Below are 230,686 nucleotides of genomic sequence, written 5' to 3'. Positions count from 1 at the left end.
TTCAGCGATTTCGATGGCCTGGCACGTGCCATTTCGGTCTCCTCCGATCAGGTGAACCGTTCGCTGAGCGAGGCCTCGGAAAGCCGACACGAACTCGAAGCAATGATCGACAGCATGCAGGATGCGGTGGTCGCTGTCGATCCCGCAGGCCGCATTCAGTGGACCAATCAGCGGATGCAGAAGCTGATTCCAGGTGCTTCCTTTAGCAGCGCGATCCGTATCGGACACGCGCTGGTCCAGACGATCCGCGATCCGGAGATTCTGGATTGCGTTCGGACCGCCCTCGAACAGCGTGTGGTGAGCGATGGCCGCTCGACCTCGCTTTTGCCGGGGCGTATCTTTGAAGTGAACGTCTCTCCGATGCCCGGTGGCGGAGCCGTGGCCGTTCTTCACGACATTACCCGCATCGAACAGGTCGAACGAACCCAGCGCGACTTCGTGGCTAATGTTTCGCACGAACTGCGTACCCCCTTGACGTCGATTACGGGTTACGTTGAAACACTGCTTGACCACGAGGCTTCGCTCAGTCAGTCAGCGCGAGAGTTTCTGACCATCATCTTGAAGAACGCAACTCGAATGAATCGCCTGACCGAAGATCTGTTGGTGATGGCACGGGTCGAATCCTCCGAGCAGGAGCTGCACCCGGCCCCAATCCCAGCCGACATTTTAGTGCGCGATGCTGTGCAGGCGATGAGCGGCCTCGTACAGGACACCGAATCGATCCTCGAGATTGGTGAGATCTCCTCCGCCGAGGTCTTCGCCGACACCGATGCGATCCTCCAGGTTCTCAGCAACCTCATTGAGAATGGTATCAAGTACGGCCAGGCCAGGAACGCACCCGTTTGCAAGGTGATCGTCTCGTCCCGCGACGTGTCGGATCCGATTGAGGCCGTCGAGTTCAGTGTGAGGGATTTTGGCCCCGGAATTGCCTCGGAACACCTCGGCCGCATCTTCGAGCGCTTCTATCGGGTAGACAAAGCGCGTTCAAGAGAGTCAGGCGGGACCGGGTTGGGACTCGCCATTGCACGACACATGGTGCAGACTCACGGCGGATCGATTCGAGCCGAAAGCGAGCTCAACGCCGGCAGCAACTTTATATTCACACTCCCTAAAGCTCAGAACTTAGTGGAATAATGCCGTTTTCACTACGATGTAACCTCCCCGTAACAATTCCCGCTCACACTCATTGTGAGATGTATTGACTGGTTTGATGGATCGATGCACTTAAGCCTAGGGGGACGAGTGAAACTGAAAGTCATCGCAACAGGCGTACTGGCGCTTTTAACTATCGGAGCCAACGCACAGAACATCAACGGAGCCGGGGCGACCTTCCCGTATCCTATCTACTCCAAGTGGTTTAGCGAATACAGCGCGCTGCACCCAGACGTGAAAATTAACTATCAGTCCATCGGCTCCGGCGGCGGTATTCGCCAGGTGTCGGAAGGCACCGTCGATTTTGGCGCTACCGACGGACCAATGACCGATCAACAGCTGAAGGATGCCAAGATCAAGGTGATGCACATCCCCACAGTCCTTGGTGCAGTGGTACCGGTCTACAATCTACCGGGCGTCAACAAAGAACTCAACTTCTCTTCCGACGTCATTGCCGATATATATCTTGGCAAGATTAGCAAGTGGAACGACGCGCGCATCGCAAAGGATAATCCGGGAGTCAGTCTGCCGGACAAATCGATTCTGCCCGTCTATCGTTCGGACGGAAGTGGAACAACATTTATCTTCACTGACTTTCTCTCAAAGGTGAGCCCTGACTGGTCGAACAAAGTAGGCCATAGCACCTCGGTCAAGTGGCCGACAGGTATCGGCCAAAAGGGAAATGAGGGCGTAGCCGGCATGGTTCGCCAGTCGCCTTACTCTTTCGGTTATGTCGAGCTGATCTACGCCGAGACGAACAAGATGAGCTTCGGCGCAGTTCGCAATGCTTCAGGTAGATTTCTCAAGGCGTCGACCGCCGGTGTGACCGCTGCTGCCGCCGCCACTGCCAAGACAATGCCTGCCGACTATCGTGTCTCCATCACGAACGCAGCAGGCGCCGACTCCTACCCGATCTCCAGCTTTACTTGGCTGCTGATCCCAACTCACTCCACCGATCCAAACAAGGCAAAGGCGCTGGCCGATTTTCTGGGCTGGATGCTGGACCATGGCGAAACCGAAGCCGCTGCGCTGACCTATGCTCCATTGCCCAAGCAGGTGCAGGATATGGTTCGCAAGAGCATCGCGAACGTAAAGTAGTTACTCTGCCGCACGGGTTTCACCTCGAGATCCGTGCGGCATCTTTTTTCTCCCAGTTTCAGGATAATAAGCTCGATACAATCGATCCGTAGAGTCAACCGTCAGGAAAAATAGGATTGTGTCTTCTACCCGTATGACTCCCGAAAGAGAATCAAGCTCTCCGTTGCCTGTACCGTCGCCCCTGCCAGCGCCTCCTGTGGCATCTGCTGCGGATGCGACGCCGACTGCGGTTGGTGCAACCCAGTCTCCAATTCGAGACTTCCTCAGCAAACGGGGAAGCGGCAGCTTTGCTGATAATAGCTTCGCCGCGGTTATGCTTCTCTGCGCGTGCAGCATCTTCGCCATTGTCCTCTTTATCTTCGTCATTCTGGTCGTTCACTCCCGGTTGAGCCTCATCCAGTTCGGTTGGAAGTTCTTCACGCGCCAGGCGTGGGATCCGGTTTCTGGAGACTTTGGTGCGCTGCCCTTCATCTATGGCACACTCGCCACTTCGCTGCTGGCTCTATGTATGGCGGTCCCACTGGCACTTGGAGTAGCGATCTTTCTTACGGAACTGTGCCCCCGCGTTCTTCGTGCCCCAATCTCCTTCCTCACGGAACTGCTGGCAGCCATTCCCAGCGTCGTCTATGGTCTTTGGGCCGTCTTCGTCCTTGTCCCGCTCATGCGTGATCTCATCGGCCCCTTCCTCTATAAGACGCTCGGCTGGACCGGCTTCTTCGAAGGCACCAACTTCGGCGTTGGCCTTCTGACAGCCAGCATGATCCTCGCGATCATGATCCTTCCGATCATCTCCTCGCTGACCCGCGACATCATGAACGCGGTACCCAATAGCCAGCGAGAGGCTGTACTTGCTCTGGGAGCCACCCGTTGGGAGATGATTCGCATCGGCGTTCTGCGCAACTCCCGGATCGGCATCGTGGGAGCCGTCATGCTGGGGCTCGGTCGTGCCCTCGGGGAGACGATGGCTGTCACCATGGTCATCGGCAATCACCCCGATATCAGTAAGTCGCTCTTCGCTCCCGGGTACACCCTGGCCAGTGTTATCGCCAACGAGTTCTCCGAGGCCACTGGAGATCTTTACCTTAGCGCCCTCATCGAGATCGGCCTCGCGCTCTTCCTGGTAACCATTGTGGTGAACGCTATCGCACGCCTGATGGTCTGGGCGGTCACACGCAACGCACCGGCGCGGGTGAACTGACATGAGTACTCAACCCTTGAGCAACCAGCCCCGCCCCATGGACTTCGAGTCCAAGTCCATGCGCAGAAACAAAGCATGGCGCGCCACTACCAACTACTTTGTCAGCGGTCTTTGCATCCTCGCGACTGTCCTGGTAATCCTGCCGTTGGTCGCTATCCTCTTTTATCTGATCTATAAGGGTGCGAGCTCGCTAAATCTCGCCTTCTTCACGCACATTCCCGCTCCAGTAGGTGAGGCCGGTGGAGGTATGGCGAACTCCATCGTCGGCTCAGGCATCATTCTCTTCCTTGCTAGCCTGATGGGTATCCCAATCGGCATTGCGGCCGGAGTCTATCTTGCAGAGTTTGGTCGGGGCAAGACTCTTGCCACCGCGGTCCGTTTCACGGCAGACGTGCTGAATGGCGTTCCATCAATTGTCATGGGCATCTCGATCTATTCGCTGATCGTCGTTCAGCAAAAACACTTCTCCGCTCTGGCTGGAGGAGTAGCTCTCGCTATCATGATGGTCCCAACCATCACGCGCACCACAGAGGAGATGCTCGCCACGGTTCCGCATGCTATTCGTGAGGCTGCTCTTGGTCTCGGCGTCCCTAAATGGAGGACAGCGATCTCGGTCAGTCTACGTACGGCCTCGCCTGGCATCATCACCGGCTGCATGCTGGCATTCGCCCGCGTTGCTGGAGAGACCGCTCCGCTGCTCTTCACTGCTTTCGGAAATCAGTTCTGGAACTTCAAACTCAGCGAACCGATCGCCGCTCTGCCTCTGCAGATTTACGTCTATGCCATATCGCCGTATGACGAGTGGCATCGTCTCGCTTGGGCCGGTTCGCTCGTTCTTATCGTCTTAATCATGGTCTCGGTCACGCTCGTCCGCATCTTTGCCAACCGCGGCGTACTCAAGGGAGGAAGCTAGTGGGAGTCGGCATTTTAGTTGAGGATTTGAACGCGTGGTATGGAACGACGCACACCCTGCAGGACATCAACCTGCATATACCGGCGAACCACGCTACCGCCCTCATCGGTCCTTCGGGCTGTGGTAAATCCACCTTCGTCCGTTGCCTCAATCGTATGCACGAGACAAATCCCATCGCCCGCGCCACCGGTACCGTCAAGATGGGCGACGTCGACATCTACAACGACGCCTCGCCGGTTGAGATCCGCCGCCGCGTTGGCATGGTCTTCCAGCGGCCCAATCCATTCCCGACCATGTCCATCTACGACAACGTCGTCAGTGGCCTCAAACTCAACGGCTTCCGCAATCGCCGCATCCTCGACGAGACGGTCGAGCGTTCCCTCAAACAGGCTGCGCTTTGGGAAGAGGTCAAGGACGATCTCAAAAAGAAATCCGGCGCCTCTCTCTCGGGAGGCCAGCAACAACGCATGTGCATCGCCCGTGCGCTCGCTGTCGATCCAGAGGTTCTGCTGATGGACGAACCCGCTTCTGCGCTGGACCCGGTCTCAACCTCAAAGATTGAAGATCTCATCTTTCAACTCAAGAGTCAGTACACCATCGTCATTGTGACGCACAACATGCAACAGGCAGCCCGAGTTGCCGAAAACACCGGATTCTTCCTCAACGGTAAGATGGTCGAGTTCGACTCTACCCACAAGATCTTTACGAACCCGAGGGACAAGCGAACGGAAGACTACATCACCGGGAGGTTCGGCTGATGCGCGTCAAATTTCATCAGAGCCTCGACGAACTGAAGGAGAAATTGCTGGTGATGGCGGGGATGGCGGAGCAGGCGATTCAGCGCTCCATCGAAGCCTACCGCACGCGCGATCTTTCGATCTGCGAACTCGTCTTCCGCGCCGAGCCCTCCATCAATCGTCTCGAACGCGAGATCGATCAAATGGCGCTAGACTTGCTGGCTATGGAACAGCCAATGGCCATCGATCTTCGCTTCATTCTCTCAGTGATCAGAATTAATGCCGACCTTGAACGCGTGGGCGACCAGGCTGTCAACATTGCTGTGCGCGTAAGAGAGATGGGTGCTTTCGCCAACATCGATCTTCCGGTCGACATTCCCAAGCTCGCCTCACTCTCTTCCGCAATGGTTCGCAAATCGCTACAGGCCTTCATCGAAGGCGATGCCGAACTAGCCGAATCTGTTCTTCGACTCGACGATCAGGTTGACGAGATGAATGATGCTGCTTTTTACGCGCTCAGTTCGCTCATCAAGGAAAAGCCCGAACTTACTCCGCAATCGCTCAACGCTCTGATTATCGCCCGCAACCTGGAACGCGTCGGCGACCACGCCACTAATATCGCCGAAGATGTTATCTTCTGGGTTCGTGGCGCCGACGTCCGTCATAACAGCAACGCACTCTAGCTCGGCGATGGTACAGGATTACCACGATTCCCACCTCCATTTGAGTCCGAGAGATTGGTGCTGCCTCCGACTCCACGGAACCCAGAGTCAGTCTATGTCTGGTTCCCACCAGACGAGTTTTGGCATCATCGGATAGTACAGGCCAACTCGCAGCTTTCCGCTCTCTACGCGGTCGCCCATCGTTTGGGCATACAGCTTCATCTGGTCCGTGTACTTCATTCGCTCCTCGGCAAGAAACTCGTCGATTCCATCGCGGCCGTGCGTCGCTGTTTTGTAGTCGATGATCCAAAGATAGCCCGCCCCAGGCTCCATCGGTTTTGCCCCACCATGAAACACCCGATCCAATCGCACACTGCTGCGCACATCGCTCCACGAACTGAGCGAAAGTTCGTTCGACGCTTGCTTGTTCTGGCTAAGCACCCATCGTCCCTCGTCGTCCTGCAGCATATTGATGAGCGCTGTCTTCACTCGTGGGACGAGTCGCTCGACGACGGCGGGCTGTAGGCCATCACCCCGCAGCACAGCCGCGATTCGCGGCGTCCATCCCGCCACTTCGGGCAGTACGGTCTCAACCCTCGTATTAACCGCCAGCCTCTTCGCAAGCATCTCCAGGAAGGCATGGACAGCGTTGCCAAATGCGCGAGCCTCGAAGGAGCCTTCAGGTCTTTCGAAGTGCGCAGATCCTGGTTTAATCGCTTCCTCGCCGTAGGAGAGCTTCTGGTTTACCGAAAATCGTGATTCTGGATTGAATTCCATTGGAAAGCGTTGGAGCATCGCGGGTCGCACAACTTCGTCTGCGGCTGCTGCAATATCGCCGATGAAGCTATCTCCTTGGGACTTCGGAAGCATCATGAACATCTGGCCGGGGATCTTCGAGTCTGGCGCATTCACCCTAAAGTGTCGCTCCGCTGCGGGCCACGCGGTAGCCAGCAGACTCCCAGGAGGACGCATTACCTCTCCCCTCGCCGTTGCTTCGGAAGACGCGAATAAATGCAGTTCCTCTCGCGCTCGCGTGCATGCGACATAGAAGAGCCGCTTTCTCTCCGCGACCTCCTTTGCCTTATCCATGCCCTTCAACCACAGATTTAGCTCCTTTGAACCCTCACCGCGACCCACGATCGGTGCGAGCATGATATGCGCGGCTTCCGGATCGCCGGAATCGATCTCACTCCACGTAAGCAACTTCTCACGATCCGCAGGATCTTTCTTCTGAAGTCCCGGCACTATCACGACGTCCCACTCCAGGCCCTTCGACTTATGGATGGTCATTAAATCGACCGCCCAACCTCCGGCCGCCGATTGGGCAAACAATTTATCGAGTCTGCGTTTCAGCAGGCTGACATTAGTCGTACCGGTGTCCTCTTCCATCTCATCTAGAAGCTGTAGATACCTTCGTGCATTGGCCAGCTCGCCCGGCTTCAAAGACGCATCCCCGCCTAACGATCGCCAGGTTCTCTCTACCCATTGGGATGCGCCTAACCCCGACCGCTTCTCCTGTGCTGCTTGCAACACGGGCCACACGCGCATCAGCCTTGCACGGCTCTTTTCATTCAGCAGGTCAAGTCTCTCTGTGATTAGATCTCCGATGCATCGCTCTGAGCAATCGGGATCATCCCCGCCCGCCAGCGTATGAAGATCGGCACGCCCAAGGCCGCACCACGGGGCATGCAGCACTGCGAGCCACGCCACGCGATCGGCCGGGTGCATCATGGCTCTGGTCAGCGCAAAGAGATCGAGAACCTCCTGCCTTTGACCGAGCGCTTCTATATCCACTGCACGAAACGGAATCGCTCCCTTCGACTCATCCTTCAGTTCCACCACGATGTCTGCCAGTAAATTGCGGCTCCTGACCAACACCGCCAACTTCCATGGTTCGCCACGTCCCTGCGGCAGCGGTCTGCTCCGCCAATCCTCGACGATCGCCCGCACCTGTTCTGCCTCCAACTTGGCCTGTCGCCGCTTCATTTTCTTTTTCGTTCTAGCCGAAGTTTCTGAGGCCAGCACACCCGTATGCCACACGAGGCTCAGCGAGCCTCGTCGCGAAGGCCCCCGGACAGCCTGTGCCTCGACATATGGCACCTCCTCCGGGTTCGCAGCATTGATTTTCCGGGGAAACAGCAAAGAAAAATCATCGTTGAACGCTTCAACAAGCTCACTTTGCGAACGGAAGTTTGCCGTCAACCGAAGTCTTCCAACCGGAAGATCGCCCAGAAGTTCAGTCTCCATCGTCTTCACGAACCGCTCAACTCGCGCCTGGCGGAACAGATAGATCGACTGCTTCGGGTCGCCTACAAGAAATACGGTTTGACTGTGTCCGTCCCATCTCTGTGTGAGTAATTGAATAAGTTCGTACTGACCTGTGGACGTGTCCTGCATCTCATCGACAAGCAAGTGCTGCAGACTCATACCCAATGCTTTGCTCAAATCAGAGATAGCGCCATCCCGCCGGAGCGCGACCTGCGCTAACAGTCCAAGCTCGGCAAAATCGCACTCTCCACGCCGCGCAAAGACTAGCTGCAACTCAACCAGCGCCCTGCTTAAAACGCGAAACAGCGCCTTTGCCACGGCCCACTGCTCTCGCGGATACCGAACAGGCGGCAGGCCCCTCACTCTTTTGATCGCTTCAAGCACATCATCGCGGTCCCGCAGCTGTTGCATCAGAACCTTCAACCGCTCAGCGTGATTTCTTTCAATTTTGAAGCCCAAATGATTGCGAGTTGCAGTCGCCGCCCTCCACTTCGATTCCTGTGTAGTAAGCAGATGAATCAAGGCTCGCCAGTGTTCGAGGTCTTCAGCAGTCTTCTGCGGTGTGGTGTGCAATCCTGCACACATGGCAATTGGAGAAGGCGTTCCTCTATAGCCTTCCGCGTTCCCCATCTCACCCGCAAGCGAGGCGAGTTCCCGCAGAATGTCCTCCGGAACACTGAGCGACAACCGCGTCAGTCCGGCACAGACAGCTTGCTCCAGCGCAAGCTCAAGCTTGGGCAGCACCGCTTGATCCAGAAAAGCGTCGTCCAGTTGCTGTCTTCCCAGCGGGACCAACTCTCCCCACTGATTGCGCAGCGGAAGCATCTCCATGAGCAGCCGCTCACAGTCACGAAGACTGCCATCGCGATGCAACAACACTGTACGCAGTGCAGTGTCTAATTCCGCATCGCCGCCACCGAGTTGCATCAACGTCTCTCTCGCCGCTTCGCGATACATCAATGTTGGATCTTCGACCGGGATCTGCCGTCCGCCAGCGCCTGAGAGCACCGGCAATAATCGCGCCACTTCACCGCATACCGAATCGATCGTGCGAATATTCAATCTGCGTGGATGTTGCAGCAACTCCCATCCCAGGGAAGCGTCATGGCGGAGCACCATCTCTGCCAACGCACGTGTCTCACGATCGAAGTCGGAATAGCTCTTCAAAGGCTCACGTCGGGAAGCACTCTCCAATTGAGCGATAACTCGCTCCCGCATCTCGGCCGTCGCCTTTACTGTGAAAGTGACGGCCAGAACCTGACTAGGATCTTCGACACTTTCATCGGCCAGCAGCTTCAGGAAGCGTTGGATCAACAGACCGGTCTTGCCGGACCCTGCCGGCGCCTCTACGATCCAGGATTGTCGAATATCAAGGGCTTGCTCTCGCTCCCGCCAGTCTGGTGGCCGCCTAACATTAGTGTCCCCTGGAAGATCGTCAGTCTTTGCAACTACAAACAGATCAGCCACGGCTCACCCCCGCCCCAAAATCCTCCTCCTCCTCGTCCTCCTCAAGCAGCGAGACGTCAAGCCTGCATAGGATCCTCTGTTCACAGTGAGCGCAGGTTCGAGGATACGTCTTTGGACTCACACGCGCTTCGCCTGAATAAAACTCTTCTGCTAGCGTCACCAGCACTTCTCTCCACCGATCCACCTGACCTTCGAGTGTTGGGGCGTCTTTCAGTTTGCTTGGCTTGGGTAGAACGCCATCACCTACCGCGTAGCCCTTTAGACCCCGACCCTCACCTGCCCGGACCAGACCGAAAGCGACTCCCTGCAACCGATCCGCTTGCGTGAGGATGGCATACAACGGAAGCTGTGGAGCGTCGGGTCTTGAAGTCAGCCAGTCGTTGGGCGACGCGTGGCCTGTCTTGTAGTCAATCAGCACCTCACCGTCTTCCACTACGTCGACCCGGTCCATACGAACACTCAGGCGCAGCGGACCAACGCGGACATCCCTAAGCTCTTTCTCGCTGAGCCTCACCTCGAAGGGTAGTCTTCGCTCCAACTCCAGCTCAAGCCATCCTGACAGAAGTCTGCGCAATCTCTCGCGTTGCACCTCTACATACGCTTCGTCCCAATTGGTCGCACTCGCTTCTGCTGTCTTCTTCAGTGCCTGAGCGACACACCACTCCAGTGCCTCATTGCGTTCCTCCGTGGTCATCGACCGCAGATTGTCCTGCGTCTTCACCTTGTCCCAAAAGATCTCGAGCGTCTTGTGTACCGCCACACCGCTCTCTCTCGCATCCATGCCAGGTTCGATCGATTCAAGCTCTGTCGCCCACAATCGCTTCTCAGCAAAGGCCCGAAAACCGCATGCTGCCTGCAATTCCAAAACTCTTGCGCCGCCGCGAATCACGCGGTCCGGTAATGCCTGAACCTCAGCAATGTCCGCGATCTCTTCCAACTCAACAATTGAGCGCTGCGGCTCACGCTCTAGGAGCTCGGCGGCTCCAACCGTCTCCAGGCTGAGCCCGGTCAGTAACGGCGAAGGTCGCTGGTTCCCCTCCGAAATCTCCTTTGCGTAACTGAACACGATAGTGCCCGCACTTGCAGCAATCCGCTCCGTAATCCTTCGCGCGCGTTCGCTGTCCAGCGGTGCATCTGTTCCCGGCATCTCCAATTCACTTTGCAGATGCCAGGGCAGCAGGGAACTACCAACGGTTGGCATCGGCCAGCTCAGCTCGCCCGCACGTAAGAACCACACCGCGTCAAAGATGCTTCCAGCAGCCTCCAACGGACCCATCACCTGCACGGGAGCTTCTCGCGACTCCGGCGCAAACATAGTCTGGCGAGCAATTCTTTCGATAGCTCCCAGCGCTTGTGCAAAGTCGACAGGTACGCCATCGAAGTCCAGCGTTGCGAGCTCATCCAGGGCACTCTCCCACTTGCGCCGTGTCTGAAATTCAACGCTGGTCTCCCTTTCTCTAGAGGCCCACGCCGCCGTTACCAGAATCTCCCGCATCTTTTCTGCCCAGTCTGCATGCGAACGCGCATCAAGTCCTTGCAATCGGTCTGCAACTCTCTGCATTGCGCGGAAGGTACGAAGCAGTTGCGAGAATTTAGACCTGCGTTTTGATCGATCCATCATCTCGATCAGTCCGCGCAGCGAGATCTCCGGTCGCAGCATTCGAGCTTTACGGAGTTCAAAGGCATCGAACTCCGCGCGTGCACTCGCCTCTCCAGTGCGCACTGCGAAGTAAGGCGACAGCAGCAATGCACTCACCGTCTCCAGCGGCAACGGCTCGCTTGACCATCGCAGTAGATCGAACGCGGTAGCAACCATGGGAGTCTCGATCAACGTTGAACCGAGCGAAAACTCATAAGGTCTAACGTGATCGTCTGCGCGGATGTCTTCAAGCTCCGGTGCCAACACTTCCCGAAGCACCCGGTCGATCTCTCTGCGCTCGCTCTCAAGCGCAGGCACGATTACTGCGACAGTCGCCCCAGCGTTCTCTTCAAGAAATGTCCGCATCCAGCGCGCTGCGATAAACAACTCCTCCGGGCCATCGTTCGCTTCTACCAGTAAGCGTCGCTGCGCAGCAATAGTTATCCGCAACTCCTCTACCTGAATCCCCGTCGAGAGTAAGGCCTCCACCAGCCGACTTTGCGTTGGGGTCATATGATCGAATCCAACCAACACAACCCTGCCCGCGGTGAGCTCAAAGAAACTGATTCTCGCGAAACCCTTTTCGAGTTCTCCACATAGCTTGTCTTCTACCTGGGCCTGTGCGATGAATCTCTCAGCCTGGCATAGACGTTCAAACGTGTGCGCCCATAGCTGAAACGACCGTGTATCCGAGTTGCCGATCGCTTCCTGCAGGCCTGTTTGCCCATCGTAACTGCATATCAGCTGCCAAGCCTCTGCCGCCATTACAGCCAGCGAGTCCACAGTTCGCAGACTTGCCAGCTCATCGTCTGCTTCGAGAATGGTTCGCCACACCACGTGCTCCTGTGGCCGATTCAACATCATCTCCGCGACGCGGCCGTCTACCAACAGCCGATGCCACATGGTCGAAAGCCACACCTCCCACGACATCACAGCTGCGGGCGTCCAGCTTGTAAGCCCCAAAGCACTGTTGCGCCGATCCCATCCACGCCGAATTGCCCGTGCTGCCCGCTGGTTGCCCGTCACCACAACTGCACCCTGTTCCAACGCCTCAGCAATCCCGTCCGGCAGCAGCCCACGACCATCCATCCTTCGGTTATACGCTCACCGCCGCAGGAAAAGCAGACTTCGGAAATCAGTCCTCGGCCTGCCGCGTTCCCGTTGTAATCAAACTCACCGCGAGCAGTCCCAAGGCAGCCGCAAAGGGCAGAGCAAGCGCCAGCTGCAGAGATCCTGTCCGCGTAGAAATCACTCCCATCATCCATGGCAACGCGGCTGCCCCCAACCCCGAGACCGCAACTACAATCCCCGCCTGCCGCGCAGTGGGCCGTTCGGCCATCAGCAGCGCAAAGGTGGCTGGAAAAAACGGCGCCAAACTGAGCCCGAGGAGTACGGCAAAGCCGGCAATGGCCCCAGCGGAATGCGCCATCGCCAGAGCCGCCGTGAACCCGGCCGCCAGTGCCAAACTCCATCGCTGTGCGGTCTTCTCTCCCACGTGCAGCATTAACGCCGAAGCCCCCAGACGCCCGAAAGTCAGCGCCATCCAAAGCAGCAGCGTCGTATATTCGCTCACCGTCAGCGTCTTATCGCCATACCGCAGTGCGAACGTCGTCAGCCACCCGCTCAGGCACGTCTCCAATCCGCCATAGAGCACAAGCAGCCCAGCGAAGTAGAAATAGACTCGTCCGCTCAGCCCCGTTTGTGGCCCGGTCTCTGTCGACACAGCGTCGAAGTCTTCCGCACCCGAAACTTCTCCGCGCATCTGCATCCACAGCACCAACAGGCCAATCACGAACAGTCCTGCGAATCCCGCAAGCACTCCCCTCAGCACAAAGTGCGGCAACAGCCATGCAGCCAGAAGCGCAGACAGCATGGCTCCCAGACTGAACGAAAAATTCAACAGCGACAAAGCCGAACCCCGATGCGCCGTGAACCTGCGGCCAGCCAGAATGTTGATCGAAGTAATGATCTGCCCCAGCCCAAATCCACCCACGAACAAACCTACACACCCAAGGCCCATCGACGGAGACACCGCAAAGCCGCCGAATCCCGCTGCGCCCGCAACCAACCCCACCAGCAGACTCCATCTCAGCTTTGGTGACACCGTCACTCCACCAAGAAACGCGCCGCAGAACTTCGCCGTCATCAAAAGCCCGCTTTGAGCGTCCGCCATCCCCCACTGCTTCGCCAGCAAAGGAAGGATCGGTCCCAGCAATGCCGTCCCAAGACCCGCAAGCATGAGCCCAAAGTGCATCAGCCCTTGAGAAGGTGCCCCAATCTTACTTCGCTCCATCGATCGCCCCTTCGTACTCTCACAGTTCAGCCATTATCATTGACTCAGGAGTCTGCCCTTGTCCCGCAAGCTTTTATTTCTTCTCACCTTCCTCGTTCTCTTCGCTGGCTGTCATCAAAACACTTCGTCTACGGCATCCAAACCACCTTCTGCCGAAAACACCTTCACCATTCGCGGCAGAGTCGTCTCCACCGATGCCACGCACGTCACGCTCGATGGCGAACAGGTTCCCGGCTTCATGGAGGCGATGACCATGGAATACAAGCTCGCAGATCCCAGCGTCGTCAGTGAACTCCACCCTGGCGACCGCATCACGGCCAAGATCCTGGCCGACAAGGAGGGCGACAACTATGGAAATGTTCGTCTCGAAGACATCGTCGTCATCGCGCAGGCCCGCCCCGACTACATGCCTCCCATCTCCTACCACGTTCCTACCGCAGGCGATATCGTTCCCGACTTCAAACTCCTCAACCAGAGCGCACGCACAATTCACCTCGACCAGTTCAAGGGCAAGGTCGTGCTGATGACCTTCATCTACACTCGTTGCCAGCTCGCAGATTTTTGTCCTCGCATGAGCCACAACTTCTCCGACATCGATAAAGCACTTGCCGCCGACCCCGCCCTCTACAAACAGACCCACCTCATCAGCGTCAGTTTCGATCCCACCTACGACACGCCCAAGGTTCTTCGCAGCTACGGCGGCGCCTATACCGGCAACTACACCAACGAAAAGTTTCTCCACTGGGACTTCGCTGCGCCAACAGAGAAAGAGTTACCTGCGATGACACAATTTTTCAATGTAGGCGTCACCCCCGGCGACAACAAATCCCTCACCCACTCTCTCTCGACGGTCCTCATCGGCAAAGATGGCAAGATCGTCGACTGGTACCCCACCAACGAGTGGAAGCCGGAAGATGTATTAGTTGCAATCAAGAAGAGTGCCGCCTAGCCCATAGACAACAAGAGATCGAGATTCCTCATCTGAATGTGTGTAATACGCACGGAGGTAGGTGTGTGTAATACGCACGGAGGAAAGTTCAAATGAAGATTAATCGAATCGCTATTCCAGCACTTGCTATTGCACTTGCAGCTCCAGGTTGCGTGTTTGCTCAGTCATACCCCCAGCCGGCACCAGGCTACGGGCAGGGACCAGCCGGATGGGACGTTCCACCGCAGGAGTTCCGCGACATTCAACGGCAGGGCTACCATGATGGCATCGAAGGAGCCCGCAAAGATTTCGACAATCATCGCCGGCCCGACGTAAATAATCGCGACGAGTACCGTCATCCGCACGTGCCCTCAAGCGCACGGAGTGATTATCGCGATGGTTTTCGTCGTGGCTATGAGACTGCGATGTCGCACATGATGAACGGTCCAAGATAGCGGAAGTTATCGTCGCAAAATACCCAGCCGTTGAGGTTGGGTATTTTTTGCTGTCCAGCACCCATTCAGGTACGTCTCAGCGATTTCGCGGATGCCGGTTCTGGTGCTCGCGCCCTTCTGGGCAGTTATAAATCCTCTCTACCGCCCCCTTCGCGGAGGACTAGCCACGCCATTGAAGTATCCTGATATTGCGTGTTCTATCAAGGAGCTCTACTTCATGGCAAAACTTACTATCGCCTTTGGCGTCCTGCTCATTTTGCTTGGCATTACAGGCTATCTCACCACGGGTAGCGCCCATCCTACGGCGCTGATCCCGAGCGGCATCGGCGTCTTCTTTGTCCTCTTCGGTGTCATGGCGAATACTGAAGACTCCAAAAAACGCATGCTCTGGATGCACATATCCGTCACGGTAGCGTTATTGGTCTTTCTCGGAATGATCCCCTCCGCCATCGACACGATCAGACTCTCCCGTGGCGCCTCGTTTCCTCACCCCATAGCCGTCGAAGAGAAGGGTGCACTTTGTCTCTTCTGCCTGATCTACGTACTCTTTTGCGTCCGCTCTTTCATCTCCGCTCGCCGCGCTCGCCTCGTATCCTAGCGCCTCAAGCGTAAACTCAACTTAGCTATGTCCTCTTCTTTCGGTCCATCCAGCTTTGGCGGCGGTATGAAAGCCGTAGACCGCCCGTCCCGCGGCACCGGCAGAGCTACGGCGGCCGACCTCACAGCCTCGCGTCCCAAGCCCAAGCTGACCAAAGTGATGCCCGAGGTGTGGAAGCTGGTCAAGCCGCGTCGGTGGCTGCTCGCCGGCAGTTTTTTGTTGATGATCGTCAACCGTCTCTGCAGCTTTGCTCTGCCGGTTTCCTCGCGCTACCTCATCAACAACGTAATGTACAAGCATCAATTGAACCTGCTGCCCTGGATCATTGGAACCGTTGCGACCGCCACTTTCCTGCAGGGAGTCACCTCCTACACTCTCACCCAACTCCTCTCCACAGCCGGCCAACGGCTCATCTCAGAGCTTCGCACCCGTGTTCAACAACACATCGGCCGTCTACCTGTAGCCTTTTATGACGAGAACCGAACCGGCACTTTAGTCGCCCGCATCATGACCGACGTCGAAGGTGTCCGCAATCTGGTCGGTACCGGCTTACTCGAGTTCGTGGGCGGCATCCTCACCGCAATCATCGCCTTCTGCATCCTGATTCGCATCAGCGGACGCATGACGCTCCTCACCGTCTGCATCCTTCTGGTCTTCGGCCTCATCCTGCAGAAAGCCTTCAAGACGATTCGCCCCATCTTCCGCGAACGCTCCAAAATCAACGCCGAGGTCACTGGCCGTCTCACCGAATCGCTCGGCGGCGTGCGCGTCGTCAAGGGCTATCACGCCGAAGAGAGCGAAGCCCGTGTCTTTGCTCGCGGCGTCGAGCGGCTCCTTAAGAATGTAATTAGCTCCATCACCGCGCAATCGCTGATGACCCTCTCCTCCACGATGGTCCTCGGCGTCGTCGGCGGCCTCATCATGTACCTGGGCGCAAAAGAGATCGCTGCCCATCGCCTCGATGTCGGGGGTTACGTGGAGTACACCATGCTGCTTGCCTTCATGGTGGCGCCCATCGTTCAGCTTGTCTCTATCGGCACTCAGCTCACCGAAGCTCTCGCGGGCCTGGACCGTACCACCGAGATCCTGAACGAACGAGAAGAGGACAGCGAACCCACTCGCACCGTCGTAATCAATCCGATCCATGGTGACGTAGCCTTTCAAAACGTAACCTTCGCGTACGAGACCGATAAGCCAGTTCTCCACGGCATCAGCTTCGAATCGAAACCCGGCACCGTCACCGCACTTGTAGGCTCCTCAGGCTCAGGCAAGTCCACCATCATCTCGCTCATCTGCGGCTTTCACAGTGCAGTCGGCGGCGAGGTCCTCATCGACGGCATCGATCTCGCTACCATTCGACTCAGCAGCTACCGCCAGCAGCTCGGAGTCGTTCTACAGGAGACCTTCCTCTTCGATGGCACCATTCGCGAGAACATCCTCTTCAGCCGCCCGCAGGCCACCGAAGAGCAGCTGATGGAGGCCAGTCGCATCGCCCGTGTCGACGAGTTCGCCGAGCGCTTTCCCGAACAATACGATACCGTCGTCGGCGAACGAGGCGTCAAGCTCTCCGGCGGCCAGCGTCAGCGTATCTCCATCGCCCGCGCCATCCTTGCCGATCCGCGCATCCTCATCCTTGACGAAGCCACCAGTTCGCTCGACTCAGAGTCCGAGGCGCTGATTCAGAGCGGTCTCAACTTCCTCATGCAGGGCCGCACCACCTTCGTGATCGCGCATCGACTCTCCACAATCCGCCGCGCCGATCAGATCCTCGTCATCGAGCAGGGAAGGATCGTGGAACGTGGAACCCATGACTCGCTCTACAAACTGCAAGGCCGCTACTACGATCTCTACACCCGCCAGCATGGCTTGGAAACGAACCTCTTTCTTGCCCCAGGCGAAGGCGACAAAGTTGAAGAGTCTGTTTCGGCAGAGTCGTAGCGTCAACCGCGCGTTACCCGCAGCGGCAAGGTTGATGCTCACATCCACGAACAATTCAAAATCCTGACGAGCGGGGAAAAAGTGAAAGCTGAGAAAGTCGCAATGAACTTACAGGACCAGTTCGGACAGGTTGATATCTACGTCTTCGACCAGATCCTCCGAGGCAACATCGCTCCCGATATGCGCGTCCTCGACGCCGGCTGCGGATACGGCAGGAATCTCGTGCATCTTCTGCGAGAGGGCTGCGAGATCTTTGCAATAGACGCAAATGCCGAAGGGGTAGCGCATGTGCGAGCGCTTGCAGCCGAATTAGCCCCAACCCTTCCAGCAAGCAACTTCTTGGTGGGAGAACTTGAACGGATAAACCTTCCAGACAACTTTTTTGACGTGGTCATCTGTAGCTCGGTGCTGCACTTCGCGCCGGACGAATCTCATTTTCTCGCCATGATTCAGGAGCTCTGGCGGGTTCTGAGGCCGGGAGGTCTGTTCTTCTGCCGATTGGGTTCGCGCATCGGGATGGACTTCGAACAGCTGCGAAGCCACATCTATCGAATCAACGACGGATCCGAGTGGTTCCTGGTCGACGAGTCCATGCTGATGCAGCTAACGCAGCAGCTGGATGCCGTCCTGGTCGATCCGTTGAAGACGACGATCGTACAGGACTACCGTTGCATGACCACGTGGGTGCTGCGTAAGCGCTCAAACCGGCCCAATGGACAAGCCTAGCTCTCCACCCCAAGCTGTATCAGCAAAAACGCGTAATCGAACGCGATCTCTTTCAGATAGTCGTATCGACCAGAAGCACCCCCGTGCCCGGCGTCCATGTTAATGTGCAGCAGCAGGGGGGTGTCATTCGTCTTCAGCGTTCGCAATCTGGCAACATATTTTGCCGGCTCCCAGTACATCACCTGAGAGTCGTTCAGGCTCGTCTTCACCAGCATGGCGGGATATTCTCCGACCTTGAGGTTGTCATACGGCGAGTAAGACCGCATGTACTCGAAAGCCTCCGCCTCGTTCGGATTTCCCCACTCCTCATACTCCGCCACAGTCAGCGGCAAACTCGCGTCGAGCATCGTGTTCATCACATCCACGAAGGGAACGTGCGACAGAACCACTCGAAACAACTCTGGCCGCTCATTGACCACCGCCCCCATCAGCAACCCGCCCGCGCTCCCACCCTCAATCGCAACCCGATCCCTGGCTCCGTAACCCTTGGCGACCAATTGCTCAATCACCGCGATGAAGTCGCTAAACGTGTTGCGTTTCACCATCATCTTGCCAGCATCGTGCCAGGAATCTCCCATCTCGCCACCACCGCGAATGTGCGCATAGGCGATCACCACCCCTCGATCCAGTAGCGACAACCGCGACGAGCTGAACCCGATGGGAAGAGGATATCCATACGAACCGTACCCGTAAACATAAACAGGATTTGTCGAGTTTCGCGTAAACGAGTCGCGCCGATAAACAACAGAGACCGGAATCTTTACCCCGTCTAACGCTTCGACCCAGACGCGCTCCGAAGCATAGCGAGCAAAATCGAATCCGCCCGGAACCTCCTGCTGCTTCAAAAGCTCCGAAGTGCCCAGCCGAACGTCATACTCATACACCGAAGCTGGCGAAACCAGCGACGTGTAACTGTATCGAAACGCCTGTGTATCGAACTCCCGGTTCGCATGGGCTCCCGCCGAATACACGGGCTCAGGAAATTCAATCTCCTTCGATCTCTGGAGGGTTTCACCGGAGGCAAAGTTAGTTACGGCCAAAGTTGGCAAGCCAAGCTTTCTTCTCGAAGTTACGTAAAATGAAGCGAATACCTCAAAATCCTCAAGTGGAGCTTCAGTATCTAGTGAGACAAATTCTTTCCAGTCTACGCGCCCAGGCTTTTCGACAGCAGCAGTCACAACTCGAAAGTTCTTCCCAGTATCATTCGTCCGAATGTAGAAAAGGCCGTCGCGATGATCGACCGAATACTCCTGATCATCGATCCGCGGAGCGATCATCTGAAACTCCCCGTCGGGAGAGTCGGCCGCGAGGAAGCGGCACTCACTGGTGGTGTGGCTTCCGGCTTCCATCAGCAGATATTTGCCGTCTCGCGTCTTGCCTAAACCAATATTGAATCGCTCGTCTTTTTCTTCGTAGACCACTACATCCTTGGTCGCCGTATCGCCCAGATAGTGCCGAAAAAGATGATCCTGCCGCTTGGTGACGTCATCCTCGGTCGTGTAGAAGAGTGTCGAGTCCGTCGCCCAGACGATCGACCCTACTCGTTCAGCAGTGTCTGGCAGATCCAAGCCGGTCTTCAAGTCCCGAATGTGCAGCGTGTACTGCCTGAACCCAGTGTTGTCGGTGGAGTATGCCAGTTTGAATCCATCCGGACTCACACTCATCCCGCCCACAGACATAAACGATTGGCCCACCGCAAGCAGATTTACATCCAGCAAAATCTCCTCTGGCTGCGACTCGTCGAACCTCGGCCCCGTCGCCAGCCTCCGGCAATGAATCGGATACTGGCTCCCCTCCACCGTTCGCACGTAGTAGAACCATCCGCGCTGTAGGTATGGAACCGACACATCCGTCTCTTTGATGTGGGACAGCATCTCGTCGTAGAGTTTTTTCTGCAGATCTTCGGTGGCCTTCATCACGGAGAGCGTATAAGCGTTCTCATCTTCTAGATGAGCCAGCACCTCAGGCGATGACTTCTCCCTCATCCAGCGATAGTTATCTTCGAGGGTCTGTCCATGCAGCGTTGTGGGCGTAGGTTCCTGGCGAGCGTGGGGTGGCTGGATGGTACCTGGCGTCATTAATTTGAAGCTCCATTGACAGGATACAGCGTCGCCGCGCCCCGAGAGGCAACCATAAATTAGCCCTGTACACCCAACACAAGAATGGCATCTGCGGCACGAGTGAAACAGTCGTCCGCTACTGGAGCAAAATCATGAAACTCAATTCAGCTTGCAACCTGATCTCTCAAACCCTGGTCCTGAGTGCAGCAATCCTCTATCCCGCAATTCTTCTAGCGCAATCCGATCCCATGAGTCCCCCAGCGTCACAGACACAGCCGAATCGAGCGCAGCAAGCGCCTGCCTCTGCTACCGCCATTCAGGATTCCTCCACAAACTCCGGAGACCTCGGCCAGACAATGAAGGACAAGATCTTCCTGCGCAAGGCTGCCCAGGGAGGGATGGCCGAGGTGAAGCTTGGCCAACTTGCGGCCCAGAAGGGAAGCAGCGACGATGTGAAGGCCTTCGGCCAAAAGATGGTCGACGATCACACCAAATTGAACAACGATATGGCCCCGATCGCTGACTCTATGGGCGTCAGGCTGCCAACGAACCTGAACAAGGAAGACCAGGCCGAGTACGACAAACTCAACGGACTCTCAGGCAATGACTTCGATATGGAGTACCTGTCGTTTATGGTGAAGGACCATCACAAGGACCTGCACGAGTTTCGTCAGGAGGCCGCCAGCACAACGGACCCGACCCTTCAGACCGCGGTCAATAACGCGACGAAAGTAATTCATGAGCACAGCATGATGGTCGACAAGCTCGCCCGTGAAAAAGGTGTCCCCATGCCGCCACACGGCGGGAACAAATCAGCTAGTCCCACTTCATAACGGTTGCTTTTCGGTTCAGGTGGTCGAGGGTGCCATGTGCACCCTCTTTTTACGCCAGTAAACTGAATTGTCGTTCCACACTAGTCAACGGTAGAAACAGCAAGGGGGTAGAATGACCATCGATGAACTATCTTTCGCGATGGCTGGCCGTCGTCCTCTTGGTCTTTGCGCCGTCGCTTGTGGTCACAGCGGAGTCAGTGAACACGCTGCCGGCGCCGACCGGCTACGTCAACGACTTTGCCGGCGTCCTTTCCCCCTCGACCAAATCCGGCCTCGAAAACCTCTGCACCCAGGTTGATCGTCAGGCTCATGCTCAAATTGCAGTTGTTACCGTCAAGACCCTCGACGGCGACCAGTCGATCGAAGAATTTGCCACGGCGCTTGAAGATAAATGGAAGGTCGGCGCCAAGGGAACAGATCGTGGCGTTCTGATGCTCTTCGTGATGACCCCGCGACGCGGCCGCATCGAGGTCGGCTACGGTCTCGAGGGCATCCTCAACGACGCCAAGGTCGGAGACATCGGCCGTTCGATGGTTCCCGCGGCCCAGCAGGGGGACTACAACACGGCAATCCCGCTTGGAGTGACGCAGATCGCCCGAATTATTGCGACCGATGCGGGTGTCACCCTGAACCTCGCTCAACCCGTTCATCAGTACCACCGTCAGCAGCAACCCGTTCAACTAAGCCTCACAGAGGTCATTATCGGCGGCGGCGCCATCCTGCTGATCCTCTTCTTTCTAGTCAAGACCGGCAACACGGGCTTGATCTTCTTTCTCCTGGGAAATCTGATGGGAGGCGGAGGGGGCGGTTTTGGCGGTGGCCGGGGACGCGACGACGACCGTGGTGGCGGAGGTTTTGGCGGCTTCGGAGGCGGCAGTTCAGGTGGAGGGGGAGCCAGCGGAGACTTTTGAGGACGCAAATGTAAACCAGGTAGCCGTAAAGAAAGGTAAAAGAAGCCGGTTCCAATGGTAAAGTACAGCCGAAGACGCCATCTGTCGATAGCATCGAAATTTCAGACGAAGGGAAATTGAGGAAACATGAAATCTTTATGGGTTGTGCTTGGTGTTGTAGCTCTTCTCATCGTCGTTCTGCTCTTTGTAGGAGGCAGCTACATCGGCGCGAAAAACACGCTGGTGCAGAAGAATGAGGCAATCAATCAGGCGTTCTCACAGGTCAACGTCGTACAGCAGCGCCGCCTTGACCTGATTCCAAATCTCGTTGCGTCGGTGAAGGGATATGTCGCCGAAGAATCAACGATTTTGACCAACATCGCCAACGCACGCGCCGGTGTTCTCGCCGCGGGCAGCGATCACGCCAGCAATATCAATGCCAACGCCAAGCTCGACGTGGCCTTGGGTCCGTTCTTCCGGCTCCAGGAGCAGTACCCCAACCTGAAGGGCAACGAGCAGTTCACACGTCTCACCGATCAGCTGGAGGGAACAGAAAATCGAATCTCCGTCGAACGTCAGCGATACAACAAGACGCTTGAGGATTACAATGTTTACGTTCGACAATTTCCTCAAAGTATCTGGGCCAATATCGCGGGCTTTCATTATCGCGACGAGTACTTCAAAGGCAACCCAGAGAACAGTGTGGCGCCGAAGGTCGACTTCTCGAAGTAGACGAAGCGAACTGACCTGGCCCAACAAAAAAGCCGTCGCATATCGCGGCGGCTTTTTAGTGCGGCAGAGCTGATTACTTGCTGAAGGAAGAGATTGCGGTTGCCTCATCATCCTTGACGTCGAAGACGGTGTACAGCTTGGTGATCTGCAGCAGGTCGTGTACTTTCTTCGTCAGGTTCAGTAGCTTCAGCTCGCCGCCGCTGTTCTTGACGGTGGTAAAGGCGCTTACCAACTCGCCGATACCCGAGCTGTCGATGTAGCTGATGTCGCCGAGGTTGAGCAGAATCTTATTGGAACCCTTCGCCAGAACATCGCGCACGGCGTCGCGGATCGTCACACTGCCTTCGCCAAGGGTGATACGGCCGCTGAGATCCAGAATGGTGATGCCATCTACCTGGCGAGTTTTTACTTTCATGCTCATGTCTAGTGTTCTCCTTAAGTCCCCGACTGCGCGGGTGGTCGGTGCTTGATAAGTGTCAGTTCCGTGCCCGGATGTAACTGGCGAAAGTTTACCTCATCCATGAAAGCCTTGATGAGAAAGATACCGCGGCCTGAGCCGCGGAGGATATTTTCCGGGGCTAGCGGATCCGGAATCTTGTCCGGATCAAGTCCGGGGCCTTGGTCCGAGATACGGATAATCAGTGAGTCTGAAGTCGTTTCAAAAGACGCGACCACATGCTTGCTGGTATCGTACGAGTTGCCATGCAGCACCGCGTTTACTGCTGCTTCGCGCACCGCCATGGCGATATGGGGAACCGTATCTTCGTCGAAGCCAGCCCGTTGCGCACACTGCTCAGCGGTCTGCTCAATCTTGTTAACGCTGTCCAGAGACGAGTCCAGGGTGAAGCTGACACGGCTTGTCGTTGAATCGGCCAAAGCAGTCCTTGCAGTGCTGGTATGCCAGTCGTCAACGTCAGACAACAGCGATGATGGCAGTTTGCTTGTGGAATTCTTGAATGTCAAGGTTCCCCCGAATCTTCTGTGTAATTTCAGACTCTTTTTCGGCCTCCGGGGTTGACTAGGCCGACTCTTTCCGACAAACTATCGACCGCAAGGTGGGCTAACATGCGATTACAGGGTATGTTTGAGAACGCATCCAGTGATTTGTTATGACCAAACATGCTAACCAAAGGACGAGCGTTTCAGCCCTCATGGGATCGGCCATTGCGGACGCCCAGGGGGGCACCTTTGGCCATATCCGCGAGTTCGCCGTGGCCCCCTCTGTCGATGCCGCCCACGTTCACGGCATCGTCCTGAAACTAGCCTCGTCGAGACGCCGCGACAAGCCCTCGCTGGTCCTGATCTCTCAACTCGAACTCAGTCCCGACGGTGCTATGCAGCTCCGCAAGTCCGTGCAACCCACTCCACTGCCTGAGGATGAGAGCTTTCTTCTGCTCGAACGCGACCTGCTGGATCAGCAGATTATCGATGTACACGGCCACAAGGTCGTCCGCGTCAACGACGTTGATCTGGTGTGGGAGAACTGCCAGGAAGACACTCCCGATCTCTCTCTGCGCATTGCGGAGGTCGAAGTCGGTATGCGCGGAGCCGTCCGCCGCCTGCTGAAAGGCCTCCCATCTACCTCGGTGGACCGTATCGCCTCCCGCTTCGGTGCGAGCGTCATACCGTGGGACTTCGTCGACCTCATCGATCGCGATCCCGCCCGCCGCGTCCGTCTAAAGATCGAGCAGGATCGCCTCTCGAAGATGCATCCTTCTGACATTGCGGACATCCTCGAAGAGCTGGCCCCCGCCGAACGCCACGCTCTCTTTGTCTCGCTCGACGAGGAGGTCGCGGCTGAGGCCCTCGAGGAGGTCAAGCCAAAGATGCAGCAGTCGCTGATCGAGTCGCTCGACTCTGAGCAGATCGCAGGCATCGTCGAAGAGATGGACCCCGGAGCCGCAGCCGACCTGCTATCAGAGCTCACCGACGAGCGTTCCGAAGCCATTCTCGGCGAGATGGACCCCCAGGAGCGGCAGGAGGTCGAAGACTTACTCGAGTTCGCCGGCGACTCTGCCGCGGGCCGAATGACGACCGAGTACATCGCCCTGACGTCGACAGCTCTCGTCGATCAGGCGATTGCAGCTTTGCGCGACTTCGAAGGAGATATCGACATGATCACCGATATCTACCTGCTCGACGAAGAGGAGAAAATCACCGCGCTAGTTCCGCTGGTCCAGCTCCTGCTTGCGGCGGCCGGCACTCCCCTGACCGAACTGCCCCACAGCCATCTCGTCACCTGTAACGTAGATGCCAACGGCCGCAAAGTCGCCGAGCTCTTCGACAAATACAACCTGCGATCACTTCCGGTCATAGATAAGGACAAGCATCTGGCCGGTGTCATACACGCCGAACAGGTGATTGCTCTCCTAAGGGCGAATCACTAGAACCGACAGCAGGCAAAATCTAAAGGAAACGCAGCGCCGCATGAAGATTCTGTACGCTACCGGCCTCTCACCAAACGATACCTCTCTCTATCGCCTCTGGGCTCTTGAACGCCTCGGCCATCAGGTCATCCCGTTCAATGTCTTCGACTACGAATCCAATAACCCGATCCTTCGCAAAGTAAATCAGCGCCTCGTCATCGGACCTTCCGTTGCCCGACTGAACCGAGAGCTGATAGAGATCGCTCAAGCGGAAAAACCGGATCTTCTTTGGACCGACAAGCTCCTCTACATCCGTCCTGCAACACTCGACCGAATGCGCGCCATGGACATCGTGACTGTCAGCTACATGATCGACAACCCCTTCGGAACCCGCCAGGATCCAGGCTGGCGCATCTACATGAAAGACATTCCCCACTACGACCTCCATGTAGTCCAGCGCGACAAGAACATTCTCGATTACAAATTGCGAGGCGCGCGCGATGTAATCAAGATTCAGACCGCCTACGAACCTACACTCCAATTTCCCCCGCCACAGGGCTGGTCGGACGCCGATAGGAACCGCGAGGTCTCCTTTATCGGCACCCCATACGACGACCGCGCACAAACCCTCACGCGCCTATGGCGCGAATGCGGTTTTCCGGTCGTAATCTCCGGCAACCCCCGGCAGTGGGGACGAGCAATGGAGCCCAGCGCCTATAAAGCCCTCTTCAACGGCGGCGAACTCTTTCGCGACGAGTACCGCGAAGGCATATGGAAATCCAAAATCAACCTCAGCTTCATCACTCACTCCAACTGCGACGAGTTCGTCCACAAAAGCTTCGAGATCGCTGGCTGCGGAGGCTTCCTGCTCGCCGAGCGTTCGGACGGTCACATGCAGCGATTCAAGGAGGACGAAGAAGCCGTCTTCTTCACCGGCTTCGAAGAGTTAGCCGCAAAGATACGCCGGTACCTCCCTGACGAGGCTGCCCGTCAACGCATCGCCGCAGCCGGCTGCATTCGAGCCGCACGCGACGGCTACTACAACGACCGGCAGGTCGAGCTCATCGTAGAACGCGCACAATCGATCCTTGAAAAGATCAAAGGAAAAATCAAGCCTTCTGCCAAAACAGCGCACGCGGGCAGTCGGTGATCTTCGATCTTCTTCACGAGTCGCCCACCGTTCTCGCTGCGGACCTCTGCATCGTCGGCGCCGGAGCCGCTGGCATCACACTCGCCGTAGAGTCAGCCCGCAAGGGCAAGACAGTTCTCCTCCTCGAAGGCGGCGGCGCAACCCGCGAAGACTCCTCCCAGTCCCTCTACGACAGCGAGATCGCCGGGCTCCCGCACCGCGGCATCCACACCGGACGCATCCGAGTGAAAGGGGGAACCACAGTCCGTTGGGGAGGTCAGATCCTCGAACTCGACGCTCTCGACTTCACGCCCCGCCCCGGCGTCCCCGAAAGCGGCTGGCCCTTCCCAAAGTCCACGTTGACCTCCTTCTACGAGCGCGCCCTCGCCCTCGAGGGACTAGCCAAAGTCGAACGCAGCGACGCGGAAGTCTGGAAAGATCTAAACCTTCCCTTCACACAGTTTGAAGATCTCGAAGCCTACCTCTCGCGCTGGTGTCCTGAGCCCAACTTCGCCCGCCTCCATCACAAGACTCTCAACGAACACCCGAACATCCACCTCTGGCTTCACGCCAGCGCCGTCGAGTTGTTGACGGAGGGCGCAGCCGCCACCGGCCTCCGCGCGAGCACCCTCACCGGCATTGAAGCCGTCTTCCGCGCCCCGCATTTCATCTTTGCGCTCGGCGGTATCGAAAGCTCCCGCTTCTTCCTTCAACCTCGCCCCGGCGGCCTGCCCTGGAACCGCTCCGGTCTCCTGGGCCAACACTTTCAGGATCACATCGACTGCAACGCCGCCGCCATCGAGCCGCTCGACCCGAAGCGCTTCCACGACACCTTCGATCCCATCTTCGCCCGCGGCTTCAAGTACCTCCCCAAGCTGCGCCTCGTCCCGCAGGCACAGGCCGCCCACGGCACTCTCAACATCGGCTCCACCATGTCGTTCGAAGACACCGGCAAAGCCCGCGGCCAGGCGAAATCAACCATCCGCAACCTCATGCGCGGACGCTTCGGCGAAGTCACTCGCGACAACCTCCGCCACACCGCAAACCATCTCCCCATGCTCGTCCACCAGGGCTGGCGCTACAAAGTTCAACGCCGCGCCTACAGCCCTCCAGATGTCCGCATCTTCCTTCGCGTCCATTGCGAGCAGGAGCCAAGCTCCCACAGCAGCATCGCCCTCACCGATCAGCGCGACCCCCTCGGCCTCTTTCGAATTCGCTTCGACTGGCAGATCTCCGAAAGGGAACTCGACACCATCCGGCAGTACGTCCTCATCGCCCAGCGCGCCCTCGCCGACGTTGCCCGCATCATCCCCAACGAAGACCTGATGTCCGGCAGCCCCGACTTCCTCGCCCGTTGCGACGACAGCAACCACCACATGGGCGGCATGCGCATGTCCCCCTCGGACGCCACCGGCATCGTCGACACCGACCTCCGCCTCTATGGACTCTCCAACACATACATCTGCAGCTCAGCCGTCTTCCCCAGCTCAGGCTTCTCCAACCCCACCCACACTGTCCTCTCGCTGGCCCTGCGGCTGAGCGATCATCTCAGCTAAGCTCTTCAGCAAACAACAAACGGAGAACAATGGAGCAGATCGCACTCGGAGATACCGGTCGCACCACCACCCGTCTCGGCTTCGGCTGTTCCAGCTTGATGGGCGCGATGGGACGCCGCGCCTCCCTCGCCATCCTGGAATCGGCCTATGACGCGGGCATTCGCCACTTCGACGTCGCACCCATGTACGGTTATGGAGAGGCCGAAGGCTGCCTCGGCGAGTTCCTCCAACGCCATCGCCCCCAGGTCACCGTCACCACTAAATATGGAATCCCGCCAGCAAAAAATTCTTCGCTAATATCGGTTGCCCGCCGCGTAGTCGGCCCTCTCACCAAAACCCTTCCCAGCCTGAAGCACCGTCTCGCTCTAGCCGCGAACGCCGCGACACGCACGAACGAGAAGACCACCTTCACGCCGCAGCAAGCCAAAACTTCGCTCGAACACAGCCTGGTCGCCCTGCGAACGGACCACATCGATCTCTGGCTGCTTCACGAGATCTCAGCAGCCGATCTCCACGACGACGCCCTCCTCAGTCTCCTCGAGCAGGAGGTGCAAAGAGGAACAATCGGCACTTTCGGAATAGGAAGTAGTGTCGACAAAATCCCGTCGCTCCTAACCGAACATCCCGCTTACTGCCGCACCCTGCAGTACGAGTGGTCTGTTCTCGACCCTGAAATAGAGACCGCTCCGACCTCGCCCTTCCGCATTCATCATCGCGCTCTGACTGAGAACTTCCGTTCGCTTCATCGCGCTCTGTCCGAAGACAAACAGCTCTGCCATCGTTGGTCTGCATCAACGAACGCAGACCTCAATAACCCTCAGGATCTCGCCCATCTCATGCTCAAGGCCGCGCTTGTCATGAACCCCAAGAGCGTCATCCTCTTCTCCTCAAAAAACCCGCGCCACATTCAGCTCAACGTGAAAACGGCAGAAGATAGATCCCTTGAAGCCCCTGCAAGAGAGTTCCACCGCCTGGTGCAAACCGAACGAAACCAGCTATCGCTGGCACAAGCAGGTGCAAGCTAGATACCAGGTTCAAAAGGATCGCCCACTCCCTCAACGCCGGGCATCAAGATGAGTTAGCCTGATAGGGGCGATCCCACAGGTCTCCAACCAACAAAACTTCCCGCGACACTCGTCCGCACGCAAGGATAAGCAATGAGCCCCTGGCGCACCTGGAGAACCCGACTCATTCTCATCTTTGCCGTGCTCGGCCCCGGCTTCATCACGGCCAACGTGGACAACGACGCCGGCGGCATCCTCACCTACTCCGCAGCAGGCGCGCAGTTCGGCTACACGCTCCTCTGGACGATGATCCCCATCACCCTCGCCCTCATCGTCGTGCAGGAGATGTGCGCCCGCATGGGCGTCGTCACCGGCAAAGGCCTCAGCGACCTCATCCGCGAAGAGTTCGGCCTCCGCATCACCTTCGTCATCATGATCCTGCTCATCGTGGTGAACTTCACCAACGTCATCACCGAGTTCTCCGGCATCGCCGGCAGCATGCAGCTCTTCCACATCTCCAAGTACGCGAGCGTCCCCGTCTGCGCCTTCATCGTCTGGATACTAGTCGTCAAAGGCGACTACAAGAGCGTCGAAAAGATCTTCCTCATCGCCAGCGTCTTCTACATCGCCTACATCATCACCGGAGTACTCAGCGGTCCGGACTGGCACCTTGCCCTCGTCGAAACCGTCAAGCTGCCCCCCCGCAACGTCTGGTCAGACAAAGACTACGTCTACACCACCGTCGCCGTCATCGGCACCACCATCACCCCCTGGATGCAGTTCTACCTGCAGTCCTCCATCGTCGAAAAAGGGGTAAGCGTCCGCAAGTACAAAGCGTCACGGCTGGACGTCATCGTAGGCTCCATCTTCACCGACATCGTCGCCTGGTTCATCGTCGTCGCCTGCGCCGCAACCCTCTACACTCACGGCATCCGCCACATCGCCGACCCCTCAGACGCCGCCGGAGCCATGAAGCCTCTAGCAGGTCAGTACGCGTTCATTCTCTTCGCGGCCGGCCTCTTCAACGCGTCCCTCTTCGCCGCCTCCATCCTGCCCCTCTCGACCGCCTACACCGTCTGCGAAGGCCTCGGCTTCGAGAGCGGTCTGGACAAGAGCTTCAGCGAAGCGAAGTTCTTCTACTGGCTCTACAGCGTGCTGCTCTTTGCCGGCGCTGCCATCGTCCTGATCCCGAACTTTCCACTGGTCAAATTCAGCATCCTCTCTCAGGTGCTCAACGGCGTTCTCCTACCCCTGGTTCTCGTCTTCATGCTGAATCTGATCAACAAGCACGACCTCATGGGCAAATACACCAACAAGCGATGGTTCAACGTCATCGCTTGGACGACGGTCATCATCGTCACATCGCTCTCGCTCATCCTGGTCTGGAATACCGTCCACGGCTGAATCGCGGCATTAACCGTTGCTGTCGCTTTTGTCTTACCCGTGCTGTTGCTTTCATCTTAGCTGCGCTGTTGCTTTCGTCTTAGTTGTGCTGTTGCTTGCATCTTTGCACTGCGGCTGCTTTTGTCTTTGCAGTCATCCTGAGCGCAGCGAAGGATCCCGAGACACTACACCCACCCATACCACTCGAACCTTTTCACCCAAAGCCGCTCGAATACTCCTTTGTTGTCATTTCGCACCCTGAGCAAAGTCGAAGGGGAAGAATCTGCTTTCACTCCTCGGTAGCCCCATCCCAACGCGAAGTCCGCGTTACAGCAACTTCCCCTCAGACAGATCCCGAATCAACCCCAGATCAGCAGCCAGAAAATCGTACCCTGGCAGATCCGTCAAAGGCGTCCATCGCATATCGTTGAAGATCCGGTTCTCCAGCGCGCCATCGAACTCCCGCACCACAAAGAACTGAAGATCGATCGCTCCGCCATTGCGGTACTTGTGCCTCACCCGCGCCACCCGCCGGCCAATGATAGCCGTAATTCCCAACTCCTCATTCAGCTCCCGAGCCAGAGCACCCTCCGACGTCTCACCGGCCTCGATCTTCCCCCCGGGAAACTCCCACTTCAGACTCATCGGCTGGTCTGGCTTGCGTTGACAGATCAGAACCTCGACCCCACGTCCGCCTCCGTCCGCATCCCCACGTAAAATCAACGCCGCTACCACCAATCGGAGTGGTTTCTGCACCGCGGCCTCAACGTGCTCCTCGAGTTTGCGAATCGGCTCTCTCACCTGACTACAGATTAGACGACATTCGCGGCACAAAAGCTTCTATACACTTTACTTAGGCCGGTCGAACAGTTGCCGGATAGTAAACCGGCCAGCCTTCCTGCGCACTCCGTTCCACCAAAGCCGCACTCGGATTCACCGGAAACGCCCGCTTCGCAATCGCCAGCATCGCGGCGTCATGGATAGAGTTTCCAAACACAGCGTCCGGCGCGCTCACCCCGGCCCGCGCGAGCGACGCAACCTTGCCCTCATCAGTCGGGACGTCCCGAATCACATCCGTCACCACGCCGTCCTTCACCTGCACACGCGCTGCCAGAACGCGTTCAGCCGGAATCCCAAACCGCTTGACTCCCTCTTCGATGACCCAGTTATTCGTCGAACTCACCGCCCAGATCTCGACACCCTTTGCACGAAGTTCAGCCACCAACTCCTTCATCTCTGAGAAAATATTCGCCTCAATGTGGCTGGCGAAGAAGTTCTTCGCCGCCCGGCGCATCTCGTCTTCGCGCAGGCGCTGGTACATCTGCACCATCTCCCCGCAGATCGCCACCTCAGACACCTCGCCCTTCAGATATCCCCGATATCGCGAGTCGATCCAGTCCGTCATCTCACGCGAGACCAGTCCCGTCTCGATCGTCCACTTCATAAACGAAGATCCGGCATCCCCCGACCACAGGGTCCCATCGCAGTCAAAGACCGCAACCGAAGGGGAGAGCGAAGCAACAGCCGAATGAAACTCCGAGGTACTCAGGCGACTCACTGAAACTACATGGCTCACAATCTATCTCTACTTTTCTGCGCATCTCGCGCGCGCGTTCAACGACTAATTCGACTTGAAGATTGTCATGATTTTACTACCGGTCCGCCGCGAAACTCTCCGCAGGCACCCGTCAAATCTCATCGAGACAGGCCTTCCCCATACCCGCCCTCAAAAATTAATCGAGTATTGATCCTCCGCCGTTGTTGCTAAATCGGCGGCAGCCCCTCCACCACACTCACCCCATCCGGCGGGACAAACCCAAAATCCCCATCTTTCAGGGGCACATTCTCCTGCATTCCTGTAAACGCAAACTCCGTCACCGCCCCATCCACCTCTTCCAGCTTCATGCGCTCTATCGCCCCCGCTGCAGTCACCCAAAGAGACAGCAGCTTCACCCTCTGCGCCATCCCCTTCGGCACACCCGAGATCACAAACCCCGTCCCATCCACCACCACAGTCAGGTTATCCAGCTCCTTTTTCAGCTGCGTATGCCCCAGCAGAAACCGCAGCGGCGACCGCAGATCATCCAACTGTTTCGCGGGCACCCGCGTAGCCTGCGCATCGCCCGGCGTGTAGAACCAAGCAAACTTCCCATCCAGCACAAACACCTTGCCCACCGGCGCAGCATAGCTCCACCGCATCCGCCCCGGCTTCTTCAGCAGCAACGTGCCCTCTTCTGTGCGATTCATCCCCATCCCCGCGTAGCTCTCGGTGTAATGAGCCCGCAGGGAACTGAGATGGTTGTAGTGATCATCCACCTTACGCACCAACGCGTCGTTCTCCTGCGCCACCAGCAGCGGAGCGCAGCAAAACGACGCGATCAGTACAGCCTTCGCCAGCATTACTGGATGGGCTGTGTGCAGTTGGTTCCGCCCGCCGGGTCGTAGCGAATGGTGTTGTTTTCGTCCGTGCAGAAGCCGCGATCACCGGTCTTTCCAATCGAGTTCGGAACCGCCGTAATCTCAAACGAGGTATACATATCCTGGTTGTTCACCGTCACCTTGGTGCAGTTGGTGATCGCAAACGTATACCCGGCCTTCTGTCCGCTCGCCAGATCAGGCGTAATCAGCTGCGCCGACTGCGACGTAGGCGCGCCCGACTTCGGATCCCCACCCAGCGTAGCCAGCGAGCACGAGAAACCATTCGCCGGATAAGCCGAGTTGTACTGCAGCTCCGCCTGCCCAATCGTCCGCAGCGACTGAACCGCCGACGTCTCCTGCGCCTGCTTCCTCAGCTTCAACAGCTGAGGCACTGCAAGCGTCATCAGAATCAGCATCACCGACATCACGATCAGCAGTTCGATCAGCGTAAATCCATCTTCATTCGGTCGTATCTGTAGCCCTGCGCGCAATCGGTCCCGTGCGTTCATCGTCTTCATCAAACCTCGGCAAATTCTGTATCTCGACCACCGAACAAACTCTATCAGGAGAGAGACCTAGCAGGCCAAATCTTCCCGCTCGATCTTCATCGTGCCAAGATTTCCAAGCAGCGTCAACGCCATCGTCTCCGGCTTGAACAACTCCTGCGCCAGCTCCTGCACGTCCGTCGTGGATACCGCTTCAATCTCGTGCATAATCTCATCCACGCCCGTAAATCTGCCAAAGTACATCTGCTGTCGCGCCAGGTTAGCCATCCTGCTGCCCGAGCTCTCCAGCCCAATCACCATATTGCTCTTCAGCTGGTCCTTGGCCCGCTTCAACTCCACCTCGCTGACCGTCTCTTCCTTCAGACGTCGCAACTCCCGCAGGGTAAGCTGCAACACCTCCAGCGTCTTGTCCACCGAGGTCCCCGCATACACGCACAGCGAGCCGGTATCCCGGAACGGATTCATCTCCGAGTAGATCGAGTAAGCCAGCCCCCGGTCCTCGCGAATCGTCTGGAAAAGCCTGGAGCTCATCCCACCGCCCAGCATCGTATTCATCAGGTACACCACATAGCGCCGCGAATCATTCACCGGAGGCGCCGGCATCCCCAAACACAACTGCACCTGCTCCAGCGATTTTTTCCTCTTCAGCGTAATGTGCGGCGTCGCCCTCGGAGCGTCGACCTTCACCGGAACACTATCTCCGCTGGCGGCCAGCGAGCCGAACTCCCTCTCCACCTGCGCCACAAAGGCATCATGCTCCAGATTTCCCGCCGCCGAAAAGACCATATTGCGCGGAGTAAACTGCCCCGCATAAAAGTTCAGCAGCGTCCGCTGATCAAAGCTCGAAACCGTCTTCGCGGTCCCCAGAATCGGCCTTCCCAGCGCATCGCCCTTCCAGAAGTTCTGCGTCCACACCTCATGCACCAGATAGTCGGGGTTATCCTCGTCCATCTTGATCTCTTCCAGAATCACGCCCTTCTCGCGCTCCACATCCTCGGGAGCAAAGGTCGGGTGCAGCACCAGGTCCGACAACACATCCAGCGCCGGCGGCACATTCTCATCCAGCACCTTGATGTTGAAGCAGACCGTCTCCTTCCCGGTGAACGCGTCGAGATTGCCTCCGATCGTGTCTACCTCCCGGGCAATCTGCTGCGCCGACCGCGAGGTCGTGCCCTTGAAAACCATATGCTCGACGAAGTGCGAGACCCCGTTCACCCCAGCCGTCTCGTCCCGCGAACCAGAGCCCACCCAGGCCCCCATCGAGACGCTCCGCACATGCGGCATGCTCTCGGTCAGCACCAACAAACCATTCGACAACACAGTTTTTCTGATATTGCGAGAGGCGTTCTTCGTAATTGCGGCTTCATCTACTAACGTTAAAGACATGAGACTCCTTCAGACTCCATTGTTTCACAGCGCGGTCCGCGCCATCCGTAGCACCCAGGGGAGTAGACTTATATAGATGCTCCGGCCCGACTCTACGCTTCTAGACACCTAAAGCCTTTGTTATCAATCTAAGCGGAGCGCCGGACTAGGAGCGAACAGTTTTGCCGTCATCCTGAGCGTAGCGAAGGATCCCGACGAACTCGATCCTGCCCTGAGCGTAGCGAAGGATCCCGACGAACTCGATCCTGCCCAAACCGCTCGTCCCTTTCAGCCCAGATCTATGTGTCGGAACTATCTAAGATATCCAAATATTTACAAATGAATGATATAGAGCATTTTAATAATCCAAAAGTTGAAGAAAAACCGCTCTTCGGCGCCTCGCTTCAGGAGCTGACCGGTCTGATGGAGAAATTCGCCCAGCCAGCTTACCGAGCCCGCCAGCTTTACGACGCCCTGTACATCCAGCGCATCCCCTCACTCGACCAGATCACCACTCTTCCGGCCACCCTCCGCACCGCCCTCGGCTCCTCTGGCTATACCGTAGGCCTGCCCGAGCTCGTCCAGACCGCCCTCTCCATCGACGGCACCGAGCGCTACCTCGTACGCATGGCCGACGGCGAAACCGTCGAAACCGTCTGGATGCCAGGAGGCGACGGAGGCGAGCGCGGCGACGGAACCCAGGCAGCCGAGGAAGAGGAGCACCCAGCCCACGATGACGACGATTACAAGCGCGCCACCATCTGCATCTCCAGCCAGGTAGGCTGCGCCGTCAACTGCCAGTTCTGCCTCACCGCCAAGCTCGGCATCCGCCGCAACCTCACCCCTGGAGAGATAGCCGGACAGGTAGCCGCCGTCCTCAACCGCCACAGCGTCGAAGTCGGCCGCGACCGCATCAACCTGGTCTTCATGGGCATGGGCGAGCCATTCCTGAACTACACTGGCTTCATGGACGCCGTCCGCCTCCTCACCGGCCCCATGAGCATCCCCGAGTCCCGCATGACCGTCAGCACCTCCGGCATCCTCCCCGGCATAGAACAGTTCGCCAGCGAGAACATCCGTCCCAAGCTCGCCGTCAGCCTCAACGCCTCCAACGACGTCGTCCGCGAGTCCATCATGCCCATCACCCGCAAATGGAACATCGCCGCGCTCCTCGAAGCCATCTCCGCCGTCCCCCTGCGCCCACGCGAGCGTGTCACCTTCGAGTACGTCCTCCTCGGGGGCATCAACGACCAGCGCGAACACGCCGACGAGCTGATCGCCCTGTTGAAGAATCTCCGCGCCAAGATCAACCTGATCGTCTGGAACTCCGGCCCCGACATGCCCTTCCACGAACCCACCCCGCAAGACGTAGGCATCTTCCAGAAGCGGCTCCGCGAAGCAGGCATCCCAGCCTTCATCCGCAAGCCCCGCGGCCGCGACATCTACGCCGCCTGCGGCCAGCTCAAACGCACCCTCGAGCAGCCACCTCCCGCCCTCGTCGAGATCGCCACCCTCTAACTGCTCCCAACTCTCGCTCTTCCTCCACCGCAAAAAAGATCGTCATCTCGACCGAAGCTGTTCACAGTCTCATCGTGAACAGCGCAGTGGAGAGACCCCCGTATTTCGTCCCTGCCGGACGGGCCCACTGCGCGTGGGGCGGTCACTTCGTGACGTGTATACCGCTTCGCCCGGCGCTCCCGATGGTCGCGAATGACGTTCCTTCCGACCAACGGGAGGACCACGCGAAGCTTTGAAAAGGCGTGCGAACGCCCGCCCCACGCGCAGTGGGCCCGTCCGGCAGGACAGAATCTTTTAAGAAGCTGTCAACCCCCAAAACACCAAAACTGCTTACCAGCCAATCACATACGCATGGCACATGAGTTTCCCTCCACCAGCTATACTGGATACAGAAGAAAAGATGCCCCGGCCAAAAGCCGGGGCATTGCATTTCAACCCTAAGTCAGCCCTAAGCAAGGATAGGTCCAGACCTAAACCATTATCTTCGAAGACTTTGCACACACTAAGTACGGGGAGGGGGGTACCTACCCCACACCCGAAACCGCCACCGGACGCTCCATCCCCAGCTCCAGCAGCCGCTCCGCCAAAAGGTCATAGTCATGCCGCAACACATCGCCCTCATGGACAAAGTTGCCCATCACCGGCTCCACCCCCAGCGCCCGAACGCGCTCCAGGTCCGCCACGATCGGCTGCTGCCCCTCACGCGCATACTGCTCCAGCCGCGCCGCCGAGATATCCCCCGTATTGATCAGCGCATAGTCGAAGATTGGAACCTTGACCCCACCCGCATGCTGCATGATCTTCTCGATATGCTGAGAGGCTGTCAGCCCCAGCGACTCGTTGGCCTGCGTCATCAGGTTGCACACAAACACCTTGGTAGCCCGCGACGCCGCCAGCGCCTCCGGGATGCCGCGAACCAGCATGTTTGTGATCAGCGAAGTGTAAAGCGATCCCGGCCCCAGAGTGATCAGGTCAGCATTTGCTATAGCCTCCAGCGTCTGCGGCAGAGGATCGGCAGTCTCCGGCTCCAGCCGCAGCTCCACGATGCTGCGCTTACTGGCCGTAATATTGGTCTCCCCCCGCACCAGCGAGCCATCGTCCATATCCGCCGCCAATGTCACGTTCGTATTCGTAGCAGGGAAGATCTTCCCCCGCGCGGCGAGAATCTGCGAGGACATCTGCACCGCCTGGGCAAAGTCTCCCGTGATGTGCGAGAGCGCGGCCACAAAGAGGTTGCCGAAGCTATGCCCCTCCAGCTCGCCATGCTCGAAACGATACTGAAACAGCTTCGACAGCAGGTGCTCATCCTCCGAGAGCGCGACCATGCAGTTCCGGATGTCCCCCGGCGGAAGCATCTTGAAGTCCTCGCGCAGACGCCCGGACGAGCCGCCATCGTCGGTCACCGTAACCACCGCCGAGAGCTCCCGAATGATGCAGTGCGCCTCAGGGCAGGGTGGCGTAGGAGCCCGCTCGACCCGCGCAGACTCTCCCAGCCGAATCCCTCTTCTCCGGTCCGGAGTCACCACGTACCGCTTCAGCCCCCGCAGCAGCGTCGACAACCCCGTGCCGCCGCCAATGGCAACCACCCGAAGGTCTTTTTCTTTCGATTCGGTCAGCTTCCGCAACGACATGCGCAGGTTCTCCTACACCAGCCTAAACGAAGCGCTGTCGGCCTGGAGCAAGTTCGTAGTTACGCCTCGGGATACAGCAGCTCCGTAAAACGAGGATCGTCGGCCATATCCTGAAAGTCCGAGTCAGCCCGCGCCTGAATCCTGTTCCGTGGATTCTGTCGGATCGCCTCGGTCAGATGCTCCAGGCAATGATGCGAATCTCCCGTCATGCTCGCCAGCACCGCGAGACCGTAAAAGGCATAGTCCGCCTTATCATTCTCCTTCAGGATCAGGTTGAAGTGCTCCCGGGCATCTTCGTAGTGTCCGTCGTTCAGCAGAGAGATGGCGTAATCGTATTGTTCTTCGCAGTTGGAAAAGGCATTCTTTCCCTTGATCATCTGCTGCGCACAGGCAGTCGAGTACATGCGGACCCGGTCGCTCAGTTCACCTGCGCCTGCAGCCAGCATCTTGTCGAACGCAGCATGGGCCTTGTCGTACTTTCCATCCTGCATCAGCCGCAGCGCAGTTTCGTAATGAGCCACCACTTGCGCGCGCGCATTGTCGTTTGTCTGAGGAATGGTTCCAGCGATCGTGCGTGGAGCACGTTTTGTTGCAGGTGCAGTTGCAGTCTTTGTCTGAGCCATCGTCATTCCTGTCGCCTAAGGCGTTTCTGAGCTCTCCCATTCTAACGGGTGCTCAATTTAGTTTGTTCTCGTGTCGGTTTTATACGCAGACCTGGCCTTCAGGTCAACCCCACCTCAGTGCGGGTGCAACGGAACCCCCCTCTATCGTTCCAAGTCTCATCACACCGCAAATGGCTAACTCCGCCCGTACACCGCCGGGTTCAACTCCGGGTCGTTATACATCTTCATCTGCCGATAGAGCTTAAACCGTCGCCTTCCCCCCAGCACCTCGCTCCACAGCACATCCAGGCAGCCTGCCAAATCCTGGCGCTGCTCCGCCAGCAAAGCCAGCCGTCCCACGTTGCGCGAGCGATGCTCCTCGGTCGCGCTCGCCCTGTGCGCCTCCTCCCGCGTGTGGTAAATCTTCAACGCCAGAATGGAGAGTCGATCAATCATCAGCCCCGGCGTCTCCGAGTGCAGGGGAGCAATCGGATCCTGCTCCAGCCGAGCCATCAGCCACAGATCCATCTTCTCCACCAGATCGTTCCGTCGCTGGTTTAACGCATCGATCGCATGCTTCACCCGCACGATCTCCGTGTCCGCCACGCCCGGAACCCTCGCTTTATCCTCCTCATGCCAGAGCTCGAAGTTGGCCTGATGCTGCGCTATCGCCAGCGCCATCAACCCATCAGCGCCAGTCTCAAACCCCTCCTCGTTCTCTGTCACATGCAGGGCTGCGGTCATCTCGTCCTGCATCCGGGTTATCAGAAGTGCATCGAGCATAGGCCCTCCTCCCAATCAAAGACTTTACCAGTTGCTGCAGTCAGGGTCCTGTCCACTCAAAGACCCTCAACAGAGACACCGCATATTTTATTCAGTGTCTTCTTCGAGGACGATCGTGTAGTCCTCATCGCCCAGGGTGCCTTCAATCCTGTTCAGCCATCCGAGCGAGCGGCTCACCGGCCAAACTGTCCAGGCTGCGGGAATCGTACCCGACTCAAACTCGCAAACCAGAACGATCTTTGATTCGCCGCTCGGAAGCGTAGCCAGTTGCGATTGCGGAATGTCCTGACGATAAATCTCGGCGCGACTCTCATCCTTCACCCCGACGTACCAGAACTCGGGATCGTCGAGCGCCGCAGCAGGCAGTGCCGCGCGATCAAACGTAATCCGGACCATCCACGGAAATATCTGTCCGGCCCAGTCGGGAGCAGCTTCGGGATTAGGCGGCTCCTCACCCCGCACCGTGTAATCTTGAGCCTTTCGCAGCTTGAACGAAAGTCCCGCATAAGCCTCATACTCCTCAAGGCTCCGCGTCGATCCCAATCCAAAGCTCTCCACTGCTTGTCCCGCAATCAGACGCCGCACCTTCTCCCTGCTGCGAGAGTCCAGTTCGTGCCACAAGCAACCGGCCTTGTCCTCGGTAGCCTCGGTGTGATCTCCCCAGTGCTTCGGCGCCGCCGGTCTGCCGTAGTCGTGCCAGACAATCGTCTCCTGCGGATGAAACAGGTCATATCCGCTGGTGAAGGCACGCAGCGTCATCGCCGTCTCCTCTCCCAGAAAATACAACTCGGGATCGTATCCAATCTCTTCCACAAAAGTGCCCTGGGCAAACAAAAAACCCGCCGAAAGGAATCGCGCCCGTCGCGGCCTCGTCAGGTTCTGCCAATCCGCAATCGCCAGCGGCTTCATATGCGGAATACCATCCTCGGTAAAGCCCTGAAAGGCCATCTGCAGTGGCCCATCCGCCAGCACCTCGTCGCCACCGGGCGTAAAGGGCGAAGCATACGTACTCAAAATCGGCTTATCGCTCTCCGTCTGCCCCATCTCGTCGAGCAGCTTCGTATCCCAATCCCACGCAAACCGGCAGTGTGAGTCCACCTGCAGAAACCATTCCTCGCCCCGCCACAGCTTCAGCACCTCGGACCGCGCCCAGCAGGCCCCCTTACTCTCCCGCCAATCAACGGCAAGTATCCTGAAGCAGTCGTCATTGCGAAAGGGAAAAGTATCTTCCTTCGGATCGTGTTGCCAGCAGATACCAAATCGCAGTCGTTCCGGGTGGCGAGCCTTCGCGATGCAGTCTTCCATCGTAGGAACCAGCTGCGGATCGCGATATGCAGCGATCGAGACAAAAATCAAGTGATTCGCTTCGTTCAAACCCACGTTCCTCGCTCGATTAGGCTAACAGGGTCCTACTCCCCCTTTCGTTCTATTTGCCGTAACTCCCGGAACCAAGCAGACTAGACAGAGACAATGGCAACCTCCCCAAAACGGGTTCTGATCTACCGCCTCGGCAGCCTCGGCGACACTCTCATCGCACTCCCCGCCCTGCACCTCGTCGCCCGCGCCTTCCCGCAGGCCGAACGCCGCATCCTCACCAACTTCCCCGTCAACGTCAAAGCCCCGCCCGCCGCCGCCATCCTCGAAAACAGCGGCCTCGTCCACGGCTACTTCCGTTACGTCGTCGGTATGCGCAGCCCACGAGAACTAGTTTCCCTTTGGTGGCAGCTCCTGCGCTGGCGCCCAGAAGTCCTGGTCTACATGGGGTCTGCGCGAGGAGTAGAGTCGGCACGCCGTGACGAAAAGTTCTTCCGTCTATGCGGAATAACGCGACTCATCGGCGTCCCCCTCACCGAAGATATGCAGCAGAACCGCTGGGAGCAGCAGATCCAGGCTCTTGAACCAGAGGGAGCACGCCTCACCCGCAATCTCGCCGAATTGGGAGACCCTCGACTCGACGACCCCGCAAGCTGGGATCTCCGCCTCACCTCCGCCGAGCATGCCCGCGCCAAAGAAGCTCTCGCATCAGCCGCGGGCCTGCCCGTCATAGCGGTTAGCGTAGGCACCAAAGTCCAATCGAAAGACTGGGGCCGGGAAAACTGGCGTGCACTCCTGCAACGCATCGCCGCTCTCTACCCCAACCATGCACTGGCCCTCTGCGGAGCTCCCGAAGAGGCCGACGCCAGCAACTTCGCAGCCGACGGCTGGAAGCAAAACTCCTCCAAACCCGTAATCAATCTCTGCGGCATCCTCACCCCGCGCGAGAGCGCAGCTGTCTTCGCCCAGTCTCAAATCTTCATCGGTCACGACAGCGGCCCCATGCACCTCGCCGCAGCCGTCCAGACACCTTGCGTCGCCATCTTTGCTGCCCGCAACAAGCCTCGCGTCTGGTTCCCCTATGGTAAACAGCACCGCGTCGTCTACCACCAGACCGATTGCTGGGGCTGCGGCCTCGAAACCTGCATCGTCCAAAAAAAGAAGTGCCTCACCTCCATCACGGTCGACGAGGTGATCACCGAGGTTCGCGCCATCCTCGGCTAGCCGAAAGCACCCACCCCCACTCAAAGATGCGATGATGTTCGCGGGAGATCTTTTTCGTTCATGCTGCCGGAACTTCATTCGATCCTGAACCTGCTTGAGGGCGGCTTCAGTCAACTCAAAGTGCTCGTCGTTGGCGACATCATGCTCGACCGCTATATCCACGGCGAGGTTGAGCGCATCTCCCCCGAGGCCCCGGTTCCGGTCATCCGCCACGCCCAGCGTTACGAGCGTGCCGGTGGAGCAGCCAACGTAGCTATGAACCTCGCCGGCCTCGGCTGTCAGACCTTCCTTGCAGGCCTCTGGGGCAGTGACTCCGAGCAGGCAGAACTAGCCGCCATCCTCGAACGCGCCAACATCAACACCGCCGGGGTCGTCTCAAGCTCGCTCCCTACCATCTCAAAGACCCGCATCGTCGGCCGCATGCAGCAACTCTTGCGCCTCGACATCGAGAGCCGAGACCCCGTCCCGGCAATCGAAGGTCAACGCCTCCAGGAACGCGCCGTCGAGCTGGTCTCGAAGGTCCACGCAGTCATCCTCTCTGACTACGCCAAAGGCGCACTCACCCGTTCTCTCTGCGAGTCCGTCATCCGCGCCGCACGCACCGCCGGCATCCCCGTCTTCGCCGACCCCAAGACCCCGGACTTCAGCAAATACTCTGGCGCAACCACTATCTGTCCGAATCTCGGTGAACTCTCCGCAGCGACCGGCATCCCCTCCCACCACACCGACGAACTCCTCGCCGCAGCCCAGGCCTTAGTCACTGAACACGACTTCAAATTCCTCACCGTCACCATGAGCGAGAAGGGAATCACAGTCCTCCGCCCACCATCGGCAGACAGCACCGGTATCTATCACTCACCCGCGCGAGCCCGTGAGGTATTCGACGTCTCAGGAGCTGGCGACACCGTCATCGCAACCCTCGCAGCCAGCATCGCAGGCGGCCTCCAGATCGAAACCGCAGTCGAGCTTGCCAACCTCGCCGCCGGGATCGTGGTCAGCAAGGTAGGCACCGTACCCATCGCAGCGCACGAGCTGGTAGCCGCCCTCACTCCCAGCTCCGGACTCACCGCCGGCGAAAAGATCCTCGACCTCGAGCGCATCAAACTCCGCGTAGCCGAGTGGCGCTCCTCGGGCGAGACCATCGTCTTCACCAACGGCTGCTTCGACCTCCTCCATGTCGGCCACATCACCCTGCTCGAAGATTGCCGCCGCTTCGGTTCCAAGCTCGTCCTGGGCCTCAACGCCGACGCCTCCGTCTGCCGCCTCAAAGGCCCAACCCGCCCCATCGTCTCGGAACGAGAACGCGCCCGCGTCATGGCCGCCCTGGCCGCAGTAGACGCCGTCGTTCTCTTCGAAGAAGACACCCCCCTCGAACTCATCCGCGCGCTGCGGCCCAACGTACTGGTCAAAGGCGGCGACTACACCGTCGAAACAGTGGTCGGCCACGAAGATGTCATCGCCTACGGAGGACGAGTCGAGATAGTCCCTACCGTGGAGGGCTTCTCCACTACCAACATCGTAAAAAAGCTCACGGCAAATCCCACCCCGAGCGAGGAGATTAAGAAGTGATCATCGTCACCGGCGGAGCAGGCTTCATCGGCAGCAACCTCATCCAGCAGCTCAACCGCGCAGGCGAACGCAACATCCTGCTCGTGGACAACTTCGCTCCCGCCGCCAACCTCACCGGCCCGAAGTTCCTCAATCTCGCCGGAGCCGAATATGCCGACTACATGGACAAGCGCGAGTTCCGCGCCGCACTCAAAGCCGGCGACTTCGAGAACACCAGAATCCGCGCCATCCTCCATCAGGGCGCCTGTTCGAACACCCTCGAAGACGACGGCCGTTACATGATGGACAACAACTTCACCTACTCCAAAGAGTTGCTGCACTTCGCACTGGAACGTAAAGTTCCTCTGGTCTACGCCTCAACCGCTGCTGTCTACGGAGCCAGCACCAACTTCACCGAAATCCCCGCCAACGAACGCCCCCTCAACGTCTACGGCTACTCGAAGCTCGTCTTCGACAACTACGTCCGCCGCCATCTTCACGACATGAAGTGCACCGTCGTCGGACTGCGCTACTTCAATGTCTACGGCCCGCGCGAACAGCACAAAGGCCGCATGGCCAGCGTCATCCACCACTTCACCCGCCAGCTCAAAGGCACCGGCACCATCCGGATGTTCGAGGGCTCAGGCGGCTACGCCGACGGCGAGCAGCGTCGCGACTTCGTCTTCGTCAAAGACCTCGCTCGCATCAACATGTTCTTCGCCGGCCTCCTCCCCGAGAGTCCCAAAAAACCCATCCACGCCGTCGTCAACGCAGGCACCGGCGAAGCCCGCACCTTCAAGGCTGTCGCCGAGTCGCTCATGCAGGTTCACGGCCAGGGCAACATCGAATACATTCCATTCCCAGGCGACCTGAAAGACCGCTACCAGCACTACACCCAGGCCGACCTCTCCGGTCTCCGTGCTGCAGGCTACACCGCGCCCTTTACAGCGCTTGAGGACGGTATAAAACAAACCTTCGCCGAGGAGCCCGCTGCAAACTAGTTCCTCGCATCAAAAAAAACAGGTACTCTAACCGAACCTCAAACTGTTCGACCTGCAATTTGTTCCTACCGACCAGAGGAGCCAGTGTGACTGATACGCAACGGAACCCCACGATTCTCTGCATCAGCACCTACGAAAAAGGGCAGCCCTTCATGAAAGAGGCTGCGCGTCTCGGCGCGGACGTTCTCCTCCTCACCGTCGACAAACTCGAACACGCCGACTGGCCCCGCGAATCGCTCACCAAACTAATCACCATGCCCGAGCAGCTCACCCCCGAGCAGGTCCTGAATACCGTCGCGTACCTCGCGCGCACAAACCACATCGACCGGATCGTCGCGTTAGACGAATTCGACCTCGAAGTCGCCGCTCTTCTGCGCGAACACCTGCGCCTCCCCGGAATGGGCGAATCACTCACCAGAAACTTCCGCGACAAGCTGGCCATGCGTGTAAGCGCGAAGCAAAAAGGTGTCCCCGTTCCTGAGTTCACGGGAGTCTTCAACTACGACGACCTTCACTCCTTCCTCGATAGCGTGTCCGGACCATGGCTGCTGAAGCCCCGCACCAACGCCTCTGCCATCGGAATCCGCAAAATCGAGTCGCCCAACGACTTGTGGCCCATCCTCGACGAACTAGGCGACCTCCAGTCGCACTATGTCCTCGAGCGCTTCGTCCCCGGCGAGATCTTTCACATGGAAGGCGTCACCTGGAACGGCAAGATACTCTTCGGCGCACCCTACAAATATGGCAAGCCACCCATGCAGACGATGCACCAGGGAGGCATCTTCAGCACTCGCGCGCTGGACAGGGAATCGAGCGACGCGCTCGCTCTCGCCGCAATCCACCAACAGGTGATTGAATCCCTTGGTCTCGTCTCTGGTGTCACCCACACCGAGTTCATCAAGTCAGAGGCCGACGGCAGCTTCTACTTCCTCGAGACCGCAGCCCGCGTCGGCGGCGCTCACATCGCCGATGTCGTCGAGTTCGCATCCGGCATCAACCCCTGGGTCGAGTGGGCGAGAATTGAAGTCGCCACGCTTCTCAACATGGAGTACACCCTCCCAAATCTAAAACACCAATACGCCGGCAGCGTCATCTGCCTCGCGCGACAGGAGCATCCCGACACCAGCACCTACGACGCGCCCGAGATCGTTCACCGTCTCAGTCGCCATCACCATGCCGGCCTCATCCTTCGTGCCGACTCCGCCGAACGCATCGAAGAACTCATCGGTCAATACACACACCGCTTCCTCGAAGACTTCTGCGCCATCGTTCCTCCTCCAGATAAACCGACAGCTTAGAGTTGCCACAGGTGGTGTCTCCTTTAAACATTTCCTCTGCTCATCTCGCCAGCGAGATACTCGGAAGCGCGCATCGAGAGCGCCAGGATAGTCATCGTCGGGTTCTGCCAACCCGCACTCACAAAGCTGGCTCCATCGACGACGAATAGATTCTTATGATCCTGGCTCTGGCACCACTTATTCAGCACGCTCTTCTTTGGATCATCGCCCATGCGACAGGTGCCGACCTCATGAATGCTGTATCCCGGCGGATTTGGGACGACGTTCTTCGAAAGCACTTCGAATCCAGCCGCATCCGCGATGGAGCAGCCAACTTCGACCGCGTCCTTCGCCATATTTAACTCGTTGTCGGTATACCGGGTCTCGATATGCAGCACTGGAATACCCCACGCGTCGACCTCTTCTTTGTCGATGCGGACGTGATTCTCGTAGCGCCCGAGTACCTCGCCCATCACCGTGATGTAGAACCCGCTTCCGTTGTATTCGTGCAGCTTCTGCTGCAGCTCAGCACCATAGGCCGCGAAGTTGCGTGGCTCGACCCCACCCATGCGGCTGGTTACATTCAACGCGTAGCCGCGCAAAAACTTGTCATACTTCGTCGTAATGTTACGGAAACGCGGAACGATTGCTGAGCCGCCCATCAACTGTTCTGTTGCCTTACCGTTCCGCGCCTCAGGCACCGAGCAGGTAACGCCCGGTCCGTAGATCTGGTCCATCAGGAAGTGCCCCATAACGCCGCTCGAGTTGCCGAGATTTGAGTTCAACAACAGGCGCGTGCTCTCAAGCGTTCCCGCGGCTAACACAACCACGCGGGCCTTCACATGCATCTCCCGTCGCGAGAGCCGGTCAATGAAGTGGCATCCATTTGGCTGGCCGGTGTTCGGATCAACCGTTATCTGCCGAACGACTGCATTGGCGATTGAGGTCAGCTTGCCGGTCCGTTCTGCATCCGGCAGCAGAAGATTCACAGAACTCGCGAGACCGTCGCGGCCTTGCGCGCGGCGTTGCTTGCAGACCGGCATGTCGTACGCCTGCGAAGCCTTGATAAACCGCTGCATCGACTCCGACCACACATCGTCGACAGGAACGAAGTTGCCATTCGGCATCTGTGGCGGCCCGTCCTGCGCGCCCGCCACCTGGAAGATCTCCTCCACCCGCGAATAGTACGGCGCCAGGTCGGAGAGACTGATGGGCCAGTCTTCGCCGAAGCCGTCATGCGATTTGGCCTTGAACTCGTAGTCGCTCAAACGGAACGACTGACGCGACCAGAACAGTGAGCGGCCACCGAACAAACGCACCCGCACCCAGTTGTAAGGAGCCGCGGGATCGAACGTGTAGGGAACTTCTTCTTCATCCACCCAGACGTTTGCATTGAACTCGTTGGCCTGGAAGACGTGCTCCAGCCGACCTGGTGGTTTGAAGCCGCGATATGGCAGATCGTATGCTGGCTTGCGTTGTGCATCTCTGGCTACGTCGGCCACGGGGCCCGCGTTCAGCATCAGGCACCGCATGCCCTTTTCCGTCAGAATCTTGGCAGCCATGCCTCCAGCGTGCCCCGACCCGACAATGAGTACATCGAATGTTGTGTCTGTCATTATGTTTTCTAGGAGTCACTCACTTCTAACGCGGGTAGGAAGGCATGGTGTGCGCGGCCTTGGGGACAGCCATTACGTGCGGCGGAAGGTTTGTAGAGGTTGCGCCCAGGCTCGCCATATCCGGCTCGATTGGAGACCAGTAGAGCCCTCCCGTCACCCAGTCCTGCCCGGCAGCCGCGCCGGCATCGTCCCAGGCCTTCGAGTTCATGGTCGCAGTCCGGATGTCTTCATGTGCGATGTTGATGAAGTCTGCGTGCGGCTCGGTCGGGGGATGGTCCGTCATCCATGTACGCAGCCAGGGCTTGATGAGCGCATCCGCCTGAGTCGCGTTCAACTGCGCGAACATCATCTTGTACTTGGTCTTTGCCTCTGCGTTGAGCCAATCGAGGCCGTCGCGATAGAGCTTCTTGTGCACCTCGGGCGAGCTGCCAATCAGGGAGTCGAGGAACATGGGGGTCCCTGCCAGAAGCGCGCCGGGCTTATTCGCTACCGCTGGCAGCAGCAAATCGCAGAGCCGCGTGAACGTCGCAAGTTGAGACGGAGTAAAAAAGCTCGCATCGATCTCTGCGATCCCATCGGCCACTTCCGTGACAGGCAGCGGCGTCTTGGGATTCAGCCCCAGCGTCCACGGAGTGGGAGCTGGAGGTGGCGGCTCAGGACTCGCTGTCTGCTGGGCAAGCAGTGCCTTCGGTAGAAGTCCTACCGAGATGACACAGCGTACGAATTCACGACGCAGCATAGACCTCCTTTTGCTTGCAGAAAGATTACACTCCAGCTTCTTCCGTCGTCCAACAGGTGCGGCGGCATGCGCGATCTCAGAGAATCGTTTCGCCTGCTGTCTCGCCGGTCATTGAGCACTCTCTCAAGAAATATTTCAGTTGTTGATTCAATACGCCCATGCGTCGATCGGCGCAGCAGGGTATGCGTTGGTCGGTACTAGTGAGGACATCATCGATCACTTAAGCTGCGCTGGTGTAGTGATCTGTCCCGTAAATAACTTGTCGAAGAGCTCCCGCGTTCTTATCGAATCAAACGGCTCGTCAATTCGCGCAGGAGTAGTTTGCGAGGGAAGCTTCACGATATAAGCAGGCCTGTCGTCAAATCGAACATTGTCTGAAGCAATGCGTTCCTCTTCCGTCCACCCCGCGGCCTTCGCCCAGAACAGGCTAACTCGCCATGAGTGATCGCCCATAATCACCAGCGTCGAGTCGTTCCAGGTGCCATTCTCTTCCAGTTCATGCCGGACATGCGCCAGGTACACATCGCACAGTGCAAGGTTGTCGAGGTAGCTTGGGTGAGATACCTCGAAACTACCCGTATGCCGATTGTAGATTCCTCCCGGATGCGGGATAGGCATATGTAAAAGAATGAAGTCTACCGATGGGTCTCGCAGAAGTTCGTCTCCCGCAGCGACAATCTCTTGGTAGTCCTGTTGATGGAGTCTGAGTTCGTCCGAAGGAGCGTTCTGACGCGGAAACAGATGCACAAGCCTGGCAAGATTTGCAAGATGATCTACTACTGGCTGCTCGCTGTTCCAGCCGATGCTTTGTTCCGGATACATCCCGCCGGGCAGAGCTATATGACTAGTCCAGAAACACCGGTCGAGAACCTCTGGCAGAATGCGGCAATAGGGGTTGTACCACCCCGCCACTGCTGTCGTGTAACCCGCATCGATCGCGTCCTGAAAGACTGTTTTGTGAGGATCTAAAATACCCCACGTCCCCGTAGATCGTTCATGCACCTCAAGAGGCCAGCCGACAACAGAGACCCGTACGCCATCGTATCGTTGTCCTGAGAAGAGGGAAGGAAGTACCTGTTCTGTATACAGACCGCTCGGGACAGTATGCGTGAAGACGGTTGCGGTACGAGCCAACTGGGTGAAGGCAGGCAACTCGAGGCCAGGAGAGCGATGCTCATAGACCTGCCGATAAGAAAGTTCATCAAAGAGAATCCAGATGATTCGCCCGTGACGATGAGAAGAAGCGCTGATTCCCGTTCGCTGATGCAGGGGGCGAGGAGCGTTCAGATGACGAGCCTGCCATGAGAACAACATCGCCTGCAAAATGATTACCATCCCGCTCAACGCTGCAAATCCGAGTATCGGTATCGCCAATTGCTTCGCACGATGCAGAATCGGTTGAACGCGAGAACGCCAAGCAGCCGCCGAAATGACGATCATGCAAACCACAACGGCAAAGGCAACGTTGACAATGCTGGGAACAGGATCTCCTCGCAAGGCACACCAGTCTTTCAGCACCATCCAGCTGAGGGCAATTCCTAAAGCGCCCCACACCCATGAGTTGAATCGTGGATGTTTGCTTCCCCACACGAGTAGGAGAGACAGCGCCAGCCACACCCCGGCGAAGTTCAGCAATACCGGCACGAGCACCGCACTGACTGACCCCGTCAAGTGGTAAAACTCCGTGTGCAAAGGGGACGCTAATGGCTCCAGCAGGGTCAGCAGGACGATTGTGCTTGCGCCGAAGGCGGTTGTAACCGGGTGTCTCAACAACTTACGTGAGCCCTTCTACCGAAAAGTCGAGGATTGAAAGTTGTTGAACCGGACATTCTGTTGATCGCGCAAAACTCACCCGGGCCCATGGGCCCGGGTCCTTGAAGCCACCGAACTCTTTCTTCATGGTTGGGGACGATTTCTTGAGCTCGACCATCTAGAAGAAGCTATAAGTATCTGATTTTAGGATATTTATGGTGAGAGCGCTGGGGCTCGAACCCAGGACCAACGCCTTAAAAGGGCGATGCTCTACCAACTGAGCTACGCTCTCAGACCACACTACCAAGTTAGCACATTTGGACCCATGGATAGAGAGACGGACGTTTCCTTCAACCGGCGCCAGCATAAGCTTTTACCGGCTCCCATCACTGCGCCCGGAGGAAAAGGAGGCTCTCTATGCCGGCGCCATGACTCGACCCCCAAACACAGGTCTCCCAGGCACGTCATGCTCCGTTCCGTTCTTTTTTCGGAATCGAACCCGAAAAGTTCCATTTCGGGAAGACAGTTTTCACCCCAAATCTGGCCGGGATTGATGCGGAAAACCCGCGCCACCATTGAATTCTCACACTTAAGTCGCACAACGGTTTCATTGACTTGGGGTATCACCCACAGTAGCCTCAGGCTATTGCATTGGAACAGGTGCAACCACCTCTTTGAGCTGGCAGCGAACCGGCGCAGTTCAAACCAAAAGAATCCGCTTCACCGAACTCATAGGACCAAGAGCTATGGACTCTCGCGGCACAGACAAGATCACCGACAAGGTCGAGGATCTCGCAGTAACAGAAACACCCGAAGATGTTGCTGTACTTTATTCCTGGGCAAATCTTCACGGAGCCAAGTACCGCGACTTCTCAGCCTCGCGTCGCGAGTATCGTGCGCAGCTGAGACATCGCGCCGCCGAACAGGTACGGGAGCAGGCCTTACTGGCTCAGGCCGAAGCCGAAGACGCAGCTGCAACCGCAGATGCCGCAGCACGCAACGCGTCGAAGGTCGCACTCGATCCTTATTCCGAAGACTCCGACTCCCATAGGCGGCGCGCGCTCCGCGAGGCTGAAGAAGCCGCCAGGACAGCCGCAGCCGAACGCCTGGAAGCCGCTCGCCGCGCCGAAGTCGCCGCCGTTGCCGAAGCCGCCGCCCGCCGTGAAGAACGTGAGATCGCAGAGGCCCACGCCTCCGCCCAGCGACAGGCCGCTCGCTACGCAGACTCGGAGATTCGCCGCAGAGCCGCAGAAGATAATTCAGAGCTTCCCGGCCGAATCTCGGACCCCTACTCTCCTCACCCTCAATCCTCGAGTTCGCCGTCCCCCCAGCCAAATCTTCGCCAGGTCACCGACGCCGCACTGCGCCAACCGTCAGTTTCTCCCCAGGAATCGCCCCTGAGCAGCGATCCAATACAGCCAGAACCGCGGGTTTACGTTAAACAAAATATGACCCCACGCCGCCCCCAGGGCTACCGCCCAGACGAAGCTTCCGGTGTCCGTCAGATTTATCGCGGCCCCGACGACTCTCAAGCCGAGTACACTACTCCTGATCCAATCAGACATTCGATTCCTACGCAAAACCGTGCTGTGCCTGCACCTCTTTTATCCCAGGACATGAAGCCGATCTCCGAACAGCCCGCTCCGTCGCCTCTTTCGCCCTCAAACGAAGGCACGGCCCCGCTCCAGGGTCAACGTCGCACCGACCCTCAGCCACGCGTCGAGTCACCGACGTCTCAGAGCGAACCCGCGTCGTCAACAAACCTGGATCCCCGTTCTCCGTCTGCAAAGGATCCTTCAAAGACATCGGTTGATGCGCCGCTCGATTCCACACGGGATTCTTCGTCAAATCTTTCGCCAGGTACACCGACTCGCCCAAGGTTGTCGGGAGCCTTTCGCTCTGCGCCGCCCATCTCTGCTACACCCCCAAGACCAGTCTCGCCGTTCTCTCAAGCGCTGGTACCCTCGGACTCCACCCGCGGTCGCCGGGCCCAGGACGACTTCGACTACCAACAGCCGCACAGTCCATCCGAACCGCCCCGTCGCACCTCTGCAGATCCTTCTGCTGAGCCCGCGCCATTGGCCTCTGCACGGCCGGCCTTCCAAGCCGATCCAGCCGGCCCGGCCTGGCTCTACGCTCCACCCGCTCAGCCCATCACTCCAAAGCCGCTCGCCCCGCAGTCGCCAACCTCTCAATCCTCCGTAGCCGACACCCTCCAGCACTCCAGGGAACGCGTCGCCGCCCGCTGGTATGCCCTCAAGGGCGTCTTCGAGCAGCCCGGACAGGATCAGCCCGAAGCTGCTCCCGTGCGTCAAAAAGAGACCCGCACCCCCGTCCTCGCCGTCTTCTCTCTCGCTGGCGGAGTCGGCAAGACCAGCCTCGTCGCGACGGTAGGTCGGGCTCTCTCTTCTATGGGAGAAAAAGTTTTGCTCACCGACACCACCTCTCACGGCCTGCTTCCGTTCTACTTCGGCGCCAGCGAACTTCGTCACGGCACCGTCCGCACGTTTTCCCCTCCCAGCGGCAGCACCGACGCTCCCATCTACCTCGTCAGCTACGACGTCGACCACAAGACCACCGACGATGAGGCGCAGGAGCTGCTCGCCGAGGAGATCATCAGCAACGGCCGCGGCGCCCACCGCATTCTGCTCGACCTCACCGTGGGCTCCAGTTGGATCGTCCGCCGCATGTCCCGCATGAGCCCGACCATTCTCGTTCCCGTCGCGCCCGATATGAACTCCGTCATCAGCCTTCAAACCGTCGAAAAGTTTTTCAGCGGCGTCAATGACGGCGACGGTCGCCCCCTGCAGCCCTTCTACGTGCTCAATCAGTTCGACACCTCGCTGCCGCTGCACCTCGACGTCCGTGAGGTGATGCGCCGGCAGTTAGGAGATCGCCTCCTCCCCTTCGTCATCCGCCGCGCACAGTCCGTCAGCGAAGCCCTCGCCGAGGGCATGACCGTAGTCGATTACGCCCCCGACGCCCCTGTCGCAGAAGACTATCTGAACCTGGCCACATGGCTCCGCACCGTAGCCGCCCCGGCAACCGCCGGCTTCCGAAACGTTCGTTGGAGCGAACGATGAGGGAGGGTCCTCTCTTCGATCAACTTCAATCAGGCGACGCTCTCTTCTACAAAGCCCTACGCTTTCTTATCCTTCTCAGCGGAGTATTTCTTCTAGCATTCACCGGCATCCTCGAACTTACCTGGCCCCAGCAGATCGTCCTTGGCATTCTCACCGTAGCCCTGGTCATCTGGATGGACCGCAGCTCCGGCTCCTACCTCGTCACTCTGACGCTGATGCTGGCCTCCATGTTCTCCACCTTCCGCTACGGCTTCTGGAGAGTCTCCACCACCCTCAAATTCTTCCTCGATCCCGGCTCAACCTGGAGCTTTCTTGACGGCTTCTTCATCTGCCTCCTGCTCTTCGCCGAAATCTACGCCTTCGTCGTCCTCTTTCTCGGCTACTTCCAAACGCTCTGGCCGCTGCGCCGCACGCCCGTCTCGTTGCCCGACGAAATCACTCAGTGGCCTGCCGTTGATCTCCTCATCCCCACCTACAACGAGCCCCTCAGCCTCGTAAAGTACACGGCCCTCGCCGCCATGAACATCGACTGGCCCGCAGACAGGCTCAACGTCTACATCCTCGACGACGGCAAACGCGAAGAGTTTCGCCAGTTCGCCAAAGAAGCCTCCATCGGCTACATGACGCGCGACGACAACGAGCATGCCAAGGCCGGCAACATCAACCACGCCCTCGCCCAACTCAACGCTCCCTATGTCGTAATCTTCGACTGCGATCACGTCCCCACCCGAAGCTTCCTGCAGATCACCATGGGCTGGTTCCTGCGCGACAAGAAGCTCGGCATGCTGCAAACCCCCCATCACTTCTACTCGCCCGACCCGTTCGAACGAAATCTTGGCCAGTTCCGCACCATCCCCAACGAAGGCGAGCTCTTCAACGGCATCGTCCAGGATGGCAACGACTTCTGGAACGCGACTTTCTTCTGCGGATCCTGCGCGGTCCTCCGCCGCTCCGCCCTCGACCAGATCGGCGGCATCGCCGTCGAAACCGTCACCGAGGACGCCCACACCTCCCTCCGCATGCAAAGAAACGGCTGGAACACCGCCTACATCAACATCCCCCAGGCAGCCGGCCTCGCCACCGAACGCCTCAGCGGCCACATCCGTCAGCGCATTCGTTGGGCCCGCGGCATGGTCCAGATCCTCCGCACCGAAAACCCTCTCTTCGCCCGCGGACTCAGCGCAGCCCAGCGTCTCTGCTACTTCAACGCGATGACGCACTTCCTCTACGCTCTGCCGCGCCTCATCTTCCTCACCGCGCCGCTCGTCTATCTCATCTTCGGTCACGTCAATCTACCGGGCTACTGGCTGCTTATCTTCGCCTACGCCCTCCCGCACCTCGTACTCGCTAACATCGCCAACTCCCGCATCCAGGGCCAGCACCGCCACTCCTTCTGGAACCAGATCTACGAGACAGTCCTCGCGCCTTACATCCTTCTTCCCACACTCTTCGCCTTCCTCAACCCCCGATTCGGCAACTTCGACGTAACCGCGAAGGGAGGCGTCGTCACGCGCAGGTTCTTCGACTCGCGCATCGCCCAGCCCTTCCTCCTGCTCTCAGCGCTCAACGCCTTCGGTATACTCTGCGCCATTCCCAGGTTCTTTCCGTTTCCCGGCGCCGGAACTCCATCGCCCCTCCACTTCATCGCAGACATGTACGACGGCGGCCACGTCGGCACCATCCTGATGAACCTGCTCTGGGCCTGCTTCAACATGGTCATCCTCGGCGTCGCCACCTCCGTCGCGTGGGAGAGCCGCCAGCGCCGCCAGGCCGTACGCCTCCCTATGTCGGTCCCCGCCGACGTAGAACTCGCCAACGGAGCCATCGTCCGCGGGGTCACCAGCGACATGTCCAGCGGCGGTCTCATGGTCCGCATCGAGCGTGCCTTCACCGCCCGCATCGGCGACCCCCTCAAACTGACCCTCCCGGTTCTCGACGGCAACGCAACCCTGCCCGCAACAGTCGTCGGAATCGAAGGCAGCACCCTCCGCGCGCAGTTCGACCCGCTCACCCTCCAGCAGGAAGAGGCTCTCACCATGGTCCTCTACTCCCGCGCCGATACCTGGCTTGGATTGGACGAGACCCGCGAAGCCGACAGGCCACTGACCAGCCTGCGCCACATCGTTCAACTCGCCGGCCACGGCTTCGCCCGGACCTTTCGCAGCGGCGCGAAGGCGAAGGAGTCAACTTCCAACCGGGAGTTAGCACCGAGTATCGCGCCACTTCTCGTAGTGGCGATCCTGTTGAGCTCGTCAATCCTCTCCGCACAAGTCCACCCGTTTCATGCCGTTCGTTTCTCCTTACAGAACGACGCAAGCACTCCACAAACCCCGCCCGACGTGCGATCCACACCCGACGCGCAATCCACGCCCGACGTCCAGCCTCCAGAGCCCACCCCGGGGCCAAAGCCACCTTTCATTCGAAGAGTCGCTACACCACCCGCCTTACCCCCGCCTGACGCCTTCGCCAACGTCGTCAACTTCTCCGACCTCGGCGTCCCCCGAACCATCGTTCTGCAGGGCCTCGACGCCTTCAACACGGTTCACTTCTCCTTACCCCAGACGCAGGTCGTCAAGACAGCGACCATGCATCTTCGCTACCACCCCTCTCCCGGCCTCATTCCATCGCTCAGCCATCTCAAAGTGAGCCTGAATGGAAACCTCTTCGCCACTCTTCCCGTCGTCGACCCACACTCCGCCGAAGTTACTCAAGCCACCGGAACAGTTACAAATTCGGTTCCCGCCAAGAACAGCGACCTCCTCGAATCAACCGTCACGCTTCCAGTCGACGCTCTGACACGAGATAACCAGCTGACATTCGAGTTCGTGGGCCACTATGCCTCACAGTGCGAAGACCCCACGCACTCCACCCTCTGGGCTCACATCGACAACAACTCCACCATCGAGTTCACCGGCACGCTCAGCCCACTGCACGACGATCTCAAACTCCTCCCCGCGCCGTTCTACGAGCCACTCGTCAACCCTCATCCTGTCATCCCGATCGTCTTCCTCGGCCAACCAACTCCGAAGGCGCTTCAAGCCGCAGGCATCATAGCCTCCTGGTTCGGCATCCTCGCAGACTCCCGCCCCATCCGCTTCTCGGTCTCAGTCGGAGTCATCCCCGCCGGCAACGCCATCGTCATCGGCCAGAGCGGCGCGTCTCTTCCCGCCTCCCTCCAGATCAACTCGATCGCCGGCCCCACCATCCTCATGAGGCCGAATCCCTCTGACCCGTACTCCAAGGTCCTGATCCTCACCGGGGAGACCGACGCCGATGTCCTCAGCGCAGCCTTGGGGTTCACCCTCCAGCGCGACCTCCTAAGCGGCGAGCGCGTACGCATCCCCGTCATCAAAATGCCCGCTCCGCGAGAAGCCGACGACGCACCCCGCTGGCTAAGCACCGAAAAGAACACACCCATCGGCGACCTCCTCCAAACGAGCAGCCTCCAGACCGACGGCTCCAACCCCGTAGCCATCTACCTTCGCCTCCCCCCCGACCTCTTCTACGGCACGCGCCAAAACCTCGGCTTCCATCTCGGATATCGCTACAACGGCGTCCCCCTCGCGGACGACAGCTCGCTCCAGGTCTATCTCAACGACGCCTACATCCACTCAACGCCGCTATCTCACAGCGACAAACCCTCCCCCGCGCGCATCGTCCCATTCCCAGTCTCGGAGATGCGTCCCTTCTCGAACTCAATTCTTTTGCGCTTCTTCTTCCAACTCGCCAAAAAGCCCGACTGCCCCGACACCACAGCATCGAACCTGCAAGGCTCCATCCTCAAAGACTCCTATCTCGATCTCAAGGACATTCCTCACTTAGCCGTCCTGCCAAACCTCGAGATCTTCGCCAACGCCGGCTATCCCTTCACGCGCAAAGCCGATCTCTCGGACACCGCCATCGTCCTGCCCGACAACCCCAACGCGGAAGAGATCGAGCTCTACCTCACACTCATGGCCCACTTCGGCGCTCAAACCGGCTATCCGGTCCTCAACGTCACCGTCACCAACGCCGAGGGCATGCGGCCCGACGCCCATAAGGACTACCTCGTACTCGGCACCGTCGACGATCAGCCCGCCATCAACCGCCTCAATCCCTCGCTCCCCGTCAGCGTCGATGGCAGCGGCCTTCACATCCAGGACACCCAGGACTTCTTCGCGCAACTCCAGCACGCCTGGTGGAAGGTCCGCAGCTCCGACCACATCCAGTCCGGCCAGCTCGAGACCGCCGGCAGCATCCCCGACGCACTCATCGAAGGCGTCGAGTGGCCCAGCGGATCAAAGCAGTCGGTCGTCGTCATCGCCCTGCGCGACAAAAGCGTCATCCCCGACTTCATCTCCACCTTCCTGCAAACCTCGCAGTCCTCCGACATCTCCCAATCAGTAAGCGTCCTGCACGGCTCGCACTTCTCCTCCTACCGCATCGGCAACGACGTCTACCGTGTCGGCTCTCTCTCGCTGTGGCTCCAGCTCAACATGCTCTTCGCCGACTACCAATGGCTCATGGTCATCTCTACCCTCGTCGTCTGCTTTCTCCTCGCCGTCATCCTTCGCTCTGCGCTGCGCCGCCGGGCACGCGCACGCCTGCAGGGAAACAGCTACACCCACCCGGCCTGAAGCAACAATCTCTGTGAGCCAATACTGAAGCGGGAATATCACCCATCCGACGTACTGTCCGACCCTCTGAATTCCCTTGAACTACTCCTCTCTCCCACGTATAACTCTCAAACGTACACAAATCCTGTCACGCAGCCGGACGTTTGCCATTCGACCGTGGGGCCGCCAGTGTATCGAAGACCCAATGACACGACGAACGAACCCGCGAGCAGAGCAATTGCGCAAACTCCTTCTCCAAATCTCAGCTTTGAGCCTCCTCCCATTCAGCGCGATCCCAGCGCTAGCCTCACGGCCGGACAGCGTCCCCGACTGGGTTCGCGCCGCCGCACAGCAAAAGATTCCTGCCTATTCCCCCCAAACCAACGCAGTCGTTCTCCTCGAAGACACCACCTACACCGTCGCACCCGACGGCAGCGCCACCGAGCACGTCCGCAGCGTCGTCAAAATCCTTCGCCCCCAGGGTCGCGACGAAGGCAGAATCGCCGTCCCCTTCGACAAAGACACCAAAATTCTCTCCATGCACGTTTGGAGCATCGGCCCCGACGGCCACGAGTATGCGCTCAAAGACAACGAGCAGGTAGAGTTTGGCTATCCCGGCCAGGGCAACCTCTTCATGGACCTCAAGATCCGGGCCGCAGAGGCACCCGGACGCGACCCCGGCGGCGTCGTCGCCTACGAGTACGAGCAGCGTACTCATCCCTACCTCACCGAGAAGACCTGGCTCTTCCAAAGCGAACTCCCTCGCCTCAACCAGAGCTTCACTCTCGAGCTCCCACCCGGATTCACTCACGGTACCGTCTGGGCGCATAGCAGGGAACTCCCTCCAATCGACCTCGAACATCAGCGCTGGCGCTGGGAGATGAAGGACGTCCCGCCCATCGACCTCGATCAGGTTGAGCTCCGCCCGTCGGAGTACTCCCTCGAGGGCCGCATGACCGTCCACTACACTGGCCCAACCATCCCAGCCCCAACCGAAGGCACCTGGCAAAGCATCGGCGAGTGGTACCAGACTCTCTCCAAAGATCGCCTCGTAGCCACACCCGAGATCGCCGCCAAAGCCAAAGAACTTGCCGGCAACAAGACCGACTTCTACGACAAGACCGAGGCCATCGCCGAGTTCGTTCAAAAACAGGTTCGCTACTTCGTCATCGAGATGGGCATCGGCGGCTACCAGCCCCACTACGCCGCCGACATCTTCCGCAACCGCTACGGCGACTGCAAAGATAAAGCCACCCTGCTCGTCTCCATGCTCTCTACCGTGGGCGTCCACGGTGCTCTCGTCATGGTCGACCACCGTCGCGGTGTCGTCGACCCAAATGCACCCTCGATCTTCGGCGACCACATGATCGCCGGCATCGAAGTACCCAAGGGCTACAACTCGCCAAAACTCCGCAGCGTCGTGACCGCAAAGTCAGGTCGCCGCTATCTCATCTTCGATCCCACCTGGGACAAGACCGCCTTCGGACAACTCGAGCACAACCTCCAGGGTGGCTACGGCGTCCTGATGGAAGGTCCTGACAGCCAGATCATCCAGTTTCCCGTCCTCTCTCCCGACCTAAACACCATCCGCCGCACCGCTATCTTCCAGCTGCAACCCGACGGTTCACTCAAGGGCACCGTCACTGAGAAGCGCTTCGGCGACCTCTCCGAACACCGTCGCGACCTCTATACCAGCGGCGACGCCAAAGAGCAGACCCAATTTCTCGACCGCCTCCTCGGCCAGGACTTCACCACCTTCACCGTCTCCGACTTCAAAGTACAGAACGCCGAGGCTCTCAACAAAGACCTCACGACCTCCTACTCTCTCACCGCCGATCGCTTCGGAAAGCCCATGGGCCCTCTGCTCATGATCCGTCCCCGCGTCCTCGGCAGCGAGCATCTCTACGCCGACCGCAAAGAGCGCCACAACATCCCGATCAACCTAAGTGAAACCATGCAGGAGCAGGACGACTACACCATCGAGCTGCCCCTTGGCTATGCGGTCGACGAGATTCCCGATCCCGTCAAGCTCGACCTCGGCTTCGCCTCCTACGAAAGCTCCAGCGTAGTCAAAGATCACACCCTCCGCTACACCCGCACCTACACCGTCCGCGAAGTCACTCTTCCCGCCGACAGATATCCCGACGTTCAAAAGCTCTCCAGCGTCATAGCAGCCGACGAACAGAACAAAGCCGTCCTCAAAAAGCAGTAAAAAAATCTAAATCAAAAATCAGAAAAGCTCCCTCAGCTCCCGTACCGCCAAGCAACCGAACAAGGACGACTCCACCATGAACCACATCTCAAGCCGTACCCTCTGCCTCACTCTTCTCTCTGCCTTGGCTCTCCTCGCCACACCCTTCGCCCACGCGCAGTGGACCGTTCCCACCCCCGAAGAGCTCTCTATGACCTCGCAGCCCGAGGTTCCCGGAGCCGCCGCCGTCTACCTCTTCCGCGAAGAGACCACCGAAGACAACCTGCACATGTTCAGCACCTACGTCCGGCTCAAGGTCCTCACCGAGCGCGGCAAGGAGCACGCCAACGTCGAACTTGGCTACGAGCACTCAAGCGAAGGCGGCTCTACGGTCATCGACGACATCCAGGGCAGAACCATTCACCCCGACGGCACCATCATCCCCTTCACCGGCAAACCCTACGAAAAACTGGTAGAAAAAACTCAGGGCCTCCGATTCATGGCCAAGGTCTTTACCTTGCCCGACGTCGAAGTCGGCAGCATCATTGAATATCGCTACAAGTTGCGCCTCGGCGACAATTGGTTTCGTGCACCCCAGTGGTACATCCAGTCCAGCCTCTACACTCGCAAGGCCCGCTACTCCTGGAAGCCAACCAATAAACAGCTCATTTCGAATGAAGAAGGCGGCCAGCTCACTAACACCATCTCCTGGACCAAAATCCTTCCGACTGGCACCGAATTAAAACAAACCCAGCTTCCCGCCAGAGCCTTCGACGAAGGCCAGTACATCTTCGAGCTCAACGCGCATGATATTCCTCCCGCCCCTGAAGAGGACTACATGCCGCCCATCTCCAGCTTTACCTATCGCGTTCTCTTCTACTACTCCCCCTATCGCACCGGCGACGAGTATTGGAAGAACGAAGGCAAGCACTGGGCCAAGCTTCGCGACAAGTTCATTGGGCCCGGACCCGGCGTCACCGCGGCCGTGCACGACCTCGTCCTCCCGGCGGACTCGCAGGATCAGAAGCTCCGCAAGATCTACGCCGCCGTAATGAAGCTCGAAAACACCAGCTTCACCCGCGAACACTCCAGCACCGAAGAGAAGTCTCAGGGTCTCAAAGAGCTTCGCACCACCGACGACATCTGGACTCGCAAGCGTGGTAACAACGATCAGATCACCGCACTCTTCGTCGCAATGGCGCGTGCCGCCGGCATGAAAGCCTATCTCGCCGTAGTCACCAGCCGCGACCGCAGTCTCTTCTTTCGCGCATACCTCAGCATGTCGCAGCTCGACGACGACATCGCAATCGTCAACGTTGACGGCAAGGACCAGTTCTTCGACCCAGGCTCTCGCTACTGTCCCTACCAGCACCTCGAGTGGAAGCACAGCCAGACCAGTGGTCTCCGCCAGATCGACGGAGGCGCAGGTCCAGTAGAGACTCCGGGTGAAACCTATCTCTATTCGAAGACCACGCGAATCGCCGACCTGACCATGGACGAACACGGCGAAGTCAGCGGCACTCTAAAGATGACTTACATGGGATCTCCGGCTCTTCATTGGCGGCAGCGCGCCCTCACCGGCGACGACGAAAGCCTCAAACGAGAACTTCGCACCAACGTCGAACGCCTCATGCCTGCCGGAGCCGACATCAAAGTCACCTCCATCGATAAGCTCGAAGACTACGAGCAACCCCTCGTCGTCAACCTCTCCTTCAAAGGAAGTCTTGGCTCCGCCACGGGCAAACGCCTGTTCATTCCCGCCGACATCTTCGAAGCGAACTCGAAACCTGCGTTTCCCCACGAAAAACGAGAGATCCCAGTCTATTTCCCATACTCTCGCACCAATCAAGATGCAGTTCGCATCAAGTTCCCACCGTCCTTCAAAGTAGAATCGCTCCCTGTCAGCGACAAGATGGGCTTCGAGAAGTTTGCCCTGTACTCCCTGAATTCAGAGTCCAGCCCCAATAGCTTCACCATCCGTAGGGACTACTTTCTCGCAGAGATCTACTTCAAGCCTGACGAGTACGCCGGCCTTCGGAGCTTCTACTCCAAATTCGAGAACAAAGACCAGGAGACAGTCGTCCTCACCACCGCACCGTCCGCGCCTAAAGCAACCCCGGCAGGGAACTGAACCCAGCGCCGCGTGCCACTCGTCACGGCAGGCGGCACACCTTCACCGCCTCATCTTCGTAAGCACAACCAAACCTCGTCGCAGCATCTCGCTCAAGCACCACCCAAGTCGCACCAATCGACTTCAGCGCCGCAAATCGGCTGGCATCCACGCCCCTGCCCAGTCCGGTTTGCAGAGCCATTCCCTGCGACCACTCTTCGGTGAGTTCAGGCCTGTTCGAAGCCGTTCCGCCGTCTTTTGAATCCGGCAGCGAACTCCGCTCCGCAATCGCACGAAAGCTCTGTGCATCTTCTCCATCCCTGACCGTGTAATACGCGTCCAGGGCAAACACCGCATCCTTCGGCGTGCTCTCTCTGATCCAGACAAATGCCTGCTCCCAGCGATTCCCCCCACCCTTAGCCGCCCAAGCCAGGGCCTCCGGAAGTTCAAGGTGCTTCGAACCAGGAAATGTCTCACGGTCGGCCAGCACCATCACCACCGCCAGCACAGAAAACACAGCAACCCACCGCCACCCTCGTCGCCGCAAGACACGTTCCCCCAGCGTCGCGCCCGCCACCAGAATCATCACTACGTACACCAGTTGAAAGATCCGCAAGGGCTGCAGCCTCGCAACCTGGTGCACCGCCGCTCCCTCCCGCGCAAACAGCAGCGCCACCGCGATCGCCGTCCCTCCCGACACCACCGAAGCACGCGCCAGCGCCACACCCACGCTATCCACCGTACGGCTCCGTCCCACGGCAACGATTGCAAGAATCATCAGCGGCGCCACTAGCCCAACCCACTCGTACCAGTGCCATTGGCTAAGAAACCAGTAACTCCGCGTCAGCATCACCCTCTGGTAGGCCACGCTCTCCACCGGAGCCAACAACTGCACCACCGTCGCCGCTAACACCGCCGCCAAACCCAGTCCCACCGTCCCCCACACCCGCACCAGCCGGCTCACAGACAGCGCCGCACCCAGAACCAGCACCCACCCCAGCGCATACGCGCCCATCAGCGGATGCATTATCCCGGCCCCAGCCAGAGCCCCGCAACAAAGCGTCAACCCGCGCCGCCGCTCTCCTTCCGTCTCAAACCGCGGCGACAAAAACTGCAGAGCTCCCACCAGTGCCAGAAGCGCACAGGGAGTCGAGATACTTCGCGCCGTCACGTAAGGATCCATCAGCATCAGCGACGTCCCGGCAATCGGAATCGTCAGCCACACCGCCAGCAGCGTCACCGCACCACCTCTCGCCTCACGCGACCCATAGCAGCGAGCCGCCAGCAGCCACGCCGCAAACAACGTCACCCAAAAGCTCGCCAGATGCACCAGCAGCAGCACTGTCTCCAGGCTCAAGCGCGACTCGCGCACCAGGCCAGCCACAAACGGCGCAAACACGGAGTACCGCAGGTGCCCCACCACGAACTCGGCCCCATACGGATACAGCCTCGGATCGAGCAGCCGCTTAATCTCGGGCAGATAAATACCGCCGTCCTCGGCATACGGATGATAGCCGTGGATCAGCAACGCAACCAATGTCAGCACAGTCACCAGCGCCGCCGCAAAGCTTCGCTCCCGCCGGTACTGCTCGAGTTCCAGCTCTACCGAAGAGAGCTGTGATGCTATCGATGTAGCCAAATACCTCTTGCTCCCGCCGCGATCCTATTTCTATTGCATACCGTCAGCTTGCGGTCTGCGAAGTCCTAGTCCAAAGTTATGCAGTTCATCACGAACGTAAAGTCACCCATCTCTCAACAACGCAACTTCCCTGCATTTTAGACGTCAAAAACATCGATTCAGCCTACATCTCTCGCAAGTCAAAAAAAAAGAAATCGCCAAACACTATTCTTAGAAAGCTCTCATCACGGCTTCCTGCGAGTCGGCCCTCCGATTGCCCTAAAAGGGCAAGGTTCATCAAGCCGAACGAAGGGAACAATTCAAAAGAGGGAGCATGTCATGCACATTCACAGCAATCCAGTCAGCCAGCTTGCTCTGGGCTCTACTCAATCCACCCTCCAGACCCAGGAAGCCAGGAAAGCCGCAGCCGCCGTGCGCCGGAAGCTCAACAGCTTCGCAGCCAGCGATGATGGCGATGTGATCTCCCGTGTCGAGGCCCATGCGGAACCCGACCCTCAACGCAGGAAGAACTCCCAACACGACGAAGAAGCCTTCCGTAGTGTCTTCTTCTCCGTCTCCGTCTAAACCATTCCAACTGCGGGCGCATTGTTTCTGCTCCGACGTAAGCGATCGATAACACAGACGATACAATCGAAGCTGCATGCTTCATCGTCTCTTTTTTCTTCCAGTCTCCCGCGAAACGACCCATCGCCCGCTGTCCCTCTGGCTGCTCGCATGAGCGCCGCCAACAGCCGCAACCTGCTGAAGACCATCCCCGGCCTGCTCATCAGCGCCTTCTTCCTCTGGTATACGTTCCATAACATTCCGCTCTACGAGTTCCGCGCCCTCCGCGCCGCGCACCCGGTGTGGATCCTTGGAGTCCTCGGCTTCACCGCCGCCAGCTACTCTCTGCGCTGCGTTCGCTGGAGCCAGATGATGCCCCGCAACGGTCGCTCGCTCCATGCTCACTTTGCCGTCTGCGCCCGCGTCCTCATGACCTCGCTCGCCGCCAACAACATCCTTCCCCTGCGCATCGGCGACATCATGCGCATCTTCACCTACTCCGACGATCTCGGCACCGCGCCCTCCGTCATCCTTAGCACCGTCATCCTCGAAAAGCTCCTTGACATCTTCGTCCTCGTCCTCCTCTTTGTCTCGACCGTAGGCAGCATCGCCACGCCGCGTCTTCGTCTCATCGCCAATATCTCGCTCGCCGTCTCCGCCATCGGCCTGCTGATCCTCCTCGTAGCTGCGCGCAGCCTGCAAGCACCCGTGCAACGACTCTTCGCCCGTCTCCCCGCTGGTCCGCTGCTGAAAAAAGTCGAACACTGGATCACCCTCGCTCTCGACGCAACCGGCAGGCTCGGTGTTGCCGGCTCTCTCCTCCTGCTATTTCAGACGGTCGTCATCTGGACCTGCGAAGGCATGATCTTTCTCTCCGCCATCCGTCTCCTCGGCTTGTCGGTTGACGGCATTGCCGCCTGGCTCGCCGTCTCCTTCGCAAACCTCTCCTACCTGATTCCCAGCTCCCCCGGAGCCATCGGTCCCTTCGAGCTCGCCGTCAAAACCTCTCTCGTCAATCACGGCGCATCCATGTCGCAATCCGCTGTCTTCGGCCTCGCGATCCACGTCTGGATGCTCCTCTCCGTTACCGGCGCTGGCGGCATCATCTTCCTCACCCATCGCATCCGCATCCACAACCACAAGCCACTGCTCGAAGAGATCGAAGACTTGCCCGTCGAGCTGCCGTAGAGACGAGTGTCCTGCCGGACGGGCCTCCTGCGCGGAGCGCGGTCACTTCGTGACATGTATACCTGTCGTGGCAGGAATAAGCTTCCACAGTCCTCCCGATGGTCGGCACAAGATCCAACCTGCGACCAACGGGAAGCACCAAGCGAAGCGGTATACCCGCCACGAAGTGGCCGCCCCACGCGCAGTGGGCCCGTCCGGCAGGGTGCCCCTCTAGTAAACTGAAGCCATCTTCCAAAGTGGTGACCCCAAAGCATGTATCGCACAATTCAGCAGTCCCTGTTGGCCCGCATCCAGGCCATCCTCCTCGCAAAATACGACGTCACCCTCACGAACCTCGTCGTCGAGCAGCCCCCTAGCATCGCCCTCGGCGAACTAGCCCTGCCCGTAGCCTTCGAGCTGGCCAAGCGTCTCCGCAAAGCCCCCCGCGCCATCGCCACCGAGCTAGCCGCCGAACTCACCGCCGCCCTCCCCACGCTGGAAGGCGTCGCCAGCGTCGAAGTAGCCGGCGCAGGCTACCTCAACATCCACCTCGACCGCGCCGCCGCCGTCCGCCGCATCGCCGCCGACCAGCACGCAGACATCGGCGGCCCAGGCTTCCGCCTCGTCGAACACACCAGCATCAACCCCAACAAAGCCGCCCACATCGGCCACCTCCGCAATGCCATTCTCGGCGACACCTTCCAGCGTCTCCTCCGCCCCGACACCTTCAAGACCGGCTACGAAGTCGGCGTTCAAAACTACATCGACAACACCGGCGTCCAGGTCGCAGACGTAGTCGTAGGCCTCGTCTACCTCGAAGGCAAAACCCTCACCAGCACCCGCGAACTCCTCACCGAGCTCCTCGAGACCAATCAGCGCATCGACTTCTACTGTTGGGACCTCTACGCCCGCGTCTCCCAGTGGTACACCGCCGATCCCGAACATATCGACGCGCGCAAACAGATTCGTCTCGACACCCTCCACGCCCTCGAAATCGGCAACAACGACACAGCAGACATAGCCGACCTTATCTCCACCGCCATCCTTCGCCGCCACCTCGAAACCATGCAGCGCCTCAACATCGAGTACGACTTCCTCCCGCGCGAAAGCGAGATCCTCTCCCTGCACTTCTGGGACGCGGCCCGCGAACTCATGCTCGAAAAAGGTGTCCTCTACCTCGAAACCGCCGGCAAAAATAAAGGCTGCTACGTCATGCGCCGCGCCGGCAATGAACCGGGTGCCCCACATCTCGACTCTGAGATGTGGGATTCCACAAATCCCACCACCTCCGACTCCAGCCTCCCCGACGAAGACGCGAAGGTCATCGTCCGCTCCAACGGCACCGTCACCTACGTCGGCAAAGACATCGCCTACCACCTCTGGAAGTTCGGCCTCCTGCCCGGCAAGGACTTCGGCTACACAAAATTTCGGGAGTACCCAGACCGCTGTTGCTGGATCTCCACCACTCACGGCGAAACCCCGCACCCCACCTTCGGCAAAGCCGACCACATCTACAACGTCATCGACTCCCGCCAGAACGACCCGCAGAATAACGTCATCGCAGCACTCCGCGGCATGGGCTACACCGAAGCCGCCGACAACTACACCCACTTCAGCTACGAGATGGTCGCTCTCACCCCCCGCTGCGCCGTCGAACTCGGCTACACCATCAGCGAAGAAGATCAGAAGAAGCCTTTCATCGAAGTCAGCGGCCGCAAGGGCTTCGGCGTCAAAGCCGACGACCTCCTAGACCGTCTCATCGCCGCCGCAAAGTCCGAAGTAGACACCCGCCATCCCGAGATCGAACCGGCCGAACGCCTCACCATCGCCACGCAGATCGCAGTCGGCGCTCTCCGCTACTTCATGCTCCGCTTCACCCGCAACACCGTCATCGCTTTTGACTTCAAAGACGCCCTCAGCTTCGAAGGCGAGACCGGCCCCTACGTCCAGTACGCTATCGTCCGCGCCGCCAATATCTTCCGCAAAGCCAACACCACCGAAGCCGCGTCCCTGGCCGCCATCGCCACGCTCGACCTCTCCAACATCCTCGACACCGAAGAGGGAAGCAGCCTCTGGGAGACCTGGCTCCTCGCCTCCAAACTCACGCTGTTGACCGAGCAGTGCATCGCCACCGCCGAGCCCGCCTACCTAGCCAAGTACGCCTTCCAACTGGCCCAGCAGTTCAACAACTTCTACCACCGCCACCACGTCCTCAACGAAACCAACCCCACCCGCAAAGCCCTCCTCCTCGCCACCGCCGCCGTAGCCCAACGCGAGATGATCCGCGCCCTCGACTACCTCGGCATCGAAGCCCCACCCGTTATGTAACTGTAATTCACACAAATTGTTCTTGTTCTCCTCCAACGTAACCTCAACAGATCGTCATCTCGACCGAAGCTGCTCACGGTCTCATTGTGAACAGCGCAGTGGAGAGACCCCCGTATTTGTCTTTGTCGTTGTTTGTTCCTCATCCCCGCAGTTATAAAAAAGGCCTCCACAAAAGGAGGCCTTTTCCATGCACGAAAAAATCAAGCCTCGTACCCTCTTACCCACTCCAGAATCGACCGTACCGCCACCCCACTAGGCCCATTCGCAATCCAAGGCTTATTCTCATCGTGCCACGCACACCCAGCAATATCCAGATGCACCCACGGCGTCTCCCCTACAAACTCCTTCAAAAACATCGCAGCCGAGATCGCCCCGCCCCAACGATTCGCGCCTGTATTCCTCATATCCGCGATATGACTCTTGATCTGGTCCTTGTAATCGTCGGTGCAGGGAAGCCGCCAGAACTTCTCCCCCGAGATCTTCGTAGCATCCACAAACTTCTGCCACGTCGCCTCATCGTTCGAGAACAGTCCCACATTCACAATTCCCAACGCCACCACACAAGCGCCAGTCAGCGTCGCCGCATCGATCAGATGCGTGCAACCCAGTGTCTTCGCATAGTGCAAACCATCCGCCAGCACCAGCCGGCCCTCAGCGTCGGTGTTAATCACCTCAATCGTCTTACCCGACATCGCCGTCACCACATCGCCCGGCCGATAAGCCTTCCCATCCGGCATATTCTCCGCCGAGCACACCACCCCAATCACCTTCACCTTCGGCTTCAGCTGAGCAATCGCTCGCATCGCGCCGATCATCGCCGCCGCGCCTGCCATGTCGTACTTCATCTTCTCCATGCCATCGCCCGGCTTGATCGAGATCCCGCCCGTATCGAACGTAATCCCTTTCCCCACCAGCCCCAGCACCGGAGCATCTTTTGCCGCCGCCTCACCCTTCCCGAGCTTCGGCTCATACGTCATCACAATCAGCGCCGGAGGCTGCTCCGAACCCTGCGCCACCGCGGCAAAGGCGCCCATCTTCAACTCCAGCAGCTTCGCCGTCGAATGCACCTCGCACCGTAGCCCCACCTCCGCGCACATCGCCGCGGCGCGCCTTCCCAGCTCCGTCGGCGTCAACACATTGCCCGGCTCATTCACCAGAGTCCGTGTAAAGTTCTGCGCCGCTGCCACAATCACTCCCGCATCAAAACCCTCCTGAATCTCTGCCCGGGTCGACTTCTCCGCCTCCTTCGCGACCACCGAGAGCAACCGCACCGAACGGTCTTTCCGTTCGCTCCGGTAAGTATCCCAATCCATCTCCGCCAGCTCCGCACCCTCTACCAGCACGCGCGAAAGCAGAGTACAGGGCAGCGTCTCCAGATGCTCGTCGTCCAGAGCATGGTCCTCAGGAAACGCAATCGCCAGCTCCCGCACTCCCAGCGGCTTAGCCGCACGCACAGCAGTCCCCGCGCCCTTCCGAACCTCATCCACCGACAGGCTCTTCGCCTTTCCCAGCCCCACCACCAGCAGCCGCTCCGCCTTCAACCCATTTGGAGCATGCAGCAACAACGTCTCACCCACCGTCGCCTTGAACTCGCCCGAAGCCAGAACCTTCGCCGCCGCATCTGCCACCGCATCAGACGTCGTCAACAAAGCCACCAAGGGCTCCGCATCTTTGCCGACCGCAATATCCACCGCAAATACAGCCAGCATCGGCGTTTGAAATCCGGCAGCATCCTGAAAGAGTAGCTTTGTGTCCATACGTCTATCGTAACCCGGCTGGATGTTGAACACTTCGGAGGTAAAACTACAACGAAAGTAGAACTACCCCCGTTGACTCCTCGCGACCGCGGCCTTGGCCTCGTTATCGGCCTCGCGCTTGCGTTCGGTGGCGCGCTTGTCGTACTCCTGCTTGCCCTTTGCCAACGCAATCTCGCACTTCACCCGCCCATTACGAAAATAAAGTCGTGTCGGAATCAGCGTAAATCCCTTCTGCTTCGTCATACCCTCAAGCTTCCGCACCTCGTTCCTATGCAGCAGCAACTTCCGAGTACGCAGCGAATCATGGTTCATCGCATTCCCATGAGAGAACGGTCCGATGTGCGCATTCAACAGAAAACACTCGCCGTCCTTCAGCAGCCCATACGCGTCCTTCAGATTAGCCTTCCCCTCGCGGATCGACTTCACCTCCGTCCCACGCAGCGCCACCCCAGCCTCGAACTTGTCGGTCAAAAAATAGTTAAAACTCGCCGACCGGTTGAACGCGGCATCTCTCTTACCCGCCGCCACAGGGTCGCGGTCTTTCTCCTTCACCACCGGCTTTGGCTGGTGGGCGGCTGTCGTGTTGGACATAGAACGTGCCATGCAATCTCTTACTTTAACATGTCTGCAACTTTCGGTTCACACGCGCCCCTCACCCGCAGATGCTCCGAGCGTCTAACCACAACCCTCATCCGTCGGTCACAATGACGTCATGAGTCTGTCCATCTCTCAGCTGCGAGCCGTACCTCAAACGACCGCGGACCATCCCCGATTCCCACCCACTTTTTGACGAGGTCGACTTTGGAGCGAATGCTATACTCACCCGAGCGCAGCAGCCTGGCAGGCACGGCCCCCACAGGCAGCGCCGAAGCCGGAAAAATCTTCCCGGCGGGCGTTATCTCCGGCAAACGCCATATTCTTCACGGTGTAAAGGACGAAAACGGAAGCAGCATGGGTCGCGTGTACAAATCAATCAGCAAACTATCCAACTCTCTTCGTCGCGCGCTCCCTGCTCTGCTCCTCTGTGGCATTGCGAGCTTCAGCGCCGCAACCGCACACGCCCAGTCAGCCTCAACCTGGGATAAGCGCGGCCAGGACGCCGAGGCGCGCCAGGACTTTGACACCGCCTACGAGGACTATCACAAAGCCGTCCTCAAAAAGCCAAAAGACCTCCGCTTCACAGAGCACTTCGAGAAAATGCGGTATCAGGCCTCTGTCGCCCACGTCGATCGTGGCCGCGTCCTCCGGCAGAGCGGCGACCTCCAGGGCGCCATGGCCCAGTTCACCCGCGCCCTCCAGATCGACTCCGGCAATCAGGCCGCGCAGCAGGAGATCGATGGCATTCAAAGGCAACAGCAATCGGACCGCGACAACACCCCGCAGGCAAAAGAGCAGATGTCGCGGCAGAACGAGACCCTCAGCACCATCGGCTCCATCGCCGGTCCCGTCGAACTGAAACCCGTCTCAAACGATCCCATCACCCTCCACATGGTCGAGGACGTAAAAGTTATCTACGAGGCCATCGGCAAGGCAGCCGGCCTCAACGTCCTCTTCGACCCCGACTACAGCTCCAAGCGTATCCCCGTCGACCTCACCAACGTCACCCTCTCGGACGCCCTCCGCATCGTCGGAACCATCTCCGGCACCTTCTACAAGGCCATCACGCCGAACACCATCTTCGTCGCCACTAACTCGCGCACCAAGCGCACCGACCTCGACGAGCAGGCCGTCCAGACCTTCTATCTCACCAACGCCAGCCAGCAGAACGACGCCAACGAAGTCGTCATCGCCATCCGCAATCTGCTCGACCCCAGCGTCAAGATCTATCTCGTTCCCAGCCAGAACGCGATCGTCATGCGCGCTACGCCCGACCAGCTCCTCCTCGCGCAAAAACTCCTGAACGACCTCGATCGTGCCCGCCCCGAAGTGGTCGTAGATGTAGCAGTCCTCGAAGTCAATAAGAACGTTGAGCACAACCTAGGCATCACTCTCCCCCAGTCGATCACCCTCACCCCGCAGGCCAATCCCACCACCACGACCAGCGGCAGTACCAGCACCACCACCAGCGGAACCACCACCACCTCCAACTTCACCCTCAACACTCTCGCCCACCTCAACGCCAACAACTTCGCCGTAACAATCAGCGGCGGCACGCTCAACGCTCTGCTCAGCGATGCGGACACCCGCGTCCTTCAGAACCCCAGCCTCCGTGCTACCGATGGCCAGCGCGCAACCATGAAGATCGGCGAGAAGATCCCCGTAGCAACCGGATCCTACAACGCAGGCGTCTCCACCGGCGTAGCCAGTATCGGCGTCCAGACCCAATTCACCTACCTCGATATCGGCGTCAACATCGACATGACCCCCACCGTCCACTACGACCGCGAAGTCACCCTCAAGATGAAGATTGAGGTGCTCTCACAGATCACTACCGTCAACATCAGTGGGGTCAACGAGCCCGTCATCGGTCAGCGTACCTCCGAGCAAGTCATCACTCTCAAGGACGGCGAGCCCAGTCTCCTCGCCGGCATCATCACCAAGAACGACGCCCTCAACATCAACGGCACCCCAGGCGTCGGCGAACTGCCGTTCCTCAAGTACTTCTTCACCTCGCGCGACAAGATCAATGACAAGACCGAGATCGTCTTCATCATCATTCCCCACATCGTCCGCGAGTCCATCCTCACCCGCGCAAACGTCCGTGCCATCGACACTGGCACCGGTCAGTCGATCGAGCTGCGTCGCGATGCGTCCATGAACGACAGCGACTCAGAGCCGGTCAACTCCATCAAACCGCACAACTCCCCCACACCTACCAGCGCTGCCAACGCCGCCAGCGCCATGGTTCAGCAGCTAAGCCAGCAGGCCGCGCCAACGCCTCCCCCTGCCAACTATGTCCCGGGAGCACAGACCACTCCTGCCGAATCAACACCAGCGCCAGCTCCTGCAGCCCAGACACCAGCAACCTCAACCGTAGGCGGCCCGCCCATCAGCTTCACCGTCGTACCGCCGGAGTCCAGCCAGCCCGTCGGCAGCACCTTCCAGGTCGCCGTCATGCTGGGCAACGGACACGATGTCTCCTCTGTGCCCCTCCAGCTCCAGTTCAATCCAGCGCTCCTCCAACTCGTCAACGTAGATGCCGGAGACTTCCTCGGCAAGGACGGTCAAGCTGTCTCCCTCGTCCATCGCGAAGACAAGGGCCTCGTCGCCATCTCCTCCATTCGTCCTCCGAACACAGCAGGAGTCAGTGGAACAGGCAGCCTCTGCACCCTCACCTTCAAGGCCATCGCCCCTGGAGACTCGACCCTTACACTCGTCAAAGTCGGTGCTCTCAACAGCGCGCAGGCCAATCTTCCGGCCGTCGGTTCGCAGGCCACGGTGCATGTCAAGTGACACTCTGTACCAACCCGGGCTCCTCACGGCCTGCCCTGAGCTTGCCGAACGGTTCGGACCTTCGAACGTGGGGTAAGCCCTGGGCCGATGCCCAATCGCGTAATCCCAGGGCATCCGGCCGGCAGCCACTTACCTCCCAATCCGGCCTCACCCTCGTCGAACTCATCATCTGCGTAGCCATCGTGGCCCTCCTCGCCTCCGCGGCCATCCCCATCGCCCGCTTCCAGGTCAAACGCACGAAAGAGCGCGAACTCCGCCGCGACCTCTGGGAGATGCGCGACGCCATCGACAAATACAAAGACGCCGCCGACAAAGGTGCCTTCCAGATCAAAGCAGACTCTCTCGGCTACCCACCCGACCTGCAAACCCTCGTCGACGGGGTCGAGGTCACCGCCGCCCAGGGGAAAAAGGTAAAATTTCTACGGAAGATCCCCACCGACCCCATGACCAACTCCACCGATTGGGGTCTGCGCTCCAACCAGGACGACACGGACTCCGACTCCTTCGGCGGCCAGAACGTCTTTGACGTCCACAGCAAGAGCACCGGAACCGCACTCGACGGAACGAAGTACTCCACATGGTAACCACTCCCCCAATCCGCTCCGCCCGCTCATCCGGGCCGCTCTCCACCCGGTCATGGCCCGGTGTTTTTTTGTTGTCATTCCGTAGCGCAGCGGAGGAATCTGCTTCTCTTCCACAGAAGCCCGGGTGCCCCATCCTTCGCAGTCTCACCGCGAAGGGTGGGATCGACAAAGCCAGACCAGCCGACACCACCCGCATCTCCTCCGAGCAAGGCTTCACCCTCCTCGAACTCATGATCGTCATGGTCGTCATCGGCCTGCTCGCCGCCATCGCCATCCCCGCCTACACCAGCAACATTCGCAACGCCAAAGAAGCCGTCCTCAAAGAGGACCTCCACACCATGCGCCAGGCCATCGACTCCTACACCGTCGACAAAGCCAAGGCCCCCCAATCCCTCGACGACCTCGTCCAGGCCGGCTACCTCAAGTCCATGCCCGTCGACCCCTTCACCCACCGCTCCGACACCTGGCTCCCCGTACAGGAAGACACCAACATCAGCCTCGACCAGACCGAAACCGGCATCGACGACGTCCACAGCGGAGCCCAGCAGACCGCCTCCGACGGCACCTCCTACAACACCTGGTAACCGCGCCGGGCTCTCTTGAACCCGTCCAGAGATCAAACGTCTTTCCCGCGCGTCTGCTTACGCTCTGTCGTTTATCTTCCAGTGTCAGCCAACAGCGAAGCACAGAGCCCCATACTCAGCTTGCGCTTCTGTCGTTGCCTGCCCTCTTGTTGTCATTCCGCAGCGTAGCGGAGGAATCTGCTGTTGCACCGACCATTTTCGGTCTCTGAAATCCACCCAGCTTCTAGAAGAATCAGTCGTCGCGGCATGACGAAGCGCGAGCTATCATTCCCTCGTGCCAAACTCTTCCGCGCCAAGTCTTAATCTCTGGAAAAAACACCTCGGCTCCGTGCCCGAGCACGTCTGGGAACAAATCAACTTGGAAACCCTCATCCTCGCCGACAACGATCTTGCCGAAGTCTCCGACAAAATCGGCAACCTGAAGCACCTCCGCACCCTCGACCTCGGTCACAATCACCTGAGCAGCCTGCCCGACACACTGGGAGACATCGAGGGCCTCACCGACTTCCTCTACCTCCATGACAACCGCCTGACCTCCTTGCCCGCCTCGCTCGCAACACTAACCAGACTCCGCTATCTCAACCTCAGCGCAAACCCCCTCGCCCACCTCCCAGACTGCGTCTCCCATCTCTCCGGCCTCATCGAGCTAAGAGCAACCGACAACGCCCTGTCCGAACTCCCCGCCTCCATCGGCCATCTCTCCCGTCTCCGCGAACTCCATCTCCGGAACAACCGCCTCACCACGCTGCCGTCCTCGATCGGCCAGCTTCGCGAACTACGCCAGCTGGATCTTCGAGGCAATCCGCTCAAAAGCCTCCCCGAGTCCATAGCCCGGCTCCCTCGACTGGAAAAACTCGACCTCCGCTGGGTCACAACCCTCGACGCGCCCGCGTGGCTGGACGACCTGGAAGCCCGAGGCTGTCTGATCTACCTTTGACCCTCGCCTCCGCTCACCAAAAGGCGCATACTATGGTCTAAGACTCGTCGAGCTGCGTCCGGTCAGCAGGGAAGCGGCCCACCAGGAGACCCCACATGCGTTCCGTCACGCAAATTGGCCTAACCGCCTTCCTCACCCTCTCCGTTGCGGCGTACGCTCAGACTCAGACGACCACCCCCGCCAACCAGGCTCCCTCCACTCCATCGCCCCAGACTGCACCCCAGACCACACCCGACACCACATCCACCCCTCCCGTCACCGCCACCATCCCCTCCGACGTCCCCGTCGAAAAGCCCATCCCCGGCCACCCCACCGCCACGCCGAAAGAGAGCAAGGACGCTGCAGCCGCCGTCAAAGCCGCAAACAAGACCGACCGCCTTCCATCCCCCGGCGAAGACATGAAGACCAACATCAAGCCCGGCAGCGAAGACGACGTCAACGCTGTAGGCACCCGCAACATCGGCGGCCGCGGCCTCGCCAACTGGTACTCCACCGACTGGGAGATCCGCACCGGCAAGCAGTACTCCATGGAGATCGAAAAATCCGCTCACATGGTCAACGACCCCGTCATCGTCGAGTACGTCAACCGCGTCGGCCAGAACATCGTCAAAAACTCCGACTGCAAAGTCCCCTTCACCATCAAGGTCATCGACTCCGACGAGATCAACGCCATGGCCCTTCCCGGCGGCTTCTTCTACGTCAACTCCGGCCTCATTCTCGCCGCTGACGAGGAAGCCGAGCTAGCCGGCGTCATGGCCCACGAGACCGCCCACGTCTGCGCCCACCACGCTGCCCGCCAGATGACCAAGATGAACTATGCGCAGATCGGCTCGATCCCGCTCATCATCTTCACCCAGGGCTCCTGGACCGGCTACGGCATCTACGAGGCCGTCCAGCTCGCCATCCCCCTAAGTTTCCTGCAGTTCTCCCGCATGGACGAGGCCGAAGCCGACTGGCTCGGCGTCCAGTACATGTACAAGTCCGGCTACGATCCCCAGGCCTTCGTCCAGTTCTTCGAGAAACTCGACGCCCTCGAGAAGCACAAACCCGGCACGCTCGCCAAGGTCTTCGCCGACCACCCCCAGACCCCCGATCGCATCGGCCACTCTGAAGAGGAGATCGCCACCATCCTCCCCGCGCGTCCCGACTACATGGTCACCACCTCGGAGTTCGACGACGTCAAGGCCCGCCTCGCCCGCCTCGAGAACAAGCGCAAGATCAACGACGGCAAGGGCGGCAACAAACCCACGCTCCGCCGCACTGCCAGCGGCAACGGCAACAACGACCCCAACAACCCGAACAATCCAGCCAGCAGCACCGACGACCGCCCAACCCTGGGCCGCCGCAACTAGGCCATCACCCGACCAACGGGAGGACCACCGCACCTGGCCCCCCAAAGACCGGTACACAAGTCACGAAGTGACCGCTCCGCGCGTAGCGGGCCCGTCCGGCAGGACTCTCTTTCGCTTATGCAAAGAGCATGAATCCCCCGCGCTCGACAGCGACTCTAAGTTTCAACTCTGACCATTCACAATTCAACGATCGCAAAACCGCTCTCATGGAGAATGAACATGAGTAGTCTAGACAGCCTGTTAGAACGCAACCAAACTTTTGCAGCTCAACAGTCTGCTTCCGGCACACTGATGCCCTCACTTCTTGCCGCGAGTGCAACCTTAAAAGCTACGATCATCGGTTGCGCCGATATGCGCGTCGACCCGGCTCATATCCTGGGAATCAAACTGGGTGAAGCCCTCGTGATCCGTAACATTGGTGGCCGAATCACCCCAGTCTTGCTCGAGGAACTGGGTCTACTCGGACGAATCGGTCAGGTCCTGGGAGGAGCTCCTGCTGGCGGCGGAGAGTTTCACCTCATCGTGCTTCACCACACCGACTGCGGCATCACTCGCCTCGCAGGCGACCCCGATAAGCTGGCGCATTATTTCCAAATACCCGAGAGTGAACTCAAAGCAAAAGCCGTCACCGACCCGTACGCCGCGGTCGCCGCCGACGTCGCTCTGCTACGTGCAGTTCCCGCACTGCCCGCCAAATGGCTCCTCTCCGGCCTTGTCTATGACGTAGCGACTGGCCTGGTTAAGACCGTCGTACCACCAGCGCCGATTCGAACAATTTAATTCCATACCCGCCATATCCCTGGCGCGGAACCAGCTAGAATTGGCGAGGCGATCAGTGAACCGTTTCTGGGTGACTAAGCGCAGGAGGCCCGTCCGGCAGAACAAACCCGGCCTCAGCTCTGATTATTGGCATTATCCCCACCCGTCACATCATAAGTAGCGCCCGTCACCATGGCCGCCAGGTCCGAAGCCAGAAACACCGCCGCTGGCGCCAGGTCCTCCGGCTTTAACCACCCCACCTTCAGCGGCACATGCGGAGCCCGCGTTTCATAAGCCTCCTTCTCCGTGGGATTCTTCGGCGGATTCTCATTCGCCGTCACCTCCCCAATCAGCGCACTCCACCGCGCCTCGTTATGCGTCAGCGGAGTATCCACCAGCCCCGGAATCAGCGCATTCACCGTAATCTTGTCCTTCCCCAGTTCCAGCGCCGCCGACTTCATCAGCCCGATAATCCCCCACTTCGAAGCCGAGTACGAAGCCATATTCTTCGACCCATGTTTCCCCTGCATCGACGACAGCACAATAATCCGCCCCCCGCCATTCTTCACCAGCATCGGCGCAAACGCCCGAATCGTATTTGCCGTCCCATTCAAGTTATTGTTGATCACATCGTTCCACTCCCAGTCTTCCATCTCGATCAGAGGCTTGAAGCGCTGCGTCGCCGCATTCGCCACCACAATGTCGATGTGCCCAAACTTTTGCTGCACCTGATCCGCCGTCGTCCGCAGAAACGCAATCTCCCGCACATCCCCCACCACCTCCATAAACTGCCGCCCATGCTGCTTCACCAGTCTGCCCGTCTCCGCCAGATCCTCCCTCGTCGCCACCGCGTAGGCCTGCTCCGGAGTAATCTTCGCGCAGATATCCAGCCCCACAACATCCGCGCCGTTCGCCGCCATATCCACGGCAATCGACCGCCCAATCCCACGCGCAGCCCCTGTAATCACCGCAACCTTGCCCTTCAGCAATCCATCCCCAAACGTCCGTCCCGGCCACGTCTGCTTCTCCGCCAACGCATCGGCCGGCTGCTGCCCCAGCGCCTGTCCACCCATCGCCATCCCGCCCGCAATTGCTCCTCCCGAAGCCAGCAACTCTCTCCGCGACATCAGCGATCCCTGCCGCCCAACCATCTCCTCAGCCCTGCCCTCTGCACTCTGCCCGACGCTATTCAAGGTGATCTCCTCCGGCAATTCAGCCGTCCTCGTTAGGATGTGCCTTCTCTTCGAAAGTCTGCCTTTACGGTCCCCATCACGTTTCCCCTACCAAGCAGACCTTTTCACTGACACAAAACGGACACCTCGTAACTTGACCACGGCTGCGACTTGGCGCATAATGCCGGCAACTGGGCCTAGTACGAAGCTGCGATGAGTCTCTTCGAAAGGACCTACCCATGAAAATCTCCAGTCTCTCCTTGAGCGCTGCGATGCTGGCCATCGCGGTTGTCCTGTTCACCATTCCAGCGTCCGCCCACGCCGACACCTACACCGTCTACAATCTCGGCGACGCAAACTCAACCAACATCTACGGAATCACCACTTCAGGCGAAGTCGTCACTTACAACAGTGGTTGCGGGCTACCAGGATTCCCCTGTTACACCGACTACATCGACGGCGCGAAGGTAGGCACGTCCACAACCGCTCCTGTATTCACCTATGATGACGGAACGAGTTGCGCCGTGCCGTCAGGTTTTGCCTTCGCTGGCGCCGCCACGCCGGTATGCAATAACGGACGCATCGGATTTGGTTCCCGATTAAACCCAAACGGAGACGCAAGCGGAATCTATACGGGCCCCACCGGCGATCTAAGCCTCATACAACCCTTTGGTTCAACAGACAAGCTTGCACTCAACAGTTCCGGCGACTTCGCATGGACAGACGGTATCGACGAGTACATCTACGAAGCCGTCGACACCACAACAGCCATAACTCCTGAACCAACCAGCATTCTATTAGTCGGATCAGGAATGCTCTCGTTGATGGAATTGGCACGCAGAAGACTGCGGCAGATCTAAAAGGGAAGAGAAATATAATCTGCTCTCGAGGTCTCTTAGGACCATACGATCTAAGAGGCCTCTCCCGGCCCAGAATGTCATTCGTCGGAAAACAAACTCTTCTTCACAATCTTCGTGGGAACAAGTTCCAAACTCCGCCCCGTCACATCGCTATCGGTCACCACCACCGCCTGCTTCCCATCCTCATAGCTGCGCAAGACGGTCTCCGAGTTCATCTTGGTCGGGTCCGACGGCTTCTCATTCGCAGGCTCCGTATCCCCCGCGTATTGCACCACCAGACTGTAGGATCCTGGAGGAACGAACGTCACCGTAAAGTCTCCGTTGGCATCGACATTGGTCGAACGGAAAAACTCTTTGTCCTGTGCGTCCTCGATCCTCACAGTCGCTTCGTTGATGCCGTGATGATCCTCGCTCGAACTGACTCGCCCACTCACGGCATACAAGCCTTTAAGATTAATCGTCATCTCGACATCGTCGCGCTCCTCCGCTCTATGCACGGTAATAGCCTTCGCATCGGCCTGATGAAATGCAGCAGGCGCAAAGACCACCAGAGGCGAGTCTGATCTCCCATTAAAGCCGTTTGCCCCACCCTTCATGTCTGTTCGTGACTTCGTTGTAAGGTCACCTCTCACAAAGTAGTCACCGTGCGCCAGCCCACTAATCCGGAAGTGTCCCCGATCGTCGCTAAAGGACATCTGCTCCATTCCATCGGCCCCCGACAGCATCGAGAATTCGATCGGCACTTCTTTTTTGCCCTTTGCGGCGATCACTGTGACCATCAAACGCGCCGCCGGGCTGCCATCGTCCCACATCACCTTGCCTGCGATAGCTGCCCCGCGCTCCACCGTCAGATCCACCTGCGCACTCCGCTCCGACACCACATGTACCGCCGGAATCCCCGAAATCGGGTAGTGCAGATCCGACCCCGCCTCATATGCTGCAAGAACCATTTGGCTCGGACGCACATACCCCGACACCGAAGCAAAGGCATAGTAGTCACCCGGAGCCACTCCGTGTAGCGCGAAGCCTCCCTCCAGATCCGTCTGGGCGTCTATCATGTTCAGGGCGTCTATTGCCTTCTTGTAATAGACGACCACGCCGCCCTTCACCCCGGGCTTTGGCGGAGGCGTAATCTCCGCAGGCACCCCGAACAGAATCACCTTCGCGAACCGCGCAGGCCGCTGCGTATCCCCGCAGATCACATGCCCTGTCACCGTGCCCCCGGCCACCACCGGCGCGCTCTGCCACGCATAGGAGAACGACGAAAAACCAGCCAGCCCCAAAGCCGCAATCCGACCCAAACACCCAGCCCCGAAGATCCTCAGAGCATGCATGGCAACAGGATCAACTCCCTAGTGAAGTCCCACATAATATCCCTGGCCCGTAATAATCTTTAAACCCGGACGATCAACCTTGATCCCAACCTCGCGATACTCCTTCGCCCGCAAATCAATCGGTTCGTCAAACGTAATCTCATACCTCGGAAACAGCTTCAATAACTCATCGCGACCACCAGATCGCAAAGCAGCCTCACGAATCACTCCATATCCCTCATTCGTTCTCTTGCGTCCAGTGACCATCACGAACGCTCTGATCGGACGAATCAAGTTGTCGTCGAATACCGTGAAGTCCTGCTGTTGAAGATCGGTGACCGGCCGTCCCGACCCATCCGCCACCACAACAACGAAACGAACGCCACCATTCGGCAATCGCTCCACAAACGAACTCTGCTGAGCGTAAGTAGGGGAGCAGTTGCAAATCAGCACAGCCGAGAGAAGGGAGAGAAAGCAGACTCGTTTGTCCATCGATCAATCTCCGCGACAAGTATATCTCCGCTCAGCTAAGAATTCGGTGTTTTGCTTCCGTGTCTTCCGCAATGAAGCAAGGAACACCCTGTCATCGCACTTGCGAGTGAGGTGATTTCAAGGACCGTCGGATCCGGCGGGATCGTTGCTAGCGAAGGAGCCGTCTGACAGCGTATGTCTGACTGCCGAGACTACTGCACCTGTCGAGTACGCGATCGATGCGTAAAACGGCGCAGTTACAAGCAACTCATACAAGCATTCACTGCCGCCGCACCCCGCGCCAAAATAGGTGTTCCACACTAAATCGTACTTTGCCATAGGTAGATAGGACCATACGCTATATAACAGGAACGCTAGGGGAACTACCCAGATGGCAAAAGACCATCGGCTGGGTACTTTTTTATAAAAAAAACCGCCAACGAAAAACGCTGTCAAGATTTGTATGGGAAAGAATGGTTCAGCCAGGATCCTTCCAAATGGATTCGTGACGCGGCCGAGCGGTGGAATCAATAGAATCACTAACCCGACTGCAAGAAAGCTGGCGACTAGCGAAGCGTACAGGAAAAATAAATGACGGAAGAATTTCATCTAGAGAAAGTTGTACATTATCGATCTATTCCGACATTGGTTTTTGTGGGCAAAAAGCTGCCAGGATTTCCTCCTAACTATTTGACCTTAAACCTAAAGTCTTTTTTCGACCCAGCACCCAAACCCCAACCCCAGCGCCCCCCACAACACCGCCTGAATCTCCAGCGCTGCCACACGAAACTTCCACATCAGCGTCACCGGAAACCCCGCCGGAACCTCATCCACCTCCGGCAAAAAGTGCGCCACCAAACTCACAATCACCACAAACAAACCAGCCGCTAGCAGGGAACCGTTCCACTCCCCAAACCGCCGCGCCAATCGCCCTCTCATCTGCAAAGAAAACACCATCGCAGCAACCGAAGCCGCGATCAACAAAAAGTAAGCTCCCGTCCGCACGCCAATCGTCTCCGCACTCCCCACCGCCGGAGGATTCGCCGGATACTTCAGATTCGGCACCAGCACAATCGCTACAAACCCAAGCCCAGCCAGCACAGCCGACAGCGCCCGAGGCCCCAACTCCCCAATCCGCCCATAAGCAAACGCAAACACCAGCCCAAACAAGCCACCGACCGCCGCACCATAAACCACCGTGCCCGTCAGCAGCCCCGCAGTCTTCTGCACGCGACGACTCACCATCTCCGGCTCAGGAGCCTCGCCCTTAGCCTGATCCGCAGCGGTCTCAAACGCAATCGCGCGCTCCACCTGCGGCTCGCCGATCCATCGAGCAAACGCAAACACGAGCAGGCCCGCAACAACGCCTACCAGCATCCCGCGAAGGAGCAGAGTTCGAGTCATCAAGAGTTATCTACTTAGTGGCAGGGGAAGCCGAGAAGATGGCGTCCATCGTGCAAAAACTCATGCACCGCCGTCCCACGGAACATCGAGGTCGCACCCTGCTCCGCGCCGACAAAGTAAATCGCTAGCAACAACACCAGCCCGCCAAACACGGCATACGGCAAAATCTCACGCAGCGGAACAACAGGAATCGAAACCGGCTGAGAGACGGAACCAAAAACGGATTGAGCCATTTGTAACCTCCAGGGATCGTGCGTCCCACGCACTGCTCATTCGAACGAGGAAAGAACGTCTGGCTCTCAACCCAACATCAGGTCAATCACAGTGGCGCGACCGCACCGGACTCTCACCGGCTTCTTCCACCCTCTTCAAAATCTATCTCAACCCTATGTCCCTCAATCTTCTATGTCAAGCTCCCGGACGATTTGGTGACAGCTCGGCGTAGGAAGCGAAAACCTCATGGATCACACCGCCAACGGGCTGAAGAAAAAGTGCTGCGATGCCCGATCATCCACGACGCTTTGTAACCTGATAGACATTCAGGCCCCAGAAGTCTACGCTTGTGTCTCCCCGGAAAGAGGCCGCACGATGGCCACGCCGCTCCTGTTCTACCCGCATCGGCACAATGAAAACGGTACCTACGACTCCATCTGCCTCAAGTGCTTTGCCACAGTGGCGACCACGCTAACCGAACCCGAACTCGCGTTCCACGACCGCAGACACATCTGCGATCCTCTCCTCCTCACAGAGCGGTATCTCTTCAACCCGCCACACTCCCAATGGCCTGCCACTCGCCAACCCAACGAGCTTCCTCGCCAATCGAACGACTAAGATGACCGTGAGAGAGTCTTCTTAGGCAGACTCCGCCGACTCTCGGGGAATCAGCGAACGTGCCAGCCCGCCTCACCCTCCTCAGCCACGCATCCACCGCCGCCACGCGCCTCTCTGCCTTCCCCGCAGACGAACCCCTCGAAGACTCCACCCTCGCCAATCTGACCACCCTCAACTGGCAACCACCCCGCGCCCATCAAATCCTCACCGCCCCCGAACTCCGCACCCAACAAACCGCCAAAGCCCTCAACCTCGCCGCCACGCCAACCCCCGAACTCCGTGACCTCCACTACCGCAACTGGCAAGGCCGCACCCTCGCCGACCTCCACGCCGAAGACCCCCAAGCCATCGCCCAATGGCTCACCGACCCCACCTCCAGCCCGCACCAAGGCGAATCCATCACCAGCCTCGTTACCCGCATCGCAGCCTGGCTCGACACCGTTGCAACCGAAGGCACCCTCCACACCATCGCCATCACCCACCCCACCGTCATCCGCGCCGCCATCCTCCACACCCTCAACGCCCCACCCCAATCCTTCTGGCGCATCGACATCGCCCCCCTCACCCTCACCGACCTCCGCCACAACGGCCGCACCTGGACCCTCCGCGCCACCGCAATCCCGCTCGCCCCGCACGATCCACCCCAGCCCGACCATCCGCCACAAACCAAAAAACCGCGCCAGGCAAGCTAAAATAGAACCATGAGCACCGCGACCCTCCCGACCGCCCCAACCCACACCACCGGCTACACCGACGACCACGCCAAGTCCGGCCTCGACGCCACCTTCCCCGCCATCGAGACCTGGCAGAACCAGTTCAAGGCCTACGAGATCCTCGTCGACGACCCCGAGTTCACCTCCGTCTGCCCCAAGACCGGCCTCCCCGACTTCGGCCGCCTCACCATCCGCTACATGCCCCGCCACAGCTGCCTCGAGCTCAAATCCCTCAAGGAATACCTCTTCACCTACCGCAACCTCGGTATCTTCCAGGAAAACATCGTCAACCAGGTCCTTGACGACGTCGTCAAAGCCTGCGACCCCGTCTGGGCCGTCATCGTCGGCGACTTCCGCCCCCGCGGCGGCATCTCCACCGTAGTCACCGCCACCTATCCCCGCGAAGAGTCCCGCCCGAAGTAGCCCCGCAAAAATAAATCTAAAACCTGGCGCATTTTTCACCCCCGAAAAAGCGCCAGCCAAAACACCACATCAGCCACGCAAATCACCACATCCTCACCACCAATTCACCACCACAAAACACCCCGAAAATCCCATATCCCTAACAAAACCACCTCTCCACCACGCCACAAAAAAATCACCTGAAAACCCACCTGCTATCCTTCCAGCGAGATGGCCTCCTCGACCACGCAGAAGCCCGAACCCTCCCGCGCCCCCTCCGTCGCCGGAGCCACCACCGCCCTCGTCCTCCTCACCGCCCTCAACTTCGTCAACTACATCGACCGCTACATCCTCCCCGGCGTGCAGGAACAAGTCAAAGCCGAGTTCCACCTCTCCGACGAACACATCGGCACCCTCACCTTCTGGTTCATGATCGCCTACATGTTCACCTCGCCCATCACCGGATGGCTAGGCGACCGCTTCCCCCGCAAGCCCATGATCGTCATCGCCGCCCTCTTCTGGGCCGCGATCAACTTCCTCACCGCCACCGTCCACTCCTACGACTCGCTCAACATCCGCCACGCCGCCCTCGGCATCGGCGAAGCCAGCTTCGGCATCTTCGCCCCCTCTCTCCTCGCCGACTACTACGCGCCCGACCAGCGCAACCGCGTCCTCACCATCTTCAACGTAGCCATCCCCGTAGGCGCAGCCCTCGGCTATCTCGTCGGAGGCACAGTAGGCGAACACTACGGCTGGCGCATGTCCTTCATCGTCTCCGCCATCCCCGCCGCCCTCCTCGCCATCCTCATCGCCATCTTCCTGAAGGAGCCAGCCCGCGGAGCCAGTGGAGACTCAGCCGCCAGCGGAGATTCAGCCGCCGGCGAACACGGTAAAGCCAAGCTCGAAAAGGGAACCATCCTCTCCCTCATCAAAAACCCCGCCTACCTCTGCTCCATCCTCGGCTACGCAGCCGTAACCTTCTCCCTCGGAGGCATCTCCTGGTGGATGCCCTCCTTCCTCCAGCGCATCGACGGCCGCAGCCAGTCTTCCGCTGCCTACATCATGGGAGCCATCACTGTAGTCGCCGGCCTCGGCGGCACCATTACCGGTGGAACCATCGCGCAACGCTGGTCCCGCACCAACTCCAAAGCCCTCTACCTCGTCCCCGCCATCAGCGCCGCCATCGCCGTCCCACCCGCTCTCCTCTGCTTCTTCGGCCCCCACTCCCTCACCCTCTACGGCCTCGGAGCCGCCATCTTCCTCATCTTCCTCGGTACCGGGCCCGTCAACGCCGCCACCCTCAACGCCGTCCGCCCGGAGATCCGCGCCACCGCCATGGCCGGCCAGCTCTTCATCATCCACGCCCTCGGCGACGCCATCTCCCCCCGCATCATCGGCGCCGTCAGCGACCGCTCCACCCTCAATCTCGGACTCGGTTCCACCCTCATCACCCTGCTCCTCGCCGCCGTCATCTTCTCCATCGGTTCCCGCTACGCCCCACCCCTCCATCACGAAATCCCAACCGCCGCCTGACAACCTCTGCACATCGAGAGAACTAGAGCCAAGTAGCAGTTGGCGTGGAATCGGCCGTGCCCTTTTGGTTTGTCATTCCCGAAGGGAATCTGCGGTCGCCTTCCTCCACACCAACAAATCCGCTCTAAAAGTAGCGCTCCTTCGCCCGCCTCGTGATCACCCTAACCACCAACGCACTTCCATCACAACTCCATTCCCAAGGCTGCCTCTTTGCTCGAAGCCCGAGAGGTGAGACCCTGAACTTACGTGCTCCTATCGCTCCATTCCATACTCACAGCGCTCTCATGGCTCATCGCCCTCGCCTGGCTCTGGAAGGCCGTCACCTCGGCCATCGGTCTACCCCGCATCCCGGACCTCACCGCGCCCGAACACAATCGAACCCCAGCCAACAATCCATCCATCACCGTCATCGTTCCCGCTTGCAACGAAGAAAAGAATATCGACGCGTGCCTCAACTCTCTTCTTCAGCAGGACTGCACCAATCTCCACATCATCGCCGTCGACGACCGCTCCACCGACAACACCGGCGCGATCATGGACGCCCTCGCCGCGAATCATCCGGACAAACTCACCATTCTCCACATCACCGAACTCCCCGCCGGCTGGCTCGGCAAAACCCACGCCATGGCCTTCGCCGCACGCCACGCCATCTCCCTCCACCAGCCCCACTATCTCCTCTTCACCGACGCCGATATCCTCTTCCACCCCGACACCCTCCGCCTCGCTCTCGCTCACACCGTCGCCACCCAGGCCGACCACTTCGTTCTCCTCCCCACCGCTACCGTCAAATCTGCAGGCGAGGGCATGCTCCTTAGCTACCTTCAGGTCATGGGCCTCTGGGCGGTCCGTCTCTGGCGCGTCTCGGACCCAAAGGCCCTCCGCGACGCAGTCGGAGTCGGAGCCTTCAACCTTCTCCGTACCCCCGTCTATCAACAATTCGGTGGCTACGAGGCCCTCCGCATGGAGATCGTCGAAGACGTAGCCCTTGGCACCCGAATCAAACGCCAGCGCTTCCGTCAGCGCATCGCCAGCGGCCCGGGACTGGTCAGCGTTCACTGGGCCAGAGGCGTCTCCGGCATCCTCAACGGCATGACGAAGAACTTCTTCGCCATCTTCCGCTATAACCCCACCGTCGTCATTCTCTCGTGCCTCTGGATCACAGTCTTCTGCATAGCTCCCGTCTTCTTTCTCGCCCTCCCAAATACCCGCACCGCGGCGATCCTTACTCTCGCCTCCGTAGCACTTCTCTACGTTCTATCCAGTCGCAAGAGCAGAGTGTCCCCTTGGTACGCCGTCCTCTTTCCAGTCAGCGCCGCGCTCATCGTATCCACCATCCTCCGTTCCATGCTCACCACTCTCAAGCAAGGCGGCGTCACCTGGCGTGGCACCTTTTACCCACTCTCTGAGCTCCGCAAGAAACAGCGCCTCACTGACACCGGGAGCTAACCTACAAAGAAGATCTCGAGCGAATCCTGCATCGCAAAGCATCACAAAAAATACCAGGTAATTAAGGAATCGTTTATCTACGGTTTTCTCTCAAAGTTTTTTAGCGACCGGAAAAGCGGAGACGCGGTTCTATGGCTTCCCCCTTTTACTTCGTCCGGGTAAGGAGCACATCTTGAAAGAGTTCCCGCGACTTGTATTCTCATTCTCAGCTCGTGGCTCAGATCGCCAAAGCCAGACGATGGACCGGACACACTTCGTCAAGTGGCAGAAGGTCTCCGGCAACATCGTGATGGTATCGATTTTGAGACCATAGCTGAAAGAAACGAGGTTTGAATGGTTCCGTCTCCTGCATCACCGAAACCTTTTCGGCTTTGGCCGTTCGTACTCATCGCTGCGGTGGTGGGCATCGCCGCAGTCGGTTTCGCATACACGGCTGGATGGCTATCACCCAACAGGCTGACCCCCAAAAAGTTGGTAGCGGGATTGGCTCCTCCGGGCGGCCCGGCATTGGGTCATCGCCGCAATCACGCGAAAGGCATCTGCTTCACTGGAACGTTTGAGGCGAACGGCGAAGGTTCATCACTCTCCAAAGCGCCAGTCTTCGTCCGGGGCCAATATCCGATTGTGGGACGGTTCAACCTTGGCACTCCGAATCCGAATGCTGAGGACGCAATGGTGCGTGTGCGCGGTCTCGGCATCCTCATCACCACGCCAGACGGGCAGGAGTGGCGCAGTGCGATGATCAATGCACCGATCTTTCCCGTTTCGAATCCGCAGGCTTTTTACGACCTCCTGACGGCCTCCGCAAGCAAGGATCCCGATGCGATGAAGAACTTCATTGCCGCAAATCCGGGGTTCCTTACGTTTCTCCCCTGGGCTAAGAGTGACCAATGGACCGAGAGCTATGCGGAGGAGCCTTACAACAGTCTCAACTCCTTTCTGTTCGTCGATGAGTCCGGCGCGAAGCATCCGATCCGCTGGTCGTTGATCCCAGCGGCGCAACTTGTTTCTATTTCGCCAGCAGATCTGGCCAAGCGCGGTCCCGATTATCTCGAGCAGGAGATCACGCAGCGTGTGGCCGCGGGCCCTCAGCACTGGAATCTGATGGTCACCGTTGCCAACCCCGGCGACCCGACTGCGGACCCCAACAAGGCGTGGCCCGCTGATCGTCGTACGATCAACGTTGGAACCATGACGGTGCAGCAGATCGAACCAGAGCGCGACGGCCCGTGCCGCGACATCAACTTCGACCCAACCGTACTGCCAGCCGGAATCACTACGTCGGATGATCCATTCCCCGCTGCACGCTCGGCAGCGTACTCCCGGTCGTACAACAGCCGCACCGCCGAAGAGGCCGACTACCCGCGTAACGCGACAGGAGCCAGGCAATGACGACAAGCCGCACACGCTTCACCGCGCCGCAGAGATTACCCCACTGGCTCATGGCAATCTGCATTCTGTCCATGCTGTTTATCGGTGTAGGTATGGTCTCGACCATCACCAGCAAGTACCTGACATTAGTCCAGATTCATAAGCCGCTCGGCATAGCCATCCTGGTGCTGGCGCTGATTCGTCTGACGCTACGCATCATCTACGGTGCGCCCTCACTGCCCGCCGATCTACCGGAGCCGATAAAGCTAGCTGCGATCTCATCGCAGTACATCTTCTATATACTGATGATCGCCATGCCGCTGATCGGCTGGGCTATGTTGTCTGCTGCGGCCTACCCTGTGGTGCTCTTCGGCAGTGTGCATCTGCCATCGATCCTGCCGGTAAATCCCAGTCTGCATACGCTGCTATGGCGCGCACATCACTACCTGGCCTTCGCCTTTTTTGCATTCATCCTGATGCACGTCGCCGCAATGATCTTTCACAAACTGATCAGAAACGACGGCATCTTTGAAACAATGGCTCCCGGGTCGACACACGACTACTCAGAGAGCAAGTGAGCAAAATTTACTTGTACGACATGCACGATATGCGTCCAGTTGGCGATTACTCAACATAAGCCGACTTATGAGGACTTACGAAGTCGAACGCTCCGGAATTCTGGAGCATTCGCTAGCTTGACAAGCGGTAAACCTCGATGTGAACGCCTTGTTTAACCAGAACCACGTAGTTCCCTGAAACTACACTGGCCAAAATTCCCGTCACACCCTTCCAATTATGCGAGAGAGGAATGGTGAGCACTCTTTGCTTCGTTGTCGTTGAGAGCACGTTCGCTGTGTGCGCGGAAGTGGTGACAAACATGCCGTCCGCGTGACTCTTGCCTTCTCTGCAATCAGCCAGCGCCAAATGTAGCTCCTTATTGACGTCCATCTCTCGGCAGCCAAGAGCGAAATTCAAGGGTTCTGTGGTGTGCGGACCGGGTAAAGCTTCGACCGAGTCGACATTAGCTCGACTCACAAGAACAGCACAGCCATCGGTTACATTCGCGATTACGGGTTTTGTCCAACCGGTTGCACCCGCTTGTAGCTTCATCAACGACTCATACTCACAGCGATCTCGTGCAAGCAGTGTTGGCAGCTCGAGCGCAGCTGCCAAATAGTGATCTGTAACCGTGCGGAAGGAAGGTCCAATCTCCGTGACCCGTCTGTCCAGTCCTGTCGTAATGAGATCATCGTTCTCATTGAAGGCCCATACACTATCTGCGATCAAAGGATCGGTCGTAGTCTGCTGAGAGATCGAAGTAAAGCTTTTTAGATCAATCAGAGTGACAACCGCGCTTCGATTGCGTTCGGTCGGTCCGATGGCTCCACTTCGATAATTGATCCGCACTAGGATGTACCGGCCATCCCTGCTCAAGTTGAGATCAGTGCTAATTGAAACCTGCGTTCCTTGGCTTTTGTCTCCAGTAATTTCCAACGTGTCTTCCGTTGGAGACTTCGTGTCCCAGCCGCGTAAGCGCTTAAGGACCCATGCCCCATCTGCTTGAGGAACCAGAACCAACAGGCTGTGCTGATGATCAAGTAAGACGACACTGCTTGGCAGCGTGATCTGTTCGCTCATGCTGAACCCATTCCTCCGTTCCTCCTTGGCGTGAAGCGTATAAACCTCGGATGGAACAGGTGGTTGTGACACACCGAGGTCGGAGAGTAGCGCAATCAGAACAAAGGAGGTCAGGGAAAAACGCATACGGGATCATAGCAATGTATGCGTTCTCAGCGCGAAACCATGTTTTCTTCTGCCTCGGTTCGGGTTGGTAACGCGCTTCTCTGCACTTGGACGAGAAGACGCATTTCGGGGCAAGTGAACGTGTCACCTCAGCACCCAAACGCTTGGAGTACGATTTTTTACGCTTCCGCTCTGATCGGCCCGTCAAAATCTGTCAAGCCCTGAAACGAAACAAACCCTTGCAAAACAGAGACTTCCACGTGGCGTATTAGTTCCGCCCCAAAAGCTATACTTGTTATGAAGACCAAAACCGAATTAGCTCCGGAGATTATCCGGGCTAATCTATTGATAACAAATATTTTAGGCGCAACTCATTTATTATGAATATTTTAAAGGCACAATCACCCTGTAAGCTATTGAATACTAGTATTTTACGCCCAAAATACCCACAGGGGGAGGGGTGCCCGAACCAGACTTTGGGCCAAACAGAATCAATACTTTGCACGAAAGGAGCTTTTGGAATGCAAGTGAAGTCCAGACCTAAAGTCTCTCTTTCGAAGACTTTGCGCAAAATCAGATAGGGGAGGGGGTACCCTACACCTCTACCAGCACTCGCCCATACCGTTTCTCGACATACTCATCAAGGATCACCTGAAACTCCTCAACGATCTGATCACCCTTCAACGTGGTGAACAGCTTGCCGTCCACATAAACCGGAGCCTTAGGCTCCTCAAACGTCCCAGGCAGCGAGATTCCAATATTCGCATGCTTCGACTCGCCGGGCCCATTGACGATGCAGCCCATCACCGCCAGCTTCAACTCCTCGACCCCCGGATACTGCTTCTTCCACTCCGGCATCGAAGCCACAAGGTAGCCCTGAATCCGCTCCGCCAGCTCTTGGAAGTAGGTCGAAGTCGTTCTGCCGCAGCCAGGGCAACTCGTCACCTGCGGCATGAAGCTGCGAATCCCAAGCGACTGTAGAATCTGCTGTCCACAACGCACCTCCTCCGACCGGTCCCCACCCGGCGTCGGAGTCAAACTAACCCGGATCGTATCCCCGATCCCAGACAGCAGCAAAGGAGCCAGACCCGCAGCCGAAGCCACCACGCCCTTCATCCCCATCCCGGCCTCGGTCAGCCCGAGATGCAGCGCATAGTCGCAACGCTTCGCCAACTCGGTATAAACATCGATCAGATCTCGAACCCCCGACACCTTCGCCGACAAAATAATCTGATCCCGTCGCAATCCATACCGCTCCGCGGCAGCGGCGTTATCAAGAGCCGACACCACCATCGCCTCCATCATCACGTCGCGAGCGGCCAGGGGATTGGCCGACTTCGAATTTTCGTCCATCATCTTCGTCAGCAGCGCCTGATCGAGCGAACCCCAGTTCACACCAATCCGCACCGGCTTTTGATGCTCAACCGCAACCTCAACCATCGTCCGGAAGTTGTCATCGTCCTTCCGACCGATCGACACATTGCCCGGATTGATCCTGTACTTCGCGAGCGCCTTCGCCGTCTCGGGATACTTCCGCAGCAGTAGGTGACCGTTGTAGTGAAAGTCGCCAATGATCGGAGTCGACCAGCCCTTCTTCGCCAGCTCCTCGACGATCGCCGGCACAGCCTTCGCCGCCTCGTCATTGTTGACCGTCACGCGCACCATCTCCGAGCCGGCGCGAGCCAGCGCCGCAATCTGCTGCACCGAACTCTCGACATCAGCCGTATCCGTATTGGTCATCGACTGCACCACAACCGGCGAATCCGACCCAACTCGAACTCCACCAATGTTCACCGTTACCGCACGTCGACGCTGTATCTCAGGCATAAACTCTCCACCCTCAAGTTTACCACCGCAACACCAACAACCTACGCGATACACTACCGAAACGTGGCCCGGTAGCTCAGTTGCATAGAGCAGCGCACTCCTAACGCGAAGGTCGCAGGTTGGACTCCTGCCCGGGCCACCACCAGCAAAAATATCTGAAGCTCGGTACCCGTCAGGACTCCTGCCCAAGCCACCACGCCACAAATGTCCGAATCGCGCTTCGCGTCAGGACTCCTGCCCGGGCCACCACCAGCAAAAAATATCTGAAGCTCGGTACCCGTCAGGACTCCTGCCCAAGCCACGACCGCCAAACGAACCCCAAACGCAAGCCTGACAAAGCGTTGACATCTGTTGCTTTACACGAATTCACGACGTTGTTCGGAATATTTATCTGATCTATACTCGAACTGTTTCCGGTGGTTGCTTCCAAGGAGCAAACCAAAAGGGAATCCGGTGAGAATCCGGAACTGCCCCGCAGCGGTAATCAGGAACGAAAGCTCTAAACAAAGCACTGGTCTGGTTGCGGACTGGGAAGCTGGAGCCATTAGGTAGCCTGTGAGTCCGAAAACCTGCCGAAAACAGTGCCTAAATTGGGCACAATGACACACGCTTCCGAGGGGAAGGTCGGGTGGCCGCAGCCTAATTCATGAGCTGCGTTTCCCGACGATTCTTGCGGCGGCGAGTCAAGAAAGAAAGTCGCATGATGAGAGTTGGAGAGAGTTTCTGCCCTGGAATTCTTCATGCCGTCCAGGCGAAAGACGGTCTACTCACTCGGATAAGAGTGCCGGGAGGGATGATTACTCCAAGCCAACTCACCGCTGTCGCAGAACTTTCCGCTTCATTCGCGGATGGGAACGTCGACATCACTTCACGATCAAATATCCAACTGCGGGCCATTAAGACTAAAGATCTCAGCTCCTTAGTTCACGGTCTCGACCTCGCGGGCTTTCTTCCATCACCGTTACATGACCGAATCCGCAATATTGTGGCAAGTCCCTTCGCAGGCTTAGGCTTCGGCGAGATCTTGGATACTCAGCCATTCGTTCGAGAGCTAGATCGTCGTCTCATCGCCGATCATGTGATAGCCGGTCTACCGCCTAAGTTCAGTTTTGCCATCGATGGCGGAGGACGCTGGTTTGGTCGCGACTGCGACGATCTCGCCCTACGAGCAGTGAACGTTGATAACACGCCTCTGTTTCACCTCGCAATCGGGGGGATCCTGTCTGGCTTTGGCGTAAGAGTCGATGAGGCCGTGGACTGCATACTCGAGGCTGCAAAGATGTGCGTCGAGATCTCAAAAGAACTCGAAATGCCTGCAAGGGGAAGGAAAATCGCGTCAGCACCAAGAGCGATGAATCGATTGCTCGACGCGTTATCTGATTTTCTCGTGGCTTGTCCGTTTCCCGACGGTTTAGGCGACGTCGACGATATGCCGGTAGGAATCTACCCATGCGAGCGAGTGGGTTTCGTAGACTTGGTTCCCTCGGTTCCTCTTGGACGACTAACTGCAGAGCAGATAAGGTGTATGGCCTCAATCGCAAAGAGATGGGATGGAGATATTCGATTGGCTCCATGGCGAGGTGTTGTCCTCGGATCTATTCCTGAAAGTTCGGTCAGTCAGATTACTGCAAAGCTTGAGGCAGTTGGTCTATCGTCTGATGGCAAAGATGGATACCGGGGGGTAGCTGCTTGTGCGGGCATTGTCGGCTGTGATGCCTCTCTGGCTGATGTGAGACATCATGCATCTTTGTTGGCGCTCCGCCTAGCCGGCCGCTACACACAACCAGGCTGGACGGTCAATATTTCAGGATGTGAAAAACAATGCGCGATGCGAAGTGGTGCGACCGCCGAACTGATAGCAAGTTCCTCGGGCTACAGTTTGCGGATCAATGGGCAATTTATTGCTTCAAACTGTTCGCTTGAATCTGCCATCGACAACGTGGCCGCATGTCAGGCAGAAATACCCATTGAGGTTTTTTCGTGAGGATGATTTATAAGAAAGACGCGCAGGATATTTATCGAGAATCCTTTGAGATTATCAGGGCTGAGTCCGACCTGTCCGCCTTTACACCAGACCTCGCTCGGGTGGTGGTAAGGATGATTCACGCATGCGGGATGACGGATCTGCCGCAATACGTCTCTGCCTCACCGACTGCGATTGAAGTTGGTGAGCAGGCGCTCCTCGCAGGAAAGCCCATATTTTGTGATGCAAATATGGTGGCAAATGGGATTACCCGATCCAGGCTTCCAAAAGACAATGAAGTGATCTGCACCCTGAGCGATCCAAAAACTGGTGAGATAGCGAGGAGATTTGACACGACTCGCAGTGCGGCAGCTCTGGAACTTTGGCGCGACAAGCTTGACGGTTCTATTGTCGTGATCGGAAATGCACCCACGGCTTTGTTCCACCTGCTCGAAATGCTCGAAGCAGGTGCACCGACTCCCGCTCTCATCATCGGCGTTCCTGTTGGCTTCGTCGGCGCTGCGGAGTCCAAGATGGCGCTAGAGACTAACCCCCTGAATCTACCTTATTTGACAATACGAGGACGTCGCGGTGGAAGCGCCATCGCAGCGGCTGCCGTCAACGCTCTGGCAAGTGAGGAAGAATGATCGAGAGCACGATGCCAGGACAACTATTCGGTGTTGGACTAGGACCTGGCGATCCAGAGCTTATCACTCTCAAAGCTCTACGCATCATCAGGCAAGCTCACGTTGTTGCTTATCCGACAGCTAAGCACGGCCAGAGCAACGCGCGTTGTATCGTGAGCTCAGAGTTGACGCTCGAGCAGATTGAGTTGCCGATGATCTACCCAATCACAACGCAGACGACGGATCACCCAGGCGGGTACGAGGCAATCATCGCCCAGTTCTATGACGACATGGCTGAGCAGATCGCCGCTCATCTTCATGATGGTCGAGACGTCGCGGTTCTTTGTGAGGGCGATCCATTTTTCTATGGCTCTTTCATGTATCTTCACGACAGGCTAGCTCACCGTTTCTCTACCGAGGTGATTCCCGGAATCCCGTCCGTGATGGCGGCTGCGGCAAGGCTCTCGACTCCTCTCGTTAGAAGGGATTCAGAGCTGACTATACTGCCTGCAACTCTTTCAGAAGATGCATTGGTCGCCCGGCTAAATCCTTGGAGCGCATTCGCGATAATGAAGTTAGGCCGCAACTTCACGAAGGTGAAAAACGCTTTGTCCAGAGCTGGGGTCCTAAGTAAGGCCCTCTATATTGAACGCGCAACGATGAGCCGGGAGCAGATAGTTCACCTCAGTGATGTAGATTCTGCTAATGTTCCCTACTTTTCGCTTATCCTCGTTCCTGATTCGCGGCCGGATCAAATCGACAAGTCTACGGCTCGTCCAGGTCAGATAACGGTGGTTGGGGTCGGACCTGGCTCAGCCGAGTGGATTACGCCGGAGGCGCAGCAGGTATTGGCTGAGGCAACCGATCTGGTAGGGTACCAACGATATCTGGACCGCGTTCCACTTCGATCCGGTCAACGTCGCTTCGGATCTGACAACAAGGTGGAGGCGGAGCGCGCGCAGCATGCTCTTTCCCTCGCCGCATCTGGCAGGCGCGTATGCGTCGTTTCGTCCGGCGATCCAGGAATCTTTGCAATGGCCACTGCCGTATTGGAGTCGGTCGATCAGGGGCCGGAGGCTTGGCGTTCTCTAGACATCCGCATCGTTCCTGGGATATCGGCTATGCAGGCGGCAGCAGCCAGAATTGGTGCTCCCCTCGGCCACGACTTTTGCGTTCTTTCGCTGTCCGATCGTTTGAAACCTTGGGAAGTTATTGTGAAGAGGCTGCACGCGGTGGCTTCCGCTGATTTCGCATTGGCGATTTACAACCCAATCTCTTCCGAGCGAAAGTGGCAGTTGGCAGAAGCACAAGCAATTCTCTCAGGATACAGAGCTCCCGAGACGCCGGTGGTATTCGCCCGCGCTGTCGGCAGGCCTGATGAGAAAATTGTGATTACAGACCTCGCGCGATTCGACCCGGACCTGGCTGATATGCAGACGCTCATCCTCGTAGGCTCCTCTACCACTCGCAACCTTGCGCTGTCGAATCACCGGGAGATGATCTACACTCCGCGAACCTATGGAGTTTGACCAATCATGCTGCTAACTCAACTTGGAACTGCGAGATCGGATGTTAGGGAGAACTGGTTATCGATCGTCGGGATCGGCGAAGATGGTTGGGATGGCCTCAGCCCAGCAGCGAAACAAGCTGTAGAGTCTGCGGAGTTTCTTTATGGCGGAGTTCGCCATCTTGCCCGTGTTACGTCGGTTCGTGCGATGCAGGTGGCGTGGCCATCTCCTATGGCCTCTGCGGTGCACGAGATCCTGACACACCATCGAAGGCGGAGTAAAGTAGCGGTTTTAGCCAGTGGCGATCCTATGCTGTTTGGGGTTGGTGTGACGCTCACGCGCGAGTTGGATCCCGCCGAATTTCTCGTTATACCGCACGTCTCTGCGTTCTCCCTTGCCTGCGCCCGCCTCGGCTGGCCAATTTCTGAGACGGTTCTGGTATCGTTGGTCAATCGCCCGATCGAGCAAATACACAGGTACCTCCATCCAGGTCAGCGGTTGATACTTTTCTCTGAAGATGGCAATACTCCCGCGGCTGTCGCGCAACTTCTAACCAACGGTGGGTACGGATCAAGTCAGTTTACCGTCTTCGAATATCTGGGCGGCTCTGCAGAGAGACGTCGGGACGACCGAGCAGACGCGTGGTCCGTAGAACAGTGCGGTGATTTGAATCTGATTGCGGTCGTTTGTGTTGCGGATCCTGACACGAGAGCTTTGCCGATTGTTCCGGGACTCTCCGACGATTTCTATGTGACAGATGGGCAACTGACAAAGCGTGAAGTTCGTGCCGCTACGCTTGCACGTCTCGCCCCGTTACCAGGGGAACAGTTATGGGATGTGGGTGCCGGCACTGGGACAATTGGTATCGAATGGATGCGCTCTCACCCTTCATGCTCGTGCATTTCCTTTGAAGAACGCGAAGATAGGGCCGCAAAAATTTTAACCAATGCGAAGAGGCTTGGTGTGCCAGGCTTGAAGGTAATCAGGGGACGTGTGCCGTCAACTTTCGGCGACCTGCAATCACCAGACGCGATCTTTATCGGCGGCGGCATCACTGGCGATAGCTTATTCCAGGCTTGCTGGGACAAACTCTCGAAAGGCGGCCGAATCGTTGCGAACGCGGTAACCATCGAAAGCGAGACAGCGGTAGCGGACCGGCAAAAATTGTACGGCGGCGAACTTGTGCGAATCCTCGTAGCTCGAGCGGAGCCCATAGGCGGCGTGCTTGGATGGCGACATCTGATGCCGATTACCCAATGGTCGGTGGTGAAATCATGAATATGCCTTGTTCGATCGGGATTGGCTGCTCCTCTCGTGCGACAGCTTCGGACGTGATTCAGCTTATCCAAGAGTGTGTAAGTGAAATCGCTCCCTACAGCATCCTAGCAACGTTGGATCGTTGCTCAAGTATCGGGGAGGATGTCGCCGCCACTCTCAAACTGCGGCTCATGCTGTTTCCAGCGGCTGTTCTGGCGCAGGTTCGCGGAATAAAAAGCCAATCGCCACTGGCTGCATCAAAAGTTGGGACCGCCAGTGTCGCGGAGGCCTCGGCGTTGGCTTCTCTGGGACCCATGAGTCGTCTTATTTTGCCACGCCAAACGGGACGTTTCTGCACGTGTGCGGTGGCGATTCTGTCATGACAGTTCATTTCATTGGAGCAGGACCTGGCGCGCCCGACTTACTTACGCTGCGGGGAAGGGACCTGATTCGTCGTTCCCCAGTGTGTCTGTATGCAGGCTCTCTAGTGCCGAAAGAGATACTCGCACATGCCCCACCTGACGCTCTTATCGTCGACTCGGCAGAGATGAATCTAGATGAGATCATCGCAGAGATATCCTCAGCTCATGAGAAGGGACTCGACGTCGCTCGAATTCACTCAGGCGACCTTTCAATCTGGAGCACGATGGCGGAACAGATCCGTCGTCTCACTGCTCTCGGAATTCCTTACGACGTCACTCCCGGCGTTCCGTCATTCGCCGCCGCTGCCGCTGCGCTCAATCAAGAACTGACGCTTCCTGCGGTAGCCCAAACCTTAATTCTGACAAGGACCTCAACTCGGTCTACTGCAATGCCAAACGGTGAAGATCTCGTAACTCTTGGTCGATCAGGCGCAACAATGGCGATTCACCTCTCCATCATGAACCTTGATATAGTGACGTCTCAGCTGTCACCGCTCTACGGTGCAGACTGCCCTGTAGTTGTCGTGTTCCGTGCAAGCTGGCCGGACGAAATGATTTTGCGAGGGACGCTAGGCACTATCCAGAAAATTGTTGCCAAATCGGGAGTAGATAAAAACGCTCTGATCTTGGTTGGACGATCTCTTAGCCACCCCGATTTTTGTGAGAGCTATCTCTACTCTGTTTCCAGAGAACGTGATGCGAAGACCCAGGACGGGACTGGATCTGTGCCCGCGGACGCAGATTATCATTTGCGGTCCGAAAGGTAGGATGTGGAACTTGGCCGACCTTAATCCAATATCGGGCGAAATAGAAAGCGCGCTCGATAGATCTCAAAGCCTGTTGCCGCGGATACTTATCCTTGGTGGAACCGGAGAGGGAATTGAGCTTGCTACGCGTCTTGCAAATAGAAAGGACCTGAGGACTATCTCGTCTCTGGCCGGACGAGTGAGGGAGCCTAAGCGTCCTGAAGGCGTCGTCAGAGTTGGAGGATTTGGCGGTGTTGATGGTCTCGCTTCTTATCTGGTGAAAGAGAACATCAGGATGGTCGTTGATGCTACCCATCCTTTTGCCGTCCAGATCAGCCGTAACGCAGAGCTTGCGTGTGGAAGGTTAGGATTGCCACTAATCGGTTTCATTCGACCGCCGTGGGTACAGACAAAAGCAGATCTTTGGCATGAAGTAGCCGATTTTAGGGAAGCGGCCACTCTTGTGGATCGCCAGAAAGGACGCGTCTTTCTGTCGATCGGAAGACAAGAGCTAGGTTCGTTCGCTGTTTGTCATGGCACTTGGTTTCTGATTCGCGCTATCGAAGAACCGACCGGACCACTGCCCGATCTTCATAAAACCATTTTGCGACGCGGGCCATTCAATCTTGATGAAGAGTTGCAGTTATTGCGGGACCATTCAATCGATCGCGTAATTTCCAAAAATAGTGGCGGCTCGGCAACATATACCAAAATTGAAGCTGCACAACTTCTTGGAATTCCGGTAGTCATGGTGAAGCGGCCTGTCAAACATGCCATCGTAACTGTCGAGACACTTGAAGAAGTAATCTTGGAAATTAATCGCTTGGTTCGGTCAAATTGACACATCATGACGTCTTCCGAGCTTAAGCGCTGTTGTCGATGGCTGGTCGAACTGTTTCTTCGATCACACCTTGCCGATCAATAAAGGAATGTCAATATGAGGAAGCTATACATCATCGGAATCGGCGCGGGTAATCCGGAACACGTTACAATCCAGGCGATCAAGGCAATGAACCAGGTTGATGTGTTCTTTGTTACCAGCAAGGGGGAAGCGAAGAACGATCTCATGCAGTTTCGAAAAGACATATGCGAACGATACATCGACGAACCATCCTATAGGACCATCGAAATCGTCGATTTGGAACGCGACCCGTCCATAACTTCTTACACCTCACGAGTCGAAGCATGGCACAAGCAGCGGGCGCTAACATACGAAGCGCTGCTCAAAAATGAGTTGCAAGAGGATGAGTGCGGCGCTTTTCTCATATGGGGAGATCCGTCACTTTACGACAGCACACTTCGAGTAGTTGATCAGATTATTAGCCGAGGTCAAGTTCATTTCGATTACGAGGTAATCCCTGGGATTACAAGTATTCAAGCTCTGGCAGCACGCCACAAAATAACTCTGAATGGTATAGGGGAGTCGATTTGTATTACGACGGGTCGTCAGCTATCAGCTGGTTTGGTCTCCGACACTGAGAACGTTGTTGTGATGCTGGACGGAGAGTGCTCGTTCAAGAACGTGCTCAACCAGGAGGTGGAGATCTACTGGGGAGCGTACATCGGTAGCGATAAGGAGATCCTCTTATCTGGAAGAGTTACCGAGAAGGCGGAGATTATCGAGATGGCTCGAAGCGCGGCACGAGAGAAGAATGGGTGGGTGATGGACACCTATCTACTTCGGAACCCTTCGGCACGACGACCTTGAGTGCACGATGGGTATGGATTCCGGTTTTCGAACTTCAGTAAGGTAATTCTAAGAACAAGGTGATTTATTTTCAAAATCAAGGTCGTCCCGCTGAAGCGCGGCGATCACGCGCACGCGCAACCGAGATGACCATAGTGCGATAGTGGTAGGAGACTCGGGTGACAGCCCACATTGCGACTTCTCTGGAAGCGATGCTTGCTGCCCGAGTTCCGCACGTGGCTGTCTTACTCAACCGTTGACTTTTTTCCCCAGTCAAATCGTCTCCCCAGAATTCCCTTTACGATTAGGTGGTCGGTTCCGGCAGTAGAGCCTACGCCGACGCCGAAGTTGATCTCCCACTTGGGAGAGACGTTCAGGTCGGTCACGGCAAAGATTTGCTGCTGTTGATAATGCAGGGCATCGAAGGCTCCAATGCGTCCGTAATCGGCATAATATTCGAGGCCGCCACTGATCTGACGAGTGAAGTCGTAACCGACTTTGACGGCGGGCGAAAAGGCGAGTCCCTGCCTTACGTCAGGTCCGTGCAATGTACGCTCAAGCGCCGGGTTGAAGGCAAGATACCAGCGCCCTAAGGTTTTATCAATGATAGGGCGGATCTCCCAGGTCCAGGTGTCCGGCGAATAGACGGCTCTCTGATAGCCAATCTCGGTCGAAAGACTGAGTCCTATCGGGAGATGCCAGCTATCCGGTGCCCTCACTCGCGGCCTGATATGATCCCCTACCCATTGAACTCCGTGTCCCTCCTGCTCACTGGTAAAGACATAGAAACCGATCTCCGACCAGTTGTTAATCCCTTGGGTCAACTCAAGCGTCTCGTGTTCCTGGTGGTTGGTTGGGTACACGCCGTCGATCGTCTTGGTTTGGCCTGACGCGGTGTAGTTCGAGTGCAACTCCACCATCAGGTTCTTCGAGGGAACTGTGTCCGCACCGTACACTTGAATCTCGTAGTTCCCCTGAGCGTGTGCAACCCTTTCACTTGAGAACAAGAAAACAGCTAGGATTAACAGAACGCCGCAAGAGTAAAAAGTTGTCTGAACGACTTGCAAAGACAAAGAGCTACGCATACCGAAATACCATCATGAAACCTCGGTCCATATGATCCTGTTGGTGACAATGAAAAAGTGTCCTTCCCGGATTGTCCGCGACAAACTCGACCTCAGCTGTGCTCCTCGCTGGGACAAGCAAAACATCCTTCCTCAAGCCGTTCATCTCGGAGGCTCCGCCGAGCTTGCGCACCTCGAAGGTGTGGCGGTGCAGATGCATTGGATGATCATCTGCACTCAAATTCCTCAGCACAAGTCGATAGCGTTGCCCCGTTTTGAGGATTGGCTCGTCGGTATTCGGAAATGACTTCCCATTGATCCTCCAAAGTTCCTCGTTACCGTGTCCCTGGAACTTTGAGTCAAAGTCCAGAGCGATGCGAACGACCTCGTCTCCGCTCTGGTTGGTATTTCCCAAAGCTGAGAATTGGCGATAGTCCCAGATGAGAGCGTCCGGCTGTTTCCAGACTGGCTCACCAGCAGCCGTCGCGTACTCGATCACAATTCCCATGCCGGCTTCCTGAACATGTTTTCGTACTTCTCCAAGCACCCAAACGCCTGGCGCATTCATCTCGACCACAGCGCTTACCCTTTCGGCGGGCGCGAGACGCAGCATTGAGACGGTCTGCGGCCTTGGTACGGAATTGCCATCGAGCGAAATCACATGGAAGCTATGCCCCGGCAGCGCAATCCAGTGAACCTCCGTTGGACTCGAGTTGAGAACGTGTATCAGAACACGTTCGCCCTGCTTGACACGCACCGGATCGCCGGCTCCCAGCATCTTCCCATTGATGGTTGAGACATCGTAGACCGGATTCATGTAGCCGTCATCGCCTCCAGCAAAATGGCCGCCCCAATCATGGAGTCCGATAAAGACCTCACGGTCGTAGTTTCCCGCATGCTCGCGTGACTCGATCATGAGAAAGCCGTGCTGACCTCCATACTGCGCTTTGCCTAGGTTCTTACCTGCGAAGGTATGAGTATGGAACCAACGAAATCCGGGCGGATCGGGCTTGAAGGTGTATCGGACCGTGGCTCTAGGAGCGATCATCGGAGTGCCTTCTTCCATCGCTCCATCAATCTGCGACGGAAGAAACAAACCGTGCCAGTGGAGCACTTCGGGATCGGCAGTGAGGTTGCGCACCTCCACTGTTTGTTCCTGCCCTTGGCGCATGCGTAGAAGCGGGCCGGGAACCTGACCGTTGTAAGCGATCGTGCGGAAGTGGTGTTTAGGCGAGGCCTCGAGCATGTACGGAGCGATCTCAATCGTTATGTCCGGAGCGGCCGCTGCCGCGGCAGCGCCCAGAAGCATGGACCCCGCGGCCATGCCTGAAAGCTGTGTGAAGCGTCTGCGAGTCAGCATCGTTGAATATCCTTGTTGGGTCATGACGTCAGTCTCTAGGAGAAGGCGGCGCAAGTAGACGCGGTCTGAACAGGGGGCAAGCCTGTGTGGTCGTTAGATAGGATGTTCAATCCAAGAGTTCGTATTCTTAGCGTAGCCTGTTTCCAGTTTGAAAGTTGTTCGACAAGCGTCAGATTGACGTCAACTTCTTTGGCAACCTTGAGGATGAAGACGTTGGAGTCCTTTAATCCCCATTTGACGTAAGACGATGAAGTGAGTTTTGGCAGTGCCCCTGGCCTTCTTGATGCCATGCTGCCAAACGACGGACAACGACTCCATCGGAAATTGTTTACCGCCTATCTCCGTCGTATTGGAGACAGACCATTGGGTGGGATACTGGGTCGGATTCGTCCACGCGGCATCGCAACAGAACTCTGCTCAGGTGTTCAGTGATGCAGCCACCATCTACAAGGTGGATGCAGACGCGATTAATCTCAAGGTGAAAGAGTAATTCGGGGTGAGACAGAAATCATTAGCCCGTCAAGAAGCCTATTGCGAAAGTCGGAAAGAAAGTGCAAGCCGCCCGGACAATCAGTCCTCTTCGAGACTTCTGCCAACGAGCGGTTCCTCTCTTTGCTCCGACACGGGCTGTCGCGGACAGTCACGTATGCCCATTATGTCGAAGGCGTATTGCATCAACTCAAAGTGAGTTATTAAAAATGAGCTACGGAATCGGAAATAATGGTTGATGGTGCTCTTAGTTGGTCCTTGGCGAGCCCAAACAAGGAGGCTTTATGGCGGTGACTGCGCCCACATTTACCTCGCAAACTCTGAGCAGTAAGAGCGACACCCAATCGACGTCAGAGCAATCGCGTCGAGGCCTGTCAGACAGAGCCCGATGATTTTGAGTCGCAAGGATCATTGTGGGGTCCGAGGGTGAGGACAGAGTCTTCCACTGGTTAGCTGCGGAGACTGGATTGCGGTCTGGCGAACTTGCAGGGTTACGGCTGAGTGATATCGACGGGGAACGTCTGACCGTCAATCATTCCGTCTGGCTCGGCAGAGAACAGGCAGGGAAGACGAACAACGCTATTCGGAGCTTGGCGCTGTCACCGCAGCTTAGATCTCTTCTGTGGGAGCAGATCGCACGGCAGAGAGCAAAGGGCCACGAATACCTGTTCTCATCAAAGAACGGCAAACCACGAGACATGAACGTGTACCGCCGTCGGAAGATGATTGCGCGACTCAAGTCCTCTGGAGATACCGCAGGCAGGGTTCCATGCCTTCACCAATGCTCGACCCCTCAGCGTCACGCTGAAGACGATCAAGAGCGGATAGGACATGCGCTCACGGGTTCCTACCCCTTGGACGTGCACGGCGGTCAACCTGAATGGGGACGGAATCTTGAGACTGCACAGCATTTGGGTGCGGGCTTGAGAGAGCCGTTAACGAGACGATTGCGAAGCTCGAAAACGCAGCCCAAGCGGTCACTAATAACGGCTTATCTCCGTTCAAAGAAAGAGGGCTCGGGAGCTGATATCTCCTAAGCCTTGTAATATCAATATGTTCTTTGGTTGCGGGGATCTGCAACGCCCCGAATTTGCTATCGCTGCCTTTGCTTTGAATAAGATACGTCCTGCCGTATAGCCGTTCAAAGGGTCATCATCAAAACGTTTACGACAACTGGCAATGTCCCGATACTAAAATTTAGTAAACCCAGTTGCGAAGATACCCAACAAGATATATGTTCAGCTAATGATGAACTAAATCTCAGCATAAATTTACTAAATCGAAGGAAGAGAAGAATGAATACCAGTAAAGCTTGGGTTGAACTTGCCCTGAAAATCTTATCGTGCAACCAAAAGGATCTCGCTCGACGTGTCGCAGTGTCGCCGACTCAGATCAGCAAATGGAAGAACGGCGAGCATATGTCTACGGACATGGAAGACAAATTTCGAGCGCTTGTGGATATCGGAGAAAAGCATCCGGAATTCGTGCTGTGGGCAGACTCGCTTGAAGATGCCGACAAATGGGATAGGCTCATCCACCGCTTAGCCGAAGAGGCCCAAGACAGTGCCGAAACCGGATACAACACGGAACCACTTCAAGATGACCTTGGGCTATTGTGTGTACAGGTTTCCGATACGCTCAGTAATATGGGAGTCGAACCGCCGGAAGTCTTTCCGCCGGAGCTAGATCGCTATTTCAACGGTGTTGACGGCAGTGGTGACGATGAGGCCGATGACGATGATCCTGAAGCTCCTGACCCGCTTTGGGAGTTGCTTGAGACGAACCCATATTCAGCCGCCATTCACGACATCTTCGAATCGCTGAATGACGTGTGGGGGTTCTACGTCGCGTACGTCGCACAAGCGATCGATGATGACGATTTATCTCTAGTCGATACAACAAGTAATATTGAAGCGTGCTTGATGGATCTTGCCGCCTGCAAGATCCAGGTCGATGAAAAATTTGCACCCAAGTTCAGAACGTTCAGATACCGGGTAATGAAGGACTACCAGAAATGGCTAACCGCCGTCAAAGATGCAGCTTTCCGCACCGGAACTCCGCTCAGAGCCGAGTTGCTGGACATGGTAAGTGACACGCATGGGGAACTTGGGCACACGGCAGAAGCCGAGTCGTTAGGGTTTAACGCGAGTCGACTACATCCTGATATCTACATGAATGAACTTCTCGTTGGCATGAGAATCATTCATCAGGTCCTGCCAGCCATCTTAAAAAAACTCGACATCAACGACTTTGAACTGGACGAATCGAGCTTGCACATCAACATGAACCCATACCTAGCCTATGCGGATACGGCGGACGACGAGACCACATCTACCGCGGATGAGTAACGCGGCCTCGCCAATTTGCGTCAACCACAATACTCGCAAAAAGCGAACGAGGATGCCATTGCTGCGAGCCGACGTGGAGCGCGATATAGGCGGTTTCGTTTCTCCACTAAGGCCGACCAACTTTGTGCCTGATCTGGAACGAATCGCTAGGGATTTGAATGCCGTAACACGCTTACCGCTTTTTGGATTGAATTCGAAATGCCGCAACCAATTACTCTCAATCCGTCCCTTAAGGTGCTTCTTCCAGAGTTCAAGAAGAGGTGCGCTGCAATTCAGCAATACCAAAACAGTTCCACGGGTGGCATCAGCATCGACATGGTGCGGGAACTGCGAAGCACTTTCGTTGCGCCGCTGGTCAAACCGAGAAAGGCTCAACAAGAGGAAGAACTCAATTTACTGGCTACCCTCAGCGTGGTTATCGATCTCCTGACGCAAGGCTGGCGAATTAGCAATACGGACCCCGTTATCTTGGATTTTCCGGAGTGGTCGTCTGCGGAAGATGAAAAAGCACGAATCCGGCAAGCACACCTCATCGACCGCGACGCGCAGATTCCGGCATTCCTTTGGCACGTTGCTGAAGGCAAACGGAGAGGATGTCAAAACCGTCCAGGAGCTTTTAAGGCACGCCAACAGCAGGATCACACTTGATGTGTACACATAAGCGGTGAACTCAAACAAGCGGGGCTGCACAGAGCAAGGTTGTGAAGATGATGGTTCTAAATCTGGGTGAAATGAAGGATGAAAAACATGCTCAAAATGGGCGGTAAAAATCTTATTGCACCCATATCGAACCCAGATTTCGTTGTCACTTTAGGTCCATACGTTCCGTAAATCTTTTGGAATGTATGGCGGGGACGACGGGGCTCGAACCCGCGACCTCTGCCGTGACAGGGCAGCGCTCTAACCAACTGAGCTACGTCCCCAAAATTTCGTCTTCGCTAGCGATTATATCTCACTCAGAACAGGCTGATTCAAACTACACCAAAATCCTGATTCGCTGTCTCTTGAGCTCGGTTACGATCCCTTACGGAGACCCGCCTGTCCAACCCGACGACAAATGTAAGTCTATCAGATCAAGGGACACTTGGGTGTCCTCCCGTCCTTCCGTTAGCGGGCGTTTTTATAGATGAGCTCGAGCAACTCATCGTACATGGTCTGCCTCTCCTCTACCGACCCGCTGCGAATTGCCTGAGTCGCGCAGTGTGAGAGGTGATTCCGCATCAAGGCCCGAGCCACGGAACGAAGTGCCTCCTGCACGGAAGAGACCTGAGTAAGAATGTCGACGCAGTAGCGATCGTCCTCGACCATGCGCTGGAGGCCCCGGATCTGCCCTTCGAGACGCCGCAACCGACGCAGGTTGGAGGCCTTGATCTCGGGATCGACCCCAGTTGCCTTGCGTTCCGATTCGCGTACCTCGCAAGCGCAGGAATCCACCATCAAGTTCTTGTCTTGAGTAGTCGCTTTTTTTGTAGCCATATTTTTTCCTTATTCAAGCTTCAGCCCGCGCAATCGGAGGCTGTTTGTAACGACACTGAAAGAACTGAGCGCCATCGCGGCGCTGGCTATCACCGGGCTCAGCAGTAAACCAAACGCTGGATAAAGTACACCAGCCGCGACTGGAATTCCAATCACGTTATAGACGAAGGCCCAAAACAGATTCTGACGAATCACTCGCATCGTGCCCCGCGAGAGGATGACAGCTGCGGCGACGCCGGTAAGGTCGCTTCGCATCAACGTTACATCTCCAGCTTCCATCGCGATGTCTGCCCCGCTGGCCATCGTGAGTCCGACATCAGCCTGTGCGAGCGCAGGAGCATCGTTGACTCCGTCTCCCACCATCGCGACCACACGGTGTTCCGCCTGGAGGCGTTTGACGGCGTCCACCTTGCCAGCAGGGAGCACACCCGCAATCACTTTATCGACGCCGACCCGTCGTGCAATGGCATGAGCCGTGCGTTCGTTGTCGCCGGTTAGCATCACCACGCGTAGCCCATCGGCGCGCATTCTGCGCACAGCCTCGATGGAGCTCGGTTTGATCGTGTCTGCGACAGCGAGAACGGCAGCCAGTTTATTCTCGATCGCAATCCATAGCGGAGTCTTACCTTCCTCCGACATGCGCTCTGCGATTTCGTTCATTGCTTCAACGGTGACACCGTGTTTCTTCATCAAGGCAGGGTTGCCAATCAATACAGTCCCGCCATCGACGACTCCAACGACGCCAAGTCCGGGAAACGATTCAAACTCCTGCGCCCGAGGCAGATTCAAACCTCGCCCAGTGGCGTATTGAACGACAGCTTCAGCAAGAGGATGTTCACTAGCACGTTCCAGTGCGGCTGTAACACGCAGAACATGATCCTCGGCAAGGCCCGTGCTCTGTATTCGCGCTGCATCGCTATCTCTTGTGGCGAGTACGAAATCAGTAACCACTGGACGGCCCGCTGTAATGGTTCCCGTCTTATCCAGCACGATAGTATCGATCTTCTCTAATCGCTGAAGAGCCTCTCCACCCTTGATGAGAATTCCGTAGTTGGCTCCGCGTCCCGTCGCAACCATCACGGCCGTCGGAACAGCCAGACCCATCGCGCAGGGGCAGGCAATCACCAGCACTGTGACGGCGGCCGCAAACGCCTGCATCACGCCGACGTACGGAGCGAACACCCGCCACGCTACGAAAGTAACGATTGCAATCGCCAGCACCGTTGGAACAAACACGGCGCTGATGCGATCCGCGATGCGTTGAATAGGAGCACGAGATCCCTGAGCCTCACGCAGGAGCCGCACTATCTGCGCCAATGTACTGCCTGCTCCCACAGCGGTTGCCCGGTACTGGAGCGATCCACGCTGATTCAGCGTTCCCCCCATTACCCTGTCCCGAGACGTCTTCTCGATGGGCAACGACTCGCCGGTTAGCATCGACTCGTCCACGCTGCTCTTGCCCGAAATCACTTCGCCATCAGTAGGTATTCGCTCACCGGGCCGTACCAGAACGATATCGCCGTGCTGAATCAACTCTAGCGGCACGCTGCTCTCAGTACCACTTCGCAGAACAGTCGCAGTCTTCGGTTGAAGTTGCACAAGCTTTCGCAGAGCGCTGGCCGTCTGCCCCTTCGCCCCGCTCTCCAGCGCATTCCCAACCAGCACCAATCCGATGATCAGAGTTACGGCTTCAAAATAAACGTCGGGAGCGATGCCGCGTGATACAAAAAATCCAGGCGCGATGGTGCCGGCAGCCGAATAGAGATAGGCCGCTCCGGTGCCAAGTGCTACCAGCGTGTTCATGTCCGCTGTCTTGTGTAAAAGAGCAGACCAGGCCTTGGTGTAAAACCGTCGTCCTGCCCAGCACAGAATGAGCGTTGCAAGCGCAAAAAGGAACCACCGAATCGCGTCTGCATTGACCTCATACATCCAGGGAAGTGCGCTGCGCAACAGCGGATCAAGCACCCGCATGTTCCAGCTCATCAGCGGATCTTTCATTCGCTCCATTCCGGCCGCGCTGTTGATCGTCATCAGCGGCATGGACAAAACCATGGCTACTCCGCCGGCGATCAGGCTGACCACGGCCTTCAGTCGCAGCTGCCGATACTCTCTCAACTGCGCCTCGTCGTGATCCTCCTGTTCCTCAAGGGCGGACTGGTGTTCCAAAGGGAGCTCCGCGCCGTAGCCTGTGCTTCGAATCGCATCTACCAGCGCGGGGGTCGAAGTAGCACCTGGGTCGAACGTCACCGTGGCGTTGTGCAGCATCAGGTTGACCGTCGCATCCTGCACCCCAGCCTGACTGGCAAGCTCCCGCTGAAGAAAGGACTGACACGCCGCGCAGGTCATCCCCGAGACGGGAATCGTGACACGCTCCACCGAGGCTGAGGCTAAAGCTGCGGCGGCGTTGGCGTCAGTTCCGTCTTTAATCTTCAAACTACCGGACATGGTTTCTCCCAGAGTTACTTTTCACTGCGTACCGTGAAGCCGATCTCGTTGACCGCATCGGCGATCTTCTCCAACGTTGCCCGTTCCGGATCGAACGTCATCCTGGCCGATCCCACCTCTACCAAATTCACCTCAACCCCGTCGACCTTTCCGAGGGCATCGGTAACCCTGCGAACACAAGCTCCGCAGTGCATTCCTTCAATCGACAATCCAAGCGCCTCCTTCATGACACTCCTCCTCTCTGTGAGTAGATGCATATACCCCCAGGGGGTATTCACAAATATAGTTTATGCTCGAAGTGAAAATCGGAGTGCAGGCAGCTACACATTGCATCCTGCACGTCGCTCCCATACACTGTGTTAGGTTCTAAAGAGCTTCAACGGGCGGTTAGCTCAGTTGGTTAGAGCGCCTGCCTTACAAGCAGGATGTCGGGGGTTCGAGTCCCTCACTGCCCACCATGATTCCAAATAACTTAGTAGATCTCCTAAAACACTTAGGTTCTACACGAGTTCAATAAAAGAAACGAAGAAAGCCTCCCGAACAGTCTGGGAGGCTTTTGAATTCGCGGAGAGGCGTCTGTTATAGTCCGACACAGAGCCAGTCAAAGTGATCTCTGTGCTCATATTAGACAGCCTGGTGAACGCGTTGCTGCCATGTCAAACCCGGAATGCTACAGAATCGAACGCCAGTATGAAGAAGCCACGAGAACACGTTTAGCGGCGGAGAATGATTTAGAGAGTTCATCTCCAAACGCATCCCCGTTTATCGTGCGCAGAGCAAGACTTCAGACCGCGGAGCGTGAACAAGATGTAGCGGCAGAGATTCTTAGAGAGCATCGTCGCAGTTGCCCAGTCTGCAAAGCCAAGGGCATGCCGGACTAAGCCTGGAGCGACTTGTAACCCGCTTTGATACATGTTGAAAGTTTTGGGACGTCAGGAACTTCGCAGGTTCTCGATCATGGCGAGCACATCTGCTGCGTCCACCACGAAGCGTGAGGTGCCGTCGAGTGAGTCTGCATCCTCTAGCACCCAGCGACGCTCATGTTGCATCTTGCTGGCTTCGCTCCGCCGCAGAGAACCATGAAAATGGCTTGCACCGGTCGCGCGAGCCAGAGCCCTTGCGTCCTTGATGCGCAGACCCCCGCCGACAGCGACATCAATTCTTCCGTCAGCGAGTTTTACCAGTCGTGCCAGTTTGTCCGCTCCCGACAGTACATCAGGTTCGCCACCGGAGGTAAGAACACGTCCGCAACCAGTGGCAATCACATCTTCGAGAGCCTGCTCCAGCGAGGTGGTGTAATCGAAGGCGCGATGAAAGGTGATCTCAAGCGGAGCCGCCAATTCCACTAGCTCGCGGGTGCGTTCGGAGTCTACTGTGCCGTCGGCGCGGAGTATGCCGAGCACAAAGCCGCTGGCTCCGAGTCCGCGCGCGTGAAGCAGGTCCTCCCGCATGACGGCGAACTCATCGTCCGTGTAGTGGAAGTCGCCACTTCGAGGCCGCAACAGGACATGAACAGGGATACCACTGCGAAGAACCGCTGCGTGCGTTAGAGCGTGACTCGGCGTTAGACCGCCTTCGCTGAGGGCGGTGCAAAGTTCAATGCGATCGGCGCCCCCTTCGCGCGCGGCGAGGCAGGCCTGAAGAGTCTCTGCACAGAGTTCGAACGTAATCTTGCGCATCAAATCACACGAACCACAAGAGCTTTCCAATGCTTGAAAATAGTCAACGTGCCAAGCCCCGCAGTGATGGATTCCACGAGTGGCCCTTACCTATATACAGTAAAAATTCAATTAATGAAAACAATGGCTTCAAATAATCATTATTCTGAGAATATCAGAGGCGAAACTTCGGTATTCGGTGCCGGCCGATATTCTTTTCAGTTCAACCTGCGATTGGGAGCTGTCCGCTCCGCGCCCGCCAGAGCGCGCCAAGTATGGGATCGACGGTGCCGGGCAGCACCTTCAGGGAAGCGTGCTCGCGTCGCAGAGCCTGAACAATTCCGTCGCGGATCGGTGCGACATGTTCGAGAATGCTGCCCGTGAACGCAAGGTCTGGGACCCAGTCCGGACGGCTGTCGGATGCGTCGCGTCGCAGCCGCTCGATGACGAGATGCGCAAGGTGGGCCAGCTCTTCTGCTTCACGCTGAAGAACGTTCTGCGCCACAGCGTCTCCCTCCGCCGCGCACTTCACTACCAGAGGAGCGAGGCGTGTAAAGTCGGGGGCAGGGATCTGGTTGGCGTAGCCGATAAGCGAGTCGAGATCGGAGAGCTGCCACAACTCAAGAATCGCTGGCAGCAGAGTGGTTCTACGATCTTCGTCGATAGCAAAAAAGGTATCACGCAGCGCCTGATGTCCGATTCTGCTTCCTGAGCCCTGATCGGCCAGGGCAGGCCCCCACCCTCCGGCGGTAGTCAGATCACCACCAACGGTGCGTCCAGCGACGTTCGACCCGGTCCCGGCCATCACCAGCACGCCGGGTCCACCGAAGAAAGCAGCATCGAGCGCGATCTCCACATCCCCAACAAGGATAAGCGAGCCGCCGACGCGTTCGCCAAAGGTTTCGCGTATCCAGTCGGTGACCAGCGCAACAGTGATGCCCGCCGCACCGACACAGCTTCGGGTGATGGACGTCATCGACACACCGGTTAACGCGGTCAGCTCGGCAAGTGCCTTATCGAGATTCTGCGTCGCAGTGCTCGCGTCGGTGCGCATACGTTTGATGGTGCCCCCGCGGACTCTCGCGAGTTCGTGGGTGTCATCCGCCAATACATACTCAGTCTTTGTGCCGCCTACATCTAGTGCGAGATAAAACGCCAAGCGTGTTCCTCTTTTTTCTGTAACTTCGAAAATAGCAGCAACGAAGACAGGATTTATATTTCTGATCGAAACGGTGTTGCCATAGTATGTGCGGCAACCATTCTGTTCGCTTTCAGCGTGCCGATGGAACACGATTATCAGTACATCGCCAGCATTTGGAACACCTACATGTGGCAGAGGCAGAGCCGAAGCCCTGCCCCTGTGATGCGATGCCACGGTCGGTAAATAATCGAGGGCCTTCTGGGCCCGTACTAGAACCGATAGTTCGCGGAGAACTGCAACCGGCGCTCCGTGGAACGAATGGCCTGCTGGATTCCATTAGCCGTTCCCTGGTTTGAGATATTCCCGAAGTTGTTGTCGCCGATATTGGTGTCAGGGTTGCCATAGCTGGCAATGTTGAAGGCATTGAAGGCATCGAACCGGAAGCCGAGGGTCTGCTCACGGACGATGGCGAAGTCCTTGAAGGCCGACATATCGACGTTCAGATAACGTGGACTGCGTGTGTTGCCGTTCCTTGCATCGCCGAAGGTGTTGGGGGCAGGTGCTCCAAAGGCGCACAGACCGTTGTCAATCCCGGGAGTGGTGCAGGGAATAGCCGAAGGATCGGTGCCGTACCAGTGATCGATATTGCGGTTTACGATCTTCAGAGCACGATACTGATTGGGCCGCGAATTGCCGAAGCTGTTGGAGTTGTTCCCGGGGCCAAGGATCGTCTCGGGAAATCCGCTGTAGACAACGGCGGCGGTCGAAACCTTCCAGCCGCCAATGGCCTCATCCACCACCCGGTTGACCCCCGAAAGATACTGCTTGCCGTGGCCAAACGGCAGGGAATAGACGCCCGTGCCACTGAAGTTGTGACGCACATCGTAAGCCGCCGGACCCCAATCCGCAGCGCTGTCGTAGTAGTTCTGGAAAGCACCTTGGCCCCCAGCGGTGGCGCCGGAGGTATTGACTGAATAGTTGCCCGCGCTATTGGTCAAGGCCTTCCCATAGGTATAGTTCACGGTGAACTCCAACCCATGATTGGTGCGCTGACGGAGAATAGTCTGAAGGGCCTGGTAGTTCGACGCTGCACGCGACTCTGTGATCAGCAGGCTACCGGAGCCGATGCTGACCGTCGGATCGATCGCGTTGATGCCGATGAACTGGTTATTGAAGTAAGGCGCAGAGGTGGGATCTCCGTTCACCCGCCACTGGTTGAGGTTGCCGTAGTCTTCGATATGCTGTCCTATTTCGCCGACATAACCAACCTGCAGCGATAAGGAGCGTGTCACCGCATACTCTGTGGTGAGGTTGAACTCCTGCACATAAGCCGGCTGAATATTCTGCGGATACACGTTGAAGGTTCCACCGCCGGTGATTGTGCTGCCGCTGAAGCCCTGCTCCGCAGTACGCGGGGCTCCCGGATTGCCAGGCGTCGGCGTCACGACGTTGACATTGACAGCCTGAATGAAGGGAGTGATCGAGGTCAGACGCTGATTGGACGAGTTGCCCTCAAAGAAGCTCGTAGCACCGTAACCACCACGAATCACGAAGCGATCCGTTGCCTGATAAGCAAAGCCGAGACGTGGCGTGAACTGGCGGTAGTTGGCGTCATAGCACGCACGATTGCTGCACAGGCCAGAGCCAACAGGCGCACCGACGGGAATCTTGCTGGCATAGATCACCTGACCCGTAGCGATATCGATGTTGCCTGTCTTGTTGTTGGATTCAATCCAGGGCTGGTCGTATTCGTAGCGCACGCCAGCGTTCAAAGTCAGACGTGACGTCGCCTTGTAGTCATCGCCGAAGAATCCAGCTACGCGCCATTGCCGCTGTCCGACATTGACGCTCGACAGCGTGGCAGCTGCTGAACTCACCCGGTCAAGCACGAAGTCCGCACCACCGTATCCAACCGCGTTCGACAAGGAGGGATTGCTCGAAAAAGCGCCAGTGTAATTCAGCGATCCAAGGAAGCCGTTGTTATTGCTGGTGGGATAGTTGTTCTGGTAGCGAAGCGCCTGGACACCCATGCTGAACGTACTCTTGCCGTGCTGCCATGTCAGGTTATCGATATAGCTGTAGGTGTTGTCCGTCAGGCTGCCGTTGTTCTGTGCGCTGTTACCGATACTGCTCAAGCCACCGCTGATGCCCTGAGACGTAAAACCCTGATAGGCCTGATTGGGAAAGGTGATGCCGACGATTGTATTGCCATTGGTCCCGAACACTCCCGTCTGATCGACCGGCAGTCCTTGATTCCAATTGATGCGCGTATATCCGATGCGCGCAGAGTTCACAATCGACGGCGAAAAGATGTGGGTCCAGGTAAGTCCGCCAAGCTGCGATGGGAAGGTGCTTCCGTTTGGAAACGAGACGGGCAGAACCGAGGTTGCGCCATCGTAAGCATCCGACTTCGCATAAAACCCGCTGATTTTATCCGCCGCATTCGGCGTGTACTCGATCTTGATATCTCCCTGGTTGTTGGCTCTGTACGTTCGCTGCGGGCCTTGCAGGTCGTTGGCCGCGATTCCGTCTGTTGGTGTCGCATTCGGCAACGGGTACAGTTCTGGATGAGCGAAGAGATACTTCGCAACTGGGTTGTTGATCGGAACGCCTTTATTCCCGGCATACGGTGCAAAGCCGTTCAGCGGATCGTACAGTTGAATCGGATTGGAGCCGTTGAGGAGCGCCGAAAAGTCTCCATTGCGCATCGCCTGAGTAAAGACGTTCGCCGTGGCGGTTCCTCCATGGTGGAAACGCGAACCCAGATAGTCGACGAAGAAGAACAGTTTGTCGCGCTTGATTGGACCGCCAAACGTGCCCCCGAACTGAGACTGAGAGAAGGGATTGATCGGGACAATGGGAGTTGAGTGCTTATTGGTCCAGGAGTTCGCATTGAGCTTATAGTCCTGCAGATAGCCATATACCGACCCGTGGAATTGATTGGTCCCGCTCTTGAGAACGCTGACAACGCCGGCACCATTGACATTCCCATAGTCTGCCGGAGAGTTCGCCGTCAGCACCTTAATCTCCTGCAGAGCTTCAGGGGCCGGGCTGTACGCGATCAGGTTGTTAAACGTCTCGTTCAGATCGATTCCGTCGAGCGTGTAGTTGTTCGCCTGGGCCCGGTTGCCATTCAGGTTGATCGAGTCGGTATATTGTGTGCTCCGCTCGATACTCGTCGTGCCCGATGTCCCTACCGTGCTCACCGAGCCCGGAATGTAAAGCGTCAAAGCAGAGAAGTCCAGACCATTCAAAGGAAAATTCTGAATCGTATTGGTCGTAAATGTGCCGCTCAAAGTGGCGTCACTGGTATTCAAAATCGGCGCCGCCTCGGACACGTTCACAACCTCCGCAGAGGATCCGATCGAAAGTTTCACATTGAATGTGGTGGTCTGCAGTACCTCGAGTTGAAATGCGGGGATCGTCTCTTTGTCGAACCCTTTCGCATCCACAGTCACCTCGTACTGGCCGATGGGCAGAAACTGAATTCGATACAGTCCAGCCGAGTTCGTTGTCACACTCGAGTCCACACCCGTGTCTGTGTTGTGCGCGAGTACGCTCGCACCGGCGACGACTGCGCCACTCGGGTCCGTAACTATTCCGGTGATGGTGCCGGTGACGGTCTGCGCGAGCAGAGCCTGTGTACAGAACAGTGCTGCTATCGCAATCACGATCCCGGAGATACGTTTGAGAAACTTCATCTTCTGCGCTGCCTTGATCATTTGAACGACTCCAGGGTGCCGGTGGGACATGGGAAGATCCGCGTCGCGTACAACGGCTGAACATGCCGAATACCCGTTATGAAAAAATCAAATTGTTGGTAGAGCATAGAAATCTATGTAAACATTTGTCAACATAACTTTTCATAATTCTGAAGAAAACGAGCCCATATACTCAAAAAAGAACCGCCGGTCTGACCAAAAGTTAGCGGTTCGCACATTTAAGCGTGGTTAGAATGGACGAGACATGGCCCAGAAGACTCAGGATCGCGCGAACCAAATACTCCATCTCCTGCTACAGAAAGGCCAGAGCTGCGTTGAGGATCTGGCAGTTACGATCGACGCCTCGCCGGCCAGCGTCCGGCGGGACCTCATCAAACTCGCCCAGCGCGGTCTCGTAAACCGCACCCACGGCAGCGTCGAACTGGCCGGAAAGATGACCTACGAGCCCTTCCGGTTCGATGCCGCCTTTCCATTGCGCGAAGAGCGTTTCTCCAACGAGAAGCGTCGCATCGCCATCGCCGCGGCCGAGATGGTCAACGAGGGCGACACCATCGCGCTCTCGCCCGGCACCACCACCACCCAGGTAGCCCGCAGCCTCCGGCATCGCGAGGGCATCCACATCGTCACCAACGCGGTCAATATCGGGATGGAGTTCTCCAGTCTCCCGAACGCTCGTGTCACCCTCACCGGCGGCTCCATTCGCTGGCCCGGAGCATTCTCGATGGTCGGCGCAACCGCCTTCGACTCGCTGCAGCGGCTCTTCTTCGACAAGGTCTTCATGGGAGCCTGCGGAATTCACCCCGACCACGGCCTTACTGTCATCGAATCCGACGAAGCGCTGGTTCTCGGAGAGATGGTCAAGCACGCCCGGCAGGTCATTGCTGTCGCGGATGCAAGCAAACTCGGCATCTTCACCTCGGTCAAAGTCTGCGCCACCAGCGATCTCCATACCATCATCACCGACGATAGCGTCGACCCCGAGCTGGTCGAGGCCTTTCAGCGGAAGCAGGTCCGGGTGATCATCGTCTAGCGCGAACCCAGTCAGATGCCACAAAAATTGCGGTTGCGCCTCGGCCAACTCGTGAGAGTATGAGGCTATGCGTACAGTCTGGGCCCTCTTGCCGTTTTTTCTCGCACCAGTGTCTGTGACGCTGGAGGCTCAGAGCATGCCCTCGGTCGTCCCTCCCCGGCTGATCAGCATGCCAGCTCCGGATTGCAGGGCAGGGAAGGCCTGCCACCACACTCACGGCCAGGTGCGGTTGATCGTCGATGTCCTCGAGGACGGCAAAGTGGGCGACATCAGGGTAGAACTCGGCGACTCCACTTTGGCCGAGGCCGCCACCGCGGCTGTTCAACAGGCGGAATTCGCAGCAGGGTACTACCTCGGCAAGCCTCAAAGTATGGATGTCGTCCTGAACTTCAAGTTCTAGCACCGACCGAGGGCTGTTTGATTGCGAGGCCGACACTCTTCTGCCGGGAAAAAAACTGGCAGATTCAGATCTTTTGTTCACCGGTCAACATCCAAAGAATGCAACCCCGGGAGTATCATAGTAAAGTGCCGAAATATTCAATCGTCGTCCCCTTCCATAACGAGGAAGAGAATGTCACAACACTCTACGACCGCCTGAAGGCTGTCATGGAGCACGTCAACGACACCTTCGAGCTGGTCTTCGTCGACGATGGCTCACGCGACCGCACCTACCGGCTGCTGGAGGAGATCGCTGCCGTAGACAGCCGTGTCCTGGTTATCAAGCTCCGCCGCAACTTCGGTCAGACCTCCGCTCTCGCAGCCGGCTTCGATCACGCCCAGGGAGACTTCATCCTCGCCATGGACGGCGACCTTCAGCACGATCCCGAAGAGATTCCCGGCTTTCTGGCCAAGCTCGAAGAAGGTTACGACGTCGTGAGTGGCTGGCGCTCCCAGCGCGGCGACAACTTCATCCTGCGTCGTATCCCCTCTCGTGCCGCGAACTGGCTCATGGCCGCACTCAGCGGCGTGGACATCCACGACTTCGGCACCACCTTCAAGGCCTACCGCCGCGAGGTCATCCAGAACATCCCACTCTACGGCGAGATGCATCGCTTCATCCCTGCCCTAGCCTCGTGGTATGGGGCAAGCATCTGCGAGATTCCCATCTCCAACCCGGCCCGCGAGTTTGGCGAGAGCCACTACGGCATCTCGCGCACCTTCCGCGTCTTCTTCGACCTCCTCACCATCCGCTTCCTGCTCCGCTACATGACGCGTCCGCTTCACTTCTTCGGAACCATCGGAGCATTCGGGATGGTGGCCGGCTTCGGCATGGCCGCCTGGCTTCTCATCCTCAAGATCGTTACCGGCCAGCACATCATGAGCATCCATGGCCCGCTCTTCGTCATCGCAGGCATTCTCATCCTCGCCGGAATCCAGATGATGGGCATTGGTCTGCTCGGAGAGCTTCAGGTAAGGCACTTCCACACAGCCGCTCATCGCGCACCCTATGCGGTAGACCGCATCCTCCGCCTGCGCTCCGAGGAAAGCCTCATTCAGTAAAGAGAGCCTCATTCAGTAGCCCAACGGGCGGCCCCAGACTAGTTCTTCGGGGCCAGCGCCTCGTTATCCTTCTCTCTTCTCATCTCTTCCTGCGCCTCCCTGGTCGAGTCCTTGAACGCCGTAGCATCCAGCTCCTTCGCGAGTTTGTCCTGCTCAACCATTGGATCGGTTAGCGTCTCCAGATATCCCTCAAACTCCTGAACACACTTCCATTGTTCGGTCGGCTGTTGGTTTCCTTTAAACTCTTTCCTCAGCACATCCTCAAGGAACAGCGCATCGTCCAGGTCGAAGGCGATCGAGGCGTACGACGTTCCACTCCTGAGCGCAAAGACGTCTTCATGCAATCCCGTCTGGCTCACGATCAAGCCATTGCGTGCATTTTCATAGGATTGCTTCCCACATGTGGCCGTAATTGTTGCCGAACCCTCAGCCGCTAAATGATTAGGCCCTAATGAGGTTGTCTTCGGCTGAGTCACACTGGCGAGACCTGCCAGAACGACACCGCTCTGACGCCCCGAGTGACAACCAGCAACCAGTATCGGTATCCCGGCGAGGAACACTCCACGCCATATCCCAGCCCCTCTTCGACCCTGCATCCATTCAATCACTTCTGGCCCTCAACCTCTCCCGTGACTCTGCTCTTCGATCAAACTAAGAAATCATCGTTAATTCTATGCTCACACCCGTACCCGGTACATCACCCGTCGGATGCATATCACCTCAGTACCCAGCTCCCAACTGCTTTGCCAATTCCTTGCGAAATGCCTGTTCCCGCTCCATCACATAGGCCTTGTACCCCTCCGGATCCACAAATGGGTTGAGGTCGCCAGCCCTCTGTCTCGCGAACTTTTCCTCCATCCCAAAATAGCTCCCGTGCGCCCCCAGAAACACATCGCAAGGCAGCGACTTCAAGGTCCGAAACGTCAACTCATAGTCTTGCGCCATCGTCGGATAGACAGCGCTCTTCACCAGCCTGTATCCCGGATTTACATTCGGGCTGCCAACGATCACAACGTGATAAACCCTGCCGCCCTCACTCATCTTCATCGTCCAGGTCGTACACCCCTTTGTGTGGCCCGGGGTTAGATGCGCAACCAGCACGACATCCCCCAGTCGAACCTCATCGCCGTCATGCAGCACACGATCAACCTTCGCCGCTGGATACCAGTTACTCGACCCCTTGCCATATTGAAAATCGGCCTTCCCGCCCGACTCCACCACCGGTACATCCCGATCCATCACCATGTACTTCGCGCCGGTCAACTCCTTCAACAGCTTGCTGCCCGCGCAGTGATCGCGATGAGCATGGCTGATCAGCAAAATCTTCACATCGCTGAACTTGAAACCAAGCGCTTCGACACTCTTCTTTATCTGTGCAACGCTGCTCTCCAAATTGCTGTTGATCAAGATATGTCCCTGCGACGTCGTGATCAGATAGGACGCCAGGTCCTTGCTTCCCACGTAATAAACGTTGCCGGCCACACGAAAAGGCGCATGGGGAGTGGTCCAATCAGGGTCATCCTGCGCAAACAGACCGCAGACAAATACGAAAGTCAACAAGAGGGAACGAAGTAGCATGGCAAAGCATAACCCTCCACACAACGGGCCGCCACCCATCGCACTTGCGGAGAATTAACCTTCCCGGTACATCGTCTTTCCACAAAAAAGCGTCCGTCGCAAGATGAACGCTCCACCCAAGTCACAAAAAAACTAAACCGCCGCCTCTGCCTTGCCGCGGATCACCTGAGCCCCAAACCGCTCCATCTCCTCCGCCTGCGGACTCGACTGCAGCAGCACCAGATCCACCCCCACCGCCGCAAACTCCTCCATCCGCTCCGACACCTGCTCCGGCGTTCCCACAAACCCGCATCGCAGCCCGCGATTCGAGACTGAGTAGTCCTTCAACGAGATCTCCGTCTGCAGATTCGACCCCGTTACCCACTGCTCATAGTTCGCATACCCGCGCGCCGACTGCTTCACATTCGTAATCCGCTCCACCTCGCGCAGGGCCTCAGCCTCCGAGTCCCGCACCACCGCATACCCCGCCACGCCAAACGTCATCGGCCCCAGCCCAAGCTTCTCCCGCCGCTCCCGCATATCGGCAATCTTCTTACCCACAGCCTCAGGCGCATCGCCATGCATCAGGTACGCATCGCACTTCGCCGCAATCAGATTCTTCGCCGTCTCCGACTCCCCACCCGCATACAGCGTAGGCCGAGGCTTGCTCACCGGCTTCGGCGAAAGCACATTCTCCCGCACGTCGTAGTAGTTGCCTTTGTAAGAAAACCCCTGCGTCTTCCAACATCCATCCACCACATCGAGCCACTCCGAAGTCCGAGCATACCTGTCGTCATGCTCATCGAAGTGAACGCCGTACTTCGTCGCCTCATCCTTCCACCAGCTCGAAACCACATTCAGCGTCAACCGCCCATGCGACATCTGATCGATCGAAGCCGCCTGCTTCGCCAGCAGCGCCGGATTATGAAACGTAGGCCGCACCGCCACCATCAGCTCCAGCCTCTCCGTCACCGCAGCCAGCGCCGCCGTCGTCGACCACGCATCGAGCGAAGGAGCATCCACACCCTTGATGTCATTCAAATTCAACTCTGCGATCAGCGTCAGATCATAGCCAATCGTCTCCGCCCTCTTCGCCAGGTCCCGCACGTACTCCCAGCTCGCAACCATCTTCTCGTCCTCGACGTTGCGCAGCCAACCCCCAAACACCGGCAACCAGAAGCCGTATCGCATCAGCGTGTCCCCGCCAGCTCTGCCACACCCGCCCGTCGTTCATTCACAATCCGCGCCTCATCCTCCAGCCAATCCGCCAGCTTCACAAACGGATCGAAGCCCACGACCTTCTGCCCATCCGCCACAAAGTTCGACAGCGCATTGATGTCGTAGTACATCCTCACGCCATCGCGATCGTCCACCATAAACTCCACGCCACCCAGCTCGATCCCCGCCGCAACCATCAGCCGCTCTACCTCTTCGATCACCTCAGGCGGCGTATCGAAGGCCTCAACCGTCAACCCATTCTTCGGCGCATCAATCGGGCAAGCTGCTCGATCCAACTCAACCCCAAGCGGCGTCTTGCAAATATCAGCCGGACAAAGGTCAAACGTCTCGCCGGTAATGTGTATCTTGATCGCGTACAAATACTTCCCGTCCAACACCTCAACCCGAACGATGAACGACCCACGAGCCGGCACAAATTCCTGCACCAGCCCGGTCGAATCCATCCCCAGCGTCAATCCGCCCTCCATCGCGGAGGCTTCCGCCAGATGCTCCTTCGTATGGAACTTCACGACACCGCTCCCACTGCCGCCGATGTTCGGCTTCACCACAACAGGGAAGCGCAACCCCTCCGCCGCAGCACTGGCCTGCGATGCACGATGAATCACATGAGATTTCGGATAGCCAAGCCCCAACGCATCCAGCATTGAAAGCTGCGCCGCCTTCGACAGCTCACTCCGATAAGCCTTCACGCCATTCACCACGCGAACCCCACGGCTCTCAAGATGCTCCAGATAACCCAGCGTGTAGAAGATCTGATCCCCATGCCCGCGATTCCACGCCGAAGGGCTCATCTTATTCAGCACCACGGCATACTTCTCCTCCGGATGCTCCTCCGGCCCATAGCTATGCTCCACCGCATCCAGCTTCACGTACTTCGCACCCCGACGATCCAGCTCCGCAAACAAAGGCTTGAACCAGTTCGGCTGCTCATAGTAAATCGCAATAGGCAAAGACTGTCGGCAGGACATAATCTTCTTCACATCCTCTTCAAAACGTTCGACTCAAAACTCACCACACAGTTACAACGGTCAGCGCAGAATCTCACGCGGGCTCGAATCTAATATCTCAAGTTTAGATGAAGAAAAGGATTCACGAGCTTCACAATAGGCCACCCAAACTAAACCAGCTACTCCCTATGCAGCTCTGTTGTAACCTGAACCAGCCATGCAAGCCATCCAGATCCTCACCACCGGCTCCGCCGACGTCCTAACCCTCACCGACCTCCCCACGCCAGCCCCCGGTCCCGGCGAAGCCCTCATCCGCATCGAAGCCTCCGGCGTCAACTTCATCGACACCTACTTCCGCGAGGGCCGTTACCCCGCCAAACTCCCCTACACCCTCGGCCAGGAGGCCGCCGGCACCATCGTCTCCGTCGCCCCCGACGTCACCACCTTCAAACCCGGCGACCGCGTAGCCTGGTGCCTCATCCCCGGCACCTACGCCCAGTTCGCGGTAGCTCCCGCCACCCGCCTCGTAGCAATCCCCGAAGGCGTCACCACCCAGCAAGCCGCCGCCGCCATCCTCCAGGGCATGACCGCCCACTATCTTCTTCACTCCGCCTACCCCGTCCAGTCCGGCGACGAGATCCTCATCCACGCCGGCGCAGGCGGTACTGGCCTCCTCTTCATCCAGATGGCCAAAGCCCTCGGCGCCCGCGTCTTCACCACCGTCTCCAACGAAGAAAAAGCCACCCTCGCCCGCGCAGCCGGGGCAGACGAGATCATCTTCTACACCAAAGAGGACTTCGCCGCGAAGGTCAAATCCCTAACCGGCAACAAGGGCCTGCCAGTCGTCTACGACTCCGTCGGCAAGACCACCTTCGAGCAGTCTCTCCAGTGCCTTCGTCCCCGAGGCCTCGTCGTTCTCTTCGGTGGCGCCAGCGGAGCCGTCCCGCCCTTCGACCTCATCCGTCTCTCCACCATGGGCTCCCTCTACGTCACCCGCCCCACCCTCAAGGACTACATCGCCACCCGCGCCGAACTCGAACACCGCGCCAAAGAGGTCTTCGATGCAGTCGCCAACAATACCCTCAGGCTTCGCATAGAGCACGTCTACCCACTCGCCGACGCCGCGCAGGCCCATCGCGATCTCGAGTCCCGCAGAACCACCGGCAAGCTCCTCCTAATCCCATAAACTTCCGACCAAAGGGAGGACCACCAAGCTTTACTCGCCATAACAAGGTATACAAGTCACGAAGTGACCGCGCCGCGCGCAGCGGGCCCGTCCGGCAGGACCTCGCCCACTTACAATCAACCTATGTTCCTTCCGGCGCCCCGTAGCGCGATCAGCCTCCTTCTCGCCCTCGCCGCCGCTCTCTTCACCGTCCCGCTTGCCAGAGCCGTCATCGTTCGAGGCACCGTAACCACTCCCCTCGGAGTCCCTCTCGGCAACGCCCGCATCCAGCTCATACAAGGCCGCAGCGTCGCCGCCTTCACCTTTAGTCTCATGGACGGCACCTATGAGATCCGCAGCGGACTCCCCGGCCGCTTCGTCCTCCTCACCTCCGCCTCGCCCTTCACTCCCAGCATCGGAGACGCCTTCTACGGCGGTCGCACCGCAATCATCACTCGCAACATCGTCCTCGAATACGCCACCGTCACCCCGCAACTCGCCGTCACCGCCACCGGCATCCCCACGCCAATCCAACAGATCCCCGCCGCTATCACGCTCATTCCGAAGCAAGACCTCGAGACCCAGATCAACATACTCAACGACCTCCGCCAGGACCCCGGCACCAACGCGATCCAGACCGGCCAGGCGGGCGGCCCCATCGGCCTCTACGTCCGCGGCGGCAGTCCCGACGCCAACAAGATCCTCATCGACGGCGTCCCCGCAGCCAACATCGGCGGCGACTTCGACTTCAGCACCATCGCCACCACCACCCTCGCCGGCCCCGAGATCTATCGCGGAGCCAACAGCGCCCTCTATGGCACCGGTGCCGAAGCCTCCGTCGTCCGCCTCGCCACCACTCGCAGCAACTTCCTCCGTCCCACTCTCGACTACACCGGCGACGCAGGAAACTTCCACACCTACCGCAACGAAGCCATCCTCTCCGGCACCTTAAAAAGGCTCGACTACCAGGCCGCCTTCAGCCGCTTCAACACCTCCAACGCACTCCCGCGCGACGAGTACCACCTCACCACGAGCACCGCCAACATCGGCTACAACATCTTTTCGAACACCACCGCCCGCTTCACCCTCCGCAATGCCGACTCCGCCGTAGGCCTGCCGCAAGCGCACGACATCTACGGCTTCTCCGCCTCCGGCAAGCAAGCCGATCAGAATCTCGTCTCCGGCCTCACCATCGAAAACACCTTGGCAGGGAACTGGCACAACCTCGCCCGCTACGGCATCAGCCGCCATCGCGAACAAGAGCAGCAGTTCGATCAACTCCCCAACGGCGCCATCCAATACGGCGACATCGTCACCCTCCGCGGAGCCAACGGCTACACCGCAATCGGACAAGCCGCCTTCCTCTCACCCACCCTCGACAACGTCCACAATCGCGACGAGCTCTACTACCAGACCGACTACACCTTCCCCTACCGCATCGCCGCCCTCTTCAGCTTCCACTACGAAGACGAGCGCGGCCGCCTCTACAACCCCACCACCGGCTTCAACCAGCAGACCCAGCGCACCAACTTCCAGTACACCCTCCAGCTTCAAGGCGACATCCGCCACCGCCTCTTCTACTCCCTCGGCGGAGCCATCGAGCGCAACCACCTCTACGGCACCGCAGGCACCCCGCGCCTAGGCCTCACCTACGTGCCCGTCCGCCCCGGCCATCGCGCATTCCACGGCACCAGCCTCCGCGCCAGCGCCGCCACCGGCGTACAGGAACCCACCCTCGAAGACCAGTTCACCAGCCTCCGCACCCTCCTTGACGAGACCGGCAATCAATCCGCAATCGTCACCTACAACATCCGCCCAGTCGCCGCCGAACGCTCCCGCACCTTCGACCTCGCCGTCGACCAGAACATCCTCAACCAGAAGCTCATCCTCAAAGCCGGCTACTTCCACAACCAGTTCAGCCATCAGCTCGAGCGCCTCGCCCCCAACGGCCTCGAACAATACTTCAACATCCCCGCTAACATCGCCCTGCAAGTCCCCAACGCCTCACTGAACTCCCTCGCCTACCGCGCCCAGGGCCTCGAACTCGAGCTCCAATACCAGCCCCTCACGCATCTCTTCCTCCGCGGCGGCTACACCTACCTCGCCTCGCTGGTCGAGCAGTCCTTCACCTCCGACAACGTCTCTCCTGCCTTCAACCCTGACCTCCCCGGCATCCCCATCGGCGCGCTCTCTCCCATCGTCGGCAATCGCCCCTTCAACCGCCCACCCAGCACCGGCTTCTTCGCCGTGCAGTACACCGCCAGCAGATTCTCCGCCGCCATCAAAGGCGCGCTCGCCAGCCGCAGTGACGACTCCACCTTCCAGCTTCACAACGACCGCAACGGCGGCAATACGCTCCTGCTCCCCAACCAGGACCTCGACTTCGGCTACGCCAAGCTCGATCTCAACCTCCTCTTCAACGCCACTCGACACGTCACAGCCTTCACCCAGCTCGACAATCTTCTCGGCCAGCAGCACATCGGCCCCATCGGCTACCCCGGCCTGCCCTTCACCATCCGCGCCGGAATGAAGATCCGCATCGGCGGCAACTAAAGCGAAAGATAGGTCCTGCCGGACGGGCCTCCTGCGCGGAGGGCGGTCACTTCGTGACGGATATACCTGTCTCGGCAAGTCATCAGCATGGGTCCTCCCGCTGGCCGGAACCATCATCGCCGACCAACGGGAGGCCCAGCGCCCTTCACTCACCAGAAAAGGTACACAAGTCACGAAGTGACCGCTGCCCGCGCAGGGCGCCCGTCCGGCAGGACCCCGCACCGGAAAACGCAACGAACATGTCTCTCTCGTGTTTCTATCTTGTATGTTCTTGCCCTCCCCGCATCGCAGAGCCTCTCCGCACCGTCTAACCAATTGAAGGGAACAAAAATGAACCGATATCTTCTTGCACTTACTCTCCTCGCAGCAACTACGACGACCGCAGCCTACGCTCAGGAAGGCCCCGCCTCCACGCAGGCCCTCGTCGCCTTCGATTCCAAGACCCCCGTCAGCCCCACCGCAAAAGATCTCACCATCAAAATCGACAACCACGCCACCCCACTCGCCAATCTCGCCCCCATACCGCCCGGCGGAGCCCAGGTCGCTCTTCTCATCGACGACGGCTTGCGCACCAGCGTCGGCCGTGAACTGAACAACCTCCGCGCCTTCATCACCGGCCTTCCCGCAGGCACTGAAGTCTTCGTCGGCTACATGCAGAACGGCACGGTCCGCCCCGGCTCCGGCTCCGCAGGCTTTACCTCCAACCTCGCCGCCGCAGCCCAAGGCCTCCGCATCCCCAGCGGCATCCCCGGCTCCAGCGCCAGCCCCTACTTCTGCCTCTCCGAGTTCGTCAAGAACTGGCCCGGTCAGGCTGAGAATCAGATCAACCCCGTCCAGCGCAGAGAAGGCCCCGTTCACAAGCCCCGCTTCGTCCTCATGATCACCAACGGCGTAGACCCCTACAACGGCAGCACCAGCCCGCTCAATCAAAACAGCCCCTACGTCGACGCCTCCGTCACCGATGCCCAGCGCGCTGGCGTCCCCGTCTACTCCATCTACTTCAGCGACGCCGGCTTCGCTCGTGGCCGCGGCAGCTTCAGCGGCCAGAACTATCTCTCCCAACTCGCCGAGGGAACAGGCGGCCTCTCCCTCTACCAAAGCACCGGCCAAAACCCCGTCTCCATGGCCCCCTACCTCCAGCAGTTCCAGGAGGCCATCGCTCGAACCTACATCGCCACCTTTCCCGTAGACGCGAACAAAAAACTCGTCAGCCTCAGAACCTCGACGGATCTGCCCAGGACCAAACTCCGCGCTCCCTCTCAGGTCCGTCCCGGGACCGTCGTCTCCAACTAATCCCCAAGCGAATACTCAACAGACACACAACAGTGGCTCAACCCCGGAAGCTGAACGCGGGGGTTGGGCCGCTTATATTCTTACGTGATTATGCGTCGGGTAGATGACTATACTAATCTTCTGAAATTGAGCGAATACGAAAGGTAGTCATTAGTGGATACTGGAACGCATAATGTTCGAGCCGGTGATCCAATGACTGTAAGTGCACCCGCTCCGACAGCACGAGCGAAGACCCTGATTACCGGAAACAGCGAGATGGCCGATCGCATTCGAGCCCACGAATGGAGCTCGACACCCCTGGGGCCCATCGAAGACTGGTCCGAGACCCTCGTCACCACCGTAAATCTCATGTTGCATTCGCCATTTCCAACCATCCTCTCCTGGGGGCCGGAGATGGTGTTTCTGTACAACGATGCGGCCATCCCCACCCTGATGGGAAAGCACCCCAGCGCGCTCGGCGGTCTATACCGCGATGTCTTCCCGGAGGCCTGGGATCTGGTCAGTGCCGATCTGAATGCCTGTCTCTACCAAGGCCTGACAGCGGTACGAGACAACATGTTCATCCCGATCTTCCTGGATGGAGTTCTGGAGGACCATTATTGGAGCTATTCACTCATCCCGGTCTATGAAAACGCCAGGATCGTAGGCATCTACGATGCTTACCGCAACACGACCGACATCGTGATGGGAGCTCGCAAACTTCGCGAAAGCGAGACAAAGCTGAAGCTGGCAACAGAGGTTGCGAAGCTTGGAGTGTTCATGTGGGACACCCTTGAAGATAGTGGAATCTGGGAAAATGACCAGATGTACGAGATCTTCGGGCGGACGCGCGAAGAAGGCCCCATCAACGGCTCCGCGTTCATCAACGAGGTCGTGCATCCCGACTTCCGCCAATCCTTTCGAGAGGCTACCGAATCAACCCTGCAAAATGGCACACCGTTCCAGTTCGAAGGAATGATCTGTCGTCCCGATAAGACTCTGCGTTGGATCGAGGTCTGTGGGCAACTTCAGCCAAAGATGCATGGTTCTGCCGGACAGATCCTCGGCACTGTTCGGGACATCACGGAAGTCAGAAGCGGCCAGGAAGCGGTACGGAATAGTTCCAAGCGCCTTTCTGAACTCGCGGCCATCGTTGAATCCTCCGACGACGTCATCGTGAGCAAAGATCTCAATGGCATCATCACCAGCTGGAACGCGGCGGCCACCCGCGTCTTCGGCTACTCGGCAGACGAGATAGTCGGCTCGTCGATTCTCAGGCTCATTCCGGAGCACCTCCACTCCGACGAAAAGACCATCATCGCAAGCATTCGCTCCGGAAAGCGGGTCGAACACTTCGAGACTGTGCGCCTTACCAAGGGCGGTCGACTGGTCGAGGTCTCGCTTACGGTGTCTCCCATCAGGGACGAGCACGGACGAGTCATTGGGGCCTCCAAGATTCTCCGCGATATCTCAGGACGCAAACGCATCGAAGAGTCCCTATTGCAGGCAGAGAAAATCGCTGCGACAGGCCGCATGGCCGCGACGATCGCCCACGAGATTAATAATCCCCTTGAATCGGTGATGAATCTGCTCTACCTTCTCCGCCCCATGATCACCGACCCCTCGGGCATCAACTACCTCAGCTCTGCGGAAGATGAGCTAGGCCGCGTCGCCCACATCGCCAAGCAGACGCTAGGCTACTACCGGGAACACGCTTCGGCCAGCAATGCCTCGCTCAAAGAGATTGCCCTCCACGCGATTACGATCTACGAGCCACGATGTAAAGCTTCCAGCATTGAGATCAGGACCGCGCTCGATTCGTCGGCCAAAATTGTGTTGCGCCGCGGCGAAATGATGCAGGTGATCTCGAACCTGATCGCCAACTCGATCTACGCTATGCCGGCAGGCGGCGTTCTCTCCGTCTCCGTCGAGGACGCGAAGCGTTCCACGGATGGGATGATCCTGACCGTCCAGGATGATGGCGTGGGGATCGCACCCGAGCATCTGCCCAGGGTGTTCGACGCCTTCTTCACCACTCGCAGCACCGTGGGTACCGGCATTGGATTGTTTGTGGCTAAGCAGTTTGTCGAAGGTCACGGTGGTCAGATCGAGATCGAAAGCAGCGATGCCCCGGAGAACCACGGCACGACGATCCGTATCTTTCTGCCGAAGGTCACTGCCTACCACGACTAGGGCCGATTATGCCCGGGCTTGCCGGTGTCACACATTCGGTGCGTAGTTCAAACCCGCTCAATCCATATCGACGAAAACGTATTCGGCTCCGTGTCCACCCCGCGATAGTCCGACACCACCCTGCGCAGAAACGCCTCGTCATGATGACGAATCAGCGGAGCCGACAACGTCACCGCAAACTGACTGCTTCCACACAGAAGCGCATGCAGCAGCATCGACTCGTTCCACCACATCGGCCACACACTCTCATAGATCCAATACTCCGCCGGATGTGGTCCGTGGTAAGGAAAAGGAATGTCGTGAACGTGAATCACGGCTCCAGGAGCCATCTCAGGCAGCACCTCCAGAAACAAGAACGGCACATCTCCATCCAGACGTACGATGTGGCTTGAGTCGATAAACAGCACGTCATTCCTGCCCAGCGACGTGAACAGCTCAACTCCCACATCCTGTACCTCCTGTTGCAGCACTCGGATCTCAGGTATCTCCCACAAAGCCTCGAACGGATTAGGTTCAACACACGTGATCCTCATCGGACTGCCCTCCCGCGCATTTCGCTCTGCCGCGAGACTTGCGTAGTAGGTCGACAACCCAGACCCAACCTCGACATACCGCTTAGGTCTCTTCCAACGCAACATCGCATACAAAACCATCGCATCCACTCGTGGATAGCCGTGACCAAATCCGCGCTGCAACACCTCCTCATAGGGTGTCAGCTCAAGAAACTCCTCCTGATACAGAGCAAGCAGCTCGGCCAGCGTACCCTTCATCCCCGCCAGATCGTACTCAACACCCAGCAGGGCACTCGGCCTGTCCCATCGTCCCCGCGTCGTCTGCAATCTCCGCCGGGAAGGCAGCGGTGAATAGTAGTCGCTCTTTCTCGCCACGACAAAACCGCACCGATCCATCGCCCACTGAAACGCGCGAACCGGAGACCTCTTCACGTTGCGAAGGCCCACATACACGTCAGGGGGCAATCTCCTTCGCAGCAGCGCTCTAACTGGCGTCTTCGTCGACATAAAGCGATACATTTCCCCCAGGATCCAGAGACCCAAGAGGAACCTATCACCCAGTCAGCTTCGGCCTTGTCATACCCTGGTCACTCAAAGGTCAAATCTTCGTTTGTACCCGAAACCCAAGGAAACCGATAACGCGCCGCGAGACGATCCACCGGCGACCTCAAGAAAAAATCAAATTTCCACAGAAAAGTTAAGTTATGGTGGCGCATTTTTCAGCTCGATAAAACAGCCATCCAAAACACCACGTCCACCACGCAAAACACCACAGCTTCACCACCAAAAAACCACCATCAAAACGCTGCTTTTCCCAAAACACCCCTCAAAACTCCAGCAAAAACAGCAAAGCCCCGGCTCTCACCGGGGCTCCACTTTTTTTCTTGAAACAACCTCTTAGTACATGCCGTCCATACCGCCGCCGCCATGCTGATGTCCGCCGCCCGCAGCTTCCTTCTTCTCCGGGATATCAGCGATCATCGCCTCGGTGGTCAGCATCAACCCAGCGATCGAAGCCGCATTCTGCAGAGCAGTACGCGTCACCTTCGTAGGATCGATAACGCCAGCCTTCACCAGGTCCTCGTAGGCGCCTGTCGCGGCGTTGTAGCCGTAGTTGGCCTCCTTCGATTCGTGGATCTTGCCGATCACAACCGCACCCTCTTCGCCAGCGTTCGAGACGATCATGCGCAAAGGCTCTTCAATCGCGCGACGAATGATCGTGGCGCCGATCTTCTCATCGCCTTCGAGGCTCTTGATCACTGCCTCAACCGCAGAGGTGCAGCGAACAAACGCCACACCGCCGCCCGGGACAATCCCTTCCTCAACAGCCGCACGCGTCGCATGCATCGCATCCTCAACACGAGCCTTCTTTTCCTTCATCTCGGTCTCTGTCGCCGCGCCAACCTTGATCACTGCAACGCCGCCAACCAGCTTGGCCAAACGCTCCTGCAGCTTCTCACGGTCGTAGTCGGAGGTGGTCTTGTCGATCTGTGCGCGAATCTCCTTCACGCGTCCTTCGACATCGCCGTCCTTACCGCCGCCATCGACGATGGTGGTGTTGTCCTTGTCGATCGTCACGCGCTTCGCAGTGCCAAGGTCCTCGATCTTCACACCCTCAAGCTTGATGCCGAGGTCTTCCGTGATCGCCTTACCGCCGGTCAGAATCGCGATATCCTGCAGCATCGCCTTGCGACGATCGCCGAAGCCAGGAGCCTTCACGGCAGCGACATTTAGCGTCCCACGCAGCTTGTTCACCACGAGAGTCGCGAGCGCCTCACCGTCCACATCCTCAGCAATGATGACTAGGGGCTTTGCGGTACGGGCAATCTGCTCGAGCAAGGGAAGCAGGTCCTTCATCGACGAGATCTTCTTCTCGTAAATAAGGATGTAAGGATTCTCAAGGGCAACTTCCATCCGCTCCGCATCGGTCACGAAGTAAGGCGAAAGATAACCGCGATCGAACTGCATGCCCTCAACGACATCCAGCTGCGTCTCCATCGTGCGAGACTCTTCAACCGTAATAACGCCGTCCTTGCCAACCTTCTTCATCGCTTCCGCGATGATTGTGCCGATTTGCGAATCCGAGTTGGCCGAGATCGTTCCAACCTGGGCAATCATATCGCCCGAAACCGGCTTAGAGAACGTCGACAAAGCACCGCCTACGGAAACACCGTTCTCATCGCGCTTGCCGATGATGGCCTCAACCGCCTTATCGATACCGCGCTTCAGAGCCATTGGATTTGCACCGGCAGCAACCGTCTTCACACCCTCGCGATAGATCGCCTGGGCCAGAACGGTAGCAGTGGTGGTACCGTCGCCGGCGACATCTGAGGTCTTCGAAGCCACTTCGCGAACCATCTGCGCGCCCATGTTCTCGAGCGAATTCGAAAGCTCAATCTCCTTGGCAACGGTCACGCCGTCCTTGGTGATCGTCGGCGAGCCAAACTTCTTCTCGATAACGACATTGCGACCTTTCGGTCCAAGCGTTACCTTCACTGCGTCGGCCAAAATATTGACGCCACGCAGGATAGCCTGACGTGAATCTTCTCCATGCAGAATCTGTTTTGCCATTGTCTTACTCCTGTTGCCAGCGGAATGCTGGTGAAAGTGTTTGTGTGAGGCGCCCGAAGCGCCGATTATGCGGCGAAGCCGCGGTATACGGCACGAAGTGCTACTTCTTGAGGATTCCGAGTACTTCTTCCTCACGCATGATCAAAAGCTCTTCGCCGTCGATCTTGATCTCGGTGCCCGAGTACTTGCCAAACAGAATGCTGTCGCCGGCCTTCACATCCAGCGGGAATACCTTGCCTTCGTCGTTCGACTTGCCCTTGCCGACGGAGATTACTTCGCCCTGCTGTGGCTTCTCTTTTGCTGAATCCGGGATGATGATCCCGCCACGAATGCTTTCGCCCTCTTCTATCCGCCGAACCAGAATCCGGTCATGCAGCGGTGTAAATGATGTTGTCGCCATTGCTTACATCTCCTTGGTGCAATTTTAGGCGAACGGGGAACCGTCCGCGTTGTTGAGCGCAGCCTCAGCCATCGACCGCCGGCCCTAGCTGCAAATAAAAGAGTGGAATAGGCCAAAAGACCCGGCTCACATCAAACTTGCGGACCGTTAGCACTCAAGCCTTCCGATTGCTAACGATAGTCAGCCCGCCTGCAGTTGTCAACTCGGCTGCGTGAAATGTGAGTGAAACTCGCGCAAGCATTTGGGGTTGCGGCAGCACACCAAATCCAACAACCAAACCTCAAAAGTCGTAGAATGAGGCCATGTCGTCACGCCGCACCGTCTGGTCGCTATCGTTTCTCGTTCTCCTCTTTGCTTTCGCATCCAGCCTTCCCGTCAAGGCCCAGGATCAGAGTGCCCCTGTAAAACGGGGCCGCAAGTACAAGTCGCCCCCGGCCACCTCCCACATCGAGGTTACGGTCGTAAAGAAGTTCAACGGCAAGCCCATCATGAACGCCGCTGTTATCTTCAACCCGTCGATGGACGGTAAAGACGAAGGCAACCTCGAGGTGAAGACCGATCCCGAGGGCAAGGCCACTATCGACGTCATTCCTACGGGCAGTACTGTTCGCGTGCAGGTCATCGCGCAGGGATTCGCAACCTTTGCCGAAGAGTATGAAGTAACCGAACCGAACAAAGAGATCTCCGTCTCCATGATTCATCCCAGAGAGCAGGTCTCTTCCTACGAGAACAATGATGGCAAAGCCGCAACCAGGAAGCCCGGTGTCCAGGAGCCTGTAAGGCCGACTACGCCCGCCGCCAAACCTGCACCCAGCGCTCCGCCCGCAACTCCGCCGCAGCCTGCCGCTCCCAACTCGACACCCCAGCAATAACGGATAAGTAGCAATAAGGAATTTATGGACAGGCCGCTAACAGGGAAGACTGTGCTTGTAACCGGGGCGGCCAAGCGTATCGGCCGTTCTATCGCCCTGGCCCTCGCCGAGCGCGGAGCTGACGTAGCCATCACCTACCTCGCCTCCCAGGCCGAAGCAGAGCAGACAGTGCACGCACTCGCCGCGCACGACGTCGACGCTTTAGCCATTCGCTGCGACCTCCGCGATCCCGAAGACATCGAGCAGACCGTTGCCGCAGTCGTCAACGATCTGAGCCGCATAGACCTTCTCGTCAATAACGCGGGCATCTTCGCTTCAGAAGCACTCGAAGACATCTCGGTCGACCAATGGGACGCGATGTTCACGACCAACACTCGCGCTCCTTTTCTTATGGCCAAGGCAGCGCACCCGCATCTTCGCGCCGTCAAAGGACGCATCCTCAACATCGGTTCGCTTGGAGGCCTGCATCCCTGGGCCACCCACGGCCACTACTGCACCTCAAAGGCTGCGCTACATATGCTGTCCAAGACCATGGCAAAGGCTTGGGCGCCTGAGATCAGCGTCAACTGCATCGCACCTGGCATGATTGTCCAGGGCGAGGTCGATGAGGCTTACGAACATTTGGCCCGCAAAACACCCATGCAACGCAACGGCACCGCCGAAGATGTAGCCGCAGCAGCGGTCTTCTTCGCCACAGCGCCCCACTTCATAACCGGGCAGCTGATCGCCGTCGACGGCGGCCTCGGACTGTAAAAATATGTCCTGCCGGACGGGCCCACTGCGCGTGGGGCGGTCACTTCGTGACGCGTGACCGCTTCGCCAGGCGCTCCCGATGGTCGCAAATGACGCTCATTCCGACCAACGGGAGGACCACGCGAAGCTCTAAAAAGGCGTGCGAACGCCCGCCCCACGCGTAGTGGGCCCGTTCGGCAGGGCATATTTTCTAAGCGAATCTACCGCCCCAGAAGTTTCCGCCACCAGCTCTTCTCCTGCAGCTCGTCGTAGAGATTCAGCGCTTCCAGCTGTGGCGGCATAGGCTTTCCCAAAAACACGGCCAGTGGGTTAGACACGCACAGCAGGTGCGCATAGTCCGGGCCATACTTCTTCGCCACCAGCTCGAACGCCTCCCGCATCTTCGGCGCGCGGGAGGTCGTATTGTGCGCATCGGTCGCTAAGAAATTTACCCAGCGATTCTCGAGCAGCTCATGTGCCATTCGTTCAGCGTGCTTGCCCATGCGTCCCAGCACAGACGCAGCTGTGACCTGGACCAGCACGCCGCGCTGCAGCCACTCCGCGATTCGATCCTGATCGTTCTGTAGTGTGGGATTCCTCTCCGGATGGGTCAGAATCGGCGTTAGCCCAGTAAGCTGCAGTCGATAGAAGATCTCCGTAAGCCCACGGGGCAGCCCATAGTCCGGAACCTCCACCAGCAAATAACCGAGCCCATTGATGCTGAACTTCTTCGGGTCTAATTTGGCTTCCTGGATATTTTCATACGACATGTGAAAGTCGCATCCCCGGCCCAACTTCACCCCGACCGAGTCGCGATCTAACCGTTCCTGCAACTCGACAATCTTCGCGTCGATGATTGGAGGGTCGTAGAAGTACTGCCCATTCGAATGAGGGGAGCACACGATGTGCGTGATCCCATCGTCCGCAGCCATCTTCGCCATGGCCACCGAGGTTTCAAGGCTCGAAGCACCATCGTCCATGCCCCACAGAAGGTGATGGTGAATGTCAATCATCGCGTGAACAGGTTACCACCGCGTTATTCGATTCGCAGCCCTACCGGGCCGAAGCCAACGACTCTGCCATTCCTTGAAACAGCAGCAAACCATCCGCGGATCCCAGCAGCGTCTCGCTCGATCGATCTGGATGGGGCATCAGACCGAGCACATTTCGACCTTCACTGAGCACGCCAGCGATATTTTCCAGCGATCCATTGGGATTTGCTGCAGCCGTCACCACACCCTCGCGAGTTGCGTAGCGAAAGGCAATGCGATCTTCCTTCTTCAGTGTTTGCAGCGTCTCCGAATCGCAGAAGTAGTTGCCTTCCATATGCCCAATCGGCATCTGCAGCACGTGCCCGCGGGACAGTCCATGCGTAAAGGGAGAATCGTTCGTTTCGGTTCGAAGAAACGTCTGCTTGCAGATGTAGTGCTGACTGGCGTTGCGCATCAGTGCGCCGGGAAGAAGACCTGCTTCGCACAGAATCTGAAAGCCGTTGCAGATTCCCATCACCAGTCCGCCGCCCTGGGCGAACTTCTTGACTGACTGCATGACTGGCGCAAAGCGGGCAATGGCGCCGGTTCGGAGGTAGTCGCCGTAGGCGAATCCGCCGGGCACGAGGATCGCGTCGCAACCCTGGAGGTCCTCTGAGGCGTGCCAGAGGTAGGTTACGGGCTGGTGTGCAATCGCGTCCACAACATGGTGGGTGTCATGGTCGCAGTTGGACCCGGGAAAGACCAGAACGCCAAATTTCATGGTTTAAGGATAGCATTCGTGTCTCGGGAGCTAGAAAACGGGTGGGAAACCTGGAAAAAAATCTGGTTGTGGTGGCGGGTGCGATTTTAGAGGGGGTTTGTGGTTTTCCACCATGCAAAATGATGGTTTTTTGCTGGTGAGAACGTGGTGATTTGCGTGGCTGACGTGGTGTTTTAGCACCATGTTTTTTACTCGCTAAAAATACGCCACGTTTTGGAACTTTATTTTGGGTAAAGGGTCCTGCCGGACGGGCGCCCTGCGCGGGCGGCGGTCACTTCGTGACTTGTATACCGCTTCGCGTGATGCTCCCGTTGGTCGCAGGCCGGAGCTGGTGCCGACCAACGGGAGGACCCAAGCATTCCTGGCGCCCCGACCGGTACACGTGTCACGAAGTGACCGCTGCCCGCGCAGGGCGCCCGTCCGGCAGGACATCTCCTAAACGGGAGCGTAGATGGCAAAGCCGCGCGGAGGAGCAGGGAACTCAGAGCTGCCGTCCGCATCCGTGGTCCGTTCATCCGGGTGAGCGGTGTCGTGCCCGTCCCAGGCAATCGGAGCGAACTTCTGGTTGGCCCACTTCGTCTTGACGGAGGTGCCAGACCACTTGTCGCCAAGATTGTTCAGCACGTAGATCAGTCCCGGCTGATCGACCTTGTCGTCTTTGTAACCGACACGCTGCATGATGTAGAGGTCGGGATCGGCGTGGAGGATCTCCGAATCGCCACCGGCGTACTTGTGATGCGCAATGACCAGGGCGTCGATTCCATTTGGAGTCAGTGGACGCGCCAATCCGTTGTTGTAGTAGTCGTACCAGAAGATACTGGGATACCCCTCATGCACCATGATGAACGAGTAAGCCATCATCTTGTCGTTGATGATGGCGTTGTCGCCCATGTCGTGATTGTCGACGAAGGTAGCGGCGTGCATCGGCCGTTTCATCACCACAGCGCCGCCGTCGGTCAGGTTACGCAGGTCGTAGCTTGGCTTGTCGCAGACGTCCTTCAGCTTGTAGCGAAGCGGAAAGTCGAATGCAGCAATCTGCGTGTCCGTCAACTTGTTTACTTTGTCCAGCCAATGTTCAATATCTTCGCCGCCCGACCACATCTCACCAACAACGTAAGGTGTGAACTCATTGCCATCTTTTACATAGCGGTACTTCGCCAGCAGCCCGATGATCCAGGCGCCGAATCCTTTTACGAAGTCGAAGCGAAAGCCGTCGAATCCAAGCTCCTCGATGAGGAAGCGGGCGTACTCGAACATCGCGGTGTAGACGACGGGGTTGCGATGGCAGAGGTGGGGGAATCCAGCGAAGTTCTCGCCTTCCATCATGACCTGCTCGTAGCGGCTGGGATGAAAGCAGTTCCAGTCGCGCGGAAACTTGCCGCTCTTGGGATTGAACTTCGTCCAGCGCTTCTGCCCGTCGAGTGGATTGACCTCTTCTTCGTCAGCGCCGGAGTTGTGGTTGAGCACCATGTCCGCGTAGAGGCAGATTCCGTTGGCGTGTGCCTTCGCAATCAGGGCTTCCAACTCTGCGCGGTTGCCGTAGTAGGTTTTGGTGCCGCCCTTCTGGTCGAAGTCGCCTAGGTCAAAGTAATCGTAGGGATCGTAGCCCATGGAGCTGTGATCGGACGCCTTCGAAACCGGAGGAAGCCAGAGCGCATCAAAGCCGGCTTTACCAAGGTCTTCGACCTTTTCGGCGACGAAGTTCCACCACTCGCCCTCTTTTTTGTCGTGCTTCGGTGCATCCCAGTAAAACGCCTGCATCATGACAGCCATCTTGATCGTGCTCCATTCCAGTGCCGTTCGAGCGAGCGTCTCCATCGCAGCTGCAATGTTCGCATCGAATGAAAGTGGCTTGATTTATAGTTCTGCTTCAGCATGTCAGATGCGCGTGAGGACGGTCAGGTTGGCATGGACATCCGAAACACCAATACGAAGACACATCTCAAGACTGCTGGTGGTGCGCTGCTCAACTGGTGGCGTGCCGCTACGCTCGACGGCCTGATTGTCGGTGTTCTGTGGCTCATCGGGCTTGAACTGATCCGCGTTCCGTTCGCTCCATTCTGGGCGATTCTTGGCGGCATCCTCCAGATCGTCCCAACCTTTGGCGGCATGATTGCGTTGATTGGCCCGGTTCTGGCGGTTGCTTTCAGCGGCCATGACGAGTGGCGCCTCGGGCTTGTTCTCGGCCTCTACGGTCTGATTGTCATTCTTGAAGGTCTCGTGATTGGCCCTTACGTTCTGCACCGCACCACCAAGGTCCCGTGGTGGGCCGCGTTCCTCGGCCCGATTGTGCTTGGCATCATCATCCCGTTCTGGGGAGTGTTGCTGGCTCCGCCGCTGCTGGCGGTAATCTTTGCGTTTCGTAAAGCGCCGCCCCCGCCGCCTGCTCTGCCAAGGGGCTAGATGTCCTGCCGGACGGGCCCACTGCGCGTGGAGCGGTCACTTCGTGACTTGTGTACCTTGTCTGGGTGAAGTGAAGGGCACTGGTCCTCCCGTTGGTCGGAAGATTGGATCCGGGGGATTGTTTACTAGCCGCCTAATTTGTAGCGCGTCTCGGCGAGGCGGTAGAGCGGCCGCCATACCAGTCGGTTGATCGTTACTACCATCAGGGCCATCACGATGGTGGCGAGAAGAAGAATCTGAAATTTTCCGCTGTCCGTCGCCGCACTGATCACCGCTCCAAGTCCGACTGTCTGCAGCGTCTGGTTCTTCAACCGAAAGTACTCCGCGATGATGCTTGCATTCCATGCGCCACCCGACGCCGTTACCAAGCCCGTGATCAGAAAGGGAAAGATTCCAGGCAGAATGACAGTCTTCCACTTCTGAATGGTGGTGAAGCGGAAGAGCGTCGCGACTTCTTTCAGATCGGAGGGGATCGCCATCGCTCCCGCGATCACGTTGAACAGGATGTACCACTGTGTTCCGAGCAGCATCAGCGCGATGGAGCCGATGCCCATTCCGCCACCAACCCGCACCAGCGCCAGCAGTAGAACAGGGAACAGCGCGGTGGCAGGCACAGAGGCTGCGATCTGGGCTATCGGCTGTGCGATACGAGCCAGTCGTGGATGAAATCCAATGGCGACGCCTGCCGGAATCGTCCATGCGGCTGCGAGGATGAGCGCCACATTCACTCTGAGGAAGGTAGCCATCGCACCCTTCAGAATCCCAACAAACTCGCCCCCTTGTACCTGCCGCAGAAGCGTCAACGCCTGCCAGGCTGCATAGAGAACCGCAACCGCCGCGATTACGATGACAAGCCCGCGCAAGACGGCAGACACAATGCCGTTTTTCGCCACCAGGCCTTCAGACTTCGCGGTCTTCGCTGCTGCTCCGACGACGCGTTGGTCTGCGAGTCGTCGATACAGACCCTCCTCCAGAGGAACTACTGTGTGATGCCGCAGGGTTCGCAGTCCGCGAGAGTGCTGCAGAAGATGCAGCAGCGGTGAGCGAACCCGCGATCCACTCTCTACCTGCTCGAATTTGAACTTGTCACTCCAAGCGATGACAGGCCGCCAGACAAGTTGATCGGTCGCGACGATAATGGCAATCATCGTCAGCAGACCCCACGTGATGGCTGAGTAGTTTCCTGTGCCGGCTGCGGTCTGGAGATACGATCCCAGCCCCGGTAGCCTGAAATCGCGTGTTCCCAGGACGAACATCTCGCACGCCATCAGGAAGAACCATCCGCCCGCGACCGACACCATCGAGTTCCAGACAAGCCCGATCGCCGCATAGGGGAGCTCTAACTGGATCAGCTTTTGCAGCCGGGAAAACTTATAGATGCTTGCAGCTTCAGAGAGCTCTCGCGGGATGCTCTTGATAGAGGAGTAAAAGCTGAAGGCCATGTTCCAGACCTGGCCGGTGAAGATCAGCACGATCGCGCCCATCTCAACGCCTATCTGCCGGGTGGGAAAGAGCGCAACCATCGCTAGCATCACGCCGGGCAGAAAACTGAGAACCGGGATCGACTGCAGAATGTCGAGTCCCGCAATCATCAACGGCTCCACTCGCTTGCTGTATGCGGCGATGTAGCCGTAGCCGATGGCGAAGACGAGACTCAGCAGGTAGGCGAGCCCGATCCTTACAACCGAATAGAACGCATACTGCGGCAGCGCGCGCGGGCTCTGCGAGATGGTGATCTCCGGCTCAGGATGGCCGAACCAGTAGCGCGCGATCACGACGACTCCATAGAAACACGCCAGTCCGATGCCGGCGACGCAGAGGTCCAGCACCACCGGCCAGCTGCGCTGCAGTACCTGCGAGCGCGCCAGCGTCTCCCGTCCGGGGATGTTGCTGAAGCTATCCGGAAACTTCATCATGCATCGATCTCCGCCGTGGAGCTTGCGTCTGCATCCTGATGCAGTTTTTCAGACTGAATGAAGCGGCGGCGTGAGGCGTCGAAGTCGAAGAGCTCGGCGTAGCGGCCCCAGTTGATGGCGGTCTCAAGCTGACGAAGGGTCTCGTCTTCGCTGAACTGCTCGTCGAGCATGTCGTGGAAGAACTCCTCGGGCACGCTGCGGTCGCTCTTGGACTCGATAGCGCGCACGATCTGACGAAGGAGCAGAACGTTCTCGACGGCTGCGGTGCGGAAGAGCTCTTTCTGGCGGAGGATCTCGGAGTTGGCGTACTCCGTGCCGGTGGACGTGATCGCAGCGTCGCCTTCTGTAACGGTCAGGAAACCTAATAGCTGCGCGGCATCGACGATCGGCAGCAGGTCGTCGATCTGGAAGGCGAGGTCGTCCGCGAGGCGGTAGATGTCGTCCTTGCCGTTGTGATCGAGTACGAGCTCCAATAGGCCTGCGATTCCGCCGGGCCGCGCGTGTGGCAGCATCTGGTAGTGCATCTGCCGTTGGTCGCGCACCTTTTTTCCCGTGGACGTCTGGGGCAGGGCTGGCGGCTGGGCGTCGGGCTGCGTCAACACCTTGTAGATGTAGTCGACCAGCTGCGTAAAGGAGGTGGCTTTGCGGTCTCGAGGGTGGGGGATTGAGACGCGGAAGTCGGTTCGTACATGGCCGGGGTTGCGCCCGAGCACGATGATGCGATCAGCGAGCTGAACGGCCTCTTCAATGTTATGGGTGACGATGAAGATCGACTTCGTCGGAATGGTCTTGTTCTGCCAGAGTTCGAGCAGCTCACTGCGCAGGTTCTCCGCCGTCAAGACGTCAAGCGCGGAGAACGGCTCGTCCATAAACAGGACTTCAGGCTCGACGACCAGCGCGCGCGCGAAGCCGACCCGCTGGCGCATGCCACCGGAGAGCTCCTTCGGATAGGCGGCCTGGAAGCCGTCCAGACCGACCGTGTCGAGGATCTTCAGGCTGCGCTTGCGACGCTCTGAAGCCTCCATGCCGTGTGCCTTCAGCGGAGCTTCGACATTTTCGAGTACAGTTAGCCACGGGAAGAGAGCGAAGCTTTGAAACACAATTGAAACATTGACCTCGGCGGTTGCAATTGGTTTTTCGTGCCAGTAAACTTCGCCGGCAGAGGGCGCGGATAGACCGGTCAACATGCGTAACAGCGTGGACTTTCCGGAGCCGGACGGCCCAAGGAGCGCAACGATCTCTCCGGCCGTGATCGAGAGGTCGGTCGGCGAGATGACCTGGATGCGGTTCTCGCTGGGTTGCGAGTAGTATTTTTCAACGCGTTCTGCACGAATGATGGCTGGCTGCATAGGAAGTTTGTGAAACTGGAAGCGGCGCTTGAATTTGTGGTGGTTTGTTCGTCAACCACCTCTGCGCTCAGCGTATCATTACCGGGTGGGCGAAATATAAATCCGCCGCCTGCGTACGTCACATTTAAAACTGAACTTTGAACCTTCTACTTTTGGGGAAACTTAGCATGGCAGATTTAACCTCTACCGCAACACCCAAGCCCAAGGTGCTGGTCGCTGACGACGAGCAGGTGATTGCGAATACTCTGGCAATAATCCTCAATCAGGCAGGCTTTGAGGCACGTGCCGTCTTCAGCGGCGAGAAGGCCGTCGAGCTGCTCGAGAGCTTCCAGCCCGACATGCTCATCAGCGACGTCATCATGACTGGCATGACTGGGATCGAAGCGGCAATCATCACCCGCAGCAAGCTACCGAAGTGCAAGATCCTTCTGTTTTCAGGTCAGGCTGCTACTGCGGACCTGCTCGAGAAGTCTCGCGCGCAAGGTCACGAGTTCGAAATCCTCGCCAAACCCGTTCATCCGACCGATCTTCTCGCAAAACTGCGCGGATAGGCTCAGGTCGGCCCGGGATGAACGACGAAAATAGCGGGACTTCGGTCCTGCTTTTCTCTGCTCTAAACAGCAGGACTACCTCACGTCCGGTTGGAAGAGGGGGCGGGGAACTGGCGGCGCTCCTTCACTTTGACTGCGGGTACCCCGGCGTACACGGTCCATGGGTCGAGGCTGCGCGTGGCAACGGACCCCAACCCAAGCACAGCGCCCTCGCCTATATTGACTCCGGGCGCGACGGAGGCCCGGGCGCAAACCCACGCATAGGCCTCGATATTCATCGCATAAGCGATCAGGGGGAAGGCGGGATCGTCGTAGTCGTGGGTCGCCCCGCATACGTACGCTTCCTGGGACAAAATAGCGTGCGACCCCAGCGTCACCGGTGCCGGGTTATAGATCTCAACGCCATCGCCGGCCGTAACCTGGTCGGCGCAGATTAAATTCCACGGGGCCCATATTCTGGAGCGTGGATAAAAGTGACAGTTCGGCCCCATCTTCGCCCCGAAGAGTCGAAGCAGAAATGCTCTCCAGGAATGTAACGGTCTTGGTGACGTTCTATAGAGAATGGCCCAGCATAAGTTCCAATTCAGTCGCCGCAGCCGGTCTTGCAACGAAAAAGCAGGACGCAGGTAGGGATCCACGGCCGTCCCCGTCGGGATATGATCTGCCGCGTTGTAATGAATCTGCTTAGGCATTGGCGCTCCTGGCTACTCCGACTCGACTGCGGTAGGGGTAAGAACCGTAGCTGTGCCAAATAGCCGGATGATCGCCTTCGCGTTCTCGCGCATGTCGTAACGGCGATGGAAACACTGGTACGCCAACTCGCACATACGCTGCCGCTCCGCAACCGTCATGCCGATCCACCCCTTCAACAGTTTCAGCGTCCCATCCGGCGTATCCAACTCCATCAGCCCCGCGCCGTCTTCCGCGATCTCCTCGGCGATGTTTACCTTATCGGCCAGCAAAACTGCTTTTCCGCAAGCCAGCGCTTCGGCTACAGCAATGCCGAAGTTCTCCTGGTGCGATGGCAGGATGAAGGCCTCGGAGCCGTAAAACGCCCCCCACTTCGCATCGCCGGTAACCATTCCCGGCCAGAAAACGCGATCCTTAATCCGCAGGTTCGCTGCTGTTGCCTTCAGCTTCGCGCTCCACTGCTGCTGGTCAGGCCCCGCCATCACCAGATAAAGATCTGGATCGTCAGCCGCAACCTTTGCGAAGGCGTCGATCAACATGTCGCAGCCCTTCTTGCGATGGATGCGCCCGAGGAAGACGAGATATCTCTTACCCTTTGCCTCGGGGCACTTCGCAAAAAATGCCCGTTTCTGCACCTCGGGATCGCCGTTCGGGCCGCTCGCTCCATACGGCACGACATAGGCATTCCAGCGATGTAGCCAGAAGCTCTGCTCCGCGAGCCGCTTCTCCGCCTTCGAAGTAAAGAGCACGCGATAGGCTCCGCGCAGGATCCAGTACTCGGCCGGAATCCAGTACAGCCACTTCTTGATGTGCTTCAACGGGAAGGCGTGCTTGAAGTATGGGTCCAGCATGCCGTGAGTAAACACGACATAGGGGGTATTGCCTGCCAGCGTTCGCCAGGCAGCGTAACCGCAGTACTGCCAAAGCCCATTCACCACCACGCCATCGAAGCGATGACGGTTATCTCTCAACCAGGGCAGCAGCTTGGAGTTGAACCCATAGGTCGTGTTGGTAGGACCAAGCGCGTGGACCGGAAATCCGACATCGTCAAGGTACGGCGCCGAGGGATCGTCGAGCGTGACCACCTCTCCGGTGTAGCCGATGGGCCCGTAACTCAGTAGTACGCGTACCGACTCTGTAGGGCCGCCAGCCTCAGGGTTCAGGGTCCCAATGATGTGCAAAATCCGCATAATTCTTCGACTATCAACTATTAAGCATAGCAGCAGAGGCTGTCCTCACAAGCCGCGCGCACTTAAGTTGTAATCACGTCGACAACCTCCTTGTTACGGCCGCGATTGCTCGTCGAAGCCCGGCAATGTCCTCCTCGTAACTCCACCCAGAGATTCTCTTCAGCCCATGTCCTCCCATGGTTGCCGCTGTCTCTGGCCGCTCGAGGACTCTTCGCAGTGCCTCCGTCAGCGCGTTTACATCGCCCACGGGAAACACACACCCTTCGACGCCATCGGTCAGCAGATCAGGTTGGCAGCCTACGTCATCCGCGAGGATCACGGCACGCCCCGAGTTCATGACCTCGTTCACGATCAATCCCCATGGCTCATCCTGCGAGGGCAAGACAAAGACCGACGCAAGATAAAAAAAACCTGGCAGCTCCGATTGATTGCGAAAGCCACAAAACCGAACTCCGCTGACTCTACTCTGCGAGACGAGCCTCTCCAGCGCCGCCCGCTCCTCGCCGTCGCCCACGATCAGGAGGTAGGGAGTCGGCTCGCTCCCAACCTTGGAACAAAGACTGAGATAAGCCCTGATCAAGTCTTCGCACCGCTTCCGTCTCTGCAGCTTCGAAGCAAATAGAATGACCGGCCGGGACGCATCAAGACCAAGCTCTCGCTGGAGATCCCCTCCTCGAAGACCGGCCTCGCGGCTGCGGCTCTGAAAGTATTCGTTATCCACTGCATACGGCATCATGAACTGCGGGAGGTCCTCGCCCATAACATGACGCCAGTAGGCTGCATTCAGACTCCCAATCGGCAACACTCCGTCGACAAGCTGCTTCAATCCGCTAAAGAAAAGGCGCTTCGCCACCTGCTTTAAAGCACCGTTCTGCTTCCGTCCCAAACGTGACTCCGCACGAAGCAGCACCGGAATCCCCAGCGCCTTTGCGATCAGCATTCCCTGCAACGTGTTCAGCGTCGAGTAGCCATGCACCCAAAGTACGTCGAAGCCGTCTCTCTCTCTGCTTCCTCGAAGCCGGCTGAAGATGCCGTAGTTCAACTGGCTCGTGGGCCCGGTTCTTCTCTTATCCCATATCGCCGGGAGAAATTCATAACGGTAGCCGTCGAGCAGGGGCACATCCCACTTCACGTCCACGCCAAATCCCTTGTCGACGTACTCCTGCACGGAGAAGTTCGATCCAAAGAAGACGGTCAATTCAATGTCGGGCTCCTGCGCGATTCGCCGCAGCAAAGGGGCTTGGTACTGGATCGGATGGCTCACCAGGTAGGCGACCTTCACCTTCTTCTTCGCGTTGTCCTCTCGGCTTTGCTCAGGAGATCTCATGGAGTAGGCCTGCGTTACGCGATGATCTTTCGTGTCAGTTGCGCGATTGCCTGGCGCAGCGCCTGAATATCCTCTTCAAAGCTCCATGCGTTGATTCTGTCGAGCGCGCGCTGACCCATCTGTGCCGCTCCCTCGGGCGTCGCCAACACGCGTCGCAGCGCTTCGGCAAGCGCCTTCACATCCCGCACGGGAAACACATACCCCTCTACGCCATCGGTCACCAGATCGGGCTGGCACCCGATATCGTCGGACAGAATCACGGCACGCCCTGCGTTCATCACCTCGTTTACTACCAACCCCCAGGGCTCGTGGCGAGCGGGTAAGACAAATATGTTTGCAAGATCGAAGAACCTCGGCAACTCCGACTGATTGCGAAACCCGCAGAATCGAACCCCCGTCAACCCGCTCGAGTTGGCCTTCTCTTCGAGCGCGGCTCGTTCCTCACCGTCTCCGACGATCAACAAATAGGGCTGCGGCCGGCCCGTCTCGTCGTTGATCAAGCTCATATACGCGTCCATCAGATCGGAGCAGTGTTTGCGCTCCTGCAGCTTTGAAGCAAACAGGATGACTGGTCTTCCTGCCTCGAGGCCAAGCTCTCTTCGCAACTGGTGGCGTGTGGCAGCCGCTTCCAGACTTCGTCGTTGGAAGTAATCGTTGTCCACTGCGTAAGGCATCAGAAAAAACGGGACATCATCGCCCAGGTAGTGGCGCCAATACTCAGCGTTCAGTGTGCCGACCGGCAGGACTCCATCCACCATGTGTTTTAGGAACTTAAAGAACAGCGTCTTCAGAAGAAGCTTCGGCCCACTCCGCGGACGGTCTCGCAACCACATGTCGGCGCGTACCAGCACGGGGATTCCCAGCGCCTTCGCGGCCACCATTCCGTGTAATGCATTCACCATGTTGTAGCCATGGGTCCACAAGAGATCGTAGCCGGGCTCTCCCTCGCGGCCGCGAAGCTCGCTGAAGATGCCGTAGTTCAGCGGGGTTGTCACCGTCTGCGTGCCATCGTCACGAATCACCGGCAGAAATTTATGACGGTATCCATCGAGCAGCGGCACGTCCCACTTCACATCGACGCCAAAGCCTTCATCCTGGTAGCTGCGGAGCGAAAAGTCCGAGCCGAAGAAGACGGTCAGGTCGATGTCCGGTTCCTGCGCGATCCGGCGCAACAACGGAGCCTGATACTGGATAGGATGACTCACCAGGTAGGCCAGCCTTACCTTCTTCTTCAAGCCTATGTCAACGTCCGACGAGGGTAAGGCCATATCTTTTTGGTTCTCATGCGAAATCTGGCCCGATGCAACTAGGACTACTGTTGAATAGCGAGAATTAGAATCGAAGCAATACCCAACAGCGTTGCGATGCCGCCGTTCTTGATCGCCGCCTTCATCGGATTGGTAGGCAGCAACACGATGTCTTCGGCCTGGAGCACAGGATCGGGAACCTTCCCGTTGATCACCTTCGAGATGTCGACTTTGACCATCTGCCGGGTAGTACCGGTGGTCCGAATAATCCGAAGGTCATTGAATCTGCCTTCATAGCCTGGCCCCCCTGCCAACGCAGCTACCTTCATCAAGGTGATGGGAGAGTTCTGCTGGAGCGGGATTGCGCCCTGAGTCTTGAAGGCCCCCAGCAGATAGACCACTCCAACCCGTGGAATGATAATCGTGTCGCGCGGATAGATCGGTATATTGATGAGCGCACTCTTCGCGGGATCGGTGCCGAGGTCGATGACGATCGGCTCCGCTACTCCATAACGATTGATCGTGATGATATGGCTTGCCGTCGCGGGCAGGCCGCCGCCACCGACGACAACCGTCGTTGCCCCACCGCCATTGCCCGCGGCGCCTCCGCCGCCTGCACCGCTGCCCACCGCTGCCAGCACATCGAACAATCGTCGTTCGCCAATAACCGGCACAATCCCGTGCAACTCTCCGATGACAGTGACGATTTGATTTGGGGAGTCTGTGATCTGAATCGCCACCTGAGGATCGCGAAACATGCCGGCTTCTTTCAGCTTCTGCGCGATCAGGTCCTGGGTCTGATGAACGGTAAGGTTGTCCACCAACACACTCCCGATGAGGGGCAGTTGAACGGTGCCATCGAGACCAACGCGTACCAACGGAGTGTAGTCCGCGTTCCCGTAGATCCTGATCGAGAACACGTCCCCAACTCCCAAATAGACATCTCGGGGCCCCGGAAACAAGATTGCAGGATCGGTTGTGATCGTGATGGGGGGATTCACCTCTGATGTGATTCCAAGCGCTGGGCCGCTGAATTGTGCCTCCGCGAGGCTGCCGCCGAGAGCCATCAGAAGAAAAATAGCGGAAGCAAGCCAGGCTCTGCGCCAGTCGACCTGATACACCTGCTTCTCGGCCTCAGTCCGGAGATCTTCCCGTTTCTGTCTCATCGCTTCGTCTCCCCGGCGTTGGTGTGATCCCTTGTCGAAGCCGTCTGCGACTCCCAGCTGTCGGAGTCCACACTTGAGTAGGAGTAACCCGAATAGCCGTAGTACCCGTAGTACTCCGGTGAATTCATGTCGACCGCATTCAGCACAATTCCAGTAATGGTCGCCCCCGAACGCAGCAGCAGATCTCTGGCCCGACGCACCACATGCTTGCTCGATTTACCATGACGCACTACCAGCACGACGGCGTCCGCCTGGCGCGCCAGAATCACGCCGTCGGTCACCGAAAGGATCGGCGGCGAATCGATCACGATGTAGTCGTAGAGCTCTCCACAGCGCTTGAGGATGGTCTCCATCGCCGCCGAACTCAACATCTCGGTCGGGAATGGCGGAACCGGTCCACTGGGCAGGATGTCGAGATTTGGAATCTCAGGCACTCGCTGTACCGTCTCCTCGAGCTTGGTTGCTCCGGTCAGTACCGTAGTCAGACCGATCTTTCCGTTCAACCCGAACCGGTGATGAACATTAGGTCGTCGAAGATCTCCATCGATCAGTAGAACCCGAGTGTCCCGTTGTGCCAGGATCGCAGCGAGATTGCTCGCGGCCGTCGTCTTTCCTTCTGAGGGCGTTGCGCTTGTCAGCACAATGTACTTCGGTGGATGCCCGGTGCTAGAGAGCAGCAGCGACGTTCGCAGAGAGCGGAACGCTTCTGCAAACTGCGACTTCGGCTGCGTCAGGATTCCTACGTTGCGTTGCGCGGTGCTGAGCGTTGCGGCCTGATCGACCGATGATCTGCGCGCTCGCGGAATGATAGCCAGCGATGGCAGCTCCGTAATGCTTTCGATCTCCGCGATGCTCCGCAACCCGGTATCCAGGCTCTCCATCAGGAAGGCGACCACGATGCCCGCCAGCATGGCAAAGACCAAAGCCGTTATGATCACCGTCGATTGAGGCCGTAGCACAGGCTCCGCAGGGGGCAACGCCTGATCCACAACGTCGACCTCGAGAGACTCCAGCCCCGACTGCACGCTCGCAGTTCGCAGACGCTGTTGCAGGCTGTCGTAGAGCGTTCGATTGGCTTCGTACTCCCGTTGGCGCAGGGTGTACTCCACCAGCTGGTCCCGCAACTTGTAAGCATCGGTCTTCTGAGCCTCGAGCGCTGCGGTCGTCTGGTCTTCATTCGCCTTCGCGACCACGTAATTCTGTTTTGCCTGCACAATCAGGCGGTTCTGTTCCTCATCAATCTCTTTGACGTACTCGTCGATCTGAGCCTTCAGGGCCTTCGATTGAGGGTGATTCGGTCCGAGCGAAGACTCCATTGTGGCATAGTTCGCTTTTGCTCCGGCCAGCTGTCCTCGCAGCAGGTTGAGCTCTGCTGGCGCCGTTCCTGGAGTCAACTCGATGGTGCCTTCAAGCGTGTTCGGATCCATTCCGCTGACAACGCGGTAGCGCGCTTCAGCGATGATGCGAGCCAGCTTCGCAGTACCTGCCGCTCGGGCAAGGTCATCGAGGGACGTGCTGATCTGATTGTGGGTCGGGTCAAATCCAAGGATCCCCAGACGACGCTGCATGTCCATCATCTGTTCCTGCGACGCCTCTACCTCCTGCTTGAGGCCCTCGAGAGTTCCAGAGAGCCAGACAGAGGCGCGCTGCGAGGATTCGTAACGGGTCTGATAGCTTCGCTGAACGTAATCTGAGATGACCTTGTTGACAATATCGGCTGACAGCTTCGCGCTAAAACTGCTGTAGCTGATGCGGATAATATCTGTCTTCGGTACGACGGTGACGTGCAGATTGCTCTGAATACGATGGACCGTGTCCTGCCTGGTTTCTCCGTCCTCCAGACTCGCCCGCGGCTCGGGGCGTGTCTTTTGTTCCAGAAAGTCTGCGTTGTTGGCCAGATCCATCTCGCGACACACGGTCAACATCAGCGAATCACTCTTTATAATCTCGATCTCGCTCAGCAGCTTCGAGCTGGAATCACCGCTGTACTCTTGCACCGTGCTGACTCGGTATTCGTTCGACGAACCCGACCGTACCTGAATTCGTCCGTACGATTCATAGAGTTTGGGCTGGGACTCCGCCTTAAAGATTCCGTATGCCAGGCCCAACAAAACCGCAATGATCAGGACCAGCTTGCGTTTCCGCAGCACAATCAGAGCTTCTGAGAGCGTAGTATCTGTAACCGTTGTACTGAACCCTGCCTGGTTCGTCTCCGGAACACTCACATGCGGCGGCTGCGTATTTTTAGAACCCATTCCCTCTAGTCTACCCGAGCGGCCCTGACGGAAGGAGTATTAGATGAGCTGCAGCCTTCTTATGGTCCAAAAGTGTTACCTGGTCCCGCAGATGACCTGTATTGGTCCAAATTCGGATATCCTCGACCATGAGCCGTAACGCCATCAAACCGATGGCCGATCCAGCAGAATTGTTGTCGCTAAGGCATCTTCTCTCTGCCCTCTCACCTGCAAATCTCAGGCCAGCATATGTTCAATAAGATGAAAGGTATTCATTGATGTCTCGAAGCACTCTCGTCACAGGAGCCGCCGGCTTTCTCGGGTCTCATCTCTGTGACGCTCTTCTGTCAGAAGGAGACAACGTCGTCGGCGTCGACAACCTGAGCACGGGCAACCTGGCCAACCTCAGCCATCTCTCTCGCGATAGCCGCTTCAGCCTCGTCGAACTCGATATCTGCAAGCCCTTCGACACTGGCAAAGTCGACTACATCTTCAACTTCGCCTCTCCCGCCAGCCCAATCGACTACTCCCGCCTCGGCGTAGAAACCCTGCTGGTCGGCTCTGCGGGCACCATCAATACCCTCGACCTCGCCCGCAAATACGGCGCCGGGTATCTCCACGCCTCCACCTCCGAATGCTACGGCGACCCCGAGGTCCACCCCCAGGTCGAGACCTACTGGGGCAAGGTTAATCCCATCGGTCCACGTTCCGTCTATGACGAGGCCAAACGCTTCTCTGAGGCTGCCGTCATGGCCTACCACCGCTACTACGGCGTCGATACGCACCTGGTCCGCATCTTCAATACTTACGGCCCCCGTCTTCAGGCCAACGACGGCCGCGTGATCTCGAACCTCATAGTCCAGGCCCTGCGCGGCGAACCTCTCACCATCTACGGCGACGGCTCCCAGACGCGCAGCTTCTGCTACGTCGCCGATCTCATCGAAGGGATACTTCTCCTCTCGCGCTCCGACGAGCATCTCCCCGTCAACATCGGCAATCCGGTCGAGTGGACCATCCTCGAATGCGCTCGCGAGATCCTCGCCGTCACCGGTTCGAAGTCCGAGATCCTCTTTCAGGACCTGCCACAGGACGATCCCACGCGCCGACGCCCTGACATCACCCGCGCCAGAACTCTCCTCAACTGGGAGCCCAAGATCAGTCTCCGCCAAGGCCTTGAACGCTCTCTCGAATACTTCAGAGCTTGCGTCTCTTCACGATAGCCAAGTAGTGACTAGCGATAGCCGGCTAGTGTCAGCAATAGCGGACTGCTCCAAGCGAAGTCGAATGACGAAGCCCGAACTAGGCTGGCGAAGCCCCGTATTTAGGCCTTTGCTGTCATCCTGACCCTGAGCTTGTCGAAGGGAAGGATCCCGACGAACTCCATCCCGCCCAAACCGCTCATCCCTTCTCACCCACGCTCTTCACGCAGTCGTCTTTAGATTCAGAACACTAGGGAAGTGATGGATACGTGCGTAACCTCGGATACCAGGTCAGCTGCACTGCAGTTGAAGTATTTTGCTGAAGCCCAGTCTTATAGATCGGCGCCTTCCAGCCCTCATACTGTACCCATGCGTTCAGCTCGACGTCCTTTCCCAGTCGCTTCACAACGCTCGCCTTGAACTGGTTTTGCGTGGTCCCGCCGGGAATGAAGTTCGAAGGCGTCTTCTTATTCAGATACTCCAGCTGAACCCACTCGTTGCCCGAGATGTGATAGGTCAGCCACGCCTGGCCACCCTTCGCCTCGCGCCCGATCCAGTCCCCCATGATGAAGCCCTTATTCGTGTACCCCTGCTTCTGGATGGTCTCCCAGTACGCAAACTGTCCATCGTGAGCCGGCCCGACATCAGGGTCGGTGGATACGGCCTCCACTCTCAAGTCCAACTTTCTGACTCCCGGAATCTGCGAGAGATACAGCCCTGTCCTGAAAGACGCCCGGCGAGGAGCGCTGATAGGAGTCACATCGTCATGCGAGATTGTATCCACGACGAACGTCACATACTTGCGCAGGAAGGGAAGCCGGTAGGAGGCATTGAAGTCGCTGAACCTAGCCCCAGGATCGTCTCGACCTTGTTTTTCATTCCCGACGGTATCGTGGGTGGAGAAGAAGCCGCGGAGAAAGGTATGCAGCGTGACCGGCGCGTGGCCCTTTCCTCCGAAGATGATCGTTCGCTCAAACCCAAACTCGAAGTTCTCGGTCGGCCGGAAGGAGAACATCTCCGCATGCACCCACGGGTCTCGCGGAACATTATGTCCTTTCAGGTCCCCATAGAAAAAGTCGTAGCGAAGGGGGCCCATGATCTTTGACACAAAGGGAATGTACAGCGGCTCAACCCTGTTGATGCGGAACGAGTAGATGTTCTCCGCGTTGTTGGACCATGCCATCGAGCTGCCCGCCGCCGGCCCGAGCCACGCGTCGCTCTTGCCCCCGGAGATCTCATGGCCGAACAGATGCACCGACGCATACGCCTCGATCAACCGAAACGGATTCTGATCCGGGATCGGACCCAGCGGGATCGTGTCCTGAGGTCCCGGATACGGATAGATGAGGTCAATGGCAGACAGTTGCTGGGCGAGAGCCAGCGAGTAGCCCTCGGCCGACGGGGCGTGCTGATACTCGCCGCGGATATACATCGAAAACGGCCCCCACTCTCCGAGTCCAGAAGCTCCGACGATGCTGTTGAAACCGCTCTGGTAGGGTCGTCCGAAGTCGTTGTTGATCGTCTGGCCAAGGTGATAGCTGTCGCGCAGAATCGGTCCGCTGATCCCCAGCAGACGCGTGTACGACGAGTCCAGCCCATAGACCACGCCACGTTCGATCAGGCCGCCATCAGGATCCTCTGCGCTTAACTCATACAACAGCTTCGAGAGAATCGACTGAGCCTCTACGTTGTCGCTGTTGGCAATGTCGCCCCGCGAATCCTGAAGCATGTGAAAAACACTTCGTCGCGTATAAGGCCTCATGCCGAGAAACATTGTGTTGACGAAACCCATGGAGTAAAGCCGCGTCAACGCCGGATACACCCAGCTATCAATCGGAATGTAAGTCGATCCCAGGCGGTCCGGCGGCGGCTTCACCTCGTCGGGAGCGTAGCCGGCATAACCGATAAACGGTTTCTTCGGACTCGTCTGCTCCGGCGGAACCACCGGCTGGGCCGTAGGCGTAGGAGGGCCTATCGAGGGGGTTTGCGGAGGAGGAGTAGTAGAGGGCGTCTGCGCAGGGGGAGCCGGCGTTGGTGTTGGCGACTGTTGCTGCACCGAATAAGGTGAATTGCCGGGCGGCGTCCCGTTTGGAGCTGGCGTCGGAGAAGAGTCAGAGGCAGGTGGTGGAGCGGCAGTGGTCGTTGGCGTCTGCGCGATCGCTGTCGATGCGGCACATAGACTCAGCGCCGCAAAACAAAGAAAAGCTTTGGTCCGCACTCACACCTCAATCCGGGGCTTTGAAACGCCACTACCAGTGTAACCGCCCCCAGCGTCCGGCCCGGAGTTACCAACTGATGACTGGAAGCTCATTGCTCAGCTCATTGTCAACTCATTGTTCAGTGGATGAAATACGCTTGCGAAGACGCTCCCCAGCCCTTTCCAGCCAGGCCTTGGTGCAAACCTTTCGCCCCAGCAGAAAACTTTTCATCTGCACCAGAGGATCCTGCCTGGAGTCTCCACCCACGCCATCCACCCGATATCCTTTGCATTCAATTAGAACCGGGCCTCCGCCGCCCCGGATCCTTCCCAGGGACTCCTGCGTTACCCGGTACAAAGCCACCGCATCGTTCGCGTCCACCGGGATTCCCGGCATCCCCCACCCGCGGACCTTCGCGCTCAGTTGATTCACCCCATCTTTCTTGTCTCCTCTACTGGGCAAGACGACAAGGATCATCGGCAGATCCAGCTTTGCAACGGACTCGATGATCTCTTGCCGCTCCTTCTTGTCCAGCTCCGAACGGCCAACATAAGCGACAACCACGCTCCCCCGTTTCAGCGTCTTGAACGATAGCGCCGCCCCCATCGCCATTCGTAGCCGGCTGCTCGCATCTTCCACCCACGGCAACACTCGCGCCAGCGCACCTTCCCTGGCCAGCCTCGCTCCGTCGATCTTTCCTGCGTGAAACTCCACCACCCGCCCTAACAGCGAGTCGATCTGCGCCTTCGACTGCGCCCCCGCGATCAGATCCATCACCACGCCAGCCTGCGAGTCGCTCACCAGATCGCCCGGTAGGAGCTCGAGAGCGGTGCTCACCCGGCAAGCCTCCTGCCCCTTAGTAGACTCCAGCCGTCGCCGCGCCTTCACACCCTTCTGCATTCCAGCAATATGCTCGTCCAGAGCTCTCGCGTCGGCCATCACGCTATACATCTGCAGCAACTTCTTATTCGGCACCAATGGATTCTCGTACAGCCCCGCGTCGCTCAACAAACCCTCCGTAACACTTCAAGTTACAAAACGAGAGGGTTCCCACAAGGAACCCTCATCGCAATCAAAGCGCTTCAAAAGCTGCTAGGCACGCGCCGGATCAACCGCTTCGACATCCAGCCCCAGCTCAGCCAACGCCTTCTGCGCCGCCTTCGGTTTGAACTTGCCATCGCGAGCGAGCTTCGACAGCGTAGCTCCAACGATCGCCTCAGCACTCACTTCAAAGTGTCGCCGCAGATGCTCGCGGTTATCGCTTCGCCCGAACCCATCAGTCCCCAGCGTCACCAGCCGAGAAGGCAGCCACGGCGACAACAGATCCGGCACCGACTTCATGTAGTCGCTCGTAGCAATAATCGGCCCAGCCGAGCTCCCCAGTGCCTGCAGCACATACGGCACCTTCTCCTTCTCCGCCGGATGCAGCCGATTCCATCGCTCCACCGCCAGCGCATCCCGCCGCAACTCCGTATAGCTGGTCACGCTCCAGACATCGGCATGCACGTTGTACTTCGAAGCAAGAATCTCCTGCGCTCGCAGCACCTCATTCAGAATCGGCCCGCTGCCAAACAACTGCACCGTCGCCTCACCGGCAGCCGGCTTCAGCTTGTAGATCCCGCGCAGAATACCCGCAGCCGAACCCTCCGGCATCGCGGGCATCGCGTAATCCTCGTTGTACATCGTGATGTAGTAGAAGCAGTCCTCCCCCTTCTCATACATTCGCCTGATGCCATCCTGAATCACCACTGCCAGCTCATACACAAACGCCGGATCATACGTCACGCAGGTCGGCACCGTGCTCGCGAGCACGATGCTGTGCCCATCCTGATGCTGCAACCCTTCGCCAAGCATCGTTGTCCGCCCAGCCGTACCGCCCATCAAAAAGCCCTTGCCGCGCGAGTCCGCAAACGCCCACACCATATCCCCGATGCGCTGAAATCCAAACATCGAGTAGTACATGTAGAACGGAATTGCCGGCACCTTGTAGTTCACATACGCCGTGCCCGCCGCGGTAAACGAGGCCATCGACCCCGCCTCCGTAATCCCCTCCTCCAGAATCTGCCCATCCTTATCCTCTCGGTAGTAGAGCAGCATATCCGCATCATGCGGGCTGTACTTCTGCCCCTCCGGCGCATAGATTCCCACCTGCCGAATCGCCGACTCCAGCCCAAACGTTCTGCCCTCATCCGGCACAATCGGCACAATCAACTTGCCAATCGCCGGGTCCTTCATCAGGTGTCGCAGTATGCTCACGAAGCCCATCGTCGTCGACACGGCACGCTTGTTCGAGCCCGCCGTCCACTCGCCAAAGTACTCCAGCCCCGGAGCCTTGAAGTTGATCTTCGGCACCTCACGCGTCGGCAGATATCCACCGAGTTCCTTGCGGCGCTCCTGCATGTAAACAATCTCGGGAGAGTCCTGCGCCGGCCGATACGGCGTACCCGACTTCGCCGCCTCCTCCGGAATCGGAATCTCAAACCGCTTCACAAACGCCGCCAGCCCATCATCGGCCAGCTTCTTCTCCGAGTGTGTCGCGTTTCTGCTTTGCGCCGAGCCCAATCCATGCCCCTTCACGGTCTTCGCCAGAATCACGGTCGGGCCGCCCTTGTGCTCCACCGCGCGCTTATAAGCGTTGTAGATCTTCGTCCGGTCATGGCCACCGCGATGCAATAAACCAAGCTGCTCATCGGACATATCCTTCACCAACTCAAGCAGCTCCGGATACTTCCCGAAGAAGTGCTCGCGCAGGTAAGCCCCGCCCTTCGCCTTGAAGGTCTGGTACTCGCCATCGACGCACTCTTCCATCCGCCGCAGTAGCAATCCGGTGTGGTCGCGCTCAAACAACGCATCCCAATCCGAACCCCAGATCACCTTGATGACGTTCCACCCAGCTCCGCGGAAGACGCCCTCCAACTCATCGATGATCCGCTTGTTCCCACGCACCGGGCCGTCAAGCCTTTGTAAATTGCAATTGACGACGAAGATCAAATTATCCAGCTTCTCGCGAGCGGCCACCGAGATCGCACCAAGGCTGTCAACCTCATCCGTCTCGCCATCGCCCACAAACGCCCACACCCTGCGGTCGGTCTGCTCAATCAACTTCCGGTTCTCCAGATACCGCATAAACCGCGCCTGATAGATCGCATTCAAAGGTCCGATCCCCATCGATACCGTAGGGAAGTTCCAGAAGTTCGGCATCAGCCACGGGTGCGGATACGAGCTCAACCCCGGCGTCTCTCTCAGCTCATGCCTAAAGTTCTTCAACCTCTCGTCATCCAAACGCCCTTCAAGATAAGCCCGCGCATACACTCCCGGCGAAGCATGGCCCTGAAAGTAAACAAAGTCTCCCGGCTGCTCCTGCCCACCGACGGAGTACTTCGCATGAAAGAAGTGATTGAACCCAACCTCCAGCAACGTAGCTAGCGACGAGTACGTCGAGATATGTCCACCAATCCCGGCGTCCTTTTTGTTCTGACCATGCACCATCGCCATCGCGTTCCAGCGAATCAGGCTCTCTACTCGGCGCTCCAATGCTCTGTCGCCCGGGTATGGCAGCTCGTCATGCTTTGGAATCGTATTGCGATAGGGGGTCGTCAGCTCGCTCGGCGTCGGCACTCCGGCCTCATGCGCGCGCTTCCGCAGAGCCTCCAGCAACTCCGACCCCTGCTCCCAGTCTGCGGCAACGACGTCATCAAACGCCTCAATCCACTCGGAGACCTCTGCGGTAAAGTCCTGCTTGGCGGCTTCTTCCAGTTTCGTTGTCATAGGTCTTCGTTGCTCCCACGCTTATAACGATATAAGGCTTACGCTAAAACGTAAAACCTTGGTCCTGCCGGAGGCGTTCACACGCCTTTTTACTGCTTCGCGCGGTCCTCCCGTTGGTCGGAATCAAGATCCTGTTCGCGACCAGCGGGAGCGCCACGCAAAGCGGTATACATGTCACGAAGTGACCGCCCCACGCGCAGTGGCCCGTCCGGCAGGACAGCATCTCTAAGTCGAATAATCCGCATTAATCCGCACATATTCTTCCGTCAGGTCGCAAGTCAGAAACCGGCACTCCGCCTCGCCCAACCCCAGATCCATCATGATCGTGTAGTCCCGAGCCTGCATCTCCGCGTGCGCAGCGCTCTCCTGGAAAGCAGCCGACCGCACCCCAAGTTCAAACACCGGCTGCGCCCCGATCGTGATATTCACCAGCGCTGGATCGAACACCACGCCACTGTATCCCGCCGCCGCCAGCAGACGCCCCCAGTTCGGATCCGCACTCGACCACGCCGTCTTACATAGTGGTGAGTGTGCAATCGCCTTTGCAATCTGCTTGGCCTCTGCCTCTGTCCGCGCGCCGGTTATATGCAGCGTCACCACATGCCCCACGCCTTCGCCATCATCCACAATCTGGTACGCCAGCGACCCGCACACCAGCTTCAGCGCGTTGGCAAACGGCTCCTGCGTGCGCGCATCGAGCTTCACGCCACTCGCTCCGCTAGCCAGCAGCAGCACCGTATCGTTGGTCGAAGTGTCGCCATCAATCGAGATCGAATTGAAGCTCCGCTCCACCGCCGGCTCCAGTAACCCGCGCAGCTGTTCGCTCTCCGCAACAATATCGGTAAACAGATAAACCAGCATCGTCGCATGCGCCGGCCCTACCGGCGTTCCCAGCTGAGGATGAATCATCCCCGCGCCCTTCGCCACACCGAAGATCCGCACCTCAACTCCATCGACATCGACCGAAGCCCGCGCCACCTTCATCTTCGTGTCGGTCGTCATAATCGCCCGGGCAAAAGAGTCCGCGTGCTCCGGCGTTGCACCCATCACCCTCTCCAGCTCAGGCAACGCAGCTACCACCTTCTCTGCAGGAAACGGCACGCCGATAATCCCGGTCGAAGAAGGGAAGACCTCGTCGAAGATGCAACGAAACCTCTCCGCCGCTGCCACACACGTCTGCACGCAGGCGTCGACCCCAGGCTGCCCCGTCGCGCAGTTCGCATTTCCCGCATTCACCAGCACCACGCCCACACGCCCGCCGGTCGAAGCCATATGCCGCCGCCCCACCGTCACCGGCGCCGCCACCACCTGGTTCTTCGTAAACATCGCAGCGCCGTTCGCACCCTTGGCCGCGACCGCAATCGCAACATCTGCATTACCACTCGCCTTGATTCCGGCCTTCACCGCACCCCACACAAACCCCAGCGGCAGTCCCTGCGACTTCACGCCCTCGTCACTCTGCATACTCTCCACTCTACAATCTTCATGCACCTGAACCTGTCACAACAACCATAGTTGCTCCGAACAAACACGCAGCCCAGTCGACGAGCCTGCTTTTTTGCCCATCTTTTTTGTATGCCTTTGCCGCTGCCCTTTCGTCTGCTCTTGCCGTTGCCTGTTCTTTTGTCTGCCTTTGTCGTTGCCTCTTCTTTTGTTGTCATTCCGCAGCGAAGCGGAGGAATCTGCTGTTATCGTTGCGCTGCAATTCCTCCTCATTGTCCGCTGACATTCGAACAACGCCCGAAAAATTCGTGTCAAGCCCCCAAACCGCTAAACCCCGCACCAATTCAGCACATAAACCGGGGCTTTTCTTTGGAAAAGAGCACCCAACCTCTAACCTGTTTGTTTAGAAGAATTTGCCTATAACCCTTTGGTAATGGATAGCTTGCGGAGACCTATTCGTAAATTAAACAAACAAAACGAGTTACAAAACAGATATCCAGAGGGCCTATTTAGAAGGAGATCGGCAGCGTACGTCCCTCCAGAGAACTCTGCCTGGCCATCTCGAGCAGCTTGATGGTCCGATAGCCGTCCTCGGGCTTTACCGCCAGCTCAGCCGTGCCGTTGATCGCATCGCGAACGTTCGCATAGTAGTTGCGGTAGTCTCCCAGCTCCGTTTTCATTTTGGTGCGGGTCAGGGTGCCAGGGTCGTTGGGGTTAGGCGCAACCGTCAGAGTGCCCCAGTGCTCCTCGGCGTCGGCCAGCCACTCCCCTTCGCCCATGCGAGGCAGCTTCGCTCCACCAAGCAGCGCAGGCTCCTGCGGATCGAGGCCAAACTTCTTGAAGCTTCCCTTGGTCCCATGCAGCAGAAACCTCGGTGCAGCATCGCAGGCCAGCATGCTCGATCGGCAGTGAGCCCGCATCTTGGGGTACTCGAGCGCGATATCGAACGCATCTTCGATATCGGTCGAGTCCCGATCCATTCTGACGCTCGCAGTGATCCCGTCCGGAACGCCAAAGAGAGCGAGCACCTGGTCCACAAGATGAGGCGCCAGGTCGAACAGCAGTCCATTGCAGCCGCTGGCGCCCTCCTTCCACGTATTCTCGCGAGGCACCGGCCGGAACCGGTCGAAGTGAGATTCGTAGGTCACCAGCCGCCCCACGGCCTCGTCTTTCAAAATCTTCTTCACCGTCAAGAAGTCTCCATCCCAGCGCCGATTGTGAAACGGAGCGAGCACCAAGCCCTGCTTCAATCCAAGCTCCTCTAGCTCTAAAGTCTGCTTGCTGGTCGCAGCAAAAGGCTTATCGACGACCACATGCTTTCCCGCCAGCAGAGCCTGCTTCGCAAGGTCGAAGTGAGTCTCATTCGGCGTTCCCACTACGACAAGCTGCACCGCAGGATCGTTCAACGCCTCCTCAACCGACCTGAGAATCCGCGCCGAAGGATAAGCCTTTCCAGCCTCATCGCCCTTGCGCTGGACGATCGCCTCCAGCTTCAGCCCAGGGACAGCGCTCACAAATGGAGCGTGAAACACCTGCCCCGCCAATCCAAACCCAACCACCGCAACGCCAATCTCAGCAGCCATTCCTAACTCCTCGCAATCTCACCCGAACGCCAGCTTGATCCGGCGATACGGTTTATAAGCCTCATCCATCACAGCTCGGTCTTTGTGACTAACTTAGACAAAAAAGCAACAAAAACTTCTTCGCGCAAGCTGAAATCCCGAAACAAAGGTGATCAGAGTGTACCGAAAGCATCTTTTGAAGATTTTTCACAACCGACTGCATCAGTAACACATACATGTAAGTTTGTGACAAAGCCATTAAGCTCCTACCGTTATGACGGTGTTGCAATAAACTAGTCCGTGAATCTAATCAAGATGCAGGTTACGATTAACCGTATGAGCAAAAGCAAAACAGCGGGCGCTGCTCAGGCGTCAGTTCGTTATCTCGGGTTGTGCTTATTTCTAGCCTGCAGTCTGTCGCAGGCGCAAGGGCCAGGCGGCCAGACGAGGCAGACCCCAGCCAGCGGGCCCAGCACAGCCACAAACAGCTCCACCGTGGCGAACGCCCAGCAAAATCTTTACACCGCATCCGGCCAGAACGGCGCCCAGCCGACGCAGGACTCCTTCAAAGGCAGCGTGGTGACCGGTAAAGCTACCGAAGGGGTTTTGGACCTCTCGCTTGACGATGCCATCCAGCGCGGTCTGCGGCAGAACCTCGGGCTCATCCTGCAGACCTCCTCGGTAAAGAACGCTGCAGGTCAGCGTCTCGAGGAGCTGCAGCCACTCCTTCCCACCGTTACGGCATCGGCAAGCATCGAGGTGGAGCAGGTTAACCTCGCGGCCTTCGGCATTAAGTTCCCTGGTCTCCAGCCCATCATCGGGCCATTCCAGGTGGTCGACTTCCGCGCCTACCTGACCCAGAATCTAGTCAACGTCTCAGCTCTCAAGAACTACCTTGCAGCGAAGCATAACTTCCAGGGCGCACGTCTTACCGCAGAGGACGCCCGCGACCTGGTAGCTCTGACTGTGGGCAACGCCTATCTGCTGTGTATCGCGGACGCCGCTCGTATCGAGGCGGTCACGGCCGAGTTAGCCACGTCAAAGGTTTCGCTCGACCAGGCCGTCGCGGCACACGATGCCGGAACCAGTCCCAAGCTCGACGTGCTGCGCGCCCAGGTGGACTACCAGAACGAAGAGCAGACGCTGATCTCGGCGAAGAATAACCTTGAAAAGGACAAGCTTGCCCTGGCGCGAACTATCGGGCTGCCCCTTGAACAGGTCTTCCGGCTGACCGACCTCGTTCCCTTTCAGGTGCTCGACAACGTCGATCCGCAGGCCGCGTTTCAGCAGGCGCTCAAGACGCGGAAAGACCTGAAGGCTTATGCCGAACAAGTGAAGTCTGCCAGCGACGAAAAGACCTCGGCCTGGGCCTATCAAATTCCCGTCGCAAGCTTCTCGGGGGACTACGGCGATATCGGGACCACGCCGGGCCACTCGCATGGAACCTTTAGCGCGACTGGCCAGGTAAGCGCACCAATCCTTCAGATCGCCAAAACCAGGGGACAGGAGCAGGTTGCCGACGCCCAGTATGAACAGGCTCGCGCGAAGCTCTCAGACCAGGTCCAGCAGGTCAACCAGGATGTGCACGACAGCCTGCTCGATATTCAGTCGGCGGCCAAGCTGGTCGAATCCACTCACTCAAATGTGGATCTCGCCAACGAGGCCCTCAGCGAGGCGCAGCAGCGCTTTCATGCCGGAGTTTCGGACAATCTCCCCGTCTCGCAGGCGCAGTCGCAGACAGAGCAGGCGAACGATCAATACATTAGCGCGCTCTACCAGCACAATGTCGCCAAGCTTGCCCTGGCCCGTGCTCTTGGCGTCGCGCAGTCCAACTACAAAGATTATCTCGGAGGAAAGTAAACTTGCCAGACCAATCAGATCAGCAGCAGGACGGCCAGACCGCGCAGATCAGCGGCACCGTGCAAATCAAGCAAAACGCTGGTGAAAAACAGCCCCCAGCCGATTCGCACAAACAGGAAGAGGACGACGCTCCGGAGAAAAAATCCGGCCGCAAGTTTATTGTCATTGCGGTCATCATCCTGCTTGTCATCGGCGCGGGAATCTTTTACTGGCGTTCGACCTTCAGCGAGGACACCGACGACGCTCAGGTTGACGGCGATCTTTACCAGGTGAGCTCGCGAGTAACTGGTCAGGTCATCAAGGTCTACGTTGAAGACAATCAACAGATTAAAGTTGGTGATCCTATCGCCGAGATCGACCCCCGGGATTATCAGGTGGCGCTCGAGCAGGCTCAGGCCAATCTCGCCAGCTCGCAGGCTGCCGCAATTCAGGCTACGGTGAACGTGCCAATCGTCGGCGTCAATGTAAACACCAGCGTCAGCACCACCGGCTCCGATGTTACCGGAAGTTCCGCCGCAGTGGAGCAGGCCCGCAAGCAAGCTCAGGCCGCAGAGGCTCGCGTCGTTGCAGCCAAGGCCACCGCGGTCAAATCGCATCTCGACGTTGAACGTTACACTCCGCTGGTCGAGAAGGACGTCATCTCCAAGCAGCAGTATGATGCCGCCGTCGCTACCGATGCCGCGAATCAGGCGTCTGTGCTGGAGGCCGAAGCCACGGTCATCGGCTACCAGGCTGCGGTCAGTCAGTCAATCCAGAAACTCGCCCAGTCACGATTTCAAGCGGCACAATCCGTGAAAACCGGCCCCGACCAGGTAAGAGTCCAACAGGCGAAGGCAAACTCAGCTCTCGCCGACGTCAAGCAGGCCCAAGCCAAGGTCGATCAGGCCGTACTTAATCTTGGCTATACCCACATCACCGCTCCCACCACCGGTATCGTCAACAAAAAGAACGTTCAGGTAGGTGCCAATCTCAGTATCGGGCAGGATGTCCTAACCATCATTCCGCTGACCAACCTCTGGGTGACGGCAAACTTCAAGGAGACACAGCTCGCCAAGATGAAGCCCGGGCAGTCAGTCACTCTCAAAGTGGATGCCCTTGGCGGCCGCAAGTTCCACGGCAAGGTGACTCAAATCGGCGGCGCTACCGGATCGAGGCTCTCCCTGTTTCCCCCTGAAAACGCTACTGGAAACTATGTCAAGGTTGTCCAGCGAATTCCCGTTCGTGTCGATTTCACGAATCTGCAACAGGAGAACGGCGACTATGCCCTGCGTCCAGGCATGTCGGTGACGCCGGAGGTAGAGGTCAAATAATCGAGGGAAACCGACTCGTTCTCTGCGGCATCTGACAACTGAAAGCCAATTTTTACGAGGTGGATGATGGCAGTTGCAATTAAGAAAGCAAGTTCGAGCGACGCGAACGTAGCGCCGCACTGGCACGCACACGCGAAGGAGATTCAGAAGTACGGCTCCGTGGTCCAGGATATGCCTCACCCGTTGAGCGCGAAGGTCCGGGCCGATATGGTCGCCCAGCTCAATCAGCTTCTCGCCGACTCGATCGTATTGCGCGACATGTACAAGAAGCATCACTGGCAGGTGACCGGTCCGACCTTCTACCAGCTTCATCTCCTCTTCGACAAGCACTTCGACGAGCAGGTCGAGATGGTCGACACCATCGCCGAGCGAGTTCAGCTTCTCGGCGGCGTCACCATCGCCATGGGCGGCGACGTTGCGGAGATCACCCGCATCCAGCGACCGCCGCGCGGCAGAGAAGAGGTTCCGGTGCAGATCTCCCGCCTCCTTGAAGCCCATAAGGTCATCATTCAAAGCTGCCTGGACATCTCAGATCTAGCCGATAAGGCGGGCGACCAGGGCACCAACGATCTGGTCGTCAGCGATATCCTCCGTCCCAACGAACTGCAGTCCTGGTTCATCGGCCAGCATCTGGTCGAGATGCCTTTGATCCTTGAAAAATAATCCCTTGAAAAATAATCGAGGGGTAGTAGCCGGGCGGTAGTTCGAATCCTGGCTTTTACGCTTCAACGAAACAGCCCGGTCGCGCGAAGCGTCCGGGCTGTGTATGTTAATGTCAGTTGGGTTCGCATCCAACCGCCAGCTCCAATCATCTGTAAGAAGTACACCTTTATGCCGATCGCACTCGCATTCTTCGTCCATTACGCCTACCTGATCGTCTTCCTTTGGGTATTGGTGGAGCAGGTCGGAATTCCCATTCCAAGCATCCCTGTCTTGCTCACTGCGGGCACTCTCAGTGCGACTCACACCGTCAGCCACCTCTATGTCGTCATCGCGGTCCTGTTTGCCTGCCTCATCGCGGACACCATCTGGTTCGCGCTCGGTCGGCGCTTTGGCAACAGCGTTCTGAAACTGCTTTGCCGGCTGTCGTTTGAAGCCTCCACCTGCGTCAGTAAGACAGAGGGTTACTTCACCCGCCGCGGTCCGGTCACTCTGCTCTTCGCGAAGTTTGTCCCCGGGCTCAGCACCGTCGCCGCTCCCATCGCCGGCCAGACCGGCATGCCCTATCCCAAGTTCCTCATGTGGGATCTCGCTGGCTCTTTCATCTGGGGAGAGACCTTCATCCTCGCTGGCCGATTCTTCGGCGATGTCGCCAAGAAGAGCGCGCCCTTCCTTCACTGGCTCGGTCACTTTGCCTTCTTCATCTTCGCCCTGATGGTCCTCGGCTTCCTCGCTCACCGCATTTGGAAACAACGCAAGTTCCTCCAGCAGGTTCGCGAACTGCGTCTCGAGCCAACCGAGCTGAAGGCGATGCTCGACGCAGCCGAAGCCAGCGGGAATACACCTCCCTTCATCGTTGACCTGCGCCATCCCCTCGACTATCTTCCCGATCCGCGCGTGCTTCCCGGCGCACTTCGTATCGGCCCGAATGAACTCAAAGCGCACAGCGAGATTATTCCCCGCGACCGCGATGTCATCCTCTACTGCACCTGCCCCAGCGAAGAGACCAGCGCCAAGCTTGCCTTGCAGTTGCACAAGATGGGTGTCTATCGAGTTCGCCCTCTCCGCGGCGGCTTCGATGGCTGGAAAGAAGCAGGCTTCCCGTTGGTCGATTACGTCACCGAGGCGCCAAGCGCCGATGTCGTCCAGGAGATTCTTCCGGCTGACTCCAAATCCGCCGTCCCCTCCATGTAAGTCGAGGGCAGTATCCGACAGTATCCCGACCAACGGGAGGGCCATGCCGCTCATCGTTGCAGGACAAGGTACACCCGTCACGAAGTGACCGCTGCCCGCGTAGGGCGCCCGTCCGGCAGGACCCGGTTGCTTCAGACCCCCATCCGAAAATTGACCGTAATCGTCGTCTGAACATCCACAGCCTCCCCGTTCAACCGGTAAGGCCGGTATCGCGCCGCTCGTATGGCATCCATCGCTGCGCTTTGCAGCATCACCGGTCCGCTGAGTACGTGCAGGCTCTCGATGGTTCCGCCTCGCGAGATCACCGCCTCCACGACCACCGTTCCCTCCACATGAGCAGCCCTGGCAATCGCCGGATACACCGGACGAATCGGCGCAATCAACAATCCCTGCGAGACCCCTGTCGAGACATTAATCGTCTTATGCAGAGCTCCCTCCGAACCCACTCCCGGCCCCACAGACACACCCGGATGCGGCCCATACTCTCTCACGCTAAGCCCAATCGGCAACCCATAGGGCATCCCCATGCTGCCGGGATCGAGGAGCGAAGGCTCTTCCACCGCCCTAACCCCTCTGCCCGGGAGCCGCGCCGGAAGGATCGCCGGCTGAGGCGGAGCCGCCGTTGCAAAACTCGTAGCGGCCTCCGTAACCCGCTGCACCCGCAACGGAGGCGCAGGCGGCTTCGGCAGCAACGGCAGCAGCATCTTCGGAGCTTCCACAGAAAACGGCAGCACCTCCGGATGCATCAAGGGCAAAGCGATCACTAAGCCGACAACGGCAAACTGCAAGCTGATCGACGCTGCCGTCGTCCACCGCTTGCTCGCCGAGACTTCTCCTGCACGCGACTCCACAAGACTTTCCTCAAACATAGAAGCACCCTCCAGCGTTCGGATCCAAGGTGCGCATCCAGCGAGGAATACGGCCGTACTCTGTTAGACACCTCCAACCTGTTTATGTTCCAGCAACGCCGTCCCACCATAGTTCAGCGTCCGTCCATGCCGGCAGAGTTCCTGAAAACGATGCAGGAAATCATCATCCTCTGAAATGCAATCCACGGGACTTGACACAACCAACCCCTTGCAGCAGCTAAACTGAAGGAGAGACAAGAGTTCAGTCCACTTGGAGTATACATCTAAGCCATTTGGATCGAAGACTTTGCATACTTTTCGGGGGAGTGGGGATACCTGCTTCACCGCACCGGCATGAGCCAGGAGAGGGAATTGGCCTACAACGATCTACGCGAATGGATTAAGCAGCTTGAGAAGGCCGGAGAACTGAAGCGCATCACAATCGAGGTCTCTCCCGATCTCGAGATGGCAGAGATCGCCGACCGCACCGCCAAACTAGGTCGAGGCACAGCCAAGGCGGGCGGCCCCGCGCTCCTCTTCGAAAACGTAGAAGGCTATCCCGGCGCACGTGTTCTGATGAATCAGTTCGGCAGCGAACGCCGCATGAGGCTTGCGCTCGAGACCGACTCGCTCGACGCTATCGCCGACCGCATCCGCACCCTCATCAAGCCGCAGATGCCGACCAACTTCATGGACAAGCTCAAGCTCCTGCCGACGCTGGCCGAAGTCGGCAGCTTCTTCCCCAAGGTAGTCTCCGCCAAAGACGCTCCGTGTAAACAAGTCATCCATCGTGGCGATGACGTTAATCTCCTCGAACTGCCGATCCTAAAGACGTGGCCGCAGGATGGCGGCCCGTTCATCACCCTCCCTTGCGTCATTACGCGCGACCCCAAATCCGGCAAGCGCAACGTAGGTATGTACCGCATGCAGGTATACGACGGCAAGACCACGGGCATGCACTGGCAGCGCCAGAAAGTCGCCGCCGAACACATGCGCGAGCGCCTTCGGGAGGCCTCTCCCGACTCCGCCGCCCGCGTCGACCTGATGGCGATCACCGCCGGCGGAACCGCCGCCGCATCCTCCCTCGACACCCTCACCACCACGACCGTCACCAGGATTCGCGAAGACCGAATGGAGGTCGCCGTAGCCATCGGCACCGACCCCGCCACGACCTTCAGTGCCATCGTGCCCGCCCCACCCGACGTCGAGGAGTACCTCATCGCCGGCTTCCTCCGCCAGAAGCCGCTCGAACTCGTCAAGGCCGAGACCGTGGACCTTGAAGTGCCAGCCAACGCCGAGTACATCCTCGAAGGCTATGTCGAATTAGGCGAACTCCGCACCGAAGGCCCTTTCGGCGACCACACTGGCTTCTACACCATGCAGGACGAGTACCCCGTCTTCCACATCACCTGCATCACCCATCGCAAAGATCCCATCTACGCAGCCACGATCGTTGGCAAGCCGCCCATGGAGGACGCCTGGATGGGCAAGGCCGTCGAGCGCATCTTTCTCCCGCTCATGCAACTGACATTGCCGGAGATCGTCGACGTCAATCTTCCCGCCGAGGGTGTCTTCCACAACCTCATGATTGTCTCGATCAAAAAATCCTATGCCGGCCATGCAAGGAAGATCATGAACGGCATCTGGGCCATGGGCCAGGCGATGTTCACCAAGTGCATCATCGTCGTCGATGAAGACTGCGACGTGCAGGACCTCGCCGAGGTCACCCTCCGCACAACCAACAACATTGATCCCGAACGCGACATCCAGTTCACCCTTGGTCCCGTCGACTCGCTCGACCACGCCAGCCGCCTACCGAACTTCGGCAGCAAGATGGGCATCGATGCTACGCGCAAGTGGGCCGCCGAAGGCTTCAATCGCCCGTGGCCGCCGATGCTCACAATGGACGCGGAAGTAAAGACCAAAGTCGATGCTATCTGGAAGAAGCTCGGCATCGAGTGAGACCGGTAAGTTTCCCCGCGAACCACTCAGCTTATGGTTTGTGTTGCAAGTGCAATCGTCACTTGATCATTGGGCGTCTTGGTGGTGCCCCCGTCGCTCTGCGGATGATACTCCACGGTCATCGTCGTCGCATTCACGATCACACGAAGGTATCCGAAGTCGGTCGCATCGTAGCTCTCGAGAGTCAAAGTGTTGTCGATCTTGAAAGGTGTTCGGAAGGTGCCCCGCATCGCCGAAAGCGGATTGTGCCCTCCGCAACCTGCGACGATAAACGGTATCTGGAGTTTGTTGACTGTGCGCGTGTAACGCTGGTAGTTGTGCGCATGGCCGGAGAAGACCGCATGCGGCCACACTCCCGCCGCTGTGCAGGCTGCGTCAATATCCACCAGCATCAGGGGACTACCTCCGTGCTCCACGCCTCCAGTGAACGGAGGATGATGCACTGCGATGATCACTGCGCCGGCAAATTTTTCAGTCTTCACTCGCTTAAGCGCCGCCGTTAAAAATGCAATCTGTCGGTTGTCGAGCGCAGTGTTGTTCCCGTTTTCGCCGGAGATAACGCCGGGATCTTCCAGCACATTGCTGTAAAGGCCGAGGATTCGAACGAAGGGAGCCTCCAGCGTGAAGTACACCCCGGGCTGGATCATCGTGGTGCGCAACAGGTTCCCGGAGTCCGGCGATTGAGCTGCAGTAGGCGAGCAGAAGTTGCGCAGGAAGGCGTCCAGCGTAGGCGACGGATCCTTCGGGTACACCACCCCATCATGATTCCCCGCGATCGCAAAGATGGGTGTGGGATAGTCGCGGTAAGGCTCGAAGAACTGGTCGTAGTAGTAGGTAGCTTCGCCGAAGTAATAGACGACGTCGCCCAGGTGGAAGAAGAACGACGGAACGTCGGCCGCGTTTGCTTCGCTGAAGTCGGACACCATCTTGTCGGCAACCAGCGACTGGGTTGCCGGTCCTGTCACACTGCCGGTGTCCCCAACCGAGTGAAAGACAATCTGCTTCGCCTGCTGAATCGCCTTGATGACTCCAGCTCCTGCCTGCCCATAAACCTGCTCCAGAGTAACGACTGGCTCGACCGCACCTCCGGCCGGCTGGGGCACGGGCTCAACGCTGGCAATTCCTCGATATTTCTGGTCGGTGACCGGATCTTTGAAACCGATCGGGTCGGGAGAAGGCTTAGGCTGCGAAAAGATTGGCTGGTCGTTGGCCGCGGCGCCCGATTGCAGTGGCCTGGCGTTTGCATCGAAGCTCTTGGTGGCATAGTGCAAAGTCTGACGAGGTGTTTTTTTTCGCATCGCGACCTCCAGCGGTCAGAAAACTGCCACCCAGAATACGCGCCAGCGTGAAAGAGGAGTGTGAAACCTGGAACATTTTGGTGCCACTTAAAAAGTTGCATCACAAAGCTGTCCTCTACTCCGCGCTCTTCACTGTAATCGCACTCAGATTCCGCACCCACCGCTGCGGCTTTTTGTCTTCGCTATCGACCAGCTTGAACATCCCGTCCTCGCCCAACGGTTTGCCTCCCATGCTGGTTGCAACGATCACTGTGCCGTTATGTTCCGATCCTTCAATTTCGGTGACCGAATAAACCACCCAATATTTATCCATCCCCTCAGCGACGAGGTAGCTCCGCAACATCTTCTGGTGGGTCGTCTTGTCGACGGGTAACCCATACTTCGCCAGCACTGCCCCCAGCAGCACGCCGGAGTAGGTCTCATCGGTCTTCGTATGTTCGTTGTGGACAGTTATCGTCGTCTGCGGCATTGCCGACAGATCTGCCACAGATAACGTCGTCGCCTTACCGTCCAGAGTTAGTACCAATCCTGTTGAAGGCTGCGCAGGAGGGTGCTGATGCTCCGCCATCACCCCCATCGGAACAGTCTGAGAGATTGCAGCTGAAAAGCTTATTCCAGCAAAGCACAGGCCGAGCAGGAACGGTATGGAAACAGCGGCTCTTTTCATGGCTTTCAGCCTACCGCGCCCCCGTCGTATACTCAAGGCATGTCTATCGTCCGCGACGCCGCAGCCATTGCCAAAGGTATGAGCATCACGCTGAAGCAGGTCTTCCAGCCGACTGAAGTCGAGAACTATCCCGACGGCAAAGGTCCCATGCGCGGAGCCAAATTTGAGGAGCGCTTCCGCGGCAAGCACCAGCTGCAGCGCGACGAGAATGGTCTCGAGAAGTGTGTCGCCTGCTTCCTCTGCGCCGCCGCCTGCCCGTCGAACTGCATCTATATCGAGGCCGCCGAGAACACCGAAGAGACGCGCATCTCCTCCGCGGAGCGTTACGCCAAGGTCTACAACATCGACTACAACCGCTGCATCTTCTGCGGCTACTGTGTCGAAGCATGCCCCACCGACGCCATCACCCACGGTCACGGCTTCGAACTCGCCAGCCTCAACGCCACAACCCTCGTCATGCGCAAGGAAGATCTTCTCATTCCTACCCCGATGCTTCCGGACGCCGTGCGATCTCAGAAAGATCAAGCAGAGATCCTCGCCTAAAAGATTCACGTTGATGTGTGAAAACCAAACGGTGAGCCTTGGTGGCTCTCCGCACTACGACGGGGCGCGACAGTGCACCGCGCAACGAGTGAGGGACATCAGATAGAAATGACTACAGCGAGCCAACATCCTCTTGAAAAGATCTTCGAGAGCCGAATCGCCATCATCGACGGTGCAATGGGCACGACGATTCGCACCTACGGCATGAAGGAAGCTGACATCCGCGGGGAGCGATTCAAGGGCTCGACAAAGGACCTGCTCAACAACGGCGACCTCTTCTCCCTGACGCAGCCGAAGATGATCTCCGACATCCATCGTCGATTTTTGGAAGCCGGTGCTGACATCATCGAGACCAACACCTTCGGCGCGACCAGCATCACCCAGAGCGAATTCTTCGTAGACGATCCGCGGGAGCACGGCGGCCGAAAGGATCCGGAGTTCTACCAGAAGATCATCGACGATCCGATGCTTAACAATCTCGCCTGGGAGATCAACGAGCAGTCCGCACGCCAGTGCCGCGAATGGGCAGACCGCGTAGCGAACGAAACCGGCCGCCAGCGCTTCGTAGCAGGCGCAATCGGTCCGCTGACCGTCTCTCTCCAACTCACCCGATGCTGACGATGCGGGCTTTCGGGTTGTCACCTTCGATCAGGTAAAAGCCGCCTACATGCAGCAGGTTCGTGCCCTCATCGCCGGCGGCTCCGATCTGCTGCTGGTCGAAACGATCTTCGACTCCCTGAATGCCAAAGCGGCACTCGTCGCCATCCGCGAGGTCTTCGATCAAGATGGCCTTACCGCGAACAACAAGGAGCTGCCAGTAATGATCTCGGCGGCAGTCGGGCGTGGTGGCGAGACACTAATCTCCGCGCAGACCACAGAGGCATTCTGGAACGCAGTCCAGCACGTCAAGCCCTTGTCCGTAGGGCTGAACTGCTCACTCGGCCCTGATCTGATGTATCCCTTCCTCGACGAGCTGGCAACGAAGGCTGACGTGGCGATCTCCTGTTACCCAAATGCCGGTCTGCCAAATCCTCTCTCCGAGACCGGCTTCGATCTCGGGCCGCAGGATATGGCTCGTTATCTAGGCGACTTTGCACGAGCCGGCTTGATCAACATCGCCGGCGGCTGCTGCGGCAACACGCCCGAGCACATCGCAGCCATCGCGAAGGCGCTCGAAGGCCAGCCACCGCGGCAGTGGGCTCGTCAGATCGAGCGTGCCGCGTGAGTGTGAGCGCAACCGAGCCGACGCACCCCAAGCCGCTTCGCCTGTCAGGATCACAGCCGTTTACCCAGCAACCCGGCGTCTTCATCATGATCGGCGAACGCACCAACGTGGCCGGTTCGCCGAAGTTCGCCAAGCTCGTCAAAGAGGGTAAATACGAAGAAGCGGTTAGCATAGCCCGGCAGCAGGTCGAGAGCGGCGCCAACGTCCTCGACATCTGCATGGACGAGGGCATGATCGACGGGGTCGCAGCGATGACGCGCTACCTGCAATTGCTGGCAAGCGAGCCAGAAGTCGCCAAGGTTCCCTTCATGCTGGACTCCTCCAAGTGGGAGGTCATCGAAGCCGGGTTGAAATGCCTGCAGGGCAAGGGCATCGTAAACTCGATCTCGCTCAAGGAAGGAGAAGAGAAGTTTCGCCACAACGCCGCGACAGTGCTGAAGTACGGCGCAGCGGTCGTCGTGATGGCCTTCGACGAGCAGGGCCAGGCTGCAACCTACGAGGAGAAGATTCGCATCTGCGAACGCGCTCACCGTATCCTCGTCAACGAAGTCGGCTTCCCGCCCGAAGACATCATCTTCGACCCAAACATCCTCACCGTCGCCACCGGTATGGAGGAGCACAACAACTACGCGGTCGACTTCATCAATGCGACGCGCTGGATCAAAGCCAACCTGCCGCACGCGAAGGTGAGTGGCGGCGTCTCGAACATCTCCTTCAGCTTCCGCGGCAACAACAAGGTTCGCGAGGCCATGCACTCCGCCTTTCTTTATCACGCCATCGCCGCGGGCATGGACATGGGAATCGTGAACGCGGGAATCCTCGAGGTCTACGAGGAGATCGACCCCGAGCTGAAAATCCTGGTCGAAGACGTTCTTCTCAACCGCCGTCCGGACGCGACGGAGCGCCTGGTCGAATACGGCGAAGCTCTGAAAGCCGCAGGCGTCGACTCGGTAGCAAGTGAAAAGAAGGCCGAAGAGTGGCGCAGCGGCACGGTCGAGGAGCGCCTCTCCCACGCTCTGGTCAAGGGCATCGACGCCTACATCGAGCTTGATGCCGAAGAGGCTCGCGTCAAGCTGGGTCGGCCTCTCCTGGTCATCGAAGGGCCGCTGATGGATGGCATGGGCGTGGTAGGCGATCTCTTCGGAGCCGGAAAGATGTTCCTGCCCCAGGTGGTCAAGTCGGCCCGTGTCATGAAGAAGGCCGTTGCGCACCTGACACCCTTCATGGAGGCCGAGAAAGCTGAGATGGCCGCCTCTGGCCAGGTCGTCAAAGCCCAGGGAAAGATCCTGCTCGCGACCGTCAAAGGCGACGTTCACGACATCGGCAAGAACATCGTCGGCGTCGTCCTCGCCTGTAATAACTACGAAGTCATCGATATGGGGGTGATGGTCTCCTCCGAGAAGATTCTCGAGCGCGCCAAAGCGGAGAAGGTGGATCTGATCGGCCTCAGTGGCCTCATCACACCCTCTCTTGACGAGATGGTGCACGTGGCCCGCGAGATGGAGCGCCAGGGTTTCAAACTGCCTCTGCTCATCGGCGGCGCAACCACGAGCCGAAGACACACCGCCATCAAGATCGCACCGCACTACAGCGAGCCGGTGGTTCACATCCTGGACGCCAGCCGTGCAGTGCCCGTGACGACCAGCCTGCTCAGCGCCGAAGGGAAGCCTGCGTTCGTAGCCCAGCATCGCTCCGAGTACGAGGCTCTGCGCACCGCCCATGCCGCGCCGCGCCAGACCGTGATCTCGCTCGAGGCCGCTCGCGCCAGACGAACTCCGATCGAGTGGCGTTCCGAAGATCTTCCCACACCTGCATTCACTGGCGTTCGAGTGCTGGACAACTTTCCGTTAGCTACACTGCGTGAGTACATCGACTGGTCGCCGCTCTTCCATGCGTGGGGTTTGAAGGGAGTCTACCCTCGTATCCTCGAGCACGAGCAACAGGGAGAGCAGGCGCGACAGATCTTCGCTGACGCCAACACTCTGCTGGATCGCATCATCGAGAAGAACCAGATCACTGCGCGCGGCGTCTACGGCTTCTTTCCCGCCAGCGCCGTCGGTGACGATGTGGCGCTGTACTCAGACGACACGCGGAAAAACGAGCTTGGGCGCTTTCACTTCCTCCGCCAGCAAGCAAACAAGGAAGGCAGCGAGCCGTGCCGATCGCTCTCTGATTTCATCGCGCCCGAAGAGACCGGACTGGCCGATCACATCGGCGCGTTCGCCGTGACCAGCGGCATTGGTTTGAAGGAACTCTGCGACCGCTTCCGGGCCGAGAACGACGACTATAACGCGATTATGGCGGAGGCTGTCGCAGATCGTCTTGCGGAAGCCTTTGCAGAGTGCCTCCACAAGCGTGTACGGGATGAGTGGGGTTACGGGCTCGAGGAAGGTCTGAATCCCGCGGATCTTATCCAGGAGAAGTATCGCGGTATCAGGCCTGCTGCAGGTTATCCGGCCTGCCCGGATCACACCGAGAAAGGCACGCTCTGGCGCTTGCTCGACGTGCAGGCCAACACCGGCATGCTCATCACGGAGTCGTTTGCGATGTGGCCCGGCTCAAGCGTCAGTGGACTCTACTTTGCGCACCCGGAGTCGCGTTATTTCAGTCTCGGCAAGATCGACCGCGATCAGGTCGCCGATTACCACGAGCGCAAGGGAATGAGCGTAGCTGAGGTCGAGCGATGGCTGGGGCAAAACCTCAACTACGATCCCGCATAAGGGACCTATCGAGATCGAAGGAGCTGCGTAACGCGTTCGTTCTCCACTCGTCAGTGAGACCACCCCCACCGGCCCTGTTTCCGTTTATGGGCAACACAACGCTTGCCATTTATCGTTGGAATCAGCCAACCTCCGGTAAAATAAATGTTGACCCTTTCAAAGGCGGTCGGTAGGGCAAGTCCCTTTCCTCGCCGTTACTTCGTGGATTCGAAAACTGGGCGTACGGTCTCGTGAAAGCTAAAGAACCAATGGAAAACCCCATCAGCAGCGTTCGGTCCGTCCTTCACATCTGCACCCGCGAAACCATCCGGCCTCTCCGCGACCAGGTTCTCCGCCTCTCGGGGTTTCATGTTGATTCCACCCTCGACCATACCGAAGGCCTGTCCATGTTTTGGTCGCGCCACTATGATCTCGTCCTGATAGACGTGGAAGGCGAGGAAGGGATTCCTCACGCCGAACACATGTGCTCTGAGATCAAAACTGCCCAGCATCAACAGCTCGTTGCCTTTGTCTGCAACTGGCGCGTTGCGATTCTCACCGACTGCCCGGACGAGATCGTTCGCACCGAGTTTGACCCCGCCGCCTTCGCAAAGGGAGTCAACGAAATCGTCCCGCTGCCGTCTGATACCACTTCAAACTAAATCTGGGGAATCGGAATCGTCCGCTTATCTGCGCTGACCATGGTCTTTGGTTTGGTGGTTGTCGTCGCAGTCGTCGCCGCGACACCGCTCGTCTGGCCACTAGCAGCGGGAGTCGCCTGGGCATTCGCAGCCGGTGCCGCGCTCTGAGCCGTGGCACTGGTCGCCGCCGCAGTAGTAGTCGTCGCCGCACCGGGCTTCTTCGCCTTCACCGTCGTAGCACTCTGCGCTACCGCGAACGAACCCGCCAGCAACAACACGCTCATCGCAAAACTCCCAACAAACTCGATCTCTCTCTTCATCGGCGACCTCTCCTCAACCAGATTTGCGCGCTTACCACCTGCCCAGTACACCCACCCACCCGCATTCCGTCGATACAACTTCCGCGTCAAAAATATCTCCACAAGTTGCGGCCCTGCCCGGCCTGTGGTACAAACAATACATTCCAGTCTGCTTCGGCAGATTTGAATTTCATGCAGAGTGGTTGAGGGACGAGCCCTTTGACGCCACGACAACCGGACAGAACAAAGGCGTACCGGTGTCAACTCTCTCCTGGGGGCCTTTTAGGCTGCTACAGGGAACATGAGATTCGGAGCACGCAGGCCAAAATTCCAGGCTTGCACCCGCATTTCACCTTCCCAGCCTATCCGGCGACCCCCAAAAAAGAGAGTAAGCGCAAAAAGTTCAACCTTTCCCCTCGGAAAGAGCACGATGAACTATTCCTGTAGCCGATACGAACTGAAGTGCAACGAGTGCGGCAAGAGGTTTGGCAACCAACCCCTTTCCGCCTGCCCAGACTGCCTCGCCCCCCTTGAAATCGCCTATGACCTCGAGGCCGTTCGAGGCATCTTCACCAGGGAAAATATCGCAGCCGGCCCGGCCAACATCTGGCGTTACGCCGCTCTCCTCCCCATCCCCGAAGGCTTCGAGCCCGATCTCCCGGTAGGCTTCACCCCGCTCGTTCGCGCAAAGAATCTCGGCAAGCGCATCGGCGCTTCCAATCTCTACATCAAGAACGACGCCGTCTGCTTCCCGACTCTTAGCTTCAAAGATCGTGTCGTCTCTGTCGCGCTCGCCAATGCGCAGAAGTTCGGCTTCGAGATCGTCGGCTGTTCCTCGACCGGCAACCTCGCTAACTCCGTCGCCGCGCAGGCCGCCCGTCTCGGCCTCAAGGCCACCATCCTCGTCCCCGCCGACCTCGAACCCGCCAAGATTCTCAACACCCTGGTCTACGGTGCGCGCCTCATCCGCATCGACGGCAACTACGACCACGTCAACCGACTCTGCACTCAGATCGCCGACGAATACACATGGGGCCTGGTCAACGTAAACCTCCGCCCCTACTACGCGGAAGGTTCGAAGACCGTAGGATATGAGATTGCCGAACAACTGGGCTGGCGTCTCCCCGACAACGTCGTCGTCCCTATGGCCGGCGGCTCGCTCATCCGAAAAATTCGCAAGGCCTTCAACGAACTCATCTATCTCGGACTCGTCGACGAGAAACCCGTCCGCTTCTTCGGAGCGCAGGCCTCAGGCTGTTCACCCATCTCCGTCGCGGTCAAAGAGGGAACTGACTACATCGAACCGCAGCGCCCCAACACCATCGCCCGCTCTCTCGCCATCGGCAATCCAGCCGACGGCCCCGCCGCCGCGAAGATGATCCGCAGCACCGGCGGCTGGGCAGAGGATGTCTCCGACGTAGAGATCGTCTCCGGCATTCAGGAACTCGCCGAAACCGAAGGCATCTTCACCGAAACCGCCGGCGGCGTCACCACCGCAGTCACTGCGCGCCTCTATGCCGACGGTCGCATCTCCCCCGGCGAGATCACTGTGACCTGCATCACCGGCAACGGCCTCAAAACCACCGACGCCCTCGCCCACAGCTACTCGCATCTTAACGCCCGCGCCGTACGACCGCGCCTCGCAGACTTCGACGCTTACCTCCGCGAACTCGACGGAATCACAGAGCCAGAACTGGCCACCGCAGGAGCCCTCTAATGTCTATCAAAGTCACTCTTCCGACTGCCTTCGTCCGCCACACCGATGGCCGCAAGCAATTCAACTCTGCGGCTTCCAACCTTCCCGGCCTCATCGCCGATATCGACCAGACCTTCCCCGCGCTCTCCAACCAGATCAAGGACCAAGAAGGAAAGCTCCGCCGCTTCATCAACATCTATGTCAACGACGAAGACATCCGCTTCCTGGGCGGAGAAGCCTACGCCTTCCAGGACGGCGATGAGATCATGCTCATCCCGTCGATCGCCGGTGGCAGCGTCTAAGCGTCACTGCGTTGGCAGCAGTCCAAAGACCGCAACACCATTCTGCGTCCCAACGTACACCTTGCCGTTGACGATCATCGGTGTAATAAATTTATTGCCGTTTCCGAAGCTGTCCCGACCATTGGCCGCCTGGCCGCTGTTGTAAAGCTCATGCGTGAGGTTCGACGGGTCATACGCATGCAGCACGCCCGCTGAACTAAGGCCCGACTCCAGCGCCCACACGATTCCATTCTGTGTTCCGTTAGCGGAGATGGAAGGCGTTGGTCCCGGATGCGGAAACCTTACAGCCGTCGTGCTCGACGGGCTAGTGGCCAGCACCGCATTCGTCAATGGAAACGCCTTCAGCGTGTCCCCGTCTGATGAGTAATAAACCGTCCCATTGAAGTAGGCCGGAGTGGAAAAGACCTGGCCCTCCATAGCTCCAGGAATCTCCTGATAGATGTTGCTGTCCATTGGATTGTTGGCCGGGTTGAACTTGCCTAGATTGTCTCTGTCCGCGAGATAGATGTTCCTATCTTTGCCTGCGCCAACAATCAAATGATGCACGTGTCCAGTGGCGTCCATCTGATCGGGCAGGAGTATTTCACCGCCTGAACCAAGGTCCAGATCTTGAGTCGACTCGGCGACCCCGTTATAGGTCTCGAAGTAATCTGCTACGGCCAGCTTCCCACTGGTTGAGAGCTTCACCATCGCGTTGCCGTAATCTCCCAAGGCAGGAAATCCATTCGAGTCCAGCGTCGTATCGAAGGTCCCATTCGCCTGTAGCAGATAGATGAACCCGCTGCTGTCGGCAGCCAAACCATCCCCGCTCATCCAGATCGAACCCTCGTGGCCGTTCGGCGAGAGGTTCAACACCTGCGTCTGTGCAAGCGTCGATTCGCTGTAACCAATCACCCACCCCGTATAAGGCCCCGAGTCGCAGTGCGAGGTCCAGCCCGTGTAGATGTTGCCGCTTAGAAGAAGCAGCGCTGCGCGTTCCGCATATTGCGCAGGGTCGAAGACCACACTGCCATTCTGGCTATTGTCTCCTTTTCCCGGATAGGTCGCGGCAATCTCCGTCGAAGCTCCCGTATCCACGCCCGTCGTAAGGTCCAGCGCATGCAGCCTCTGATGGTATCCCCCATTCGCATCCTTGCTCATGCCGATGGTGAACAGGCTTCCATTTGTCCCTTGTTTGCGGTCGATCACCGGAGTCGAGGTGATGCCGATCTCCGGTGTGATCTGCGAGCAGCCGTGGTCGTCACTCGTTGTCTCGCCGTTTCCAAGGGTCGAAGTCTTCCATAACTGCGTTCCGCTATCTGCATCGAACGCGTAGACGCTGTCGTGTTCGGTCGACACATACAGCACATTGTGCAGCTGCCCTCCGATAAACACATTCGCAAGGAAAAGTGGTTGTGCGTCCACCTTGCCGTCGACAGCATCGAAGCCAATCTTGCCGAACTGCGTCGAGTTCACATTACTCTGCGTCAGGATCGTCTCCTGCGCATTCAGTCCGTCTCGCGCAACGTCATAGTGGAAGGTCGTCACGTCCGGTGCGTTGGTCATCGCAATGGCCTGCACGGTCAAAGCAAGCATCGTCGAATGGGTAAGGCTGCCAGATGTCCCCGTGAACGTGACCGTCGCAGTGGCCGCAGCTGCAGTTGGCGCTGCCGTAAGCAGCACGCTTTGCGCAGTCCCCGGAGTCAGGGTCAAAGTCGCTGGATTTGCAGTCACACCCGCAGGGAGGCCCGTGATCGCAACCGCCACTCCACCTGTAAACGAGTTAACCGCCGCAGCGGTAACACTCACAGGCAAACCAGCCGAGCCGCCAACAACCGTCAAGGAAGCAGGCGCCAGCGTCAATGTGAAATCCGGAGGCGGTGCAGAGACCGTTGCCGCGACCGTAGCGCTGTGCGTTAGCGGTCCCGAAGTTCCAGTGAGGGTCAGCGTAGCGTTTCCAGCAGCGGCTCCCGCCGACGCCGTAACCGTTATGCTCTGCGCTGTCCCAGGGGTCAACGTGAGTGTGGATGGCTGTGCGGATACGCCGCCGGGCAGCCCCGAAATGGCAACCGTCACCATCCCTGTAAAGCCGTTGGCGGCGGTCGCACTCACGCTCACCTGCTGACCCGGTCCACCCGGAACGACGGTGATTGTCGTCGGCGTAGAAGCCAGAGAGAAGTCCGCTGGCGTAGACTCGGGCGCAGGCTTAGATCTTCCGCCACACGACACCAAACCCACACAAAAAAACAAACCGAGGCAAGCGCCCAAGACCTTCCGGAAAGTGCGACCCATCACAAACCTCCAAATGACCACCAAACCCCGACACACTACCATTAGATTCAAACCGCAAGATCAGGTCGAACCTACGCCGATCCCCCACAGGATTTGTCACGCAGATGTCATTTGTTTGACCGAAGAAGTGGCCGTATTTCAGTCGATCCTGATCCCTCCCGACGCCACTCCCATCACTCTTACTTGAGCAATATCTTTAACCGGAGCAACGAATAGAGAGCATTCTAGCTCTTATGACCTGTAGACATTCGCGCATGACGCGCAATTCTGTTCTGAGAAAGAAGGTCCCCCATGTTCCTCATTCTTGCCGTCGTACTAGTGCTGCTTTGGCTGGGTGGTTTTTTCGTACTTCATGTCAGCAGCTTTCTAATTCATCTCCTGCTGATCTTCGCTTTGATCTCAATCATCATGAACTTCGTCAGCGGCAGACGAGCGGTCTAAGCGCCTGCGAATCCTGGGAATAAAAGAGGCCGAACCTGTTTGCAGGTCGGCCTCTTTACTTTGACAAACGCTCGTCTTTTACTGATGCGCCGCAGGTTGCGGAATTTCGATCCCAGCCGCAGGTATTACGCTCGCTAGCGCCTCCGGGGTCTCTTCCTGCAACTCCGGCAGATTGCCTTCGAGAGCCAGCTTCAGCACCTGGTCCATCTCCTCGACAAAGTGCAGCTTCATGCTGGTCTTCAGCAGCTCCGGCAGATCCGCCATATCCTTGCGGTTCTCCTCAGGCAGAATCGCCTCAAAGATACCTGCGCGATGCGCCGCCAGCAGCTTCTCCTTCAGACCGCCGATCGGAAGCACCTTGCCCCGCAGTGTGATCTCACCTGTCATGGCAATATCGCGCCGTACCTTGATCTTCGTAAGCGCACTCGCCAGCCCGGTCGCCAACGTAATGCCAGCCGACGGACCATCCTTCGGAATCGCTCCCTCCGGCACGTGAACATGAATATCGACGTTCTTATAAAAGTCCTTCGCCAACCCAAGATGATGCGAGCGCGAGCGAATATAAGTCAGCGCAGCCTGAGCCGACTCCTGCATCACATCGCCGAGCTGCCCCGTCGCCGTCATCTTGCCCTTGCCGTCGAGCACCTGCACTTCGGTCTGCAGAATCGTTCCGCCCATCTCTGTCCACGCAAGGCCTGTCACCAGACCAACCTCGCTCTTCTCGTGCACCTGTGAATCGCGGAACTTCGCCACGCCAAGAATATCCCCGATGTTCTGCCCGGTGATCGTCTCCTTGTGCTCCGCGCCGTTCTTCACCACGCGCCGCGCCACCTTGCGGCACACATTACCGATCTCGCGCTCCAAATTCCTGACGCCGGCCTCTCGCGTGTATCCGCGAATGATCTGCCTCAGCGCATCGTCCTCGAAGACGATCTGCTCTTCCGTCAGGCCCGTGCCCTCTCTCTGCTTCTTCACCAGGTACTGTTTGGCGATCTCCAGCTTTTCGATCTCGGTGTAACCATGCAGCCGCAAGATCTCCATGCGGTCCTGCAGCGGCCCGGGAATCGTGTGCAGAACGTTCGCCGTGGCGACAAACAGAACCTGCGACAGATCGTACTCGACATCAAGGTAGTGATCCTGGAACGAAGTATTCTGCTCCGGATCCAGAACCTCAAGCAGCGCACTCGCCGGATCGCCACGGAAGTCCGAAGCCATCTTGTCGATCTCGTCCAGCATGAACACAGGATTCTTGGTCCCGGCCTTCTTCATCGATTGAATGATCTGCCCTGGCAGCGCGCCAATGTACGTCCGCCGATGCCCACGAATCTCCGCCTCGTCCCGAACCCCGCCCAGCGACATCCTCACGAACTTACGGCCCGTAGCCTTCGCGATCGACATCCCCAGAGAAGTCTTACCGACACCCGGAGGCCCAACAAAGCAGAGAATCGATCCCTTCGGATTCTTCACCAGCTGCCGAACCGCAAGGAACTCCAGAATCCGCTCCTTGATCTTCTCCAGCCCATAGTGATCTTCGTTCAAAATCTGTTCCGCATGCTCGATCGATCGAATCTCCTTCGACCGCTTCTTCCACGGCACAGCAAGCAGCCAGTCCAGGTAGTTCCGCGACACAGTCGATTCAGCCGACATCGGAGGCATCGCCTCAAGCTTCTTCAGCTCCTGCAGCGACTTCTCAAGAACATCCTTCGGCATTCCAGCGGCTTCAATCTTCTTCTTCAGCTCATCGAACTCGGACTTCTCTCCACGACCAAGCTCCTTCTGAATAGCCTTGATCTTCTCGTTGAGGTAGTACTCCTTCTGAGCCTTCTCCATCTGCCGCTTCACACGCGACTGAATGGTGCGATCCATATTCAGTTTCTCAATCGCCACATCCAGTACATCGGCAACCTTGGTCAGCCTGTTCTCCGGATCGAAGACCTCAAGCAGTTGCTGTTTCTCTTCAATCGAGAGCTGCAGGTTTGCCGCAATCGTATCGGCCAGCTTTGCAGGCTCATCCGCGCGCACACTCGCCGCCATCGTCTCGTAGTTCAACGACTGCTGCAGCTTCACATACTGCTCAAACAGCGAGTGGACCCGCTGCATCAGCTGCTCCACCTGTGGCGTCATCTCCAGATGTGTCTGACCGGTGCGCACGGTCGCGACAAAGAATCCATCGACGTCGTTGATCTCGGTAGCGTGTGCCCGCTCCACGCCTTCAACCAGCACTTTAATGTTTCCGTCCGGCATCTTCACGCTCTGAACGATATTGCCAATCGTTCCCGTTTCGTAGATATCGTCGGCGTTCGGCTCATCCATGGAAGCATCGTGCTGTGTAGCGAGAAAAATCTTGCGGTCACCCGAGAGAGCCTCTTCCAAAGCCCGAACGCTAGACTCACGTCCAACGACGAATGGCGTCATCATATGAGGAAAGATGACCATGTCACGAATGGGCATCATCGGAAGCTTGCGAACATCGCCGCTTAGCGCTTTTTTTGGTTGATTTGTCATCTCTCTCCAATTAGACGTTAAAACGCCGGAAATGATGCATCGGCGTTGCGGCTTCAGGTGATTGTAATTCCTCGGACCTCATAAAGGTATTCCACAAATACAACCGGCAGGGAATTGAAACATATTCAGCTTTTAAAACAGCAATCGCAACGACAATCGACGTCGTTGCGACCCACTGAACATCAAAGTAATCCCTGTTCCTCTCAAACAATCTGTACACCAGACCAGTACTTTTAACTAACCTGCCTTTTCCAGTAGCATCGGCAGCGTCAGGCTGTGTTTCTTCACCATCTCTGCCGTGATGGAAAGCTCCTTGACCTTCTTGTTGCCTGGAACGTAGTACATCAGATCCAGCATCAGCTCTTCCAGAATCATTCGCAGACCACGCGCTCCAACCTTCCGTTGCAGAGCCTCGCGAGCGATCTCCCGCGCAGCCTCGTCGGTGAAGATCACCTTCACCCCTTCGAAGTCGAAGAGCTTCGTGTACTGTTTCAAAATCGCATTGCGCGGCTTGGTCAGAATCTCTACCAGGGCCGCCTCATCCAGTTCGTCGAGGATTCCCAGCACCGGCAGCCGGCCAACAAACTCCGGAATCAGTCCATACTTTAACAGATCCTGCGGTTCAGCCTGACGAAGCAACTCAGCATCTCGCTGTGCCCGAATCGGAGTCACATCTCCGTCCTTCGCATCGGGATCAGCAATCGCCTTGAATCCAAGCGCCTTCTTGCCAATTCGTCGCCCGATCACCTTCTCCAGCCCGACAAAAGCCCCGCCGCAGATGAAGAGGATATTCGTCGTATCAACAGCAGTGAACTCCTGGTGTGGATGCTTTCGTCCACCCTGGGGTGGCACGTTGGCAACCGTACCCTCCAGCAGCTTCAACAGCGCCTGCTGGACGCCCTCACCCGAAACGTCACGCGTAATCGAAGGGTTCTCGTCCTTGCGTCCAATCTTGTCGATCTCGTCGATGTATATGATCCCGCTCTGCGCGCGCTGCACGTCGCCATCTGCAGCCTGTAGCAGCTTCAGGATGATGTTCTCAACGTCTTCGCCTACATACCCGGCCTCGGTTAGCGTCGTCGCATCCACAATCGCAAACGGCACATCCAACATCTTCGCCATCGTCTGAGCCAGCAGCGTCTTACCCGAACCGGTCGGTCCTACCAGCAGAATATTCGACTTCGCAAGCTCGACATCGTTGCCGCGCGTCTTGTTCATCTGAATCCGCTTGTAGTGGTTATAGACCGCCACCGCGAGTTTTTTCTTTGTCTGATCCTGCCCAATGACGTACTCATCCAGAAAGGCTTTTACTTCCTGCGGCTTAGGCAGGTGAGCCGGCGCAGCGCCTGGCTGCGTCTCGGTGCGATCATCTTCCAGGATCGAGTTGCAAACCGCCACGCACTCATCGCAGATATACGCCCGCGGATAGTCCGAGGGCGATGAGATCAACTTGGCAACGGCGTCCTGCGATTTATGGCAGAAAGAACAACGAAGAGATTCGTCTGAGCCCCGTGAAGTTTTCATAGATGCGACTACTCCTGAGTCGTACGCGTAACAAAGTCTTACTGTAAGTTTACACCCGATTCAACTTACAAAGCTTGCTCCGGGGTGCACAGCAGTACCCCGAAATAGTCATATACGCGAGAGCCCGAACCAGTGGCCCGGGCTCTCGCAACAGTACTGTGGTAACTAGGTTCGGGGCCGATCGATGATGTCATCGATGATCCCGTACTCCTTCGACTGCGCGGCCGTCATGATGAAGTCGCGCTCCACATCCCGCTCGATCCGCTCCAGCGTCTGGCCCGTGCTGGCGCTCATCAGCTTGTTCGTGATCTCGCGAATCCGCAAAATCTCCCGTGCATGGATGTCGATATCGGTAGCTTGTCCGCTCAATCCGCCCATCGAAGGCTGGTGGATCAGAATCCGCGAGTTCGGCAGAGCAAACCGCTTGCCCTTTTTGCCCGCCATCAAAAGAAACGCACCCATGCTCGCAGCCTGCCCGATGCAGAAGGTCACCACATCGTTCTTGATGTACTGCATCGTGTCGTAGATCGCCAGACCGGCCGTGATCGATCCGCCCGGCGAGTTGATGTAAAGCTGAATGTCCTTCTCCGGATCCTCACCGCTCAGAAACAGCATCTGCGCAATAATCACATTGGCGATGTTGTCATCGATCGGCGTGCCCAGAAAAATGATGTTGTCCCGCAGCAGACGGCTGTAAATGTCGTAGGCGCGTTCGCCCCGGCTCGTCTGCTCGATCACCATCGGTACTAGTCCCATAACACTCTCTTTCTTTCTGTCCGTTAGCAATCCGACAACTTCACTCTACGAAGCCAGCTTCTCGTAGAGCACGCTTCCAGTCTTCTCGCGCCGCATCTGCTCGCGAATCCGGTCCAGCCCGCCATCATTCGACAGCCTGTCACGAAGCGTCTCCAGCGGCTCACGCGACTGAATCGAGAGCAGCAGCAGTTCGCGCTCCAGATCCTCTTCGCTCAACGTGACACCCTCCACCTCGGCGATGCGATCGAGGATCATCGAAACCTTCACCTCGTTCACCGCCAGGTCGCGCTGCGAGGCACGCAACTGAACGAAGTCCAGCTTGCGCATATCCTCAACCTTCATGCCCTGTTGAGCCAGCGCACGCAGTCCGCGATCCAACCGAGCTTCGATCTGCTGCTGCACGAACGCCTCGGGAACAGGGAACTGGAACTTCTCCACGAACTCGCCGAGCATCTTGTCCTTTGCGGCATTCTCAAGCGCGTTCTTCTTGCGATCCGAAGCATGCTCGCGCAGCTTGGTCTCGAACTCTTCCCAGCTCTCGTAGTTGCCCAGCTGCTTGGCGAACTCCGCGTCGCGCTCCGGGAAGCTCTTGTGCTTGATGCCCTTCACGGTCACGTCATAGCTCACCGTCTGCCCTGCAAGCCGCCGCTCGCCGAAGTCCGCCGGATAGTCCACCTCGAATTTCAGCTCCTGCCCAGGCTTCGCTCCACGCAGCGCCTCGTTGAAGGCAGCCAGCGTATTTTTTCCGCCAATCTCGATCAGCACATCCTCGCCAGTAATCGGCTCGTTGCTCGTGACGCTCTGCACTCCGTCCTCGGTCACCGTCTGCGCCAGGTCTTTTACCTCGCCGCGGAACTGAATCTCCGCCCAGTCGCCATCTGCCAGCGGACGATCCTCTTCCACCGTCTCAACGGTCGCATGGCTGTCCAGCACGCGTGCCAACTCTGCGGCGTACTCGTCGTCGGTCAGCGCAGCCTCAGGCTTCGTCACCGAAACACTGTCATAGCCCGCAATGTCGATCTCCGGCGCAACCTCAAACGCAGCCTTGAACTTCAACGGCTGTCCATCGAAAAGCTGTAGGTCCAGCAACTGTGGCTCCGACACCGGACGCAGCTTCTGCTCGTCGATCGCCTTGCGGAAGCGCTCCGACACCAGGCTCTCCAGAACCTCCTGCCGAACTTCCTTCGCAAACTTCGAACGCACCAGAGTCTCCGGCACCTTACCCGCGCGGAAGCCGGGGATCCTCGCCAGCTTCTGGTACCGCTTCACCACGGTCTTGAAGCTCTTCGACACCTCATCCGCGCCAACCTCAACGTCAATCTCTCGGGTCAGTTCCGGATTCAGCGCGGGTGCATGCTGATGCGTGTGCTCGTGATCGTGATGGTCATGAGCGTGGTCATGCTGCTCATGATCATGCGTAATCGCTACTTCTGGCTGCAGCTCTGCAGTCTCATTGGTCTCTGTCATCTCAGTCGGGGTCAAATCCATGCCTTCCAAAGTGCGCCTGTGTATGCCGCGCCGTCGCCGTTACCCTGACGAGCGCGATCCACGCCTCTTATCTACTGTACGAGTCCCGGTACGAGGGGGTCAAACCACACATCGCCGTTCGCGCTGGTCCGGGTCTCCGTAAACCCCGCCCCACAACTGCAGACCGTAAAAATGCAGCACTAAAAGCGTTCCGGCGGCGCCGAGCCCAGGGCAAATATCTCCAGCCGTACCCTCCATTGCGTGGTCTGGTTCGGCTGCAGCACGACCATCCCCGTATCCTCAGCCTTAGCCCACTCATGTCCAAAGGGATCGTCGTAGTTGAACTGTGGTTCGATCGAAATATACGATCCGTCCAACGGAGCGTATACCCGCAAAGCCTTGATGGTAGGCGACGTTGCCGTGATCCGCAGTCCATAGCCGCTCTCCGGATCGCGCAGCTCCGCGACCGGGCCATCTGCCATCATGCCCCGCTTCAACTGCACAAAGCTGTCGTCGAGGTTTAGCGCACCCAACTGTGCCCCCTCCCGCCTGGTAAAGTCATACTCGGTTCCTGTCACCGGCAGCAGTCTTCCACTCAACTCCCCGCTGCGACGATCCTTCACCTCCGCGCGAAGGCCTTCCGGCAGACGCAGCAGCATCTGGCCGCGATGCCCGCTCAAAATCGCAAATCGCGGATGCCAGCCGATGCCGATCGGTTCCGCGGTATCGCCGACATTATGAGCGACGATCCTCATCTCGATCACCCTGCCGCTCAACTCGACAGTCGTCGTAATCTCCGTCTTCGACAGCCAGTGGCCGTCGAAATCCCCCGGCTTAAACGTCGCCCTGGCCTCCCCTCCATCCGGCATGATGTTCGTGCTCACCGAAGTAGAAGGCTCCTTCAACAGCAAGCCTCCAGCCGCCGCTGCCCCATCGAGCCCGTAGCTGTCCTTCACCCCGGTCGGCAGGTTCAAATGAACTCCGCGCCACACCGCGGTCAGTCCTCCGTCCGGTGTTCGCGTCCCATAGATCCGGCCTGCCCAGGGAGCTTCAATCGCCGCCCCCATCGCCAGGCTCTTTGTTCCCGCAGCATCCGCCCCACTGCCGCTCAACTGCTCCGCCGCACTCTCAAGAGGTGGCGAAGCAAGCAGATTCACCTCTCCCATCTTTGGAAGATAGGCCGAAATCTGCAACATATTCATGCCGCGTCCCGGTAGCAACGTGGCCGACAGAAACTCCGGCCCGTTCCCGCCTACCATCTGGGTACGCTGCAGTTTAATCACATCCTGCCCACCCGGCCGAAACACAACGTCCTGCTTTGGCTTCGCCCGCAGCTGCTTCTTCAGCATCGCAAACTGTCCCAGTCTGTGGGTCCGCCACCCAAATGCCAAACCCGCCAGCAGCAGCGCCAGAACCAGCACAGTCAGCAGGCCGGAACGCATCACCGCCACATGCCATATGCTCCTGCGACGCTTAGCGGCCCACTCCTTCAGGAGTGCCCAGTACATCCTGCTCAGTCTTGGATCTTCCAACTTCCCGCCTATTCCCGTCGTGATATACGAACATCATTCTACTCAGTTGTTGGACGCGCCCATCTACCCTACCGTCTCCCACCAACTATGATGAGAAAGAGTGACACCCGCCAACACACAAAGTACGTCTCCACTCCTGCAGCAGATTCGCGAAACCATCATCACCTGTGAGCGTTGCCCACGTCTTCGCGACTACTGCCGCGGCATCGGCGAGACCAAACGCCGCGCCTACCTCGACCAGACCTACTGGTCACGCCCTGTTCCCGGCTTCGGAGATCCTCGCGCTCGCATCCTCATCCTCGGCCTCGCCCCTGGCGCACATGGAGCCAACCGCACCGGCCGTCCCTTCACCGGCGACGGCTCCGGCGACTTCATGTATCCCGTCCTCCATGAGCTCGGCCTCGCCAGCAAACCTCGCGCCGTCACCCGCGACGACGGCCTCAAGCTTCGTCACGCCTGGATCGCCTCCGTCGTTCGCTGCGCCCCGCCCGGCGACAAGCCACTCCCTCAGGAGATTCGCAACTGCGGCACGCACCTCGCTCACGAGATCCAAGCCTTACCCCGCGTGCGCGTCGTCGTCTGTCTCGGAAAGATAGCCTTCGACGGCTACATGGCGTTTCTTCTGCAGACTGGCGCCATCACCCGCAAATCAGACTATCGCTTCTCTCACGGAGCCGAATACCTTCTCCCCAACGGTCTTCATCTGCTCGCCACCTACCACCCATCCCTGCGCAACACCAACACCGGCCGCCTCAATCGATTGATGTTCACACGCATCTTCCTGCGGGCAAGGGAACTGGCCGGACTCACCGTCTAGAGCTGGTTCTTCTCCCCAAAGACATCCAGGGCAAAGAAGGCTGGTCCCACGATCATTGCAAGGAAAACAAGCGCGATCAAAACGTCTTTCATCGTCCACCTCTTCCTCACTGTAGCCTGCACCTACCCACTTTTTTGCGGAGCATGCAAAGTCAGGGAACCACCTCGCCATTACCTCGAATGATTCCCTGTAACTGTCTCAAAACCTTCGCAATATCAAAAAACAACCAACCAATTGCTGCCCCGGCGAATCCTATCCTCTAGAGAAGCAAAATCTCGCACGAGGTACTTCGAATGAGTGCAAAGAATTACTGGTTTGCCTTCGGCATCGGCGTTAGCGCAGGAGCCGCAATCGCTCTTCTCTACGCTCCACAAACCGGAGTCAAAACTCGCAAGCAGCTCCGCAAAAGAGCGGAGGACGCAGGCGACTATCTGGAGGACGCAGGCAACTACCTCAAGGCTCAGGCCGAGCGCCTCAGCGACGAGGCTCAGAAGGCCATCAAACGCACCAAGGGACAGGTGGATTACGCCGTCGACAAGGCAGGCGATGTCGTCAACAGTGCTGTGAAGTCGGCACAATCTCTCGTTTAGTTTTTCATTGTCCCAATCTGCCTTCTCTGGAACGCGAACATCCCGGAACCTTCCGGGATGTTTCGCGTTAACCCATCCGAAGCCTGTCAAATCGCCAAAAGTTCACACCGCCAAGAACCCGTCATTCTGAGCGCAGCCAAGAACCTCTACATTTGCTTTTGCTGTTGCCTGTTCTTTCACCCACCCTCAAAAAAACATCGTCATTTCGACCGAAGCTGTTCACGGCCTCATCGTGAACAGCTCAGTGGATTGCGGCTACAACTTTCAATTGCAGCGAACCGATTCATGCTGCGGTATCCGTCAAGACCCCCGCATTTCGCCTTTGCTGTTGTCCGTTCTTCACTCACGCTATTTCAAGCTTCGGCAAGCTCCAAAAAATCAAACGCCCCGGCAGTCAGCCGAGGCGTTTGAAGTCGAATCCGTGCTAACCGCACTAAACGGTGGTCAGTTCAAGACCAGCCATCTTCTCTTCGCCATCAGCCGAGATAGGACGGTAGAACAATTTGTTGTTCTCCATGTAGACCTCGAGGAACGCCGGCCGCTCAACGATCCCGCCGCCAATCAACGCCTCCGACAGAGGATCCTCGACGAACCGCTGCAGTGCGCGACGCAGAGGCCGCGCCCCATAGCTCCGATCCGAAGCCGTCTTCTCGATGATCCACTTCTTCGCATCATCGGCCACAGAGATAGTGATCGCCTTGTGCACCAGGTTCACGTTCAACTGTTGCACCAGCAGCTCGAGAATCTGCATCAGGTCAGCATCCGACAGCGACGTGAAGATGATGATCTCGTCCAGACGGTTCAGGAACTCCGGGTTGAAGGTCCGCTTCACCTCGCCCCGCACCAGCTCTTCCATCTTGTCGAGAACCATATCCTCCTTCTCGCTCTGGAAGCCCAGCCCCTGCCGCTTCTGCAGATGCTTCGCTCCAATATTCGACGTCATGATAACGATGCAGTTCTTGTAGTCGACCGTGTTGCCCAGACCATCTGTCAGCTGCCCGTCTTCAAACACCTGCAGCAGCAGATTGAACACATCCGGATGCGCCTTCTCGATCTCATCGAGCAGCACCACGCAGTACGGATTACGCTTCACGCGCTCCGTAAGCTGGCCGCCCTCTTCATACCCCACATATCCCGGAGGCGAACCGATCAACTTGCTCACAGAGTGCTTCTCCATGAACTCCGACATATCGAAACGAATAAGCGCCTTCTCGCTGCCGAACAGGAATTGCGCCAGCGTCCGCGCCATCTCCGTCTTACCCACGCCCGTAGGTCCAAGGAACAGGAAGCTTCCAATCGGTCGGGCAGGATTCTTCAACCCCGCACGCGATCGCCGAATAGCCCGCGCCAGCGCCGAGATCGCCTTATCCTGCGAGATCACGCGCTTGTGCAGCTCCTCCTCGACCCGCAGCAACCGCTGCGTCTCCTCTTCCTTCAGTGACGTAATCGGCACGCCCGTCCAGCGGCTCACCACATCCTCGATATCTCCCCGCGTCACAATCCCCGCCGAAGAATCGTCCAGGTGATACTTGTCGCGCAGCGCCCGCAGATTCTCCCGCTCCTTGCGCTCTTCATCCGAGTAGAACCGAGCCTTCTCGAACTCATGATTCGCAATCGCGTTCTCCATCCTGTGCACGATGAACTTGATCCGCTTCTGCACCTCGGTCAGCTCTTCAGGCATCGAGGTCTGCCGCAGCTTCACGCGAGCACCCGCCTCATCGATCAAATCAATCGCCTTATCCGGCAGGAACCGATCAGGAATATACCGGCTGGAGTGCGATACCGAGAACGTAATCGCATCGTCCGTATAGCTCACCGCATGGAACTTCTCGTACTTCTCCTTGATCCCCATGATGATCTTGATCGCGTCTTCTTCGTTCGGCGGTGGCACCTTCACCGCCTGAAAACGCCGCTCCAAAGACCGATCCTTCTCAATCGACTTCCGGTACTCCGCAGGAGTCGTCGCGCCGATGCACTGAATCTCGCCGCGAGACAGAGCAGGCTTGAGGATATTGGCAGCATCCAGGGACCCCTCCGCCGACCCAGCGCCAACCAGCGTATGCAACTCATCGATAAACACGATCGAGTTCTGATTCTCCATCAGCTCCTTCATGATCGTCTTCAGCCGTTCTTCAAATTGCCCGCGATACTTCGTTCCCGCAACGATCAGCGAAAGATCAAGCGCCAAGACCCGCTTATCGGCAAGGAAACTCGGCACCTCGCCATCGGCAATCTTCTGTGCAAGCCCTTCGACGATGGCCGTCTTACCCACACCAGGCTCCCCAATCAGCACCGGATTATTCTTCGTGCGACGGCAAAGAATCTGAATCACACGATCAACTTCACTATCGCGCCCAACCAGCGGATCCAGCTGCTGATCCATCGCCGACTGCGTCAGGTCTCGCGAAAACTCCGCCAGCATACTCTGCTCGCCACGCTGTCCCTTACTTCCGCTCGAAGAAGGCGTCTTCTCCTGCGTCGTCCGCTGCAGCTCTTCACGAATCGCCGGCAGACGCAACCCACGTTCCTGCAGAATCTCTGCCGCAAAGCACTTCTCCTCGCGCAGCAGTCCCAGCAGCAGATGCTCGGTCCCAATATGTTTATGCGAGAGCCGCTCTGCCTCCTCCGCCGCATACGCCAACACTCGCTTGCACTCATTCGAGAGCGGCAGATCGACCGAAGTCGACACCTTCTCCCGAATCGTCGTATGGCCTTCAATCTGTTTGCGTATCGACTCCACCGACGCGTGCGACCGCAAGAAGCGGTTCGTCAATGCCTTGTCCTCACGCAACAGACCAAGCAGCAGGTGCTCAGTCTCGATGTAAGGCGACCCAAACTGACTGGCCTCATAGCGAGCAAAAAAGATCACCCGCCGCGCCTTCTCCGTATAGCGTTCGAACATATATCCCCTTCAAGCCGGCCACCATCCAGCCCGAAGGCCGCATAGCGCCGTTGGTCCCAACAACCGTCTCCGTGCCGCTCGCTCCCAGAGACAAATCAGGCTACTTCAACCTGCGAAGCATCCATCCCACTACTTCTTAGTGTAGTCGTCCGTCCAAAATATTCGAAATCCCTCGAAAGTTATGCATAACTTAGCACTCTTTTAGACGCAACCTGTGCAAAACCAGCACCAAATTAGGTGCACTTTAGAAAACTTCCATTCCTTCTGTTGATTAGATGATTTCGAGAGCAGGGAAGGAGCAGTCTTGCCAAATCACTGAAGGATAGGAAGATCGGACGCTGTTCACTGTGGAGATCTCGGTCCTCTCGGAGGTTGCTTCCCAAAAAAACACTAAGTCGAATCAAAGCCGCCACAGCAAAGATACGAGTCAGCTTTGACAGATCGTGAACGCCCGAACGTAGCGGCTGAACCTTCGATCTCTCGATCCCGTTCCGTTCGAACTACATCTTCCCCGTTCGCGCGTCCACCAACCGACCCTCTCGCAGCTTCAGCACCCGATCGCATCGCTCGGCAAACTCCAGGTTATGCGTCACCAGCACACTCGTCAGCCCATGCGCCTCATGCAGCCGCTGAATCAAACTGAATACCGCCTCCGCCGTCTTCCCATCCAGATCCCCCGTCGGCTCATCCGCCAGCAGCAACCTCGGCTCGGTCACCAGTGCCCGCGCCAGGCTCACCCTCTGTTGCTCTCCTCCGCTCAACTCCCCCGAACGATGCTCCGCCCGATCCCCCAATCCCACCTCATTCAACCAGAACCGCGCCTTCTCCAACGCCTCGGCCCGTCTCATCCCGCGAGCCAGCAGCGGCATCGCAGCATTCTCCAGCGCAGAAAACTCCGGCAACAAGTAATGAAACTGCCAGACATACCCCACATCGCGATTGCGAAACTCCGCAGCCTGCTTCGGCGTAAACGAGCTCAGTCGGGCCTCCCCACACCACACCTCCCCAGCCGTCGGCGTATCCAGCGCCGCCAGCAAATGCAGCAGGGAACTCTTCCCCGCGCCGCTCTCCCCCACAATCGCGACCATCTCGCCCGCATGAACCTTCAGATCCAGCCCACGAAACAGCTCCAGCGCCGGCCGCGCCGAACCACTACTCGCCGAACCTCTGCTCGAAGACCCGCCACTCGAAGCAACCGCCGCATAGATCTTCGTCAGCCCAACCGCCCGCATCACCACCGTCCGCTCCCGCACCACCGGCAATGGCTCCAGCGTCCCCTCATTCTCAAACCGAACATCGCCATTCAGCGGATCGCTCAACCCTTCACCTCATCCATTCATTCCCAATAGAAGCGTCATCTCGACCGGAGTCGCGCGGCCTCATCGCGCGACGCAGTGGAGAGACCCCCGCATTTTGCCATTCAGCCACGTATCTCTCCACCGACGCCCTTCGCACTGCCGTGCCCCGAATGCGCCCCCAGCGAAATCGCAATCCGATTCCAGGCATTGATCGTCGTAATCACCAGCGTCAAATTCACTGTCTCGATCTCGCTGAAGTGCTCCCTCACCTCGTCATACACCGCATCCGGAGCATGTCCATCCTGAATATTCGTCACCGCTTCCGTCCAGGCCAGCGCCGCCCGCTCCCGCTTCGTGTAAGCCTCAGACCCGCGCCAATCACCAACCTCCGCAATCCGCTCCGCGGTCTCATTCGCCCTCTTCAGCTCCGCAGTATGCACACGAACGCAATACTCACATCCATTCGTCAACGAAGCCTTCAACCGCACCAACCCCATCAACGAAGCCTCCAGCCCCGTCTGAGTATTCAGGTAATGCTCCAGCTCTTGCATCCGCGCCAAACCCTCCGGCGCCAACTGCCCATACTTCAACCTTGGGTTACTCATATCGCAAAGCCTCCGCCGGCAACACCTTCGCCGCACTTCCACTCGGGTAAATCGTAGCAATCAGACTCACTCCCAAACTCACCGCCGCCACAATCACCGCATCCACAACCCGCGGCGCGAACGGCAGATAATCAATCGAATAAACCGCAGCATCCAGCCGGATAAACCGGTAGTGCCCACCCAGCCAACTCAATCCATATCCAAGAATCAACCCCAGCACCGTCCCAATCACCGAGATCAGCAACCCCTGCATCAAAAATATCCGCCTCACCTGATCCGCCCTCACCCCGAAGCTCATCAGCACTGCAATATCGCGCGTCTTCTCCATCACCATCATGGTCAGCGCAATCAGAATATTCAGCGCAGCCACACAAACAATCAGCGCCAGCACAATAAACGTCACCACCTGCTCCAGCTTCAGTGCGCGAAACAACTCACGATTCTGCTCCATCCAGTTCGTCGTCTGAAAGCCCTTGCCCGCCGCATCTTCTATCGCCCGACCCACGCGATCCGCGTGATACAGATCATCCACCTTGAAGCTGATCACCGAGATCAGATCCGGCTCACTAAAGAGCCTCTGCGCATCCATCAACCGCAGAAACGCATAGCTCGAGTCATACTGATAAAAACCCGACTTGAAGATCCCCACCAACTGAAACCGCTCATACTTCGGCACCAGCCCCAGCGGCGTCAACTCCCCTTGCGGACTCGTCACCAGCACACCATCCCCAACCTTTGCCCCCAGCGACTCCGCCATATCCTGTCCAATCACAATCGGCGGAATCTCCCGCGACACACCTCCTCCGCAATCATTCCGCGCACTCGTCCCGCTCCCGCAAGGAGCAGCCGCCACAGCCGGCTCCAACGCCGCAGCCGAGCCCTGCACCACACTCTGCAGCAGATCCCCGACCGTCTTCTCATCCGCCGGAATCACGCCCTTCACCAACCCACCACCACTCCTCGCCCCCTTCGAGATCAGCACCTGCCCATACAATCCCGGAGCAGCGGCCACCACATGCGGCACGCCGCGAAGCCGCGCCAGCAGCGGTCGCCAGTCCCGTATCCCATCGCCCGCCACCCTCATCAGGTCCACATGCGAGGTCGACCCCACCAGCCGCTCCTGCAGATCCCTGCGCATCCCATTGGTAATCGCCAGCGCGATAATCAGCGAAGCCACACCAGCAGCAACTCCAATCACTGAAATTGCCGTGATCACCCCCACCACAGCCTGCCGTCGCTTCGCCCGCAGATAACGCGCCGCAATAAAAAATTCAAATCGCATCGACTTCCAGCTTACTATCCGCCACAGCCGAGCAACGCGAGGCCCGACGCCTTTCACCCGCCTCAACAAGGTATACAAGTCACGAAGTGACCGCGCGCCGCGCAGGCGGCCCGTCCGGCAGGACAAGCAGCCTCAGTGCGCGATCACCTTAGGCAGATTCCAATGCCGCGACACCGCCACCATCCGCAACGCAAAGCAACAAACCCCACCCACCGTCATAGCAATCGTCCTCGGCACCTTCAGCGCCAACCCAATCACCATCAACGAGGCTCCCGCCAGCGCAGCCGACGCATAAATATCCGTATTTAAAATCCCTGGCACCCGCGTCATCAGTACATCCCGTATCGTCCCACCACCGACACCAGTGAGCACACCCATCAGCACCGCGATCATCGGGTTGATCCCAAACTCCAGCGCCTTTCCCGCGCCTGCCATCGCAAACAACGCCAGCCCAGCCGCGTCCAGCGTAATCAACAACTGCTGCGGCACATGCTGAAACGATTGATAAAAACAAAACACCGCTCCACCACCCGCAAACGCCGTAGCTCCATACCTCCAGTCGCGAATACTATTCGGAGGCACCGCCCCGATCAGCAGATCCCTCACCGTCCCACCACCGAGGGCCGTCACGAACGACACAACCAGCAGTCCCAGCAGATCCAGCTCACCGCGAATCCCCGCCAGCGCCCCCTCCACCGCAAACACGAACGTCCCCACCAGGTCCACCGCCAACAGCACCACATCCTGCCTGTACTTCGGAAACCAGTCCCGCAGCGCCACTACCGCACCACCGCCTTCACTGCGACGACATTCTCATACCGGTCGTATACCCTCACCGCCAGCACATGCTCCTTCGCATCACTCACCGGAGCCGTAGCCGCAGGCACCGCAACCGTAAAGTCATATCGCTCCGAAAGCGAATCCGAAACCTTCCCCACCGGCTCCAGATACTGCCATGGCCCAGCATCAATCGAATACTCCGCATGCGCAATCGGCGAAGTAGCATCCCGAGCCTCCAACGTCGCATGAATAAAAGTCGATGCAGCTTTGTTCGGACCGCTTTGCTCAAACAAAGTCTGTTTCGTAGCCGTCAACACCCCAGGCACCGGCGGCGTCGTATCCACCACAAATACCTCACTCGCCCGCTCTCCCGTCAACGCCTCCGCATCCGTATGCACAGGAGCATCGCTCGCCACCACCTTCACCTCGTATCTCCCATCAGGCAGCAGCGCAGAATCGAAGCTGTAGACCCTCTCCGAAATTTTGTCCTTCAATAACCGCCAGTTCGCCTCACCCACCCCGCGATACCACACGGCAAACATCAGATCATCGCCGTTGTCGTCATGTGCCATCCACCGCACCGTAACCGCCGTCTTGTCCTTCTGCGCCATCAGCGGAGCCGCGTTCGAATCTGTCGAAAAACTCACCGCAGGCGTAGCCCCCGCAGCAGCAGGGAAGGCGACCTGCACCGTAGCGTTCGCCGCAACCGGCGTCACCGGCGTCACCCGCGCCCCCGGCTGCACCACTACCTCATCCACCACCGGAGCCAGATTCCGCTGCAGATAGTTCAGCCCCACAGCATCCACCGATCCGCCGCTACGCAGCACAGCCTTCCACTGCACAAATCGTCCCGGAGGCACCGCGAAGCTCCCGTCCCTGCCAACGCGAGCCCACTCACTCCATCCCATCACCGGGCTCTCCACATTACCGCTCCGCACAAACAGATCGAACCCCGCCGCCGACCCAGCCCTTACCTCCGCGCGCCCCCACTGCGAAAAGCTCTGCGCATCGAAGACATCACTCGTATAGATCGCCGCCGGCGCAACCGCATCTCCCAGCCGAAACACCTTCCCGCTATTACTCGTCGCTATCAGCAACCCATCCTTCACTGCGGCAAACGCCATCCCTTGCGAGGCCTCCAGATGCGCAACATCACTGAAGCGCCCGCTGCCACTCGCATCCAGGCGTCCCGCATCCGTCTTCCCCGCATCGATCTTGCCCACATCAATCCTGTAGACGCGCCCGCGATTTCCCGTCGCCACCAGCAAACTCCCATTCCGAACCGCCAGCCCATACACCACATCATCCTTCAGCGTCAGCAGCTTCTGCGGAGCCCCATCCGCCGCAATCCTGTAGATCTCCGACCCATCCGGCACCAGCGTATTCGACCCCGCCGCCGTCGAGGACCCCGGCTGCACAAACGTGATCGTCACCCCCACGCCGCCCGTCACCGGCAGCGGCGGCAGCGTCGAGTGTCCCTTCGTCCCCACCCCCGCCGCATACACATCTCCTGCCGCGTCCATCGCCAGCGCAGTAATCTCTCGCCGTCCTGCAGCGTAAGCCGCAAACGGCTTCGCCCCCACCGTCCCCGTCGCGAACCGATACACCACACCCGAGCCATCCGACCCAGCCCACAACGTCCCATCCGGCGCCAGCAACAGACACCGAATGTGCTGATCCGCCGTCTTGAACAACACCTCCGCCTTGCCGCCTCCCGCAGGCACCCGGTACACCACCGCCGGAGCACCCGCCGCCACATACACCTCGCCGCCTGTACCCACCGCCAGGTCCCAAAGATACTTCGGCTTCTCCTCCGTCATCGCAGGATCGAACACCACCACCGCCGCCCCACCACCCGCAGGAATCCGATACACCTTCCCATCCGGCGAAGTCGCCGCCAGCACACTTCCATCCGCCGCCACACGAAGCGCCTGCACTGCCAGCTCTTTCCCCGCAAAGATCTGTGTAGCCGTCCCCTCGGGCGTTACCTTCATCACCAACGCTGACCCGGCCGCCGTCCCACCCAACCCCACGTAGCCGTTCCCCGCGGCATCGCTCGCCAGCGCCCACGCATAGCTCTTCCCACTCTCATACACAAGTGAACTGGCCGGCCCCGCCTCCAGCCGTCCATCGCTGCGGATAGACACACCTTCCGCATTGCCTTTTTCCATCTCGTCGTAGCGTTCCACGCTCCACAGCTTCGTACCCTGCGCGCTCGCCCACCCAGACAGCAGGGAAGACCCCACCACTAATCCCGTAACCAACACTCGTCGCATCATTCTGATCCTGAGTCTAAAGTATCTGCGCAAACTTGAGACCTCGACCTATTCAGCAGGCATGCCTAAAATCGAAGGCATGACCAAACCCGCCATCGTTCAAGCGGTCTTCACTGGCCAGCCCAAATCGATCACCGACGAGCGTGGCACTTGGACCTCGTCGATCCTTCGTGATCGCGTCGATGGCCCGGTACACGTCTCTCTCCACGGACTCGCCGGTGACCGGGCCGCCCAGCCTTATCACGGAGGTCCCGGCGCAGCGGTCTGCGTGCATTTGACCGATCACTATTCCTTCTGGAACACCCAATACAAGATGAATCTCCAAGCCGGATCTGTCGGCGAAAACGTCACCCTCGATCATGTCGCCGAACATCAGGTATGTGTGGGCGATAGAGTGCGGCTGGGAACCACGCTCGTCCAGGTCAGCGGCCCGCGCGTCCCTTGCGCCAATCTCGCCCGGCGGATTGGACGTCCAGACTGGGTCAAGCTCACCATCCGAGAAAATCGCACAGGCTTTTATCTGCGTGTACTCGAACCGGGCACACTTCAGGCAGGAAACCAGTGGATCATCGAGGAACGAGTCAACCAGGAGGGCTCGATACCGGCAATCAACCGCTGCATGTATCTCGAATTCGACGCTAGCTATGCTCGCAAAATGCTGGAGATGCCCGGTTTGGAAGCGTGGTGGAAAGACCAGGCGCGTCAAAAAATCCAGGATCAAACCGGCCACTGGACATCAACCATGAAGAGTGGAGGCAACTGATCGCTGTGCCCTCCGCAAGCTGATCTCAGCTCTGGAGCAATTTTTCTATTTGGTATAGAGATTCTTGTCATTCCGCAGCGAAGCGGAGGAATCTGCTTTTCGTCCTCAGTCGGCAGCCTCTATACCAAGCGAAATCCGCTCTAGTTCGTCAGTACAGCGCGATACCGTACCTGGTTCTTCTTCACCTTAGTCACAGCGTCGTTCGCCTTCGCCATCGCAAACCGCTCCGTAACCGCCTTAACCCCATGACGTGCCGCAACGTCCAGCATCTCGCTTATCTCATGCGGACTTCCGATGTTACTTCCGGCAACAACCTTCTGGCTCGTAATCAGCGATGCCCCCAGGATAGGCATCGGAGACGGCGGCGCCCCAACGATGCAAAGAGTCCCCTTGGGTCGCAGCGCATTCACATAAGCCTGCCAATCCTGATCCGCGCTTACCGTCGAAAGCAGAAGATCAAACGACCCGGCAACCTTCTTCAAGGCGCCAGTGTCACGCGTATTCACAAAATGATGCGCCCCCAGCTGCTTCGCCTCAGCCTCTTTATCCTTCGAGGTCGAGAACGCCGTCACCTCTGCGCCAAACGCCTTCGCAAACTGCAGTCCGAGATGCCCAAGACCGCCAATTCCGATTACCCCCACCCGCGACGACGGGCGAACTTCATAGTTCCTCAACGGCGAGTACACCGTAATTCCACCACACAGCAGCGGAGCCGCACTCTCACTCTCGAGCGTCGAGGGCAAAGGGACCGCAAACCGCGAATCGACACGAACCTTGTCCGAAAACCCGCCATTACGTCCCACACAAGTCGGTTGCGCCTTCGCGCACAGCTGCTCCTGCCCCTGCCGGCACCACTCGCAGATCCCGCAGCTATCCGCCTGCCAGCCAACTCCCACACGCTCGCCCATCGTACGGTCCTTCACCGCCGAGCCCACCCCCACAATCGTCCCCACAATCTCATGGCCGGGAATAAACGGATACTTACTCATTCCCCAGTCATTGTCGATCAGGTGAACATCGCTATGGCACACGCCACAGTGCGAGATCTTGATCTCGACATCATTCCCCTGCAACTCGCCCGGATCGTATTTGTAAGCTAGTAAGTGTGCGCCGGCCGCATGAACAGCGAGACCATGTATTTCACTCATTTGAAGTCTTTCCCTTTTAGCGCGGAACATATCCGCCGCGCCTACCCTCTGATGCTACAACACCACCCCGAGCAAAAAAATCATCCACACGCTAATCGCACTTGTCGCAACCACCGTGTAACAAGACCTGCCCCACCACTTATTGGCCTGCCCTCATCCTCACCCTGCTACCTCACCACCAGATTCAATACCTGGTAGCCATTCACAGCATACCCCGCCTCCACCGACCCCGCAGCCAGCACACTCTCCCCCGTTAGTTGCATCTTCTGCGCATCTTTTAACGGCTCGAAAACATTCGCCATCGACAGCGGTACTCCCGGCAGAGCCTCACCCTCCAGTACCGCCTGCGTCGCATGGTTCAGCAGCGTCACATAGACCCGGTCGTTCTCATGCATCCGGTTCAGCGTGGCCACCGTATCGGCCAGCCCCACCGACCGCTCCGCCCCCGTCTTCGTAATCAGCCTGTCTACGGTCGCGCCATCGCTCACCACAACACGCATCGCTCCCGCACTCACACTATCCGGAACCCTCACCTTCACCCGCACCATCCGAGCCTCAGCCTGGTACGGATGCACCACCGCCTCCACCTCAATCTCGTCCCCCGCACGCGCCTCCGTCCTGCTCAAACGCGCCGACTCCAATACCGCCGACATCCGCGCCGGAATCGCCTCCACCTTCAGCCTCACCCCCGTCACCACCGGCTGATCCAGCGCATTCCCATACACCTTGCTGAACCGGTCATTCACCAGCAGAGCCGCATTGATCGTCGCCGGGTTCAACTCGTTTTGCGCCATCAGCCCCTGCATCCGCACCGGCGGCAGCCCCTTCACGTCGATCTCGCCCGACAGCCGGTAACTCAACTCCTCCGCCGCAGTATTGTTCGTCTGCAAGCTCTGGTACACCGACACCAGCATCGCCGACGGCGTCAGCTGCCGGTTATCCAGCACCTCAAAGTGCAGCGTCTTCGTCTTCCCCTGCAGTCCTTTCTCCATCGCAGGAGGAACCACCTCCACCACCACCGGAATCATCCGTGCCTCCACCCCAAACCGCCCCATAATCGCCGAAGCACGATCCTCCGTAAACGCCCCTACCGTCTCCGTCGTGTTAATAATCTTGAACGCATTCAGCGGAGAAGCCAGCGACGCTAGCACCGTTGCCTTGGTCATCGGCATATCCACCGGCCCATACTGCGTAATCGGATGTCCGCACGCCAGCAGCCGCGTCGGGTCCACATACGTCACCGTGCAAGTCCCCGCCATCGACAGATCCCCCCGCACCAGCACCGCGCTCACCGCACTCCCCGGCACCAGCGGCTCCGGCTGCACCGCAGCAGAGTCCGCCCCACCCAACCCCACTACCGGCGTCAACCCCATCGCCCGGAAACGATCCCCAAATCGCTCCACCGTCTCCTGGCTGAACCCGCCCATCACCAGCGGAGTCTCCATCGCCCGCATCTCCGGCTGCCCCTCAAACTCTCTGCTCACCTCAGGCAGCTTCACTCCGGCCAACTTCATCGCAGCCGCGCCGTCTCCATCCCGCACCTGCAGCATCGACTCGATCGGTGTAATCCCCGCAATCGGCTCCTTGCTGAACTGCCCAATCCGATAACTCAGCGCCCCCACCAGCCGCCCGTCGATGTACACCGGGCTCCCGCTCATCCCCGCCACCACGCCCGTATACTCCGGCTTATCCCCATGCAGCCTCGCCAGAATCATGTCCTGCCCCGGCCCCAGCGCATCTTTCAAAAGTCCGAGAATCTCCACCTGCATCGGCTCCGGGTTCACCCCTTCGAACACCGTATAAGCCACCCCGCGCATCCCCCGCTTCACCTCACCCAGCGGAAAAAACTTCGTCACCACCGGAGCAGTCGAAGGCGCCGCCACCGCAGTCCATCCCCCCGCCCCACTCACCGCCTGCCCCTCGGCCCAGGCCCCTTCTACCAGCACAGAACTCCCCAACATCCCGCCTACTGCCAGGCCAACTATCCACAACCGAGTCTTTACCGCAGCCATCACGTCTACAGACTACTAGAACGCCCTCATCATTGGCCGCCGTGCTCTATGCGAATATTGAGGCACTATGAACCGGAGACAGCTGCTCACCGCCGCCTGTTGTACCGCGCCCTCCATTCTGCTCTCCACCGGCAAAGCTCAATCGAAGCCACCCGGCAACCAACTTCAGGGCTCTCCCGCCCAAAGAGAGTCTCTCCACAAAACCGGCGATGCGATTCGATCCGCGTTCGCCAAGGGCGATGTCGACGAAATCCTCGCATACCACCACCCCGAGGTCATCAAAGCTCTCGCCTATCAGAACTACATCGTAGGCATCGAAGCCCTCAAAGCAAGTCTTCTCAGCACCTTTCGATCCTTCAAGCTGGAGTTCCTTGAAAACACTCCGGAAACCATCCTCTTCCACGAAGGTACCGCCGTAGAGATAAGCCTCTTCGCCATCCGAAGCGTCCCCAAGGCAGCTGGCTCACCCGCCATCTTCAAAGGACGTTCCATGGTCGTCTACGTCGAGTATCCTGCAAGTCCTACGGGCTGGGCCTCCATCCGGGAAACAGTCCAGCCCGCAACCTGAACCACAAGCCCGCCGACAACCACCCGGCCGAAGCCCCAACTCACCATCCCAATGAAAAGCCGTCCAACATTCGGAGTAAAGTTTCAGATGATGACTATCCTTCCGCATCTCAGGGCCCGCATCCTTCTCCTGCTCTCCTGCTCCATCGTTCTCACCCTGCCCGCCGCCCGCGCGCAAGGAACCCCGGCCCAAAACCCACCCCAGCAGACCAAGCCATCCCCCGACGACGCCGGTCCCGACACCGACAACGGCACAATCGTCCTCAAGAAGAAGAAGGAAGCCGACGAGCCCCCACCTCCCGCCGCGCCCGTCGCCCCCAAGGTCAAAAATCCAGACAACGAAACCTTCTCCCTCCGCGTCGACGTCCCCATCGTCAACATCGACGCCAGCGTCATCCTCGACAAGACCCACCAGTTCGTCCCCGGCCTCAAGGCCAACAACTTCCTTATCCTCGAAGACGGTGTCCCTCAGACCATCACCAGCGTCCGCACCATCCAGACCCCCATCACCGCCGTCATGCTGCTTGAGTTCGCCGCCAACAGCTACTACCTCATCAACGACATGCGGAACGCCTCCTATAGCTTCTTCCGCTCCCTCCGCCCCGACGACTACGTCGCCGTCGTCACCTACGACCTCCGCACCCACATCCTCACCGACTTCACCAACAACAAGGAGCTCATCGCCCAGTCGCTCCAGTCCCTCATGATCCCCGGCTTCTCCGACACCAACATGTTCGACGCCCTCTACGAGACCCTCGACCGCACCAGCCGCATCGAAGGCCGCAAGTACATCATCCTCATCGGCTCCGGCCGCGACACCTTCTCGAAACTCACCCTCGACAAGATCCTCAACAAAGTGAAGAACACACCCAACGTCACCATCTTCACCATCGGCACCGGAGCCATGCTCAACGAGCTCCGTTCCGGCGGCGGCCCGCGCGAACTCGACTACCTCCAGGCCCAGAACCAGATGCGCACCTTCGCCTCCATGACCGGCGGCCTCAGCTTCGCCCCCATCTTCCAGGGCGAACTCCCCGACATCTTCGCCCAGATCAACCAATCCATCCGCAACGAGTACATCCTCACCTACCGCCCCACCAACAACAAGAGCGACGGCACCTATCGCAAGGTCAAGGTCCTCCTCGTCGACAACGAAGGGCACCCCCTTCGCATGCAGGACGAAAAGGGCAAACCGCAAAAATACTCCGTCATAGCCCGCGACGGGTACAGCGCCAAACTCCCGGTCGAATAACGCAGGCGTCGATTCTCAGACGTCGATCCTCAAAATACGATCAGAGATCCAATTCAATCTCTGACAAGGGTGTCGAGCAACAGATCAAAACGTCTCCCTCAGAGGGCCGATCAAGCGGCTCCGGCGCATAGTTGATTGTGCCGCCAATCAACCCGGACTCGCACACATGGCAGACGCCCGTCCGGCAAGCCCATCGGACAGGAACATCGCAAGCTTCAGCGAATTCGAGAAGACTTCCATATCGCTCGTTCCACGGAACTGTGAGACCGCTGCGGGTGAAGAAAACCTTCGGGCCGCCGCCAACTGTTCCGGCAGGCTGATGCGGCTGCACCAATGTAGTACTTGCGATTCCCGGTGTTATTGCTGATTCCGTACCGAACGTCTCTGAATGAATGCAGGAATCAGCGATACTCCACGCCTTCAACGCTGTAGTCAGATCCGCAAGAAAACTGACAGGCCCACACAGATAGAAGTCCGCTGCCTTGGGTACGTTGCGCTCTTCCAATAAGGAGAGATTCAGATGCCCGCGAACGTCGTAGTCCTCTCCCAGCCGATCTCCCTCCTCTGGCTTGCTGTACGCAATCAACGAACGGCCTTGAGGAAGACCCTTCAAAAGCTCTCGTGCTTCCAGCGCAAATGGATGTTCTCCGCCGTTGCGGCTTCCGTAACACCACCAGATCTCCCGGTTGGAATCTGCTTCTGTCGCCGCAAGTGAGTGAAGCATGGACAGCACCGGCGTCGCCCCGATACCCGCGCTCAGCAGCACTACGGGTCTGTCGTTCGGAGCAAGTGTAAAGCTGCCTCTCGGCGCGCTCACCTGAAGTACATCGCCAACCTGAATACGTTCATGAAAGTAGCGGCTGCCTGCACCATCAGCACGCTTCACGCTGACCCGATAGGTCCCCGCACCCTGCGGACCGGACATCGAATAACTTCGCAGGATCGGAGCTGAGTCCTTATCCAATTCGAGCTTGAACACCAGAAACTGACCTGCAAGAGGCGCCGGCAGCGGGCTCCGATCGTCCGACTCAAGAACAAAGGAGAGCACGTCAACGCTCTCTCGCCGCACCGCCCCCACTCGCAGCGACCGAAACCCGCTCCACGCCGGCGGTGGCGCTGAAGATCGGGCGAGGCCGGCATTGCCACCCTTATCATCCGCATCCAGCAGAGCTTTCAACGACCCTCTCCAGCCTGCACTGAGTGCCGGAATGCGAAGTGCACGTTTCAGTCGATCACGCGGGTGGTCAGGCAAATAAAGCAGCGCATCGATCTCGGCAACGCTGACGCGCTCCTCTCCCTCCGCCACCTTCACAATCTCATCTCCCGCGCCGATCTCGCCTTCCTCAATTACGCGGAAGTAGAACCCCGGTCGCTTATGCGAAACCAGGAGCGCGGCCATCTGCGGGTTGTTCATCCTGATGCCGACGCGATAGCAGGTAACTCGCGGCTGCGTCACTTCGAACAGCGCTCCACCGATCCGGTAGCGATCGCCAATACAGACCTCCTCATCGGACAGACCATCAACCGTCAGGTTCTCGCCGAACTGACCGTACTCAAAATCATGCCGCTGAAGGTACGTCTCCCAATAGCGATAAGAGTCGAGTTGATACACCATCACCGCGCGGTGCTCTCCGCCGTGTCCTGCAAGGTCGCCCTGCCCATCGCCATCAAGATTAATACGACGCGCCATCACCCGGCCTGGCACTGATCGCTTCCAAACAGCAGTGCGGACCACCTTGCCTTGCCACTCCAAGTCGCGTGGCAGACCGACATTCACCGAAATAAGAGCACTCATCGTCTGGCTCCCTCACGCTGAAGATACAGCGGAATTATCTCCGATGAGCCGTGCGCTTCTATGAACCTCCCTGGCACCGCGTCCCAGTCACCGGCCGCCTTACTGTGTCAGCGTGAAAGCCAAACTGCGAGTCCGCCGGGCCAACCGCGCACCAGCAGCCCAAACGCCGCTGGCACGCAGTCCGCTCAGACTAGGAGTACTTCATCTGTTCGAGATCGGCGATCAGCCCGGGCCCCGTCGGGTGCCATCCCAGCCGCTCCTGGGTTTGAGCGCTTGACGCCGGCATATCCCAACCGACAAACGGCGCAAGCCATCCAAAATGCCCCGCCGCGTCCTCTTGAGACAGAGAGGCCACCGGTACCTTCAGCCCTCGCCCAATCACTTCAGCGATGTCCCGAACCGTCACACCTTCTTCAGCAACGGCGTTATACCTTGCGCCTGCCTCTGCCTTTTCCAGTGCCAGCCTGTAGAGACGCGCAGTATCGAGCACATGCGCCGCAGGCCAGCGGTTCAGCCCATCGCCCACATAAGCCGAGATACCCTTCTCGCGAGCCACCGCGACTGCATAGGTGATCAGGCCCTGCTTAAACGTATCGTGAACCTGAGGAAGCCGCACAACTGACACGTTGACACCCCGCTCCGCCACGGAAGCCGCCGCTAACTCCGAACTCTTACGCGGATTCGGGTGATTAGGATCGAAGTGATCTTCGGTCGCGGGTTTACCTGGCGCAGCGTTACCCATTCCAGTCCCGGAGGTGATCACCAACGGGCGGTTAGATCCGACGAGCGCGTCGCCGAGAGCCTCGATGGCGCGCCGGTCCTTCTCGCAAATCGCCACAAAATTCGAGAAGTCGTGGTCGAACGCGAGGTGAATCACGCCGTCCGCCTTGGCCGCCCCCGCCCGCAGGCTATCCGGGTCTTCGAGATTGCCGCGATGCACCTCTGCTCCCGCCGCGAGGAGAGACTTCGCACCCGCATCCGAACGGGTCAGTCCGAGTACCTGATGGCCAGCGTTGATGAGCTCCGGAACAAGAGTGGAACCGATAAAACCGGTAGCGCCCGTGACAAATATACGCATGATGAACTCTCCTTTTACTTCGGTTGGGAATGTACTTGCATCTCGTTATTTCGAGGTTTTGGTTGACATCTGCTCAAGCTTTGAAGTAGTCCGCCTCATCGAGATCGGATAGCAGGCGAGCCTGCGTTGGGCGCCACCCCAGCCGTTCCTGGGTCAACTTACTCGAGGTGGGATTGTCGACGGGGACGAAAAGGCCCAGAAAGCTAAACTGTTTGGCCGCCTGAGCCGGCGTCTTGCTCACAACCGGCACGTTCAGGTGCCCCCCGATCACACCGGCGATGTCTCGGAACGGCACGCCCTCTTCACCCACCCCGTGATACGTTGCTCCCGCAGATCCCTTCTCCAGAGCCAGCCGAAAGAGACGAGCCGCATCGAGCCGATGCACCGCGGGCCATCGGTTGCGACCATCTCCAACATACGCGGACTCCCTCTTCTTCTTGGCAATCTGGAACAGCCGTGGAGCGAAACCGCCGTCGCCTTCGCCATGAACGATGGGCGGAAGGCGAATCACCGAGGTGCGGATGCCGAGCGAAGCCAGCTCGCGCATCGCGTCTTCCGACGCACCCCGCGCAGCTCCAACGGAGTTGTTGTCGTACGCGTCATCCTCCAGAGCGAGTCGACCTGGAGTCATCGCCATGGTTCCAAACGCAGCAACCAACGGGCGGTCAGGTCCCGCCAGCGCTCGACCCATCGTCTCCAGCGCGCGCCTGTCTGTTCCGACAGCGGCTGAGAGAAACCTCGACACAATGCCGCTCGGACTTCCACCCAGGAACACACGCAGCCGCGTTCCAACACCCATATGCGTGATCTCGTGATAGAACGCCGTGTGAATCGCCCCATCCGCAACGGCCGCGCCACGGCGCAGGCACTCCACGTCTTCAATCGAACCATGATGCACTCGCGCACCAGCAGCGACCAATTTCTGAGCGGAAGCCTCCGAGCGTGCCAATCCGGTAACTTGATGGCCTGCGTCGATCAGCTCTTTCACAACGGCAGATCCGATAAACCCTGTTGCCCCAGTTACAAAAACACGCATCGTTTGTCTCCTCCGCTTCCTTGAAAGGCCGCAGTCGCGTCCTGTCCTATAGCTAGATGGGCTTGCAGGAGATACGATCTATGCAGAAAGTCCGTACTATTGGCTCGATCGTCCGGAGGCTTCATGGATCCACTCTCAGATGTGTTGTCGTTGCTCAAACCGCGAAGCTATTCCTCCGGCGGCTTCGAGGTCCGTGGTGACATGTCTATCCAATGGCCAAAACATCCCGGCATCAAGTGCTACGCCATGGTCTCGGGACAGTGCTGGCTCTCGGTGGAAGGCGTCCCTGATCCTGTCCTCCTCACAGCCGGCGACTGTTTTCTCTTGCCGCGTGGACTACCCTTCAGCCTTTCGACCGATCTGTCACTCAAGCCTGTCGACTTCAACATATTTCTCACAGCACTGAGGAATGGTGAGCTGTCGCGCAACGGAAACGGCGACCGCTACATCGTAGGCGGCCACTTCATCCTGACCGGCAGTCACGCGGAGATTCTCCTCAAGTCTCTGCCGCCCATCGTGCATATCCGGAAAGAGTCGGATAAGGCGGCGATGCGTTGGTCGCTCGAACGCATGAAGGAGGAGCTGCGCGATCCGCAGCCCGGCGGCTCGTTGATCGCACAGCAACCCGCCTACATGATGCTCGTCCAGGCGCTTCGTCTGCACCTCGCCGAAGGCGCGAGCGGCGGCGTCGGCTGGCTCTTCGCACTCGCGGACAAACAGATGAGCGCAGCGATCACATGTATGCACGACGACCCAGGGCATCCATGGACAGTGCAGAAACTCGCCGAGCGCGTCGGTATGTCGCGATCGATCTTTGCTCTAAGGTTCAAAGAGACCGTCGGCTCGACCCCCATGGAGTACCTGACACGTTGGCGTATGATGCTGGCCGGAGACAGGCTGAAGAACTGCGAAGATTCGATCTCTGTAATCGCCTCATCGCTCGGTTACGAATCCGAAAGCGCCTTCTGTAAAGCCTTCAGAAGAACCATGGGCTGCTCCCCAAGACAATACAGTCGTACGAGACCTCCCGCACCGCCTTCTTCAGCCTCTGCTGAAGCCACCTACGGCCATCAGATGGAGCTGGCCGCTGTTGGGTAACCTCTTACCGAACACCTACGAAACCTCTACCCCACACTCTTGCCCAGCAACTCCCTCATCGCCAACGCAACCTCCTCCACATGCGTCTCCAGCGCAAAGTGCCCCGTATCGAGAAACTGCACCGTAGCATTCGGATTGTCCCGCTTAAAAGCCTCAGCTCCTGGAGGAATAAAGAACGGATCGTTCTTCCCCCATATCGCCAGCAACGGTGGCTTCGACGTCCTGAAGTACTCCTGAAACTTCGGATAAAGCTTCACGTTGTTCGCATAGTCCAGAAACAGGTCCAGCTGAATCTCCGTGTTCCCCGGCCGATTCACCAGCGCGTAGTCCAGCCAGTAAGCCTCCGGCCCCACCGCCTCCGGATTCTTTACCCCCTGCAAATATTGAAACTTGATCCCCTCGAAGCTCACCGCAGCCTTGCGCACCTCCTCGCGGTTCGCCGCCGAAGGATCACTCCAATACTTACGAATTGGCGCCCACGCATCGCCAAGCCCATCTTCATAAGCATTGCCATTCTGCGAGACAATCGCCATCACCCGCTCCGGCCTCGCCATCGCCATTCGGAATCCCGTAGGCGCACCATAATCGAATACATACAACGCATACCGCTTCAAGTGCAGCGCATCCGTAAAGGCCAGCATCGTCTGCGCCAACGCATCGAAGCTGTACTTGTACTGCCGTCTCTCTGGCACCTCGGTAAATCCAAACCCCGGAAGATCCGGCGCAATCACCTGATACTTATCAGCCAATCGCGGAATCAACTCGCGATATTGAAACGAAGAAGTAGGGAAGCCATGCAACAGCAGCACCACCGGCGCATCCGCCGGACCCGCCTCGCGATAAAACACAGTCACCCCATCAGCCTCAACGCGTCGAACAGCTGTCAGCGGCACCTCTACACTGTTAGGCATAACCCTTCCTCTCTTGGCATCCTCGGTATCTCCCAACAGACCCTGTGAAAGACCAGCAGGAGCACTGCTGGCCAAAGCCAGAAGACTTCCACCTGCCGCAATAAAGTTTCGACGATCCATTCTGCCTCCGGAAGCAACTAAAAATATATGTGTAACCTGTGAACCATCAGTTCACAGGTTACAACTAAAATGGATTGATCTTTATGAAAAAGGGTTCACTAGTTACACGCCAAACGAGAGAAAGTCGCCCATGCCAATCCTCTAAGAACCTATCCGCCCGAAGGGAGACTCACCACAAGCCCGCGCCACGCCCACCCGCGCCACCAATCCACCACATATCCACCACATCGCGACCACAAACCACCATCTTCAACCAACCAAACGAGCCTGTCGTTTCGAGCGAAGCGAAGAATCACAACTTGGTTCCTGTTGCCATTGCCTCTCGCGCCTCGAAACCGGTCAACTCAACCCTGCGAAAACCTCAGCAAATCCCGCTGTCAAGCCCCACTCCACTCTAAGTCGCTCTAGACAAACAACATTCGCGTGGCACATGAGTTAACCTCGCCGAACTATACTTGAAGAAGAAATAGAAAACTTCAAGTCGAAACAGAAAAGCTTTTGTTCGGACCGGCCGTATCTCTCCCTAACTTATTGATTATAAGTATTTTGTAGGCAACTCCCCTGCAATCAATATTTTGCAGGCAGCACCGCCGCGCAAGCTGATCAAAACAAATAACTTCTCTGCAAGATACCCTGGGGGAGGGGAGGGGTATCCCGCGCTATCGGGGACGAGGAATCGTAAGATCGAGATCCCCAGCGGTCATCTGCTTAGTCAGCAAAATAATCTGACCCACATGCTGCTGCACATGCCCGACCACCTGGTAGATCGCCTCCAACACGCTCACATCCCGACCCTGCGGAGTAATCCTCTGCACCAGCCGCTCCGCCGGCACCGCCGCGATCACACCCTTCGCTTCGGCAAGCGTCGATTCAAACAGCGCAATCAACTCCGCCCCACTCATCCCACCCTCTGCGCTGAACTCCGCATCCCGAACCCTCACATCGGCCGCCCCACCCACCCCATGCATCACCCACTGCCGCGCATTCCCGCAAAGATGAAGCACAAGATTTCCCACAGCATTCTCATGCGCCCCCTTTCGCTGCCACACCTGATCGTAGGTCAGCCTTCGCAGACAAGCTTCAAGGCACTCCCTCATCATGTCGAGCCTCCGGCAGGAGACATCAAGAAAATCGGCAGCAACAGCATCAAGCGTCGTAGTCATCCGAGCATTCTAACCCGCCCCACAGCGCCTGAATCCCGCTCTGCGAGTAGCTCCTGGTATTCGGTGCAGGCAACCAGTTGGCGCTTGTCGCCTTCCGTCGGAGTGGATTGAACATAGATCGTAAGCGAACCGTCTCGTTAGAGGAGTGCGAGGAAGTACGTGGTTGGTTGCCCCCCAGGGATTCGAACCCCGATTGATCGGTTCAGAGCCGACTGTTCTACCATTGAACTAGGGGGCAAAGTGCTTAGCGTGGTGCGCTGTCGCGTCGCGAACAGGGTGTTCGCTGACTGCCTTTTACGAGTGTACGAGGTGAGGGAGATAAGGTCAACGGCTGACGGGGATAGGAGATAGAGGGCCTCAAAACTGCCCCCCTGCAATCTGCGTCCACAAGCAACCCGGCAATTTGGCACCGGATTGGGAGGAAAAGGTATTTGGGGTCTGTCTAGACCAGCGGATTCGAAAAAAGAAGTAGTGGCAGTCGATCGGTCGCCGAGACTAGACTTTCGCTATATGGACAATTCCATCAAGGCGGCCATCATCGCCGCTGTCGCGACCATAGCCGGTGCGGTCATCGGTAAGGGGAGGTGGTGGGTAAAGAAGCCTGACGCTACTCCTGAGACCAGTGGCAATATCGTAGTCCAGACAGGAGACGTTTCTCACTCTCTGGCGGTGGGCACGTACATCACACAGCAGCAGGGAACCGTCCATAACTACTACGGAGTCTCTTCCACACCCGAGCTCTTCCACGGAAAGATAGCGACGAGGCCAAGCATAATCGAGATTGCCAACGCAATCCTCGCTGCAAAACCCTACGACAGAAATCTAATTCCAAAGAACTATGTAGGTTTGACAGTGAGTTGGCCAGTCATTTTCTCATCAGTTGACGAGGACCCCGGGGCGCTTGGCACGTGACCTTCGATTCTCCTGACGAGGATTATCGGTCTGTCTCAATGACCATTGACATCGACAAATATCCAAAACTAAGAGTACGGTCACCGGGCCTGGATCGAGGGACGAATCCGCCGCGTTGATATCCGAGACATTCGATTAGAGGATGGTGGGCAGATCATCCTAGAGTAGCGAGTATCGACCTGGCTAAATGCCGGTAGTCGAGTGGCGGCCCGCGTCTCCGTATCGAACACCAACATGGCGGCGGGTCTTCTCCATTTCTTGGTACGCTGGGGCTCTGGCCGTGGACTCTCCGCTGTGGGTGATTCCATTTCCGGATATCAATCTCATTAGAAGTCAATCCTTGTGACGCCCTTGGTCTGCCGTGCTAAGCAGAGTAGAATGATCCGCGAACCCTCACTGAAATAGATTTGTCCCCACCACCAGGAGTCTTTTCGTGGCTAAAACCGATAAAGGGCAACAAGAGCCCAACACCGTCGTTCTCGAATCAGAAGTCGGAGGCACACTTCCCACAAAGAAGCCGATAAAGAAAAAGGCCGCCACCATTAAGAAGAAAAAGGCTGCAAAGAAGAAAGCCGCAGCTGGAGGTGGTGCTCGGGGCGGGAAGGTAAAGTATCCCAAAGACTCAATCCTAGATAGCCTCAGAATCCCGCAAGCGATCATCGATCAGAACGCTGGAGAAGCTTGCACTGACCGCGAGGGTGCAGGTTACGCCAAAATTGGTTGGACTGGTGAGACTGCCGTTGAGATCAGTTCAGCCCTTAAGTATGGGCTGCTAGAACGTCCTTCTCCCGGACAGATCAAACCGACTGATCTAACTCGCAAGATTGTTCGTCCACAAGACCCAAAAGATAAGCTCATCGCGCTGCGCCAGGCCGTAATGAACGCCCCGGTTATTTCCGAGGTTTACACGAAATATCGCAGCGAAAATCTTCCTGACTCCGAATTCCTCGTCAATACATTGGTGGATTCATTCAGCGTTCCCCGTGACCAGGTAGTTGAGTTCATCAAGGTATTCACCACGACGCTGAAGGAAGCGGAACTTCTGGAAGAACTGAGCAACGGCAAGTTCCGTGTCCTGGATGTGTCGTCGCCAGCAGATACCAGTACACAGGTCGGCGAGGAGCAGATTAAGAAACTATCAAAGGGGTTGACGGTGGCAGCTGATGACGCCTGTTTCGTAATGATGCCGTTCGCCAATCCTATTGGTGGTTACTACGACAGCATTTATAAACCTGCGATTGAGAAGGCCAAACTAAAGGCAGACCGGGCCGATGCGGACCTCTACGGCACGGGAAAAATCATTGATCAAATATGGAAGGGCATCACTTCGGCCCGGGTTCTATTGGCAGAGCTGACGAACCGGAATGCCAATGTGCTTTATGAACTTGGTCTCGCTCACGCGCTTCACAAGCCTGTCATCCTAGTATGCTCCAAAGCGAATGAGGGCGATGTACCATTCGATCTTCGTCACGTGCGCGTTATTTATTACGACAAGGACGATCCATTCTGGGGGACGAAACTACTTGAGAAAGTAGCCGAGAATATTCTTTCGGTCATGCAGGAGCCAAAGGACGCCGTCTTGTTTCCCGAGAAGAAGTGAGATCGCAAATTCAGCGGAACAAGAACGGATTGAGATGTCGATCACCTAAGGTCCTCTGACACGATCCGTTGTCCGTGGTCTTGCTTACCACGCGAAAGAACGTACGTGGCAGCTGAGATCAGTATAAAAATCGCCAAACTGAACCAAGCGTTGGGAGGAACTGCCGGAATCATGGACACGATGATGAGATCAGATTCATGGTTTCATGTAGTTCTGTATGGAGAGTTTGCAAACATGGGAGAAAAGCGCAGAAAGAGAGGAAGGTTCTTTCGGGAGAATCCGAGGTGTTGCTTCTGCGGGGGTGGGCGTCCCGCCACAACTATGGATCACGTGCCACCACGAGCATGCTTTCCCAGAGAATTAATGCCGGAAGATTTCGAGTTTCCAGCTTGTGAGGAGTGCAATAACAGGACATCAAAACAGGACACCATCTTTGGTTTTTGCTCGATGTTGATGGATTTCAACGAAGCGAACCGAAGTCCTGCGGACATTGCCAGATTCAACCAGCATCGCGGCCAAATTGAAATGCGTTGGCCTGACGCCTTGCCGAATCCTGCGAGTGGTGAGCCGATGTTCCGTGCAGGTCACATCATTACTCCCTCTCCAGTAGCGGTCTCCGTAGAAATGACGCCTGCTATGAAGGAGTCCATTGAGGTAATTGGAATAAAGCTGGCCCACGCGCTCTACTACCGCGAAATGAAACGGATCATGCAGCCGACAGACAGATTCTTTACTGCGATTCATCAAATTCAGCGACGAGGAACAGAAAATCTAACAGACTACTTCAAACGGGTGTTACCTGACCTGAAAGTGGGCAACCGTTCGAACATCAAGGATTATGGGAATCGTTTTGCGTATAAATCAGGCTGTAAGCCAGATGAAGATTTCTTTCTGTTCGCCACACAATTTGGCTTTGGACTGCTGTGTTGGGGCATGGTTCTTGGACCACGTGCAGGGCTAAGCGCGTCGAATGACGCTTTGATTGGTATGAAGTGGCGGCAGGGTGGGAGTGATTCAATGAACGGAACCGCGCTACATCAGACAGCGGAGCGAACATCCAAGGCTGAAGGCGAGGAAGGTTTTTCGCATGTCTAGGAAAAGCACGACCACACCAATCCAGCCTCGAGCTCTTACCAACTTCATAGACGAATTTGCACAATACTCGTCCATTCTAGTTGCCTGAATTGCTATCGCGGCCAGTGGAGAAGATGCGCGGCTGAATTTTTTGCATAGAATTGAGCTGTCATCGATGATGGCGTGGGAATAAATACGGGCGTTACGCTTCCGCGCGACGCCCGTTCAATTTGCAGGTACTACGCTTTCTTCACTGCCTTTTTTGCCGGGGCCTTCTTGGCGGGTGCTTTTTTCGCTGGTGCCTTCTTAGCTGGAGCTTTCTTAGCTGGAGCTTTCTTAGCCGGAGCTTTTTTCGCTGCTTTCTTTGCGTGTTTACCTGTTCCGTTCAACTGGCCTCCTAGTGGTGTTTTCCCTTGATTGTGAAGCTCACTGCGTCTGAATCAAAATGCGCCAGAACAAGGCCGCTAGCATCGCGTAGCTCCACAGTCTCATGGTTGTAATTAGCTACTGAGACTTGCAGTTCATTGACGCCGTCAAGAATTATCAGCACAAAATTGTTGTCCTGTATCGCGATCAACTGACCGCCATATATAACCGTAGTCAGACTACTCGCGCCTGAAAGACTCCACAAGGACAGGCCAACCGTCGTGCCCGTACCAGCGATGAAGTTGGCTTCGCCGCTCTGATCGATCTGAAATCCGCTTTTTCCCGTCCCATTCATTTCATCTCCAGTCAAAAACGCCATTCAAATTGCAATGTTGAACCGGGAAGGATCAGGTCTTCAGACGAACACTGAAGCCTACTCTGATGTTCACGATTCACCTGAATCGCTGCGGCCCCTCGTAAGCCCACGCTGTGCAGCAGATAGCGGGGCTCTCCCTGCACAAAAACATTGAATCTGAAGCCATCGCAAAGCCAGGGGAAGCTAGCCGTGTAATCGCAGCTAGCCGTCGGCATGACGCTGCTAAAACTGACTTCAATCGTTGCCTCCTTCCCGACCAAATGGTTAGCATCCTCGGGAAGGGTGTAGTCACGAATCAGCGAAAAATCGCCTCGTGTAAAAACTCCCGGGTGCAATTCATGACGAACACCCGTAGCAAGGTCATGCACCACAAGCCTCACTTCGTCGAATAGCCTGCCCCATGCAACCTCAGCCGTCATCGTACGGAGTAATTCACGAATGGTATTTTGGAGCCGATTGGAAAGCTCAGACGGAAGGGCACTCATGTTGCAGCGATGGAGAAAGACAAAGTTATTCGTCCAAACAGAGTCGGCAAGAATGTGCCCAACCGCAAAGCCGAATTTCAAGACAGGCTGAGGAATTTTTCGAACGTATTCACAACGAGTGACCCGAAAGATTGAGAAGTTAACTAGGCCTGCCCCGAGATTATTTCCTCGTTCCCCGCTCATGACCGTCGCGGCGGACGAGTTATCGAACTCCAAGTCGAATATCCAGTTCGAGATCGTTTCTTCCTTGCGCATTTCCCAAATCTGATCCATCTGTGTTCGGAGCTTGACGAGCAAAGCGGGAGAAATCCAACTTTTGCTTTCCTGGATAAAGCGAGCAGCAGACAGATAAGTTGGAGCCTGGAAGCTCGATGGCTTCACGAGGTTGATGTGATCTTGATCGGCATTTTCCCAGTCAATCTCGGCATAGAGTCCACGCGCGGAACTCTCCTTTACGACCCAGTCATCATTGCCGGTGATGACCCGGACGGGGAAAAATGCCCGTTGAGCAGTTGCAATGCCCGGATCTCCTCCATTGAGCACACGCCAGGCCCAGCGGCCTGTAAGGGACTCTATGAATTCGCTGTCTTCGGTTAAAGCTGCCAACTGCTTATTGCCCCCGATAAACTTAGAGACCAGACCGACGTGGGGATATACCAGTTCCGCCCCTGTCAGTACACTTCGGGCAAATTTGAGCCATTCGACACCACTCATTGGAACGCCGTAAAGCAATAGGCCGGCAACATTTCCTGTCTTTCCTTTTTCGAGCGACCTGAGGATCGCATGCATGACGACCAACCCTCCCATGCTGTGGGCTATGTAGATGATTCTCCGGTAGGGCAACCCCACTAAGGCTTGGATCAATTGGTCCGCAATGTTTGGAATGGCTGGCGGGCGAAGTTTCTTCGATTGGTACTGAAAACGGAGGACGTGGTGGTCGTAAAAAGCCGGATCAGATGCCAGTAATTCGTAGAAGGATAATTGCGCGTTTCTAGCCCTCCAGGTGCTGTCCGCGTCTCCCGTATAACCGTGGACGAACACTATCGCTCGATCCGTAAGAGGTAGCGGTCCGGGACCGAGGAACTCCCGAAAAAGAACGCCGTCGATTAAGGTTTCAGACAATGGACCCTCGGCACTAAGCTAAAATGCTGACGATAGAACTATGCCATATGCACCCGGGACTGCGGTAATTTTGGTCAAGTTGTCATGTGAGCCAGGTGCTCAGCGTGAGAACTACATGCGGGCGTAGGCGTTTCGAAGTCATATTTTGACCTGGGCAGAATAGATGTCATCAAAGTTTAGAGATGCTCTTTCAACTTTGCCTAATAGTCCGGACACTCTTCGTCATAGCAGTTGTACTCTCGGCACCCTTGAGCGGCCCAACTGAAATTATTAGTTGGATCGGTCATGTCAGCCTTAGTACTTGCGATGTTTACGATCTCGGAACAGAATTCGGTGAGCCTAACCGGAGTGTCAGGAAAGATGTCGCGATAACGTACCCAACCAAAAACGAAGAGCCTAAACTTACGTTGCCGGACCTGATCGAATTGCTCTATTGGGATTCCCCCCATCTGGAGGGCAAGAGGGGTTTTGGGACCTATGACAAACTTTCGCCTCTCAACACTTGAGTTATCGGGGAAAGTGAATCCCTCAGGTATATCGGTTGGCCAAACCTGCCAATTGACCTGAGAAATAGCGTCTCGGCCTGGTGTTGTACCGCTATTCTGCCACACGGGAGAAAGTGACATACCAACTAGAGTTTTCCCTGTCGGGTCACTGATATTTTGCCCACCTACGCCGGAGAACGAAATGAAGGCACGTTGGGTTGCGACATTTGCGGCCGCAGTCTGATCAGAAACCCGATACAACAAGCAGGTGAATACGACCAAGAGCAAAGCGAATATTCCATTCCACATGGCTGCTTTGCCTCTGAAGATCACGTTATAAAACCCTCTCCAGAAGCCGACTTTATTTTCCATTGACTAGTCTCATTCTGCGTAGATTCATCGAAGCTGATCGCGAGATCCGTTTGCAGTTTTCCGTTGACGCTGGGCCATAATGGAATCATTCGGTCTCGCCCTGGCGGCGTTATTGGCCGTTTGCTGAGTGTCTCCCGCAGCTACCTTGCGACCATTTTGTGTAGCCTTACATGGTCCGGCTGGGGTTTTTCGAAATAATTAAATCGGCCATGAATATCACTCATTGGAGCGATTCTTTTTACCATGCCCCGGACGACACGCCTAGTGTTTTCTTTATACTTGGTCGCACGGCGGCAGATGGGAGCATAAATCCCGAGTTCCAAACCGCACCCCACACTTCGAACACGGCCTGAGCCGATTCGACCTTGAGGGAATACTCGTTAGCGGCGGGTGAATTGGCTTATTACTGAGAAGTTCGATTGCGTCCATCAAATGCCCTTAAGCACCATTGCGGAAAATAGCCTGTAAACGCTCCTGATTCTTGGCATGGGGCTTGCTGCGTCCTGCGCGAATATTCATCAGTGCACGTCGGGAAAGTCCACTCTCATTGACCAAGTAGGTCAACGGTAACAATTTAATCGCAGGCAGTACCTTAGTATTCCACTCATCCCGACTCGGGTCGACGTATTCTGTGTAGACGCTTTCCTGGAAATGAACGACCCCCGCATCGACATCTTCGAGATGATTGGATTCTTTGCCAATGTATTTGATCTGATCGATGCGAACGTGTCGACGTTGGAGCAATCCGACTGTCTGCTTGTCACAGGGATTTCCCGTTGCATCTGCGCATTTCGATTCAGGGTGAAATTCATATTCACGAAGAACGTCCCCATACATTTTGACCAAAGCCGTTCGCGCGCTTCCTGTGTGTCCGGAGGTCGTAATCCTATAACTGTCCCCCGTATACTGATCGATCCAATCCATCTTGAGCCACTGAGACGACTTGTTGTTGTATGGCGCTATGAGGTGGAAGTGTTCAGGGTCCGCTCCTTTAGGATGACCGAACGGCTTTACGTGGCAAGTCAACAAAAAATTGAAGGGCTTGACCTGTCCCGAATAGGGTACGCCCTCATTAAGCTTGGCCAGAGGTCGGATGACAGCGGGGCTACTTACGGTGACGCGGCCGACAGCAAGCAGATCTTCGAATCCTAGACTCCCTGTGGGAATCCCCAGCGAGTTGCGCACCATATTGAGCCACGCCTGTCCTACCCATTTCCGGTCGTCACTTTCGAGATCGGTTGGATTTAGTAGATGCCCAAGACCATGTTCTGACCATCTATCCTCGTCGTTGTTGACATCTTTCCGAAGCAGTTCCGGTTTTCCATGTTTGTCTTTGAGGAACAGGGCGTACCGTTTCGCGGAGATGGCAAAGCAGTAAAGTTGCCGCTGCTTGCCTGTTTTCGGATCGAAGTTGTCGCCTTCGATTTTCAGGACTGATCCGGGTATAGCATCCCGATCGTAAGGGTTGAGAGCCTCAAACCGCTTAGCAATTCCTTCAACCTCTTTCCACGAGAGGGCTTTGATCGCGGGCTGGCCATCTTTTAGATACGATCCGCCTGGACACGGAATGAGTCCGCCGCGCTCTGTTGCCACGATTGCCATCGAGTCGGTATCTTCCATCGCATACGTTCCTCCTTTCTCGGACACGCAATGCTCCAGCAGGGACAGCATGAGCCGTGCAGCGCTTGTAATCAGAGCAGCAAGGGGTGGGAAACAATATTTGCCCGGGATCTCTGGATGTTTGACCTTGCAGGTAAACGGCTCTGGATCAATACCGTGACAAAGGACATCTACCTTCTCATCCGATTCCTGCCGGTTCATCTCCGCGTAAATGCCGTAGCTTGTGGAATTCGCGAGCACTTTGAGTGCTTTGTCCAGGCGACTCTTTTCAGACTTTGACATGTCGGTACCAAAATCCAATCTTTTGCGCTCCTCAATGACGACCTTGAAGAGATCCTGATGGCGAGGATCAACCTTGATCACCTTGCGGAGAGTAATTGGATTTAGTCCCTTAGATTTGCCCTTCGCCTTCAACCGAAAGGCAGCGACGATCTTCGGAACGCGGCCAGTTATAATCACGGACGCAACGACATCAGGTAATGCAAACCAGAGCGCAGTCGAGTTCTCTACGTCGCTGTAGATGTGATTTACGCCGACCTGCCAATCATTGCTTGCAGTGGCGTATTTGCTTCTGGAAGGCAGAATATCGCCGTCGGGGATTATTTGGACAAACGCCGCGAGATTTTTCCAGGTATCCGGATTAAATAAGTGATCAGCCGAAACGCAATTAAGGAAATCTGTTATTTCCTTTTCGCAGTGGGCATCAATTGTGATTTCCCGAGCCGTCACGAATTCCCAGAGACCCATATTGATATTCACGGTTGGATACATCGAAAGAAAATCGGTATAAACCACCGGTACTGGAGTTTTTCTAATATGTGCGCTGGTGCGTCCACCAAAAAACGCGGATTGAGCGAACCCGAGATATTTCTTCGGAAAATCGGGCTGTCGCTCCAAAATTGGCCTTATTCCCATTGCTTGCAGGTGAGCTTTACCAATCGAAGCTGGTGAATATGCCTTTGTTGGCTGCAGCTCTATCGGATGTTTATCGAACTCCGTAAGCAGCTTTTCCGCCAATTCTGCCGTGGCCAAAACGTCTCGCCGATTGTAGTCGATGTATTCGCTTGTAATTTCACCATTGTGTTCGGCATGTTGCTTTCCGTGTTCAACTTCGAATGCTTTGCACGCATCGGCCAGAGAATATCCCCGATCCGTTAAAGCGAAGGCCAACGTTCTCAAATCCAGAAAATGCCCACGAAATTTATATCCTTCCTCAGGGTCACCGGTTGGCGATCCATCAGGAATGAGATCCGAAAGATCGCATCCGTTGCGAGCAGTGAATCCCTTGAGAGCTCGTTTTCCATCAATGTGTTTTATACCCACCCTTGGCCTGAACCGGTCTTCGAGTTCATTGCCGGACTCATCAATATAGGACCAGAGTCCCAGGGAGAAGCCCCCAGCGAACCGACCACGCGCTGCGGTGGCGTCGCGAGAGATCCGCGCCAGGTCGAACGGAAGATTAAAGCCGACCAGAAGGCAGCGGCCCTTGTAGACAGCCTGAAAAAACTTCGAAAGAAACTGCTGCAAACTAAGCAGCTTCAGTTCTTTATTGGCGGCTTCTGCTGGGTGCTCCGCAGCGTAGCGTTCAAGAACTTTGCGGTCCTGGTCTGGTAAATCGTTCGGGAAGAATAATCCCTCTTCCTGACACTCCCCGCCCAAAATGAATCGATAGCTTCCAAATGTCAGTCGTTGAGTGGCATCAATGCGGGTCTCCGTATCGAAAACCAGCATGGCGTCGGGCCTTCTCCACGTCTTGTGCCTCTGGGTCGCTGCTCGTGGAACTTCGGTTGCGGAAGTTTCAATCTCCGGAAATACGCGCACTGCTATCGGGAGTGATGTAATTTGTGACATTTGGTCTTATCCTTTCCTGGCAAATTGAGATATCGGTGTTCCTAACCACCAGTCTGGTCCTAGCCGTTCGACTAGAAGTGCGCTGAGCATCTCCAGCAAATCGGTGATCCAATGCAACAAACTCTCCATTAGGTAACGAACCGTGTCGATGAATCCCCTAATGCATGCCGCTGTAGCTCGCAGCGGACAGCCCGTAGGGTTTTCGAGCGTCTCTTTAGGCCAGTCGTATTGGGCCACGCTCAATATCGCCCAATGATCTTTTGCCGGTATTTTCACCGTGATATCACTGTTCGCCTTTCCGGCAACGTGATGTTTATCGTAGATAGAACGTCCCGTTGCCTTACGATGACATTCAATGCAGATACCACTACTTCCTACGAGAGCTTCAATTCGTGTCTCCCCGCACGTGCAGCGAGTATTTTTTCCTACACGGCGCGCAGCAGTCGACTTGCGTTGGTAGGCCTTGATTGGGTTTGGTTGCGGCTGCATATTTTTCATGTGGTCCTCGCGTACAGGGATTCAAACGACAAAACACCAGCGGACCCCAATCGGTTCAATGCACTGAGATCGACCGACAGCGGAATGTCCACGCCATTCGCATCTCTGATGTACTTGCCCTGGAACTTCTTGAGTCGCGATGCATCGCCAGTCTGCAAGTAGCGATGGAGCGCGTTCCAATACTCTGCAAGCAGCGTCACCTGTTTAGAACCCCTCACTGCAATGTCGCGCTTTCCGTCAGGTGTCGGGATCATGACCAGTCGCAGCAGACTGTCTGATTTCTTAGCCGCGTATTTGCCGTTCTTCTGTTTTTGCAGCGCTGTTTTGCCCCACCTGGTTACGGTACGTGGGCTGATGCCAGCGTCGCGCGACGCTTGGGTGAGCGACACCTTTTCGCGTCGCATCTTTGAGACCACGCCAAGGACTTGGTCCCAGGTATCCTTGAATCTTTCTGGTTTGGCTAGATACTGGGCTTCCGTGCGAGGAGCAGCGAGCCTCGCTTTCGCTCGCGAATTGCTGGGAAGTCCCTTAGCTTTTGGCCTCGACTTCGCAGCCCGTGGGGGGCGATTGAGCGAGGGCGTGGCCTTCTTCGTAGAACTTGGTTGCTTCTGAGGTTTACGTTTCATTGTGCGGATTCTGCCCTACGAGATCCGCCGATACAATCCCGTGAGAGTTATGACGAAATTTCGCCTAAACTGGTCGGGGGCAGTTGTTGCGAAATGGAACTAGAAACACAGAAGAAATTTAAACCGATGCTCGATCAAGTAGTTGAGCTCTTTTGTCGAATGAGTGGCACGAAGAGCTACGAGGAAGCTATCGCAGTTCTACGTCCGCAGTTTCTAGACAAGAGCACATCGCCTGCGGCATGGATGCATAGGATTGCGAGAGAGGCATATTCGACGAATGAGCGAGATACTGTCGATCCGACGCAGTACTACGAGATTCTAGGGATGATTGATACCCGAGAAAAATTCAGCACAGTGTTCGCCAGTCTTCCTGAGGAAGCAGTTCCAGAGATCGAAAAATTCTTCAAGTTTCTGTTCAAGGAATTTCTTCCCACTCACCGTTTAGCGGCACAAGAATTGACAAAAGCTCTACCTCAGCGGCGGACCGGTGGCAGAAAGTCAAAGATGCCCAGCGAGGCAATATGCCGCAAAATCTGCGCTGAAATTATCGGGCTCCATGCGAAGGGTGTGTCGAAAGGAGATGCCCAACAACGCGCCGCGCAGAAATGGAAGATGTCAAAGCGGATGATCGAAAAGATTTGGGCAGATAGAGGTAAATACGTCGCATCTGTCTGATAAGATATGGTTTACAGACGGACTTACCGCTTGTTGCGAGCAAACGATAAGTCCTGACCACCAGGGAGACGTGACTCCGATGGCAGCTACAGTGACCGTAGCGCAAGTGGCACCCTTGCGCAAATCTAGCGAATTTGTTTCGCAATCAAGCAAAATCAGCTCGTCCTCGATGCGATCTCGAAGAGGTGTCATCGTCCTCTATGGGTACGGCACTAGTGTTCGCGTTGAGCGCGGACACTTGATCATCGAAGATGGAGTTGGCTCTGATCGTTACAAAGGGCGCTTTTCACGAGTCGGACACGGACTTGAGCGCTTGGTCGTGATTGGCGCAGATGGCGTTGTATCACTTGCAGCCTTACGTTGGCTCGCCGATCAGAATGCATCGTTCGTGATGCTGGAGCGGAATGGTGATGTTCTTGCGACAACAGGTCCGGTTCGACCGTCGGACATCCGTTTACGACGCGCCCAAGCATTAGCCCATCATTCCGGTGCAGCGTTTCGGATCAGTCGAGAACTGATCGATCGAAAACTTGCGGGTCAAGAGCGCGTAGCAGGGGACGACTTCCTAAACGATGAAGCGGTATCTGCACAGATCAAGGAGATTCGCTCTGAATTGGCTGAAGTCGAAACGCTTGATGAGATCAGATCTGTTGAGTTACGCGCAGCCAAAATCTATTGGAAAGCTTGGCGCACAGTCCCGGTCAAATTCCCAGATAAAGAGTTGACTCGCGTACCGGAACACTGGCGAAAGTTTGGCTCGCGCGCGTCTGCCCTTTCAGGATCTTCTCGACTCGCGGTAAATCCCGTCAACGCGATCCTGAACTATCTCTATGCGCTGTTGGAGACGGAGTGTCGTCTCGCTGTTGCGGCTCTTGGACTTGATCCAGAGATGGGAGTTTTGCACATGGATACAATCAACCGAGACAGCCTGGCGTGCGATCTAATGGAGGTTATCCGGCCGGATGTGGATGCCTATGTTCTCAGGCGAATTTTGAAACAGCCTCTCAAGAGAACCTGGTTCTTCGAAGAGCGCAACGGAAATTGTCGTTTGATGGCAGACCTGGCAAGTCAACTTGCGGAAACGACTTCGACTTGGGCTCGCTTAGTAGCTCCAGTTGCTGAGTGGACTGTGAAGGAAATTGCGTCAACGACCAAAACACGTCGAGCGACTCCGGCCACTCGACTGACACAGAACCACAAGCGTGACATCCGAGGCGGAAATCCGTTTGTGGCGTCAAAGAACCCGATGGCCCTGCAGAACGTTTGTAGTGACTGCGGCAGTCCTATCATCAATGCAAATGAGAAGTGCAGAGGCTGTTCAGTTGAAGAGTCGAAGCAGCGGCTTACAAAAGTCGCAACAGAGGGTCGCGTCGTTTCTCATTCATCTAATGCGCAAGGTAAGCGGTCCAAGACACAGATTGCGAATCAAACAAATATCCGGGAATGGTCACCTTCAGATCAACCATCCTGGCTGACGGCAGAGTTCTATGCCGAGAAGGTTCAGCCGCAAATCTCTTCTCTATCTTGCAGCGAGATAACGCGCCAACTTGCAGTTTCGCGAGGCTATGCAGGCGAAATTCGACAGGGCCGCGTGCCACATCCACGCCATTGGATGAGTTTGGCAAAACTCACTGGGGAGTCGAAATAGGAGTGCAAGCTAAGAGCTGGATGAGTGCATCGGCCTGTTATCGCGAATGTCGCCAAATGAGACTCTGCAGCACTAGCGATCGGTAAATACAAGCCGACTTGGCATGACCAATCCAGCCCGCTCTTCCGAGGTTCCCGGCATTGCGACTAATGGAGTCGCACCGATACTGAGATTTGTCTCGGTGGAGACTGAATATTTTAATGTTTATAAGTCATTCTCGTGAGGGCGACACTCTGATGGTATAACTACTAACGCTATCCAGGGTTCACTTGCTTTGTCTTCGGTACTTACATGTTGGCCGACTATAGCGTCGCTGCCTATCAGCGTGCGCCTGCGATTCTTCTTCAACCCATAGAGAGGTTTGGAACAATGAAGGTAAGCGTGTTTTTTGCAGCCAGGGTGGCAGCGGTCGTTTTTTGCGTTTGCGGCATAGCATATCCGCAGAGTGAGCAGGCCGCCGGAGATACTGGCAAGAGCAGCGTATCTAGAGCAACTCCTAAGAGTGAACCCTCGGTAAACGACTACGTTGCGTGCCTGTTCACGCCGGATCAGCTGGCAACATTTCGGCTGAAGCCTCCGATGAAGATTTTGGACTCGGACAGTGCGGAAAAAACGACTGCAGCTGCGACGACCACGGTGGATGCACTGATGAAGAATAAGACATTGGGAGAGGATGCAGGTAATACGCTCAAGGCCAATCTTCGGTCGAATAGTTTGGTGGGCTTGGATGCGAAGGAGGCGCAGACTTCGATAGCAACGACCCTGAGCGATTCACTGGCGAAGGTTCCGGCGGCAGCAAAGCAGGCGACGGCGACCGCCGTAAAGACAGTGACGAACGACGCATTGGCTGCGAGCTTCAGCGCTCCGACGGATGTCGCTTGCTCGATCTCTCCGTTGACCTACCAGGAAACGAACCAGACCTTCGGGCTTGCTATTGCGAAGAATTACGTCGCTTACCAGGTCGTTGCGCGAAATCTGAACGGAGACAAGGAGTTTCAGTTGCACAACGTGGAACTGGCCGTAGATACGGACCCGTGCGGGACGAAGGAGCAGTTCGATGCCGGGCGGGACAAGCTGTTAGTACGGGCCATGGCAATTCGGAACCAGAGTACGGATCCGCGCAACTTCACCATTCGCGTCCTGGAAGGGATTACAACCATCGCCGGAGCCGCGGTGGGCTTCGGGTCGGCCGATTTCGCAAGGGGACTAGCGGTGTTCTCGGCGCTCATTCCGGCGGGTAAGGCTATCTTTCCGGACTACACGGTGGATCAGCTAAATCGGATCAGCGACTTAACATTTTCCTCGTCAGGGCAGACACGGACGGTGGTTCCAAAAAACGGCGTCGCTATGTTCGTGACATTTATTCCATCGAAACCGCTGGAGCAGTCGTGGTGGGTCGAACAGGCGACGCAGGTACCGGGAGGGGGGCCGACTACTCAAGCCTGCACGACCGCTCAAGGCGCACACCCTACAAATAAGAAACCTTGGGGACCGGGCAATCCAAAGCCAGTCGCTTACAAGGAGTGGGGCCCGGACGCGCTCCTGGAGTTCCGGCGGCATTCGTTCGTAGTAGTCGCCGGGGTGCATACCACGGGAGACGACGCACTGGTTCCGGCGATCGATAGTCTGGATTGTCAGAACGGGGCGAAGGTGCTGGACCTGGGCGGCGACGCGGCCAAGAGCGCGGCTCCCGCTAGTGTGACTTGCAATCTGAAGGGTAAAAATCTGGAACAGGTGGTGAGCCTGGAATTGCAGAATGCGAGAGATGCGACCGATACCGTGGGTGCCACGGCTCCAGTTACCGTAAAGCAAGGTGACTCGACCTCAGCTACAGCTGTCTTCAAAGGGGATGACCTTCGGGCTCTCAACGGGACGACTTACAATGTGAAATGGATAGATAGTCAGAAGCTCAGCAAAGCTACGGAGCAAATTATAAAAGTACAGCCGTACCCGGTAATAACTTCCATCGATAAAAATCAGCTACAGCTTCCGGTTACGGCGGCAGGGGCGCTGACGATCAAAGGTACCCACTTGAAGATGATGGACGAGGGACAGAAGCCGGTGAGCGAGGTTGATTTGACGTCGGCGGACGCCAAGACTGTGATAGCACTGAAAGTAGATTCCACCAATGATTCCAATACGGAAGTTAGCTTGAGCCTGCCCTATACGGCAACGACGTTCACGGGCAAGGCCGCTGGGGCGTATACGGTGTCCGTGCTGATAGACGGGAAGGCGGTAAAGGGAGCATCGGATGCCACCTTTACTTTATTGCCTGCCCCTAAATGAGCTAAAAAGAAATAACAGGCACGGAGGATAGGACGAGCAGACCGGGCTGACAGGATGTGTGCCACAGTTCTAACCTCCGTGAGTTCCAATTCCTAATTGCGCGCGGAACGAATAAGCGCTGAATTCCGGCTACTCGGAGCGGGTTGCACCTAGCGCTTGCTTGCGATGTGAGATTTACCTAAAACGTAATGCATTCGGGCCGCACTGAATTATCTTCGTGGCCGTCTTAGAACCGCCTCACCCCTTCGCATGGAACCGATCAGTCCCGATAAAGGCTCTTCTCGTCATTTGGACATAGAGAGCGAAATCGAGGTTCTCGAAGAGCGGTAAATCGCCGATGCGCTCCTCTAGACAACCGAAGAGGGCAGTTTTGAAGTGCTCTGTCTCCTATCCCGTCAACGGCTGACGGGGATAGGAGACAGAGGGCTCCAAAACTGCCCTACCCGGACTCACTCCGGCGTAAAGACCTAAGGAGCGTTGCAATCAGCTCCTTCCGCGGCCTTGCAGAATCTTAATAATCATAAGGTTCCGTAGTCGCCCCCTGCTTGTAAGCTTTTGACACTAGCTCTAAGGCGATCTTCCATCCCTGAAATCCCATGTTTGAAAGATCCAGCGCGGCAGCTAGAACGAATTCAAGGGCCACACCGTTCCTGCAAAGATTTTTCTTCAAGCATTCAAAGAGGCGAAATTGGTCAATAGTTGGTCAACCAGCCTGAAAGGAGATCAGCTTCTCAAAGGGTCTTCAAGTGCAGGCCCTCCAGCCCGCTTCCGCGAGTTTCACCGCCAACGCAGAGCGCGACGGCGTACGACTTCGACTTCCTGATCGGAGACCCTTTGTTTGCGGAGTTTAGGCCCAACCTACGAATTACGCCTTGCGCAGGTCGTAGCGGTCGAGGTTCATGACCTTGCTCCACGCGGCAATGAAATGCTTCACGAAGATCTCCTTTGAGTCGGCCGATGCGTAGACTTCCGCGATCGCACGGAGCTGAGAGTTGGCACCGAAGATCAGGTCGACACGAGTGGCGATCCACTTAATCTCACCTGTCGCGCGATCTAACCCCTCAAACGAGCCCTCCGAGGTAGAAGATGCCTTCCAGTCGGTCGCCATGTCGAGCAGGTTGACGAAGAAGTCATTCGTCAGCGTCTCGGGCTGCGTGGTGAAGACACCGTTCTTCGAGCCACGGAAGTTGGCACCGAGAACGCGCAGGCCACCAACGAGGACAGCCATCTCAGGAGCGGTTAGAGTCAACAACTGCGCACGGTCGAGGAGCAGCGCTTCAGCCCGTTCGGTGTGTCCCAGTCGGAGGTAGTTGCGGAAGCCATCGGCCGTCTGCTCCAGCGGGGCGAAGGCCTCAACGTCGGTCTGATCCTGCGAAGCGTCCGTGCGGCCAGGCGCGAAGGGGACGCTGACGTCGTATCCGGCCTTCTTCGCAGCCGCTTCAACCGCAGCGCAACCGCCCAGAACAATCAAGTCGGCGAGCGAGACTTTTTTGCCTGTCGCGTTGAAGTCCTTTTGCAATCCCTCGAGTGTGTTGAGAACCGTTGCGAGCACCAGAGGCTGGTTCACCTCCCAGCTCTTCTGCGGCTCGAGGCGAATGCGCGCACCGTTCGCTCCACCGCGCTTATCAGAGCCGCGGAACGACGACGCTGCCGCCCAGGCAGTTGAGACCAGCTGCGAGGTAGAGAGGCCTGAGGCGAGAATCTTCGCCTTGAGTGCGGCAATCTCCGCTTCGCCGATGAGTTCGTGATCGACAGCGGGGACGGGGTCTTGCCAGATCAACTCCTCTTTGGGAACCAGAGGCCCAAGGTAGCGGACGATGGGGCCCATGTCGCGGTGAGTGAGCTTGAACCATGCGCGAGCGAAGGCGTCAGCGAACGCGGCGGGTTCCTTCTGGAAGCGCTTGCCGATCTTTTCGTAGGCGGGATCGAACTTGAGTGCGAGGTCCGAGGTGAACATCATGGGCAGGTGCTTCTTGTCCTTGATGTGCGCGTCAGGAATGTTGGCTTCCTCGTTCACGGCGTACCACTGCCATCCGCCGCCGGGGCCTTTCTTTAGCGCCCAGTCGTAGTTGTAGAGGTTGTCGAGGTACTCGCTGTCCCACTTGGTAGGACTGCTGGTCCATGCGCCTTCGAGGCCGGAGGAGATGGTGTCTTCCGAGTGCCCTTTGCCCTTACCGTTCTTCCATCCGAAGCCCTGCTGCTCGATGGGTGCGCCTTCGGGTTCGGGGCCCACGTTCGGACCGGGGTCGTATGCGCCATGGCCTTTGCCGAAGGTGTGGCCGCCGGCGATAAGAGCGTAGGTCTCTTCATCGTTCATGGCCATGCGGCCGAAGGTCTCGCGAATGTCGCGTGCCGAACCGACCGGGTCGGGCTTGCCGTCGGGGCCTTCCGGGTTTACGTAGATAAGTCCCATCTGCACGGCGGCGAGGGGGTTGTCGAGATTACGCTCACCCTGGTAACGATCGCTGCCGAGCCACGTATTCTCCGAGCCCCAGAAGATATCTTCTTGCGGCACCCAGACGTCAGCGCGACCGCCGCCGAAACCGAAGGTCTTGAAGCCCATCGAGTCGAGCGCGACGTTGCCGGCAAGGATCATGAGATCGGCCCAGGAGATCTTCTTGCCGTACTTCTGCTTGATGGGCCAAAGCAGGCGGCGAGCCTTGTCGAGGCTGACATTGTCCGGCCAGCTGTTGAGCGGCGCAAAACGCTGCGTGCCCATGCCTGCGCCGCCGCGGCCATCATGGGTGCGGTACGTGCCTGCGCTGTGCCATGCCATACGGATGAAAAACGGGCCATAGTGGCCGTAGTCGGCGGGCCACCAACTCTGCGAGTCGGTCATCAGGGCGTGGAGATCTTTGATGACGGCGTCGAGGTCGAGAGTTTTGAACTCTGCTGCGTAGTCGAAGTCCTGGCCCATGGGATCGGCCAGTTTGGTGTTCTGGTGCAGGATGGCAAGGTCGAGGCGGTCGGGCCACCAATGCTCGTTGCGCGTGATCTTGCGCGAGTTGTGCGTGACAGCGCCATGCATGGGCGAGGCAGTCTCTGTGGCGGTGATGTTTGCGCTTGGGCCGTTGCCGTGTGGTACCGGGCATTTCATTTCTTCTGACATTTTCGCTCCTTCGTTCTCATTGCCGGGGAAATCCATCCCACGATTGGGCCGCGAGGGCCAACGGTTTGCGAGTTCGGGTTATTACCGCCGCAGAGCTGGCGCCGGTGGATCAAATATTTGCTTCGATAGCCTTCGGCATATTGCAACTTCTTAAGTTCGGTTAGCGAGCGAATGGTGTTAGCTGCGTTTTGCTTTCTGGCACGCGGCACAGATTCCGATGACGTCGATAGCGAAGCGTTCCGCCTGAAACCCCCCGGGCAACCGTTGCAGTGCCGGGAGGACGCCGAGATCCTTTTCTTCTATGTCGGTGATGGCCTTGCAATGCGAGCAGACCATGTGGTGGTGGAGGTGGCTGTTCAGCTCGACTCGGAGGGAGCCGTGGTGCATGCTGACTTCTTTTAGCACGCCTCTTTCGACGAAGAGATGAATGTTTTTGTAAACCGTCGCGAGGGAGATCGCTGGTATACGCTTCTTGACCCGCGCGTAGACCTCTTCCGGGCTGGGGTGGCCA

The 230,686-nt window shown here is 57.7% G+C and carries 185 protein-coding genes, 5 tRNA genes and 2 riboswitches (2 of these 192 running past the window's edge); of the genes, 95 read left to right on the top strand and 95 right to left on the bottom strand.

Translation table 11 applies throughout. The annotated features are described in order from the left end of the window. From RBB81_RS18075 to phoU, 6 genes are all read left to right on the top strand, one after another. A protein-coding gene (locus RBB81_RS18075) for a sensor histidine kinase (RefSeq protein WP_353071595.1) crosses the window boundary here: on the top strand, positions 1 to 1,134 show its 3' portion. 237 nt of this gene lie to the left of the window's left edge; 1,134 of the gene's 1,371 nt are visible here — the last part of the coding sequence; its start codon lies beyond the left edge, outside the window; its stop codon occupies positions 1,132 to 1,134. Positions 1,135 to 1,242: 108 nt separating this feature from the next. Further along, positions 1,243 to 2,250, top strand: coding sequence for a phosphate ABC transporter substrate-binding protein PstS (pstS, locus tag RBB81_RS18070; RefSeq protein WP_179584357.1), 1,008 nt, complete (start codon positions 1,243 to 1,245; stop codon positions 2,248 to 2,250). A 133-nt stretch (positions 2,251 to 2,383) separates the two neighbouring features. Further along, on the top strand, positions 2,384 to 3,448 hold the full coding sequence (pstC, locus tag RBB81_RS18065) for a phosphate ABC transporter permease subunit PstC (RefSeq protein ID WP_179586902.1): 1,065 nt from the start codon (positions 2,384 to 2,386) through the stop codon (positions 3,446 to 3,448). Between the two features lies 1 nt (position 3,449). After that, a complete protein-coding gene (pstA, locus tag RBB81_RS18060; protein ID WP_218892463.1) occupies positions 3,450 to 4,361 on the top strand; it encodes a phosphate ABC transporter permease PstA in 912 nt (303 codons plus the stop codon). Next, positions 4,361 to 5,119: a phosphate ABC transporter ATP-binding protein PstB gene (gene pstB, locus RBB81_RS18055; protein ID WP_179584355.1), complete on the top strand. Its 759-nt coding sequence runs from the start codon at positions 4,361 to 4,363 to the stop codon at positions 5,117 to 5,119. Before pstA ends, pstB begins: the two co-directional genes overlap by 1 nt. After that, complete coding sequence (gene phoU / locus RBB81_RS18050; RefSeq protein WP_179584353.1) at positions 5,119 to 5,781, top strand: phosphate signaling complex protein PhoU; 663 nt, start codon at positions 5,119 to 5,121, stop codon at positions 5,779 to 5,781. The genes pstB and phoU overlap by 1 nt, the downstream gene beginning before the upstream one ends. A gap of 87 nt (positions 5,782 to 5,868) precedes the next feature. Here phoU and RBB81_RS18045 read toward each other — a convergent pair whose 3' ends face one another. The 3 genes from RBB81_RS18045 to RBB81_RS18035 are packed head-to-tail and all read right to left on the bottom strand — an operon-like array spanning position 5,869 to position 13,427. Beyond that, on the bottom strand, positions 5,869 to 9,495 hold the full coding sequence (locus tag RBB81_RS18045; RefSeq protein WP_353071594.1) for a UvrD-helicase domain-containing protein: 3,627 nt from the start codon (positions 9,493 to 9,495) through the stop codon (positions 5,869 to 5,871). Then, positions 9,488 to 12,223, bottom strand: a complete 2,736-nt coding sequence (locus tag RBB81_RS18040) for a PD-(D/E)XK nuclease family protein (protein ID WP_353071593.1) — start codon at positions 12,221 to 12,223, stop codon at positions 9,488 to 9,490. Before RBB81_RS18040 ends, RBB81_RS18045 begins: the two co-directional genes overlap by 8 nt. A gap of 46 nt (positions 12,224 to 12,269) precedes the next feature. Next, positions 12,270 to 13,427, bottom strand: a complete 1,158-nt coding sequence (locus RBB81_RS18035) for an MFS transporter (RefSeq protein ID WP_353071592.1) — start codon at positions 13,425 to 13,427, stop codon at positions 12,270 to 12,272. Between the two features lie 58 nt (positions 13,428 to 13,485). On the opposite strand from RBB81_RS18035, the gene RBB81_RS18030 reads away from it, so the two are divergent. Then, positions 13,486 to 14,376: an SCO family protein gene (locus RBB81_RS18030; RefSeq protein WP_353071591.1), complete on the top strand. Its 891-nt coding sequence runs from the start codon at positions 13,486 to 13,488 to the stop codon at positions 14,374 to 14,376. 164 nt (positions 14,377 to 14,540) lie between these two features. Here RBB81_RS18030 and RBB81_RS18025 read toward each other — a convergent pair whose 3' ends face one another. Beyond that, positions 14,541 to 14,714, bottom strand: coding sequence for a hypothetical protein (locus tag RBB81_RS18025; RefSeq protein ID WP_221272753.1), 174 nt, complete (start codon positions 14,712 to 14,714; stop codon positions 14,541 to 14,543). A 313-nt stretch (positions 14,715 to 15,027) separates the two neighbouring features. On the opposite strand from RBB81_RS18025, the gene RBB81_RS18020 reads away from it, so the two are divergent. From RBB81_RS18020 to RBB81_RS18010, 3 genes are all read left to right on the top strand, one after another. After that, a complete protein-coding gene (locus RBB81_RS18020; protein WP_183787918.1) occupies positions 15,028 to 15,408 on the top strand; it encodes a hypothetical protein in 381 nt (126 codons plus the stop codon). Between the two features lie 66 nt (positions 15,409 to 15,474). Next, positions 15,475 to 17,346 (top strand): ABC transporter ATP-binding protein, encoded by a 1,872-nt coding sequence (locus RBB81_RS18015; protein ID WP_423248029.1) that lies wholly within the window; start codon positions 15,475 to 15,477, stop codon positions 17,344 to 17,346. 102 nt (positions 17,347 to 17,448) lie between these two features. Beyond that, complete coding sequence (locus RBB81_RS18010; protein ID WP_353071589.1) at positions 17,449 to 18,072, top strand: class I SAM-dependent methyltransferase; 624 nt, start codon at positions 17,449 to 17,451, stop codon at positions 18,070 to 18,072. On the opposite strand, the gene RBB81_RS18005 is transcribed toward RBB81_RS18010, so the two are convergent. Further along, the gene (locus RBB81_RS18005; RefSeq protein WP_353071588.1) at positions 18,069 to 20,150 is read right to left on the bottom strand and encodes a S9 family peptidase; all 2,082 of its coding nucleotides are present in this window, start codon (positions 20,148 to 20,150) and stop codon (positions 18,069 to 18,071) included. The two genes, RBB81_RS18010 and RBB81_RS18005, sit on opposite strands and share 4 nt — an antisense overlap. A 134-nt stretch (positions 20,151 to 20,284) precedes the next feature. Between RBB81_RS18005 and RBB81_RS18000 the strand changes: the two genes are divergently transcribed. The 3 genes from RBB81_RS18000 to RBB81_RS17990 all read left to right on the top strand — a co-directional run bounded on the left by RBB81_RS18000 (position 20,285) and on the right by RBB81_RS17990 (position 22,587). Next, complete coding sequence (locus RBB81_RS18000; protein WP_353071587.1) at positions 20,285 to 20,965, top strand: DUF4142 domain-containing protein; 681 nt, start codon at positions 20,285 to 20,287, stop codon at positions 20,963 to 20,965. 122 nt (positions 20,966 to 21,087) lie between these two features. Next, positions 21,088 to 21,876: a TPM domain-containing protein gene (locus tag RBB81_RS17995; protein ID WP_183787922.1), complete on the top strand. Its 789-nt coding sequence runs from the start codon at positions 21,088 to 21,090 to the stop codon at positions 21,874 to 21,876. A 126-nt stretch (positions 21,877 to 22,002) separates the two neighbouring features. After that, positions 22,003 to 22,587 carry a LemA family protein gene (locus RBB81_RS17990; protein WP_179584331.1) on the top strand — a complete coding sequence of 195 codons (585 nt, stop codon included), beginning with the start codon at positions 22,003 to 22,005 and terminating at the stop codon, positions 22,585 to 22,587. Between the two features lie 73 nt (positions 22,588 to 22,660). On the opposite strand, the gene RBB81_RS17985 is transcribed toward RBB81_RS17990, so the two are convergent. Further along, positions 22,661 to 23,008, bottom strand: a complete 348-nt coding sequence (locus RBB81_RS17985; protein ID WP_179584329.1) for an STAS domain-containing protein — start codon at positions 23,006 to 23,008, stop codon at positions 22,661 to 22,663. 14 nt (positions 23,009 to 23,022) lie between these two features. After that, a complete protein-coding gene (locus RBB81_RS17980; protein WP_306458027.1) occupies positions 23,023 to 23,550 on the bottom strand; it encodes an ATP-binding protein in 528 nt (175 codons plus the stop codon). 188 nt (positions 23,551 to 23,738) lie between these two features. Here RBB81_RS17980 and RBB81_RS17975 point away from each other — a divergent pair, with 188 nt between their 5' ends. From RBB81_RS17975 to RBB81_RS17955, 5 genes are all read left to right on the top strand, one after another. Beyond that, positions 23,739 to 24,974 carry a magnesium transporter MgtE N-terminal domain-containing protein gene (locus RBB81_RS17975; protein ID WP_353071586.1) on the top strand — a complete coding sequence of 412 codons (1,236 nt, stop codon included), beginning with the start codon at positions 23,739 to 23,741 and terminating at the stop codon, positions 24,972 to 24,974. 40 nt (positions 24,975 to 25,014) lie between these two features. Then, a complete protein-coding gene (locus RBB81_RS17970; protein ID WP_353071585.1) occupies positions 25,015 to 26,103 on the top strand; it encodes a CgeB family protein in 1,089 nt (362 codons plus the stop codon). Further along, complete coding sequence (locus tag RBB81_RS17965; protein ID WP_353071584.1) at positions 26,100 to 27,638, top strand: GMC oxidoreductase; 1,539 nt, start codon at positions 26,100 to 26,102, stop codon at positions 27,636 to 27,638. Before RBB81_RS17970 ends, RBB81_RS17965 begins: the two co-directional genes overlap by 4 nt. Positions 27,639 to 27,667: 29 nt before the next feature. Continuing rightward, on the top strand, positions 27,668 to 28,663 hold the full coding sequence (locus tag RBB81_RS17960; protein WP_353071583.1) for an aldo/keto reductase: 996 nt from the start codon (positions 27,668 to 27,670) through the stop codon (positions 28,661 to 28,663). Between the two features lie 132 nt (positions 28,664 to 28,795). Then, complete coding sequence (locus tag RBB81_RS17955) at positions 28,796 to 30,046, top strand: Nramp family divalent metal transporter (RefSeq protein ID WP_353071582.1); 1,251 nt, start codon at positions 28,796 to 28,798, stop codon at positions 30,044 to 30,046. Between the two features lie 306 nt (positions 30,047 to 30,352). On the opposite strand, the gene RBB81_RS17950 is transcribed toward RBB81_RS17955, so the two are convergent. The 5 genes from RBB81_RS17950 to RBB81_RS17930 form a co-directional block, all read right to left on the bottom strand. Then, positions 30,353 to 30,826, bottom strand: a complete 474-nt coding sequence (locus tag RBB81_RS17950; protein ID WP_353071581.1) for a (deoxy)nucleoside triphosphate pyrophosphohydrolase — start codon at positions 30,824 to 30,826, stop codon at positions 30,353 to 30,355. A 52-nt stretch (positions 30,827 to 30,878) separates the two neighbouring features. Next, a complete protein-coding gene (locus RBB81_RS17945) occupies positions 30,879 to 31,583 on the bottom strand; it encodes an HAD family hydrolase (RefSeq protein ID WP_348641522.1) in 705 nt (234 codons plus the stop codon). A 206-nt stretch (positions 31,584 to 31,789) separates the two neighbouring features. Then, on the bottom strand, positions 31,790 to 32,425 hold the full coding sequence (gene lolA / locus RBB81_RS17940) for an outer membrane lipoprotein chaperone LolA (protein ID WP_353071580.1): 636 nt from the start codon (positions 32,423 to 32,425) through the stop codon (positions 31,790 to 31,792). Beyond that, entirely contained in the window at positions 32,425 to 32,961 is a 537-nt protein-coding gene (locus RBB81_RS17935; protein WP_306458025.1) for a prepilin-type N-terminal cleavage/methylation domain-containing protein, read from the bottom strand. The genes lolA and RBB81_RS17935 overlap by 1 nt, the downstream gene beginning before the upstream one ends. A 57-nt stretch (positions 32,962 to 33,018) precedes the next feature. Beyond that, positions 33,019 to 34,335, bottom strand: coding sequence for a M16 family metallopeptidase (locus RBB81_RS17930; RefSeq protein ID WP_179584318.1), 1,317 nt, complete (start codon positions 34,333 to 34,335; stop codon positions 33,019 to 33,021). 318 nt (positions 34,336 to 34,653) lie between these two features. Here RBB81_RS17930 and rlmN point away from each other — a divergent pair, with 318 nt between their 5' ends. After that, a complete protein-coding gene (rlmN, locus tag RBB81_RS17925) occupies positions 34,654 to 35,832 on the top strand; it encodes a 23S rRNA (adenine(2503)-C(2))-methyltransferase RlmN (RefSeq protein WP_353071579.1) in 1,179 nt (392 codons plus the stop codon). A 524-nt stretch (positions 35,833 to 36,356) separates the two neighbouring features. Here the strand turns inward: rlmN and RBB81_RS17920 are convergent. The 4 genes from RBB81_RS17920 to RBB81_RS17905 form a co-directional block, all read right to left on the bottom strand. Then, the gene (locus RBB81_RS17920; RefSeq protein WP_353071578.1) at positions 36,357 to 37,463 is read right to left on the bottom strand and encodes a gluconeogenesis factor YvcK family protein; all 1,107 of its coding nucleotides are present in this window, start codon (positions 37,461 to 37,463) and stop codon (positions 36,357 to 36,359) included. Positions 37,464 to 37,522: 59 nt separating this feature from the next. Beyond that, positions 37,523 to 38,086 carry a tetratricopeptide repeat protein gene (locus RBB81_RS17915; RefSeq protein WP_353071577.1) on the bottom strand — a complete coding sequence of 188 codons (564 nt, stop codon included), beginning with the start codon at positions 38,084 to 38,086 and terminating at the stop codon, positions 37,523 to 37,525. 174 nt (positions 38,087 to 38,260) lie between these two features. Continuing rightward, complete coding sequence (locus RBB81_RS17910) at positions 38,261 to 38,848, bottom strand: DUF4254 domain-containing protein (RefSeq protein ID WP_353071576.1); 588 nt, start codon at positions 38,846 to 38,848, stop codon at positions 38,261 to 38,263. 87 nt (positions 38,849 to 38,935) lie between these two features. Further along, a complete protein-coding gene (locus RBB81_RS17905; protein WP_353071575.1) occupies positions 38,936 to 40,222 on the bottom strand; it encodes a GlcNAc-transferase family protein in 1,287 nt (428 codons plus the stop codon). Positions 40,223 to 40,318: 96 nt separating this feature from the next. Between RBB81_RS17905 and RBB81_RS17900 the strand changes: the two genes are divergently transcribed. From RBB81_RS17900 to RBB81_RS17885, 4 genes are all read left to right on the top strand, one after another. Further along, entirely contained in the window at positions 40,319 to 41,386 is a 1,068-nt protein-coding gene (locus tag RBB81_RS17900) for a glycosyltransferase family 9 protein (RefSeq protein WP_353071574.1), read from the top strand. Positions 41,387 to 41,446: 60 nt separating this feature from the next. Beyond that, positions 41,447 to 42,955, top strand: coding sequence for a bifunctional D-glycero-beta-D-manno-heptose-7-phosphate kinase/D-glycero-beta-D-manno-heptose 1-phosphate adenylyltransferase HldE (hldE, locus tag RBB81_RS17895; protein WP_353071573.1), 1,509 nt, complete (start codon positions 41,447 to 41,449; stop codon positions 42,953 to 42,955). Continuing rightward, the gene (rfaD, locus tag RBB81_RS17890) at positions 42,952 to 43,935 is read left to right on the top strand and encodes an ADP-glyceromanno-heptose 6-epimerase (RefSeq protein ID WP_179584301.1); all 984 of its coding nucleotides are present in this window, start codon (positions 42,952 to 42,954) and stop codon (positions 43,933 to 43,935) included. Before hldE ends, rfaD begins: the two co-directional genes overlap by 4 nt. Before the next feature lie 86 nt (positions 43,936 to 44,021). Further along, entirely contained in the window at positions 44,022 to 45,233 is a 1,212-nt protein-coding gene (locus RBB81_RS17885) for an ATP-grasp domain-containing protein (protein ID WP_353071572.1), read from the top strand. Between the two features lie 23 nt (positions 45,234 to 45,256). Here RBB81_RS17885 and RBB81_RS17880 read toward each other — a convergent pair whose 3' ends face one another. The 4 genes from RBB81_RS17880 to RBB81_RS17865 all read right to left on the bottom strand — a co-directional run bounded on the left by RBB81_RS17880 (position 45,257) and on the right by RBB81_RS17865 (position 49,611). Next, positions 45,257 to 46,828, bottom strand: coding sequence for a GMC family oxidoreductase (locus RBB81_RS17880; RefSeq protein WP_353071571.1), 1,572 nt, complete (start codon positions 46,826 to 46,828; stop codon positions 45,257 to 45,259). Positions 46,829 to 46,853: 25 nt separating this feature from the next. Beyond that, complete coding sequence (locus RBB81_RS17875; protein ID WP_353071570.1) at positions 46,854 to 47,567, bottom strand: gluconate 2-dehydrogenase subunit 3 family protein; 714 nt, start codon at positions 47,565 to 47,567, stop codon at positions 46,854 to 46,856. A 216-nt stretch (positions 47,568 to 47,783) separates the two neighbouring features. Continuing rightward, positions 47,784 to 49,337, bottom strand: a complete 1,554-nt coding sequence (locus tag RBB81_RS17870; protein ID WP_353071569.1) for a sulfatase-like hydrolase/transferase — start codon at positions 49,335 to 49,337, stop codon at positions 47,784 to 47,786. Positions 49,338 to 49,535: 198 nt separating this feature from the next. Then, positions 49,536 to 49,611, bottom strand: a tRNA-Lys gene (locus RBB81_RS17865). Between the two features lie 454 nt (positions 49,612 to 50,065). On the opposite strand from RBB81_RS17865, the gene RBB81_RS17860 reads away from it, so the two are divergent. The 4 genes from RBB81_RS17860 to RBB81_RS17845 all read left to right on the top strand — a co-directional run bounded on the left by RBB81_RS17860 (position 50,066) and on the right by RBB81_RS17845 (position 61,319). Beyond that, positions 50,066 to 52,402 carry a cellulose synthase operon protein YhjQ/BcsQ gene (locus RBB81_RS17860; protein WP_353071568.1) on the top strand — a complete coding sequence of 779 codons (2,337 nt, stop codon included), beginning with the start codon at positions 50,066 to 50,068 and terminating at the stop codon, positions 52,400 to 52,402. Next, a complete protein-coding gene (gene bcsA / locus RBB81_RS17855; protein WP_353071567.1) occupies positions 52,399 to 57,018 on the top strand; it encodes a UDP-forming cellulose synthase catalytic subunit in 4,620 nt (1,539 codons plus the stop codon). The genes RBB81_RS17860 and bcsA overlap by 4 nt, the downstream gene beginning before the upstream one ends. A 184-nt stretch (positions 57,019 to 57,202) precedes the next feature. Continuing rightward, positions 57,203 to 59,209 carry a DUF3857 domain-containing transglutaminase family protein gene (locus RBB81_RS17850; RefSeq protein ID WP_183787941.1) on the top strand — a complete coding sequence of 669 codons (2,007 nt, stop codon included), beginning with the start codon at positions 57,203 to 57,205 and terminating at the stop codon, positions 59,207 to 59,209. A 76-nt stretch (positions 59,210 to 59,285) separates the two neighbouring features. Next, on the top strand, positions 59,286 to 61,319 hold the full coding sequence (locus tag RBB81_RS17845) for a DUF3857 domain-containing protein (RefSeq protein WP_183787942.1): 2,034 nt from the start codon (positions 59,286 to 59,288) through the stop codon (positions 61,317 to 61,319). A gap of 22 nt (positions 61,320 to 61,341) precedes the next feature. Here RBB81_RS17845 and RBB81_RS17840 read toward each other — a convergent pair whose 3' ends face one another. Continuing rightward, the gene (locus tag RBB81_RS17840; RefSeq protein ID WP_353071566.1) at positions 61,342 to 62,937 is read right to left on the bottom strand and encodes a hypothetical protein; all 1,596 of its coding nucleotides are present in this window, start codon (positions 62,935 to 62,937) and stop codon (positions 61,342 to 61,344) included. 318 nt (positions 62,938 to 63,255) lie between these two features. On the opposite strand from RBB81_RS17840, the gene RBB81_RS17835 reads away from it, so the two are divergent. From RBB81_RS17835 to RBB81_RS17825, 3 genes are all read left to right on the top strand, one after another. Continuing rightward, the gene (locus RBB81_RS17835) at positions 63,256 to 63,501 is read left to right on the top strand and encodes a hypothetical protein (protein WP_179584280.1); all 246 of its coding nucleotides are present in this window, start codon (positions 63,256 to 63,258) and stop codon (positions 63,499 to 63,501) included. 150 nt (positions 63,502 to 63,651) lie between these two features. After that, positions 63,652 to 64,668: a lysylphosphatidylglycerol synthase transmembrane domain-containing protein gene (locus RBB81_RS17830; protein WP_246373404.1), complete on the top strand. Its 1,017-nt coding sequence runs from the start codon at positions 63,652 to 63,654 to the stop codon at positions 64,666 to 64,668. Positions 64,669 to 64,920: 252 nt separating this feature from the next. Next, positions 64,921 to 66,975 (top strand): arginine--tRNA ligase, encoded by a 2,055-nt coding sequence (locus tag RBB81_RS17825; RefSeq protein ID WP_353071565.1) that lies wholly within the window; start codon positions 64,921 to 64,923, stop codon positions 66,973 to 66,975. A 200-nt stretch (positions 66,976 to 67,175) separates the two neighbouring features. Here RBB81_RS17825 and RBB81_RS17820 read toward each other — a convergent pair whose 3' ends face one another. Both RBB81_RS17820 and smpB read right to left on the bottom strand, forming a co-directional pair. After that, the gene (locus tag RBB81_RS17820) at positions 67,176 to 68,732 is read right to left on the bottom strand and encodes a leucyl aminopeptidase (protein WP_353071564.1); all 1,557 of its coding nucleotides are present in this window, start codon (positions 68,730 to 68,732) and stop codon (positions 67,176 to 67,178) included. Positions 68,733 to 68,795: 63 nt separating this feature from the next. Further along, the gene (gene smpB, locus RBB81_RS17815; RefSeq protein ID WP_246373405.1) at positions 68,796 to 69,335 is read right to left on the bottom strand and encodes an SsrA-binding protein SmpB; all 540 of its coding nucleotides are present in this window, start codon (positions 69,333 to 69,335) and stop codon (positions 68,796 to 68,798) included. Between the two features lie 207 nt (positions 69,336 to 69,542). Between smpB and RBB81_RS17810 the strand changes: the two genes are divergently transcribed. From RBB81_RS17810 to RBB81_RS17785, 6 genes are all read left to right on the top strand, one after another. After that, the gene (locus RBB81_RS17810; RefSeq protein WP_353071563.1) at positions 69,543 to 72,125 is read left to right on the top strand and encodes a cohesin domain-containing protein; all 2,583 of its coding nucleotides are present in this window, start codon (positions 69,543 to 69,545) and stop codon (positions 72,123 to 72,125) included. 164 nt (positions 72,126 to 72,289) lie between these two features. Further along, on the top strand, positions 72,290 to 72,709 hold the full coding sequence (locus tag RBB81_RS17805) for a type IV pilin protein (RefSeq protein WP_423248089.1): 420 nt from the start codon (positions 72,290 to 72,292) through the stop codon (positions 72,707 to 72,709). Then, entirely contained in the window at positions 72,703 to 73,293 is a 591-nt protein-coding gene (locus RBB81_RS17800; RefSeq protein ID WP_353071561.1) for a type II secretion system protein, read from the top strand. Before RBB81_RS17805 ends, RBB81_RS17800 begins: the two co-directional genes overlap by 7 nt. A gap of 274 nt (positions 73,294 to 73,567) precedes the next feature. Continuing rightward, positions 73,568 to 74,230 (top strand): leucine-rich repeat domain-containing protein, encoded by a 663-nt coding sequence (locus RBB81_RS17795; protein WP_353071560.1) that lies wholly within the window; start codon positions 73,568 to 73,570, stop codon positions 74,228 to 74,230. 95 nt (positions 74,231 to 74,325) lie between these two features. Beyond that, entirely contained in the window at positions 74,326 to 75,582 is a 1,257-nt protein-coding gene (locus RBB81_RS17790) for a M48 family metallopeptidase (protein WP_353071559.1), read from the top strand. Between the two features lie 219 nt (positions 75,583 to 75,801). Continuing rightward, positions 75,802 to 76,362, top strand: coding sequence for a carbonic anhydrase (locus RBB81_RS17785; protein ID WP_183787949.1), 561 nt, complete (start codon positions 75,802 to 75,804; stop codon positions 76,360 to 76,362). A 113-nt stretch (positions 76,363 to 76,475) separates the two neighbouring features. Here the strand turns inward: RBB81_RS17785 and RBB81_RS17780 are convergent, their stop codons facing one another. After that, positions 76,476 to 77,534 carry an SDR family NAD(P)-dependent oxidoreductase gene (locus tag RBB81_RS17780; protein ID WP_353071558.1) on the bottom strand — a complete coding sequence of 353 codons (1,059 nt, stop codon included), beginning with the start codon at positions 77,532 to 77,534 and terminating at the stop codon, positions 76,476 to 76,478. A gap of 218 nt (positions 77,535 to 77,752) precedes the next feature. Here RBB81_RS17780 and RBB81_RS17775 point away from each other — a divergent pair, with 218 nt between their 5' ends. Continuing rightward, a complete protein-coding gene (locus RBB81_RS17775; protein WP_179584265.1) occupies positions 77,753 to 78,373 on the top strand; it encodes a hypothetical protein in 621 nt (206 codons plus the stop codon). A 77-nt stretch (positions 78,374 to 78,450) separates the two neighbouring features. Here RBB81_RS17775 and RBB81_RS17770 read toward each other — a convergent pair whose 3' ends face one another. The 4 genes from RBB81_RS17770 to RBB81_RS17755 form a co-directional block, all read right to left on the bottom strand. Beyond that, positions 78,451 to 79,707 (bottom strand): carboxypeptidase-like regulatory domain-containing protein, encoded by a 1,257-nt coding sequence (locus tag RBB81_RS17770; RefSeq protein ID WP_353071557.1) that lies wholly within the window; start codon positions 79,705 to 79,707, stop codon positions 78,451 to 78,453. Positions 79,708 to 79,725: 18 nt separating this feature from the next. Then, on the bottom strand, positions 79,726 to 80,178 hold the full coding sequence (locus tag RBB81_RS17765) for a hypothetical protein (RefSeq protein ID WP_179584261.1): 453 nt from the start codon (positions 80,176 to 80,178) through the stop codon (positions 79,726 to 79,728). Positions 80,179 to 80,859: 681 nt separating this feature from the next. Continuing rightward, positions 80,860 to 81,561 (bottom strand): CbtA family protein, encoded by a 702-nt coding sequence (locus RBB81_RS17760; RefSeq protein ID WP_353071556.1) that lies wholly within the window; start codon positions 81,559 to 81,561, stop codon positions 80,860 to 80,862. 14 nt (positions 81,562 to 81,575) lie between these two features. Beyond that, a complete protein-coding gene (locus tag RBB81_RS17755) occupies positions 81,576 to 81,794 on the bottom strand; it encodes a CbtB domain-containing protein (RefSeq protein WP_179584258.1) in 219 nt (72 codons plus the stop codon). Between the two features lie 355 nt (positions 81,795 to 82,149). Between RBB81_RS17755 and RBB81_RS17750 the strand changes: the two genes are divergently transcribed. The 7 genes from RBB81_RS17750 to RBB81_RS17720 all read left to right on the top strand — a co-directional run bounded on the left by RBB81_RS17750 (position 82,150) and on the right by RBB81_RS17720 (position 88,435). Further along, complete coding sequence (locus RBB81_RS17750) at positions 82,150 to 82,392, top strand: hypothetical protein (protein WP_353071555.1); 243 nt, start codon at positions 82,150 to 82,152, stop codon at positions 82,390 to 82,392. Positions 82,393 to 82,451: 59 nt separating this feature from the next. Next, positions 82,452 to 83,084: a histidine phosphatase family protein gene (locus RBB81_RS17745; protein ID WP_353071554.1), complete on the top strand. Its 633-nt coding sequence runs from the start codon at positions 82,452 to 82,454 to the stop codon at positions 83,082 to 83,084. A 9-nt stretch (positions 83,085 to 83,093) separates the two neighbouring features. Beyond that, positions 83,094 to 83,528 carry a preQ(1) synthase gene (gene queF, locus RBB81_RS17740; protein ID WP_353071553.1) on the top strand — a complete coding sequence of 145 codons (435 nt, stop codon included), beginning with the start codon at positions 83,094 to 83,096 and terminating at the stop codon, positions 83,526 to 83,528. 210 nt (positions 83,529 to 83,738) lie between these two features. Further along, positions 83,739 to 85,040: a spinster family MFS transporter gene (locus tag RBB81_RS17735; RefSeq protein ID WP_353071552.1), complete on the top strand. Its 1,302-nt coding sequence runs from the start codon at positions 83,739 to 83,741 to the stop codon at positions 85,038 to 85,040. Positions 85,041 to 85,286: 246 nt separating this feature from the next. Then, positions 85,287 to 86,486, top strand: a complete 1,200-nt coding sequence (locus tag RBB81_RS17730; protein ID WP_353071551.1) for a glycosyltransferase — start codon at positions 85,287 to 85,289, stop codon at positions 86,484 to 86,486. A 333-nt stretch (positions 86,487 to 86,819) separates the two neighbouring features. Then, a complete protein-coding gene (locus tag RBB81_RS17725) occupies positions 86,820 to 87,878 on the top strand; it encodes a catalase family peroxidase (protein WP_353071550.1) in 1,059 nt (352 codons plus the stop codon). Next, positions 87,875 to 88,435, top strand: a complete 561-nt coding sequence (locus tag RBB81_RS17720) for a cytochrome b (RefSeq protein WP_353071549.1) — start codon at positions 87,875 to 87,877, stop codon at positions 88,433 to 88,435. The genes RBB81_RS17725 and RBB81_RS17720 overlap by 4 nt, the downstream gene beginning before the upstream one ends. 112 nt (positions 88,436 to 88,547) lie before the next feature. Here RBB81_RS17720 and RBB81_RS17715 read toward each other — a convergent pair whose 3' ends face one another. Continuing rightward, entirely contained in the window at positions 88,548 to 89,495 is a 948-nt protein-coding gene (locus RBB81_RS17715) for a hypothetical protein (protein ID WP_353071548.1), read from the bottom strand. Between the two features lie 699 nt (positions 89,496 to 90,194). Beyond that, positions 90,195 to 91,427, bottom strand: coding sequence for a flavodoxin-dependent (E)-4-hydroxy-3-methylbut-2-enyl-diphosphate synthase (ispG, locus tag RBB81_RS17710; RefSeq protein ID WP_353071547.1), 1,233 nt, complete (start codon positions 91,425 to 91,427; stop codon positions 90,195 to 90,197). Between the two features lie 65 nt (positions 91,428 to 91,492). Here ispG and RBB81_RS17705 point away from each other — a divergent pair. The 9 genes from RBB81_RS17705 to cobF all read left to right on the top strand — a co-directional run bounded on the left by RBB81_RS17705 (position 91,493) and on the right by cobF (position 99,657). Then, a tRNA-Arg gene (locus RBB81_RS17705) sits at positions 91,493 to 91,569 on the top strand. 255 nt (positions 91,570 to 91,824) lie between these two features. Beyond that, positions 91,825 to 92,018, top strand: a riboswitch (cobalamin riboswitch). Positions 92,019 to 92,073: 55 nt separating this feature from the next. Then, positions 92,074 to 93,411 carry a precorrin-3B synthase gene (cobG, locus tag RBB81_RS17700; RefSeq protein ID WP_353071546.1) on the top strand — a complete coding sequence of 446 codons (1,338 nt, stop codon included), beginning with the start codon at positions 92,074 to 92,076 and terminating at the stop codon, positions 93,409 to 93,411. A gap of 2 nt (positions 93,412 to 93,413) precedes the next feature. Further along, the gene (locus tag RBB81_RS17695; RefSeq protein WP_353071545.1) at positions 93,414 to 94,037 is read left to right on the top strand and encodes a precorrin-8X methylmutase; all 624 of its coding nucleotides are present in this window, start codon (positions 93,414 to 93,416) and stop codon (positions 94,035 to 94,037) included. A gap of 11 nt (positions 94,038 to 94,048) precedes the next feature. Beyond that, entirely contained in the window at positions 94,049 to 95,545 is a 1,497-nt protein-coding gene (locus RBB81_RS17690; RefSeq protein ID WP_353071544.1) for a precorrin-2 C(20)-methyltransferase, read from the top strand. A 6-nt stretch (positions 95,546 to 95,551) separates the two neighbouring features. Beyond that, complete coding sequence (gene cbiE / locus RBB81_RS17685; RefSeq protein WP_353071543.1) at positions 95,552 to 96,802, top strand: precorrin-6y C5,15-methyltransferase (decarboxylating) subunit CbiE; 1,251 nt, start codon at positions 95,552 to 95,554, stop codon at positions 96,800 to 96,802. Beyond that, positions 96,754 to 97,164 carry a cobalamin biosynthesis protein gene (locus RBB81_RS17680; protein WP_183787961.1) on the top strand — a complete coding sequence of 137 codons (411 nt, stop codon included), beginning with the start codon at positions 96,754 to 96,756 and terminating at the stop codon, positions 97,162 to 97,164. The genes cbiE and RBB81_RS17680 overlap by 49 nt, the downstream gene beginning before the upstream one ends. Continuing rightward, a complete protein-coding gene (cobM, locus tag RBB81_RS17675) occupies positions 97,161 to 97,970 on the top strand; it encodes a precorrin-4 C(11)-methyltransferase (RefSeq protein WP_179584237.1) in 810 nt (269 codons plus the stop codon). Before RBB81_RS17680 ends, cobM begins: the two co-directional genes overlap by 4 nt. Before the next feature lie 10 nt (positions 97,971 to 97,980). Beyond that, positions 97,981 to 98,790: a cobalt-precorrin-6A reductase gene (locus tag RBB81_RS17670; protein ID WP_353071542.1), complete on the top strand. Its 810-nt coding sequence runs from the start codon at positions 97,981 to 97,983 to the stop codon at positions 98,788 to 98,790. A 96-nt stretch (positions 98,791 to 98,886) separates the two neighbouring features. Continuing rightward, positions 98,887 to 99,657 carry a precorrin-6A synthase (deacetylating) gene (gene cobF, locus RBB81_RS17665; RefSeq protein ID WP_353071541.1) on the top strand — a complete coding sequence of 257 codons (771 nt, stop codon included), beginning with the start codon at positions 98,887 to 98,889 and terminating at the stop codon, positions 99,655 to 99,657. A gap of 224 nt (positions 99,658 to 99,881) precedes the next feature. Here the strand turns inward: cobF and RBB81_RS17660 are convergent, their stop codons facing one another. Both RBB81_RS17660 and RBB81_RS17655 read right to left on the bottom strand, forming a co-directional pair. Then, positions 99,882 to 100,592, bottom strand: a complete 711-nt coding sequence (locus tag RBB81_RS17660; protein WP_348641524.1) for a hypothetical protein — start codon at positions 100,590 to 100,592, stop codon at positions 99,882 to 99,884. Positions 100,593 to 100,713: 121 nt separating this feature from the next. Beyond that, positions 100,714 to 102,060 carry a multicopper oxidase family protein gene (locus RBB81_RS17655; protein ID WP_353071540.1) on the bottom strand — a complete coding sequence of 449 codons (1,347 nt, stop codon included), beginning with the start codon at positions 102,058 to 102,060 and terminating at the stop codon, positions 100,714 to 100,716. 367 nt (positions 102,061 to 102,427) lie between these two features. On the opposite strand from RBB81_RS17655, the gene RBB81_RS17650 reads away from it, so the two are divergent. The 4 genes from RBB81_RS17650 (at position 102,428) to RBB81_RS17635 (ending at position 105,558) form a co-directional block, all read left to right on the top strand. Beyond that, the gene (locus tag RBB81_RS17650; protein ID WP_257025660.1) at positions 102,428 to 102,550 is read left to right on the top strand and encodes a hypothetical protein; all 123 of its coding nucleotides are present in this window, start codon (positions 102,428 to 102,430) and stop codon (positions 102,548 to 102,550) included. Positions 102,551 to 102,962: 412 nt separating this feature from the next. Then, positions 102,963 to 103,586, top strand: coding sequence for a tyrosine-type recombinase/integrase (locus tag RBB81_RS17645; RefSeq protein ID WP_353071539.1), 624 nt, complete (start codon positions 102,963 to 102,965; stop codon positions 103,584 to 103,586). A 258-nt stretch (positions 103,587 to 103,844) separates the two neighbouring features. Then, positions 103,845 to 104,897: a helix-turn-helix domain-containing protein gene (locus tag RBB81_RS17640; RefSeq protein ID WP_353071538.1), complete on the top strand. Its 1,053-nt coding sequence runs from the start codon at positions 103,845 to 103,847 to the stop codon at positions 104,895 to 104,897. A gap of 499 nt (positions 104,898 to 105,396) precedes the next feature. Then, positions 105,397 to 105,558, top strand: a complete 162-nt coding sequence (locus tag RBB81_RS17635) for a tyrosine-type recombinase/integrase (protein WP_183787969.1) — start codon at positions 105,397 to 105,399, stop codon at positions 105,556 to 105,558. Between the two features lie 185 nt (positions 105,559 to 105,743). Here the strand turns inward: RBB81_RS17635 and RBB81_RS17630 are convergent. From RBB81_RS17630 to RBB81_RS17615, 4 genes are all read right to left on the bottom strand, one after another. Next, a tRNA-Asp gene (locus tag RBB81_RS17630) sits at positions 105,744 to 105,820 on the bottom strand. Between the two features lie 184 nt (positions 105,821 to 106,004). Then, complete coding sequence (locus RBB81_RS17625) at positions 106,005 to 106,373, bottom strand: metal-sensitive transcriptional regulator (RefSeq protein ID WP_179584214.1); 369 nt, start codon at positions 106,371 to 106,373, stop codon at positions 106,005 to 106,007. 9 nt (positions 106,374 to 106,382) lie between these two features. Beyond that, on the bottom strand, positions 106,383 to 108,818 hold the full coding sequence (locus RBB81_RS17620; protein WP_353071537.1) for a heavy metal translocating P-type ATPase: 2,436 nt from the start codon (positions 108,816 to 108,818) through the stop codon (positions 106,383 to 106,385). 14 nt (positions 108,819 to 108,832) lie between these two features. Then, on the bottom strand, positions 108,833 to 109,045 hold the full coding sequence (locus tag RBB81_RS17615) for a heavy-metal-associated domain-containing protein (RefSeq protein WP_179584210.1): 213 nt from the start codon (positions 109,043 to 109,045) through the stop codon (positions 108,833 to 108,835). 154 nt (positions 109,046 to 109,199) lie between these two features. Here RBB81_RS17615 and RBB81_RS17610 point away from each other — a divergent pair. After that, positions 109,200 to 109,276 (top strand) — tRNA-Val (locus tag RBB81_RS17610). Positions 109,277 to 109,750: 474 nt separating this feature from the next. Here the strand turns inward: RBB81_RS17610 and RBB81_RS17605 are convergent. From RBB81_RS17605 to RBB81_RS17595, 3 genes are all read right to left on the bottom strand, one after another. Continuing rightward, positions 109,751 to 110,497 (bottom strand): copper homeostasis protein CutC, encoded by a 747-nt coding sequence (locus tag RBB81_RS17605; RefSeq protein WP_179584208.1) that lies wholly within the window; start codon positions 110,495 to 110,497, stop codon positions 109,751 to 109,753. 202 nt (positions 110,498 to 110,699) lie between these two features. Beyond that, entirely contained in the window at positions 110,700 to 111,635 is a 936-nt protein-coding gene (locus RBB81_RS17600; RefSeq protein ID WP_179584206.1) for an N-acetylglucosamine kinase, read from the bottom strand. Positions 111,636 to 111,886: 251 nt separating this feature from the next. After that, positions 111,887 to 115,339 (bottom strand): TonB-dependent receptor, encoded by a 3,453-nt coding sequence (locus RBB81_RS17595; protein WP_353071536.1) that lies wholly within the window; start codon positions 115,337 to 115,339, stop codon positions 111,887 to 111,889. Between the two features lie 244 nt (positions 115,340 to 115,583). Here RBB81_RS17595 and RBB81_RS17590 point away from each other — a divergent pair, with 244 nt between their 5' ends. The 3 genes from RBB81_RS17590 (at position 115,584) to RBB81_RS17580 (ending at position 117,869) form a co-directional block, all read left to right on the top strand. After that, complete coding sequence (locus RBB81_RS17590; RefSeq protein ID WP_179584202.1) at positions 115,584 to 116,369, top strand: DeoR/GlpR family DNA-binding transcription regulator; 786 nt, start codon at positions 115,584 to 115,586, stop codon at positions 116,367 to 116,369. Positions 116,370 to 116,436: 67 nt separating this feature from the next. Beyond that, positions 116,437 to 116,769 (top strand): energy transducer TonB, encoded by a 333-nt coding sequence (locus tag RBB81_RS17585; protein WP_179584200.1) that lies wholly within the window; start codon positions 116,437 to 116,439, stop codon positions 116,767 to 116,769. 125 nt (positions 116,770 to 116,894) lie between these two features. Then, positions 116,895 to 117,869, top strand: coding sequence for a glycosyltransferase (locus RBB81_RS17580; RefSeq protein WP_183787974.1), 975 nt, complete (start codon positions 116,895 to 116,897; stop codon positions 117,867 to 117,869). 38 nt (positions 117,870 to 117,907) lie between these two features. Here RBB81_RS17580 and RBB81_RS17575 read toward each other — a convergent pair whose 3' ends face one another. From RBB81_RS17575 to RBB81_RS17560, 4 genes are all read right to left on the bottom strand, one after another. After that, positions 117,908 to 118,213: a hypothetical protein gene (locus RBB81_RS17575; protein ID WP_179584196.1), complete on the bottom strand. Its 306-nt coding sequence runs from the start codon at positions 118,211 to 118,213 to the stop codon at positions 117,908 to 117,910. A 376-nt stretch (positions 118,214 to 118,589) separates the two neighbouring features. Further along, the gene (gene bla, locus RBB81_RS17570; RefSeq protein ID WP_183787975.1) at positions 118,590 to 119,447 is read right to left on the bottom strand and encodes a subclass B3 metallo-beta-lactamase; all 858 of its coding nucleotides are present in this window, start codon (positions 119,445 to 119,447) and stop codon (positions 118,590 to 118,592) included. 132 nt (positions 119,448 to 119,579) lie between these two features. Then, positions 119,580 to 120,617, bottom strand: a complete 1,038-nt coding sequence (locus tag RBB81_RS17565; RefSeq protein WP_353071535.1) for an LLM class flavin-dependent oxidoreductase — start codon at positions 120,615 to 120,617, stop codon at positions 119,580 to 119,582. After that, positions 120,617 to 121,633 (bottom strand): ATP-grasp domain-containing protein, encoded by a 1,017-nt coding sequence (locus RBB81_RS17560; protein ID WP_353071534.1) that lies wholly within the window; start codon positions 121,631 to 121,633, stop codon positions 120,617 to 120,619. The genes RBB81_RS17565 and RBB81_RS17560 overlap by 1 nt, the downstream gene beginning before the upstream one ends. Before the next feature lie 196 nt (positions 121,634 to 121,829). On the opposite strand from RBB81_RS17560, the gene RBB81_RS17555 reads away from it, so the two are divergent. The 4 genes from RBB81_RS17555 (at position 121,830) to RBB81_RS17540 (ending at position 128,795) form a co-directional block, all read left to right on the top strand. Next, entirely contained in the window at positions 121,830 to 122,798 is a 969-nt protein-coding gene (locus tag RBB81_RS17555; protein ID WP_353071533.1) for a quinone oxidoreductase family protein, read from the top strand. A gap of 123 nt (positions 122,799 to 122,921) precedes the next feature. Further along, positions 122,922 to 125,330, top strand: a complete 2,409-nt coding sequence (locus RBB81_RS17550) for a TonB-dependent receptor (protein ID WP_353071532.1) — start codon at positions 122,922 to 122,924, stop codon at positions 125,328 to 125,330. Between the two features lie 330 nt (positions 125,331 to 125,660). Further along, positions 125,661 to 126,623, top strand: a complete 963-nt coding sequence (locus RBB81_RS17545) for a hypothetical protein (protein WP_183787981.1) — start codon at positions 125,661 to 125,663, stop codon at positions 126,621 to 126,623. 192 nt (positions 126,624 to 126,815) lie between these two features. After that, positions 126,816 to 128,795, top strand: a complete 1,980-nt coding sequence (locus RBB81_RS17540) for a PAS domain-containing sensor histidine kinase (RefSeq protein ID WP_183787982.1) — start codon at positions 126,816 to 126,818, stop codon at positions 128,793 to 128,795. A 47-nt stretch (positions 128,796 to 128,842) separates the two neighbouring features. Here RBB81_RS17540 and RBB81_RS17535 read toward each other — a convergent pair whose 3' ends face one another. The 3 genes from RBB81_RS17535 to RBB81_RS17525 all read right to left on the bottom strand — a co-directional run bounded on the left by RBB81_RS17535 (position 128,843) and on the right by RBB81_RS17525 (position 132,278). Next, positions 128,843 to 129,814, bottom strand: coding sequence for a class I SAM-dependent methyltransferase (locus RBB81_RS17535; RefSeq protein ID WP_183787983.1), 972 nt, complete (start codon positions 129,812 to 129,814; stop codon positions 128,843 to 128,845). 390 nt (positions 129,815 to 130,204) lie between these two features. Next, positions 130,205 to 131,878: a chaperonin GroEL gene (groL, locus tag RBB81_RS17530; protein ID WP_179584174.1), complete on the bottom strand. Its 1,674-nt coding sequence runs from the start codon at positions 131,876 to 131,878 to the stop codon at positions 130,205 to 130,207. A 100-nt stretch (positions 131,879 to 131,978) separates the two neighbouring features. Further along, the gene (locus RBB81_RS17525) at positions 131,979 to 132,278 is read right to left on the bottom strand and encodes a co-chaperone GroES (protein WP_020713919.1); all 300 of its coding nucleotides are present in this window, start codon (positions 132,276 to 132,278) and stop codon (positions 131,979 to 131,981) included. A gap of 302 nt (positions 132,279 to 132,580) precedes the next feature. On the opposite strand from RBB81_RS17525, the gene RBB81_RS17520 reads away from it, so the two are divergent. Together RBB81_RS17520 and RBB81_RS17515 are read left to right on the top strand one after the other, a co-directional pair. Then, positions 132,581 to 133,150 carry a hypothetical protein gene (locus RBB81_RS17520; protein WP_353071531.1) on the top strand — a complete coding sequence of 190 codons (570 nt, stop codon included), beginning with the start codon at positions 132,581 to 132,583 and terminating at the stop codon, positions 133,148 to 133,150. Positions 133,151 to 133,174: 24 nt separating this feature from the next. Beyond that, positions 133,175 to 133,903, top strand: coding sequence for an SDR family NAD(P)-dependent oxidoreductase (locus tag RBB81_RS17515; RefSeq protein ID WP_353071530.1), 729 nt, complete (start codon positions 133,175 to 133,177; stop codon positions 133,901 to 133,903). Positions 133,904 to 134,103: 200 nt separating this feature from the next. Here RBB81_RS17515 and RBB81_RS17510 read toward each other — a convergent pair whose 3' ends face one another. The 3 genes from RBB81_RS17510 to RBB81_RS17500 form a co-directional block, all read right to left on the bottom strand. Then, positions 134,104 to 134,895 carry a tyrosine-protein phosphatase gene (locus RBB81_RS17510; RefSeq protein WP_353071529.1) on the bottom strand — a complete coding sequence of 264 codons (792 nt, stop codon included), beginning with the start codon at positions 134,893 to 134,895 and terminating at the stop codon, positions 134,104 to 134,106. Between the two features lie 40 nt (positions 134,896 to 134,935). After that, complete coding sequence (gene purQ / locus RBB81_RS17505; RefSeq protein WP_353071528.1) at positions 134,936 to 135,634, bottom strand: phosphoribosylformylglycinamidine synthase subunit PurQ; 699 nt, start codon at positions 135,632 to 135,634, stop codon at positions 134,936 to 134,938. 435 nt (positions 135,635 to 136,069) lie between these two features. Continuing rightward, positions 136,070 to 137,452, bottom strand: coding sequence for an alpha-amylase domain-containing protein (locus RBB81_RS17500; RefSeq protein WP_353071527.1), 1,383 nt, complete (start codon positions 137,450 to 137,452; stop codon positions 136,070 to 136,072). A gap of 90 nt (positions 137,453 to 137,542) precedes the next feature. On the opposite strand from RBB81_RS17500, the gene RBB81_RS17495 reads away from it, so the two are divergent. After that, positions 137,543 to 138,037 (top strand): AI-2E family transporter, encoded by a 495-nt coding sequence (locus RBB81_RS17495; protein ID WP_183787988.1) that lies wholly within the window; start codon positions 137,543 to 137,545, stop codon positions 138,035 to 138,037. Between the two features lie 125 nt (positions 138,038 to 138,162). Here the strand turns inward: RBB81_RS17495 and RBB81_RS17490 are convergent, their stop codons facing one another. After that, positions 138,163 to 139,953: an ABC transporter permease gene (locus RBB81_RS17490; protein WP_183787989.1), complete on the bottom strand. Its 1,791-nt coding sequence runs from the start codon at positions 139,951 to 139,953 to the stop codon at positions 138,163 to 138,165. Beyond that, positions 139,950 to 141,302, bottom strand: a complete 1,353-nt coding sequence (locus RBB81_RS17485; RefSeq protein WP_353071526.1) for a nitrate/sulfonate/bicarbonate ABC transporter ATP-binding protein — start codon at positions 141,300 to 141,302, stop codon at positions 139,950 to 139,952. The genes RBB81_RS17490 and RBB81_RS17485 overlap by 4 nt, the downstream gene beginning before the upstream one ends. A 167-nt stretch (positions 141,303 to 141,469) precedes the next feature. On the opposite strand from RBB81_RS17485, the gene RBB81_RS17480 reads away from it, so the two are divergent. Next, positions 141,470 to 141,853, top strand: coding sequence for a response regulator (locus RBB81_RS17480; protein ID WP_179584158.1), 384 nt, complete (start codon positions 141,470 to 141,472; stop codon positions 141,851 to 141,853). Between the two features lie 80 nt (positions 141,854 to 141,933). On the opposite strand, the gene RBB81_RS17475 is transcribed toward RBB81_RS17480, so the two are convergent. The 6 genes from RBB81_RS17475 to RBB81_RS17450 all read right to left on the bottom strand — a co-directional run bounded on the left by RBB81_RS17475 (position 141,934) and on the right by RBB81_RS17450 (position 149,728). Continuing rightward, entirely contained in the window at positions 141,934 to 142,545 is a 612-nt protein-coding gene (locus tag RBB81_RS17475; RefSeq protein WP_353071525.1) for a putative colanic acid biosynthesis acetyltransferase, read from the bottom strand. A 12-nt stretch (positions 142,546 to 142,557) separates the two neighbouring features. Beyond that, positions 142,558 to 143,733 carry a glycosyltransferase gene (locus tag RBB81_RS17470; protein ID WP_353071524.1) on the bottom strand — a complete coding sequence of 392 codons (1,176 nt, stop codon included), beginning with the start codon at positions 143,731 to 143,733 and terminating at the stop codon, positions 142,558 to 142,560. 73 nt (positions 143,734 to 143,806) lie between these two features. After that, positions 143,807 to 145,060, bottom strand: a complete 1,254-nt coding sequence (locus tag RBB81_RS17465; RefSeq protein ID WP_183787990.1) for a glycosyltransferase family 4 protein — start codon at positions 145,058 to 145,060, stop codon at positions 143,807 to 143,809. A 14-nt stretch (positions 145,061 to 145,074) separates the two neighbouring features. Then, positions 145,075 to 146,328 carry a glycosyltransferase family 4 protein gene (locus RBB81_RS17460; protein ID WP_353071523.1) on the bottom strand — a complete coding sequence of 418 codons (1,254 nt, stop codon included), beginning with the start codon at positions 146,326 to 146,328 and terminating at the stop codon, positions 145,075 to 145,077. A gap of 44 nt (positions 146,329 to 146,372) precedes the next feature. Next, on the bottom strand, positions 146,373 to 147,473 hold the full coding sequence (locus RBB81_RS17455) for a polysaccharide biosynthesis/export family protein (RefSeq protein WP_353071522.1): 1,101 nt from the start codon (positions 147,471 to 147,473) through the stop codon (positions 146,373 to 146,375). After that, a complete protein-coding gene (locus tag RBB81_RS17450; protein ID WP_179584149.1) occupies positions 147,470 to 149,728 on the bottom strand; it encodes a GumC family protein in 2,259 nt (752 codons plus the stop codon). Before RBB81_RS17450 ends, RBB81_RS17455 begins: the two co-directional genes overlap by 4 nt. Before the next feature lie 257 nt (positions 149,729 to 149,985). On the opposite strand from RBB81_RS17450, the gene RBB81_RS17445 reads away from it, so the two are divergent. Further along, complete coding sequence (locus RBB81_RS17445; protein ID WP_183787993.1) at positions 149,986 to 150,927, top strand: UDP-glucuronic acid decarboxylase family protein; 942 nt, start codon at positions 149,986 to 149,988, stop codon at positions 150,925 to 150,927. Between the two features lie 229 nt (positions 150,928 to 151,156). On the opposite strand, the gene RBB81_RS17440 is transcribed toward RBB81_RS17445, so the two are convergent. The 5 genes from RBB81_RS17440 to RBB81_RS17420 all read right to left on the bottom strand — a co-directional run bounded on the left by RBB81_RS17440 (position 151,157) and on the right by RBB81_RS17420 (position 159,898). Further along, positions 151,157 to 153,124: a capsule assembly Wzi family protein gene (locus RBB81_RS17440; RefSeq protein WP_353071521.1), complete on the bottom strand. Its 1,968-nt coding sequence runs from the start codon at positions 153,122 to 153,124 to the stop codon at positions 151,157 to 151,159. Between the two features lie 112 nt (positions 153,125 to 153,236). Further along, on the bottom strand, positions 153,237 to 154,112 hold the full coding sequence (locus tag RBB81_RS17435) for a thiamine pyrophosphate-dependent enzyme (RefSeq protein ID WP_353071520.1): 876 nt from the start codon (positions 154,110 to 154,112) through the stop codon (positions 153,237 to 153,239). An 84-nt stretch (positions 154,113 to 154,196) separates the two neighbouring features. After that, entirely contained in the window at positions 154,197 to 156,872 is a 2,676-nt protein-coding gene (aceE, locus tag RBB81_RS17430; protein WP_353071519.1) for a pyruvate dehydrogenase (acetyl-transferring), homodimeric type, read from the bottom strand. A gap of 225 nt (positions 156,873 to 157,097) precedes the next feature. Then, the gene (gene argJ / locus RBB81_RS17425; RefSeq protein ID WP_353071518.1) at positions 157,098 to 158,336 is read right to left on the bottom strand and encodes a bifunctional glutamate N-acetyltransferase/amino-acid acetyltransferase ArgJ; all 1,239 of its coding nucleotides are present in this window, start codon (positions 158,334 to 158,336) and stop codon (positions 157,098 to 157,100) included. Positions 158,337 to 158,824: 488 nt separating this feature from the next. Continuing rightward, positions 158,825 to 159,898, bottom strand: a complete 1,074-nt coding sequence (locus RBB81_RS17420; protein ID WP_353071517.1) for a Gfo/Idh/MocA family oxidoreductase — start codon at positions 159,896 to 159,898, stop codon at positions 158,825 to 158,827. Between the two features lie 315 nt (positions 159,899 to 160,213). Between RBB81_RS17420 and RBB81_RS17415 the strand changes: the two genes are divergently transcribed. The 4 genes from RBB81_RS17415 to RBB81_RS17400 all read left to right on the top strand — a co-directional run bounded on the left by RBB81_RS17415 (position 160,214) and on the right by RBB81_RS17400 (position 164,901). Continuing rightward, positions 160,214 to 161,737, top strand: a complete 1,524-nt coding sequence (locus tag RBB81_RS17415; protein ID WP_179584137.1) for a TolC family protein — start codon at positions 160,214 to 160,216, stop codon at positions 161,735 to 161,737. A 2-nt stretch (positions 161,738 to 161,739) separates the two neighbouring features. Beyond that, positions 161,740 to 163,047 carry an HlyD family secretion protein gene (locus tag RBB81_RS17410; RefSeq protein ID WP_179584135.1) on the top strand — a complete coding sequence of 436 codons (1,308 nt, stop codon included), beginning with the start codon at positions 161,740 to 161,742 and terminating at the stop codon, positions 163,045 to 163,047. A 63-nt stretch (positions 163,048 to 163,110) separates the two neighbouring features. Continuing rightward, entirely contained in the window at positions 163,111 to 163,710 is a 600-nt protein-coding gene (locus RBB81_RS17405; protein ID WP_246373413.1) for a Dps family protein, read from the top strand. A 168-nt stretch (positions 163,711 to 163,878) separates the two neighbouring features. After that, positions 163,879 to 164,901 (top strand): VTT domain-containing protein, encoded by a 1,023-nt coding sequence (locus tag RBB81_RS17400; RefSeq protein WP_179584133.1) that lies wholly within the window; start codon positions 163,879 to 163,881, stop codon positions 164,899 to 164,901. A 131-nt stretch (positions 164,902 to 165,032) separates the two neighbouring features. Here RBB81_RS17400 and RBB81_RS17395 read toward each other — a convergent pair whose 3' ends face one another. Beyond that, entirely contained in the window at positions 165,033 to 165,770 is a 738-nt protein-coding gene (locus tag RBB81_RS17395; RefSeq protein ID WP_353071516.1) for an energy transducer TonB, read from the bottom strand. Positions 165,771 to 166,121: 351 nt separating this feature from the next. Here RBB81_RS17395 and RBB81_RS17390 point away from each other — a divergent pair, with 351 nt between their 5' ends. Continuing rightward, complete coding sequence (locus RBB81_RS17390) at positions 166,122 to 167,711, top strand: UbiD family decarboxylase (RefSeq protein ID WP_353071515.1); 1,590 nt, start codon at positions 166,122 to 166,124, stop codon at positions 167,709 to 167,711. Positions 167,712 to 167,737: 26 nt separating this feature from the next. Here the strand turns inward: RBB81_RS17390 and RBB81_RS17385 are convergent, their stop codons facing one another. Together RBB81_RS17385 and RBB81_RS17380 are read right to left on the bottom strand one after the other, a co-directional pair. Beyond that, positions 167,738 to 169,009 (bottom strand): metallophosphoesterase family protein, encoded by a 1,272-nt coding sequence (locus RBB81_RS17385; protein WP_353071514.1) that lies wholly within the window; start codon positions 169,007 to 169,009, stop codon positions 167,738 to 167,740. A gap of 115 nt (positions 169,010 to 169,124) precedes the next feature. After that, positions 169,125 to 169,676 (bottom strand): hypothetical protein, encoded by a 552-nt coding sequence (locus tag RBB81_RS17380; RefSeq protein WP_183788000.1) that lies wholly within the window; start codon positions 169,674 to 169,676, stop codon positions 169,125 to 169,127. Positions 169,677 to 169,715: 39 nt separating this feature from the next. On the opposite strand from RBB81_RS17380, the gene nuoI reads away from it, so the two are divergent. From nuoI to RBB81_RS17355, 5 genes are all read left to right on the top strand, one after another. Continuing rightward, positions 169,716 to 170,219, top strand: coding sequence for an NADH-quinone oxidoreductase subunit NuoI (gene nuoI / locus RBB81_RS17375; RefSeq protein ID WP_179584123.1), 504 nt, complete (start codon positions 169,716 to 169,718; stop codon positions 170,217 to 170,219). Between the two features lie 108 nt (positions 170,220 to 170,327). Next, positions 170,328 to 170,837 carry a homocysteine S-methyltransferase family protein gene (locus RBB81_RS17370; protein ID WP_353071513.1) on the top strand — a complete coding sequence of 170 codons (510 nt, stop codon included), beginning with the start codon at positions 170,328 to 170,330 and terminating at the stop codon, positions 170,835 to 170,837. 49 nt (positions 170,838 to 170,886) lie between these two features. Continuing rightward, positions 170,887 to 171,444: a homocysteine S-methyltransferase family protein gene (locus tag RBB81_RS17365; protein WP_353071512.1), complete on the top strand. Its 558-nt coding sequence runs from the start codon at positions 170,887 to 170,889 to the stop codon at positions 171,442 to 171,444. A 2-nt stretch (positions 171,445 to 171,446) separates the two neighbouring features. After that, positions 171,447 to 174,164 (top strand): methionine synthase, encoded by a 2,718-nt coding sequence (gene metH, locus RBB81_RS17360; RefSeq protein ID WP_423248028.1) that lies wholly within the window; start codon positions 171,447 to 171,449, stop codon positions 174,162 to 174,164. Between the two features lie 248 nt (positions 174,165 to 174,412). Further along, entirely contained in the window at positions 174,413 to 174,805 is a 393-nt protein-coding gene (locus RBB81_RS17355) for a hypothetical protein (RefSeq protein WP_353071510.1), read from the top strand. Here the strand turns inward: RBB81_RS17355 and RBB81_RS17350 are convergent. Beyond that, positions 174,802 to 175,194 (bottom strand): hypothetical protein, encoded by a 393-nt coding sequence (locus RBB81_RS17350; RefSeq protein WP_183788003.1) that lies wholly within the window; start codon positions 175,192 to 175,194, stop codon positions 174,802 to 174,804. The genes RBB81_RS17355 and RBB81_RS17350 overlap by 4 nt on opposite strands. Before the next feature lie 76 nt (positions 175,195 to 175,270). Next, a riboswitch (SAM riboswitch) is annotated at positions 175,271 to 175,391 on the top strand. A gap of 122 nt (positions 175,392 to 175,513) precedes the next feature. Here RBB81_RS17350 and thrC point away from each other — a divergent pair. Together thrC and RBB81_RS17340 are read left to right on the top strand one after the other, a co-directional pair. Next, positions 175,514 to 176,800 (top strand): threonine synthase, encoded by a 1,287-nt coding sequence (gene thrC, locus RBB81_RS17345; protein ID WP_353071509.1) that lies wholly within the window; start codon positions 175,514 to 175,516, stop codon positions 176,798 to 176,800. Further along, positions 176,800 to 177,081, top strand: a complete 282-nt coding sequence (locus RBB81_RS17340; RefSeq protein ID WP_353071508.1) for a MoaD/ThiS family protein — start codon at positions 176,800 to 176,802, stop codon at positions 177,079 to 177,081. Before thrC ends, RBB81_RS17340 begins: the two co-directional genes overlap by 1 nt. Before the next feature lie 3 nt (positions 177,082 to 177,084). Here the strand turns inward: RBB81_RS17340 and RBB81_RS17335 are convergent, their stop codons facing one another. Further along, entirely contained in the window at positions 177,085 to 179,352 is a 2,268-nt protein-coding gene (locus RBB81_RS17335; protein ID WP_353071507.1) for a hypothetical protein, read from the bottom strand. A gap of 291 nt (positions 179,353 to 179,643) precedes the next feature. Here RBB81_RS17335 and RBB81_RS17330 point away from each other — a divergent pair, with 291 nt between their 5' ends. Continuing rightward, positions 179,644 to 179,793: a lmo0937 family membrane protein gene (locus RBB81_RS17330; RefSeq protein ID WP_158941405.1), complete on the top strand. Its 150-nt coding sequence runs from the start codon at positions 179,644 to 179,646 to the stop codon at positions 179,791 to 179,793. A 78-nt stretch (positions 179,794 to 179,871) separates the two neighbouring features. On the opposite strand, the gene lon is transcribed toward RBB81_RS17330, so the two are convergent. From lon to RBB81_RS17305, 5 genes are all read right to left on the bottom strand, one after another. Further along, positions 179,872 to 182,298 carry an endopeptidase La gene (lon, locus tag RBB81_RS17325; protein WP_353071506.1) on the bottom strand — a complete coding sequence of 809 codons (2,427 nt, stop codon included), beginning with the start codon at positions 182,296 to 182,298 and terminating at the stop codon, positions 179,872 to 179,874. Between the two features lie 237 nt (positions 182,299 to 182,535). Beyond that, entirely contained in the window at positions 182,536 to 183,822 is a 1,287-nt protein-coding gene (gene clpX, locus RBB81_RS17320) for an ATP-dependent Clp protease ATP-binding subunit ClpX (protein ID WP_179584105.1), read from the bottom strand. A 165-nt stretch (positions 183,823 to 183,987) separates the two neighbouring features. Continuing rightward, positions 183,988 to 184,578 (bottom strand): ATP-dependent Clp endopeptidase proteolytic subunit ClpP, encoded by a 591-nt coding sequence (gene clpP, locus RBB81_RS17315; RefSeq protein WP_026336315.1) that lies wholly within the window; start codon positions 184,576 to 184,578, stop codon positions 183,988 to 183,990. 45 nt (positions 184,579 to 184,623) lie between these two features. Further along, positions 184,624 to 186,045, bottom strand: a complete 1,422-nt coding sequence (tig, locus tag RBB81_RS17310) for a trigger factor (RefSeq protein ID WP_353071505.1) — start codon at positions 186,043 to 186,045, stop codon at positions 184,624 to 184,626. A 200-nt stretch (positions 186,046 to 186,245) separates the two neighbouring features. Then, a complete protein-coding gene (locus tag RBB81_RS17305; protein WP_179584101.1) occupies positions 186,246 to 187,577 on the bottom strand; it encodes an aldose 1-epimerase in 1,332 nt (443 codons plus the stop codon). 100 nt (positions 187,578 to 187,677) lie between these two features. Between RBB81_RS17305 and RBB81_RS17300 the strand changes: the two genes are divergently transcribed. After that, positions 187,678 to 188,394: a uracil-DNA glycosylase family protein gene (locus tag RBB81_RS17300; protein ID WP_179584099.1), complete on the top strand. Its 717-nt coding sequence runs from the start codon at positions 187,678 to 187,680 to the stop codon at positions 188,392 to 188,394. Between the two features lie 293 nt (positions 188,395 to 188,687). After that, entirely contained in the window at positions 188,688 to 188,984 is a 297-nt protein-coding gene (locus RBB81_RS17295; protein WP_179584097.1) for a YtxH domain-containing protein, read from the top strand. A gap of 433 nt (positions 188,985 to 189,417) precedes the next feature. Here RBB81_RS17295 and RBB81_RS17290 read toward each other — a convergent pair whose 3' ends face one another. From RBB81_RS17290 to RBB81_RS17265, 6 genes are all read right to left on the bottom strand, one after another. Further along, positions 189,418 to 191,886, bottom strand: a complete 2,469-nt coding sequence (locus tag RBB81_RS17290) for an ATP-dependent Clp protease ATP-binding subunit (protein ID WP_353071504.1) — start codon at positions 191,884 to 191,886, stop codon at positions 189,418 to 189,420. A gap of 500 nt (positions 191,887 to 192,386) precedes the next feature. Then, positions 192,387 to 193,205, bottom strand: coding sequence for an ABC transporter ATP-binding protein (locus RBB81_RS17285; protein ID WP_246373414.1), 819 nt, complete (start codon positions 193,203 to 193,205; stop codon positions 192,387 to 192,389). 101 nt (positions 193,206 to 193,306) lie between these two features. Further along, the gene (locus RBB81_RS17280) at positions 193,307 to 193,789 is read right to left on the bottom strand and encodes a carboxymuconolactone decarboxylase family protein (RefSeq protein ID WP_353071503.1); all 483 of its coding nucleotides are present in this window, start codon (positions 193,787 to 193,789) and stop codon (positions 193,307 to 193,309) included. Then, positions 193,782 to 195,071, bottom strand: a complete 1,290-nt coding sequence (locus RBB81_RS17275) for an FtsX-like permease family protein (RefSeq protein ID WP_353071502.1) — start codon at positions 195,069 to 195,071, stop codon at positions 193,782 to 193,784. The genes RBB81_RS17280 and RBB81_RS17275 overlap by 8 nt, the downstream gene beginning before the upstream one ends. Before the next feature lie 132 nt (positions 195,072 to 195,203). Then, complete coding sequence (locus RBB81_RS17270; protein WP_353071501.1) at positions 195,204 to 195,851, bottom strand: trimeric intracellular cation channel family protein; 648 nt, start codon at positions 195,849 to 195,851, stop codon at positions 195,204 to 195,206. Next, positions 195,851 to 198,130, bottom strand: a complete 2,280-nt coding sequence (locus tag RBB81_RS17265) for a hypothetical protein (protein ID WP_353071500.1) — start codon at positions 198,128 to 198,130, stop codon at positions 195,851 to 195,853. The genes RBB81_RS17270 and RBB81_RS17265 overlap by 1 nt, the downstream gene beginning before the upstream one ends. Before the next feature lie 58 nt (positions 198,131 to 198,188). Between RBB81_RS17265 and RBB81_RS17260 the strand changes: the two genes are divergently transcribed. Beyond that, positions 198,189 to 198,890, top strand: a complete 702-nt coding sequence (locus RBB81_RS17260; protein WP_353071499.1) for an MOSC domain-containing protein — start codon at positions 198,189 to 198,191, stop codon at positions 198,888 to 198,890. A gap of 140 nt (positions 198,891 to 199,030) precedes the next feature. Here the strand turns inward: RBB81_RS17260 and RBB81_RS17255 are convergent, their stop codons facing one another. Both RBB81_RS17255 and RBB81_RS17250 read right to left on the bottom strand, forming a co-directional pair. After that, complete coding sequence (locus RBB81_RS17255; protein ID WP_353071498.1) at positions 199,031 to 200,038, bottom strand: NAD(P)-dependent alcohol dehydrogenase; 1,008 nt, start codon at positions 200,036 to 200,038, stop codon at positions 199,031 to 199,033. Positions 200,039 to 200,205: 167 nt separating this feature from the next. Then, complete coding sequence (locus tag RBB81_RS17250) at positions 200,206 to 202,050, bottom strand: SpoIVB peptidase S55 (protein ID WP_353071497.1); 1,845 nt, start codon at positions 202,048 to 202,050, stop codon at positions 200,206 to 200,208. A 67-nt stretch (positions 202,051 to 202,117) separates the two neighbouring features. On the opposite strand from RBB81_RS17250, the gene RBB81_RS17245 reads away from it, so the two are divergent. Together RBB81_RS17245 and RBB81_RS17240 are read left to right on the top strand one after the other, a co-directional pair. Further along, a complete protein-coding gene (locus RBB81_RS17245) occupies positions 202,118 to 202,618 on the top strand; it encodes a YybH family protein (RefSeq protein ID WP_179584091.1) in 501 nt (166 codons plus the stop codon). Positions 202,619 to 202,705: 87 nt separating this feature from the next. Continuing rightward, positions 202,706 to 203,869: a VWA domain-containing protein gene (locus RBB81_RS17240; RefSeq protein WP_353071496.1), complete on the top strand. Its 1,164-nt coding sequence runs from the start codon at positions 202,706 to 202,708 to the stop codon at positions 203,867 to 203,869. A 40-nt stretch (positions 203,870 to 203,909) separates the two neighbouring features. Here the strand turns inward: RBB81_RS17240 and RBB81_RS17235 are convergent, their stop codons facing one another. The 3 genes from RBB81_RS17235 to RBB81_RS17225 form a co-directional block, all read right to left on the bottom strand. Continuing rightward, positions 203,910 to 205,664 (bottom strand): MOSC and FAD-binding oxidoreductase domain-containing protein, encoded by a 1,755-nt coding sequence (locus tag RBB81_RS17235; RefSeq protein WP_353071495.1) that lies wholly within the window; start codon positions 205,662 to 205,664, stop codon positions 203,910 to 203,912. A 190-nt stretch (positions 205,665 to 205,854) separates the two neighbouring features. After that, positions 205,855 to 206,742, bottom strand: a complete 888-nt coding sequence (locus RBB81_RS17230; protein WP_353071494.1) for an SDR family oxidoreductase — start codon at positions 206,740 to 206,742, stop codon at positions 205,855 to 205,857. Between the two features lie 73 nt (positions 206,743 to 206,815). Next, positions 206,816 to 207,778 carry an SDR family oxidoreductase gene (locus RBB81_RS17225; protein ID WP_353071493.1) on the bottom strand — a complete coding sequence of 321 codons (963 nt, stop codon included), beginning with the start codon at positions 207,776 to 207,778 and terminating at the stop codon, positions 206,816 to 206,818. A 123-nt stretch (positions 207,779 to 207,901) separates the two neighbouring features. Between RBB81_RS17225 and RBB81_RS17220 the strand changes: the two genes are divergently transcribed. Further along, positions 207,902 to 208,876, top strand: a complete 975-nt coding sequence (locus tag RBB81_RS17220) for an AraC family transcriptional regulator (protein ID WP_353071492.1) — start codon at positions 207,902 to 207,904, stop codon at positions 208,874 to 208,876. Between the two features lie 26 nt (positions 208,877 to 208,902). Here RBB81_RS17220 and RBB81_RS17215 read toward each other — a convergent pair whose 3' ends face one another. The 3 genes from RBB81_RS17215 to RBB81_RS17205 form a co-directional block, all read right to left on the bottom strand. Continuing rightward, entirely contained in the window at positions 208,903 to 209,787 is an 885-nt protein-coding gene (locus tag RBB81_RS17215) for an alpha/beta fold hydrolase (protein ID WP_353071491.1), read from the bottom strand. 779 nt (positions 209,788 to 210,566) lie between these two features. Further along, positions 210,567 to 211,070: a DUF1572 family protein gene (locus tag RBB81_RS17210; RefSeq protein WP_183788020.1), complete on the bottom strand. Its 504-nt coding sequence runs from the start codon at positions 211,068 to 211,070 to the stop codon at positions 210,567 to 210,569. Between the two features lie 164 nt (positions 211,071 to 211,234). Then, a tRNA-Gln gene (locus RBB81_RS17205) sits at positions 211,235 to 211,308 on the bottom strand. A gap of 272 nt (positions 211,309 to 211,580) precedes the next feature. Here RBB81_RS17205 and RBB81_RS17200 point away from each other — a divergent pair. The 3 genes from RBB81_RS17200 to RBB81_RS17190 all read left to right on the top strand — a co-directional run bounded on the left by RBB81_RS17200 (position 211,581) and on the right by RBB81_RS17190 (position 214,677). After that, complete coding sequence (locus tag RBB81_RS17200) at positions 211,581 to 211,982, top strand: hypothetical protein (protein ID WP_353071490.1); 402 nt, start codon at positions 211,581 to 211,583, stop codon at positions 211,980 to 211,982. Between the two features lie 433 nt (positions 211,983 to 212,415). Then, positions 212,416 to 213,582 carry a hypothetical protein gene (locus RBB81_RS17195; protein WP_353071489.1) on the top strand — a complete coding sequence of 389 codons (1,167 nt, stop codon included), beginning with the start codon at positions 212,416 to 212,418 and terminating at the stop codon, positions 213,580 to 213,582. Positions 213,583 to 213,945: 363 nt separating this feature from the next. Next, positions 213,946 to 214,677: a hypothetical protein gene (locus RBB81_RS17190; protein WP_353071488.1), complete on the top strand. Its 732-nt coding sequence runs from the start codon at positions 213,946 to 213,948 to the stop codon at positions 214,675 to 214,677. 218 nt (positions 214,678 to 214,895) lie between these two features. On the opposite strand, the gene RBB81_RS17185 is transcribed toward RBB81_RS17190, so the two are convergent. From RBB81_RS17185 to RBB81_RS17155, 7 genes are all read right to left on the bottom strand, one after another. Next, complete coding sequence (locus RBB81_RS17185) at positions 214,896 to 215,045, bottom strand: hypothetical protein (RefSeq protein ID WP_353071487.1); 150 nt, start codon at positions 215,043 to 215,045, stop codon at positions 214,896 to 214,898. An 8-nt stretch (positions 215,046 to 215,053) separates the two neighbouring features. Continuing rightward, on the bottom strand, positions 215,054 to 215,377 hold the full coding sequence (locus RBB81_RS17180; RefSeq protein ID WP_353071486.1) for a hypothetical protein: 324 nt from the start codon (positions 215,375 to 215,377) through the stop codon (positions 215,054 to 215,056). An 11-nt stretch (positions 215,378 to 215,388) separates the two neighbouring features. After that, positions 215,389 to 217,005 (bottom strand): alpha/beta fold hydrolase, encoded by a 1,617-nt coding sequence (locus RBB81_RS17175; protein WP_353071485.1) that lies wholly within the window; start codon positions 217,003 to 217,005, stop codon positions 215,389 to 215,391. 200 nt (positions 217,006 to 217,205) lie between these two features. Beyond that, positions 217,206 to 217,862, bottom strand: coding sequence for a hypothetical protein (locus RBB81_RS17170; RefSeq protein WP_353071484.1), 657 nt, complete (start codon positions 217,860 to 217,862; stop codon positions 217,206 to 217,208). 438 nt (positions 217,863 to 218,300) lie between these two features. Next, entirely contained in the window at positions 218,301 to 221,213 is a 2,913-nt protein-coding gene (locus RBB81_RS17165) for a DNA polymerase (RefSeq protein WP_353071483.1), read from the bottom strand. Positions 221,214 to 221,339: 126 nt separating this feature from the next. Further along, entirely contained in the window at positions 221,340 to 221,831 is a 492-nt protein-coding gene (locus RBB81_RS17160; protein WP_353071482.1) for a hypothetical protein, read from the bottom strand. Further along, complete coding sequence (locus RBB81_RS17155) at positions 221,828 to 222,235, bottom strand: hypothetical protein (RefSeq protein WP_353071481.1); 408 nt, start codon at positions 222,233 to 222,235, stop codon at positions 221,828 to 221,830. Before RBB81_RS17155 ends, RBB81_RS17160 begins: the two co-directional genes overlap by 4 nt. Before the next feature lie 315 nt (positions 222,236 to 222,550). Between RBB81_RS17155 and RBB81_RS17150 the strand changes: the two genes are divergently transcribed. From RBB81_RS17150 to RBB81_RS17140, 3 genes are all read left to right on the top strand, one after another. Further along, the gene (locus RBB81_RS17150; RefSeq protein ID WP_353071480.1) at positions 222,551 to 223,132 is read left to right on the top strand and encodes a hypothetical protein; all 582 of its coding nucleotides are present in this window, start codon (positions 222,551 to 222,553) and stop codon (positions 223,130 to 223,132) included. Positions 223,133 to 223,370: 238 nt separating this feature from the next. Then, entirely contained in the window at positions 223,371 to 224,780 is a 1,410-nt protein-coding gene (cas1, locus tag RBB81_RS17145; protein ID WP_423248027.1) for a CRISPR-associated endonuclease Cas1, read from the top strand. 579 nt (positions 224,781 to 225,359) lie between these two features. Next, positions 225,360 to 227,066, top strand: coding sequence for a hypothetical protein (locus RBB81_RS17140; RefSeq protein WP_353071478.1), 1,707 nt, complete (start codon positions 225,360 to 225,362; stop codon positions 227,064 to 227,066). Positions 227,067 to 227,931: 865 nt separating this feature from the next. Here RBB81_RS17140 and katG read toward each other — a convergent pair. Further along, positions 227,932 to 230,175 carry a catalase/peroxidase HPI gene (gene katG / locus RBB81_RS17135; RefSeq protein ID WP_353071477.1) on the bottom strand — a complete coding sequence of 748 codons (2,244 nt, stop codon included), beginning with the start codon at positions 230,173 to 230,175 and terminating at the stop codon, positions 227,932 to 227,934. Positions 230,176 to 230,352: 177 nt separating this feature from the next. Next, positions 230,353 to 230,686 carry the 3' portion of a Fur family transcriptional regulator gene (locus RBB81_RS17130; RefSeq protein ID WP_179584066.1) on the bottom strand. 113 nt of this gene lie beyond the right edge of the window, so the window shows 334 of its 447 coding nt (coding positions 114-447); its start codon lies off the right edge, out of view — the gene reads right to left on this strand; its stop codon occupies positions 230,353 to 230,355.

The organism is Tunturibacter gelidoferens (genome assembly GCF_040358255.1).
GTDB lineage: Bacteria > Acidobacteriota > Terriglobia > Terriglobales > Acidobacteriaceae > Edaphobacter > Edaphobacter gelidiferens.
The sequence above is the reverse complement of the archived record's forward strand: the minus strand, read 5'-3'. Positions and strand labels throughout refer to the sequence as shown.

Bases quoted from the DNA above. Each gene is read 5' to 3' on its own strand.
- RBB81_RS17500 (WP_353071527.1), bottom strand. From the start codon at position 137,452: ATGGAGACGCTCGCTCGAACGGCACTGGAATGGAGCACGATCAAGATG.
- lolA (WP_353071580.1), bottom strand. From the start codon at position 32,425: ATGCTGGCGAAGGCTGTACTGATCGCGTCGTTTTGCTGCGCTCCGCTG.
- RBB81_RS17355 (WP_353071510.1), top strand. From the start codon at position 174,413: ATGGAAAACCCCATCAGCAGCGTTCGGTCCGTCCTTCACATCTGCACC.
- RBB81_RS17595 (WP_353071536.1), bottom strand. From the start codon at position 115,339: ATGATCAAGGCAGCGCAGAAGATGAAGTTTCTCAAACGTATCTCCGGG.
- RBB81_RS17190 (WP_353071488.1), top strand. From the start codon at position 213,946: ATGCCGGAAGATTTCGAGTTTCCAGCTTGTGAGGAGTGCAATAACAGG.
- rlmN (WP_353071579.1), top strand. From the start codon at position 34,654: ATGAATGATATAGAGCATTTTAATAATCCAAAAGTTGAAGAAAAACCG.
- RBB81_RS17400 (WP_179584133.1), top strand. From the start codon at position 163,879: ATGCCGATCGCACTCGCATTCTTCGTCCATTACGCCTACCTGATCGTC.
- RBB81_RS17850 (WP_183787941.1), top strand. From the start codon at position 57,203: ATGACACGACGAACGAACCCGCGAGCAGAGCAATTGCGCAAACTCCTT.
- RBB81_RS17990 (WP_179584331.1), top strand. From the start codon at position 22,003: ATGAAATCTTTATGGGTTGTGCTTGGTGTTGTAGCTCTTCTCATCGTC.
- RBB81_RS17790 (WP_353071559.1), top strand. From the start codon at position 74,326: ATGCGTTCCGTCACGCAAATTGGCCTAACCGCCTTCCTCACCCTCTCC.
- RBB81_RS17490 (WP_183787989.1), bottom strand. From the start codon at position 139,953: ATGATGAAGTTTCCGGATAGCTTCAGCAACATCCCCGGACGGGAGACG.
- bcsA (WP_353071567.1), top strand. From the start codon at position 52,399: ATGAGGGAGGGTCCTCTCTTCGATCAACTTCAATCAGGCGACGCTCTC.
- RBB81_RS17625 (WP_179584214.1), bottom strand. From the start codon at position 106,373: ATGGCTACAAAAAAAGCGACTACTCAAGACAAGAACTTGATGGTGGAT.
- RBB81_RS17590 (WP_179584202.1), top strand. From the start codon at position 115,584: ATGGCCCAGAAGACTCAGGATCGCGCGAACCAAATACTCCATCTCCTG.
- RBB81_RS17495 (WP_183787988.1), top strand. From the start codon at position 137,543: ATGGACATCCGAAACACCAATACGAAGACACATCTCAAGACTGCTGGT.
- RBB81_RS17760 (WP_353071556.1), bottom strand. From the start codon at position 81,561: ATGACTCGAACTCTGCTCCTTCGCGGGATGCTGGTAGGCGTTGTTGCG.
- RBB81_RS17250 (WP_353071497.1), bottom strand. From the start codon at position 202,050: ATGGCTGCGGTAAAGACTCGGTTGTGGATAGTTGGCCTGGCAGTAGGC.
- RBB81_RS17750 (WP_353071555.1), top strand. From the start codon at position 82,150: ATGGCCACGCCGCTCCTGTTCTACCCGCATCGGCACAATGAAAACGGT.
- RBB81_RS17155 (WP_353071481.1), bottom strand. From the start codon at position 222,235: ATGCGACGCGAAAAGGTGTCGCTCACCCAAGCGTCGCGCGACGCTGGC.
- katG (WP_353071477.1), bottom strand. From the start codon at position 230,175: ATGTCAGAAGAAATGAAATGCCCGGTACCACACGGCAACGGCCCAAGC.
- RBB81_RS17605 (WP_179584208.1), bottom strand. From the start codon at position 110,497: ATGCGCAAGATTACGTTCGAACTCTGTGCAGAGACTCTTCAGGCCTGC.
- queF (WP_353071553.1), top strand. From the start codon at position 83,094: ATGAGCACCGCGACCCTCCCGACCGCCCCAACCCACACCACCGGCTAC.
- RBB81_RS17165 (WP_353071483.1), bottom strand. From the start codon at position 221,213: ATGCTGGTTTTCGATACGGAGACCCGCATTGATGCCACTCAACGACTG.
- RBB81_RS17680 (WP_183787961.1), top strand. From the start codon at position 96,754: ATGGCGACATCTGATGCCGATTACCCAATGGTCGGTGGTGAAATCATG.
- RBB81_RS18035 (WP_353071592.1), bottom strand. From the start codon at position 13,427: ATGGAGCGAAGTAAGATTGGGGCACCTTCTCAAGGGCTGATGCACTTT.
- pstA (WP_218892463.1), top strand. From the start codon at position 3,450: ATGAGTACTCAACCCTTGAGCAACCAGCCCCGCCCCATGGACTTCGAG.
- RBB81_RS17830 (WP_246373404.1), top strand. From the start codon at position 63,652: ATGAGCGCCGCCAACAGCCGCAACCTGCTGAAGACCATCCCCGGCCTG.
- RBB81_RS17635 (WP_183787969.1), top strand. From the start codon at position 105,397: ATGAAAAAGCACGAATCCGGCAAGCACACCTCATCGACCGCGACGCGC.
- RBB81_RS17900 (WP_353071574.1), top strand. From the start codon at position 40,319: ATGGCAACCTCCCCAAAACGGGTTCTGATCTACCGCCTCGGCAGCCTC.
- RBB81_RS17465 (WP_183787990.1), bottom strand. From the start codon at position 145,060: ATGAGATCTCCTGAGCAAAGCCGAGAGGACAACGCGAAGAAGAAGGTG.
- RBB81_RS17240 (WP_353071496.1), top strand. From the start codon at position 202,706: ATGATGACTATCCTTCCGCATCTCAGGGCCCGCATCCTTCTCCTGCTC.
- RBB81_RS17955 (WP_353071582.1), top strand. From the start codon at position 28,796: ATGAGCCCCTGGCGCACCTGGAGAACCCGACTCATTCTCATCTTTGCC.
- cobF (WP_353071541.1), top strand. From the start codon at position 98,887: ATGAGGAAGCTATACATCATCGGAATCGGCGCGGGTAATCCGGAACAC.
- RBB81_RS18010 (WP_353071589.1), top strand. From the start codon at position 17,449: ATGAACTTACAGGACCAGTTCGGACAGGTTGATATCTACGTCTTCGAC.
- RBB81_RS17295 (WP_179584097.1), top strand. From the start codon at position 188,688: ATGAGTGCAAAGAATTACTGGTTTGCCTTCGGCATCGGCGTTAGCGCA.
- RBB81_RS17555 (WP_353071533.1), top strand. From the start codon at position 121,830: ATGCAAGCCATCCAGATCCTCACCACCGGCTCCGCCGACGTCCTAACC.
- RBB81_RS17960 (WP_353071583.1), top strand. From the start codon at position 27,668: ATGGAGCAGATCGCACTCGGAGATACCGGTCGCACCACCACCCGTCTC.
- RBB81_RS17215 (WP_353071491.1), bottom strand. From the start codon at position 209,787: ATGCCTAACAGTGTAGAGGTGCCGCTGACAGCTGTTCGACGCGTTGAG.
- RBB81_RS17720 (WP_353071549.1), top strand. From the start codon at position 87,875: ATGACGACAAGCCGCACACGCTTCACCGCGCCGCAGAGATTACCCCAC.
- RBB81_RS17715 (WP_353071548.1), bottom strand. From the start codon at position 89,495: ATGAGCGAACAGATCACGCTGCCAAGCAGTGTCGTCTTACTTGATCAT.
- RBB81_RS17985 (WP_179584329.1), bottom strand. From the start codon at position 23,008: ATGAGCATGAAAGTAAAAACTCGCCAGGTAGATGGCATCACCATTCTG.
- RBB81_RS17975 (WP_353071586.1), top strand. From the start codon at position 23,739: ATGGGATCGGCCATTGCGGACGCCCAGGGGGGCACCTTTGGCCATATC.
- RBB81_RS17210 (WP_183788020.1), bottom strand. From the start codon at position 211,070: ATGACTACGACGCTTGATGCTGTTGCTGCCGATTTTCTTGATGTCTCC.
- nuoI (WP_179584123.1), top strand. From the start codon at position 169,716: ATGTCTATCGTCCGCGACGCCGCAGCCATTGCCAAAGGTATGAGCATC.
- RBB81_RS17335 (WP_353071507.1), bottom strand. From the start codon at position 179,352: ATGGGTCGCACTTTCCGGAAGGTCTTGGGCGCTTGCCTCGGTTTGTTT.
- RBB81_RS17140 (WP_353071478.1), top strand. From the start codon at position 225,360: ATGAAGATTTTGGACTCGGACAGTGCGGAAAAAACGACTGCAGCTGCG.
- groL (WP_179584174.1), bottom strand. From the start codon at position 131,878: ATGGCAAAACAGATTCTGCATGGAGAAGATTCACGTCAGGCTATCCTG.
- RBB81_RS18040 (WP_353071593.1), bottom strand. From the start codon at position 12,223: ATGGATGGTCGTGGGCTGCTGCCGGACGGGATTGCTGAGGCGTTGGAA.
- RBB81_RS17825 (WP_353071565.1), top strand. From the start codon at position 64,921: ATGTATCGCACAATTCAGCAGTCCCTGTTGGCCCGCATCCAGGCCATC.
- RBB81_RS17535 (WP_183787983.1), bottom strand. From the start codon at position 129,814: ATGTCGACGAAGACGCCAGTTAGAGCGCTGCTGCGAAGGAGATTGCCC.
- RBB81_RS17785 (WP_183787949.1), top strand. From the start codon at position 75,802: ATGAGTAGTCTAGACAGCCTGTTAGAACGCAACCAAACTTTTGCAGCT.
- phoU (WP_179584353.1), top strand. From the start codon at position 5,119: ATGCGCGTCAAATTTCATCAGAGCCTCGACGAACTGAAGGAGAAATTG.
- RBB81_RS17225 (WP_353071493.1), bottom strand. From the start codon at position 207,778: ATGCGTGTTTTTGTAACTGGGGCAACAGGGTTTATCGGATCTGCCGTT.
- RBB81_RS17450 (WP_179584149.1), bottom strand. From the start codon at position 149,728: ATGGGTTCTAAAAATACGCAGCCGCCGCATGTGAGTGTTCCGGAGACG.
- RBB81_RS17280 (WP_353071503.1), bottom strand. From the start codon at position 193,789: ATGAGTAACCCAAGGTTGAAGTATGGGCAGTTGGCGCCGGAGGGTTTG.
- RBB81_RS17935 (WP_306458025.1), bottom strand. From the start codon at position 32,961: ATGAAGACGATGAACGCACGGGACCGATTGCGCGCAGGGCTACAGATA.
- RBB81_RS17170 (WP_353071484.1), bottom strand. From the start codon at position 217,862: ATGGAAAATAAAGTCGGCTTCTGGAGAGGGTTTTATAACGTGATCTTC.
- RBB81_RS17200 (WP_353071490.1), top strand. From the start codon at position 211,581: ATGGACAATTCCATCAAGGCGGCCATCATCGCCGCTGTCGCGACCATA.
- RBB81_RS17765 (WP_179584261.1), bottom strand. From the start codon at position 80,178: ATGGACAAACGAGTCTGCTTTCTCTCCCTTCTCTCGGCTGTGCTGATT.
- RBB81_RS17255 (WP_353071498.1), bottom strand. From the start codon at position 200,038: ATGAGTGAAATACATGGTCTCGCTGTTCATGCGGCCGGCGCACACTTA.
- RBB81_RS17820 (WP_353071564.1), bottom strand. From the start codon at position 68,732: ATGGACACAAAGCTACTCTTTCAGGATGCTGCCGGATTTCAAACGCCG.
- RBB81_RS17755 (WP_179584258.1), bottom strand. From the start codon at position 81,794: ATGGCTCAATCCGTTTTTGGTTCCGTCTCTCAGCCGGTTTCGATTCCT.
- RBB81_RS17880 (WP_353071571.1), bottom strand. From the start codon at position 46,828: ATGACAGACACAACATTCGATGTACTCATTGTCGGGTCGGGGCACGCT.
- RBB81_RS17180 (WP_353071486.1), bottom strand. From the start codon at position 215,377: ATGAATGGGACGGGAAAAAGCGGATTTCAGATCGATCAGAGCGGCGAA.
- RBB81_RS17380 (WP_183788000.1), bottom strand. From the start codon at position 169,676: ATGAAAAGAGCCGCTGTTTCCATACCGTTCCTGCTCGGCCTGTGCTTT.
- RBB81_RS17800 (WP_353071561.1), top strand. From the start codon at position 72,703: ATGGTAACCACTCCCCCAATCCGCTCCGCCCGCTCATCCGGGCCGCTC.
- RBB81_RS17260 (WP_353071499.1), top strand. From the start codon at position 198,189: ATGCCTAAAATCGAAGGCATGACCAAACCCGCCATCGTTCAAGCGGTC.
- RBB81_RS17365 (WP_353071512.1), top strand. From the start codon at position 170,887: ATGCAGCAGGTTCGTGCCCTCATCGCCGGCGGCTCCGATCTGCTGCTG.
- RBB81_RS17695 (WP_353071545.1), top strand. From the start codon at position 93,414: ATGATTTATAAGAAAGACGCGCAGGATATTTATCGAGAATCCTTTGAG.
- lon (WP_353071506.1), bottom strand. From the start codon at position 182,298: ATGACAAATCAACCAAAAAAAGCGCTAAGCGGCGATGTTCGCAAGCTT.
- RBB81_RS17560 (WP_353071534.1), bottom strand. From the start codon at position 121,633: ATGTCCTGCCGACAGTCTTTGCCTATTGCGATTTACTATGAGCAGCCG.
- RBB81_RS17620 (WP_353071537.1), bottom strand. From the start codon at position 108,818: ATGTCCGGTAGTTTGAAGATTAAAGACGGAACTGACGCCAACGCCGCC.
- RBB81_RS17420 (WP_353071517.1), bottom strand. From the start codon at position 159,898: ATGGCTGCTGAGATTGGCGTTGCGGTGGTTGGGTTTGGATTGGCGGGG.
- smpB (WP_246373405.1), bottom strand. From the start codon at position 69,335: ATGGCACGTTCTATGTCCAACACGACAGCCGCCCACCAGCCAAAGCCG.
- RBB81_RS17690 (WP_353071544.1), top strand. From the start codon at position 94,049: ATGCCAGGACAACTATTCGGTGTTGGACTAGGACCTGGCGATCCAGAG.
- RBB81_RS17770 (WP_353071557.1), bottom strand. From the start codon at position 79,707: ATGCATGCTCTGAGGATCTTCGGGGCTGGGTGTTTGGGTCGGATTGCG.
- RBB81_RS17230 (WP_353071494.1), bottom strand. From the start codon at position 206,742: ATGCGTATATTTGTCACGGGCGCTACCGGTTTTATCGGTTCCACTCTT.
- RBB81_RS17290 (WP_353071504.1), bottom strand. From the start codon at position 191,886: ATGTTCGAACGCTATACGGAGAAGGCGCGGCGGGTGATCTTTTTTGCT.
- RBB81_RS17995 (WP_183787922.1), top strand. From the start codon at position 21,088: ATGAACTATCTTTCGCGATGGCTGGCCGTCGTCCTCTTGGTCTTTGCG.
- RBB81_RS18000 (WP_353071587.1), top strand. From the start codon at position 20,285: ATGAAACTCAATTCAGCTTGCAACCTGATCTCTCAAACCCTGGTCCTG.
- RBB81_RS17265 (WP_353071500.1), bottom strand. From the start codon at position 198,130: ATGATGCGACGAGTGTTGGTTACGGGATTAGTGGTGGGGTCTTCCCTG.
- RBB81_RS17160 (WP_353071482.1), bottom strand. From the start codon at position 221,831: ATGAAAAATATGCAGCCGCAACCAAACCCAATCAAGGCCTACCAACGC.
- argJ (WP_353071518.1), bottom strand. From the start codon at position 158,336: ATGCAGAGTGACGAGGGCGTGAAGTCGCAGGGACTGCCGCTGGGGTTT.
- RBB81_RS17370 (WP_353071513.1), top strand. From the start codon at position 170,328: ATGACTACAGCGAGCCAACATCCTCTTGAAAAGATCTTCGAGAGCCGA.
- cobM (WP_179584237.1), top strand. From the start codon at position 97,161: ATGACAGTTCATTTCATTGGAGCAGGACCTGGCGCGCCCGACTTACTT.
- RBB81_RS17860 (WP_353071568.1), top strand. From the start codon at position 50,066: ATGGACTCTCGCGGCACAGACAAGATCACCGACAAGGTCGAGGATCTC.
- RBB81_RS17445 (WP_183787993.1), top strand. From the start codon at position 149,986: ATGTCTCGAAGCACTCTCGTCACAGGAGCCGCCGGCTTTCTCGGGTCT.
- RBB81_RS17615 (WP_179584210.1), bottom strand. From the start codon at position 109,045: ATGAAGGAGGCGCTTGGATTGTCGATTGAAGGAATGCACTGCGGAGCT.
- RBB81_RS17415 (WP_179584137.1), top strand. From the start codon at position 160,214: ATGAGCAAAAGCAAAACAGCGGGCGCTGCTCAGGCGTCAGTTCGTTAT.
- thrC (WP_353071509.1), top strand. From the start codon at position 175,514: ATGAACTATTCCTGTAGCCGATACGAACTGAAGTGCAACGAGTGCGGC.
- RBB81_RS17920 (WP_353071578.1), bottom strand. From the start codon at position 37,463: ATGTCGTTGCGGAAGCTGACCGAATCGAAAGAAAAAGACCTTCGGGTG.
- RBB81_RS17835 (WP_179584280.1), top strand. From the start codon at position 63,256: ATGCACATTCACAGCAATCCAGTCAGCCAGCTTGCTCTGGGCTCTACT.
- RBB81_RS18025 (WP_221272753.1), bottom strand. From the start codon at position 14,714: ATGACGGTACTCGTCGCGATTATTTACGTCGGGCCGGCGATGATTGTC.
- RBB81_RS17910 (WP_353071576.1), bottom strand. From the start codon at position 38,848: ATGCTCGATGCACTTCTGATAACCCGGATGCAGGACGAGATGACCGCA.
- RBB81_RS18005 (WP_353071588.1), bottom strand. From the start codon at position 20,150: ATGACGCCAGGTACCATCCAGCCACCCCACGCTCGCCAGGAACCTACG.
- RBB81_RS17235 (WP_353071495.1), bottom strand. From the start codon at position 205,664: ATGAGTGCTCTTATTTCGGTGAATGTCGGTCTGCCACGCGACTTGGAG.
- RBB81_RS17460 (WP_353071523.1), bottom strand. From the start codon at position 146,328: ATGGCCTTACCCTCGTCGGACGTTGACATAGGCTTGAAGAAGAAGGTA.
- RBB81_RS17550 (WP_353071532.1), top strand. From the start codon at position 122,922: ATGTTCCTTCCGGCGCCCCGTAGCGCGATCAGCCTCCTTCTCGCCCTC.
- RBB81_RS17585 (WP_179584200.1), top strand. From the start codon at position 116,437: ATGCGTACAGTCTGGGCCCTCTTGCCGTTTTTTCTCGCACCAGTGTCT.
- RBB81_RS17520 (WP_353071531.1), top strand. From the start codon at position 132,581: ATGTCGTCACGCCGCACCGTCTGGTCGCTATCGTTTCTCGTTCTCCTC.
- RBB81_RS17220 (WP_353071492.1), top strand. From the start codon at position 207,902: ATGGATCCACTCTCAGATGTGTTGTCGTTGCTCAAACCGCGAAGCTAT.
- RBB81_RS17245 (WP_179584091.1), top strand. From the start codon at position 202,118: ATGAACCGGAGACAGCTGCTCACCGCCGCCTGTTGTACCGCGCCCTCC.
- RBB81_RS17275 (WP_353071502.1), bottom strand. From the start codon at position 195,071: ATGCGATTTGAATTTTTTATTGCGGCGCGTTATCTGCGGGCGAAGCGA.
- RBB81_RS17725 (WP_353071550.1), top strand. From the start codon at position 86,820: ATGGTTCCGTCTCCTGCATCACCGAAACCTTTTCGGCTTTGGCCGTTC.
- hldE (WP_353071573.1), top strand. From the start codon at position 41,447: ATGCTGCCGGAACTTCATTCGATCCTGAACCTGCTTGAGGGCGGCTTC.
- cobG (WP_353071546.1), top strand. From the start codon at position 92,074: ATGAGCTGCGTTTCCCGACGATTCTTGCGGCGGCGAGTCAAGAAAGAA.
- purQ (WP_353071528.1), bottom strand. From the start codon at position 135,634: ATGAAATTTGGCGTTCTGGTCTTTCCCGGGTCCAACTGCGACCATGAC.
- RBB81_RS17775 (WP_179584265.1), top strand. From the start codon at position 77,753: ATGAAAATCTCCAGTCTCTCCTTGAGCGCTGCGATGCTGGCCATCGCG.
- RBB81_RS17385 (WP_353071514.1), bottom strand. From the start codon at position 169,009: ATGCGAAAAAAAACACCTCGTCAGACTTTGCACTATGCCACCAAGAGC.
- RBB81_RS17150 (WP_353071480.1), top strand. From the start codon at position 222,551: ATGGAACTAGAAACACAGAAGAAATTTAAACCGATGCTCGATCAAGTA.
- RBB81_RS18020 (WP_183787918.1), top strand. From the start codon at position 15,028: ATGGCAAAACTTACTATCGCCTTTGGCGTCCTGCTCATTTTGCTTGGC.
- RBB81_RS17405 (WP_246373413.1), top strand. From the start codon at position 163,111: ATGATGGCAGTTGCAATTAAGAAAGCAAGTTCGAGCGACGCGAACGTA.
- cbiE (WP_353071543.1), top strand. From the start codon at position 95,552: ATGCTGCTAACTCAACTTGGAACTGCGAGATCGGATGTTAGGGAGAAC.
- clpP (WP_026336315.1), bottom strand. From the start codon at position 184,578: ATGGGACTAGTACCGATGGTGATCGAGCAGACGAGCCGGGGCGAACGC.
- RBB81_RS17475 (WP_353071525.1), bottom strand. From the start codon at position 142,545: ATGCCTAAGCAGATTCATTACAACGCGGCAGATCATATCCCGACGGGG.
- RBB81_RS17510 (WP_353071529.1), bottom strand. From the start codon at position 134,895: ATGATTGACATTCACCATCACCTTCTGTGGGGCATGGACGATGGTGCT.
- RBB81_RS17565 (WP_353071535.1), bottom strand. From the start codon at position 120,617: ATGCGATACGGCTTCTGGTTGCCGGTGTTTGGGGGTTGGCTGCGCAAC.
- RBB81_RS17470 (WP_353071524.1), bottom strand. From the start codon at position 143,733: ATGCGGATTTTGCACATCATTGGGACCCTGAACCCTGAGGCTGGCGGC.
- RBB81_RS17735 (WP_353071552.1), top strand. From the start codon at position 83,739: ATGGCCTCCTCGACCACGCAGAAGCCCGAACCCTCCCGCGCCCCCTCC.
- RBB81_RS17525 (WP_020713919.1), bottom strand. From the start codon at position 132,278: ATGGCGACAACATCATTTACACCGCTGCATGACCGGATTCTGGTTCGG.
- RBB81_RS17455 (WP_353071522.1), bottom strand. From the start codon at position 147,473: ATGAGACAGAAACGGGAAGATCTCCGGACTGAGGCCGAGAAGCAGGTG.
- RBB81_RS17330 (WP_158941405.1), top strand. From the start codon at position 179,644: ATGTTCCTCATTCTTGCCGTCGTACTAGTGCTGCTTTGGCTGGGTGGT.
- RBB81_RS17930 (WP_179584318.1), bottom strand. From the start codon at position 34,335: ATGTCTTTAACGTTAGTAGATGAAGCCGCAATTACGAAGAACGCCTCT.
- RBB81_RS17480 (WP_179584158.1), top strand. From the start codon at position 141,470: ATGGCAGATTTAACCTCTACCGCAACACCCAAGCCCAAGGTGCTGGTC.
- RBB81_RS17640 (WP_353071538.1), top strand. From the start codon at position 103,845: ATGAATACCAGTAAAGCTTGGGTTGAACTTGCCCTGAAAATCTTATCG.
- RBB81_RS17340 (WP_353071508.1), top strand. From the start codon at position 176,800: ATGTCTATCAAAGTCACTCTTCCGACTGCCTTCGTCCGCCACACCGAT.
- RBB81_RS17810 (WP_353071563.1), top strand. From the start codon at position 69,543: ATGCTATACTCACCCGAGCGCAGCAGCCTGGCAGGCACGGCCCCCACA.
- RBB81_RS17845 (WP_183787942.1), top strand. From the start codon at position 59,286: ATGAACCACATCTCAAGCCGTACCCTCTGCCTCACTCTTCTCTCTGCC.
- bla (WP_183787975.1), bottom strand. From the start codon at position 119,447: ATGCTACTTCGTTCCCTCTTGTTGACTTTCGTATTTGTCTGCGGTCTG.
- RBB81_RS17515 (WP_353071530.1), top strand. From the start codon at position 133,175: ATGGACAGGCCGCTAACAGGGAAGACTGTGCTTGTAACCGGGGCGGCC.
- pstC (WP_179586902.1), top strand. From the start codon at position 2,384: ATGACTCCCGAAAGAGAATCAAGCTCTCCGTTGCCTGTACCGTCGCCC.
- aceE (WP_353071519.1), bottom strand. From the start codon at position 156,872: ATGACAACGAAACTGGAAGAAGCCGCCAAGCAGGACTTTACCGCAGAG.
- RBB81_RS17915 (WP_353071577.1), bottom strand. From the start codon at position 38,086: ATGGCTCAGACAAAGACTGCAACTGCACCTGCAACAAAACGTGCTCCA.
- clpX (WP_179584105.1), bottom strand. From the start codon at position 183,822: ATGAAAACTTCACGGGGCTCAGACGAATCTCTTCGTTGTTCTTTCTGC.
- ispG (WP_353071547.1), bottom strand. From the start codon at position 91,427: ATGCCTGAGATACAGCGTCGACGTGCGGTAACGGTGAACATTGGTGGA.
- RBB81_RS17545 (WP_183787981.1), top strand. From the start codon at position 125,661: ATGAACCGATATCTTCTTGCACTTACTCTCCTCGCAGCAACTACGACG.
- tig (WP_353071505.1), bottom strand. From the start codon at position 186,045: ATGACAGAGACCAATGAGACTGCAGAGCTGCAGCCAGAAGTAGCGATT.
- RBB81_RS17875 (WP_353071570.1), bottom strand. From the start codon at position 47,567: ATGCTGCGTCGTGAATTCGTACGCTGTGTCATCTCGGTAGGACTTCTA.
- RBB81_RS17395 (WP_353071516.1), bottom strand. From the start codon at position 165,770: ATGTTTGAGGAAAGTCTTGTGGAGTCGCGTGCAGGAGAAGTCTCGGCG.
- RBB81_RS18015 (WP_423248029.1), top strand. From the start codon at position 15,475: ATGAAAGCCGTAGACCGCCCGTCCCGCGGCACCGGCAGAGCTACGGCG.
- RBB81_RS17970 (WP_353071585.1), top strand. From the start codon at position 25,015: ATGAAGATTCTGTACGCTACCGGCCTCTCACCAAACGATACCTCTCTC.
- RBB81_RS17485 (WP_353071526.1), bottom strand. From the start codon at position 141,302: ATGCAGCCAGCCATCATTCGTGCAGAACGCGTTGAAAAATACTACTCG.
- RBB81_RS17655 (WP_353071540.1), bottom strand. From the start codon at position 102,060: ATGCTGACTCGCAGACGCTTCACACAGCTTTCAGGCATGGCCGCGGGG.
- RBB81_RS17540 (WP_183787982.1), top strand. From the start codon at position 126,816: ATGACTGTAAGTGCACCCGCTCCGACAGCACGAGCGAAGACCCTGATT.